Below are 226,849 nucleotides of genomic sequence, written 5' to 3'. Positions count from 1 at the left end.
TCCCGGACAACGCCAGGTGATAGCGGCCCGCATCGATGGCCCTGCCTACTCCGCATTTCCAGAGGGTGTCAGTGGACAGCCCCCTGGTTTGCAAAAAGCCGCACACATCCAGGTGGTGGTGGTCGCCGACACGGATTTGCTGATGGATTCCGTCATCAGTTCGGCGCCCAACAACAACGTGCTGTTTGTCTTGAATACATTGGATAACCTGGCTGCCCCCGACATTCTTGCGAGCATTCAACCCCGTGCGATGGCGAGCGATGCCCCCCAGGCACTGGAACAAATGCGCGAGGCCGCCGCACAGGCCTATACGCAAAAGGCGGGAGAACTGCAAAAACGGCTTGAGCAAACCGAACAGGAATGGCAACGATTGAACCCGCCGAGAATAGATTTCGGCACACAAGCGGTGGATACCAATACCCAGTTGCAAGCGCTCAACAAGGAGCGCCTGCGACTGCCCATGGAGTTGCAAGCACTCAAGGCCCAGGCTTACGCCTCGGTGCATCGCATGGAACGAAACCTGAAACTGCTGATGATCGGCGCGGTACCGCTGCCGTTATGCTTGATCGCCTGGGCAGTTTTTGTGTACCACCGGCGGCGGCGAGCAGTCGTTGCTAAAGCCTTCCACTGACGCTTTAACGACGCGCAATCAAGCCTTGCCGGGCAATGCGCGTCAGTTGGCGAATCACCTCGTCGGCATCGCCGGCACTTGGCGCCTGAATAACCGCAAGATCAAAGCTGTTGCTGGCAAAGCGGGCCAGTGAGTCGCCATCTTCCACAAACTGGATCAGGAAGGCCGAAGGCCGCCCCGTGCGACGCGGCCAACCGTCCAGATAACGCAACAGCGTTGGCTGGTGCTTGCCGCCCAGCAGAATTCTCGGATTACGTTGAATCAGGCCCGCAGTAATCGGGGCCAGGCGTATGAGGGGGCGTAGTGCATTCATCGTGTCGTGTCTCTGCCTCAAAAGTCTGCGGGCAGGTGAGAGGCAACACCGAACCAGCGCTTTAGCGGTATTTCGAAGCCTGACGCGCAATAAGCGCAGGCTTCTGTCGGGCTGCAATGAGTCCCAGTGGCGCCCCGCAATTAGCTGTTTAAATCGGCGCATGAGCAGCATCCTAGAGAAGCCGATGGGGCGGTGTCAAGAATCGCGAGCAACGAAAAAGCCCGCTCATGGCGGGCTTTTTCAAGGTGCGACGTGGGTATCAGTTGGCGATGGCACGGTCGACTGACAGTTTGCCAGCGCCTTCCAGCAAGACCGCCAGCGCGCCGCCGAGCAAGGCCAATGCAAACTCATAACCGTTATTGGCCATGAACAGCCCATTGTGGATGTGCACCGAGAAAATCGCCACCAGCGACAGGAAGGTCAGGCCCAATGCGGCCGGGCGCGCCAGCAAACCGATGATCAATGCCAGCCCGGCGAAGAACTCCGTACCGCCTGACAGCACCGCCATCAAGGTACCCGGTGTAAGGCCGAGGCTTTCCATATACTGCGCAGTACCCGCCAGGCCGTAGCCACCAAACCAGCCAAAAAGTTTTTGCGAGCCGTGTGCCGCGAAAATGATACCGACGAAAATTCGCAGGATGGTCAGGCCGTAACCGGCGCGGGTGGACAGGATGCGGTTGATCAGTGGGCTCATGCAGATAATCCTTTTCAAAGTAGGGGTTGGTTGGCCGCTATATTAATCGAATTAAACAATGATAAAAGCCGAAAAAATGCCTAATACTTATCGATAAAAACGATTATTTTCGCGAGGCGATCTTCGGCGTCGACGGTTCCAGGGACCCGCGCTCCCGATCAAACGCCAAGTAGTACTTGTTCACGCTATTAACATAGCTGACGCCACCCATTCCCACCTGCTCCATGGCAATACGTTCAACCTGGAAGAACCACTGATTGGGGTTCAACCCCCGGCGGCGTGCCTCCGCACGCATGCCCTGCACACGCTCCGGCCCCATGTTGTAAGCCGCCAGCACAAAGGCCATGCGTTCACGCTCGTTCAGTTTTGGGCTGGCAAAGAATTTGCGGCGAATCATCGCCAGGTAGCGCGCGCCAGCCTGCACGTTGCTGTCGAGGCTCTCGATATTATTGACGCCCACCCGCTGCGCCGCGGAGGGCGTGATCTGCATCAGGCCGGTAGGTCCGCCACTGCTGCGCGCGCCGGGGTCAAAGGCCGACTCCTTGAACGCCAGTGCCGCCAGGTTCAACCAGTCCATGCCCTGCTCACGGGCGTGTTTTTGCAGGACCGGGCGCAGCTTTTCCAGACGCTGGCGATCGGCGCGTGCCAGGGGGTTACGCACTTGATAGAGGCGTCGGTAGATACGCTGGAACGCCACGTCCTGGTCGGAGGGCGTGCGATAAGACTTGAGGAACCGATCAATACTGGCCCGTAGCATCGAGGCATCCTGGCGCACGAACCAGTACTCATCGCCCGGCTCGCTGATCGCCACCTGCCGATCAAAGCGCAACTTGGGCAGGATTTTCGACCAACGCTCGGCAATCGGTTTTTCGACAATGGTGAGGTGGAAGATACCGGCCTGGACCATCTCCAATACATCTTCCACGGCCAATGTCGGGTCGACCCACTCCACCTTCACCGGCGGCTGCTTGTGCAGGGCCAGTTTCTGGTTGACCTGATTAATCGCGTCCGCCGCCGCACTGCCGGTGGTCAGCGCCAGGGTACGCCCGGACAGTTGCTCCAGCTTGGTAAACCGCCGCTCGCCCTTGACGCCCACCAGCCACAACGGCACATCGCTGGCAATCGGGTCGCTGGTGCTGATTTTGTGCGCGGCCTTCACATCGAGCAATTCACCCGGCGCCACCAGGTCACCTTCGCCACGCGCCAGCGCGCCGAGCAGTTGATCCTTGGCCTTGGGAATAATCTTGAGGTTGATTTCTTCACCGTCACGGGCGTGGCCGTTCAGGTATTGCTCGAAGGCCCGCAGGCGATGGTATTCGACACCGATGGCCTGGCCCTGGACCTCACCGGAACTGTTGCGGCTCTGGTTGACCAACACACGCAGGGTGCGGCTGGAGCGAATTTGCGCCAGGTCACGTACCTTGCCGGGCTTGGTCACTTCCAGCGGCCCATCCAGACGTGCGACCGCCGCCATGGGCAGCAGTAACGTCAGGCACAACACAAGCAACGCCGAGGGTCGGATCATCCGCTCTCCGGAAAGAATACTGGCCAGCCTCTTCGCGAAAGGCGAAGGGCTGGAGGTCAGAAACAGAGCGCTTTATGCGCTGGCAAGGCACGCAACGGCGGCATGGTAGAAGGTGTGTTACCCACCACAATGTCGCTTGCGACGTTCAAAGACAGCTATAACTCGTTGTAGTTCTTAGTTTTTCTTATAAATCTACAGCTCTGATATGCTTTCCGGCCGCAGGCGGAGATAGCACCATGCAACTCATTGATATCGGCGTCAACCTGACCAACCCCTGTTTCGACGAGAGGCACCAGGCCGTTCTCGACCGCGCCTATGCCGCCGGCGTGGAACAATTGGTCCTCACCGGCACCAGTGTCGACGGCAGCGAACAGGCCCTGGAACTGTGCGTAAAACTTGATCAAAGCGGCCAACGTCTGTTCAGCACCGCTGGCATCCACCCGCACTCGGCCAGTGACTGGAACGGCGACAGCGCTCAGCGCTTGCGCGCACTACTCAGCGAAAACCGCGTGCGTGCGGTGGGTGAGTGCGGGCTGGATTTCAACCGGGATTTTTCCCCGCGGCCCCAGCAGGAAAAAGTCCTCGAAGAACACCTGGCGCTGGCCGTCGAGCTGAAGTTGCCAGTGTTTCTCCACGAGCGCGACGCCAACCAGCGCCTGCTGGAAATTCTCAAGGGCTACCGCGACCACCTGACGGCGGCCGTGGTGCATTGCTTTACCGGCGAACAACACGCGTTGTTCAGCTACCTCGACCTCGACTTGCACATCGGCATCACCGGTTGGATCTGCGACGAGCGCCGTGGGGCTCACCTGCATCCGCTGGTCAGGGAAATTCCCCGGGGCCGTCTGATGCTGGAAAGCGATGCGCCCTACCTGCTGCCGCGCACCCTGCGCCCCAAGCCGAAAAATGGCCGCAATGAACCGGCCTACTTGCCTGAAGTGCTGCGTGAAGTCGCCCTGCACCGCAACGAAACCATCGAAGACCTGGCCGAGCACAGCAGCGCGTGCTCGCGCGCATTTTTTGGCTTGCCCCACGTCGGTTGATGCGGCGCATTGACCCATGTCAAAACCGATTGCCTGAGTAGCGGCACAATAATGGCACCTTGCCAACACTGTTTCCGCTATCAGAGAAAACCTTCCATGGGTGCCTGGCTTAGCAATATCTCGCTGAAATACAAATTCTGGGCGGTCAACGCGGTCGCTTTCATCACCACATTGCTGCTGGTGCTGTACGCCGTGCAGCTCGAACAACAGGCACGCAACGCGGCGTCCCAAGCCTCGGCCCAGGCGCAGGCGCGATTGCTCGGCAGCTGGCCGGCCGACAAGGCGCTGCCTGAGGGCGAGCACTGGTTGACGTTTGCCCGTGGCCAAATCCCGCAGTTGGCCGATCAGGACCTGTCAGCCCTGAGCACAGCCAGTGGCTGGGTCGAGCTGAATCACCTGCCCTTGCTGGGTGAAAACCCGCTGATCGGCGCTGAAGTCATTGCACGCGCCGATGGGCGACGGATCGCCGTGCTGGCCTATGGGCAGAGCCTGAGCCAGGTATTCGCCGAACGCTTCGCCAACTACGCTGTGGTCGTGCTGATCCTGATGCTGGCGATGCTCGGCGCCTCGCAGTTGCTGATCCGCTTCCTGCTCAGCCAACTCAATACCCTCAAGGACGTAATGCTGCACGTCGAGAAGACCGGTGATTTGTCGGCCCGCGTGCCCCTGGCCTGCACAGATGAAGTCGGCCAAATGGCCAGTGCATTCAACGCCATGCAAGCCGGCTACCAGCGGGTGGTCAACACCGTGGCGCGCACCGCCCGGCAGCTCGATGAAGGCGCCGCTCGCCTGGCCAGCAGCATGAACGAGGTGCAACACGGCATGCTCGGCCAGCAAAGCGAAACCGACCAAGCCGCCACCGCGATCAACGAGATGACCGCCACCGTCTACCATATCGCCCAACACGCCGGCGCCACGCGCGACCTGTCACAGACCGCCGACACCCTGGCGGGCAGCGGCCGGGAAGTGGTCGACCGGGTACAACGTTCGATTGCCGGGCTGTCCACCGGCGTGCAACAGACCGCCGAAATGATTCAGAAACTCGCCGAAGACAGCCAGAAAATCAACGGCGTAGTCAGCGTGATCCATAGCATCGCCGAACAGACCAACCTGCTCGCCCTCAACGCCGCCATCGAAGCCGCCCGTGCCGGTGAAATGGGCCGTGGTTTTGCCGTGGTCGCCGATGAAGTGCGCAACCTGGCCAAACGCGTGCAAACCTCCACAGACGAAATCACCCGCATGGTGTCAGCCCTGCAATCGGGCACCCGCGACGCCGTGGACTTCATGCAGGAAAGCTCACTCAAGGCCGACGACTGCGTGCAACAGGCCCAGGAAGCCGGCGCGGCGCTCGCCGAAATCACCGGTGCCGTGGCGCAGATGCGCGAAAGTAATACCCAGATTGCCGTCGCCGCCGAACAGCAAAGCCATGTCGCCGAAGAGATGAACCGCGCAGTGGTGAGCATTCGTGATGTGACGGAGAACACGGTGCAGCAGACCGTGGGCTCGGCCACTACCAGCAATGAACTGGCGACGCTGGCCGGGGAGTTGAGCAAGGCGATCGGGCAGTTGAAGTTGTAGCTGAACAAGGCTGGCTATGGCCCCCATAGCGAGTCTTGATTCGCCGCCCCACCCGCCTGCGACCTAAACTTTGTCCATGTTGTTTCAACGGACAGAGGATTAATCATCATGGGCAAACGTCATCCTAACTTCCCCGCCTGGCAATGGCGCAATCAGCCACAAAGCCTTCAGCACCCGACCAACCTGGGGCTGCAGTTGATTGCCGTACCGCTGCTGATCATCGGTTTTCTGTCGATGGCATCCGGTGTATTCAGCCTCAGCCTGGCCAGTTTTGCCGTCGGCGCCATCGGTGTGTTGGCTGGCGTTACGCTGCAACGCCACGGGCGCAAGCTGGAAGCTCAGGGTAGCCAGCGGTTCTGAGGCTCAGGCGAAGACCACCACGGTCTGGCGGCTGATGGCGATCAAATCGCCGGTCGGGCTCCAGAGTGCGGCGGCGGCATGGCCGTAGCCGTCGCGGGCGTGCTCGATGTTGACGTAATACTGGCACCAGTCGAGGGTGGTCAGGTCTTGAAGCGGCTGGATAAATTCGATGGTCCAGGTCAGCGTGCTGCCGGGCGCCGGTGCGGACAGGTGTGGCAGCAAGGCCGGTGGCCAGGCATCGACCAGGGCGAGGATGTGCGACTCGGTAAGGGGCTCTTCCTTCACGTCGCCGCGCAAACGCACCCAGCCGCCCATGTCGCGGGATTTATTACCGGTAAACGGCAGCCCGCCGACACTCCAGCGCATTGCCAGGTGCCGCATGAATTCGGGGGTGACGCCCTTGATGTAGGGCAACTCCTGGCATTCATCCCAGTGCTTGAACGTCGGTGGGGGCTCACTCGCCACATCAATCTGCGACTCGCGTGCCGCGCCAAAGCTGGCCTGTACCAGCGTTGCAACCTCACCATTCTGCACCACACGGCCGAGCAGCTGACTCACGGCCTTGCCTTCGCGCAGGACTTCAACGTGATAACTGGCAGGCACCTGCGGCGCAACCGGACCGACAAAGGTCACGGCCAGTGAGCGTAAAGGGCGATCGGCCGGCACTTGAGCGCGCAAGGCTTCGTATTGCAAGGCGGCGACAAGGCCACCAAAGGTCGCGCGACCCTGGGCCCATTCGGCGGGGATAGTCACATCCAGCGGATTGTTACGGGCGGCGTCGAGCAAATCACTAAAGCGCATGGCGACCTCACATCAAGAAAACCGATGGGGGAATCTTAACCACCGGGCTGGCAAGGTACAGCGCCCATTCCGGCCAAAAACCGGACCCGCCTAGAAACAATCCGCACTGAGTTTGTCGAGCACCCGATCCGCCTGCCCTTCAGCCGTGGCCATGGTGCGATGCCACACTGCGACACACGGCTGCAAGTCGGGCTGATGTTCGGCCTGGGCCAACCACTGCCAGCAATCGTGCCAATCACCCAGGGCGCCTTGGGCTTGCTTGAGGCGCGACATCGCTTTGGCCGGGAGTTTGTCCAGCTCGGGGTAGGCCTCGGCTGCGTAGCGTACGCGCTTGATCAGCAACCGCAGGCGATGGCGATCATGGCTTGGGTCTTTCAGGGCTTTATCGAGTGCGTGCCATTGCTTGCCCAGCCGCTTTTCGATGCTCGGGCGCAGGCCTTTGAGCAGCTTCTGGTGCTGGGAGGCGCGGATAAAACGTGGGAAGGCATCAAGGATCAGCAGCAGGTGCGCCAGTTCCGGGCTTTGCGCCACGTGGCGGTAGGCATCGGGTTGCAGGCGCAGGCGTCGGTCGGCAGCCGCGTGATGACCGTGCTGGTGAAGATACGCCGCCAGGACCTCTCGGTCGCGCAGCGGCGTGGTCATTTGGCCGACCGTGCCGGCGGCCAATTCAAGCTGTTCGACACCCGGCAGGCCACGCAAAGGACGCAACAAACTGCGCAGGCGCCGCACGGTGGTGCGCAGGTCGTGCAAGGCTTCATCGTCGGTGACGGCGGCGAGGCGAGCCTGGCAGCTCAGCAACCCTACTTCCAGGCCAATGACCTGAGCGACTAACTGATCAACCAAAGCTGACATCCCTTCCTCCCTTGACCATTAAGACCCTGCTTGCCGCTTACGGGTTAACGCCCGGCGCGCGACTCACGGATATAGAACCGCGCTTTCTCGGCCTTGTTGGAGCACCCTTCAAACGCTTCGAATTGCTGTTGGGTCTTGGCACCCGTCAACAATGACAAAGCCTTAGAGTAGCTCACAGTCCCGGCAAAACCTTCGGCCTTGGCCAAATCCAACTCATGCCACGCCGCGTCCAATTGCGTGCCACAACTGTCGCGGTACGCGGTTTTCCCGGCACAACCGGCCAGGGCCAACACGATCACAGGCACACACATCCAGGCTTTCATCAATGACACCTCAAATAAAGAAAAACAGTCGTACGGTGTAGACGTTGCCTACAAGGAAAAGTGCCTTGTACGGGCGCCTGAAACCAAAAGTGATGATAGCCAGAGCATACCCGAGCGCCCCGACTATTCCGGAAAATTATTGCGTGTGTCGACGAAGATTGAAGCACTGACCTTGATGGGTGCATTGTGGGCAACTGTTTTACGAAGGATCAGGTCATGAAGAAACGTGTTGCCTTGGTACTGGGCTCCGGCGGCGCCCGGGGTTACGCCCATATCGGTGTGATCGAGGAAATCGAACGGCGCGGCTACGACATCGCCTGTATCGCCGGTTGCTCGATGGGGGCGGTGGTGGGCGGGATCTATGCCGCCGGCAAGCTCGATGAGTACCGAAACTGGATCGAGAGCCTCGACTACCTGGACGTGCTGCGCCTGGTGGACGTGAGTTTTCGGCTGGGCGCGATCCGCGGCGAGAAAGTCTTCGGGCAAATCCGCAAGATTGTCGGCGAGATCAATATCGAAGAGCTGCGCATTCCCTACACCGCCGTTGCCACGGACCTGACCAACCAACAGGAAATCTGGTTCCAGGAAGGCTGCCTGCACCAGGCCATGCGCGCTTCGGCGGCGATTCCAAGCCTGTTCACGCCGGTGATGCAAGGTAACCGCATGCTGGTGGACGGCGGCCTGCTCAACCCGCTGCCGATTGTGCCGGTGGTGTCGAGCCATTGCGACTTGATCATCGCCGTCAACCTCAACGCCACCAACCAAAAACACTACCAATTGCCGGTGATCCAGCGCCCGCCCGCGTTCAAGAGCCGCTTCAACAGCTTGGCCAAGTCATTGGGCTCACACCTGCCGTTTCGACGCAAACAAGCCGAACAATTAATGAAGCTGGAGCAGGAGGCATTGCAGGCCCAGACGGCAGAGATCAACCCGTGGCTGGAATCGGCCGAGCCCGAATCCCAGCAACCCGCCGCCGCGCCGGAAAAGGCCGGGGCGCCAAAATCGGCGACCGGCTCGTTCATCATCGACAACGTTGGCCCGGCGTCGCTGCTGGACCTGATCAACCAGAGCTTCGAGGTGATGCAAACGTCGCTGGCGCAGTACAAGATCGCCGGCTACCCGCCGGATGTGCTGATCAACGTGCCGAAGCGCGTGTGCCGGTTTTTCGAGTTCTACAAGGCGCCGGAGTTGATCGCTTTAGGGCGGGAAATCGCCAGGGATACGTTGGACAAGTATGAGAGTGAGCAGGGTTGAAAGAGAGGGTGTGGCTGATGGCCTCTTCGCGAGCAAGCCCGCTCCCACATTTGTCCGCATTCCAAAGGTGGAATTCGATCGAATGGGGGAGCGGGCTTGTTCGCGAAGGGGCCAGTTCAGGCGCCGCTCAACTCAGGCATTTAACAACCGATAACCCACACCCGCCTCGGTCACGATAAACCGCGGCTGAGTCGGGTCGTCCGCCAGCTTCTGGCGCAGGTGGCCGACGACGATGCGCAGATAGTGGCTGTCTTCGGTGTGGGTCGGCCCCCAGATATCCTTGAGCAGTTGCTGCTGGGTAATCACCCGCCCGGGATGCCGCGCCAATTGCGCCAGCACCGCATACTCCTTGCGGGTCAGCGCCACTTCGACGCCGTCCAGCAGGACGCGGCGATAAGCCAGGTCCACCGTCAACGGTCCGAAACTCAACGCTGCTTCCTGGGCTTCTCCCGCCGGGGCCTGACGCAGCAATGCACGCACGCGGGCGAGAAACTCCTGGATCCCGAAGGGTTTGGTCACGTAGTCATTGGCGCCGCTATCGAGGGCTTCGACTTTCTGCACTTCACTGGCGCGCACCGACAGCACCAACACCGGCACCGTCGACCACTCGCGAAACTCGCGCAACACTTGCTGGCCGTCCATGTCGGGCAAGCCAAGGTCGAGCACCAGCAAATCCGGTTTGCTCAATGCCGCTTGGGCCAGGCCTTCGTTGCCGGTGCCGGCCTCGATCACCTTGTAGCCCTGGGAGGCCAGGCTGATCCGCAAGAACTTGCGGATCTGCGGTTCGTCATCAATGACTAAAATCGTCGCGGTCTGGCTCATGGTGTCCAATCAAAATCCGTGGAGAAAATAGGGTAGCTCAAGGCTCGCGTTCCAGGCCAGGCTGTGTCGGCAATGGCAGGAACAAAGTGATGCAGGTGCCCCGCCCTTCAATGCCCTCGGCAACGCTGATACGGCCGCCGTGGGCGCCGACCATGCCCTGGCAGATCGCCAGGCCGAGGCCCGTGCCCTGCCCGCCACGATCACCGCGGGCGGCGGTGTAGAACATATCGAAAATCTTGGCGCGCTCGTCTTCGGGAATTCCGGGGCCCTCATCGGCCACCGCAAAAAACAGCTGGTTGTCCGACACACCAGCAGTCACGTCCAAACGTCCCTGGGGCGGAGAGAAACGCGCGGCGTTTTCCAGCACATTGACCAGCGCTTGCTCGATCAACGCGGCGTGCACATACAGCAACGGCAACTCCGCCGGCACGTCGGTTTTCACCTGCAAAGGCGCCAGCACCGCGCGCAAACGGCCAAGCGCACTGCCGACAATATCGCCGGGCGAAACCCAGTCACGCGCCAGCTTCAGGGCGCCGTGGCCCAGGCGCGTCATGTCCAGCAGGTTCTGGATATAGCGGTCCAGGCGCTCGGCTTCATCGCGAGTGCCTTCGAGCAATTCGCGGCGATCTTCCAGGGGAATGGCCTCGCCGAGGGCCAACAGACTGTCGATGCTGCCACGCATGGACGTCAACGGTGTGCGCAAATCGTGGGACACCGAGGCCAGCAAGGCGCTGCGCAGTTGCTCGGTCTCGCCGTGCAGGCGCGCGGACTCCAGCTCCTGCGCCAATTGCGCGCGTGCCAAGGCCTGAGCCAGCGGTTGGCTCAGTGCCGTCAGCAGACGACGGCGTTGGCCGCTTAATTCCAGGCCCGGTTTGGGGCTCACACCGAGCAAGCCCAATGGCCCCTCCTCGCCCGACAGCGGCCACCACCACCAACGCCCAAACGGCAACGTGCCGGTGCCCATGCCGGCCGGCTGATCATGCTGCCAGGCCCAATCGGCGGCGGCGCGTTCAGATTCGGTGAGGTTCAACGCAGCGCCCGTCTCGACCTTCCAGCCGCCCTGACCATCGCGGTTAACCAGGCATAGATCCAGATCGCTCCAACCTTCCAGATGATGCGCTGCCGCGCTGATCACCGCCTGACGATCGGTAGCGGCGGTGAGTTTGCGCGACAGGTCGAGCAGCTCGCTGGTTTCTTCCTGGGTATCGCGCAGGGCTTGCAACTGCCGACGCTGGCGCGCGGCCAGGTTGCCGGTCAACGCGGCCATCAGCAGGAAGAACAGCAGGGTCAACACATCCTCTTCACGCTGAATGGCAAAGGAAAAATTCGGCGGGATAAACAGAAAGTCGTACGTCAGGAACGACAGCGCCGCACACACCAGGGACGGCCCGAGGCTGCTGCGCACGCCGACCAGCAATACCGCCGCGAGAAATACCAGAGAGATATTCGGCAGCGGCAGCACGCTGGCCACCGCCCAGGCCACCGCGGCCGCCACCACGGTCGCCACCACCGCCAGGCCGTAGTCGAACCACACCAACCCACGCACATCCGGCATGCGCGGGGGCGCGGGCATGTCGTCGCTGTCGAGGACGTTGATTTCCAAGCCACGCGCATTTCGCAGCAAACGCGCCGCCAGCCCGCCGCCAAACAAGCGACGCCGCCAGCGCATACGCGACTGCCCCACCAATAACAGGCTGGCACGGCGTTCCGCGGCATGCTGGATCAGTGTCTTCGCCACCTCCCCCGCTCGCAGCAGCACGACTTCCCCGCCAAGCCGCTCGGCGAGTTGCTGCGCGTTTTGCAAGCGCAGGCGCGATTGTTCATCTCGCGCACGGCCGTTATCGATATGCACCAGGCTCCACGGCAAATGCCGACGCTGGGCTACACGGCTGGCGTGACGCACCAGGCGTTCGGCCTGCGCATCGCCATCAATCCCGACCAGCAAGCGGCCACGTACCGCCGGCGCCGCCTGGCCGAGTTGGCGATAACCCTGGGCCAAATCGTCGTCGACGTGGGCCGCGGCGGTCTGCATGGCCAACTCACGCAACGCCATGAGATTGGTCTGGGTGAAAAACGCGTCGATGGCCGCGCGGGCCTGTTCCGGTACATACACCTTGCCGTCGCGCAGGCGCTCGAGCAGCTCGCGCGATGGCAGGTCGATCAGCAACAGTTCGTCTGCTTCTTGCAGCACCCAGTCCGGCAGGGTTTCGCGCACTTGTACGCCGGTGATGCCGCGCACCTGATCGTTGAGGCTTTCCAGGTGCTGGACGTTGACCGTGGTGAACACGTTGATGCCGGCGGCGAGCAGTTCCTGGATGTCTTGCCAACGCTTTTCATGGCGGCTGCCGGGGGCGTTGCTGTGGGCCAGTTCGTCAACCAGCACCAGTTTGGGCTTGGCGGCGAGCAGGCCGTCGAGGTCCATTTCTTCGAGCATCACGCCACGGTATTCACTGCGCAGCAACGCTTGTTGCGGCAGGCCGCTGAGCAACGCTTCGGTCTCGGCGCGGCCATGGGTTTCAACCACTCCGGCGACCAGGCGCACGCCCTGGCGCAGTTGGGTGTGCGCGGCCTGGAGCATGGCGTAGGTCTTGCCCACACCCGGCGCGGCGCCGAGGAAGACTTTGAGCCGGCCACGGCCGTCCCGTGGCAGGTCGGCTAACAGGGCATCGGCGCGGCCAGAGTCGCTCATGCGCAGGAGTTCCTTCAGGTGTTCATGGGGAGTCTGTCAGGCCCTCATCGCGGGCAAGCCCGGCTCCCACAGGGGAATGTAATCCAACTGTGGGAGCGGGCTTGCCCGCGATGGCGGCACCACGGCTTACAATTTTTCCAGCGCCATGTTCAGCGCCAGTACGTTCACCACCGGCGGCCCTACCAGCGGGCTTTCGATGTGTTCATCAAGCAAGCGTTGCAGAGTCGACACCGGCACATTCCGGGCAGCCGCTACGCGTGCCAGTTGATAGGCAATTGCCTGTGGTGGCAAGTGTGGATCAAGACCGCTGCCGGAGGTAGTCAGTGATGCAAGAGGCACCGGCCCCTGCCCTGCCACCAACTGTTTATTCGCATCATCAAAGATGCGCGTTGCCAACGCCGGGTTGCTTGGGCCGAGGTTACTCGCGCTGCTGGAAACCGTCGCAAACGCGCCCGCCGATGGGCGCGGATGGAACCAGCCGTCACCGGTAAAATCTTGGGCAATCAGGCTTGAGCCGCGCACTTTGCCGTCGGCATCACGCACCAGGCTGCCGTTGGCCTGATCAGGAAAGGCAACTTGTGCGACACCGGTCACGACCAGTGGGTAAGCGACGCCGGTGATCAGGGTCATGAGTACCAGCAGGCTCAGGGCCGGGCGGATCATGGTGGACATTTCAAATTCCTCACGTGAGTCATTGCAACCTGTGGGCACCAGCCTGGCACCCACAGGAATCGGGTCAAACCAGGTGCAGCGCCGTCAGCAGCATGTCGATCGCCTTGATGCCCACGAACGGCACCAGGATCCCGCCCAGCCCGTAGATCAGCAGGTTGCGACGCAGCAACGCCGCCGCACTCGCCGCCTGTACGCGCACACCGCGCAACGCCAGGGGAATCAGCACCACGATGATCAGGGCGTTGAACACGATGGCCGAGAGAATCGCGCTCTGCGGGCTCTGCAAGTGCATCACGTTGAGCACGCCGAGTTGCGGGTAGATCGAGGCGAACAGCGCCGGCAGGATCGCGAAGTATTTGGCCACGTCGTTGGCGATGGAAAAGGTCGTCAACGCGCCGCGAGTCACCAGCAACTCCTTGCCGATCTGCACCACGTCCAGCAACTTGGTCGGGTCGCTGTCGAGGTCGACCATGTTGGCGGCTTCGCGAGCAGCCTGAGTACCATCATTCATTGCCATGCCGACGTCGGCCTGGGCCAGTGCCGGCGCATCGTTGGCACCGTCGCCGCACATGGCGACCAGGCGACCGTCGTTTTGCTCATGACGAATGCGCGCGAGTTTTTTCTCAGGAGTGGCTTCAGCCAGCACGTCGTCCACACCGGCTTCAGCGGCAATCGCGGCAGCGGTCAGCGGGTTGTCGCCCGTCACCATCACGGTGCGAATCCCCAGTTTGCGCAGTTCGGCGAAACGTTCGCGGATGCCGGGTTTAACCACGTCCTTCAGATGGATCGCACCGAGCAATTTGCCATCGGCGCACACCAGCAACGGCGTGCCGCCGCTCTGGGCGATCTTGTCGATTTCCCGCGACAGTGCCGGTTGCAGGTCGCGGCGTTGTTGGCCGATAAACGCCAGCAGCGAATCGACGGCGCCTTTACGGAACACACGGCCTTGGTAGTCAACACCGGACAGGCGCGTTTCAGCACTGAACGGCACGGAGGTCAGTTGGTCCAGGGTAGGCTCGGCCTGCGGGTGCAAGGCACGCAGGTATTCGACGATGGATTTACCTTCCGCCGTGTCATCCGCCAGGGACGCCAGCAGCGCCCCTTCAGCCAAGTCCCGGCCACTGACGCCGGGCGCCGCGATTACTGCGGCACAGCGACGGTTACCGAAGGTAATGGTGCCGGTCTTGTCCAGCAACAACACATGCACGTCACCCGCCGCTTCCACGGCACGCCCGGACTTGGCGATCACATTGAGGCGTACCAGCCGGTCCATACCGGCGATACCGATGGCTGATAACAGGCCGCCGATGGTGGTAGGAATCAGCGTCACCAGCAGTGCGACCAGGAACACCAGCGGCAAGCTGCCATTGGCGAAGTGAGCGAACGGCTGCAGCGTGACCACCACCAGCAGGAAGATCAGCGTCAGGCCGATCAGCAGGATATCCAGCGCGACTTCGTTGGGGGTTTTCTGGCGTTTGGCGCCTTCCACCAGGGCGATCATGCGGTCCAGCGTGGACTCGCCCGGGTTGACGGTGATGCGCACCAGCAACCAGTCCGAGACCAGCCGTGTGTTGCCGGTGACGGCCGAACGGTCACCGCCGGACTCGCGGATCACCGGCGCGGATTCGCCGGTAATCGCCGCTTCGTTGACTGCGGCGATACCTTCGATAACCTCGCCGTCACCAGGGATCATTTCCCCGGCGGCGACGCGTACCACGTCGCCTTTACGCAGGCTGGTGGCCGGTACGACCTTGAAGCTGCCGTCGGCCTCCTTGCGGCGCGCGCCGAGGCCTTCGCTGCCGGCTTTAAGGCTGTCGGCGCGGGCCTTGCCACGACCTTCGGCCAAGGCTTCGGCGAAGTTGGCGAACAGCACGGTGAACCACAACCACACGGCGATTTGCACGGCGACGAAGGTCGGCACACTGGTGTCAGGCACAAAGCACAGCACGGTGGTCAGCATGGCGGTCAATTCGACCACCAGCATTACTGGCGAGCGTTGCAGTTGGCGCGGGTCCAGCTTGACGAAAGCCTGGACCAGCGCCGGGCGCCACAGGGCCGACATGGCGGTTTTTGGCGACTCCTGAGTGTTCACGGGAGTGGCATTTTTTGCAGGCATATTCATTTTCATATCCCCTTAGAAGCCCATGCTCAGATGTTCAGCAATTGGGCCCAGTGCCAGCGTCGGCAGGAAGGTCAGGCCGCCCACCAGCAAAATGGTCACGGTCAACAGGGTCACGAACAGCGGGCCATGGGTCGGGAAGCTGTTCTGGCCAATCGGTGCGGTCTTCTTCATCGCCAGGCTGCCGGCCAGGGCCAGTACCGGGAGGATGTAGCCGAAGCGGCCGATCAACATACCCAGTGACATCATCAGGTTGTGGAACGTGGTGTTGGCACTGAAGCCGCCGAACGCCGAACCGTTGTTGGCACTGGCCGAGGTGTAGGCATACAACAATTGGCTGAAACCGTGAGGGCCAGGGTTGCTGATGGCACCCGCCGGACCAGGCAGGCTGGCGGCGATGGCGCCCAGTACCAGCGTGCCGATCGGCATGACCAGCAACGTCACCACCAGCAACTGCACTTCCTTGGCCTGGAGCTTCTTGCCCAGGTATTCCGGGGTACGGCCAATCATCAAGCCGGCGAGGAACACGGCGATCAACACGTTAAGCAACATGCCGTACATACCGGCACCGACGCCGCCGAAGATCACTTCGCCGACCATCATGTTGACCAGTGCCACCATCCCGCTCAGCGGGTTGAGGCTGTCGTGCATGCCGTTGACCGAACCATTGGACGCCGCTGTGGTGGTGACCGACCACAACACCGTGGCGGTGGTGCCGAAGCGCACTTCTTTACCTTCCAGCGGCGCGGTTTGTTCCACGGCTGGATTGTTCAGGGTCGGGTTGGGCTGGTATTCGGCCCACAGCGAGGTCGCGCCGCCGATCAGGAACAGGGCCAGCATGCAACCGAGAATCGCGCGGCTCTGACGCAGGTCCTTCACGTAGTGGCCGAAGGTGAACACCAGCGCCACCGGGATCAGGATGATCGCCGACAACTCGAACAGGTTGGCCCAGGCAGTCGGGTTTTCAAACGGGTGCGCAGAGTTGACACCGAAGAAGCCACCACCATTGGTGCCCAACTGCTTGATCGCAATCTGACTTGCAGCCGGGCCCAGTGGGATCAACTGGTCAACACCTTGCAGGGTCACCGCGTTCGCATAGTGAGCGAAGGTTTGCGGCACGCCCTGCCAGACCAGGAACAACGCGAACACCAGGCACATCGGCAGCAGGCCGTAGAGGGTGGCGCGGGTCATGTCGACCCAGAAGTTGCCCAACGTCTTGGTGGATTTGCGACCGATACCACGGCACAGGGCGACAAGGACCGCCAGACCGGTGGCCGCGCTGACGAAGTTCTGCACGGTGAGGCCGACCATCTGGCTGAGGTAGCTCAGAGAGGCTTCGCCGCTGTAGTTCTGCCAGTTGGTGTTGGTCATGAAACTGACCGCCGTGTTGAAGGCCAGCGTCCATTCCTGACCCGGCAATTTCTGCGGGTTCAGTGGGAGATAATCCTGGAACAACAAGATTGCGAATAACAGTACAAAACCAGCCAGGTTGAACGCCAGCAACGCCAGCGTGTATTTCTGCCAGCTCTGTTCCTGATGCTCGTCCACGCCCGACAGGCGATAGCACACCCGCTCGACAGGGCCGAGGACCGGCGACAGCCAGGTGCGCTGGCCTTCCATCACCTTGTAGTAGAACCGCCCCAGGAACGGTGCCGGCACCAGCACCACGGCAAAGAAGGCGATGATCAGCCAATAGTCATAACTGTGCATAGCCTGCTCCTAGTTCCGATCCGCGCGTAACAGCGCAACCAGCAGATAAATGAACAGCGCCACGGCCAATAGCAGTGACACCCCGTCCAGAACGCTCATGGAAGTCTCTCCGTTTTGCGGCGATTGCCGCGTGTGGGTCAATTGTCGGCAGGAGTGGCGTAAAGGAACGAGAGCGAGGGTATGGTCAGGCCGTAAAGACGGCGTAAAGAGTGGGTTTATGCGGGGTTTACAGGGGCGTGTTTTGACTGTTGCGGCCTCATCGCAGGCAAGCCCGGCTCCGACAGTTGACCACAACCCCAGGTGGGAGCCGGGCTTGCCCGCGATGGCGGCAGTTCAACCACCACCGCCCTTAACTGGTGCAATGACAGAAATTTTCAAACGCCAAACGATCTCCTCGGCGACAGTTCGGCGTCTTTACGACACGGAATCGCACAGTGGCATGGCCGCTGCAACACCCTGAATCATTCCAAACCGTTCAGGGAGCGCTACACGATGAACACACAACTCAAACCTACCTTGGGCACCTTGCACTTGTGGGGTATTGCCGTCGGGCTGGTGATTTCCGGCGAATACTTTGGCTGGAGCTACGGCTGGGGCGTGGCCGGTACGCTGGGCTTTTTGGTGACTTCATTGATGGTCGCCGCCATGTACACCTGCTTTATATTCAGCTTCACCGAGCTGACTACCGCTATTCCTCATGCGGGTGGCCCGTTTGCCTACAGCCGTCGCGCTTTTGGTGAGAAAGGCGGCTTGATCGCAGGGCTCGCGACATTGATCGAATTTGTCTTCGCTCCGCCCGCCATTGCCTTGGCTATCGGCGCCTACCTGAATGTGCAGTTTCCGGCACTCGACCCAAAACACGCGGCCGTCGGTGCCTACATCGTCTTCATGGGCCTGAACATTCTCGGGGTGAAACTCGCGGCGACTTTCGAACTGGTGGTATGCGTGCTCGCCGTCGCGGAGTTGTTGGTTTTTATGGGGGTGGTCGCGCCAGCGTTCAGCTTCAGCAACTTCGCCCTCAATGGCTGGGCCGGTTCTGACACCTTTGGTGCTCCAGCGATTGGCGGGATGTTTGCCGCCATTCCTTTCGCCATCTGGTTCTTCCTCGCCATCGAAGGCGCGGCCATGGCCGCCGAAGAAGCGAAAGATCCCAAGCGCACCATTCCAAAGGCCTACATCAGCGGCATTCTGACCCTGGTAGTCCTGGCCATGGGTGTGATGTTCTTCGCCGGCGGCGTGGGCGACTGGCGCACCCTGTCGAACATCAACGACCCGTTGCCGCAAGCCATGAAAGCCGTGGTGGGTGACAGCTCCGGCTGGCTGCATATGCTGGTGTGGATCGGCTTGTTCGGTCTGGTCGCCAGCTTCCACGGCATCATCCTGGGCTATTCGCGCCAGTTCTTTGCCCTGGCCCGTGCCGGTTACCTGCCCTCTTTCCTGGCCAAATTGTCGCGTTTTCAAACACCGCACCGCGCAATCATTGCCGGCGGCGTGGTCGGTATCGCCGCCATCTACAGCGACGGCCTCATCAACCTGGGCGGTATGACGCTGACGGCAGCGATGATTACCATGGCCGTGTTCGGTGCCATTGTGATGTACATCATGAGCATGCTCAGCCTGTTCAAACTGCGTAAGACTGAACCGCTGCTGGAGCGCACGTTTCGCGCACCGGGTTATCCGATCGTGCCGGGCATCGCGCTGGTGCTGGCGGTGGTGTGCCTGGTGGCCATGGCTTGGTTCAACGCGCTGATCGGTCTGATCTTTTTAGGCTTTATGGTCGTAGGGTTCATCTACTTCCAGCTGACCGCACAAGACCGTGCCGATGCACCGGCGGATGCGATGCTGACCGGGCTCTAAGGTTATCGGGGCGGAACAGGCCTACAATGAACTACTAAGAAAGCCTGTTACTCAAAGCAGTTATTACCGTGGGAAAATTCTCCCACGGTAGTCCGTCTCAAGGAGAGCCTTATGCCGTGGTATGCGTGGTTGATTTTAGTGGTAGCGATCGGGTCGATCGTCGGTGGGCTGCTGATGCTGCGTGACAGCGCCAACAAGGTGGAACTCACCGACGAACAACGCAAACGCGTAGCCGATCGCAACGCGCAGGCGGATGCCAAGGATGCGCAAGATCGCTGAGTCTTGAGTTACTCCCAATCCGCCTTGGCAATATGCAACCCGTGCTGGCCTTTATAGGCCGCACGTTCGGGCTGGCTCCAGCCCTTGAGTAACTCTTCCTCCAATCGATAAATCTCAACACCCAATGGGCGGCACACCGTCAGTGGGTCCTGCGCGTCCGGCCCCCACATTGGCAGCGACAGATCCCCGCCAGGGCACGTCGACAGCGCACACAGCAAATCGATCTCGGCAAAAAACTCCAGGTAATCGCCCTTCTGTGCCGGGCAGGCTTTCATGAAGTACATGTCGTCGTGATTGAGACCGGTGCACTGGAAAATATTCAGCACGTCGTGCACGTCAAACTCTGTCAGACCGTGGGGCAATACAGCTCGAGTCAAGTTGGAGTGGCAATGGTGATGGAAGTCTTCGCCGGTCAGCATGCGGTTCACATACGGATCACAGCGCGTACCGAGCAAGTCATGCAGGCGCCCGCCATGTTCATCAATGCCATAGCTCGCCAGGCTGTCATCGGTGATGGTTACCAAGGGCCGCAGAAAGGGCAGGTTCGACCACAACCGGTCATGGGTACTGACATGGGCACCTTGCAACTGCCGCGTGCGCGCCGCCCATAACCGTTCGCGAGGGTCATTGGCGTTCCACACGTTGAAGTCACCTACCTGCGGGCCCACCGGAGTGGTGACACGGAACACCTGCCCAGCCGGCACTTTCCACGCCCTCCCCGTGCGAATCGGCACCTCAAACTGCTCAACCAAAGTACGTTTATCCGCCTGGTCGCGAATACGTTCGTAGAACGCTGTGTCCACTTGCAGCGCCGAGCCTTTGCTGACCTGATAAGCGGCCGGATAGTCTTTGTACATGATGCGGTTCCTCAATCAGGGTTGGGTAAACAGGGCCAATGACAGACGTTCCGAATCCTCCAGGTACACGCTCATCGCTGTGCCTGCCGCCGGTTTATCCCCTTGGGCCAATAACGCGTAAATCTCGCGGTCTCGCTCCAGCCAGGGTGACTGGAAGCGTTGCTCATCGGGAGCAGCGCAAAACACCAGGCGCAGTTGGGCAATGACCTGGGCGAAAAACTCATCGAACAATGGGCTGCGCATCAGCGCGACAATCTGCTGGTGGAACACCAGGCTGTGAGTCGCCACAGCGCGCCAGTCTTCACGCTCCCGGGCCAGCGTGGTGGCCTCGATGGCGCTTTGCATACGCTCGACCTGGTCGTGCGTCAGCGCACGGCTTTGGGCAATGGCCTGCAACTCAAGTGTGCGGCGCACGACGAACAGGTCACGCACTTCGTCGCGCTCCAGCCGCCGAACCATCACCCCTTTGTTGCGCACATAGCGGGTGAGGCCCTCCTGCCCCAAACGGTGCAACGCTTCGCGGATCGTATTCCGCGATGCGTTATAGGCCTTGACCAGATCTACCTCGACCAGCGCCATCCCAGGTAACAGGCGTCCACCCATAATGTCGGCACGCAACTCGAGCGCAATCTGATCGGCTAAAGACAAACTAAGCGCCATGACCACCTCAAGATTGTTGAACAATCACTGAACCAAATGTAATCACTTTTCATGCCAACGCAGATGCACGTTGTCCGGATGGGTAAATAGGTTCAACTTCGTTAAAATACGCGCTCGCTCCCGAGGCAGTCCTATGCGTTATTCCGCAGACCATAAAGCCCAGACTCACCAACGCATCATCAAGGAAGCCTCCGTACGCTTTCGCCGCGACGGCATTGGGGCCACCGGGCTGCAACCCTTGATGAAGGCTTTGAACCTGACGCACGGCGGGTTCTACGCACATTTCAAATCCAAGGATGAGCTGGTGGAAAAAGCCCTGCAGGCTACTGCTGCAGAACTGGATGCACATTGCGAAATGCTGTTCAGCCAAGAACGACCGCTGGATGCATTCATAGACAGTTACCTGTCCGAGAGGCACCAGACCTCGCCGGATAAAGGCTGCCCGCTACCGACCATGTCTTCGGAATTGGGCCTGAGAGGCCAGCCTAGCCCGACCACGGATGCAGTGCTTGGGGCTCGGTTGAAGCAGGTCGAATCGGCCTTGGGAAACGCGGACGCCCATGAGCAAAGCCTGATGATGATGTCGACACTGGTAGGCGCATTGGTACTGGCCAGGAGTGTCGAAAGTGCAGAGTTGGCAACGCAGATCTTGAATGTGGTGCGCACCAAATTGAAAGCGCAGGTTTCAGCGCAAGAAGAGGCCGGTCACTGACCGGCCTCTTCAACTATGTCCCTTAGTTGATCACCAACCTGTCGCGGTTCTTCTCCAGCAACGCCTTACCGATACCTTTTACTTCCAACAACTCATCCACCGCCGTGAAGGGGCCATTACTTTCACGATAGGCGATGATTGCCTTCGCCTTGGCAGCGCCAATACCGAACAGGTCCCGACGCAGGGTTTCTGCATCGGCAGCGTTCAGGTTGACCTTGGCAGACTGCTCAACCTTGGTCATCTGTGCAGCGATTGGGGTGGGGGCTTCGGTTTTTACGGAAGGGGCAGCCGTGGTCGCTACGGAGATGCTCGCGAGGAAGGCAAAGATCAGGGAAGAGATATAGGTTTTTTGCATTGGTGACGCTCCATGACATCAATAGAAGAAAAGCAGCTTTCCGAAGCTGCCTTTCTAACTTAGGTGATGTTGGGGGAGAGTCAAAAGTGACTGGGTTACAGAGTGTGTTTCATACGCCACTGAGGCAAGCGGGCCTGGCCCAGCGCTGGTAGCGGGCCCGCTTTGACCTATATCGGCCGTTATGTAACGTTTGATCTCACGGCTCAAGTCGGCGCTGCTGGTACATCCAATCCACGATTTCTCCGTCCGGCGTATAACCACTGACGGTGTCCCGCAACAACTGACGAACACGGTTGAAATCGTCCTGGTCCACCGCCGCAAGCAATTCGGAGAGCTTGAGCTTTAGAACCTCCCAAGGCAGATAGTCTTCATTGGCACTCATGATCATCGGGTGTTGCGTCGCGACCACGTTGTCCCCAATTAGCAACTCCTCGTAAAGCTTCTCTCCCGGCCGCAAACCGGAAAACTCGATGGCAATGTCTCCGTGAGGGTTCTTGTCGGAGCGCACACTCAGCCCTGACAAGTGGATCATCTTCTCCGCCAGTTCGACTATTTTTACCGGTTCGCCCATATCCAGCACGAACACATCCCCGCCCAGGCCCATTGAACCGGCTTGTATGACCAGTTGAGCCGCTTCAGGAATTGTCATGAAGTAACGGGTGATTTTCGGGTGCGTGACGGTCAGCGGTCCACCGGACTTTATCTGCTTGTGAAACAACGGAATCACCGAGCCGGAAGAGCCCAGTACATTGCCAAATCGAACCATCGTGAAACGGGTTTTATTCACGCGGGAAACGTTGGACTTATCACCAAACAACACCGGTGCAAGTTCGCGGCTGAGTGCCTGAAGCGTTAATTCGGCAAGACGCTTGGTGCTGCCCATGACGTTAGTCGGACGCACCGCCTTGTCCGTGGAAATCAGTACAAAATTCGAGGCGCCGGCCTGGACGGCCGCCTGAGCCGCATTGAGTGTGCCGATTACATTGTTCAGCACACCCTCTGCGATATTGTGCTCGACAATAGGCACATGCTTGTAGGCGGCAGCGTGGTAAACCGTGTCTACCCGCCACGCTTTCATCACATCCAGCAGCTTTGAAGGGTCACGCACTGATCCCAGGATAGGCAGCAGTTTGACTGGCAACGACTTTCGCGCAATACGCTGTTCCAACTCAGACAGAATGCTGTAGAGATTGAATTCGCTGTGTTCAAACAACAGGAGGGTTTTAGGCCTCAACTCCAGGATTTGGCGGCAGAGCTCTGAACCTATCGAGCCACCCGCCCCCGTTACGAGGACGCTCTGCCCCTTGATGCAATGCTCAAGCAAATCCGCTTGTGCGGGGACCGAATCACGACCCAGCAAGTCAGCAATATCGACCTCCTGAATATCATCAACCTTGACCCGTCCACTGGCGAGGTCCATAAACCCCGGGACGCTGCGAACGTGTAACGGAAACCTCTCAAGAAAACCAAGAATCTCACGACGCCGACCGCGGTTGGAGGAAGGCAGTGCCAAGAGGATTTCTTGAGCACCGGTAGCATCGATCATCCGTTGGATATGCTTCGGTTTGTAAACCTGAAGGCCGGAAATGACTCGATCCGAGATGGTGTCATCGTCGTCAATGAACGCGACCGGCCGCATCACACGGCCCATGCGAAGTGCCGCGACCAATTGGTTGCCTGCGGACCCCGCACCATAAATCGCAACACGCGGAAGGCCATCCTCACGGCTGGTAAACGGCACGTGCTGGGCAGCTGCAAACCAATCACCCAGAAAGTACTGGCGCATGGTCAGACGCAAACCGCCGACCATAATCAAGCTTAACCACCAGTAGTTAAAGATAATGGACCGGGGCACGACGTTCTGATGATTGCTATACCAGTAGACGACCACACCCAAAATCAAAGACGAAAGGCTGACGGCTTTGATAATGGCGACGAGTGCATCGTTACCAAAATACCGCATAACAGCACGGTACATACCAAAGCGAATAAACAACGGAATGGCAACCACCGGCGCGGCTAAGAACAACCACAGATGCATTCTGACCGGGTTGATCATCTCGTCGATTCCGAGACGGACTAAAAACGCTATCCACAGCGCTAAAGAAACCAGTACAACGTCCGCCAATACCTGTATCAGTCGTTTTTGATGACGAGGCAGCTTCAATAGCCAAGCACGCAACCGGTTTATCATGACTCACCTACCGCCCATGCGTTAGATCAAATTTTTTTCCGCGCCATAAACGCAGCACAAAAAACACACTGTACACCGCTAACCTAAACAGGCCAATCACGCGGCGCGATGCAATTAATGGGAAACGCCGTCCCGCTTGATTACCTTCATGGCCGTCAAAAACAAGATTTTCAGATCGAAAAGAACGCTCATATTTTTCGCGTAATAAGCATCATAGTCAACCTTGACCGGAATCGGCAGTTCGTCCCGTCCGTTAACCTGCGCCCATCCGGTGAGGCCTGGCGGAATGAGGTGCACGCCTTGCTGGGTGCGTAATTCAATGAGGTCGGATTGATTAAACAGCGCTGGCCTAGGTCCGACAAAACTCATATCGCCGACAATAATACTCCACAGTTGAGGCAACTCATCCAGGCTGGATTTACGTAGAAAGTTTCCAATAGGCGTTAAGTATTGGGAAGGGTCCAGCAGTAAATGCGTAGCGACTGCCGGTGTGCCCGTACGCATCGAGCGAAACTTCGGCATCCTGAACAGTACATTATTCACACCGACACGGTCCGACCAATAAAGTGCTGGCCCCTTTGACGTCACCTTAACCGCTAGTGTGACAAGCACAATTGGAATCAGCAGTATGAGCAAAGCAACCAGGCTCATCACAAGATCAAAAAAACGCTTCATTTCCCACCAACCTTATCATTCAGAGCTATTTAGGTGAATACTTAGCAAACTTTCCGGAAAGCTTCGCGAATGACTGAGACAACCTGGACGCGATCTCTTTCTTGCGCAAGATGCAGGGTTGCTCGATCACGTGCCAGGAAAGTACAGCAGGAACAAGAGCAACAGGTAATGCCAGGATAATCATCTGCGCAGGTGATATCCCTTTCCATACATGAGCCAGGATCTCTTGAGTGGGAAATGCATAGATATACAAACCGTACGAGTAATCACCTAATTTATTGTACTGCCGTGCAAACCACTGTGTGTTAAAGGCGACGAAGAACACAGAGTAACTCCAGGCCACCACAAATACCTCGACAAACACAGGCGTCCTGTATAAACAAAGCGCAGCTGTCCACCCCAACGCCAAGCACCAGACGTTCAACTGAACCTTAAATCGGTAGGCGTATAAGAGCATGCCGATTACAAACGCGAAACTCCACTGCACCCAGGTACGAAACTGGAAACCGAAAACCATATATTCGTTTTTTTGCAGCACGTTAAACACGGCGTAAAACAAAAAATACGCCACAAAAAATACGGAGACCCTGCGCAGGCGCGTCAAGCAACCGACAACGCCGAGTGCAAACACCATCGCATACAGCAAGACCTCATAATACAAGGTCCACAGCGAACCATTAATGCCGGGGTAAGGATTACCCTGAAACAGCCCAGGCAACTGAAACTGAATATCCTTCAACTTCAAGTTTCCAGTGATATATCTATGCACTTCCTTGGCAGAAAAATAATCATGCAGACTCCGTTCAGTGAACAGTGGACCGATCACCCATGCGCTCAACAGCAGCACAACTAACAGCGCAGGATACAAGCGTAGAAACCTGGCCACAACAAAGTCAATCTTTGTCTTCGAGCGCTCATAACTCAGCGATATGAAAAATCCCGAAATACAAAAAAAGGTGAATACACCTAATCCGCCTAGCGTTATTCCGAGTTGCGCCAACAACGGTTCGGTTTCAGCCGCGCCACGAGAGAGCGGATAAGAATGAGATACCAATACGAAAAACGCTGCGACCATTCGGATAAAATTGAAATTATTATCCCTCGACTTAAGCATTTCAGCCAAATTACCCATGCGACGATCCACTGTGTTGGGCTTGATAATGTCGGGCTGTGATAGCAAACGCTTCCTCAACACTGACTGGAGGGGTCCAACCTAAGCGCTTGCGTGTGTCAGTAATGTCCACTTGGAGAGACCCGCACAGCCGCTGCAAAAACTCTTTTTTCCCAACCAGCGATGCCGCAGCGTTTAAAAGAAAATATGGAAATGAGAAAACGCATGATGGCTTATTCATGGCCACGGCCAGTTTTTCTAGAATCTGCCCGATAGATAAATCATTATCATCGCTGACCAGAAACACCTGATTTGCTGCTGCCGGGTGCTTGATGCAGACACAAATCAAATCCACCAGATTATCAATGAAAACAAGGCTTCGACGATTGTCGATAGTACGAAAGGGTAGCGGCAGCTTCTTGTTCACAACGGACAGCATGCGTTCAAAGTTCGCTTTCACACCTGGGCCATATACAAGAACGGGCCTTATTATCACGACGTCCATTGAGGTTCGCCCCGCCAATGCCAGGAGCGCCTGCTCGGCTTCCAGCTTGGACACACCATAATCGTCAAGCGGCGCAGGAACATCATGCGCTGTAAATGCTCTGTGAGCGCGGGTCTCTTCGCCGTTCACTTTGATCGAACTAATAAAAATAAATCGTTTTACACCCGCATCGGCTGCCTGTTGGGCGAGCTTGAGCGTGGCGTCCACGTTCACTTCACGAAAAGCCTGCAACGGGTTGCTATGCGTTTCATTCATGACGTGCGCACGACCCGCAGAGTGTATGACTACGTCGACCCCTGACAAGGGAACCTTCCAGTCAATCTCGTCAGTCAGCGATCCGATAATGAAGTCCTGTACACCCGGCACGGGAGGAACACCATTTTTACGGGTGACGTTGACGACCGGATACTTCACACCGACAAGCGCATTGAGCACTGAACGCCCTACGAAGCCAGTCGACCCCGTAAGCAGTATTGTTGGCGTGTCCAGAACAGGGTGGAGGCTTGCATCATCCAACATAGTCAAACCTTATCAGATGAAAGTAGCGATTTGAATAACTTATCATATTGAGAAGAGACACCTTCCCAACGATAACGACGCGTCGCAATCTCATGCATCTTTTCGCTCAATTGCGCACGCTCAGCCCCGTTGGCAAAAAGGCTGGCGGCACTCTCGATCAGTGCCTGACTGGACGAAAAGAACTTTGCACTGTTTTCCGTAGAGGCACGGTTGAACGACACATCGAAAGCAATGATAGGCAACCTCAACCACATCGCCTCGACCAACGATGGGTTGGTTCCACCGGCGCTGTGGCCATGAATATACACAGTGGCATTACTGCGCAAAGGGCTCAGCTCATCACCGTTATAAATAGGGTCGAGTAAATGGAGGTGCGCCATGCCTGAATACTTATCCTGCAACGCTCTTCCGTATTCACTGTGTTTCCAGTTACCCACAATCACCAACGGCAACCCACTGGAGCTAAACGCATCAATGATTATATGAATATTATTTTCAGGCTCGATCCTACAAACAGAGAACGCATAGGGCTTACAAAGGAACGGGTAACGCTGCAGATCCGACTCGGCCAGCACACTGGTTTTGGCCTGATCCCCGCCATAGGCAATGAGTGTGCTCTCACGCCCGTATTCGTTACGAACATAGTCCTGAAGCACTTTGTTATCCGTCACGATGGCATCTGAATATTTAACAGCGACCGCTTCTGAAAACTTTAAAAATTTCTTCGCCAGGAATGACCACTTGGCCCGTTTCCATTCATAGCCATCAATATTGACAACAATTCTCTTCTTCGTCAGCATCTTTAAAAAAGGCAGTGCGATACAACCTGAAACGCCGAGCACCACCAGTACATCATTTTTCCTATAGGCATGCAGCATGCTGAAAATATCATAGGGAATGCTTTGCACACCGTTAGCCTTCAGCGGAACGTAAATCAAGTTGGCGTTACGATATTTCGCCGGCCGGGACGCGTACGACGTCGAGCTGCAATACACCGAAATGTCATACACCTGGTCCAGATACGTTATCAATTGTTCTGATAACGTCTCCCATCCACCGTATTGCGCCGGGAGACCGACCGTGCCGATAACCGCTAATTTAACGCTCATTAAATACCCCAAGTACACTACTTTCAAAGTTATCAACTGAGAAACTAAGCGACTTCAATTTTGCAGCAGCAGACAAGCGAAAACACACTTCAGGATTTTTCTGGAGAAATTCCACCCGCGCGGAAATATCCTCAACCTGACTTGAATCCATTAAATATCCTTCCTTGCCATCCGTTACCAATTCGACAGGCCCACCTACCGGAGGGACAATACAAGGCACTCCAAATGAAAGCGCCTCGAGTATAGTCAGTCCGAACGTCTCCACCCATTCTTTCGGTTTCGAAAGACTAAGCAAAACATTCGCCTTTTGATAATAAGGAACCACATCCTCACACCGTGAAACAATAGTCAGGTTTTCAGGACGGCTTATCCCCGAAAAGAACTCAGCCACCTCGGAATCGCTAGCACCCAAAACCAAGTTAAATTCAATCTGTTTATTATGCACTGCCAAGCTTGCAATTTTTACAAACTCGCCGACTCCCTTATAGGCTTTTAAAGAGCAAATCATCAACACACTAAACTTGTCATTGGGTTGAGCATGATACGTGTGATGTGCGGCAATACGCGCCATCTCCTGCGGGATCGCATTATAAATCACCCGACTCTCGACTGCCGGAAAACGCTCGGCATCCGCTAAAAAATGCGAAACGAAAATATTTTTACTTGAGCATCTTTCAACCACCCAACGCAGAAAAAGCTTTAGCGGCTTTGGGCGGATCGACGTCTCATGAATGTGATAGAAAACCTTAATACCCAGCAGCTTTCCCGCCAACGCCGCACCAAATGGAAGCAATGTATTGACGTAAAACACCGTAGAAGACTTACGGTAACTTATTAATCTAAAAAACAACATCAACTGTGAAAGACTGTAACTCAATAACGTCAAATACTTGTTTTCGAAGCGCTTGTAAAAGTAGCGTCTTTGCACACAAGGAACGGAAGAAAGGAATCCATCTCCCCCTTTACCCCCCAAAAACAACTCGACGTCAGCGCCCTTGCTTGAAACAGCCTCAATAACCTGCGAAAGAACCTTCGGGCTCCCGCTATAGTCATTCAGCAAATGGAAAAATATTATCTTCTTCACGACACGTCCTTTAGCTGCGTTCTTTTATGCGCTTTGCCGGGACACCCGCGTAGATCGAGTTGGCCGCGTATCGTCCAGCTTTCAAAACAGCACCTGCCGCCACAACACAACCGTCCTCAAGAACCACACCGTCCAGCACGGTCACCTTGGCACCTATCCAGCAATTATTGCCGATCTGGATCCCTTCGTTATTCACGCCCTGGAGCCGAATAGGCAGGGACGCATCAGAAAAATTATGATTCTCCGAGTGAAACGAGACATAGTTTCCAATGATGGTGTCATTCCCAATAGACAGCCCACCGGCGCAGCCCAAAAAGCTTCCACTTCCGATGCCTACATCGTTACCAATCGAAAGCCCCTCGCCCAATTTGGTCAAGCTGCCAGTGCATTCAATAATAACATTTTTCTTTAAGGAAACCCCACGCCCAAAAGCGACACCTTTAACCGCTAACGCGTCGATAAAACAGCCATCATCAATCACGAGACCTTTACCCGCAGTAATCATTGAGCGGGCTTTCACGGTGACGTTTTTTCCCACAAGAATGACTGAACGTCTTCTGAAGGTGAAGAAACCATTGATTGCCATGCACGCTTTCGACAAAACCAATTTAAAAAGATAACTGTCCGGAATGCGCCTATCAATTTTGATACCACGCTTCCTTATTTTAAGAGAAAGAAACTCAACCAGTTCGATCAGCATTATTTCTTCCCTCTAAAAGACGAAATATAGGAACGGAAAAAACCTGTATTTTTGTATGAGATACTCTTTCTCAGGGAGGACACCATCAAATACATCTCCATCACACCGTGGAAGAGGTACCCCTTGCGCTCAAAGATCACGCGAAAACCCCGAATCATTTCCTGAAAGCGAAAAATGGCACGTTCGGCGCTATCCGATGTATGTTCGGAAAGATCGTGTTGCAGAACAGTGTCCAGCACATAAAAGTGCGAATAATAGGATTCGTATCTGACGAAAAATGCAGTGTCCGTTGCGTAAAACTTGAGACGCTCGTCAAAAAGCGGCGACATTTTTTCATAACATGACTTGTTGAATATAACGCCACTGTTGATAGCGAGCTTGTTAACCGAGGCATTCATACCGCTATCAACTTGTTCGGACAGGCGACCGAAAAACCAGAACCGCCAGCCTGGACTTATCAGTGTTTCCCTGGAGTAAATTTTTGGCAGCATGACCCCAAATGAATTCGGAGGTGACGTGGTCTCACATTCAAGCGCAGCAGATATAGCATCGACATAATTCTGACTGGAATAGTCTGTGTCATCGTCGGAAATCATGAAATGCGTAGCACCGTTCGCAAAGGCCATATCGGCTACGCGATTGTAGACATGAGGCAAGCCATCATTATCACCCTCAAGCCACGTTAAACTATCGCCCGATAATGCAGGCGAGCACGACGGTGTATTGTTCCACACATAAAAATCAACATAAATCTCTTTTTCTTGAAAGCGCACGCGATTATTCAGTAACGTCGTGATAGCAGCCGAGTCCTTATAATGCCTCTTATAAAGAACGATCAATATCGAAAGCTTAGCGTGCACGATATTTAGACTCATCCATTACCACCACTATAACTAACGCAAAAAGATACAACACAACACTGTTAGTGTAAGACTGGAAAAAAAAGCTGCTCAGAAAGAATGGGTAACTGATAACCAGGTAATCAGCCACCCCCCTCATGAACACATCCGTCCCAGCACGCATCTCCTGAGTGATCGCGACGACCTTACTGTAAAAACAGATAAGCACCATCATGATCGCCACCCCCAGATAACCAGAGGATGCCAGGAGATTCAACCACAGCGAATCAAACCAGTACAATTGCCCGGGCCCGATAGCCCCAAACCCAACACCAAGGGGCATGGTATTAAGGGATCCGAGAACCACATACCATTGACGAACCCTATCAAGAGCGGACAGATCTTCCGTATACCCCAACGCGAGGTATAAAAAAATAGAACCCGTCACAGACAGAAAATAACCATATCCCAGCAAACTGATAAACATCTTTCGGCGAAACAGCTGTAACACCGCAAGGAAAAATACCGCTGAAATCATTCCAATAGCAGAGGTTCTGACCGACCCATAAATGATCAGCACCGTCGAAAAAAGTGCAACAATTACATATATCAAACACCTCAAATCGTAGGCTTTTTTCCTAATCGCCTGCACCAGCAGGCAAAAGGTGAATAGCGCGGTGTTCAAAATAAATGCTGAAAACTCCAGAGTCCCGGTAAAAAAACCCGACATCCTGGGATTGCCGTCCCTCATGGAGTTGTAGATCTCCAATATGAATCCTTTCTCAGACAGCAGTGGCCAATACCAGAACTGCTCAGCGTCACTGATCGTTTGGTATTGATAAAGCGCATACGCCCCTGAAACAAACGTCATCACTACCAGTGTCGAAAATATAACACGCAACTTGGTTTCAAGCGTTAAGCCCAGACATACTGCGTTGACCGTCAATGCAAAGAGCACCGGCATAGCGAATGATCGGAACATCCGGAAAGACGACTCTGAAAATTCACCACACACGCAATAGAACACTAAAAAAAACAAAAATAACAGCAAGGGCCCTTTATACCTACCCGGAAGTGAAAAGCGAGTACCTGCATGAAAAAATGCAATCAGCATCATCAGCAAAACATAAAGAAGTACAACCCCTTCACGCCACGCCCCCACAACGCTTGGGGCGTGGAGCGTTAAAATAACGTAATCTGATAGCAGAAGCATTATTAAAAAAGAACGCAGGACTAACGCACTCATACGTTACCCGACCTGTTCTCTTTCCCGCGCTGCTTCTTGAGCTTTAAAAGCACTAGTTTGACGGCAATCTTTATTTTTTGTGTGGCACTGAGCTCAAAAAACAGAATCGACAAAAAACGCTTATCAAAATCAATTAATTTGGACACGACCGCAGGTGGAATGGCTGTCGTTATTTTCCCTGCCTGCTCGTAGACGGCTATATCTCCGGTCCATGCGACATACGCTTCCATCTCATTCGCACACATAACGCCATCATACAGGCACGCTTGATAACGGGCTTTCACCGCCTCGTAACCATTAACGGCCAACACCGACTCGATAATCTCGCTACCGTTCTGGCGATGAAGAATGCTCGTCATAAAATCGTCGACACTTCCATCTTTCAAATTATCTGCTGGCGAATAACCTTGTATCGGAGCGCGTAGCCCAACACAACGGCGACCTTTAAAGAGTTGCTCCGCAAACGCAGTGCCACCCGGAGTGGGATAACTATCAACGTAAAAATCCGCTGAGTCTAATAGCTTTAGATAACTCTCGTACGGCACTGACGATAAAATCTTGAATCGGCTCCCGTACCTAAGCTTTAACGGCCACCACCAGATATTTGTAAGCGGGCTGGCCCCGACAATCCAGAATGTCGAGTGTTTAAATTCAGAAAGCACTCTGCCTATGGCGGGTCTTAGATCATAGTGCTTGACCGGTTTAAACTTGAATGGGGATGCCGCGCTGAAAAAATTCAACCTGTCATTCTTGCCAGGCAGACCGTGACTCTTTGTCACCAAGGCACTTGTTAATGGAATCCCCAAAAAAGACTTACACCCGGTGATTGTCTTTTTCATGTCTCGACGTCGACCGAATGTACTAATTTCAAAGTACACATCGGCCACCGAACTGCCATAAGTGAATACGTGATCTGCGTGATTTACAAAAAAGATCTTAGCCCCGGTAATACTCTTTACTATTTTGCATGCGATAACAGATATCATATCGTCCGGATGAATATGCAAAACAATCCGGCTGTACGACTTGAGAGACTCTACGATTTCAGCGATTTTTTTCAGGGGTGTATCAGCGGCTATAACCGTACACTTGTCAAAAAAACCGCGGGTGCGCTCAACCGCTTTCTCATCACTTTGGCGGGTTATCAGTAGGTCCGGCTTTTCCCGGTGCATCGTGGACAGCTGCTCCATCAATCGAGTATGACCACCGATCAGATAGGGCTCCGAGATTAAATGAATACAATCTTTTAGCGGCGTGTGACCACTGATTTTTGGCAACACATTCGTGCATCGCGCAGTTAATATTTCCTCAAGCTCGGGGTCGTCGTAAATACCTTTATCAACCGCCCACAGTATTGCCCCATACACCTCAGACAGCTCGACACTCTTATCAACGTCTTCGTGCGCTAAAATCATATCGCGGATTGAAGATAGCAAGCCACTCATGGTCAAAACGTCCTCACCCAGCGTTATTTTTATTTAACTTTCTGTAAATAAGAAAATACATAACTAGCCAGTAAATCCCGTAGTTAAGCGCATGCGCCCACGTTACCCCGACAGGGCCGCCTACCTTTGTTAGCACGACTGTCAACAGGTAAAACCCGAGTGAAAAAAATACTTCTGTGAGGATATACATCTTCACCATTGCCTTGCCCAACATCAGGTAGGCAAGTATCCAACTTGCAATCTTTAGCGTGTCACCGAGCATCTGCCAAGCAAAGAAGTCTCTCATTGGGCTAAAAGCGCTGGTGAACAGAATGCCGATTATGAAGTCTCTTAAAATATAGATAACCAAACCACAGACCATGGCAACAGGCAAAATCAATTTATAGCCTTGGATAATTTCCCTCTTAATCTCCTGAGGGTCGATCAGTTCCGACAACTTCGGTAGAAAATATAACCCAAGCGTTGTGGTCACCAACAATAGGTAAGCCGTACTTAAACGCCACATGGCCTCCCAATATCCAGCTGTTTCCCAGCCAAATTCCGAGCCCAGATAGTTTCGCACCAGGATATGACTGACGGGCACGCAGGCCGCTGTCGTGAGTGCCATTGCAGTAAATTTCGTCAAATTTATCGCAATTTGTTTATCCAGCTTTCCAAACAGATTCGACAATCGAAACCACGGGGTCTTGTAGCACAGCAGGCACGTCACAAAAAAAGCGATTGACTGATACAGCACTAAAGAAATCAATGCACCGTATAAGCCAAACTGAGTCACCATCACGATGATGACCAAAAGCGAAAGAATGCTCCCTCCGATATTTGCGAGGATGTATCGATTGATTTCTTTTTTGCCGTTAAGGATCGCCAGCAGCAGTGTATTGAATGAAAAGAATATCAGCGTCGCTGCGCACCAAATAAAGACGCTGTAAAGCGACTCGTCGTTAAAACACCAGACCGCCAGCGGTTTACTGAATAGAATAATGAGGAGGGAAGTCAACACTGAGCCCGCACACGCAATCGTACCCGCAGTGCGCCATACGCGGTGCTGCGCGCCCTCATCGTCTTGATATTCGGCGGTGTATTTTGTCACTCCGGTACTGATGGCACCCGTTGAAAAGGTCGTCACCATCTGCACTGCGTTTTGGAACTGACCCAGCGCCGCGTATCCAGAGGGCCCCACATAGATGGCCAACATTTTATTGATGCCCAACAAGGTGAGCATTTTAATAACCACCGCAATGCCGTTGAGAAAGCTTGTTTTAAGCAGCGTCATATTCAGGCTTCTGCAGAAAAGCTGTTACAGGCTTCAACAACACCATCAATCTCAGCATCCGTCATGACCGGGCTCATTGGCAGACTCAATACTTCGTGATGAATGCGCTCCGTCAAGGGGAACGATTTATTATAGAAATCAGCGCCCACATAGGCCTGTTGCTGATGCGGTGGGATCGGGTAGTGAATTAATGTTTGAACGCCTGAGGCGCTAAGATGACGTTGCAGTTTTTCACGATGCTCAGAGCGCACGACAAAAAGATGCCAAACATGTGAGGTATGGCTCATTACGTCAACGTCACCGCTCAAGGGCAGCTTGATCCAGGGGTTGTTTATTCCGGCCATATAAGTGGCTGCCACACGTCGACGCGCCTCGGTCTGCGCCTCCAGGTATTTTAGTTTGACGCTCAACATGGCAGCTTGAATCTCATCCAGTCGGCTATTCACGCCCTGTACGAGGTTTTTGTACTTTTCATGTGAACCGTAGTTTCGCAATGCCTGAACCATACTGACCAGCTCGGCATCACTGGAAGTAATGGCACCGGCATCACCCAGCGCCCCCAGGTTTTTACCTGGGTAAAAACTGAACCCGGATGCATCCCCCCAGTTACCGGCACTTCTACCCTCAATCTGAGCCCCATGAGCCTGGGCGGAGTCTTCCAGCACCAGCAGATTCTCACGCTTGGCGATTGCGTTGATTGCGGGCATATCGGCCAACTGCCCGTAGAGATGGACCGGAAGGATCAACCGAGTTTTTTCCGTCAGCGCACGCGCAACGTTCTTGGGGCAAAGGTTATAGGTATCCTCGTCAGGCTCGACCAAAATCGGTTTCAGATTATTTTCCGTCACGGCCAACAGTGTCGCGATATAAGTATTGGCTGGGACAATGACCTCATCGTGGTCCTTGAGCTTTCCCAGCTCTTTCCAAGCGCGAATCGTCAGTGTCAGAGCATCCAGCCCGTTGGCCACGCCAACACTCTGGCTAGCGCCGGTATAGGCGGCAAACTCATCCTCGAAGCGCTTGAGGTGCTCGCCCTGAATATACCAACCCGAGTCAATGACACGTGTGGCGGCCTCCACCAGCTCTTCACGGAGTGTCTTGTTCAATGATTTTAGATCGAGAAATTGAATCATCAAAATTACCTGACGTCGGTGCTACGTTATTAGGTGCCTGAAGGCAAAGACGGCTTCTGCGCCGGTTCGTCCTAGATGAGAGCCTCGCTTCGACACTCCCACTGCTAACGGTTAGGTACGGGGCGGGAAAGAATAACGCCCTTTACGTTTAAACATAATCATGTCTGAAACACGCCGTTCACCTTTCAGATTTTTCCTGCCACTCCAGTGGAGTTTTACGTAAACCTTTTCCGACAAAATACGCTAATAGGAACGCGCCTGGGGTTCGACGCTCGGAACGCTGGAGCTCAGCAGCTTTTGTCTTTGGCTTACGCCTTGGGTGCTACTCACCTTCGAGCGTGGCGGCTGATTCGTTTTCGTCCATACAACTACAAGAAAAGAAACCCTCGGATGTCGGTAGCTACGTCGCGCTATCAAGGACATACGAAGCCCCTAGATGATACAGCGCTCACTCTCCAATTCAACAAAACTGGACAATGAAAGCGCTTTTACGAGCTCATGGGTTATCGCAATGATTCTGATCTGCCATGTCTGGCAAGTAACTCAGCAATCCACCAACCTTAAAATTAGTTGCATAGCTTACAAACTTATTATCGATATTTGAGCGGTCAAAACGAATGCTGGATAGCCCCAACCACGATAGCTGGGCACCACTATCTTTTTAGAATTCTCAGAAGCTAACTTGAGCAATACTTAGTTAAAAGTCGTAGCGCTTTGCCAAAGCCCACTAGTCGCTGCGCAGTGCAAACCGTGACTTGTTTTGCATTCTGGAGTTGTTTTAAGCACAAAGCGCTACCGTGACGGCTGGCTTCAGGAGCTAAACGATACTGTTGATACCAGGCGATTTTGATAAGCCGCTAAGAGGGCAACCTGACTGGACGAGAGAGACGGGGGGGGAATGCGGACTCGAATAGCTCTCTGTATTTTTACATGACGCTAGAGAGCCCAAAGCACCGACATATAAAAATTTACGCTGCACAACATCTACTTTTCCAAGAGCATGTCGCTATGAGTGAGGAAGATCGGAATGGCGAAAACACCAGAAGACTGGCTTGCCACTCCACGGAGCCGGTAGGCTCGGCACTCATCGAGACACCCTCCTAGATGCGTCCGCCTGTGCTCGTTTTCTGACGCCGGCTACGCGCAATCCCAACGCCTAGCAGTGGACCCATCAGCATCCCAATAATCAGCGCCGCCACTACAAATACAGCTACGGGCATCTGGGCAGTGGCCCAACCGAAAAACGAAAGAGAGACGCTTTGTTGGTTTTCCAACACAAAGCCTAAAACCACCAGCGCAATAATCAATGCCACCAGCACCAGGACAGCGCGCTTAACCCCACGCATAACTTTCTCCTACGTCAAAAAGACTCAGACGCCTTCTTCCTCGTCTTCGTTCACACGATCGCGCAACTCCTTGCCCGGCTTGAAGTGAGGCACAAACTTACCGTCGAGGCTGACGGATTGCCCGGTCTTCGGGTTACGACCTACACGCGGTGCGCGGTAGTGCAAGGAGAAGCTACCAAACCCACGGATCTCAATTCGATCTCCGGTAGCCAGACACTGGGACATCTGTTCGAGCATAGTCTTGATAGCCAGCTCTACATCCTTGGATGAAAGCAGCCCTTGATGGGTGACAATTCGTTCGATCAACTCCGACTTCGTCATATTTTTCCCTTCTTTTTCAAGCAGCTAGGAAAAGCGCTTCGAAGGTTTTAGCATGACTCGATGAATTTGAACAGCCCACCCAGCAACTTATCTGCAGCATGGGCAAACACCCGCAACACGTGCCTCGCAGCCTCAATTGCAGATCACCAGCATGGTGCGAGTAACTGCACCAGCGGGGTTCCAGCCGAACAGGTAGTCGCCCTCTTCGTCCTTGGCATCACTGGATCGCGTGACGACCTTGTAGCCCTGCATCTTGCATTCCCGAGCAGCGCGCTTCTCGCACTTATCCCAATTGCTGCCAAGGCCCGAGCAGTCGATCTCAATGCCACTAACGCCGCGCTTGGCGTGGGTTTTGGCGCTGGTGGCGGAGCAACCAGCAAGCATTAACACTGCGAAAAAAATGATAACCCTGTTCATTTAAATCCTTATTGAAACAACAACGCTGTAGCGCTTTTATGAAGAACTATAGTCAGTTCTGACACCCGGCTACGCACCTTGGTTCTCAATTGTTGATTCAACGAATTTCAGGCACAAAAAAGGGCGACCGAAGTCGCCCTTTTTAATGGTCGGACAGAACTTAGTTCTGTTTTTCCATCTGTGCACGCAGCAGGTCGCCCAGAGTGGTAGGACCAGCAGAAGGCTCAGACGAGGCTGGCTTGTCGCGCAGGCTCTGAATGGCTTCTTTCTCTTCGATCTCGTCTTTCGACTTGATGGAGAGCTGGATTACGCGGCTCTTGCGGTCAACGCTGATGATCTTGGCTTCTACTTCCTGGCCTTCTTTCAGAACGTTACGCGCGTCTTCAACGCGGTCACGGCTGATTTCGGAGGCTTTCAGAGTCGCTTCGATATCGTCGGCCAGAGTGATGATGGCGCCTTTAGCGTCAACTTCTTTCACTGTGCCCTTAACGATTGCGCCTTTGTCGTTCTCTTGAACGTACTCGGAGAACGGATCGCTTTCCAGTTGCTTGATACCCAGGGAGATGCGCTCGCGCTCTGGGTCAACCGACAGGATAACGGTGTCCAGCTCGTCGCCCTTCTTGAAACGACGAACAGCTTCTTCGCCAACTTCGTTCCAGGAGATGTCGGACAGGTGAACCAGGCCGTCGATGCCGCCGTCCAGACCAATGAAGATACCGAAATCGGTGATCGACTTGATGGTGCCGGAGATTTTATCGCCCTTGTTGAACTGGCCAGAGAAATCTTCCCATGGGTTAGATTTGCACTGCTTGATGCCCAGGGAGATACGACGACGCTCTTCGTCGATGTCCAGAACCATAACTTCCACTTCGTCGCCGACTTGTACGACTTTCGAAGGGTGGATGTTTTTGTTGGTCCAGTCCATTTCGGAAACGTGTACCAGGCCTTCCACGCCTTCTTCCAGCTCAGCGAAGCAGCCGTAGTCGGTCAGGTTGGTAACACGCGCGGTTACGCGAGTGCTTTCTGGGTAACGCGCTTTGATAGCAACCCATGGATCTTCGCCCAGCTGCTTCAAGCCCAGGGAAACGCGGTTACGCTCACGATCGTACTTCAGAACCTTGACATCGATCTCGTCGCCAACGTTGACGATTTCGGAAGGATGCTTGATACGCTTCCAAGCCATGTCGGTAATGTGCAGCAGGCCATCGACGCCACCCAGATCGACGAATGCGCCGTAATCGGTGAGGTTCTTGACGATACCTTTGACTTGTTGGCCTTCCTGCAGGGATTCCAGCAGAGCTTCACGCTCGGCGGAGTTCTCTGCTTCCAGGACGCTGCGACGGGAAACGACAACGTTGTTGCGCTTCTGGTCGAGCTTGATGACCTTGAATTCGAGTTCTTTGCCTTCCAGGTGCGTGGTGTCGCGCACTGGACGAACGTCGACCAAAGAACCTGGCAGGAACGCACGGATGCCGTTAACGTCGACAGTGAAGCCGCCTTTAACCTTACCGTTGATAACGCCCTTGACCACTTCTTCAGCTGCGAAGGCTGCTTCGAGAACAATCCAGCATTCAGCGCGCTTGGCTTTTTCACGGGACAGCTTGGTTTCACCGAAACCGTCTTCAACCGAGTCCAGAGCAACGTGAACTTCGTCACCGACATTGATAGTCAGGTCGCCAGCATCGTTGTAGAACTGTTCCAGCGGGATCAGAGCTTCAGACTTCAGACCAGCGTGAACGGTTACCCAGCGAGCTTGGTAATCGATATCAACGATAACACCGGTGATGATGGAGCCTGCCTGAAGGTTCAGGGTTTTTAGGCTTTCTTCAAAGAGTTCCGCAAAGCTTTCGCTCATTTTAATTCCTGTTGATAAGGGCGAAGAATACGCCCATCTCCACACCCCAGACGGTGTGGGTTAGTTTCAATTAGAAGAAGCACCGCAGGACTATGACTGGTCCCCTGCAGCCTTCTTGGTCACCCGGCGATATCGCGAATGGCGATTTCACTCAAGATGCGTTCCAGCACCTGCTCGATGGACAACTCCGTGGAATCCAGCTGTATGGCGTCAGCCGCCGGCTTGAGCGGGGCTACCGCACGCTGGGTATCACGCTCATCGCGTGCACGGATCTCATCTAGCAGACTCGACAGACTAACACCATCGACTTTGCCCTTCAACTGCAAGTAACGGCGGCGAGCCCGCTCCTCGGCGCTGGCGGTCAGGAAAATCTTCAACGGCGCATCCGGAAACACGACGGTGCCCATATCGCGGCCATCGGCCACCAGGCCCGGCGGCTCCTGAAAAGCCCGCTGGCGCTGCAGCAACGCGTCACGCACGGCCGGCAGCGCGGCAACCTGGGAAGCCCAGGAGCCGACTTGTTCGTTACGCAGGTCATCCGTCACATCATCCCCTTCCAGGATAATGCGCTGGGGATGACCTTCCGTCGCGCCGACGAACTGCACATCAAGATGCGCCGCCAGCAACTTCAAGGATTCTTCGTTGGTCAGGTCGACGCCATGGTTGCGTGCGGCAAATGCCAGCAGGCGGTACAGCGCGCCGGAATCCAGCAGGCACCAGCCCAGGCGCTTGGCCAGGATGCCGGCGATCGTGCCTTTGCCCGAGCCGCTCGGCCCGTCGATGGTAATCACCGGTGCTTTGATATTCACAATTGAGCCTCTTGGGCAACACGGATGCCGACTTGGGCACACAGTGTAAGAAAATTCGGAAAAGATGTAGCTACGTTGGCACAGTCACGGATACGAATCGGTGCGGTCGCCCGCAGGGAAGCCACGCTGAATGCCATGGCAATCCGGTGATCACCATGGGCAAGCACTTCACCGCCGCCCAGCAGGCCACCATCAATGATAATCCCATCAGGCGTCGGTTCACACTTCACGCCCAATGCCAGCAGACCGTCGGCCATGACCTGAATACGGTCAGACTCTTTGACCCGAAGCTCCTGGGCACCGCGCAATACCGTGCGCCCCTCAGCACAGGCGGCGGCAACAAACAGCACCGGGAACTCATCAATAGCCAACGGCACCAACGCTTCGGGAATTTCGATCCCCTTTAGCGCAGCGGCACGCACCCGCAGGTCAGCCACCGGCTCACCGCCAACTTCCCGCAGGTTTTCCAGGGCGATGTCCGCCCCCATCAACCGCAGAATATCGATTACCCCGGTACGCGTCGGGTTGATACCGACATGCTCCAGCAGCAATTCGGAGCCTTCGGCAATCGACGCCGCTACCAGGAAGAATGCCGAAGAGGAAATATCCCCTGGCACCTCTATATGCGTAGCCGTCAGCGCATGGCCAGATTCCACCGACGCCATCGCCCCCTCCACCACCACCGGGTAGCCGAAACCCCGCAGCATTCGCTCAGTGTGGTCACGGGTCGGCGCAGGCTCGATCACCGACGTTTTACCCTCGGCATACAACCCGGCAAGCAACAGACAGGATTTAACCTGAGCACTGGCCATCGGCAGCGCATAAGTAAACCCTTTCAAGGCCTGACCACCGCGAATAGTCAACGGCGGACGCCCCAGAGGTCCGGTTTCGATCACTGCCCCCATCTCCCGCAACGGGTCGGCCACGCGACTCATCGGGCGCTTGGACAGCGAAGCGTCACCCGTCAGGACACTGTCGAAGCTTTGCGCCGCCAGCAAGCCGGACAACAGGCGCATCGACGTCCCGGAGTTACCCAGGTAGATCGGCCCCGGCGCAGGCTTCAGGCCATGCAGGCCTACGCCATGAATGGTCACGCGCCCGTGGTGGGGCCCTTCAATCACGACACCCATGTCCCTAAATGCCTGCAACGTCGCGAGCGCATCCTCACCTTCGAGGAAACCTTCGATCTCGGTCACGCCATCGGCCAACGAACCCAGCATGATCGAGCGATGCGAGATCGACTTGTCGCCTGGCACCCGGATTTTCCCGCTCAAGCGGCCGCCCGGGTTGGCGAGAAAGTTCAGCTCATCGGCGTTCACTGCAGTTTCCATATAAGCCCGGCGAGCCAGGATCTTGCTGAAATGCTCGCGTGCCACCCGCGCCCGAGTGAATACGCCCAACAATTGATGGCCATCCCCGGCATCGACCGCGTCGCGCAAGGCATCGAGGTCACTGCGGAAGGTGTCCAGCGTGCGCAACACCGCTTCGCGATTGGCGAGGAAGATGTCGTGCCACATCACCGGGTCGCTGCCGGCAATCCGCGTGAAATCACGGAAGCCACCGGCGGCGTAGCGGAAAATGTCGAGGTTCTCGTTACGTTTGGCCAGGGAATCCACCAAACCAAACGCCAGTAAATGCGGCAAATGGCTGGTCGCCGCCAGCACTTCGTCGTGGCGCTCGACCTGCATATGCTCGACATCCGCACCCAGCTCGCGCCAAAGACGATCCACCACAGCCAACGCGGCCGGATCGGTTTGCTCAAGCGGCGTCAGGATCACCTTATGGCGACGGAACAGCTGCGCATTGGAGGCTTCCACCCCGCTCTGCTCGGAGCCGGCAATCGGATGGCCCGGTACAAAGCGCGCAGGCATGCCGCCAAAGGCCAGGTGCGCAGCGCGCACCACATTGCCCTTGGCACTGCCGACGTCCGTCAGGATCGCCTGCCCCAAGTCCATATCGGCCAGCAAGGCCAGCAACTTTTCCATCGCCAGAATTGGCACGGCGAGCTGGATCACATCAGCCCCCTGGCAAGCGACAGCCAGGTCAGCTTCACAGCGATCCACCACGCCCAACTCAACCGCCAGCTTGCGCGATTGCGGGTCCAGGTCAACACCGACCACTTCGCCACACAACCCGCTTTCACGCAGGCCTTTGGCGAAGGAGCCACCAATCAACCCCAGACCGACCACCACCAGGCGACCGATCATAGGCACAGCAGGTTGCAATGCAGTGACATCAACCACGAGCCAGAACCTTGGCCAACGCCTCCAGGAAGCGGGCGTTTTCTGCCGGCAAGCCAATGGTGATACGCAGGTGGTTCGGCATGCCGTAGTTGGCCACCGGGCGCACGATCACGCCTTCGCGCAGCAGGCCCTGGAACACAGGCGCGGCCACTTGGCCAAGGTCGACGCAAATGAAGTTGCCCTTGGAAGGGATCCAGCCCAGCCCCAGCTCACGGAAACCTTCCTGCAGTTGCAGCATGCCGGTTTCATTGATGCGACGACTTTCTTCGAGGTACTCGGCATCCTTCACCGCCGCACAGGCCGCCGCCAGGGCAAGGCTGTTGACGTTGAACGGTTGGCGCACGCGGTTCAGCACGTCGGCCACCACCGCGGTGGACAAGCCGTAACCGACCCGCAACGACGCCAGGCCATAGGCCTTGGAGAAAGTGCGCGACACCAGCAGGTTGGGGTAAGCGGCCAGGAAATCCAGGCCATCCGGCAGGTCGCTGCCTTCGGCGTACTCGATGTAGGCCTCGTCCAGCACCACCAGCACATGCTCCGGCACGTCTTGCAGGAAGTCGTTCAGCGCCTGAGCGTCGAACCAGGTACCGGTCGGGTTGTTCGGGTTGGCGATAAACACCACGCGGGTTTGCGCGTCGATGGCCGCCAGCATGGCCGGCAGGTCATGCCCCCAGTCCTTGGCAGGAATAACACGCGCGTCGGCACCGACCGCCTGCGTTACGATCGGATAGACGGCGAACGCGTGCTCGCTGAACACCGCGTTCAGGCCAGGCGCCAGATAGGCGCGGCCGACCAGCTCAAGAATGTCGTTGGAGCCGTTACCCAGGGTCACCTGGTTCAGCTCAACCCGGCAGTTTTCGGCCAGCAGGGACTTGAGGGCAAAACCATTGCCGTCCGGGTAGCGGGTCAGCTCGGCCAACGCCTCATGAATCGCCGCCAACACCTTTGGGCTCGGGCCCAACGGGTTTTCGTTACTGGCCAGCTTTACGATCCTGGACGGGTCCAGGTTCAACTCACGCGCCAGCTCGTCCACAGGCTTGCCCGGCACGTAAGGCGACAGTTGTTGCACGCCCGGCTGAGCCAGGGCGAGGAAGTTGCCACTCATGTTAAAGCCTCACAAAACCGCTTTCGGGTAAGAGCCCAGCACCTTGAGTGCCACGGCTTCCTGACTGATTTTCTCCAGCACACCTTTAACCAGTGGGTCGCGGTGGTGGCCGACGAAGTCGATAAAGAACACATACGTCCATTTACCGCTGCGCGAAGGGCGTGTCTCGATTCGCGTCAGGTCAATCCCGTTATCGTGGAACGGCACCAGCAGCTCATGCAGCGCACCGGGCTTGTTGCTCATGGAGACGATGATCGAAGTCTTGTCGTCGCCGGTCGGCGGCACTTCCTGGCTGCCGATCATCAGGAAACGCGTGGAGTTGTCCGGGCGATCCTCGATTTTCTCGGCCAGGCGCGTCAGGCCATACAGGCCAGCGGCCATATCGCCGGCAATCGCCGCCGAATTCCACTCACCCTTGACCCGCTTGGCCGCTTCGGCGTTGCTGGACACCGCCACGCGCTCGACATTCGGGTAATGCGCGTCCAGCCACTTACGGCATTGAGCCAGCGATTGAGCGTGGGAATAGATCCGGCTGATGCTGTCGGTCTTGGTGTTCTCGCCCACCAGCAAGTGGTGGTGGATGCGCAACTCGACTTCGCCGCAGATCACCATGTCGTGCTCAAGGAAGCTGTCCAGCGTGTGGTTGACTGCGCCTTCGGTGGAGTTTTCCACCGGCACCACGCCAAAATTCACCGCACCGGCCGCCACTTCACGAAACACTTCGTCGATCGCTGCCATTGGCTTGCTGATCACGGCGTGGCCGAAGTGCTTCATGGCCGCCGCTTGGGTGAAGGTGCCTTCAGGGCCGAGATACGCCACTTTCAGCGGCTGCTCCAGCGCCAGGCACGACGACATGATTTCACGGAACAACCGCGCCATCTCCTCGTTGCCCAGCGGGCCCTGGTTGCGCTCCATTACGCGCTTGAGCACCTGGGCTTCGCGCTCAGGCCGGTAGAACACCGGCACTTCGCCTTCAGCCAGTGAGGCCATTTTTACCCGTGCTACTTCCTGGGCGCACCGCGCGCGCTCACTGATCAGCTCCAGGACTTTCTCATCCAGGCTGTCAATGCGTACGCGCAGGGCCTTGAGTTCTTGCTCAGACATTAGCCGTGTTCCTTTTCGAACTCTGCCATGTAGGAAATCAGCGCCTTGATGGCGTTGATATCGACAGCGTTGTAGATGGAGGCGCGCATGCCACCTACCGAACGGTGGCCCTTGAGGTTCAGCAAGCCGCGCGCATCGGCACCGGCCAGGAATGGCTTGTCCAGACGGTCGTCAGCCAGGCGGAACGGTACGTTCATCCACGAGCGGTCGGTCAGGTTGATCGGGTTGCTGTACAGGCCGCTGGCGTCGATGAAGTCGTACAGCGTGCGCTTCTTCTCTTCGTTAAGCTTGCCCATGGCAGCCACGCCGCCCTGCTCTTTCAGCCACTCGAACACCAGGCCCGAGAGATACCATGCAAACGCTGGCGGGGTGTTGTACATCGAACCGTTATCGGCCGCGACCTTGTAGTTGAGCATGGTCGGACACAGCGAGCGCGCACGACCCAGCAGGTCTTCACGGATGATGTTGACCAGGATACCGCTCGGGCCGATGTTCTTCTGCGCACCGGCGTAGATCATGCCGTATTGGGACACATCGATCGGGCGCGAGAGAATGTCCGAGGACATGTCGCACACCAACGGAACGTCACCCACTTCAGGCACCCAGTCGAATTCCAGGCCGCCGATGGTTTCGTTCGCTACGTAGTGAACGTAGGCCGCATCCTTCGACAACTTCCACTCGTTCTGACCCGGAATGGCGAAGTAGTCGTAAGGCTTGGCGGTGCCCGCCACATTGACATGACCGTAACGGGAGGCCTCTTCAATGGCCTTCTGGCCCCAGATACCGGTGTCGATATAGTCGGCAGTGCCGCCTTCCGGCAGCAGGTTCAGCGGCAGTTGGGCAAACTGCTGGCTTGCCCCGCCTTGCAGGAACAACACTTTGTAGTTGGAGGGGATGTCCAGCAAGTCGCGCAGATCCTGCTCGGCCTTGGTGGCAATGGACACGAACTCATCGCTGCGATGGCTCATTTCCATCACGGAGAGGCCTTTTCCATGCCAGTCGAGGAGTTCACCCTGCGCGCGCTGCAGGACTGCTTCAGGAAGCGCCGCGGGACCGGCACAGAAGTTATAGGCTCTCTTGCTCACATCCAATCTCACTCTGATCTGGTGGTAGTCACACAAACATATCAGCCGACACCCGATCCAATGTGGGAGCGGGCTTGCTCGCGAAAGCGATCTAACAGGCGACATCTCTGGTGAATGTCAGTCCGCTTTCGCGAGCAAGCCCGCTCCCACACTAGATCTCCATGGCTGTCGATATTTCCGGCCGGACAAACAACAAGGGGGCGAATCTTCATCCGCCCCCTGTGTGTCCGCTTATTCCTGCGGTTCTTCTTCGTCTGCGGCAGCGTCGAGGGTTGGCTCGTCGACGCCGTCATCGGCATCGCCGATCACTTGCCCCTCGAGTGCAATCCCTTCCTCGCCTTCCAGCTCTTCGCCCTCGACTTCCGATGGCTCCTGGACACGTTCCAGGCCTACCAGGGTTTCGTCGCTGGCCAGCTTGATCAGCGTCACGCCCTGGGTGTTACGCCCCAGGCTCGACACTTCAGCCACGCGCGTACGCACCAGAGTGCCCTGGTCGGAAATCAGCATGATCTCCTCGCCATCGAGCACCTGGACCGCACCGACCAGACGGCCGTTGCGATCGTTGCTGACCATGGCGATAACGCCTTGGCCGCCACGCTTGTACTCCGGGAACTCGCTGATGGCGGTGCGCTTGCCATAACCACGCGCCGAAGCGGTGAGGATCTGGCTGCCTTCTTCCGGGATCAGCATCGAAATCAGCTTCTGCCCTTCCGGCAGACGCATGCCGCGTACACCGCGGGCAGTACGGCCCATGGCGCGAACGTCGGATTCCTTGAAGCGCGTCACTTTGCCGCCGTCGGAGAACAGCATGACTTCACGCTCGCCATCGGTGATAGCGGCAGAAATCAACACGTCGCCTTCGTCCAGCTCCAGGGCGATCAGGCCCACGCTGCGTTGACGGCTGAAGGATTCCAGCGGGGTCTTCTTCACGGTGCCTTTGGCGGTGGCCATGAAGATGAAGTGACCTTCGGTGTACTCATCGACCGGCAGCATGGTGGTGATGTATTCATCACTGTCCAGCGGCAGCAGGTTGACCAATGGACGACCACGGGCGGCACGCGAGGCCTCCGGGATTTCGTAGGTTTTCAGCCAGTACACTTTGCCTTTGCTGGAGAACAGCAGCAGCGTGGTGTGGCTGTTGGCGACCAGCAGGTGAGCGATGTAGTCCTCATCCTTAACGCCAGTAGCCGATTTGCCTTTACCACCACGACGCTGGGCCTGGTACGCAGCCAAAGGCTGGGTCTTGGCGTAGCCACCGTGGGAGATGGTCACGACGCGCTCTTCTTCCGGGATCATGTCACCCAGGGTCAGGTCGAGACGGGCATCCAGGATTTCAGTGCGGCGCACGTCGCCGTATTCGGCGCGGATCACTTCCAGTTCTTCGCGGATCACTTCCATCAGGCGCACGGCGCTGTTGAGGATGCGGATCAGCTCGCCGATCTGGTTGAGGATCTCCTGGTACTCGGCCAGCAGCTTCTCGTGCTCCAGGCCGGTCAGGCGGTGCAAACGCAGTTCCAGAATGGCCTGGGCCTGTTCCGGCGACAGGAAGTACTTGCCTTCGCGCAGACCGTATTGCGGGTCGAGGGTCTCCGGACGGCACGAGTCGGCACCGGCACGTTCAACCATCGCAACCACGGCGCTGGATTCCCACGGCATCTTGATCAGTGCTTCTTTCGCTTCCGACGGGGTCGGCGAAGCCTTGATCAGTGCGATAACCGGGTCGATGTTCGACAGTGCAACCGCCTGGCCTTCCAGGATGTGGCCGCGCTCGCGGGCCTTGCGCAGTTCGAACACGGTACGGCGGGTCACGACTTCGCGGCGGTGACGCACGAAGGCTTCCAGCAGATCCTTGAGGTTCAGGATGCGCGGGCGGCCGTCGATCAGTGCAACCACGTTGATACCAAACACGCTTTGCAGCTGGGTCTGGGCGTAGAGGTTGTTGAGAATCACCTCAGGCACTTCGCCACGACGCAGCTCGATCACCACGCGCATACCGTCTTTGTCGGACTCGTCACGCAGTTCGGTGATGCCTTCCAGCTTCTTCTCTTTAACCAGCTCGGCGATCTTCTCGATCAGACGCGCCTTGTTCAGCTGGTAAGGAAGTTCGGTGATGACGATCTGCTGACGGCCACCGACCTTGTCGATGTCTTCGATCATCGAGCGGGCGCGCATGTAAATACGGCCGCGACCGGTACGGTAGGCTTCGATGATACCGGCGCGACCGTTAATGATCGCGGCGGTCGGGAAGTCCGGGCCGGGGATGTATTGCATCAGCTCATCGACGGTCAACTCAGGGTTGTCGATGAGGGCCAGGCAACCGTCGATGACTTCACCGAGGTTGTGCGGCGGAATGTTGGTGGCCATGCCCACGGCGATACCGCTGGAGCCGTTGACCAGCAGGTTCGGAATACGGGTTGGCATGACCGCCGGGATCATTTCGGTGCCGTCGTAGTTCGGCACCCAGTCCACGGTTTCTTTATGCAGGTCGGCCAGCAGCTCGTGCGCCAGCTTGGTCATGCGCACTTCGGTGTATCGCATGGCCGCAGCGTTGTCGCCGTCGACCGAACCGAAGTTGCCCTGGCCGTCTACCAGCAGGTAGCGCAGGGAAAACGGCTGGGCCATCCGAACGATGGTGTCGTACACCGCAGTGTCGCCGTGAGGGTGATACTTACCGATCACGTCACCGACAACACGGGCAGATTTCTTGTACGGCTTGTTCCAGTCGTTACCCAGCTCGCTCATCGCGAACAGCACACGCCGGTGCACGGGCTTCAAGCCATCGCGCGCATCAGGCAGTGCCCGACCGACAATTACGCTCATCGCGTAGTCGAGGTAGGACTGTTTCAGCTCGTCTTCGATATTGACCGGGAGGATTTCTTTGGCCAGTTCGCCCATGAGAAGCCTGATTCCTTTTTCGGGTGAAACCTCGTCACATCCTATGGGACGAACGAAGCTCGCCGCTGCCGGCAGAGTGCCTGACAACGACTTACGACAAATCAACGAGTTATGACACGGATCTGCACGTTATAGGCCACCCCTCGGGGCAGCCCTGGAAACCGCCGGATGTTATCACAATCGCCGCCACGCACCTATCCCCCAGACGCGCATGGAGCATAGTAAGTTGACGGATGACAGGCTTGAGGGCGACGAGAGGGGCTCAGAGATAGGGTGGTGCTATTTTTCCGGTGCAGATCCGAGGGGTTTATTGACTTTCAAGGCCAATCGCGGGCAAGCCCGCTCCCACATTTTGGATGTGCCCACCTGTCAAAGGCGGAAACTGGCTTGCCGGTGATAGCGACACCACAGACAGCAAAGCCTTTAATGCAGCCGCTTACGGCACATCAACTTGGCCAACTTCGCCGTATCCGGCCGCTCGACAATGCCTTTTTCGGTCACTATCACATCAATCAGATCGGCCGGGGTGACGTCGAACACGGGATTAAGGGCAGCCACATCCAATCGCTGCCCCATAACATCCAGCAACTCGCCGGGATCACGCTCTTCCAGGGCGACGTCATCGCCAGTGGCCATCATCAAATCGAGTGTCGAGCTTGGCGCCACCACCATGAAGCGCACGCCATGGTGCATGGCGCAGACGGCCAGCTGATAAGTGCCGATCTTGCCGACCACATCACCGTTGGCCGCAATGCAGTCGGCGCCGACAATCACCCAGGTCACGCCTTTGGTCTTGAGGATATGCGCGCCGGCCGAGTCAGCATTCACCGTGACCGCAATACCGTCTGCCGCCAACTCCCACGCCGTCAGCCGCGAACCTTGCAGCCAGGGGCGGGTTTCATTGACGTAGACATGCTCGACCAAACCCTCCAGGAAAGCCGCACGAATCACCCCAAGAGCAGTGCCGACACCGCCGGTGGCCAAGGCGCCCGCATTGCCATGGGTCAGGATCGCCTGAGCATTGCCCTGATGCTTGCGAATCCGCTCGAGGCCCAATTGGGCCATGACGAGGTTGGCTTCCCGGTCGCTTTCATGGATCGCGATGGCTTCGGCTTCCAGCACGACCAGCGCGTCGGCGGGCTTCTTCACGCGGTCCAGCCGATCACGCATGCGCTTCAAGGCCCAGAACAGGTTCGACGCCGTCGGACGAGTATCAGCCAGTAATGCGTAGTCTTCTTCCCACGCTGCCTGCCAGTCGCCACCTTCGGCGATCCGCTCACGCGCGGCGAGCACCAGACCATAGGCGGCGCTGATACCGATCGCAGGCGCTCCACGCACCACCATGGTACGAATGGCGTCGGCCACTTCAGCTGCAGTGGCGCAGACAACCCAGGTTTCCCGGGACGGCAAGGCACGCTGATCGAGCAGGTGCAGTGCGCCATCACGCCAATCGATGGCCTTCACTTTCTCCGCAGCTAACAGTCGGTCGCGCATCCCTTACCCCGCACTCATGAACAAAAGCCGCGGATTATAGCGATCCGCCAGCCAGGACGCTCGGGTATACTTCGCCCTTCTTTTATAGCTGCCCGGGAAGAAGCCTGCGATGACCTCCACTGCCGCCCCGCTCGACCTGTTGCTGCTGCCCACCTGGCTGGTACCTGTCGAACCTGCCGGCGTGGTGCTCAAGGAACATGGCCTGGGCATCCGCGACGGGCGCATCGCCTTTATCGGGCCGCGGGCTGCGGCCTTGAAGCTGGCGGCTAGCGAGGTGCGCGAGCTGCCGGACATGTTGCTCAGCCCCGGTTTGATCAATGCCCACGGCCACGCGGCAATGAGCCTGTTTCGCGGCCTGGCCGACGACCTGCCGCTGATGACCTGGCTGGAAAAGCACATCTGGCCCGCCGAGGCCAAATGGGTCGACGAAGCCTTCGTGCGCGACGGCACCGACCTGGCCATCGCCGAGCAACTCAAAGGCGGCATCACCTGTTTTTCCGACATGTATTTCTACCCCAAGGTCGCCAGCGACTGCGTGCACAACAGCGGTATGCGTGCACAAATCGCGATTCCGATCCTCGACTTCCCGATTCCCGGCGCCAGCAGTGCCGACGAGGCCATTCGCCAGGGCGTAGAACTGTTCGGCGACCTCAAGCACCACCCGCGCATCAAGATCACCTTCGGGCCCCACGCGCCTTACACCGTATGCGATGAGAACCTGGAAAAAATCCGGGTGATCGCCGAAGAACTCGACGCGTCCATTCATATGCACGTGCACGAAACCGCCTTCGAAGTGCAGCAGGCCGTCGAGCAGACCGGTGAACGCCCACTGGCGCGCCTGGGTCGCCTCGGCCTGCTCGGCCCGCGCTTCCAGGCCGTACACATGACCCAAATCAGCGAGGATGACCTGGCTTTGCTGGTAGAAAGCAACACCAGCGTCATCCATTGCCCGGAATCGAACCTGAAACTGGCCAGCGGCTTTTGCCCGGTGGAGCGTCTGTGGCAGGCTGGCGTGAATGTGGCGATCGGCACCGACGGCGCCGCCAGCAACAATGACCTGGATTTGCTGGGCGAAACCCGTACCGCTGCGATGCTGGCCAAGGCGGTCGCCGGCTCGGCCACCGCGCTGGATGCCCACCGCGCCCTGCGTATGGCCACACTCAACGGTGCTCGGGCCATGGGCCTGGAGGGCGAGATTGGCTCGCTGGAGGTCGGCAAGGCTGCCGATATCGTGGCCTTTGATCTTTCGGGGCTGGCGCAACAACCGATCTACGATCCGGTCTCACAGCTTATATATGCCACCGGACGCGATTGTGTGAAACACCTTTGGGTCGCCGGCAAGCAGTTGCTCGACGACCGGCAATTGACCCGCATGGATGAACCACAGTTGACCGCCACGGCCATTGCCTGGGGCCAACGGATCAGCGGGCACAGCGAATAACGCAGGGTTTGAACCTAAGCTTCAACACCTGCAAACCGATTTATCAGATTTAGAGGATTTATCATGAGCAACGTCGACCACGCCGAAATCGCTAAATTCGAAGCCCTGGCCCACCGCTGGTGGGACCGCGAAAGCGAGTTCAAACCCCTGCACGACATCAACCCGCTGCGGGTCAACTGGATTGACGAACGCGTCAACCTGGCCGGCAAGAAGGTGCTCGACGTCGGTTGCGGCGGCGGCATCCTCAGCGAAGCGATGGCCCAGCGCGGCGCCACCGTCATGGGCATCGACATGGGCGAAGCCCCGCTCGCCGTGGCCCAGTTGCACCAACTGGAATCCGGCGTGAGCGTGGAATACCGCCAGATCACCGCCGAAGCCCTGGCCGAGGAAATGCCCGAGCAGTTCGACGTGATCACCTGCCTTGAGATGCTCGAGCACGTACCGGACCCGTCCTCGGTCATTCGCGCGTGCTTCCGCATGGTCAAGCCGGGCGGCCAGGTGTTCTTCTCCACCATCAACCGCAACCCCAAGGCCTACCTGTTCGCGATCATCGGCGCCGAATACATCATGAAGTTGCTGCCGCGTGGCACCCACGACTTCAAGAAATTCATCCGTCCGTCCGAGCTGGGTGCCTGGAGCCGTCAGGCCGGGCTGACCGTCAAAGACATCATCGGCCTGACCTACAACCCGCTGACCAAGCACTACAAGCTGGCCAGTGACGTGGACGTCAACTACATGATCCAGACTCTGCGCGAGGAGTAAGCCTGTGAAGTTGCGAGCGGTTCTCTTCGATATGGACGGTACTTTGCTGGACACCGCGCCGGACTTCATCGCGATCTGCCAGGCCATGCGCGCCGACCGCGGCCTGGCGCCGATCAACGACCAGCACATCCGCGATGAAATCTCCGGCGGTGCGCGGGCGATGGTCGCCGTGACCTTCTCGATGGACCCCGAATCCCCTGGCTTTGAAGAACTGCGCCTGGAGTTCCTGGAGCGCTATCTCAAGGGCTGCGCAATCCACAGCAAACTGTTCGACGGCATGGCCGAGTTGCTGCAAGACATCGAAAAATCCAAGCTGGTCTGGGGCGTGGTCACCAACAAACCGCTGCGCTTTGCCGAGCCGATCATGCAGCAGTTGGGCCTGGCCGAGCGCTCGGCGCTGCTGATCTGCCCGGACCACGTGAAGAACAGCAAGCCGGACCCGGAGCCGCTGATCCTGGCGTGCAAGATGCTCAACCTGGACCCGGCCAGCGTGTTGTTTGTGGGCGATGACCTGCGCGATATCGAGTCCGGCCGTGACGCCGGCACCCGCACTGCGGCGGTCACGTTCGGCTACATCCACCCCGATGACAACCCACGCAACTGGGGCGCCGATGTGGTGGTGGATCACCCGCTGGAACTGCGCAAGGTGCTGGATAATGCACTGTGCAGTTGCTGATTGCTCACCGGTCCTGCTGACCTATGAAGACCCGATGTGGGAGGGGGCTTGCTCCCGATAGCGGTAGGTCAGTGATTGATACAGTGCCTGACACTCTGCAATCGGGAGCAAGCCCCCTCCCACATTAGGATTTGTGTACTGTTCTTGGTTCAGTGTTTGTAAACCTACTGAACTCTGTCGAGGCTATTTATGTTTGATTACTGCGCACGTCCAGAACTGCTCAAAGGCCGGGTGATCCTGGTGACCGGCGCCGGTCGCGGGATTGGCGCGGCGGCGGCAAAAACCTACGCCGCCCATGGCGCCACCGTGCTGTTGCTGGGCAAGACCGAAGCCAACCTGGCCGAGGTGTACGACGCGATCGAAGCCGCCGGCCAACCGCAACCGGTGGTGATTCCGTTCAACCTGGAGACCGCCCTGCCCCATCAGTACGATGAGCTGGCGGCGATGATCGAAAAAGAATTCGGCCGCCTCGACGGCCTGCTGCACAACGCCTCGATCATCGGCCCACGCACACCGATCGAGCAGTTGTCCGGTGAGAATTTCATGCGAGTGATGCACGTCAACGTCAACGCGATGTTCATGCTGACCAGCACGTTGCTGCCGCTGCTCAAGCTGTCCCAGGATGCGTCGGTGGTGTTCACCTCCAGCAGCGTCGGGCGCAAGGGCCGGGCGTACTGGGGCGCTTATGGCGTGTCGAAGTTTGCCACTGAAGGCCTGATGCAAACCCTGGCCGACGAGCTGGAGGACGTGGCGGCGGTGCGCTCCAACAGTATCAACCCGGGCGGAACACGCACCAGCATGCGCGCCCAGGCGTACCCCGGTGAAAACCCGATGGAAAGGCCGGCGCCGGAAGAGATCATGCCGGTGTACCTGTACCTGATGGGGCCGGACAGTGCGGGCATCAATGGGCAGGCGTTTGATGCGCAGTAAAACCTGACACAGCACAAATCAAACGGTGGAACCGGGTTTAAGTGGGAGCTGGCTTGCCTGCGATGGCATCACCGCGGTGTATCTGACATACCGAGTTGATGCCATCGCAGGCAAGCCAGCTCCCACATTGGTTTGCGGTGTATCTGGGGGTTTAGTTTTTCACCACGTCCTCAAGGGTGAAACGCCCCAGCGGGTTTTGCAGGAAGTTACTCACATTCTTGCGTGAGATGTTGATGTACGGGCTGTAGTACAGATCAATCCAGTTCACATCCTGTTTCGCCAGCTTCTGCAACTCCACATACATCTGCTCGCGCTTGACCGGGTCGGCCTCGATCCGCGCAGCCGCCACCAGTTCCTTGACCTTGTCATTCTTGTAGCGGGTCATGTAGTTCTGGTTGGTGTCATGGCCCAGTACGAAAGTGGTCTTCTGGTCCGGGTCGAGAATGTCGTTGGTCCAGTACATCACTGAAATGTCGTACTCACCGTCCACCAGCATCTGCCAGCTTTGCGTCGGGTCGACTTTCTGCAGGTTGGCAGTCACGCCGACCTTGGCCAACTGGTCCTTGATGATCACTGCAATCTGCTCGTCCGCTTCGTTGCCGGCGTTGACCACGTAGTTGAGCTTCAAATCCTTGGCGCCAGCCTCTTCCAGCAGTTTCTTCGCGGCCGTCGGGTCATACGGGCGCTGCAGGTTGTTGGCATAGTGGAACAGCGAGCCTTTCGGGATGTAGGAATAGGCCACGGCGCCTTGACCGTAAGTCGCAGTCTTCACCAGCGACTGTTTGTCGATGGCCATGTCCAGCGCCTCGCGCACTGGCTGCTTGGCCAGCAGACCGTGAGCGTGGTTGATCAGCAGGTGATCTTCACGGGTGGACGGGTCGGAGTGGATCACCACGTTTTTGTCTTTCTTCAGTTCTTCCACGCGGGAGAACGGTACGAAGATCGCCGTGTCGAGTTCGTTGTTCTGCACCATGCGCATGCGCGTGTTGTCATCGGTGACCGACACCCACTCCACACCATCCAGGCTGACGTTCTTGGCCTGCCAGAAGTTCGGGTTCTTTTTCAGGATGACGCGATCGCCCTTGCGCCACTCCTCTACGGTGAACGCGCCGGAGGTCACCGGGTTTTCCGAGTAGGCGTCCTCGCCCATTTTGGTCATGGCTTTTTCCGACAGGATCGATACCGTCGGCGAGGCCAATTGCGAGAGGAAGGCCACGGCCGGGGTTTTCAGGGTGACCACAAGGGTCTTGGGATCACTGGCCTTGGCCGTGCTGATCAGGCTGAACGGGTCACTCCACAGCGACGCCTTGTTGTCGCGGATGCGCAACAGGCTGAACGCCGCGTCGTCGGCGGTGATCGGCGAGCCATCGGAGAACTTCGCGTCACGCAGCTTGAAGGTGTAGGTCAGGCCATCCTTGGAAATCTCCCAGCTTTCTGCCAGGCCCGGCTCCATCTTCGTGCCCAGGTTATCCACGCGCACCAGGGTGTCGTAGACGTTGGCGAATACCCAGGTGTCGCGGTTTTGCGCGCTTTTGATCGGATCGAAAGTGGTGCTGTCTTCACGGCAGCCGATGGTCAGCACGCCAGCGGCGTGTGCCAACCCGGCAGTGAGGGACCAAGCGGTCAATGTAGCCGCGGCGAGCAACTTCAAGTGGCGGGATTGCATGTCATAACTCCTTGTTCATGAATGGCAGAAAGGGTCAAAGGTGCTTCAAGCACGCAACTGTATCGATGCTCGTGCAGGAAATGAGTAGGCGGCAACACCACGGAACACATTGTCCGGGCGTAGCGGCAACGCGGGTGAAAGGCGCAACCTGCGGGCAAATTCAACGGGCTCGGCGGCTCACCCGGCAACGGCTCCGCTGGCAAAGGCCGACGCGGATCAATCTCGGGAATCGCCTCGATCAGCGCCGCTGTATACGGATGGCGCGGCGCGGTAAACACCGCCTCCACCGGGCCTTCCTCAACGATCTTGCCCAGGTACATCACCGCCACGCGGTCGCACAGGCGACGCACGATGGCCAGGTCATGGGCGATAAACAGGATCGCCAGGTTCATGCGCTGTTGCAGTTCCAGCAACAGGTTGATGATCTGGCCCTGAATCGACACATCCAATGCCGCCACGCACTCATCGGCGATGATCAAGCGCGGCTCTACCGCCAGCGCCCGAGCGATACCGACACGCTGGCATTGGCCACCACTGAGTGAACCGGGTTTGCGGTTGGCCAATTCGGGGCGCAGGCCGACCAGTTCGAGCAATTCATTGACCCGCTGGGGAATTTGCTCTGGCGCGGCTTTGCGTTGCACCCGCAGCACTTCGGCAATGGTTTCGCCAATGGTGTGGCGTGGGTTCAAGGCGGCGTAAGGGTCCTGGAAAATCATCGCGGTTTCATGGCGCAGGCGAGCGATGTCGATAGCGCTGCCATGGGCCATGTCCACGCCATCGAACAAGACCTGCCCGGCACTGATCGGGTTGAGGTGCAAAATTGCCCGGCCCAGTGTGCTCTTGCCGCTGCCGGACTCGCCCACCAGACCCAGGGTTTCACCGGCGGCCAGGTTCAGCGACACACCGTTCACCGCCCTCACCCACTGTTTATTCAGGCCAAACAAACCGGTGCCGGACGCCGCAAAACGCACCTCGAGGTCCTTGATCTGCAACAGGCTCATGGGCGACCTCCCAAGGGATAGTGACAGGCCACCCGCGCACCTTCCGGCAGCAACTCGGTGCACAAGGCGCCCACCTGCGGGCAGCGCGGGTTGAACCGGCAACCGGCGGGCAAGGCATCCAGCAACGGCGGCTGGCCAGCAATGGTACGCAGCAAGGCGTGGCCGCTGCTGTGGGCGGGCTGGCAATCGATCAGGCCGGCGGTGTACGGGTGTTGTGGATGGGCCAGCAAGTCGTACTTGCTGCCGTGTTCGCACAGGCGCCCGGCGTACATCACCGCGATCGAGTCACAGGTTTGCGCCACCACGCCGAGGTCGTGGGTGATCATGATCATCGACAGGCCATGCTGGTCACGCAGGTCCAACAACAGGCGCAGGATTTGCGCCTGCACGGTCACATCCAGCGCGGTGGTCGGCTCGTCGGCAATCAGCACTTTCGGGTTGCAGCCCAGGGCCACCGCGATCATTGCCCGCTGACGCATGCCGCCGGAAAACTCGTGAGGGTAGTTATCGACTCGCGCCTTGGGATCGGGAATGCCGACCTGGCGCAGCACCTCGATGGCGTGCAAGCGTGCGTCTTTTTTCGACGCGCCTTGATGCAGCCGAATACCTTCGGCGATCTGCTCGCCGATGCGCATCAGCGGGTCAAGATGGCTGCTGGGGTTCTGGAAAATCATACCCAGTTGCCCGCCCCGCACGGCGCGCATGCCGGGGTCATCCAGTTGCAATAAATCGCGACCTGCCAGGCGCACGGCACCGCCTTGCACGCGCAGATTGGCCGACGGCAACAGCCGCATCAGGCCGCGACAGGCCATGGTCTTGCCCGAGCCACTCTCGCCCACCAGGCCGAGGATTTCACCTTCGGCCAGGTCGAAGGACACCCGGTCAACCAGGGTGACATCACGCCCGGCGTTATGGGCGATCACGCTGAGGTCCTGCACTTGAAGCAGGCTCATGAACGGTCTCCCAACACTTGCGCCACGCCATCGGCCAACAGGCTGAAACCCATGGCCAGGGTCACGATGGCCAGGCCCGGGAAGGTGCAAATCCACCAGGCGGTGGTGATGAACGCCTGCCCTTCGGCCACCATCGTGCCCCACTCGGCCGTCGGCGGTTGCACACCCAGGCCCAGATAACTCACGGCGGCGCCGTTGAGCAGCACCAGCACCGCGTCGGACATGGAAAACACAATCGAGCCAAACATCGCGTTGGGCAGCAAATGCCGGAACAGAATGCGCCCGTGGCCAAAGCCCAGGCTCTTGGCGGCCAGGGCGAAGTCGCTTTCCTTGAGCACCAGGATCTGTGAGCGGATCAGCCGCGCATACGACACCCAGCCCACCAGCGCCATGGCGATATAGAAGCTCTTCAAGCCCGGGCCGAGAATGGCCATGATCGCCAGCATCAGCACCAGGAACGGGAACGCGAGGATCACGTCGATCACGCGCATGCAGACGCTGTCGAAACGACCGCCAATGTAGCCGGAGACGGCGCCGACGAAGGTGCCGATCATGAACGGGAAAATCACCCCGATGATGGCCAGTTGCAAGTCGATGCGCGCGCCCCAGATCACCCGCGAAAGAATGTCCCTTCCGTAGTTATCCGTGCCGAACGGGTGGGCCATGCTGGGGCCCAACAAGCTGATATCGGTGTTTTGCGCAATCGGATCAAAAGGCGCAACCCACGGTGCAAACAGTGCTAGGGCAAACCAGGCCAACAAAATCAACAACCCCCACGCAGCGGTCAGTCGACCATTGCGAAAACCAAAACGCAGGCGCAAACGCCACGGGGCAATCAGTGGGCGGCTGCTCATTGCATCTTCACTCGTGGGTCGAGGGCCACCGTCACCACGTCAGCGACGAAGTTGACCACCACCGTCGCACACGCCAGCACCATGGCCACGCCCTGCACCACCATGTAGTCACGGGTGAAGATGCCGCGCACCAGCAACTGGCCGATGCCGGGAATGGCGAAAAGACTCTCGATCACCACGGTGCCGCTGATCAACCACCCGATATTCACCGCCAGCAGGTTGACCGCCGGCACCAGGGAATTGGGCAACACATGCCGACGGAACACGGCGGCCTCCGACAGCCCGCGCGCCCGGGCAGCGGTGACATGGTCGGCCTGCAACTCCATCAGCATGCTCGCGCGCAGGTTACGCACCAGCACCGCCGACAGCGCCAGGGCGATGGTCAAACAGGGCAGCAGCATATGGTGAGCCTTATCCAGCCAGGTGCGCCCGTAGCCGGACACCGGGAACAGGCCCCACTTCACGCTCAGCAACAAAATCAACATCAAGCCCAGCCAGAACGCCGGCATGCCCAGGCCAACCGTGGTGAACACGCGAATCAGGTTGTCTGCCCAACCGCCTTTATTGCGCGCCGCCACCGTCGCCAGCGGCACTGCAATCAAGAGCGCCAGCAGCACACTGCCGAGCACCAGTACCAAGGTCGGTTCGATCCGCGTGACGATCAGCTTCAAGGCGTCAACCTTGTACAACAGCGACTGGCCGAGATCGCCCTTGAGCAAGTTCTTGAGGAAGTAGAAATACTGCAGCCACAACGGTTGATCGAGGCCGTACTGGGCGCGGATTTTCAGCAACGCATCCGGCGTACTGCGTGAGCCCAGCAAGGCCCGCGCCGGGTCGCCGGGGATCGAGCGCACCAGCACAAAGGTGATCAGGCTGATGCCAAACAACACCGGCAGCAATTGCAGCGGCCGGGACAGTACAAAACGGTAACGCGCCAGGTTCATCCGTCATCCTCGATGGCGAGCGAGGAAGTCCAGCAGCACCGGGAAGTACGCGTGGGGTTCCTCATAAAAGGGCATGTGGCTGCTGTTGGGAAACACGTGCAATTCGGCATGCCTGGCGGCCAGCTTCATGCGATGGGCGCAGGCCGGCGTGAGTTCATCGTGCTGGCCGGTGGTGATCAGGATTGGCATCTTGAACTCGGCCATCTGGGGGATGCGGTTCCAGTCCTTGAGGTTACCGATGTACAGGAATTCGTTGGGGCCCTGCATGGCTTCGTAGGGTCCCATGTTCCAGTCGCCAAGGGAGCGCTTGACCGGCTCCGGCCATTCGTCCAGACGGCAGACGTGACGGTAATTGAGCAAAGTAATCGCGGCCTGGTACTGCGGATGGTCCAGGGTGCCCATGGCTTCATGGCGCTGCATCATGGCCACGGTTTCGCTGCCGAGGGCACCGCGCAGGCGTTCGAGCTCCTGGGACAGGTGCGGAATGTCGCCGACGGTGTTTTCGAGGATCAGGCTTTTCAGTGCGTCGGGGTAATGGATGGCGTATTCGATGCCCAGCCAGCCGCCCCAGGAATGCCCCAGCAAATGCACGCGGCCGAGATCCAGGGCACGGCGCACGGTTTCAACTTCTTCGACATAACGGCTGATTTCCCACAAGGAAACGTCGGCCGGTCTGGCTGATGCGCCGGTACCAAGCTGGTCGAATGCAACCACTCGCAGGTTATGCTCTTTGAGCCAGCCATGGGCGTCGCGCAAGTAGTCACATGGCAAGCCCGGGCCGCCATTGAGACACAAGAGCACCTCATCGCCGTCGCCAAAGCTGTAGACCACGACGTTATGGCCGTCGACTTGCACGTTGTACTGCTGGTCGGGGGCAATTTCACGCCACATGCGTACGTTCCTTGTGTTGTATCGGCCTGGCAGTCAGCGGCCGTTTATCTGGCCAACACTACCGAGGATGCCGTGCGTCCATAACCTAGTATTTCTTATAGGTTTGGCCTGGCAGTCCTTCGCCGGGGCGTGGCATTCTACTTGCCGCAAGTCGAGATTCAAATGAATTCGGGAGCAGAACGGATGCTGGCCAAGCTAACCGCCTTCAATAACCGTCTGATGCCGGGCAGGAGCCTGGATGAACAGATGGACAACACATTTATCCTCGCCCAACAATTGGGCTTCGATGCGCTGGTGTACGACTACACGCCAGTGCCCATCGACCAGGACGGCTCACTGATCACGCCGTCGGTGCTGGAGTTGCGTAATACCCCGCCGGACTGGCACGCGTTGTGGTGCAGCGAAGGGTTTTACCAGATCGACCCGGTGCAACACCTGGCCCTGAGCACGGTGTCGCCGTTCGTCTGGTCCTATGAGGCAAAAGCCCAGACCGCGCTGCAAAAAATCATCGACCCCTGCCATGCGCCGGTGTCCACTTATCTGCATGAACGCCAACTGACCTGCGGCGTCAGTGTGCCCATTCATCTGCCGCGCGGCGGTTTCGCGTCGCTGACCGGACTGCGCACCGGTAACGCCAGCACGGTGTTACAAGATGCGCAGCAGACCCTGACGGATTTCAGCCTGATTACCCATGCCTTGCAGGAAGCGGCCTACCCGTTGTTCAGCAAAGAGCTACGTACCTACCCGCATATTCATCTGACCAAACGCGAGCGCGAATGCCTGAAATGGGCCGCCGAAGGTTTCACCGCCGCCGAAATCGCCACGCAATTGAGCCGTTCACTGGCGGTGGTCACCCTGCACCTGGCCTCGGCGATGCACAAACTGGGAGCCAAAAACCGCGTCCAGGCGGTAGTCCGCGCCACCCATTACCGCTTGCTGGAAGATTGATCCGTCGGCAAAACCTAGCTGTTTTGCTAGTTACTTAAACTTCGCGTGCCGTCTATCGTACCCCTGATCCTTTTTTTCAGAGCAGGGTACGAAATGGAATTCATCGAGAAGATGCGCGAAGGCTATGCGGCCTTCGGCGCCTACCAGACCTGGTACCGCGTCACCGGCGACCTGACCACCGGCCGTACACCTTTGGTGATCATCCACGGCGGTCCCGGCTGCACCCATGACTATGTCGACGCGTTCAAGGACGTTGCCGCCAGCGGCCATGCGGTTATTCACTACGACCAACTCGGCAATGGCCGCTCCACACACTTACCGGAAAAAGATGCGTCTTTCTGGACCATCGACCTGTTCCTCGCAGAGCTGAACAACCTGCTGGACCACCTGCACATCAGCGACAATTACGCGATCCTCGGGCAATCGTGGGGCGGCATGCTCGGCAGCGAGCACGCGATTCTGCAGCCCAAAGGCCTGCGCGCATTCATCCCGGCCAACTCGCCGACGTGCATGCGCACCTGGGTCAGCGAAGCCAACCGCCTGCGCAAACTGTTGCCCGAAGGCGTGCATGAAACCCTGCTCAAACACGAACAGGCCGGCACCTACCAAGACCCGGAATACCTAACCGCCTCGCGGGTTTTCTATGACCAGCACGTGTGCCGCGTCAACCCGTGGCCGGAAGAAGTGGCGCGCACCTTCGCGGCAGTGGATTCGGACCCGACGGTGTACCACGCCATGAGCGGCCCGACGGAGTTCCATGTGATCGGCAGCTTGAAGGACTGGAACGTGATTGGCCGGTTGTCGGCGATCAATGTGCCAACCCTGGTGATCTCCGGTCGGCACGACGAGGCCACGCCATTGGTGGTCAAACCGTTCCTGGATGAGATCGCGGACGTGCGCTGGGCGCTGTTTGAAGATTCCAGCCACATGCCCCACGTGGAAGAACGCCAGGCATGCATGGGGACCGTGGTGAAGTTTCTGGATGAGGCCTGCTCGGTGCCGCACCAGGCACTCAAAGCGGGTTGAGAGCCTCATGTTGGAGCTGGCTTGCCTGCGATAGCCATAGGTATCTACCTATCTTTTTTTACGGGTTGAGTGCTGTGGTTGTCGGGGGGCGCTAAGTACATATCCGTTGTTTGGGTCACGGCCGAAATAGGTTCCGCCCTTACGGCGGGTCACTTTGGAAAAGCCCCAAAGTAACCAAAGGGCTCTTGCCCCACCACTCGGCACCTCGCCTAGGCTCGGTGTTCCCTCACGCAGGCTTTGGACCGTGGGCCGCCGCCATGGGCCATCCTTGGCCCATCGCGGCTAACCCGGCGTCCTGCCGGGTTACCCACGCTCCAAAGCCTGCGTTCGGCCAGCGTGGTTAACGGGGCGCCCAAGATCAAGATCAAAGTCAAAAGCAGAGCACGGCGGCCTGACAGCCGACCTGAGTGGTTAGATCAAAAGCACAAGCGAAGCGGTGTGTCAGTTGATGCAGTTGGTGACTGGCACACCGCATTCGCGAGCAAGCCCGCTCCCACATTTGGAACTGGGTACATCAGGCAGAGGATGGGCTGCTCTTCAGACTGTATTGGGTCAATCCGGGAGCTGGCCTGGGGTCTGCGGCTGGATATGCCTGATGTACCGAGGTGTCTGCATCGCAGCGGTTCGGCGGTCCGACAAGCCAGCTCCCACAGAAAAGCAGAGCACTGCGGTGCCGGCAGTTAAACTCGGTCAACATTGTGGGAGCGGGCTTGCTCGCGAATGCGCTGGGTCAGTTACAAATAAGCCGACTGGCACACCGCATTCGCGAGCAAGCCCGCTCCCACATTTGGAACTCATTTCATCCGGTAAAAGTGGTGTTGCTGTGCTGTTGCCCTGCTTTTGCTTCAACCACTCAGGTCGGCTACCAGGCCGCCGTGCTCTGCTTTTGATCTGCTGTTGATCTTGATCTGACAGGCCCCGTTAACCAGGATGGCCGAACGCAGGCAAACCACCTCCCCCCCTTCAAACTTCAGTGGTCTCAGGTTTTACGGATTTCCTGGGCACCTCGGCCAGCACCGGAATCTCCTTCCCTTCGGCATCAAACATCTTACCGCCGCTGAAGTAATCCCCATCGCGCAATGCCGCCACATCGTGGAAGTACACACTGCGCTCAGTCCCCGCCACAAACACCGACTGCTGGTCCGAGTTGCCGGCGGTAAAGTGGTTGAACGCCAGATTCAACAGGATCGCCATGATCGCCGACGAACTGATACCCGAATGGAAAATCGTCGCGAACCAGGTTGGGAAGTGGTCGTAAAAGTTCGGTGCAGCGATGGGGATCATGCCGAAACCGATGCTCGTTGCGACGATGATCAGGTTCATGTTGTTGCGGTAATCCACCTTGGACAGCGTGCGAATACCACTGGCTGCTACCGTGCCAAACAGCACAATCCCGGCACCGCCCAGCACCGATGTCGGCACTGCCGCAATCACCCGGCCCATAAAGGGCAGCAGGCCAAGCACTACCAGGAACACCCCGCCCGTTGCCACCACAAACCGACTCTTCACCCCGGTCACCGCCACCAGGCCGACGTTCTGGGCGAACGCACTCTGGGTGAATGAACCGAAGATCGGCGCGAACATGCTTGAGAGCATATCGGCGCGCAAGCCGTTGCCGAGGCGCTTGGAATCGACTTTGGTATCGATGATCTCACCGACCGCCAGAATGTCCGCCGAGGTTTCCACCAAGGTCACCATCACCACGATACACATGGAAATGATCGCCGCCACATGGAAGGTCGGCACGCCAAAATGAAAGGGTGTGGGGAAACCGAACATCGGGCCCTGGGCCACGCCGGAGAAATCCGCCATGCCGAGGAACACCGCAATCACGGTGCCAATCACCATGGCCAGCAGGATCGACAAACGCGAGATCGTCGCGCTGCCGATCTTGCTCAGCAGCAACACCAACGCCAGTGTCAGCGCGGCCAGGCCGACGTTCGCCATGCTGCCGAAATCCGCCGCACGGCTATTGCCGCCCATGGCCCAGCGCGCCGCCACGGGCATTAATGTGAGACCGATGGTGGTGATCACGATGCCGGTCACCAGCGGCGGGAAGAACTTGGTGATCCGTGAGAACACCGGCGTGATCAGTAGCCCGATAAACGACGCGGCCATCACCGCCCCGAGAATCGCCGGCACGCCGCCTGCGCCATCACTGCCGACAATCGCCACCATCGTCGCCACACCGGCAAACGACACGCCCTGCACCAGCGGCAGTTGGCAGCCGAAAAACGGCAGGCCAAGGGTTTGCAGCAACGTGGCCAGGCCACCGGCAAACAGCGATGCGGCGATCAACAGGCCGATATCCGCCGGCGACAAACCGGCCGCCTGGCCGACGATCAACGGTACAGCGACGATGCCGCCGTACATGGTGAGCACATGCTGCAGGCCGTAAGCCATGTTGGCGGCGACGCCAAGATTCTCATCTTCTGGCCGCTGCGGTGACGCCTTCGGGATAGTCATGGTGAGGGGTTCTCTGTTTTTGTTGTGCGAGCACTGTATGCAATGTTTGGACTGTGTGTCCATAGAGTTGTATACAATCAATCGAACAAGATACCCTCCGTCGGCGTTACAAAAACAATTCGGCCGTCATGAGCCAGAACGCCAAAGGACCTGAAACAATGAAAAAGGCATTACAGGGCGCAACCGTTGCATTGACCCTTCTCGGCGGTGGGGAGGCTGTCGCGGTGGAATGGATGAACAACAGCGCAGGATTTCGTTACGGCCAACACTTCACCAATCCGAATAACCCCGACGATTTCAGCAAGCGCATCTACAGCTTTACCCACGCCAGCGGCTACCAGTACGGCAGCAACTATCTGAACCTCGATGTGTTCCTGTCCGACAGCCATGACCCGCGCAAGGGCACCGACCGGGGTGGCAGCGAGGTCTACGCGGTGTACCGACACCAGCTGTATGCCTCACGGGTATTTGATGTGCCGCTGGGCACCGGGCTGATCAAGGATTACGCCCTGACTCTGGGCTTCGACGCCAACCGCAACAACAACGTTGCCTCAGCCAAAAAGCGCGCACTCGTCATCGGCCCGACCTTGAAGTTCAACACTGTCGGCGTGCTGGACCTGAGCCTGATGTACTACAAGGAAAGGAACCACACCGGCATCCCCGGCGCACAAGAGTCGAATCACACCTTCGACGACACCTACATGCTCAACCTGACGTGGCTGCGCCCCTTTGAAATCGCCAACCACGCGGCGAAATTCCAGGGGTTTATCAATTACGTCGGGGACAAGGGCGAGGACTACCATGGCCGCGACACCGCGCCGGAAACCCTGATGCGCACCGCGCTGATGGTGGCGGTTCGGCCCGGTAAAAGCGTGAAGCCGAACCTGTATCTCGGGGTGGGTTATGAATACTGGCACAACAAGTTTGGCGTGGATGGCGGGCTGGGCACGCGGACATCGACGCCGACGGTGAATATGGAAGTGACGTTCTAGCACGGGAGAAACCGAATCAAACTGTGGGAGCTGGCTTGCCTGCGATGCGGTCAACTCGATACATCAGGAGCACCGAGTCGATACAATCGCAGCGGTTCGGCGGTCCGACAAGCCAGCTCCCACATCAGCTCAAGCGTTAGCCAGTTCCGAATTGTCTGCCTTCGGTCGCGCCAGCCAGTAACCCAACACGGCCAATGGCGCGGTGGCGAGCATCACGATCACGGTGATCAGCAACGGCTGGTCGATCATCGACGACACCAGCAAGCTGCTCAGAAAGCACAGCCCCAGTTGCAGGGTGTTCTGCAGTGCAGCGGCCTTGCCGGAATTTTCCGCAAAGGGCATCAGCGCATTCGCCACCACGATCGGGTAGCTCGCACCGTTGACCAAGGCCATCAGGCAGAAGGGAATCAGCAAGGTGGTCAGGGTCGGCACGGTCAAGGTCGCGACGAGGTACAGCGCCACCATGCTGATGCAATAAGCCACCAGCAACCACGGCAGCAAGACTTTGCCCTGGCAATGCTGCAACGCGCTGCGGCAACTGTAGCCACCCACCAGAAAAGCCAAGGTCGGCAACACGTAGCTCAGGCCAATGTCGTTCGGGCTGTAGCCCATATCGCCGAGGATGAAGGGCGAAGCGGTCAGCCAGGCGAAAAAACTGGCCGAGCACGCGGCGAAGATCATCACGTTGCCGGTAAACACGCGGGAGGTCAGCAACTGCCCATAGCCGAGGCGCGAAGGTTCGCCCTCTTCTGCCCGACGTTTCGGCATCTTGCGCAGGAACAACGTCGGCAGCAGCAACAGCAGCGACACACCCAGCAACACCCCGAAGATCGCCTGCCAACCAAAGTGATTCAACACCATCGCGCCCAGCAGCGGCGCCAGGGCCGGCGACAGCGACATCAACGGCATGATGCTGGCGAACACGCGATGGGCCTTGTCGGCCGGGTAGCGGTCAATCACCAACGCCTGCCAACTGACAGCGGCAGAACACACGCCAATTGCCTGCATAAAGCGCAGCGCCAACAGTTGCGGCGCCGTTTCGACCCAGAACATGCCCAGGCAACCCAACACAAACAGGCTCAAGCCCGTCACCAGGATCGGCTTGCGCCCCAGGCGGTCGGACAACGGCCCCCACAGCAACTGCCCCACCGCAAACCCGGCGAGGAAAATGCTCAAGCTGGCGCCCACGGCGCCCGCACCAATCTGTAACTGCTCGCCCATTGCGCCGAACGCCGGCAAGTACATGTCCATGGCGAGATAACCGAGCATGCTCAGCCCCGCCAGATACCAGGTAAAACCAAAAGAATTTTTCATTGAAGCCTTGTTAATCCTGCCATCAAACTATTTGCTGACTGGCGCCCATTATGAAGCTGACAGTTTCTGTGTGAAGCGATAATAATTGGACACTCTTATCAAATATTTTGAAGGCACCTTTAATGTGGTCTGAATACTCGCTGGATGTTGTTGATGCCGTGGCGCGCCACGGCAGCTTCAGCGCCGCCGCGCAGGAACTGCATCGCGTGCCGTCGGCCATCAGCTACACGGTGCGCCAGCTTGAGGAATGGCTGGCGGTGCCATTGTTTGTGCGGCGCCATCGCGACGTAGAACTGACCCCGGCCGGCCGTTTATTTATAGACGAAGCCCGCGGCGTGATGAAAAAAATGCTCGGCACACGACGCTTGTGCCAGCAGGTGGCGAATGGCTGGAGTGGCCAATTGAAGGTGGCCGTGGACTCTATTGTCAAACCCCAGCGCTGTCGGCAGTTGGTGCTGGATTTCTATCGGCAGTTTCCCGAAGTGGAATTGCTGCTGGAATACGAGGTGTACAACGGCGTGTGGGACGCCCTGGCCGATGAGCGCACCGACATCGTGATCGGCGCCACCAGCGCGGTGCCGGTGGCCAGCCACTTCACGTTTCGCGACATGGGGTTGTTGAACTGGCTGTGTGTGGTCAGCGCGAAGCACCCGCTGGCGACGGTGGCGGGTTTGCTCAGTGACGACCAATTGCGCCCGTTCGCCTCTCTCTGCATGACCGACACCTCGCGCAACCTGCCCAAGCGCGATACCTGGACCCTGGATAACCAACGCCGACTGGTGGTGCCCAATTGGGCCTCGGCCATTGATTGCCTGCGCGATGGCCTGTGTGTCGGCATGGCCCCGGCGCATCAGGTGTTGCCGTGGATCGAGCGCGGTGAGCTGGTGGCATTGCAATTAAGCCGGCCGTTCCCGGCCAGCCCGTCGTGCGTGGCCTGGGCACAGAACAAGCTGTCCCCGGCAATGGCGTGGTTGCTGGAGTATCTGGGCGATACCGAGACGATGAACCAGGAATGGCTGAATGGCCCGGATGGCTGAAAGTCACGCAGCTCAACTGTGGCAGCTGGCTTGCCGGCGATAGCGGTGTACCAGCCCCTACATTTGGCACAGACAGATCGCTATCGCAGGCAAGCCAGCTCCCACAGCTGATCGGGTTTCAGTCCAATAAGCGGGTAATGGCCCGCACGATCATCTCGACCTCTTTGGCATCCAGCGTCAGCGGCGGTAGCAGGCGAATGATTTTGCCACGCGTCACATTGATCAATAGCCCGTGCTCCTGAGCCGCACGCTGGGCAAGGTCGCGATACGGGCGGGCCAACTCGATGCCAATCATCAAACCCTGCCCACGAATCGCCGCCACCTGCGGATGCTCGCTCAACTCCACCCGCAACCGCGACAGCAGGCGCGCGCCCTGTTGCGCAGCGTTCTGCAGCAAGCCCTGCTCTTCAATGATTTCCAGCACGGTGCAGCCCACGCGGCAGGCCAGCGGGTTGCCGCCGAACGTGCTGCCGTGGCTGCCCGGCGTGAACAACTCGGCCACCGTGGCGCGTGCCAGGCAGGCGCCGATGGGCACGCCGTTGCCGAGGCCTTTGGCCAGGGTCATCACGTCCGGAACAATGCCTTCATGCTGGAATGCAAACCAGGTGCCGGTACGGCCGATGCCGGTCTGTATTTCATCCAGCATCATCAGCCAGCCGTGGCGCGAGCAATGCTCGCGCAGGGCTTTCAGGTAGCCGAGCGGTGCGGGTATCACGCCACTTTCGCCCTGGATGGGTTCCAGCAGCACCGCCGCAATGCGTGGGCCGAACGCGTGAGTGAGCGCTTCCAGTGACGCCAGATCGCCAAAACCCATCTTGAGAAAATCCCCCGGCAAACGCTGAAAGCCCAGGCGCACCGAAGGCCCGTCGCTGGCCGCCATGGTGCCCAGGGTACGCCCGTGAAACGCGTTTTCCATCACCACCACCAACGGCTCTTCGATGCCTTTTTTCCAGCCATGCAACCGTGCCAGCTTCAGCGCCGTCTCGTTGGCTTCGGCGCCGGAATTGTTGAAGAACGCGCGGTCCAGGCCGGACAACTGCGTCAGCCGCTGGGCCAGGCGCTGCTGCCAGTCAATGCTGTAGAGGTTGGACGTGTGCAGCAGCAGGCCCGCCTGTTCACTGATGGCCGTCACCAGCCTGGGGTGGGAATGCCCGACATTGGTCACCGCCACACCCGCCACCGCGTCGAGGTATTCACGGCCCTGCTGGTCCCACAGGCGCGTGCCCAGGCCACGGGTGAAACTCAGGGCCAAGGGTTGATACGTGGTCATCAGGCAGGCGGCGGTCATGGTGGCAGGCTCCAGTGCATCGTTGGGATGGGTGCAGTATCGTTAGCCACCTGAGCTGGATAAACTGCACATTCCTGCAATGACTTTAAACCAGGGCTTGATAATGGATCTGTTCCAGGCGATGTCGGTGTACGTGAAAGTGGTGGAGACCGGCAGCATGACCGCCGCCGCGCAGGAATGCGGGATGTCGACCACCATGGTCGGCAATCATTTGCGTGCGCTGGAGCAACGGCTGGGGGTCAGCCTGCTCAAGCGCACCACCCGTAAACAAAGCCTCACGGAGTTCGGCGGGCAGTATTACCAGCGTTGCCTGGAGGTGCTGGGGCTGGTGGCCGACTCCGAGCTGCTGGCGGAGCAGGCCCACAGCGAAACCCCCAAAGGCAGTCTGCGGATCACCGCGCCCCCGGTATTCGGCACCGAACGCCTGACGCCCGCCCTGAGCGAATTTTCCCAGCGCTACCCGCTGATCAACCTGTACGTGGTGCTGAGCAACGAACGGATGGACCTGGTCGACAGCGGCTTCGACGTGGCGATCCGACTCGGCGAGCTGGAGACCTCCAGCCTGATCGCCCGGCCCATGCAGGCCTACACCCTGACCCTTTGCGCCTCACCTGAGTACCTGGCGCGACGCGGCACGCCGCAGACACCCAACGACCTGCAGCACCATGACTGCCTGGCGTTCGCCTACCCGGCGAACGACAACTGGCGTGACACCGACAAACTGTGGCGCATGACCGGCGAGGAAGGCGAGGTTGAGGTTCCGGTGTCCGGCTCATTGACCATCAATAGCTCGCAAGGCTTGCGCCAGGCGGCCGTAAACGGCATGGGCATCATCATGCTGGCCGATGCCCTGGTGCAACCGGACCTGGAGAGCGGCAAGCTGGTGGCCTTGTTAACCACCTACCAACTGCCCTGCCGCCCCATGCACCTGCTTTACCGACAGGACCGCTACCGCCTGCCCAAACTGCGCGCCTTCGTGGATTTCGCCATGGAAAAATGGGCGCGCTAGAAGCTCACGCCCAATTCACGCAAACGTGCCGCAGTACGCTCGGCCGACACATGGTGAATGCCCTGCCAACCGAGTGCGACAGCGGCGTCGATATTGCCGGCAACATCGTCGATAAACACGACTTCACTGGGTTGAATATCCGGCAGATGGGCACGTACCTGGGCGAGGCTGGCGTGATAAATCGCGGGATCCGGCTTGATCAGCTTCAACTCGCCCGAGACCACAATATCGCGCAAATATTGCAGGAACGGGTAGTTGGCCCGCGCATAAGGGAAGGTTTCAGCCGACCAGTTGGTCAGCCCGAACATCGGCATATTGGCGTGATGCAGACCTTCGAGAATGGCCACGCCTTCCGGCAATGAGCCGCGCAACATCTCGTGCCAGCGGTCGTAATAGGCTTGGATGAGAGGTTGGTGTTGCGGGTATTGCTCGATCAGGTGGCGCGTGCCTTCGGCCAGGCTGCGGCCGGCGTCCTGCTCGGTGTTCCAGGCTTGGGTGCAAATGGTCTCGAGAAAGTGTTGCCGCTCGTGATCGTCGGTAATCAGCTTGCGGTAGAGGTGCTGCGGGTTCCAGTCGAACAGGACACCGCCGAAATCAAAAACTACTGCACGAATCGTCATCAGATCCTCCGTTGGCGTGGCTTGATAGCCGCAGGAGTCTGGCAGATTGTGAGCGAGGGTGGGAGCGCGAAGGAATGTAGGAGGGTTCCGATTCACATAAGGCAAATGTGGGAACGGCTGGTGTGGGAGCTGGCTTGCCTGCGATGCAGTCACCTCGGTGTATCCGTTACACCGCGGCGATGCTATCGCGGGCAAGCCCGGCTCCCACACAGGCCCGCTCCCACATTTTTTTGACCGTGTTTAGGCTTGGACTAAGCCCTTGATCTTCACGGTCGGGTTCACATCTGCTTCGTAGTCCACACCGTCGATTTCAAAGCCGAACAAGCGCAGGAATTCAGCCTTGTAGCCGGCGAAATCGCTGATCTCGTTGACGTTGTCGTCGGTCACCTGGTTCCACAGCGCTGCTACGGCGTCCTGGACTTTAGGTTCCAGCTCGGCCAGGTCGGCGCGCAGGCGGCCGTCGGCGTCCAGCTTCGGCGCCTTGCCGTACAGGCTGTCCTTGAACAAGCCGTAGACCTGCTCGATGCAGCCTTCGTGGGTGCCCTGCTCTTTCATCACTTTGAACAGCAGCGACAGGTATAGCGGCATGATCGGGATCGCCGAGCTCGCCTGGGTGACCACGGCCTTGAGCACCGACACACGGGCATCGCCCTTGAGTGCAGCGAGGTTATCGCGCAGGGTCAGGACTTTCTTGTCCAGGTCTTTCTTGGCTTCGCCGATCGAGCCGTTCCAGTAGATGTCCTGGGTCAGCTTCTCGCCCAGGTAGGTGAACGCGGTGGTCTTGGCGCCTTCGGCCAACACGTCCGCATCACGCAGGGCGTCGATCCACAGCTGCCAGTCTTCGCCACCCATGACTTTCACGGTGCCGTCGATTTCTTCCTGGGTCGCAGGCTCGAGGGTGGTGTCGACCACCACGCCTTTATCGGTGTTGATACCGCGCAAGGTCACGGCCTTGCCGATCGGCTTGAGGGTGGAGGTGTGCACCACGCCTTGCGGGTCGGTACGGCGTGGCGCGGCCAGGCTGTAAACGACCAGGTCGATCTTGCCCAGGTCTTTCTTGATGGTTTCGATGGTCAGGCGCTTGATCTCGTCGGAAAACGCGTCGCCGTTGATGCTCTTGGCGTACAGGCCTTTTTCGACGGCAAACTTCTCGAACGCCGCGCTGTTGTACCAGCCGGCGGAGCTCAGCTTGCCTTCTTCGCCTTCTTTCTCAAAAAACACACCCAAGGTGTCGGCGCCGCAGCCAAACGCAGCACTGATGCGCGCGGCCAGGCCGTAACCGGTGGAAGCGCCGAGGACCAGCACCTTCTTCGGGCCGCCTTCAATGGCGCCATGCTTGGTTACGTAGTCGATCTGTTCCTTGACGTTCGCTTCACAGCCAACAGGGTGAGCGGTCACACAGATAAAGCCACGAACCCGCGGTTTGATGATCATAAAATTTCTGCCTCTTCCAAGGTGCCGAAGGCCAATGGTGGCCATTCAACTTCAATCGTACCGGTCTATGACGTCCGAAAAACCGAAGCGTCACGATAGACGCAAATCTTCTGTTTACAAAATCCAATCAACAAAACCCGATGCACGCCGCACCGTGGGGTTAAGAACTGTGTCGGGCCTTCACAAATTCGCAATATTTAAAACGCCCAGCCCGGTGATAACCCACTATCATGGCGGGATTGTTTCGCCTTGTTTCCGGTCCGGAGCCTCGCTTCATGAGTAAAAGTGCTGTTCAAAAAAAACTGGTCTCAGTCGCCTGGGTTCTCGGCGTTCTGCTGTTCATCTACTGCTTCCCACGCACCAGCCTGGTATTTCTGCTGCTGGTACTGTTCTGCGGCATCTATGACTTTCTGCGCAACGGTCTGTATGACCGCGACACCATCAAGAAGTACTTCGTGGGCAATGGCCGCAATACCTGGATATTGGCGCCGTTCAACACCCTGTTCGACCTGCTGAGCCTGCGCAACCGCCACGTCTACACCATGCGCGATCTGCCGCCGGCCTGGCGTGAAGACCTGCAACAGGTGATCGACGACGCCATGGCCAACAAGGATGAAATCATCAGCTACCTGGACGAGCGCATGGCCGAGAAAAAACGCGGCATGTTGTTCTTCCAATGGTACGGCCGCCCGATTGAAACCACCCTGGACATCCCGCAACTGCGCAAGAAACTGCCGTTTGTGAAGACCATCGGCGTGTCGGTGTTCAACGAAAACCGCTCGACGTCCTTCCACTTCGGCCCGCTGCGCATGATGTTCCGCGTGCTCTACAACATGGCGCCGGCGCCTCACCATGAGGGTGTTTACATCCAGGTGGGCAAGCACAAGCACTACTGGCACGACGACCCGCTGTTTATCTTCGATGACACGCTGATGCATGCGTCCTTCAACAAGAACGACGCAAAACGTTACTGCCTGTTCATTGACATCGTTCGTCCGACCTTGCTGCCGTCAGTGCTCAATGCCGTGATCTCGGGCTTTGCCGGGCTGGTCTTTACCCTGCGTCGGGTTTTCTACAAAAACTGGAAGCTGATTCAGTAAGTTCTGCGGCATGATGGTGCTGGACGGAGTTTGCGCATGGCCCCATGCCTGCCAGACTAACCGTCTCGTGCGACCGAGTTCGGCGCTCACCATTCTCCAGCCACCGCCGCCCATGGCGGGTGCGGTGGCTGTGTTTTCAAGGAATCAGAATGCCCCAACGTCAAGTCATCAATGCCTCCGTCAGCCCCAAGGGCAGCCTCGAAACCCTGTCCCAACGTGAAGTCCAGCAACTGAGTGAAGCCGGAACCGGCAGCATCTACACGCTGTTCCGCCAATGCGCCCTGGCCATCCTCAACACCGGCGCGCACATCGACAACGCCAAGACCATCCTCGACGCTTATCAAGACTTTGAAGTGCGCATCCATCAGCAGGACCGCGGCGTACGCCTGGAACTGTTGAATGCACCGGCCGACGCGTTCGTCGATGGCGAAATGATCGCCAGCACCCGCGAAATGCTGTTCAGCGCCCTGCGCGACATCGTCTACACCGAGAACGAGCTGGGCAGCCAGCGCATCGACCTGAGCGACTCCCAAGGCATCACCGACTACGTATTCCACCTGCTGCGCAACGCCCGCACGTTGCGTCCGGGCGTCGAGCCGAAAATCGTGGTGTGCTGGGGCGGGCACTCGATCAATACCGAAGAATACAAATACACCAAGAAAGTCGGCCACGAACTGGGCCTGCGCAGCCTCGATGTGTGCACCGGCTGCGGCCCCGGCGTGATGAAAGGTCCGATGAAAGGCGCGACCATTTCCCACGCCAAACAACGCATTACCGGCGGGCGCTACCTGGGCCTGACCGAGCCGGGCATCATCGCGGCCGAAGCCCCGAACCCCATCGTTAACGAACTGGTGATCCTGCCGGACATCGAAAAACGCCTGGAAGCCTTCGTGCGCGTCGGCCACGGCATCATCATCTTCCCGGGCGGCGCCGGCACGGCCGAAGAGTTCCTGTACCTGCTGGGCATCCTGATGCACCCGGACAACCGCGATGTGCCGTTCCCGGTCATCCTCACCGGGCCCAAGCACGCAGCGCCGTACCTGCAACAACTGCACGCGTTCGTCGGCGCCACCCTCGGCGAAGCGGCGCAGGCGCACTACCAGATCATCATCGACGACCCGGCCGAAGTGGCCCGCCAGATGACCGCCGGGCTCAAGGCCGTGAAACAGTTCCGTCGCGAGCGCAACGACGCGTTCCACTTCAACTGGCTGCTCAAGATCGACGAAGGCTTCCAGCGCCCGTTCGACCCGACTCACGAAAACATGGCTGGCCTGCAACTGAGCCTTACGCTGCCGCCCCACGAACTGGCGGCCAACCTGCGCCGCGCGTTCTCGGGGATTGTGGCCGGCAACGTCAAGGACAAGGGCATTCGCCTGATCGAACAGCACGGGCCGTATGAGATCCACGGCGACCCGGCCATCATGAAACCGCTGGACGAGCTGCTGCAGGCGTTTGTCGCCCAACACCGCATGAAATTGCCGGGCGGCGCGGCGTATGTGCCGTGCTATCGAGTGGTTCAGTAAGCGTCTAGCGCTGCACTGCCACACATTTGATTTCCACCAGCAGGCCGGGGTGTGCCAGTTCGGACACCCCGATCGTGGTCCAGGCGCAATGCCCGCGTGGAAACAGGCGGTTTTTCACCTCGCGAAAAACCGCCATGTGCTGGCTCATGTTCACGTGATACGTGGTCATGTCTACCACATCGTCGAAGCTGCAACCGCCCTCCTCCAATACCTGCCGCAGGTTCTGCCAGGCGGCGACGAATTGCGCCTCGGGATCTTCAATCACGGCCAGTTCCGGCGTGCGGCCGACCTGGCCCGCGCAGTAAAGAGTGTTGCCAACTTTTACCGCAGGCACGTAGCCGGCGCGCTCGACAATGGGTTGCATGGCGGGCGGAATGATGAGGCGGCGATCAGTCATAGCTTGTATCTCTTTGGGGCTGAGGACCCCGGGTGAAAACGCAGACTTGGGGCTAGGGTTTTACCTGTTCCCATCCACTCCCACCAGTAGAGCGACCTATGGACCAACGGATCTTGTCCTTCATCACCCCTTACCCTACGGTAAGGAATATCACGATGGAGATCTTCACTATGGCAACCGCCACACTCACCTCAAAAGGGCAAATCACCATTCCTGTCCAGGTTCGCACGGCGCTTGGCCTGGAAACAGGCGACCGGGTTGAATTTGTCGAAACGGAAGACGGCAAGTTTTCCATCATTGCCGCGAGCAAAACCGTGCTGGACCTCAAGGGCCTTATCCGCAAGCCTGCCAATGCGGTGTCGATTGAAGACATGAACCACGCCATCGCCGCACAGGGAGCAAACGCGGGATGATCGGGCTGGATACCAATGTGTTGGTGCGCTATGTCACGCAGGATGATCCGGTTCAATCACCCAAGGCTTCGGCGCTGATCGAATCGCTCACCAGCGTTTCGCCGGGCTTTGTCAGCCTGGTGTCCGTGGTGGAATTGGTATGGGTTTTACAAAGCTGCTACCAATCGGCCAAGAGTGACGTGGTAACCGTGCTGGAAACGCTGCTGCGAACCCGTGAATTGACCGTCGAACATGCCGAGATCATCTGGCAGGCACTCCGACGATTCACTGCGGGCAAAGCCGAGTTTGCCGACTACCTGATAGAACGCTGCGCCCATGCAGCAGGCTGTGAATACATCGCGACCTTTGACCTTACCGCAGGCAAAGCAACCGGAATGAAACGGTTGGCCTGAACGGCAGCGTTGCGGCAAATGACCGGCTTTGGTAAAAACCGCTTCTACCTTTGATCGAGAGAAAGACCCACGTGCGCACGCTTCTTCTCGCTGCCTTGGCCCTCGCGCCGACCCTCGTCCTGGCCGACACCATCGCCTGGCCCGACCTGCCGAAAACCTGCTTCGTCAGCGGCCGCTCCGCCACCAGCGTGGATGTCGACACCGGCTGTGCGGCGTTTCTGATCAATGTACAAGGCAAGGCGGCAGGCACGCCGATCAAGCTGGCTATTCCCCAGTACGCCCTGCACGTGGACGAAGCCACGGGCAAGGAAACGCCGGTGATCATCATCCAGGCGGAAGAGAACGGCGAGATCAAGGCCGTGGGCTACAAGGAACTCGGCACCGAGCAACTCGGTGCCGCGCTGTTGCGGGAGGTACGGCTGCTGGGCACCCAGAAGCCGATCTAGGCGTTGTTTCGGACTGGGCTCAGCGAACCCAGCCACCGCCCTGCCAGTGGTAACCGTCATTGCGCTGCACCCAGTGCGGATGCACATAACGATAACCTTCGCGCACCGGCTCCCAATGGCCGTGCACCGCAACGTATCGCCCGCCTTGCCAACGCCAGTAACCGCGTGACCATACATAGCCGTAGCGCGCAGCCGGCTCGACTTCGATGACCTGGACCGGCGGCGGTTGTGGCGCAACCACTTCAACATACTCACGTTGTACCGGCCCGCGCTCATGCACGACGCGCTCTTGCACACACCCGGACGCCGCGACGACTACCGCCGCCAATGCCGCATAACGTAGCAACATACAAAATCCTCGGGCGCTAACGCCCAGCACTTGCACCAGAAAAAATGCCCCCTTGTTGCAGCTTCGCTCCTGCTTGGCCCTGGGTTCTTTTTAACAGGTGATGTCTGTCGGATTGCTGAACCCGCAGGCCTCAAGAGGCAGACGCGACGGTCGGTCGTTTCAGGCACGCCACTAGCAACCCCGCGAACAACCTCCACAGGCCCAGTTAGGCAACGAACGTGAGTTGCACCGGCCCGCACTCATGCCACGCAGACGATTGCACACAACTCCGACACCCCGACCACTACTGCCACCAATGCTGCATAACGTAGCCACATACAAAACCCTCGGGCCGTGCGGCCCAACGTCTGCACAAATCAAAAATGCTCCTGTGTTTGAGCCGCGCTCCTGCTTCGGCTTGGGTTCTTTTTTAGCAGGTGATATCTGTCGGGTTGCTGAACCTGCCGGCCTCAAGAAGCGCACGCGACGGTCGGTTGCTTCAGGCGTACCAGAATCAGCCCGGCGACTACCACAGCAATGCCGGCGTAGGTCGATGCATGGATCACGTCGCCAAACATCAGCGCCGCCCACACCAGAGTGACCGGTGGCTCCAGATAGACCAGCGCCGCAACGTGGGTCGCCGTCATGACCCGCAACAACATCCACAGGCTCAAATAGGCGATGAAGGTGGAAAACACCGTCAGCCAGACAATTGAAATCAGCACGTCCGGGTCGTGAGGAATACTCAACGTATCGGTAAACAGCACAGCACCGGTAAAGCCGATCAAGGTCAGCAGCGACTGGATGAACAGCGGCAACACCAGACCCGCGTCATGGCGATGGACGGTGCGGCGCTCATACAAAGTCGCCAGCGTCAGCCCCAGCGCCGCTGCCAGTGGCAACAGATACATGACCAGGCCGATGCCCTGCCCCCCACTGCCGTACTGCCCGGCAATCACGATGGACACCCCGGCAAAACTGACCATCAGCCCGATCCATTGCCAACCGCCACTGCGCTCGGCCGCACTGCCCGTCGACAGCGCCGCCGTCATCAACGGTTGCAGCGCCGCGATAATCGCGGCAATGCCCGGCGGCAGGCCATTTTGGATCGCGACGTAGAGGCAACTCAGGTACAGAAACTGCGATAGAAAACCGATGATGGCGTAGTGGCGGATCTGCGCCCATGAAACCCTCAGCAACCTCACATTCAAAAACAGCCCCAGACACACCGCAACCAACAGAAAACGCCAGAACAGCAAGTTGAACGCCCCGCCGCCCTGCGTACCCAGCTTGGCGCCGATATAGCCGGAGCTCCACGACAGCACAAACGCCACCTGTAACAGCAGTCTCTTCAAGGTTGATCGCGTCATGAAGCCTCCCGTCAATGTGCGTTGACTGAGAGGCTAAGGGCCGCGCATGCTTCTGTATATTTGAATTACCAGCATAACTAATCCGTAATAGTGGAATCATGGCCAAACAACTGAACATCGACCTGCTGCGCACCTTCCACGCCGTGGCGCGCTTCCGGCGCTTCAACGAAGCGGCCGAGCATGTGCACCGCAGCGCGTCGACCGTGACCACTCAGATTCAAAAGCTCGAAGACCAAATCGGTCAACGCCTGTTCAGCCGCAGCAACCAGGGCGTCGAGCTGACGCTGTACGGCAAGAAGCTCTTGGGCGAAACCACCGAGTTTCTCAAGAGCCACGACCGCCTGCTGATTGCGCTGATGCCGCAGCGCATGCAGGGCAAAATCCGCCTGGGCATTCCCGACACCTATGCCCCGGCGTTTATGCAGGAATTCCTACCCCGGTTAATCGCTGACAACCCGCTGCTCGAGCTGGAAGTCGAAGCGCGCACCAGCGGTGAACTGCTGAATAGGTTTATGGCCAACCAGCTCGACCTGGCCATCACCGTCAGCGCACAGCCGTTGGCCCAGGGCGAACGGCTGGGGCCGGTTCAGCCGCTGTGGGTGGCGGCCGAGGGCTTCAGTTGCCCGCCGAATACGGCGCTGCCAATCACGGTGCCGGTCGCCGGCTGCCCGTACCGTGCGGCGGCGTTGCAGACGTTGAAGGATCACGGGATTTACCACCGGGTCTTGCTGGAGAGCCCCAACTCCACGGCGGTCGAGGCCTGTATCCGCAGCGGCGTGGCGGTGGGTTTGATCGAGGAGAGCCGCATGGGCAAAGGGCTGACGCAAGTGATTGCAGGGTTCGAGTTGCCAGCGCTGCCGGTGCATCATCTGTACCTGCTGTGCGATAGCAGCAATGCATTGGCCTTACACCTGTATGAGCAGGTTAAACACGGCTTCCACCTCTAAACCCTCACGCCGCGCCGAAGCGCGCCAGCACCGCCTCGACAAATCGTCGCAACTTGGCGGTGCGCTGCCGGTTGGCCGTGTAAACCAGGTGCATGGATCGGCTGGGTGCCTCAAACGCCGGCAGCACGCGTATCAATTCGCCTTTGGCCAACGCGGTGCGCAGGAAGTCTTCGGGGCCGAGAACGATGCCGAACCCATCCAGTGCCGCCGACATCAACGCCCTGCTTTCATTGATTTGAAGACGGCTGGCAACCTGCACCTTGTAGGGCGTCGCGCCTTGGTGGAAGACCCACTCGCGATCCGCCGGGCGTGACCAGAAGGCGTAGCCCAGGCATTCATGCTGCTCAAGGTCCGCTGGCAATTGCGGTGTGCCCCGCGCCGCGAGGTAAGCCGGCGCTGCGCAGACCACCAGCCGATAAGGCGCCAGCGGCCGGGCCGTCAAGCCAGTGGTGCCCAGAGGACCGATCCGGAAGGCCGCCTCATAGCCTTCCTCCACCAGGTCAACGAAACGATCCGTCAGGTGCAGGTCGATTTCCACGTCCGGGTTATCGCGCAAAAAGGCAGTAATCAGCGGCATCAGGCTGTAGGAGCCGAAGGTGACCGGGGCGGTGATTTTCAGCTTGCCGCGCGGTGTGTCGTTCATGATCTGGGCCAGCGAATCGGCAGCCTCGGCCTCCGTCAGGATATGTTTGCAACGCTCGTAGTACGCCTGCCCCAGCTCGGTCAGGCTTTGCCGACGCGTGGTTCGGTTGAGCAAACGGGCGCCGAGGCGTTGCTCCAGCGCGGCAACATGTTTGGCCACCATCTGCGCCGACAGGCCCAAGCGCTCGGCGGCACGTGCGTAAGAGCCCAACTCGGCGGCCACCACAAAGGCATTCATGCTTGAAAGGCGGTCCATCATTCCCTACTCCCAGTAACAACAGCCAAACCAAAACGCACATTTATCGCCAGTTGGTTGCCAATCATCATAGCCGCTCTACGATTTACGAGGAGCAAGGCCATGAAGATCGGCGTGATTGGAGCAGGCTTTATCGGACGTGCCGTGGCACAGCTCGCACTGGCTGCCGGGCATGAAGTGATGTTGAGCAACTCTCGGGGCCCGCAAACCATGAGCAGCGTGCTCAGCGGCATACTGGGCGTTCAGGTGGGCAGCGCTGAAGACGCCGCCCAATTTGGCGACGTGGTGCTGGTGGCGATTCCCCTGGAACACTACCGCAGCGTTCCGGCGCACTGGCTGGAAGGCAAAACGGTGCTGGACGCGAACAATTACTACCCGAACCGCGATGGGCATATCCCGGTGCTGGACCGCTTTGAAACCACCACCAGCCGGCTGCTCGCCGAGCACTTACCGCATTCACACGTGGTGAAAGTGTTTAATGCGATCTTTGCGCCGGACCTGACGCAAGACGCCCGCCCCCATGGCGCACCCGACCGCCGTGCACTGCCGGTGGCCGCCGATGACGCCACGGCAAAGGCGCACGTCATCCGCCTGCTCGACGAACTCGGTTTCGACGCCGTGGACGCCGGTGGGCTGGATGAAAGCTGGCGCTTTGAACGGGCGAAACCCGCCTATTGCGTGCCACTGGACCAAGCAGGTTTAAAAGCGGCGCTGGCCGCGGCCGAACGCACGGTTGAACTGCCGGCGGTCGAGCGCGTTCGCGCCTGAACACCTGCCGACAAAAAGCCCGCTGACCGTTACCGGTTCAGCGGGCTTTTTAACATCAGGCTTGGCTTACAGCGCCAGGTCAGACGCCGGCTTGCTCGGCTCAGCCGCAGGCTTGGCAGCCTCGGTGGCCTGGATCGCCTTTGGTGCGGTCAACTGCGGAATCGCAGGCGGTGGGGTCAGTTGCAGGACGCCGGCCGTGTAGGCCCATTCCTTGGCAACAGCCTCAGGACTGTCGTTCAGCTTGGTGCCGTAGCTCGGTACGATCTGGTGCAGCTTTGCCTGCCACTCAGGGGTCGCCACCTTGTCCTTGAAGATTTTTTGCAGCACGGTCAGCATGATCGGAGCCGCGGTGGACGCGCCTGGCGATGCACCCAACAGGCCTGCAATGGAGTTGTCGGCGGAGCTGACCACTTCGGTGCCGAGTTTCAGGACGCCGCCCTGCTCTTCGTCACGCTTGATGATCTGCACGCGCTGACCGGCTTGCCACAGGCGCCAGTCTTCTTTCTTGGCGTTCGGGAAGTACTCTTTCAGGGCGTTGTAGCGGTCGTCATCCGACAGCATCAGTTGGCCAGCAAGGTACTCGACCAGTGGGTATTCACGCACACCGACGCGGGTCATTGGCCAGATGTTGTGGGTAGTGGTGCTGGTCAGCAGGTCCAGGTACGAGCCTTCTTTCAGGAACTTGGTCGAGAAGGTCGCGAATGGGCCAAACAGAATCACGCGCTTGCCATCCAGCACGCGGGTGTCCAGGTGCGGCACCGACATCGGTGGCGCGCCAACCGAAGCCTTACCGTAGGCCTTGGCCATGTGCTGCTCGGCGATGGCCGGGTTATCGGTCACCAGGAACGAACCGCCGACCGGGAAGGCAGCGTAGTCCTTGGCTTCAGGAATGCCCGACTTTTGCAGCAGGTGCAGTGCACCGCCGCCCGCGCCGATGAACACGAACTTGGCGTCGGTTTCGGTCTTGGTGCCGTCTTTCAGGTTTTTGTAGCTCACACGCCACGAACCGTCGGCGTTACGGGTGATGTCCTGCACTTCGCTCGACAGTTTCAGGTCGAACTTAGGCGTGGTTTGTAGGTGAGCAACGAACTGGCGGGTGATCTCGCCGAAGTTCACGTCGGTGCCGATCGGGGTCCAGGTGGCCGCGATTTTCTGGTTCGGGTCACGCCCTTCCATCATCAGCGGAACCCATTTGGCGATCTGCGCCGGGTCTTCGGAGTACTGCATACCGGCGAACAGCGGGCTCGCTTGCAGGGCTTCGTAGCGTTTTTTGAGGAACTTGATGTTGTCATCGCCCCACACGAAGCTCATGTGCGGTGTGGAGTTGATGAACGAACGCGGGTTCTTCAGCACGCCCTGCTGGACCTGCCAGGACCAGAATTGACGGGAGATTTGGAACGCTTCGTTGATCTCGACCGCTTTCGGGATCTCAACGTTGCCGTTCTTGTCTTCCGGGGTGTAGTTCAGCTCAGCCAGGGCCGAGTGACCGGTACCGGCGTTGTTCCAGCCGTTGGAGCTTTCTTCGGCCACGCCATCGAGGCGCTCGACCATCTCCATCGACCAGTCCGGCTGCAGCTCATTGAGCCATACACCCAGGGTCGCACTCATGATGCCGCCGCCGATCAGCAGCACATCGACTTTCTTTGCCTCTTCCGCGTGAACGGAGGTGATCCCCATCGACAAAGCCAGCCCCAGCAGGGCAGTGTTTACTTTTTTAAACATCAGTAGCACCTATGATAAAACGCCATCCGCCCCACTGCCCCTGAGCATGGGCAACCCTCTATCACGCCGCGCCAGGCAGCGCACCGCGGGGGTTTGCACATTCACATAAGGACCGCAGGGTGGGCACACAAGGCCGACGTATCGACCTCACTTTTATGTCCCTTCTGCGCTGACTTCTTATCATTATTGGCTTCAGCTACCTGGGCAACAGCCAACCGCCGGGACGTATACGGGTGTACGCACCGGGGAAAGACTAGACCAAGACGGCGCGCAGAATATCACGCTAAACAGCGTTTATGCGTCGTTTGGCCAATTGACAGCACTAAAACAGGACTTTTCCCCGCCCCTGTCAAGCCGAGCGAGCGCGACGTGGGGTCACAGGGTAGCAATCGGGTGGAACTCTCGCGTTCAAGGCTGTTCTAGACACCTTCGCCGCTGCTTGCGTAGCATCGGCGGCGGTCCTTCGTGCACTTCACCCACACAGAGTTACCCATGACTATCCAGCAAACACCCGGGCACGTACTGCCCGCGCGCAGCGCCGCCAAAATGGAAGCTGCCATGGCCGTGGGCGCCTTCGCGATCGGCACCGGCGAATTCGCCATCATGGGCCTGATGCCCGACATCGCCCACAATTTGAATTTGAGTGAACCGCAAGTCGGCCACGCCATCAGCGCCTACGCGCTGGGCGTGATGGTCGGCGCCCCGCTGCTGGCCATCCTCGGCGCCAAGCTGCTGCGCAAACACATGCTGTTATTGCTGATGGGCCTGTACGCGCTGGGCAACCTCGCCACCGCCTTCACCCCGACCTTCGGCTCGCTGGTGGCCTTCCGCTTTATCAGCGGCCTGCCCCATGGCGCCTATTTCGGCATCGCCGCCGTCGTCGCCTCGAGCATGGTGCCCAACGACAAACGCGCCGGCGCCGTGGCCCGCGTGATGATGGGCCTGACCCTGGCCATGCTGCTCGGCAACCCCATCGCCACGTTCCTCGGCCAACACCTGGGCTGGCGCTCGGCGTTCGCGCTGGTCAGCGCCATCGCCGTGTGCACCCTCTTCCTGGTCTGGCAATTCGTACCCGACCGCCGCGACGAACCGCGCAGCGACCCACGCAAAGAACTGCGCGCCTTCACCAAACCGCAGGTGTGGATGGCACTGTCGATTGGCGCAGTTGGGTTTGCCGGGATGTTCTGCGTCTTCAGCTACCTCGCCCCGACCATGCTCGAAGTGACCAAAGTCTCGCCACAATGGATTCCCTTCGGCCTCGCCGCCTTTGGCGTAGGCGGCATCATCGGCAACATCGCCGGCGGCAAGCTGTTCGACCGCATGCAGTTCCGCGCGGTGGGCTTGATCTTGGTGTGGTCGATAGCCGTGCTGCTGTTCTTCCCCTTCGCGGCATCGTCGCTATGGGGCGTGCTACTGAGCATGGGCCTGGTCGGAACCATGGTGGCGTTGGCCGCACCGCTGCAGATCCGCCTGATGGACATCGCCCACGAAGCCCCGAGCCTGGCGGCGGCGTCCAACCACGCAGCATTCAACCTGGCGAACGCGCTGGGGCCGTGGTTTGGCGGCATGGCGATTACGGCGGGTTACGGCTGGACCAGCACCGGCTACATCGGCGCCGCAACAGCGCTGGCCGGCCTGGGCATCTACCTCATCGCCCGCCGCATGAAGGGCGGCCACTAACCCCCACAGGTGGGAGGGGGCTTGCTCCCGATAGCAGTAGGTCAGTCACCACACAACTGACTGACCATCACTGCCTCAATCATCATGCAACAACCCCGACCCATACTCCCCATAACTACTCCCCAACCCACTGCCGCCAAAACTCATCTTGGCAGCCTTACTCGGGCTATGGTCCCCAAACGCCTGGCATCCCCCCGAAAAACAAGGGTCACTGCTCCCGCCCGACGACCCCGCCGAACAAGCGCCCAACAGCAACGTGCCAGCAATCATCACGACTTTAACCAGGTTCGAGATCATGTTTTCAGTTCCCTATGGGCTGGAGGCGCGGGGGTCCTCTCTTGAAGAGGATCGTAGACCTCAAAGGCACTGGGGATTATGAAATTTAGCGGGGTGACAGCATGGGTTCAGGTTGCCGCCTTGGGGTAAGGCGGCGGGGTTGGGGTCAGGCTGTGGCTTGGCTGGCGGCGGGCGCGACTTGCTCTTGGGCTCGGTTGACGAGTAGAGCGCTTAGGTCGATGAGTTGTTGAATGCCGAGGATGATGGCGCGGTGCGGGTCTTCGAGGTCGAAGGCCAGGTTGGCGGCCATTTGGTTGGCGGACTCGAGGTTTTCGGCGGCGTTGGCTAGGAGGGTTTCGGTGTCGATGTTGGGGCTGACGTGGAATAGGTTGCCGGGTGGGTGGTCGGCGGGGGCGGCGGCGGCGTCAGATGGCGGCAGGTAATGGTGAATTGCTCGTTGGGCAGCCGTTTGTAGTTTGGCATCGACGGGCGCTGTGTTTTGATCGACATAAGGATTGCGTGATTTGTTAGGCATTGGCGAAGCTCCAAATATTTTCGGGAGTTAAAACGCCTTAGCAATACGGACTTCCACCTCCGGCCGCTGAGTTTGCAGCGGCTTGAGGAGGTTAGCGATGGGTGGTCTGACGGGCAAGCTGAGAAAAGTGTGGGAAGGTTCCTAGGGCGTATCGTGGTCTGACCCCGATATACCATAATGATTACACCAAGCCTTAATGGGACAGAAAAGGCTAGTATTCTCTCAAATAGAGCGGTCATATGAGGTGAAAACCACGAAGACAAGGCTGAATTACCGAGTCCAAACCAAGTTCTTCGAGTAAGGAGCAAGTAATAGATGACTGTTAAGATTGAAGATATCGCGGATTTCATTTTTGATTACGCAAAAAAATATCGAAGTGCCTATGCAAAGGCCAAGGAGCCTCCACCAGCAGGCCCAGGCTACCCTGACCTAGTGCGGTCGCCCTACCTTGAGGCCGCAAAACTTACAGTTTATGTAGCCTCGGACGGCGTTATCATCTCTCAAGAGAGCGAACCTGAGCACCAATGGTTTATTGCTGGTGGCCCAGCTATCAAAGTAGATTATGAGCCTACTAGAACCCCAACTGAGCATACCTTACTTTTAAAAAGCCAAAACTTATTTGGCAAGAACATAGGAATCTATAGGGTAGTATCTAAGAAACCATTAGCCTCGTGCGTCTGGCGAGGACGAATACAAAACATTGTCAGAGAACTAATAGTAGAAGATAAGGAAGTAAACATACAACTCACGCTTCGAGAGATTGACACACCATTCCGAAACCTAATCAACATCCTGACATTTGGCGCGCTTGGAGAAATTTTAGACGTTCATTTTTCAGATAGCGACGCAGATTATGGCAAATCGCATCTAGTTCAAAACATGGGCTTTTTCCCGGCCGATAACAACAACCGACGTTTTTTCAAGTATTTGGAAATAATTAGCCATTCCGATACAGCTGCATGGGACAAGCGCTTGATCTATTTAAAAGTCCAGCAAGACTTACGCAGGGATCTTGGCGCAGCTCTTACGGCCTCCGCAAATGAGAATCTTGGTGGATTGATCTCACAGGGAGCAGAACCAAAATGGCTCGAGGCTTACAGTGACCGCTTAGACGCACTTAAGGCCGCAATTGCTGATTTAGGTAACGCGTTGAAATTTCATGAAGATGAAATCGAATCCGTTTTTCACGAGATACTGGAGAAGCATCCACTTCTACTTGACGTGTATGGATTTTGTGAAAGCAAGCCTGAGCTTCGATACCCTGAAGGATATAACTCACCAATTGGAAAAACAAAACTACAACCAGACTTTATAATCCGATACCCAGACCAATCTTACAAGCTCATTGAAATAGAACGCCCCTCAAAGAAGGTTGCGACAACACAGGGCCAACCGCGAGCTGAAGTTAGTCAAGCCGTTTTCCAAACAGCCGAATGGAAGCATTTCTTCAAAACCCACTATCACTTGATATCATCACGTTATCCTGGCATCCAATCTAAATGCAAGACCTCCGTAATCATGAGTCGATTTACACAGGAACACTTCAAAAACGTCGCCGACGCACGCGAATATATGGGGCTTATGATGGAACAGTTCAATATTGATGAGTTTTTGACCTTCGATGACCTCTTCGAGCGAGCTTTAACTGCCTATAACATGCTCTCAGGCTTATCGCTGCAGAGCGATTTAACCCCAAATATCGGGGTCAGACCCTGAGGGATCCCCGATTTTTCTTACCAAAAATCAAGAAGTTGGAATATTGAAGAGACCTGCATGAGTCGGCAACTTGGTTTGGGGGGATATCGGGGTCAGACCACGATATACGCTATCACGTCGCACCATCAGAGGGTTTCGCGCAGAGTTTCCTTAGGGTGATTCGCTTTTGAGGATGCTTGCTACCATCGCCCGAAATGCCCGTTGTTGGGTGATCGAAAAGCCCAGGGCAACGATGATCACACTCAGCCAGATCAAAAAGATCTTGAATGGATCGAACTCAAGAACCACCAGCGCCCAGGTCACCAGAGCGCCACCGATGCTACCCACCCCCCACCAGGCGATGAGTATGGGCTGCACCACCTTTTGAATATCTCGATAGAGCAGCAACCGGGCGGCCCCCATTAGCAATAAAACCATCCCCGTCCAACCGAAAGCAGCCATCAACGGCAGCGACGAACCCTGACGCTGATACAAAAAAGCCACCCATTCGTAGAACGGCCCCAATGCGCTCATCTGCTGGAACGTATCGCGGCTGGGCAACTGCCACTGGGCCCAGTGCGCTGGATCAATGACCTGCAGCGCAAGGCTGAACAACGCCACCAAGACGCCACACAAACCAAGGGCTCGCCACGCCGGGACAGCAATACGGTAGTTGTTCACATTGCGCAGCCGTTCTACGCCGAACACCGTATCGGTTTGCTCGCCCCGGGCAATCACGGTTTTGCCGTTACGCTGGATCGCGGTGCCAATCACGAGTACCTCCAGACCTTCGCTCAAGAGAACCTCGCCCTGCTGGCGGTGTCCCTTCCCCGCTATGTATCGATAGTCCTCCGGTTCTGGCACCTGGCCTGAGAACAGATCAATGCCCGCAGCCAAGATATCCACAGTGCCGTGGGCATCTTTAAGGGCAAAATTGCTGCATTGTACGTCGGTAAATACCGTCCTCCATTCGTCCTTGTCGACACTGTTGCGGTAACTTTCCTCGATTCGTATCGAGTACCCCGCACAGGGCAAGCCATTCACCGGGGATAACCGCGACTCCTTGAGCACCACGACGCCACAGACCTTTACCAGGCCTGGTGCCAGCGAGTACGAAGGGCTGAGGTGCAGGCGCTTGTCTGCATGGTAGAAGCCTTTGTTCATGGTGACGGCATCCCTGTCTACGTGTAGTGGCTTGCATTAGAAAACGGTCACCCGGTTGCAACTCCGGGTCCTGCGCCGACCGAATTTCCGGGGGCTATCGGGGGATATCGGGGATATCGGGGATATCGGGGATATCGGGGTCAGACCACGATATACGGCACAATGATCTCCTTGAGATCCGCGACGTTATCCAAAGCGGGGAAATTTCTTACAGCATCAGGCTTATTCCCTGGATCACCTTATCACTCCCGCGTCGCACCGATGATGGATTGGAACGACTAATCCTACAGGCCTTACAGAACGGGAACTACAGCACCTTCGCCACAAATCCGTACCACTTTCGTACCAGCACTACTCCCGCGTGCTCATCCCAAGCTCCTTTTTCGCGGGCTTTCGCAAATCCGAGAGTTGACACTGCTATGCTTGAATTCTTTCAAAACGAGCCGCAAACCATGGCAAGCGAGTACTCACTGACGGACGTGCTGGAACGGATTTATCAAAATCAACTGGCCTTAGAAGCGGCTGTGATGGAGCTGACTCTTTGGACTGAGCAGCAAAACGCTTTAGAAGTAGGTGAGAATGTTCGGGGGGCACTTCATACGATTGGTGAAAACGCGGGCCATATCAAACAAGGCCTGGCTCGATTGAGAGGGACGGACCTCACCTAAATGGCAGGTATTGGAAAAAAGCGGCCATCGGACGCGCATGAAACTATGTGCGATTCACTTCGCAGCAATCTTGTAGCATCGTTAATAACCCAAGGCGGCATACTTTTTGATGCCTTGGAAGCCAGCCTCATACGTCACTTTGAACATAGGAAAGTAGGTCATACGGAATGAAATTTCTCGACGATATAATGCAGGCAATCTCTGGAAACACAAAAACAAAAATCGAAGATCCATTCATTGGCGCATTCATAGGGTCATGGATAGTCTGCAATTGGGAACATTTGGCAATATTAATGTGGGGCGACGGGAACGCCGCAGAAAGAATTAACGCTCTCAGCAAGTACTTCAAAGACACTCACATATTTGAATTAAACACAGTACTTACAATCCCTCTTCTCATGACACTGCTATTTTTGTTTGTCTTCCCATGGGCATCGCTCTTATTGAAGTCCTTACAAAAGTTTGCGAATGAACGCCTGCACCAACAAGCAATATCAATTGAGGTTAGCAAAGTCAGGGAGCAGGAAATACTAAACAAGCAACAATTATTAGCAGACCCCAATAAGAAATTTTTAGAGCAGAACGCACAGTTGGACATTGATCGTCGACAAGAAACGATCGAGCAGCTTAAACTTAGAACTTTCAGATTTAAACAAAAAGCCGAAACAGCGGCAGCAGAATCGGAAGCAGCTACAGCCTCAGCGGCGGAAGCCAAAAGCAGAGCGTTTCAGGCAGAGCTAGAAGAGGAGAAAAAACAGAAATATGCCGAATTAGAACGGCAACGGTTCAATGTGGAAAGTGCTCGATTAAAGTCAACGCAAGCGTCTAACCGTTTCCCATCATCTTATAGCTTCATGCTGGCAATTGCAGAAAGTTTGAAAGCCGATGAAGTCCAACTATCCTTAACCGGCCTAGGCGAGATAGTTGCAATGATTTTTGGTTACGAAAACTTTCTCTCTTTAGTTCACGACGAAAACTTCAACAATGATAAGCTATCGCAAGTTTCATGCATTTACTACGACCCTAAAGTTTTTGCATCAAGGCTCGAATCGATCGTGCAGAACGAAGATTCCTACAATGCGGATCTAGAATCCGGCCTTCTATTTGATCATGTGATATCTGTCTTGGAAGATCTAAAATATAAAATACTCACAGAGGATCAAGTAAAGGATATTTGCAGAGATGCCTGCGAGAACTTTAAGTATGACTTACTAAATGGAGAAGAGTTTTCAGGACCCATATCAGAATCTGACACCCACATTGAAGATATTGAGATTGGAGAATTGGACTCTTTTACATTTAATGGTGGCCTGAGCGCCGTTTTTAGTGGTTCAGCAAGCGGTTCACATAGAAACGATACTGAGCTTCCTGGCCGCGACATTAAATTCAATGTCGAGATTAAAAACACAGTGCTGTTCGGTACAAGAGCTTTGGGGAAATTTGAGCTTGGTGAAATTTCGGCAAGTTTGATTGACTATGACTATGATTTCGAGAGCGAAGATGAAGCTAATTCAACTTGGGCACCACGAAACTGACTCTAGGCCGCTAGTGGTGTTTGGCGAGTAACTAGTGTGTATAGCCGACAGGTAGCAGTGAATCGTCTCTGACTTCGTAGAGTCTGCACGTCTGCATTTGGCCGATTGCCGACACTCAAGCGCAAGATCTATAGTTTTATGGGTGATGGATTGGAACACCTAAGCATATAGGCCTTACAGAACAGGCACTGCAGCACTGCCTCACCCCATCCGTACCACATTTGTACCAACACCACTTCCAAGCAGTATCGCTCTGCCCCTGACGACAGGCGGCAATCGGCTAGGAGCGGTAATTCGCAGGCGGATTATTGGATGGAGCCCAGGATAGAAACGTCTGAAAGTAGTCCGCCGCGCGCCTGCGTCATGAGGCCACGGGCAGTGTCCAACGAGTGATCAAGCAATATATTTCTACAGCATCAGCGCGAACCTTTAAAGCTTGCTTTTATCCCGCATGGCAATACAATATCACTCGATAATTAACCTATGACATTAGGGTTTAATTAAACTTATTTAAGATTACGTAAGTTACTACAGTTAATGTCAGAGCCGTGATCAAAATTTAAGCATAGTAAATTAGAAGGAAGCTGTTATGACAAGGTGGAGTCGCGAATTTCAAGAAGGCGCTTTTCACGAAAGCTGGAAAGCACTGACTTCAAAAATTCCAGAGGTAACTGTTGATGATGAGACAGTAACAACGACTGTCGAGGAAATAGCGCGACTTCGTAAAGCAGTCACATTTGCAGATGGCATAATATCCAATATTGATCCAGAACTTACACCTAAGTCGGTCTGGGCTAATTGTGTGCCACAAGCTCAATCCTGCCTGCAGCAGATAAACAACTATAACATGAATAGAAATACCACACACCTTGTACATGCCAATGAACACTTCGACAACATACTCACATATGTCCGCCCATATATGGTGCCTCCCAGCGAAGCCCTTATTGGATATGGTAATGCCAGCCAGAGCTTCTCTGAAACAATTTCAGAACATCTTCAGTCATTCAGTGATAAATCAGCCAAAATAACATCTGAACTATTGCAAGCACTGGAAAACGCTAAATCCAGCGATTCCGCCATCACCGAAATAGAGCAAAAAGTAAAGCTTGTAAATAATTACCTTTTTGAAGGGGTTGATGGTGAATCGGGTGCTGAGCAGAATATTCAAGGTTTAGTAGTCGATACCGAAGCAAAATATCAAGAGGTCGCAGCTTTACACCAGACTTTGCTGGATGGGCCGAACTCTCTCTCTATGAAAATAAATGCCACATTCAAAGAAACTTCAGATATACATCAAAACCTAGCAACTCTGCTTGACTCTTCCAAATCAAAAACGGCCGAGCTAATGGCCTTTTACGACCAAGTTTTTGGCTTGACTTCCCTAGAAAACCTAGATCACCCACAGAAAGGTTTAAAAGCTGAGATCGATTCCAGAATAGAACAATTAAAAAAACAAGAAACCGATCATGAAACACGTCACAAAACCATGCTTAACAAGATTGAAGCTTTACTACCAGGTGCGACTAGCGCGGGCCTAGCATCATCTTACAAGATATTGAAAGATCGTTTCGAGTCCCCCATAAAAAATTACACAAATATCTTTTATGGCTCTATGGCAGCGCTGATTTTTGGTAGTCTTATCTTTGTAATTGACAGCGTTGCTCTTTGGCCTTTCCAAGTCTCATTAGTTAAGGCTGCTGGATGGGAAGAGATGCTTCGAACGATGCTGACGAGACTACCTATTGCGTTACCTGTGGTTTGGCTAGCCGTATTTTCGGCAACCAGACGCAGTCAGTACGAGCGCCTACAGCAAGAATATGCCCACAAGGAAGCGTTTGCGTCGTCCTATGAGAGTTACAAGAAACAGCTGCAAGACCTTGGGACTAGCACTGAAACTCTACAACAAGAACTAATCGCCAAAGCTATTGAGGCAATCTCTTTCAATGCATCAAAAACACTCGATGGAAATCACACAGAAAAACTGCCACTAATGCAAATCCTAGATAAAATTAGTACAGATGACTTAAAGAAAATTATAGAGAGCATTAAGCAACGCTAAACAGGTATAGGCTCGCAACTATTAAAGATGGAGAGTCCATTTCTGTAAATAAAAGTTTAGTGAGTTAGATTCACTTAGCAGTCGAGCAAGACACTCTGACTTACTAACCCACAATTTATTCTGGGAATATGAATTCACCAAATTTTAATAGATACCTGAGCGTTTACTTTCGGGCCAGACAGTCCACGAAAGGCAGCTTTGGGCCGGTTCCTGCGAGGCAGACGAAAACAATGTTGCCGATAACGCCATTGCGGCTATAGAAACGCTGGACACGAATGAAAAAGCGCTTGCAGATACGATTTTGCGATTACGGCAGTGATAAGATAATGCTGTTAATTTGAACATGCTTAACTGCTCAGGATTAAGTCACTCGCAAGCGCTCAGGTTGTTCCCTTCCTTTAAAAAAGCGTTGCCCAAAAAAATTGTGGAGATTAAGGATGAATCACCCAGAGCTGAAAATAAGCTACTCAAATATCGAACCCCGAGCGAAGCGTTTAAAAGCAGCGCTTGCCTCGGAACTTGAGCATTTACTTAACTCAAAAGGCGTGACATTAGGTGTTCCAATAGAGGCTCGGGTGAAAGAGTGGTCCTCTATCGAGGAGAAATTGGTACGAAAATCACTGGCCCTTGAAAAAATCGAAGAGCTTGATGATCTCGTTGGACTACGTCTAATCTTGCTCTTTCGCAGAGATCTCAAAGCTGTAGACGAATTGCTACGTAATTCGCTGTTCATCAAAAGTGCCGAAGATACTTCACTAAGATTGTCAGATACTCAATTCGGCTACCAATCCCAACATTACATCGTTGAAGCACCAGCTAAATGGCTAAGTATCCCTAGCTGGGGTGACCTTGGTGGGATACGCGTCGAAATACAGGTTAGGACAATGGCCCAACATATTTGGGCCGCAGCATCACACAAACTTCAATATAAACGTGAGGCAAGCGTCCCTCTTCCACTCCGGCGCTCAATCAATCGAGCTTCCGCGCTTCTCGAAACGGTAGATATCGAGTTCGATCGGTTGCTGGAGGATCGACTAATTTATCTCGCTGACGATCTTCAAAATGAAACCGCAACGTCCCCGCTCAACGTCGAAATTTTGGACTCGATTCTCGTTAAGACTTTTCCTTCTGCGAACCGGACCACAGAGGGTGATTTTGACGAGCTCTTGGTTGAACTCGAACATTTCGGAATAAAAACTGCGGGCCAATTACAAGATCTGTTGGAAAAGCACTTGGTTTCGATTATGGAGGAGGATGCTAAGTACGCTGAGAATGAAGGCTTAGATTTCTATTTCCAACACATTGGGCTGGCCAGAGAGGCACTCCGTATAGAATTTGGAAATGACGCAGTAACAGAATTCATGCAAGCTAATAACCATGCCGCAGGCGATGATTACTTCGATGTCGATGACTAAGGCTCAGCCTGGGTACGTCCATTCGTCGCTGTGAGTAGGTCAGAGTTTCTGACGACAAGTGAAAAAAACGCCGTTTATGTTCAAAAGGCCCCTACACCTAAGCCAGGTGTGGGGGCCTTTTTTTATGCCCGCGGAAAGCACTACAACATGGACTGGTATGCCGATGCCCCCTACAGTGGTTTTACACACTACCTGCCATTCACGCGGAAAAGGATGCCAATCATGACGACCGATACCATCGACCCAGGTTTTGAAGCTAACTTCATCAATGAGCGTTTCGCGGATATGCAACGAAACAACCCCGCCGAAGCCGTCATAGTCCAGGGCATCATGGATGCGCTCGACTACCAAAAGGCAGTCATCCGCAATGAGCTGCAACTACGTAACATGTTGCTGGCATTGGGTGGTCAATTGGTGCGGCGTTCTGAAGGCAGCTTGCCCCGCCTGCAGGGATGGCTGGCACAGTTCGTTAAGGACGGGGCATTAACCTCTGATCAAGCCATGAGCTTCATGCATCAAGCCGAGGCGATTCAATCATGAGTGCGCGTGACCGTAACGACGTGAACTATGCCGTCACCGCCGCTCTGGAGGAATGGACCCGCGACTGGGATCTGGGCAAAACTTTTTTGAAGTGCCGGAACTGCGGGGGTCTTCAGACCTTCCACGGCGGCGGTGGGGGCCAACCATTTACTGCGCATAAAGCAAAATGCCTGGCCGCAAAGCGTAGCGAGCATTTCCCGCTGTACGAGCTGCGCGCCGCCCTGGATACGCTAAGTGCGATAACGCCATGAGCCTCCAGGCGCCTGGTCGCGCTATAGCGCTTGTCATTAGTGAATGTCGCTTCAATCCCAGCAACCGTTGCCAACGGCAACCATTTGACGCCGTGCAGGTGAGAGTGTGGGCGCGTGAACGTAAAGGTTGTGAGCGCAGCACAATGCAGTACGCAGCTTCATAAGCGCCTTGCCCTAGGCATCTTTCGCGCTTTCATGTTGACCCACGGGAATGAGGTTAGGAGGGTTAGTTTTTTGCTGGGTGCTCTGAAAGCCTTATCTATTAAGGCTTTTCGAAGGTTTGGAAAGGTTAGCTTTTCGGTTAGGTCTGGTTATTTCCTAACCTTTGTTAGCGTTAAATATTCAATATATTAATTCCTTTAAAAACAGATAGTTACAAAACACTAACCTTTGACCTAACCCAAACTAACCCATCAAAGTTAGGTCTCAAGCCCAACAAATACGGGCATCCCAAACCAATCACACCCTCTCAAAAAAAAACTAACCTTTTTCCCGAGGCACCTACAGAATTCAGCCGTCCGTGCGTGCTTATAGGCGTTCCGCAAACCATGCACCATCGCAGGGTTCCGCAGGTTTCTGCCTCCTCCCAAACTTCAAGCAAGCGCCCAGCCTGAGCCGCCGAGAATGGTCCGCAGGTCCGCAGAAAAATCGACCCATATAGCCCGCAGGCGAGGTGGGGGGACGACGGCGCGCGCCAAGTGATGCCCACCCACTGTCCAACGCCATCTCGCTGTTTTCTTTGACGCACGCCACTATTTCTGCCCGATCGGCAAGCGGGCAGCGAAAGAAGCACAACAAACGTCTGCTGGCAGCAAATGGATTATTTATGGATCACTCACAGTTGGACCGAAGCATGGCGAACTGCTATACCTCGCTGAAGCTTGCAAAGAGGAAGCAAGCTCCGGTGGCTGACAGATGGAGAACTTGTCAAAGTGTTTCCGCAGTAGTTTTGCCAACGTTCCATCCCCTCATCCGTTAGGAGAGAAAAAATGGTCGATGCGAAGTTTGTTGGTGTAAACATCAGGAATAACGGCGGGCCCGGTGTTATCCAGGTGGGGAGTAATTTGAAATTTGAAGCCCACGGAGGTGAAATTTCGGGTAATCAGGGTCCAGGTCTCGTCCAGCGGGAACATACTCTGGTGGAGAAACTGGGTCTCCCTACACAAACCGATCCAAAAGAATTGGCTGAACTGTTAAAAGTCTTGCTGCCGTTGCCAGATGGAGAAAGGCAGGCGAAGGTAGCTGAAAGTGGGCTGTTCAATAAAATCAAAACGTATGCCCTTGACAGCACCACATTGCTGAGCAACATCACGTCCCTGGCGAGCAACCCGCAAATACAGCAGATTATCCAAGCACTTTCTGCTTGAGTCTCCCGCGAACACGTTGAAATGCGTCCTGTGGTCACGAAGGCCACAGGTCGCAGCATCAACTCAGAATAACCCGCCCAAAGCTTCAGGCTCCCAATTCAAGATAATCAGCTCCCCGCTGACCTCGGCTTTCCCCTGCCGATGATTCGCCGTGCTGTATCGGATGTCCACCGTCTCGAAGTGAAACCCCTCGAACACTCGCCGGATATCAGGGTGATCGTTAATGCTCACCATCACCTTGCCTTTGCAGCGCCGCATGAATTCGGCCATTCGTTCATAGTTCTCGAAAGGGAAGTCCACGCCATAGCCGGCGGTCTGCCAGTAAGGCGGGTCCATGTAGTGGAAGGTATGCGGCCGGTCGTACCGCTCGGCGCATTCAAGCCACCCCAGGTTCTCGACGTACGTACCCGAAAGTCGCTGCCAGGCGGCGGACAGGTTCTCTTCGATCCGCAAAAGGTTAATGGCCGGCCCCGTGGTGGCGGTGCCGAACGTCTGGCCGCTGACCTTGCCCGCAAAAGCATGGTGCTGCAGATAGAAAAACCGTGCCGCCCGCTGGATGTCAGTGAGCGTCTCCGGCCTGGTCATCTTTTGCCATTCGAACACCTGGCGTGAACTGAGCGCCCATTTGAACTGGCGCACGAACTCTTCCAGATGGTTCTGCACCACGCGGTACAACGTCACTAGGTCGCCGTTGATGTCATTGAGGACTTCAACCGGCGCAGCCTGGGGCCGCATGAAGTAAAGCGCGGCGCCGCCGGCAAAGACCTCGACGTAGCATTCGTGGGGCGGGAACAGTGGGATAAGACGGTCTGCCAGACGACGCTTGCCGCCCATCCACGGGATTATTGGTGTGCTCATAAGTGATCCTTGTTTTGAAAATTGGATTCGCTTAGGCTTCGCACCCCCTGCGCAGTGGGGCGAGGCCTTGGTTGGAGCACTCGGCGTGTTCGAGTGTTTCAGCGTCGAACCGGTGTTGACGCACCGGTTCGTCGCCTCGTTTGCTGCGCAGGGGGTTTTAGGCCCCCACGGGAATTTCATAGGGTTTGAACCGCACAACCTCCTCCCCGAGCCAGTCATTCACTTGCGCCATACGCGCCTGAATCGGCTCCAATTCATTGGCTGCATAAATCTGCGCCGCTTCCCTAATCGACCCAAACCCACCCGCGTTCTGCGGCACGATGCCCATCAACTGTGGCGGAATGCGCAAGCTGGCCAGCACGTCGTCGCGGGTCTGGTTTTTGATCGAGTTGAACTCGTCCTTGGCCGTCACTTCACTGACCGGGATGATCTGCAGCCCATCTTTTTTCCCGTTCGGCGAGTACACGAACAGATTGCGGAAGTTGCCCGGCCCCTTGGAGTCCTTGAGCGCTTTGCGCAGGGAGTCGACATCCGCTTCGTTCTGCGCCGCGTCTGTCATGTAAAGAATGAAGCCGGCATGACTGCCGTTTTCGTAATACTTACGGCGAAACAGCGTGGCCGATTCATTCAACAACGCCGACTGCAAGGCACTGATCCACTCGGGCAGGCCATACACCTCTTGGTGCAAGTCGGCCTCTCGCAGGTGGAAAACCGTACCAGGTTCAAATTCGTGTTCTTCCTTCCAGCCCTGGACCATAAACAGCCGACCGTCCTTGCCGGAGCGCATGTACTTCGCCAACGGAGGCACCAGCTCACGCACCGGGCCGAGCATTGAGCGCCGCCCTTCCAGATAGCCGTTGCCCAGGCACAGAAAGTCCAGGGCAAACTGTTCGAAGGCAGCTCTCGAAAGCAGCCGATGCGGGATAAAGGTCTTGCTCAACAAGTTGCGCTTGAACATCAGCCCCGAATGCAAATGGACGCTGGAACCCACCGAGCGCGCCAAGCCGTCCAGAGACAGCGGCGGCTCATACCAACGCCCGTTAAACCAGCACTCCAGATAATCGAACACCTCCCGACCGCTCAGCACCGGGGATGGATCGCCAAAACTGAACGCCTCCATCTTGCTATCACTCCGCGGGATAAATTCCTGCGTTGCCACGGTGGACGCCTGGGCCAGCTGCTTGTTGTTTCTGCGGCGGTTCGACATTAAAAAATCTCCATCCGCCCGGTATTGGCAGAGGTCTGCCCCTCCAGCGGTTCGTTGTGCAATGCGTGAAAGAGCGCCCATGCCAGGTCGGCGTGGCCGGTGTTGTCGTTGCGGCCGGCGGTATAGGTGAATTGGCGACCGCCTGCGGTGATGGTCTTGCGGATCGCCATCAGCGACTGCGCCATGTCGGTCCAACCGGCATCGAACTCCAGCCGGCCCTTATGGATCACGTCGTAGGCCTTCAGTACCAGTCGCGTCTTGACCTCAGGCGAATAGCTGAAGGTGGTGACGTTGGGGAAGAATTGGCGCACCAGCTGTGCCACGCCGCTGCCCAGGCCTGTGACATCGATCCCGATGTACGTCACCCAGTAGCGGTCGCATACAGCTTTGATGAAGCTGGCCTGCGCTGCGAAGTCCATGCCACGGAACTGATGCCGCTCCAGCACCCGGAACTTGCCCCCCGGTACCAGCGGCGGCGCGACCACAACCATGCCCGAGCAATCGCCGGTTTCCGCCGGGTCATAACCCACCCACACCTGTCGGTCGCCAAAAGGCCGCATTGCAAACGGCTTGTAGTCCTCGGCCCACTCGACCCAGCTGTCGATCATGCACGGTTGAAGCATCGTAAGAGGGAAGATGCTCGCGCCATCGTCGACGAACTCGCACATCAGCAGGTTGGCGAACGCTTCGGGGCTGTACTCCCGGCGTAGCTCCTCAATGTCAAACAGGTCGCAACCGCCCTGCTCCGCGTCGAGGATGGTGACGATCTGGCGCCACAACCGATCCTCACAGAACCGACCTTGCTGGAGCGCGCCATGGGTAACATCGACCTTGGTGTGCTGCGCCGCCGGCTTACCTTTGTTGAAACGTTCGCCCGTCCAAAAGGTGTAGGCCTCATGCGCCATGGTCGATGGTGTAGAGAAGTAGGTTTTTCGCCACTTCTTGTGCATCGCCATGCCCGACGCGACCTTGTTCAACTCCTCAAACTTGAACGTCCAGAAGAATTCGTCGAAGTAGAAATTGCCGTGATAACCCTGGGCTGTGCGCGCGTTGGTACCGAGAAAAAACAGCTCGGCGCCGTTCGGCAAGACAATCGGGTCCCCGGTCAACTCGACACCGATGACCTCTCGGGCAAATGCCTGGATGTACCCGCGAAACAGATAGGCTTGGTTTTTCGACGCTGACAGGAAGATCTGATTGCGGCCGGTCTCCAGCGCATCAATGAACGCCTCGCGGGCAAAGTAGTAAGTGGCGCCGATCTGCCGGCTCTTGAGGATGACTCGGGTGCGCTGATTGCCCGCCCGGTACCAGTCTTTCTGGTAGTCGAAGCACCCGTCGATAAACGCTTCGCGCAGCAGCTCAATCTGGTCTTCGTTGATGTCGTTTTTGGGAGTCTTTTTCTTCGGCCCTTCATTGCGCTTCGCCAGGTTTGGGTTGAGTTCGGTTTCGGTACCGCCACCCTGGAAGCGCTGAATGCGCGCCTGACGCTCAAGCTGCCGGTGCAGCAGGTCGATCTCTTTGAAGTCGCCGCCGCTTTTGCCTTCCTTGAGGATCAGTTGCACCAACCGCGCCTCAAGCGCCCCGCCAATCCGCTCGACGTTGTCCGCCCGGTCCCAATCGTCGCGAGCCTTCCAGCTGTGTAGCGTTTTTTCCTTTTCGCCCGTAGCCTCGGCAATCTCGCAGATACGCCAACCCATCCAATAGAGGAACTTGGATTGGCGTCGGGGATCGATTGGGAGCAGTTCGGTCGTAATCATGGCCGCGATGCTGCCGCTCTGGCCTGCGAGTCAGTAGCTCCGTGCCTTGTAGCTCTGCCCTCTACAATCCCGCCCCGTTGCCGCAACTCGCGCGCGTCACGACCATGCCCCTCATTGCAACGCATTTAGCGCCCAAAGCATTGAGGATTCCCGGCATGAAGAAATTTCGCAGTAATTGGTTCCGCGTCGCCGTCGAGGGCGCTACCTCTGACAAGCGCACCATCAAACGCAGCTGGCTGGAACAGGCCGCGAAAAACTTCAACCCGTCCACCTATGGCGCCCGCATCTGGCTGGAGCACTTCCGCAGCTTGCTGCCAGACAGCCCTTTCAAGGCCTACGGTGACGTGCTCGCGGTCAAGACCGAAGAAGTGGAAATCAACGGCCAGAAGAAGCTAGCCCTGTTCGCGCAGGTCGAACCGACGCCCGACCTGATCGCCATGAACAAGGCCAAGCAGAAGATTTACACCTCGATCGAAATCGACGACAGCTTCTCGGACACCGGCGAAGCTTATATCGTCGGCCTGGCGGTGACCGACTCCCCAGCCAGCCTGGGCACCGACGTACTGTCTTTCTCCGCGCAGAAGCCAGAATCCAGCCCATTCAAAGACCGCCATTACTCGGCAACGTCGATGTTCACCGAGGCAGTGGAAACCGAGCTGCAGTTTGAAGAAGTCGAAGACAAGCCCGGCCTCGGCGCCCAGCTTTTCAGCAAGGTTCAGGCGCTACTGGGCGGCAAACAGGCGAAGGACGATGCAGAGTTCGCCCAGATCGGCCAGGCCGTCGAAGCGATTGCCGACCACGTCAAAGACCTGCCGGATCAACTCGCCGCCGAGAAGAAATTCTCCGGCGAACTGCACACAAAGGTTGAGCAACTCAGCAAAGACCTGGTCGAGCTGAAAACGACCCTCGGCAACACACAAGATCACTCCCAAACCCAGCGCCCACCGGTAACCGGCGGCGGCAAACAAGCCCTGGCTGAATTCTGACCTGCGGCCTCAACCGCCCAACCCACTATCGGAGACACCCATGCGTAACGACACTCGAAAACTCTTCACTGGCTACCTCGCCCAGGTAGCACAGATCAATGGCGTCGAATCGGCCACCGCCACGTTCAGCGTGGACCCGACTATCCAGCAGCGCCTGGAAACCAAGATTCAGGAATCGAGCGAGTTCTTGACCAAAGTCAACGTCATCGGCGTCGACGAACAGGAAGGCGAAAAGGTCGGCTTAGGCGTCGGCGGCACTGTTGCCAGCCGCACCAACACCAAGGTCAAGAAACGTGAGCCGAGCAGCATTGGCACCTTGTCCAGCGACAAGTACCGAGCTGAGCAGACCGACTTTGACACCTACGTCAGTTACAAGCAGCTCGACGCCTGGGCGAAGTTCCCAGACTTCCAGACTCGCCTGGCTGGTGCAATTGCCCAACGCCAGGCGCTCGACCGTATCCAGATCGGGTTCTATGGCATCTCGGCTGCCGAACAAACCGACCGCACTGCGCATCCGCTGCTGGAAGACGTCAACATCGGTTGGCTGCAGCAATACCGCACCCACGCACCTGACCGTGTACTGAAGGAAGGTGCCGTCGCCGGCAAGATCACCATCGGTAAAACTGGCGACTTCAAGAACATCGACGCTCTGGTCTACGACGCCATCCAGTTGCTCGACCCTTGGTACCGCCGCAACCCTGGGTTGGTGGTGCTGACCGGCCGCGAGCTGGTCCACGACAAGTTCCTGGCCCTCGTCAACAAAGACCAAGACGCCACCAACACCCTGGCGAGCGACCTGATCATCTCGCAACGCCGCGTCGGTGGCCTGCCGCTGTACGAAGTCCCTTACATACCTGAAGGCACGATCCTCATCACCACCTTCGCCAATCTGTCGGTGTACTGGCAGATCGGCGGGCGCCGCCGTTACCTCAAGGAGGAGCCGGAGTGGAATCGTGTATCCAACTTCGAATCGTCGAACGAAGCCTACGTGGTCGAGGAATACGGCCTGGGCTGCTTGCTGGAAAACATCACACCGGTCGAGGGCTAACCCATGGCACTTAGCATCGCCCAAGCCCACCAGCGCCGCGCTCGCGCGGCAATGGAGGCGGCCAAAACGGCGCCGCAGCAATCTATGGCCGGTGCCACTGCCTACGAGCATCAGTTGAATCAGCTGCTGCAGGACCGGCTGCGCTTGAAAGCCATTCAGTCCAACGAAGGCAAGGCCGCGCTCAAGCTGCAACTGCTGCCCGAGTACATCCCCTATGTGGAGGGTGTGCTTGAAGCTGGAAACGGCGCCCAGGACGACGTCATGACCACCGTCATGGTCTGGCGTGTCGATGTTGAGGACTACAGCGGCGCACTGGACATCGCTGACTACGTCCTCAAGCACAAGTTGATCATGCCGGATCGATTTGAACGCACCACCGGCTGCCTGGTGGCTGAAGAAATCGCCACCGCCGCACTTAAAGCGCAAAAGGCCAACGGCAGTTTTGACCTGAGCATTTTGCACCGCACCGTCGAGCTTACCGAAGCCGAAGACATGCCCGACCAGGCCCGCGCCAAGCTGTTCCTGGCAACCGGCCGCGCCACCCTGCACGGCATTACCGCCGATGAGCCCGGCCAGCCGGGACAGATCCAGGCCGGTATCGATCTGCTCAAGCGCGCGATCGAACTGCACGACGGCTGCGGCGGCAAGAAAGATTTGGACGGCGCCGAACGCCTCCTGAAAAAACACGCTGCCACCGGCAGCTAATCGAGCGTCCCCACGCACCCCGCCGGCTCGGTGTGGATCGGCCAGGCCGTTCCTCCTGAACGTGAAGCCCCGACCACCGGCGATCTATTTTCGAGTGCAGTCTCATGAGCGCATTTGTTGCCAGCGGCACAGTCGCCAGCGGCCACATCAACACCGACCCATTCTGGCCGTCGATTGACCTGGATAACCTGCGAGCCACCCTGCGCATCGATGCCAGCGTCACTCCTGCCCGCTTGGAGACCGCCGTGATTGCTGCCGCAATCAACCTCAATCGTGAGTTAACTGACTGGCGAGAGGCTCAGCAGGCCGCTGGCTACACCAAGCTGGATGACGTCCCTGGTGATCGGATCAAAGACGTATCGGTAAAGGCCCACCTCTACCGCCGAGCGATCGAAGCCGGCACCGGCGCCGAAGTATGCGAGCGGTACCGCGACTACAGCGCTACCAACACGGGCAACAACAAGGCCGAAGAGGTTGCCCCCAGCATCGACGATTACCGGCGCGACCTAAGGTGGGCCATCCGCGACTTTCTTGAAAAAAGCCGCACCACCGTGGAGCTGATCTGATGCCCACCGCAGTCCGCACCAACCAAAACGACACCGTCGATGCCCTTTGCTGGCGATTTTACGGCCGCACTGCAGGCGTCACGGAGGCCGTGCTGGAGGCCAACCCCGGCCTGGCCGACCATGGGCCAATCCTGCCTCAAGGCCTTGTCATCAACATGCCCGAAGCCCAAACCAGCGCGCCCCAGCGGCAGATGGTGAACCTATGGGACTGATCCTCTGCAACCAAGGAAACCCACACCATGGCTGATCCGACTTCCAGCGTTGTGTCCGGCCTGCTTATTGGCTTGGGCCTGGCGAGCGTCACGCCCGTCATCGACGATGGCGCGCTATTCGGCGCCATCCTCGGTGCCTGGCTGGTTACCAGCACCAAGCGTGACCTCAAGGTCTGGCAGCGGCTGGGCTCACTGTTCCTGTCGGCCGGCGTGGGCTATCTGTTCGCGCCCATGGCCCTGCAGGCAATCCCGTTTATCACCAGCGGTGGCAGCGCCTTTATTTGTGCCCTGGTGGTCATCCCGATCAGCATCAAACTGATGGTTTGGGTGGAAAAGGCGGATATCTGGGACATCTGGCGTCGCATCCGAGGGGGCACCTGACATGCCGAACATCGAACTGGCCGTGCAGTTGATCGCGGCAATCGCCTACTTGCTGAGCGCCCTGCGCCTGGCCTGCTACACCCGAGGCGAGGCGCGGTACCGGCGCAGCATCTCACTGCTGGCGAGCCTGTTTGGCGCCACGTTGTGCATCTGCGGACTGGAAATCTTGCTGGACCGTCAACCAACCAGCCTCGGGCAGGCCGCATCCATCGTGCTGCTCTGCATCCTTATTTTCCGTTCACGCGGCAACGTCGCCGCCCTGTTGAGGCCCAGCGCATGACCACCACCCTTCGCCATGGCGACCGTTCGCAAGCCGTGCTTATCCTGCAAAAGAACCTCAACAGGCAAGGTGCCAATCTGGTGCCGGACGGCCATTACGGTGATGCCACGGAGGCAGCCGTGCGTGCATACCAGCTGAAGGTTGGTCTGGTGGCCGATGGCGTCGCTGGCACCAAGACCCAAGCAAGCCTCGCTGGTGGCGACTGTGCCCAGCTGCTGCGCAACCATGACCTGGTAAACGCCGCTGAACGTCTCGGCGTGCCGCTGGCAACTATCTACGCAGTCAACGAAGTGGAATCGAAAGGCAAGGGCTTCCTCGATAACGGCAAGCCAGTGATCTTGTTCGAACGGCACATCATGTACCGCCAGCTCGCCAAGGTTCGGCGCATGGGGGATGACGCTGCAGAGGTCAAACGCCACGCCGATGAACTGGCCGTGACTAACCCAGCCCTGGTCAACCCGAAGGCCGGTGGCTACATCGGCGGTACCGCCGAACACCAGCGCCTGGCAATGGCCCGCCTGATCGATGACACCGCCGCCTTGGAGTCAGCGTCCTGGGGCACCTTTCAGATCATGGGGTTCCACTGGCAACGCCTCGGCTACGCCAGCGTGCAGGACTTCGTGGCGGCGATGAGTGCCGGCGAATTTCAACAGTTCGACGCCTTCACTCGCTTTATCGAAACCGATCCGGTGCTGCACAAGGCCCTGAAAGCCCGCAAATGGGCCGAGTTCGCCCGGCTCTACAACGGCCCGGACTACCTGCGCAATCTCTATGACACCAAGCTCCAGCGCGCTTATGACAGGCACGCCAACTGCGAGTGCGGGCAAGGGGTGTCGGCATGATCGACTTCAAAGCAGTGCAAAAATTACGCGTGCAGGACGGTGACCTGCTGGTGGTTCCCGAATCGACCGAACAGGACGACATGCAGCAATTTGCCGAATCCATTCATTTGATGAACGGCGCCAGGGCAGTGATCGTGCGCGGCCCGATCAAGCAGCTCGACACCGCAACTATGAACAAACTCGGCTGGTATCGCGCGTGATTACCCTGCGCCAGGCCATGTACGGCATCGCCCTGCTCGGCGCCCTGGGTCTGCTGATCTGGAACCAAGAAACACGCATCGACGTCGCTGAGGGCAAAACCGAACGGGCGCAAGATGCGGCCAAGACCGCCCGCGACGACGCCGACCGTAACCTGAAAACTGCCAACACGCTTACCGACACATTGAGACAGGAGCGTGACGCGCAGAGCAACCTGCGGGCCCAACAGGATCAGTTGCGCCTGAGCCTGGCAAAGCGCGAGCGGACAATAGAGGAACTGAAGCTTGAAAATGACGACCTTCGGAAATGGGCTGATCAGCCTTTGCCTGACGCTGCTCGGCGGCTGCGCGAGCGCCCCGCCATCACCGGCGCCGCCGCTTATCGTGACTGGCTGTCCGGCCGTGGTGCCGTGCCACCTACCGGCGACCGGTCCCCTCAACAACGGTGACCTCCTTACCGACGGAGACCGCGCCGAAGCCGCATGGGCAGACTGCGCGGCACAGGTAGACATGGTCTACAAACACCAACAGGCCAGCCAATGAACAAGCCCGAAAGCCTGCGCGCTCATCTGCTGGCCACCGTCGCCGAACTCCAGCACAACCCCGATCTCTTGCTGATATTCATCGACAACGGCAAGGTCCGCTGCACCGCTGCGGCAAGCCTATCCTTTGAATACAGTTACGATCTGCAGATCATTATGACCGCATTTGCGGGCCACCCTGATAGCGTCATGCTGCCCTTGCTCGGATGGATCAGCGTCAATCAGCCTGAACTGTTGGAGAACTACGATAAAGCGCAAAACGGCGTGCAGTTCGAGGCCGACATTCTCGACAAGGACAAAGTAGACCTCGGCCTGACACTCCACCTGACAGAGCGGGTGGTGATAGGCAAGGATGACCAGGGCAATACCACCGTGAGGCATGCCGGCGAGCCACAGCGTGTGGCAGGTTATCTTGATCCGAACTGGGTGCCAGGATCCAAAGGCAATGCCGACGAATGGGTAGTACCAGATGGCCGATAAACTGGAAGCGCTTGAAACTTGGGCGGCCGGCCTACTGGAGAAACTCCAGCCCGCCGCCCGGAATCAGCTTGCCCGCTCCATTGGCCAGGAACTGCGACGGAGCCAACAAAAACGGGTGCAGACACAGCTAAACCCTGACGGCAGCAAGTTCGCGCCACGTAAAAAGCGGGACTTGCGCGGTAAGCAAGGCCGCATCCAGCGTAAGGCTGAGATGTTCAAAAAGCTGCGCACCGCGACCTATATGAAAGCCCGAGGCGACAGCAATGCAGTTACGGTAAGTTTCACAGGGCGCATCGCCAAGATAGCTAGGGTTCACCAATTTGGTTTGAAGGATCGGGCAGAACGGAATGCGCCAGATGTAAATTACGAGCAGAGGGAATTGCTGGGCTTTACAGATGCCGACATAGATTTAATCCGCGATGGTCTATTAGCTCATATAAAAATCGATAATTAAATTTTCATTTAGGCTGTTCGTGCAGCTTCAGCTATTTGCAGCTTGAGGCTATCGCATGCTTTCCCCAGATCTAATTGGGCATCAGATGCAATATCGAGAAAGTCCTCTCCGGAACTTCCATTCAAATAGGCGCGCTTATGCGAAGCATTTATCGCATTGATTTTTTCTCGAACTTTTATGACTTTATCGAATGCCTGGGAAAATTCCTCCCCATATATATCAATAATCATTTCAATACGATTAAAGTCAACACCTTTCTTTTCCGGATCATTAATCATATCAAGATACTGGTTATAGTCTATTTGCCCACGCATAACCAAGGTCAAATTTATATAATGACTAAAAAATAAATTATTCCAGTGACCTATTAAAATATACAACTCCTCTAATCGCTCCTTTCTCTGTTTGTTGTCATTTAATTTTTCGCTATGCCTTAACTGCTCCTTCAAATTCCTGAAATTTGCCCTATTTGTTAGCCACACACTAAATGTGGTGAGAAACGCACCAAAAAGTACGCCTGCAAGCCCGACCCATGATTCAGATGATGCATGCTTAATAACGTCAAACATTTTTGTCTTCCCCGAATACTCATAAATAGCCTGCTTTCGTACTATATCGACTTCCGTCAGGGATTGTATAAGAGCCTCATACAACCCCTAAAAGCTGCATCTTCGCGCGTGCAACCTCAACATCGGCGCCATGAACGATTTTGCCGCCCTATCTCGCCTGCTCGAAAACCTCATCCGCTTCGGCGTCATCGCCGACGTGCAGGTGGAGCCCCCACGCGTGAAGGTAATGACGGGGAAGCTGACCACCGCCTGGCTTCCATGGCTCGCTCCGCGAGCAGGCTCCGACCGTGAGTGGGATCCGCCTACCATTGGCGAGCAGGTGATCCTGTTCAGCCCATCCGGACAACTCGCTAACGGCATCGTCGTGACAGGTGTGTTCAGCGACCACATCCCGGCCAATGGCAACCGCGCCGGCCTGCACCGCCGAACGTATGCTGACGGTTCAGTGATTGAGTACGACAGCGTGGCCCACCACCTAAACGCCACACTGGCCGACGGTGGCACCACCAATCTAATCAGCCGTGGCGGCATCAACCTGGTCGGCGACATCAAACACCAGGGCGACTACATCCAAACCGGCAATCAGACTGTCACCGGCCGGGTTGACGTGTCGATTGACGTGGTTGCAGCCGGTGTCAGCTTGGTCAAACACCCGCACACCGGCGTCAAGGTCGGCGGCGACCAGTCGGGGGTGCCCATCCCATCATGAACCGACAAACCGGCGGTGCCATCGGCGAGCGCGATCACATCAGTCAGGCCATCACCGACATTCTCACCACCCGAATCGGCACCCGTGTGATGCGCCGCGAATACGGCAGCCTGTTGCCCGAACTGGTAGACCACCCTTTTAACGACGTCACCCGCCTGCGCGTATACGCGGCCACCGTCATGGCAGTGATGCGCTGGGAAACCCGCATCAGCTTGAGTCTCGTGCAATTTGTGGGAGCGAACATGCAAGGCCAGGCCTCGATCGATCTGGAGGCCACAGTGGTGGACACGAATGAACCGCTGAGCCTCAGCGTGCCGCTGCAGCTGGGAGGCAGTGTATGAACAGCTTCGCCGCCATCGACCTTAGCCAACTCCCGGCGCCGCAGATTGTTGAGCAAGTCGACTTCGAACAGATCTTGGCCGAGCGTAAGGCCTATGCGATCAGCCTGTGGCCGGTCGAAGAACAGGCGGAAATTGCCGCACGTCTGGAAATGGAATCCGAGCCACTGACCAAGCTGCTGCAGGAGAATGCCTACCGTGAAACCGTATGGCGGCAACGCGTCAACGAAGCATCCCTGGCCAACCTGCTCGCCGCGGCGCGAGGGACAGACCTGGAACAGTTGGCCGCAAACTTCAACGTCAAGCGCCTGGTGATCCAAGAGGGCCGAGCCAACGCCATCCCCCCCGTGCCAAAGCTCATGGAAGGAGACGACAGTTTGCGCGAGCGTGCGCAGATGGCCTGGGAAGGTTTGAGCACTGCCGGCCCACGCAACAGCTACATCTTTCACGCCAGGGCGGCGGATGGCCGGGTAGCTGATGCCACAGCCGAAAGCCCCTCACCAGCAGTTGCCGTCGTTACCGTGCAATCACTTCTGGGTGATGGCACGGCTGCTCCTGAACTGCTCGCCGTCGTCAACACGTACCTCAGCGACGAGGACCGTCGGCCGGTGGCCGACCGCCTGATTGTTCAGGGCGCGCAAATTGTGCGCTACCAGATCAAGGCAAAAGTCTACCTCCTGTCGACCGGGCCGGAGTCCGAGCCAATTCTTGCCGCTGCCGAAGCGCGTCTGTTGACCTACGTCAACCAACGTCGCCGCCTCGGTATGGAAGTGTCGAGATCGGCAATCCACGCCGCACTTCACGTAGAAGGCGTGCGCAAGGTGGAGCTGGAAGGCTGGGTCGATATCGTCGCGACCAAGGCCCAGGCGCCCTACTGCACCGGTGTCGACGTCAAGCGAGGCGCAGAATAATGGGTGTCCAGCAACTACTGCCGGGCAACTCCACCCCTTTGGAGCATCACGCGGCGCAGGCGCTCGCGCAGATCCAGCGCGTGCCTATCCCTTTACGACAGCTGTGCAATCCGGACACCTGCCCGGTTGCGCTGCTGCCTTACCTGGCCTGGGCCTTTTCAGTCGACCGCTGGGATAGCAAATGGACTGAGGCAGCCAAGCGCGCCGCCATCCGCTCATCCCACTACATCCACTCGCGTAAGGGCACCATCGGCGCACTGCGCCGTGTCGTCGAGCCGCTGGGCTACCTGATTGAGGTGCTGGAGTGGTGGCAGACCACCCCACAGGGCGTGCCGGGTACTTTCGCCATCAAGGTCGGAGTACTCGACACCGGGATCACCGAAGAGATGTATCAAGAACTCACCTGGCTGATTGATGACGCCAGGCCGGTGACCCGACATCTCACAGGCCTGGCAATCAGCCTCGAAACACAAGGGGTTTTGAACATTTGTGTTGCCTTGTACGAAGGCGACGAAATCGACGTTTACCCACCGGTCATGCGTGATATCGAGGTCACTGGGACCATAGGCATAGTCGGGCGCGAACACTCCATAGACACACTGGACGTTTATTATGATTGATGGGAACTCTCAGTTTTTCGCGATCCTCACCGCTGTGGGGAGAGCCAAGCAGGCGAACGCCGACGCGCTCGGCGTGCCATGGAAACTCACCGAGATGGGCGTGGGCGATGCCAATGGTACGGACCCCATTCCGAACGAACTGCAAACCCGGCTCATCAACGAGTGGCGACGCCGCCCGCTGAATCAGCTGCGAGTCGATCCCATCAACGCCGCCGTGATTATTGCTGAACAGATAATTCCGGCCGATGAAGGCGGACGCTGGATCCGTGAGATCGGTCTGTACGACGCGGACGGTGACCTGGTGGCCGTGGCGAACTGCGCGCCCAGCTATAAGCCGGCCCTATCGCAAGGGTCAGGGCGTACTCAAGTCGTGCGGATGAATTTCATCGTTGCCAGTACCGGCAACATCACGCTCAAGATTGACCCGGCGGTGGTACTGGCAACCCGCGAGTACGTCGAACAACGGATCATGGAAGAGCTTTACAAGCTCGACAACAAGCAGTCGGTACGTGTGGCCACCACGGCAAACATCGCCCTGGCGGGCCTACAGACCATCGACGGTGTTGTGTTGGTTGCTGGGGATCGCGTGCTGGTAAAAAACCAGACTGTCGCAAAGGACAACGGCCTGTACATCGCTGCGGCGGCCGTATGGAAGCGTTCGGACGATGCTGACAGCAATGCAGAAGTGACGTCGGCGCTTCTGGTATCGGTCGAGCAAGGCGCCACTTTGGCCGATACGCGCTGGCAGTTGATCACGGACGGTGTGATCGTCCTAGGCACCACGCCATTGACCTTTCAGAACGTGACTCAAGGTTTTGCGCCGATCAATTCTCCCGCGCTCCTGGGGTCTCCAACTACACCAACCCCTGCACAGTTTGATATCAGCAAGCGATTAGCGACTACTGAGTATGTGCAGCACGCTCTTGGCAGTTATGCAGGGCAAACGAACTACACGGGCGACACAGCTTTAACTGCGGCAGATGTGGGAAGGCTGAGTAACTTTGCACAACTTTCGACGGTTGCTTTACCCCCAGCGTCGAGTGTTGCGGCCGCGTCATTGATCACTATCGGCAGCTCTTTGTCTGGCGGTGTCTGGGTGGTCGCTGCGACGGGGGACACCCTGACAAATACGATTACTGAGCCAGGGCCATTTTTCATCCCGGTCGGCTCCCTGGGCGTATTCCGCCGACTATTAGGGGGGAGCGGATGGAGTTTTGATGGTGGGGACGCCTCACTTAAGTACTCGCCGGGTTTCTCCGCGCGCCTTACGGCGAACGGCTATCAGAAATTGCCTTCGGGTCATATCGAGCAATGGGGCATCGTTCCTCCGATCCCAGCTGGCGGTTCGGTCCTGATCAATTACCCGATCAAATTCCCCAACGGCCCCTTGGCGATTGTGGCTGGGGCGGGAGCATCGCAGGCGGGTAGTCCTGGGATTAACTCATATAACGAATCCGCCGGTCAGGTCAGATTCTGGAATTCATCACTCACTGTCGCCACGCAAGCAAGCACCTATTTTGCGAAAGGCATTTAGATCTCTTTAGGAGATGGATTTATGTTCGCGTCCAAAAAAACTGGTTACTTTTACGACCCAGCAGTTAACGAATTCATGCCCTCGGATGCTGTGGAAATTGACGCTGAAATACATGCCGCTCTATTGAAGGGGCAAGGTGAAGGCAAGGTAATCACTTGGGCTGAGGATGGTTATCCATTCCTGTCGGATCCCACACCGCCCTCCCAAGAAGCACTCGCAGCGGTCGAACGGGCATGGCGTGACTTGCAGCTCGGCGCAACGGATAGCGTCGTAACGCGGCATCGCGACGAACTCGAGGACGGTTCGCCAACTTCCCTTACGCCCGACCAGTACGCGGAGCTGCAAGCCTATCGCCGACAGTTGCGTGATTGGCCGGAAGCCGGCGAATTCCCTCTGAACGAGCATCGACCGGCAGCGCCTGGGTGGCTGGCGGTGACTGCGGAGTGATTCGACTTCGGGACACTCACCACTTGATCCTGTAGACACCCCGCTTACAAGCCGCGCCGCTCGCCCAATCGGCGCGCGCGCGGCAGCCTGTGCACTGTCATTCCATCACAGCGCAGGCATAACCCATGGCCGATTATCTCCACGGCGTGCGGGTCATCGAACTCAACGACGGCACCCGCCCCATTCGCACTATTCCCACCGCAGTTATCGGCATGGTTTGTACGGCTGAGGATGCGGACCCGCTTGTTTTCCCACTGGACACGCCCGTCCTGCTCACTAACGTACAAACAGCAGTCGGCAAAGCCGGCGTCAAGGGCACCCTGGCTGCGAGCCTGCAAGGCATCGCAGATCAGACCAAGCCCTACGTCATCGTGGTACGGGTCAAGGAAGGTGCCGACGAAGCGGCCACCACCAGCGCTCTGATCGGCGGCACCACTCCGAACGGCCAATACACCGGCATGAAAGCCTTGCTTGTAGCCAAGTCACGCGTGGGCATGACGCCGCGCATTCTCGGCGTGCCAGGCCTGGACAGTTTGCAAGTGGCCACCGCCCTCGGCGCCATTGCCAAAGACCTTCGCGCCTTTGCCTACGTCAGCGCCTGGGGCTGTAAAACGAAAGAAGAGGTTGTCGCTTACCGCGAAAACTTCGGCGCCCGCGAAATGATGGTGATCTGGCCGGACTTCCAGAACTGGGACACTGTCGCCAACAAGACCACCACCGCCTCGGCAGTAGCCCGTGCTCTCGGCCTGCGGGCCAAGATCGACCAGGATACGGGCTGGCATAAAACTCTTTCGAACGTGGCCGTAAGCGGCGTCACCGGCATCAACGCCGATGTGTTCTGGGATCTGCAAAACCCGGCCACCGACGCCAACTACCTCAACAGTAACGACGTCACCACGTTGATCCATGCCAACGGCTTCCGCTTCTGGGGCAGCCGTACCTGCAGCGACGATCCGCAGTTCGCTTTCGAAAACTACACGCGCACTGCGCAGATCCTCGCGGACACCATGGCCGAAGCGCATATGTGGGCCATCGACCGCCCTATGCACGCCTCGCTGGTACGCGACCTGGTCGAAGGCGTAAACGCCAAGATGCGCGAGTTGAAATCACAGGGTTACTTGATCGGGGGCAGCTGCTGGTATCCAGACGACATCAACACCAAGGACACCCTCAAGGCCGGCAAGCTATGGGTGGATTATGACTACACCCCAGTGCCGCCGCTTGAAGACCTCACCTTCCGCCAGCGAATCACCGACCGTTACCTGATCGACTTCGCCAAGGGCATCAACAGCTAAACCGGGCCTCCCCGCGAGGGGAGTTCACCCTGAACACGTATCCCGGAGAAAACCGCCATGGCAATGCCACGCAAGCTAAAAAACCTCAACCTGTTCAATGACGGCAACAGCTACCTAGGCTTGGTGAAGTCCCTCACCCTGCCCTCCCTCGGCCGCAAGATGGAAGCCTATCGCGGCGGCGGCATGAACGGCCCGGTCAAGGCTGACCTGGGCATGTCCGACGACGGCATCCAGTTCGAATGGAAGACCGGTGGCCTCGACCTGATCTCTCTGCGCCAGTTCGGCGCCGTCAACGCCTCCAGCGTGGCCCTGCGATTCTCTGGCCCCTACCAACAGGACGACACGGGTGAAACGAGCAACGTGGAAGTGGTCGTGCGAGGTCGCCACGAGACCATCGAGATGGGCGAAGCCAAGGCAGGCGAAGACACCGAACACTCCATGAAAACCACCTGCAGCTACTACAAGCTGACCGTCGATGGTGAAGAAATCATCGAAATCGACCTGCTCAACTTCGTTGAGAAAGTCAATGGCGTGGACATGTTGGAGAAACACCGCAGCGGCATGGGCATCTGACCCGCCCGCTCGATAACGCCTCATCCTTTAATTGCCAGGAGCAAATCCAATGAAAGACGAAACCATCGAGCAGCCCGACGTGCAGCAGCTGGCCGACGACAACACCGTCACCCTCGACACTCCAATTCGTCGAGGCACTACCACTATCGACACCATCACCCTGCGCAAGCCGAACTCCGGCGAATTGCGCGGCGTGAGCCTGGTAGAGCTGCTGCAGATGGACGTCGGCAGTTTGATCAAGGTTCTGCCACGCATCAGCGCACCGAGCCTCACCGCTGTAGAAGTTGCAGGCATGGACCCGGCCGACCTTCTGGCCTTGAGTAGCAAAATCTCTGGTTTTTTGTTGCAGAAGTCGGCGAAGACGGATGCATCCCTCGTCGCGTAGAGGACGCCATGGCCGATCTGGCCGTGGTTTTTCACTGGGCACCGGCTGATATGGATCAGTTGGGCCTGCAAGACCTGATGGACTGGCGCGAGCGCGCTAGGGTGCGGAGTTCCACTGATGGCGAATGATCTGAGGCTACAGGTGCTGCTCAGCGCCATCGACCAAGCCACGGGACCACTGAAGAAAATCACGGGCGGCAGCCAGGAAACCGCCCGAGCGCTCAAGGCTGCACGTGACCGCCTGAAGGAACTCAACACCCAGCAGCGCGACGTCATCGCCTGGCGCGAGCTACAAGCCGCTACCAAAGCCACCTCCGAGGCACTGGCTGCGAACAACTCGAAGGTAGGCGAACTCGCCCGCACCACTGCCAAGGTCCGTCAACAGCTCGCACCGACTCAAGCACTTTTCGAACAGTCCCGGCAGAAGGTTGACGCTCTCAAAACCAGTCAATCCGACCTCAAGCGCGAACTCACCGGAACGCGTAACGCTTTGGGTTTGCTTGGCGACGAACACCGTCAATCCGGCAGCCAGATCGCCGCCCTGAATGCCGTGATGCAAAAGGGCAATGCCCTCACTCGCAAACAGCAAGCCGAGTACATCCGACTGACGGCTGCTCAGCGCGAGCGTAAAACTCAGCTGGATCAGCTTGCAGCCAAGGAAAAGACCTTGGCAGACCGCTACACGCTCAGCACCGCGCAGCTGCGCACCAGTCGCGCCGGCCATTCCAGTCTGCGTGACGAAATTCTCCGGTTGGAAACTCCGTTCAAAGCCCAGCTCACTCTGCTCAAGCAACACACCGCCGAGTCGAAGCGCTTGGGCGAGCAGTACGGTCAGCAGCAAGGGAAGCTATCTGCCCTGGGCACGCAGTTGAAAGACGCTGGCATCAACACCAATGCCCTGGGCGCTTCCGAGTTGAAACTCAAGCGGGACATGGACATCGCCACCCTGGCGATCAAAGCGCAGATGGACCAGCTCGACGCGCTGAAACGCAAACAGGACAGCCTGGCGAAGGCCCGTGCCACCTACGATAAAACCCAGAACATGGCCGGCCGCATGGCTGTATCAGGTGCCGCCGGTCTCGGTGTGGGATACGCCGCAAGCCGGCCCGTGGCCTCTGCTATCAAGGCTTTTGCCCCGAATGAGGACTCTGCCACGCAGTTGAAGGTGTCGATGATGAGCGACACTGGGAAGGTCTCTGAAGACTTTCAAAAGATCACGGACCTGGCCACCAAACTTGGCGATCGCCTGCCCGGTACCACGGCGGACTTCCAGAACATGATGACCATGCTCCGACGCCAGGGTCTCAGCGCTCAAAGTATTCTCGGCGGTACAGGTGAAGCAGCTGCCTACCTGGGCGTTCAGCTCAAGATGGAAGCCACTGAAGCGGCTGAGTTCGCCGCCAAAATGCAGGACGCCACCCGCACCACCGAGAAGGACATGATGGGCCTGATGGACACCATCCAGCGCGGTTTCTACGCAGGCGTGGACCCAGGCAACATGCTCCAGGGTTTCAGCAAAATCGCGCCGGTGATGGACGTCATCAAAAAGTCAGGGATCGATGCGGCCAAGGAACTGGCACCGCTGCTGATCATGATGGACCAGGCCGGTATGGAGGGCAGTTCCGCCGGTAACGCCTTCCGTAAAATTTTCCAGGCTGGTTTGAATCAAGACAAAGTCGAGAAAGCCAACAGCATCGCAGCTGGCGCGAACAAGGGCGTTTCGCTCAAATTCACGGATGACAAAGGCAACTTTGCTGGCCTAGAGAACCTTTACGCTCAGGTGGAAAAGCTGAAGGTTCTGAACGATTCAGACCGTACGGCCGTCATCAGTAAGCTGTTTGGCGACGACGCTGAAACCATGACCACCCTGAACACAATGATGAATAAGGGGCTGGCTGGATACCAGGAAGTACAGCAGAAGATGCAATCCCAAGCTGATCTGCGCACCCGCGTCAACGAGCAGCTCGGTACTCTGACCAACGTGATGGAAGCAGCCGAAGGCAGTTTTACCAACGCCATGGCCGAATTCGGTGCTGCTGTTGCGCCCGAATTGAAAGACCTGATCAATACCCTGGGTGAAATCGCCAACAAAATTGGCACCTGGGCGCGGGAAAACCCAAAGCTCGCCGGTGGACTTGTCAAAGTCGTGGCGGCCGTAGCAGCCGCAGCGGTTGTATTCGGCACATTGGCCCTGACCATGGCGAGCATGCTCGGCCCCTTCGCTGTGCTGCGCTACGGCATGGCGATGTTCGGCATTCGCCTGGGGGCAATAAAAGCCCAGTTGATCGGTACCCGCGTAGCAGCAGCTGGGGCAGGTGTCGAGGTCGGACGGATGGGACGAATCTGGAAAACGTTGACCGCAAGCCGAGCAGCCGGAGGCATGATGAGCGTCATCCCCTCCCTGGTCAGTTCCGCTCGACTGGCCGCAGTCAGCGTGCTGCCAATGCTCAGCGGTGCGATCAGTGCGGTCGGCGCTGCAATCCTCGCTACACCGATAGGTTGGTTGATTGCAGCCGTCGCCGGTTTGGTGGCGGCTGCCGTCCTCATCTACAAATACTGGAAACCGATCAAGGGATTCTTTCTTGGTTTTTGGCAAGGGCTCACAGAAGCCCTGCAGCCAGTACTAAGTGGCTTCAGTAAGTTCGGTGGATTGCTTGCCAGCCTGGCCAAGGCCGCCTACTCCATTCCGGTTGTGGGTTTTGCATTGCAACTGCTCGGCAACATCGTCCGCCCGCTGTTTAACATGATCTCGTCCGGTATCAGCACTGTGATCGGGTGGTTCAGCAATCTTTTGACTCCGGTCGAAGACGTCGGCGGCGCGGCGCAGTCGATGGGCCAGCGCTTTGGTTCAGCCTTCGGCGGCATGATCATGACTCTGCTACAGGGCATCGGCTCGATCGCCACCGGCGTAGTCAATATCTGGACCACCATCAAGGCTAGCTTTGACCAAGGCCTCGTGGGCATTGCGCAACTGATCATCAACTTCAGCCCATTGGGCTTGTTCTATCAAGCTTTCGCTGGGGTGATGAGCTACTTCGGCGTGGAGCTGCCAGGGAAGTTCACAGAATTCGGCAGCATGATCGTCAACGGCCTGGTCAACGGTTTGACAGCAGGCCTCGGCGCCGTGAAAAACGCTATCGGGTCCATTGGCGATTCCAGCATCGGCTGGTTCAAGGAAAAGCTCGGCATTCACAGCCCGTCTCGGGTGTTCGCTGAGCTGGGCGGCTTCACTATGGAAGGGCTGACAAAAGGTCTGGAGGGTGGACAGAAAGGGCCGCTCGACGCCTTGTCGAGCATGGGCAAACAACTGACCGCCGCCGGCACGCTAGCCCTTAGCACGACAGCCATGCCGGCGTTGGCGGTTGATGACCGTCCCCCCATCAGCAGCGCGGGCGCATCGACGCTATACGACAGTCACGACACTTACCAAATCACCATCGCTGCAGCGCCTGGTATGGATACGCAAGCCATGGAAAAAAGCCTGCGCGCCATGCTCAGCAAGATTGAAAACGAGAAACGCGCCCGTCAGCGCAGCAAGCTATCGGATCGGGATTAATTGCCATGATGCTCAGCCTCGGCATGTTCGTGTTCAGCCTATCGACCCTCGCCTACCAGGAGCTGCAGCGCCAGACCAACTGGCGCCATGCCAGCAACAGTCGCGTCGGCGCGGCTCCTGCGCTGCAATTTGTTGGCCGTGGCGACGACACCATCACCCTCCCCGGTCTACTTTTGCCGGAGCTGGCCGGCAGCATTCTCAGCCTGGATGCTCTGCGTTTGATGGCGAACACTGGCAAGGCCTGGCCGATGGTCGAGGGCACCGGGCGGATTTATGGTTTGTGGGTGATCGAAAGCCTGAGCGAGACGAAGACCTTGTTTTTCCGCGACGGCACACCACGACGTATTGAGTTCACCCTGACCCTGAAACGTACAGATGATGACCGTATCGATCTGCTCGGAGCTGCTACCAGCACCGGCCTGAACATTCTGCGGGGGTTGCTGTGATTGATGCCGCGATCTCCAAGGTCACCGGGTTCCTCAAGGACACGGCCGAACGGTTCGTCAGGGACGCAGCTTATCCCGTGCCAGCGTTCCGCCTGATGGTCGACGGCAACGACATCGCTCACCTGGTAAACCCGCGTTTGATGACCTTGGGGCTGACCGACAATCGTGGCGTGGAGGCCGACCAGCTCACTATCACGCTGAGCGACCACGACGGCCTGTTGTCGATACCACCAAAGGGCGCAGTACTTCGTTTGTGGTTGGGGTGGAGCGACACGGGCCTAGTGGACAAAGGCACCTACACCGTAGACGAAACCGAACATAGCGGCGCCCCGGACGTGCTTAGCATCCGCGCTCGCTCGGCCGACCTGCGCAAGGGCCTGAAAACAAAACGCGAACGTAGCTGGAGCAACACCACGCTCGGGGACGTGCTGGGCGATATAGCCATTGGTAACGGTCTGACGGCCACCATCGCCGGGGCACTTGATGGGTTGCCCATTTTGCAGCTCGACCAGGCCAATGAATCAGACGCCAACCTGATCAGCCGCCTGGGCGAAGAGTTCGACGCGGTGGCCAGCGTCAAAGCCGGATGCCTGCTGTGCCTGCCGGCGGGCGGCGGCAAGACCGCAAGCGGCATGGACCTGCCGCACATCACTCTCACCCGCGCCGACGGCGATCAGCACCGCTACCTGCAAGCCGACCGCGACAGCTACGACGGCGTGCGCGCGTATTACTACGACGTGAACAGCGCCAAGAAACAGGAGGCCATTGCCGGCGGCGGCGAGAATCTCAAAGACCTGCGCCATACCTACAGCGACCAGCAATCAGCATTGCGCGCCGCCCGCGCGGAATTTCGGCGCCTACAACGCGGTAGCGCCACGCTCAGCTACACCCTGGCTATGGGCCGGCCGGACCTGATCCCAGAGCTGACCTACACGCTTCAGGGCGTGAAGGAGGAAATCGACGAGATCATCTGGTATGGCGGAAACGTGGAGCACAGCTTGACCGCAGACGGCGGCTACACCGTGAGCTTGGATTTGGAGAGCAAAACGCCAGAGGACAATGTCGAGGATTTGGCTGAAGAAAATAAGGGCGATTACACAGGGGTCATCGCGTACTACCGCGACCATAAAACCGGGAAGGAGAAGACGGTTACGGCGGGGGATCAGGCGAAGCCGAGGCGGTTGCGTTGGCTGTACGCCAGTGAAAAGACAGCCAAGCGGGCGGTCAAGAGAGAACTCAATAGAATGAAGGTTTAGTTACATGGAAAACGCCGTTTTCTGCCCCCCGACAGAAAACAGCTAATCTTAGGATATTCTATGCGCAAGTTCTACCAACTTCTTGTAGCTCCTGATGATATCCAATCTCTGATAAGCCTCACGAAGAACGGAACTTCGCCACCCCTGAAAGTTATTCATCATCTGCCTTAGTTCGTCATTCCCACAATTAACAATTCGAGTGTAAAACTTGGCAAGTTCGGCGATAGACTCATGCCCGTCGGGGAAAGTATAGTTCACAGGAACAGCTGTCGCATCAAACAAGTCAACTGCTGCACTAGCCTTGCTCTCAACACCTAAAGCATGATACAGATCATCACTCGCAGCCTTAGAAAATATTAAATAAGCCGCCCAAAAATAATGGAAGTTATGTGAAGGCAAAGCACTTGCCATACTGTTTATCTGCTGAGCGTATCGAAGCATCTCCCTAAGCTCAACCTTAAAATATTTGGCCAGACCTACAAGTATCAATGCATACTCGGGGTAATTACTTTCTTCGGCATATATAGTTCCGCTTTTCGGCTCAAGAGGGGACTCAAGTCCGTATGCATTTGCATAACCAGTCGTGCTAATTTGCAGAGCCACACATGAAAACTGACACTGAATCTGCTTCGCAATTACAAGAATATTCGAGTTATCCAAACGGAATTCAGCATCGAAAAATCTACTCAAATATCTTTCAGAATAAAATTTTTCTCCATAAACCGCTCTTACAGAGTGCGCCAGCTGTGTTGAGTCGGAAGCTACAATAAATCGGCAATCCTCCAGTTCAAAGAAGTGCTTAACCCGCTCTAAGAGTTCAATAGCGTACGTAGGCCTGCATCTATCCAATTCATCAATAAAAATAAAAGCGGGTGTGCGCAACGTTTTGTTCTCAGTAGCCTGAGACAATTTTTCAAGAATAGCTTTTTTGAAATCCCGAACGTGAATTGCGGTTTTAGATTGTTCTTTTATCAGCGCCTCTACAACGCCTCCCACCGCTTCCCCCGCATCGTCTACTCCTTCTTTACCCAAAAGCTCATCCACTTCAACTCCTGAAAATTTCTTGACAAGACCCTTGGCAATTAGAGGCGCCGCTTTTTTCATAAGCTCGCTTACAACTTTAATTACATTCTTGCCCGCTTCGGTTGATCCGAGCGAAACATCATCCATTGTCTGCTGCTCAATACATGTCACCAAAGCTATTAATGGCTCAGCTGTATAATCAGTTTCCCAAGCATTAAAAAAAATACAAACATGCTCTTTACTAAGTTCTTCTTTCCAACGACTCAAGAAGAATGACTTACCCGCCCCCCAGGGAGAGTTAACATTTAACACCTTAATATGTGGATTAGCGAGAAGGTAAGATGTTAAAAATTCTGCACTTGGCTGACGTTCCATCAGATCGTCGGCCCAAATCTCACTCGAGTCCATGTATCGCTAACTCCTGTAAAAACCAATGATGCCCGACAATCTGTCGGGCTATATTTTAAAACATGTTCAGCAAAACGCTAATAAATCGTAATATGTCTGATTTTTGCTCATTATCAAGCAACCTGTAGAGCTTCACAATTTTCAGTTCGTGCTCATTTAATTCCGACCATTCAATTGCTTCAGACTGTTCGACATCTACCTTTTTTATCACCGACATGTGTCACTCCATTCAACACGTTCGGACGCCCGATGCCAGAATCGGCACCAACCAAAGCGCCCGGGGAGTGAGCAATTTTCAGCATGTTTGACTGTGTCATCAGCCTACTAAATGAAAAATTCATTACAAATTACGCATCACCGCAAAGCGCCTGAGCACGCTGAACGATATCGCTGTAATCCATCTTGATGGATGGCATCGTAGGATTGGGCTTGGTTATGTCCTCGCCGTCCGACCAGCCGTGATCCTTTGCATGACTCCTGGCACTTCCGCTCAATGCGTAAACGGTTCCGTCCGAGGTTCGGGCCAATGCTTTGGGCGATGGTCCAAAGCACAACAGGTCAACGCTAGCGACCGTAAACGGCCAATCGTCGCCATAGTCCTTGCTGGAAACCTTCAGGCTCTTTCTCTCGGCACCACACACACCCGAAGCAAGCATTGCCAGCACCACTATAGATAACGTCATCCGTTTCATGTCCAAAGTCCTTAATTTTTATTTGTAAAAGCCCTTAGCAGGCGCATCACCGCCCCCCTGTCCTCGTTGCCCAGGCTCCGTACGTGCATCACGACTTCCAAGTCATCGTTGGATAGCTGACTTTCGCCCTTAATAGAGCGCTGGCCGGTCACCACGTAAAGAACATCCACCCCTTGTTCAGCGACCGCTGCCAGGTAACTGGCATCCGGGCTGCGCTCGCCCTTTTCATAGTTGTACTGACTGTTTTTCGAGGCACCAGCCTTCGCCGCAAGCTCGGTCTGATTAAACCCCAAGCGTTCACGCTCTTCTTTTAGGCGATCACCAATTCCCACAAACGTCTCCATGACGAGTTGACATTCCCACATTCATGGGAAATACTTCGCCTGTAATCACACGAAATCACACGAAACGAGACTATGCCGAACGCATACCCCACGGAGCAAGCGTGCCGAAAAGCACGTGAGCGACTCGCGCATCAAGGCCTCTCTGCCAAAGACTGGGCCGATCAGCACAATTTAAACCCGTCCACGGTGTACGCCGTCTTGAACGGACAGAAGAAATGTTTGCGGGGCGAGTCCCACCGTGCTGCGGTGTTGCTCGGCATCAAAGACGGCGTAGTCACAAATTAGGCCTGTTGGCTCAGATAGGAAACCAGAAGATGAAACGTCCAGTTCTAGCCAACCGGAAAGACGTAGTCAGCGCCGTGATTGGCGCTTATCCAGGAGGTCGGTACTACGCTGCAACTGACCTCGGGATGCCGATCAAGAAGTTTGATAACCAGGCCTATGAGAACGCTGGCAGTCGGCCGCTCAGCGACGAACATATCCATCGCCTCGAGCGCGTTGCAGGTACGTCATATCTCGCTGACTACATCACTGGCATGTATGGCGGCATGTTTGTACCCGTCGCGGTGCCTGAATCGCTGGATAACGTCGAGCTGTACAACCGCTCTGTAAAAACCGCTGCCAAGCGCGGGTTGGTTGACCAGATCATTGCCAAAGCGCTGGACGACGGTGTCATTGAGCCTAGTGAAGCCGAAGTAATCGTGTCGGCCCTCATGAAGTATATGTCCGCCCGCTACGCCGAAGTGCTAGCGACCATCCAACTGCACGGCGGGGGGTTGGCTGGGTGAGCACTTACAAACTTGTTTGCCCTCACTGCCACGGCCGCATGCGCATCCGCACCAGCGAAGGCCAACACATCTTTCTACGTATCACCTACATGCAATGCACCAACGAGGCCTGCGGCTGGGCGGTGCGTGCTGAATTTCAAATGACCCACGAACTGAGCCCCAGCGGCATGCCAAACCCGGCTGTACAGCTTCCGGTAGCTGACGTGGTCATTCGTCGCCAGGCAATGAAAACCGCCAACGATCAGCCCGATCTGTTGGACCAGTTGGAAATGGAGGCCACAACCGTATGAAAGCCATCACCCTGACTACCAACCCCGCCAGCGATTACCGTGCGGCAATGCAACAAGCAGCGGTGGCTTACCTCTACCGTCATCGCTGCGAGCATCTTGCCGGTGACACTCAGTTGCTCGACAACTGCGTACGCTACCTGACGCTCTCACTTGAAGTCCCTCAGCACCTGGTGCACCGCATTGCTGAACTGGCGGTGGCCGAGTTTGAAAGCATGACCTGCAAGCGTGTGGCCTGGCTGGGCATTCATCCCACCAGCGGCCCCTTCCGCCCGGTGATCTTGTTGCTCGACAACTGCACCCAACAGCGACATCCCGTTTCAGCACGCTTGCTCCCCACACGCCTGCTGCTGACTCGCAACCTCCCGCACTAATCCAAAACCCTCCCTGTTTGATGCCCGCACCGCGTGGGTAGGGGAAATTTGCAACTTACTGGTGGCCGAAATGAGCAAAATCACCATAAAACTGGAGCTGGACGAACAACAGGCGCAGCACTACCTGTTGTGGTTGACCAGCCAGTACGAAGTCACCATGGCTGATATTTGGTACTCCGACCGCTACCGGAATGTGCCAAGTGGTCAACGGGCGCCGAAGGTGCTTGAGGACTTGCCCTACCTGGCAGGCATCTGCAAAACGCGCAGCGAGCTGAAAAAGCAGCTCGTTGTTACGGCTGCGGAGCATGTGCAGTGATTCGCAAGCCCATGGAAGACAAGATCCGCGCCGACGTGCTTCAGCGCCTGGAGTCTGATTACGGCCTTCAGCACATGAAAGGCACGCATTACATGCGTAAGGGCACCTGCCCGCAGTGCAATCAGAAACGTTTGTTTTCGCGCCACGATGAACCCTGGTTCATCCGCTGTGGCCGCGAGAAAAATTGCCGGTACATGGCTCCCACCAAAGAGCTTTACCCGGATCTGTTCGACGATTGGAGCAAGCGTGCACCGGCCACCCGAGAAGAGCCTGCCGCCAGCGCAAAGGCATACCTGACATTTGCCCGAGGTTTCCGCGTTGAGCTGATAGAGGACTGGTACACCCAGGAAAGCTACTTTGATCGCGATCTGAATATTGGCTCTGCCACCGTGCGCTTCCCTCTGGAACACGGCGGTTACTGGGAGCGCTTGATTGACCAACCGTCACGGTTCGGTAAGAAGAAGGCCCGCTTCCAACCCCTCAAGAGCTACAGGGGGCACTGGTGGTGCCCGCCGTGCGTGGATCTGCTGGAAGTAAATGAGCTGTGGATCGTTGAAGGAATCTTCGACGCCATTGCGCTCATTCAAAACGGTATCTCTGCGGTTGCGGCGCTGTCCTCGAACGCCTTTCCAGAGGAATCGCTTAAGGCCCTGATCACCGCTCGCGGCGGTAAAATCCCAAAGCTGGTTTGGGCTCTGGATAACGAGCCAGGCGCTCATAAGTACACCCGTATGTGGGTCAACCGTGCCCGCGAACTCGGTTTTACCTGTGAGGCTGCTCAGGTGTCACAGCCTGACGCCCGCAAGGTTGACTGGAACGATCTGCATCAACGCTGGGCATTTATCGACGACGAAAAAGCCCGCGCTGATCGCATCGAAAATGACTTGAAAGAAGCCCGCCACCAGGGCGCCCTGCTAATCGCAGAAAGTGCCAGCGACAAGGCATTGCTCATGTACCAGTGGCGTGAACGGGAGGAATTCCACTTCTGTTTCGACTCCCGCCTGTACTGGTGGAAATTGGACTTGGCGAAATACAACAGCGCCAAGCAGGCCCTCGAAAAGAGCGATGGCCACGAAGCCCAGACACTCAATGAAAAGCAGCTTCGGGAGAAGGCACTGAACGTCGCCGGCTGCGTCGTCGAGATCGCCAACTGCTACCCCAAAGCCCTCTATTTCCAGCGAAACGAGATTACCGACGAGTCCTGGTACTTCTTCCGCGTCGACTTCCCGCACGACGGCGGTTCAGTGAAAAACACCTTCACGGGTGGTCAGGTCGCCGCTGCCAGCGAATTCAAGAAAAGACTTCTCGGCATGGGTGCCGGAGCCGTGTTCACCGGCAGTGGACAACAATTGGACAAACTTATGAAAGACCAGCTTTTCGGCATCAAGACCGTTCAGACCATCGACTATGTGGGCTACAGCAAGGAATACCACTGCTACGTGTTCAACGACGTCGCCATCCGCGAGGGCCAGATAATTCACATCAATGAGGAAGAGTTTTTTGAGATGGGCAAGTTGAAGCTCAAGACTCTGCAAAAGGGTGTGAAGATCAATCTGGAAAAGGACGGCAAAAAATACGATGACCAGTGGCTTGGGCTTTTGTGGCAGTGCTTTGGTGCCCAGGGCATCGTGGCGTTGACCTTCTGGTTTGGCTCGCTGTTCGCCGAACAGATCCGCGGCCGGTACCAGTCGTTTCCTTTCCTTGAGGCCACTGGCGAGGCTGGCGCCGGCAAGACCACGTTGCTCACGCTGCTGTGGAAACTCGCGGGTCGCGATGGATACGAAGGGTTCGACCCGTCCAAATCCACCAAGGCAGGCCGCAGCCGCTTGATGGGCCAAGTATCCGGCATGCCCATTGTGCTGCTGGAATCAGACCGCAGCGGCGACGATAAGGCCCACGCCAAAACCTTCGAATGGGACGAACTCAAGGATTACTACGGCGGCGGCACCCTGGCGACCAAGGGTGTGAAAACCGCCGGTAACGAAACCTACGAACCACCGTTTCGCGGCACCATCGCCATCAGCCAGAACGCCCCCGTAGTGGCTTCCGAGGCGATCATGACCCGGACCGTCAAACTGCACTTTGTACGACCGAACGTCACCGCTGAAAGCCGCGCCGCGGCAGATCGGCTCAATGCGCTGGAAGGTTCGACACTCAGCAACTTTGTGTTGCAGGCCGTGCGCAAAGAGCTGGAGGTGATGGAACTGTTCGGCCAGCGGGTTGCGGGCTACGAGGCGAAGTTGCGCAACTTGCACTCCCATTGCTTTGCCTGCGACACCCCATTCAAAGACGAGCACGGCGAATGTAGCCAATGCGGCAACAAGCTGCGCGGCTACATCCGTGTGGAGCGGATCAACAAGAACCACGCCCAAATGCTCACCCTGCTGGACTGCCTGTGCATGGTGGTGCCGCTCACCGACGCACAGGTCGAGCATACCCGCTCGCAGATTATCCGCATGGCAATTGAACGCCAGGCCTCGATCAGCTCCGACCATCCGGTGGTGGCTGAATTCTGGGAAGTTTACGAATACCTGGAAGGCCTCGACGCCGATGGCCCGGTGGTCAACCACAGCAAGAAAGACCACGTCATCGCCATCAACCTCAACGACTTCGTGAAATGCGCTGCAGAAAACCGGCAAAAAATCGCCGACGTCAGCGAGTTGCGCGAGCGCCTGAAGGACTCCCGCTCGCGGAAGCTGCTTGACGTTAACAAGGCGACCGACAGCGCGGTACGGGCTCACCAGGCCAGTAAAACCAACGCGGTAATAACCAAGCAACCCATCGTCAAGTGCTGGCACTTCCAGGCCTGACACACCAACAGCTTTACCCGTCAGGCGCTGCAACGTCTGTCACCACCCAAAGGAGAAGCACCATGCAAGTACAAGTCATCACCGGCGACGGCCAACATGGGGAGACCAACCGCCTTCGGCACCTGAAGGAGCTGAAGGCCTGGTTTAACGAGTCGGGGAAAATTGTTCATGCCGAGGCCTACGACCCGGCCGGTGTGGTCGCGATCCTAGAGGCACGCGCGGTCAGCGATAAAGAAATCCTAGTGCTGGAGTGCAGCCGAGAACAGATCCAGGCAGTCCTGGAATGGCAGTCGGCAACCGATGAAGTTGTCGAGTTTGAAAACCTGCTGCTGCACCTGGTGCGGAAGTAAAACCCAACCGGTGAAAGCCAGTAAGAAGATGGTGTCGAGGGGCTGCAACCCCTCGACACCGACCACCCAAAGGAGAAGCACCATGCAAGTGAATCAACCCCAAGGCGGCACCGCAAAGGCTACCACACCCCCACTGAAGGTCGGCGACAAGGTCAGCTACATTGAAATGAGCGGTGGCGGTCGGGAATACCGTCTCAGCGCACGTATAGGCGTGATAGTAGGGATCGACGGTAACGTTGCCACCTTGCGTGCAGCAACCGGCCGCACCATCACCCAACCACTCGACAAGCTGACACCCGACGGCCAGCCCAATGCGCTGACGCGCATGCTCATCGGAGGTTAGCGTATGACAGTATTCCTTCTTCTTTATCTGTGCATGGATGCTACCCGGACGGATTGCCAGGTGGTGAAGGTTGATAGCTGGAATGGCCCTTACGCCAATGAGCAATGCAGCGACGCCTTAAAGGGCCTGACAGAGGCAATGACTGCCCCCAATCGGGAGCGGCATCGGTTTGTTTGCGAGATCCAAGGCAATGGAGCGAAACCCGCAGAACATAAGGCTCCGCCGTCGTTCATTCATCAATCTTTTCGAATGTAAGGGGATCATCATGAAGACATCTTTCATCCTGATGGCCCAATACGATGGTCAAGCGATCATCTCGCTGGAGCTGGTGTGCCGGGATTACTTCACACACCTGACGCCGGATATGTTCCAGCGCAAGGTGATGAGTGGTCAGATCAAGCTGCCTATCACCCGCCTGGAAAAAAGCCAAAAATCTGCCAAAGGCATACACCTGACTGACCTGGCGGCTTATCTCGACCTGCAGCGCGCCGCTGCGGTTAAAGAGCACAACCAACTCAACGGGTTAAAACACGTCGTTTGAGCCACTTCATTGATGCGGCGCCCAGCTGGACGGGCGCCCTCAATATCTTCTCGTGCCATTCCCACGCCAAATAACGATCTCCCTTGCCACGCAAGTGCGTGTATCGCCGCATCGAATTCCAATCCCTGTGTCCGGAAACACTCGCCACACGTGGGATATCCCAGTCCATTTCAAACAGACGGCTGATACCTTCATGGCGTAGGTCGTGGAAGTGCAAATCTGAGATCTCCAGGAACTTGCACGCTTTCGCCCAGGATGTGGATATCGAGTCAGGGCTGTAGGGAAATATGTCTTCGCCGGCCTTGGGCATGGTCTGGAGGATCTGCCACGCTTCGTCCGGCAGATAACACCAAACATCGTTGCCGATCTTCTGACCGGGGTTTTTCATGTCGCGCACCAGCACACGCTGACCAGGCTCGTCGACGTCCGCCCAGCGAATACGGGTTATTTCATCTAGCCGACGAGTGGAGAACAGCGCAAAGCCAACGACTTTCAGCATATTGGTGACAGTCGGGCGCCTCGCCTGCATGGCCTGATAGTGCGTCAGCACCTTTCCCAGCTCGTCCAACGTCGGCCGGCGGTCACGTTCGCGGCTTTTCAGGTTGTAGCCCAGCTTCCTCAGTACCCGCCGAGCGCCGCCCATCGCGAGCGGATCGACCTGGTACCCCCACGCATCTTTGGCAATCGCCAGAACAGCCCCGAGGTGCGCCAGGTCATTACCGGTTGTTTGAGGCTGAACCCCGCCGCCCTCCTTGCTCATTCGCCAAAGAGCAAAGTCGACGAGGGTCTGGGTGGTGATGTCTGTATCGGTCAACTGGCCTAGGTATGTCTCGCCGATGGCTGTCAGCGTCGCGCGCTTGGTCTTGCCCAATGGTCGGGCTTTTTCGACCTCGACCAGGTACCGAGCATTCATCTCTTTGACCGTGGCGCCTTTGCGGGTCGCCCGCTCGATCGCACCTGGCTCATCCAGCTCCGTTTCGCGCTTACGCGCCCAAGCCTGGGCGGCCTGTTTTCGGGCGAAGGTCTGGCTCTCTTGGTAGACTTGCACTCCGTCGCGTTTGATGCGGATTTGAGCCGTGTAGCTCACAGTCCCATCCGCCAGTTTTCTTGCCCTGATAGTCGCCATATAGAAAGTGGTACGCGTCAGTTCTTAGGTGGTACATCGTACCACCGAGCCTTCAAAAACGCCTGAAAACGCCCTAAAACACGCCCAGAACACGTTGAGTAAAATGCTAGATAAACAGAGCTTTAGCCCAGCAGAATCAAGCCCCGCACTGTCTCGGCGCTTTAGCGTTGCACCCATGATGGATTGGACCGACCGCCACTGCCGGTTCTTCCTGCGCCTGCTCTCCAAGCACGCCCTGCTCTACACCGAGATGGTCACGACGGGCGCGATCCTGCACGGCGACCACGACCGTTTCCTGCGTCATAACGAAGCCGAGCACCCGCTTGCGCTGCAGTTGGGCGGCAGCGTCCCCGCTGACCTGGCTGCCTGCGCGCGTATGGCTGAGGCTGGCGGTTACGATGAAGTGAACTTGAACGTCGGCTGCCCGAGTGATCGGGTGCAGAACAATATGATCGGCGCGATCCTGATGGCGCACCCTGCACTTGTGGCGGATTGCGTGAAGGCGATGCGGGATGCGGTGTCGATTCCGGTGACGGTGAAGCATCGTATCGGGATTAATGGGCGCGACAGTTATGCCGAGTTGTGTGATTTCGTCGGGACGGTGAGGGACGCCGGGTGCACCAGTTTTACGGTGCATGCGCGGATTGCGATTCTTGAGGGGTTGTCGCCGAAGGAGAATCGCGACATTCCGCCGTTGCGCTATGACGTGGCGGCGCAGTTGAAGCAGGATTTCCCGGAGCTGGAGATTGTGCTGAACGGTGGAATCAAGACGCTGGAGCAGTGCCAAGCGCATTTGCAGGTGTTTGATGGGGTGATGTTGGGGCGCGAGGCTTATCACAATCCGTATTTGCTGGCGGAGGTGGATCAGCTGCTGTTTGGCAGTGAGGCGCCGGTGATTAGTCGGGCTGAGGCGCTGGCGCAGTTGCGGCCGTATATTGCGGAGCATTTGGCCAGTGGTGGGGCGATGCATCACATTACGCGGCATGTGTTGGGGTTGGGGACCGGGTTTCCGGGGGCTCGCCGGTTCAGGCAGTTGTTGTCGGTGGATATTCATAAGGCGAGTGATCCGTTGGCGTTGCTGGATCAGGCGGGAGAGTTGTTGGAGGGGCGGTGATTTAGTGGGTTGGGTGTCAGTGGGGTTATTTGGGGCTGACAGGCCGCCTTCGCGAGCAAGCCCGCTCCCACAGTTTTGGGTGATGGGTGTCAGCGGGATGTTTAGTGGCTGGGCTGGCATCATCGCGAGTAAGCCCACTCCCACAGTTTTGGGTGATGGGTGTCAGGGGGTTGTTCAGGGGCTGGGCGGGCGTCATCGCTGGCAAGCCAGCTCCCACATTTTGAGCTGTGTGCATCAGGTAGGTGGTGGTGGTTTTTTGAGGGCGTCATTGCTGATAGGCCAACTCCCACATTTTGCCCGGGGTGGTCATCGGGCAGTTGGGTTGAACCTGATGGTGATTTTGGCCTCCTAGTTAGCAGTACGGCCGGTGATTCAAACGGCTGTTTTCAGGTTGTTGCCCTCGCAAACGATCGAACGCATTTGCGCCCTTGAGCGCCTGCCGGCGCTCGGGTAATGTCATCAGACCCACAGGACAGAGCACGCCCATGACTTCCAAGCTGGAACAACTCAAGCAATTCACCACCGTTGTAGCCGATACCGGCGATTTTTCTACCCTCGCCAAGCTCAAGCCGCAAGACGCCACCACCAACCCTTCCCTGCTGCTCAAGGCCGCTTCGATCCCAGGCTATGCCAAGCTGCTGGATGAGTGCGTTAAGGACTGTAACGGCGACGTGGGCCTGGCCAGCGACCGTTTTGCGGTGGCGGTGGGTCAAGAGATTCTCAAAGTCGTACCGGGCCGTATTTCCACTGAGGTGGATGCCCGCCTGTCGTTCGACACTGACGCCGTACTCAAGCGTGCGCACCGTCTGATCGACCTGTACGACAAAGCCGGCGTTGGCCGTGACCGTGTGCTGATCAAGATCGCCTCCACCTGGGAAGGCATCCGCGCAGCCGAGACGCTGGAAAAAGAAGGTATCCAGACCAACCTGACGCTGCTGTTCTCGTTTGCCCAGGCCGTGGCCTGTGCCGAGGCTGGGGTGTTCCTGATTTCGCCGTTCGTGGGCCGTATCTACGACTGGTACAAGAAGGCCAATGGCAACGACTACACCGGTTCCGATGACCCGGGCGTGCAGTCGGTGACGCGCATCTACAACTACTACAAGGCCAATGGCTACAAGACGGTGGTGATGGGTGCGAGCTTCCGTAACCTCAGCCAGATTGAAGAGCTGGCCGGGTGTGATCGCCTGACCATCAGCCCGGACCTGCTGGAGAAGCTGGCGGCGGATGAAGGCAAGCTGGAGCGCAAGTTGGCACCAGGCCATGCCGGCGAAGCGCGGGTGCATTTGACTGAAGCGCAGTTCCGTTGGGAGTCCAACGAGGACGCGATGGCGACTGAGAAGCTGGCGGAGGGGATTCGTCAGTTTGCTCGGGACCAGGAGAAGCTGGAGGCGTTGTTGGCTGCCAAGTTGTAAGGCAGTCGGCGACAAAAAGGGCGGCACCTGTGAGGGTGCCGCCCTTTTTTGTGCCTTTCGCTGGTCTCAAGCCGGTCACAGTTCAAACTGTGGGAGCTGGCTTGCCTGCTCCCACATTGGAATTGGGTTTCAACTGGGAGGCTAGTGGCGTTCCAGGGCGTTGACGAGGTCGTGGAAGGCTTCGCGGTTGGACTCGTTCAGGCCCATCAGGATCTTGTGCGCTTCGAGCACCTTGATCCGTACCACTTCTTCGGACTGGTCTTGCGAAGGCAGGTCGGTCAGGCATTCCGGGCAGGGGATCGGGCGGTCAACGATGTTGAACACCTGGTCAAAACCCATGGACTGCAACAGCCGGGTGATGTCTTCGTGGGTGGTGACGACAGTCGGCAACAGGCCGACCTTCTGCCGCGACAGAATGGACAACTTGGCCAGCAAGCCAAGGGTGGTGCTGTCGATGCTGCGGGTTTCGGTCAGATCGATCACGATCGCCGAGAAATTCAGGGCTGTGAAAATCCGCTCAATCGTTGCATCCAGCGCCGAACATAAGGTCAGGCGCACTTCACCGACAAACTTCAGGACGAAGGTCCCGTCTTGCTCGGCGAATTGGATTCTTCCGGTACTCATCAAAGATTCCTGCTCAACACCAATAGGGCGATATCATCCGGCATCTCCCCTAGCGTGGCCAATCCAAAAACCTGCCGCAGGCCATCCAGGCTGCCGCCCGCCGACTTGACCTTTTCAGGCAAGGCGGCTTCTTTCTCCTTGAGTGTAGGCTCTGGAAGCAGGTCCAGGATACCGTCGGACATCAGCGTGAGGCTGAAGGTCGGCGGCAGTTCCAGGATATGGTCTTCGTAGGTGGCTTCATTGAACAAGCCCACCGGCAGACCACGGCCTTCCAGGTAACGCACACTGTCTGGAGTGTATAAAACCGGCATCGGCAGGTGACCGCCAATGCTGTAGGTCAAAAGACCGGTTTCTTCATCGATCACGCCGCCGACCATCGTCACGTGCTTGCCCAGCTTACAGCTGATCAGGCCTCGGTTGATGTGGCCCAGCACCTCGGAGGGGGTGAACTCCGGCAAGGTGCCATTGCGCTTGGATTCGAACAACAGCCGTGTGGTCATGAACTTCAACAACACGGTGACAAAAGCAGAAGAAGCGCCGTGGCCGGAGACGTCGGCCAGGTAGAACGCCACACGCCGCTCATCGACGCGGAAATAATCGACGAAATCACCCGACAGGTACAACGACGGGATGATCTGGTGCGCAAACTTGAACTCGTCGATGGTCCAGGGGCTGACCGGCAGCATGTTCATCTGCACCTGGCGACCGGCGTTCTGGTCTTCCTGGAGCAGGTTGAGGCTGGCTTCGAGTTCGCGGTTGGCGGTTTCGAGCTTTTCGCGGTAGCGCTGGTTTTCCAGCAGCAGGCGGGCACGGTCCAGCGCGCGGCGCACCGAGTGCTCCAACACGGCCAGGTCTTCCAGGGGCTTGATCAGGTAATCGGCGGCGCCCAGGCGCAGGGCCTCGACGGCGTCGTTCATCACGCCGGCACCGGACACAACAATCACCGGCGTCTGCGGGGCAAGCTCAGTCACCTGGCGGATCAGCTCGAGGCCGCCCATCTGGGGCATGCGCAGGTCGCAGATCACAAGGTCGGGCTTGTCGCGCTCGAATACCTGGAGACCCTGTTGGCCATTGCTGGCCTGCAGGACGCTGAAGCCACTGTCTTCCAAATAGGCCGCGAGGCTCGCGCGCACTACTTCGTCGTCATCGATTATCAGCAGCGTGGCACTGGTTTTTTGCATGTGGGCAAACGGCGCCAGAATTAGGTTGGCGTAGGTGGCTCGACAATGGCCGGGCTCACGTACTGGATTCGCTTTCTAGCCTCTCTGTCCTACAACGCATTGGGATTTTGCCCATGCACAAAGGTAAAGCAGAGGTGCCCTTCTAAGGCGCAGACGGTACTCCCATCCGTCAGGGGTTTCAAGCTCATGCCGATGGTCGCCGGGCGTCTTTACACCGCAAATCACCGGGAGTTATAAGAACAGCCACCACCACAACACAAAGTAAGGATGGAAGCTGTGAGCGAACATGAGCGCGACTACGCCGAAAAACGCGATTTCATCCGCATGCGAGTGGATGCCGATGTGTCGTTGATCCACGCCGGGCAGGAGATTGCCGGGGTCTGTGTAGACCTTTCCAGCTCCGGTATGCAGGTTGAGGCACCGCGCCAGTTCGAGGTCGGAGACCCGCTGACGGTGCGTATTGATTCAGAGCACGCCGCCCTCGCGGGCCTGGAGGCGGACACCGAGGTGGTGTGGGCCAGGAATGAAGGCGAGCGCCAGCACCTGGGCCTCAGGATCTTGAAAATGCGCTGAAACCGCGCACAAAAAAGGCGACCACTTGGGTCGCCTTTTTTTCATTTCAAAACGTCACGGCTTAAAAGTCGTCGACGACCTTGCCGTCCTTGACCTTGAACTCACGGTTCTGCAGGTAAGCGTTACGGATGAAGGTGTATTTGTCGCCAGAGATCAGTTTCTCGCTGTCGAGCAGGCTGGCACGGGTATCGACGATGTTCAGGCCGAAGGTGCTGTTGCGCCAGCCGATATCGTTCATGTAACGGTACGGTTGGGTGTAGCTGTCGACGTATTTGGACGGCGCATCACGCAGGGTGCTTGGGCCGAGCAGCGGCAGCATCACGTAAGGACCGCTGCCGACGCCCCAGCGACCCAGGGTCTGGCCGAAGTCTTCGTCGTTGCGTTGCAGCCCCATTTTGGTGCCGACATCAATGAAGCCCAGCACACCAAACGTGGTGTTCATCAGCAAACGAGCGGTGTCGACACCGGCCGCGTGTGGCTTGAGCTGCAACACGTCGTTGGCAAAGTTGCCGACATCGCCGATGTTGCGGAAGAAGTTATGGATGCCCGTCTGCATGAATTGCGGGGTGACAAACTGGTAGCCCTGCGCCAATGGCTTGAGCGCATAGGTATCAACGGTATCGTTGAAGGTGAAGATCGGGCGGTTAACGCTTTCCCATGGATCGTCTTCCGACGCAGCTTGGACGGCGAACGGGGCCAGAAGGACGGTGGCACACACAGATAGCTGAGCGAAGTAGTGGCTCCAGCGCATAGCTTTTGCTCCTTGAATGGTCTGTCATGGGCGCTATGCCCTGAATAAGATCGTCAGTATATGACGGAAGTGTCGATTTAGGCAGCAGCGAGGAAACGACATACGCAAAATGCACAAAATTCCTACAAGTACACCTGAGTGTCATCCGCTTGTCATGTCGCCCCGATAGCGTCACAGCTATTTCAGGGATGTCGAAATGCCTCACGCCGAAATTGCCGTCGCCAGAGCCCCCTCCTTGACTGCCGTGCTGTTTGGCCTGAGTGGCTGCCTGGTGGATTTCGGTTCCCAGGCCCGCACCGACTCGCCCGCCCCCGATTCCCAAGCCACGCCTGGCGCGCTGAAGATATTGCGCAGCCTCAAGGACCAAGGGGTGCCTTGCGCCTGGCTGGATGAGTTGCCCGCCTCAGTGACCACACCGCTGTCGGCCGCATTGCCCGACTGGGTGAAGGCAACGCCACCCTCCTCCATCCGCTGGCCGGCGCCGCATGCCTGCTGGCAAGCCTTGATGGCCTTGAATATCGAACGCCTGGAAGGCTGCGTGCTGGTCAGCGGCGAGCCACGCTTGCTGCAAGCGGGCCTCAACGCCGGGTTGTGGACCATCGGCCTGGCGTCCTGCGGCTCACTGTGCGGCTTGGCACCGGAGCAATGGCAGGCGCTGACCGAGCAGCAACGCGAGCATAAGCGCGGTAAAGCCACGGTGGCGCTGTATGGGTTGGGCGTGCATTCGGTGATCGACCACCTTGGCGAGCTGGGCACGTGCCTGGCGGATATCAGCCTGCGCCAGCTCAAAGGCGAGAAGCCCTGATAGAGATCATGCACTGAAGGCGCCGGTGGATTAATCTACAGGTCAGCCCGTAGACCTTTCCCGGCGTGCCGCGGTCTATGCCAGTGCCTATCGATAAAAGGAAGAACGCCATGCCTGCCCGCGAAGAGTTGAAAAACCAAGTCAAAGTATTGCGCGAGCAATTGGACAGCGACCCGCTGATGTCGGCGGAAAAACGCGACGAACTCGAATCACTGATTACCGAACTTGAAGTTCAAGAGCCTCTGGAAGGCGCCATTCAGGACCCAAGCATCGCCGATGGCGTGAACCTGGCGGTTGAACGCTTCGAACTGGACCACCCGGGCATTGCCGGGACCTTGCGCAATATTGTGACGACCCTGGGCAATATCGGGATATAACCCGAACCCAAGCCAAACGCAGAACCAAAATGTGGGAGGGGGCTTGCTCCCGATAGCGGAGTGTCAGGCACAGTATTTGTGCCTGACCCACTGCAATCGGGAGCAAGCCCCCTCCCACATTTTTTTGTATTAAGGCTACTGACGCGCCAGGCGAACGTTCTGGAACGGCATGTCCTCAGTGCTGCGATACGGGTTGATGTCCAACCCACCGCGCCGCACATACCGTGCATACACCGTCAATTTTTCCGGCTTGAGCAAGCGCTGCAGGTCGAGAAAGATCCGCTCCACGCACTGCTCATGGAAGTCCGAATGCTGGCGAAAGCTCACGATGTATTCCAGCAGGCTGGCGTGATCCAGGGCCGAACCACGGTATTGCACCGCCACACTGCCCCAATCGGGCTGGCTGGTAACCGGGCAGTTGGATTTGAGCAGGTGGCTGTGCACGCTCTCCTCGACAATGCGCGAATCATCGCAGCGCAGCAGTTCCGGGCGCGGGTGTTCGTAGTTGCTGACGCTGATGTCCAGGTCATCAATGCACACACCTGGCAACGCCTGCACACCTTCGGCCTCAACCTCGGCCAAACGGCGGATACGCACGCTCACCGGTTTGCCGGCGGCGGCGCTGAGGTCGGTGCGCAAGGTCGCTTCCAGGCTTGCCGTATCGGCAAACGCGGTCTGGTTCAGCGAGTTGAGGTACAGCTTGAAGGACTTGGACTCGATGATGTTCGGCGAGTCGGCCGGAATGCTGAATTCACCGATGGCCACCACCGGCTTGCCTGACGGCAGCAGCCAGGACAATTCGAAGCAGTTCCAGAAATCCACGCCTTTGTAAGGCAGGGTTTCGGCGCTCAGGCCCAGCTCGGCCCATTTGGCGGCGCGAGGGATCGGGAACAGCAACGACGGGGTGTAGGTGGAGATGTATTCACTGGACTTGCCCAGCGGCGAATGTTCGGCTGCGGGATGCATGGCGGAAACCTGGCTAAATAAACCGCGCCAGTCTACCAGCCTTTGCCCCCGCCCCTAAAAAACACCCGATCAATCGACGTTGAGCTTGCCGACCATGCCCGCCTGATAGTGCCCGGGGATATTACAGGCGAATTCCAGGCCCGTGGCCTTGGTGAAGGTCCAGGTCAGCTCGGCCGTTTTGCCGGGCTCTACCAGCACACTGTTGGGGTCGTCATGCTTCATGCCGCCCATGTCACCGTGGCCCATGGCGCTGTGGTCCATCTTGCCCATGCCGGTGGCGGTGAGCATGCCGCTGGCCTGCATCTGCAACATTTCCTTCTGGTGTTCGGCATGCATCGCCGCGTCGCCCAGGTTGAATTCATGCAGCAACTGGCCTTTGTTGACCAGCACAAAGCGCACGGTCTCACCGGCTTTTACGTCCAGCGACTTGGGCGAAAAGGAAATATCCTGCAGCACCACTTCCACGCTACGCGTGGCTTTGTCAGCCGACGCCGCATGGCCGAAGGCAAATGTGTGGGCCGTGTCAGCCACCGCATCGAAACTCAAGGCCAACAGGCAACCCGCCAGCAATAGGGGTGTACGCAACGCCATCTCGGTTCTCCAAAAGTGTGTGAACAGCTTGGGCAGCACTCTAAGATGGCGCCGCTGCCAGCCAGCTGACTGCTAGATTACAACTTTGTCAGGTTACGCCCCTGCCCTGGCGCCCACGGTATAAAGCCCGTTGCTCCCGCTGCCAAGAGTCGCCCATGAAACTGCTGATCGTCGAAGACCAACCGAAAACCGGCCATTACCTGCGCCAGGGCCTGACCGAGGCGGGCTTTACCACCGAATTGGTGGCTGACGGCAACACCGGGCAACATCTGGCGTTGACCGGCGATTACGACCTGCTGATCCTCGATGTGATGCTGCCGGGCCGCGACGGCTGGCAAATCCTGCAAGCCGTGCGCAGCGCCGGCCTGGACATCCCGGTGCTGTTCCTCACCGCCCGCGATGCCGTGGAAGACCGCGTGCACGGCCTGGAGCTGGGCGCCGACGATTACCTGGTCAAGCCCTTCGCCTTTTCCGAACTGTTGGCCCGGGTGCGCAGCCTGTTGCGCCGTGGCAGCAGCACACCGCAGGAAACCGCGCTGCAACTGGCCGACCTGCGCCTGGACCTGATCCGCCGCCGCGTCGAGCGGGACGGCCAGCGCATCGACCTCACCGCCAAAGAATTCTCCCTGCTGGAACTGCTGCTGCGCCGCCAGGGCGAAGTGCTGCCCAAGTCGCTGATCGCCTCTCAAGTGTGGGACATGAATTTCGACAGCGACACCAACATCATCGAAGTGGCGATCCGCCGATTGCGCCTGAAAGTCGACGACCATTTCCCCAACAAGCTGATCCACACCGTGCGCGGCATGGGCTATGTGCTGGAGGAACGGTGCAATTGATCAAGCGCCTGTCCCTGGCCAGCCGTCTGGCGCTGCTGTTTGCGGCGTGCACGGCGGTGGTCTCGCTGATCGCCGGCGTGTTGTTCAACCAGGCCAGTGAGGCGCACTTTGTCGAACTCGACCAACAGTTGCTGGACGGCAAACTGGTGGCCTTGCGCAGCACGTTGCAGGGTGCGGATACGCCGCAGTTGTTCGCCCAGCGCGAAGCGCAATTGCGTACTGAACTCAACCGGCAACCCGACCTTGCGTTGCGCATCACTGCCGCCGGCCAGCGCTGGTATGACGGTGCACCGGGCGTCGCACTGCCCGCAGCGCCCGGCCTGCACAGCCTGCAAAACGCCGGCACCGACTATCGCGTGTACAACGTGCCGTTACTGCCAAACCAGCCGGGCTCGCCGCAACTGAGCCTGATGCTCGACATCACCCATCACCAGCACTTCCTGCAACGCATGCAGCATCTGATCTGGCTGACGGTCGGCCTCTCGGCCCTGGCCACCGCCCTGCTCGGCGCCTGGGCGGCACGCAGTGGCTTGCGGCCGTTGCGGCGCATGAGTGAAGTGGCTGCCGGAGTATCTGCTCAGTCATTGACCCAACGCCTGCCCCAGCAGCAAATGCCGGTGGAGCTGGCCGAGCTGGCCCAGGCCTTCAACGCGATGCTGGGCCGCCTGGACGACTCGTTCCAGCGCCTCTCGGCCTTCTCTGCCGACATCGCCCACGAACTGCGCACGCCGCTGTCGAACCTGCTGACCCACACCCAGGTCATCCTCACCCAGCCGCGCCCACTGGAGGATTACCGCGAGGCGCTGCACAGCAACCTGGAGGAGCTGCAATGGATGGCGCAGTTGGTGAATGACATGTTGTACCTGGCCAAGGCGGATCACGGGCTGCTCATGCCCAAGCGCGAAGCCTTGGTGCTGGAAGATGAAGTAGAGGCGCTGCTGGAGTTCTTCGCCTTGTTGGCGGAGGACGCCCACGTGAGCCTGGTGCGCGAAGGCACCGCCCATACGGCGGGTGACCGCGGCATGTTGCGCCGGGCCTTGTCGAATTTGCTCGATAACGCACTCAGGTTTACCCCGGCCGGTGGCGAGGTGCGGGTGCGGATGGTTGAAAGCAAACGGGACGTGAGGCTGACGGTGGAGAATACGGGAGAAGGTATTCCGGCGGCGTTGTTACCGCGGTTGTTTGACCGGTTCTACCGGGCCGACCCGGCGCGCCGTGAAGGCAGCAGCGAGCATGCAGGGCTGGGGTTGGCGATTACCCAGTCGATTGTGCGGGCGCATGGGGGGAGGATTTATTGTGAGTCTGGGGCGGGGTGGACCAGGTTTGTGATTGAGTTGCCAACAGCAGATTGATGCAAGCTGTACCGGCCCTATCGCGGGCAAGCCCGGCTCCCACATTTTGATGTGTGAATACATTCAAATGTGGGAGCTGGCTTGCCTGCGATAGCGGTCTCAGACTTTACGAATACCTGAGCGCATGCGCCGGCTCAATCTTCGCCGCCCGATACGCCGGGTACAGTGTCGCCAAAAAGCTCAGCACAAACCCCGCCGAGCAAATCAGCAGCACGTCGCCGCCCTGCAGTTCCGAAGGCAGGTTGCTGACAAAGTACACGTCCGAACTGAAGATATGCTGCCCGCTCACGCGCTCCAGCCACCCCACCAGTTCACTCACGTTCAACGCCGCAATCACACCCAACACGCCGCCGATCAAGGTGCCGACGATGCCGATCACCGTGCCCTGCACCATGAAGATCGCCATGATCTGCCGTGGCGTGGCGCCGATAGTGCGCAAAATCGCAATGTCGGCGCCCTTGTCGTTCACCACCATGATCAAGGTGGCAATGATGTTGAACGCGGCGACGGCGACGATCATCAGCAACAGCAGGCCGATCATGGTCTTTTCCATCTTCATCGCGCTGAACAGGCTGCCCTGGGTGTGGGTCCAGTCATCCGGTTTGTAGGCCGCGCCCAGGCTGGCGGCGATGTCCGCCGAGACCTTGGGCGCTGCGTACAGGTCCTTCACCGCCAGGCGCACGCTTTGCACCTGGTTCGGCTGCCAGTGCTGGATCTCGGCGGCGTCGGCCATGTTGATCAAGGCCATGGAGCCATCCAGCTCGGCGCCGACCTTGAAGATACCGACCACGTTCAAGCGCTGCATACGCGGGGTGATACCGCCCGGCGCGGTGCTGATTTCCGGGACGATCAGGGTCAGTTTATCGCCCACGTTCAGGCGGAAACGCCGTGCGGTGATGTCGCCGATGACCACGCCGAATTCGCCGGCTTTCAGGTCTTCCAGCTTGCCGCGCACAATATGCTGGGCCACGATCGACACCTTGCCTTCCTGGGCCGGGTCGACGCCGCTGATCTCGATCGGCTGCATCGCGCCTTTGTAGGAGAACATGCCGTCCATCTGCGTGAAAGGCACCGCTGCGGTGACTTCCGGATTCTTCAACGCGGCAGCGGCCACGGGCTGCCAATCATCAATCGGGTTTACGCCGACGATGGTGGCGTGGGGCACCATGCCGAGAATCCGCGTGCTCATTTCGCGCTGGAAGCCGTTCATCACCGACAACACCACGATCATCGCCAGCACGCCCAGGGCGAGGCCGATCATCGAGGTCATCGAGATAAACGAAACAAAACGGTTGCGGCGCTTGGCGCGGGTATAGCGCGTGCCGATGAAAATCGATAACGGTCTGAACATTCGCGGGCACCGTTTAAAAAAATGAAAAAGCCCGGCGCCAGGCGCCAGGCTTGAAACGGGTCAGATGGCGACCAGATGACCTTCCTGCAGGTGCAACACACGGTCCATCTGGCGGGCCATGCTCATGTCATGGGTCACCACCAGGAACGCGGTGCGCATCTGGGTGCTCAGTTCCAGCATCAAATCCTTGATGCCCTGGGCGGTGTGGGAGTCGAGGTTGCCGGTCGGCTCGTCGAGCATCACCAGGCCTGGGTTGTTCACCAGGGCGCGGGCAATCGCCACACGCTGGCGCTCACCGCCGGACAGCTCGGCCGGCTTGTGCTCCAGGCGATGGCCGAGGCCGACGCGCTCCAGCAACGCCTTGGCGCGCTGGCGGGCTTCCGGAATCGCGGTCTTGCCGATCAGCAGCGGCATGCACACGTTTTCCAGTGCAGTGAATTCCGGCAGCAAGTGGTGGAACTGGTACACAAACCCCAACGAACGGTTGCGCAGTTGACCGCGCGCCTTCTCGCCAAGGGCCGACAATTCTTCGCCCGCCAGCCACACGCTGCCCTGGGACGGCGTATCCAGGCCGCCCAACAGGTTGAGCAAGGTACTTTTGCCCGAACCGGAACTGCCGACGATCGCCACGCGCTCGCCCGGGTGCAGTTCCAGCTGCAGGTTGGACAACACCACCACCGACTCCGGACCTTCCTCGTAGGATTTGCCCAGGTTGCGGCAGCTCAAAATCGCTTTTTCACTCATGCCCGATTCACTCATAACGTAAGGCCTGTGCTGGCTGGGTACGTGCCGCGCGCCAGGCTGGATACAGGGTGGCAAGGAAACTCAATAGCAACGCGGCGCCGCCCACCATCAACACGTCCTGGGCCTGAACCTGGGACGGCAAGTAGTCGATGAAGTAGACGTCGGCGTTGAGAAACTTGTGGCCGATGACTTTTTCCAGCGCAGCGATGGCGGCGCTGACATTCAACGCGGCCAAAATGCCGACGGCGGTGCCGATCAAGGTGCCGACCACGCCAATCACGGTGCCCTGCACCATGAAGATCGCCATGATCTGCCCCGGCGTGGCGCCAAGGGTACGCAGGATGGCAATGTCGCCCTTCTTGTCGTTCACCACCATCACCAGGGTGGAGATGATGTTGAACGCGGCCACGGCAACGATCAGCAGCAACAACAGGCCGATCATGGCTTTTTCCATGCGGATGGCCTGGTACAGGTTGCCGTGGGTACGGGTCCAGTCGCGGGCGTAGTACTTGGATTCACCCAGGTGCTGGGCGATTTCCCAGGCGCCGCGCGGTGCGTCGAACAGGTCGTTGAACTTGAGGCGCAGGCCCTGCACCTGGTCCGGCTGCCAGCGATGCAGGCGCGCCAGGTCGGTGAGGTTGGTCAGGCCGAGGTAGCCGTCGATCTCGCCGGCGCCCACGTGGAACGTGCCGACCACGGTAAAGCGCTTCATGCGCGGGAACATGCCGGCCGGGGTCACGGTGACTTCCGGCGCGACGAAGGTCAGCTTGTCGCCGATGCCCACGCCGAGCTTGGCCGCGGCCTTGTCGCCGATCACGATGCCGAAACTGCCGGGCGCCAGGTCGTCGAGTTTGCCCTGCAACATGAACTTGTCGATGATCGACACGTTACGTTCCTGGGCCGGATCGATGCCATTGAGCAGGATTTTCTGCACCTTGCCATCGTTGGTCAGCAACCCCTGCATCTGGGTAAACGGCGCAACGGCCACCACCTTGGGGTTCTGCTTGACCTTGTCGGCCAGGCTTGGCCAGTCACTGATGGGCTCATCGGACTCGATGGTCGCGTGGGGCACCATGCCCAGCACACGGGTGCGCATCTCATGATCGAAGCCGTTCATCACCGACAGCACCACGATCATCACGACCACGCCCAAGGCGAGCCCGATCATCGAGGTAAGGGAAATGAACGACACAAAATGATTGCGGCGCTTTGCACGGGTATAACGCGTGCCGATAAATACGAAGAGAGGTCTGAACATGTCGGGGCTTGTTCGGAGGAAAAGAAGACGTCCCGGTGGCGGGGTCAGGTAAGCAGCTTTACACTCAGACCATTACCGCTACTTTGGGTTCGCCATGTCGACATTAGATGAAGAAGAACGCCGCGAATACTACCGTATCGACGACATGATCGCACTTCAAATCAGCACACTGTCTGCCCCGGAAGCGGCGAGCAAGGAAGTGTTGCTGGATGATTCCCCGCTGTTCAATCTGCTCAGTGAACTGCACCTCAGCGAATTCGAAGCCCAGCACCTGCTGCGCCAGATCAGCGAGAAAGATCGCAGCCTGGCAGCCTTCCTCAAAGTCCAGAACAAACGCGTGGACCTGCTCAGCCAGATCATGGCCCGCGGCCTGCTGGATGAGGTGGGCGCGCCGCAGCCGGTGATCATTTCCGAGGGCGGCATTGACTTCATGCACCCCACGCCCCTCGCGCCCGGCGCTCACCTGGCCGTCAAGCTGGTGCTGATGCCTCAGGCGCTCGGCTTGCTGCTGCGCGCCCGCGTCACCCATTGTGACCCCAAGGGTGACGCATTTGAGGTGGGCACTGAGTTCGAATCCATGACCGATGCCCAACGCCAGTTGCTGGCACGCTATATCTTGCAAAAACAAGCCCAGGAACGACGCCTGGCACGGGAACAGAGCGACGCCCAAGACACCTGAATTCGTATTCACCCCGCCAGACAACCTGGCGCAAAGGAGCAACTGTGACCCTGATTTACGGCCACCGCGGTGCCAAAGGCGAAGCACCGGAAAACACCCTGACCAGCTTCCAGGAGTGCCTCAAGCACGGTGTACGCCGCTGCGAACTGGATTTGCACCTGTCCATGGACGGCGAGCTGATGGTCATCCACGACCCCACCCTCAAGCGCACGGCCGACCGGCGCGGCAAAGTCGTCGAGTATTCGGCGGCCGATCTTGTGAAGATGGACGCGCGCAAAGGCGGCCCAGGCTGGGTCAGCCCGTGCCCGATCCCGCGCCTGGAAGAACTGTTCGAGAAATGCGACTTCGATCACTGGCAACTGGAAGTCAAAAGCGCCTCACGCACCCGCGCCGCGACCACGGTGTTGGCGATTCGTGAGATGGCCGTACGTTTCGGCCTGATGGACAAGGTCACGGTGACCTCAAGCTCGCGGGAAGTGCTCAAAGCCGCCGTCGAACTCACCCCGGACCTGTCACGCGGACTGGTCGCCGAATACGCCTGGCTCGACCCGTTGAAGGTCGCGCAAAACTACGGCTGTGAATTTCTGGCGTTGAACTGGACGTTGTGCACCCCCGAGCGTCTGGAAAAAGCCCAGCGCCAGGGTTTGCATGTGTCCGTGTGGACAGTCAACGAACCTGCGCTGATGCGCAGGCTCGCCGACTTCGGCGTAGATAGCCTGATTACAGACTTTCCCGGTTTGGCCACTGCCACCCTCGAGAATTACTGAAATCGGTCTCCCCGGCCGGCTCAGGCCACCGGCCGGAGCCGCTCAAAAAAGCCGGTTGAGGCCGTCGTAGGCCGCTACCCGATAGGCTTCGGCCATGGTCGGGTAGTTGAACGTGGTGTTCACAAAATACTTGAGGGTATTTTGCTCACCCGGCTGACTCATGATCGCTTGGCCGATGTGCACGATTTCCGAGGCCTGGTAGCCAAAGCAATGCACGCCGAGGACTTCCAGGGTTTCGCGGTGGAACAGGATCTTCAGCATGCCTTGCGGCTCGCCGGCGATCTGCGCACGCGCCATGCTCTTGAAGAACGCCTTGCCGACTTCGTAAGGCACCTTGGCCTTGGTCAGTTCGTGTTCGTTTTTACCGATCGAGCTGATCTCGGGAATCGTGTAGATCCCGGTCGGCACGTCATTCACATAACGCCAGCTGCCGTTGTCGACAATGCTGCCGGCCGCCGAACGACCCTGGTCATGCGCGGCACTTGCCAGGCTTGGCCAGCCGATCACGTCACCGGCGCCGTAGATGTTGGTCACGCAGGTGCGGTAGTTCTCGTCCACTTCGATCTGGCCACGGCTGTTGACCTTGACCCCGATGTTTTCCATGCCCAGCTTGTCGGTGTTGCCGGTACGGCCGTTGCACCACAGCAAGGCGTCGGCCTTGATCTTCTTGCCGGACTTGAGGTGCAGGATCACGCCGTTGTCCAGGCCTTCGACCCGCTCGTACTCTTCGTTGTGGCGCACGGTGATGTTGTTGTTGCTGAAGTGGTAGCTCAACGCCTGGGAAATTTCCGAGTCGAGGAAGCTCAGCAACTGATCACGGTTATCCACCAGCTCCACCAGCACACCCAGGCCGCTGAAGATCGAGGCGTATTCACAGCCAATCACGCCGGCGCCATAGATGATCAGTTTGCGCGGGGTGTGGCCCAGGCTCAGGATGGTGTCGCTATCGTAGATACGCGGGTGGTGGAAATCGATATCGGCCGGGCGATACGGGCGCGAACCGGTGGCGATGATGATGTGCTTGGCCACCAGCTTCTCGACCACGCCGTTGGCGCAGACCACTTCGACGGTCTGCTCGTCGGCGAAACTGCCGGTGCCGAAGAACAGGTCGACACGGTTGCGGGCGTAGTAACCGGTGCGCGACGCCACTTGTTTGGAGATGACTTTCTCGGCGCTTTTCAACACGTCCGGGAAGGAGAACCAGCGCGGCTCACCAATGGCCCGGAACATCGGGTTGGTGTTGAACTGCATGATCTGGCGCACCGAGTGACGCAAGGCCTTGGACGGGATGGTACCCAGGTGGGTGCAGTTACCGCCGACCTGGCGACGGCTATCGACCATCGCCACCTTGCGCCCAGCTTTGGCGGCGTTCATCGCCGCACCTTCTCCAGCCGGGCCGGAACCCAGTACCACCACGTCGTAGTTGTAGACAGCCATGCGTACTCCTCAGAACAGGCCAGGCGCACGGTTGGACGCCTGGCTAAATCATGCCGCGGCCAGCGGGCATGAAGGACAATTTGGCTCAAGTGTGTGAGCCGGGGCACAGTTTATATAAGCCTCAACGCCGCGAACATTAACCCTTGGTCGCGTCGTAGGCCAGTCTTGCCTTTACTACAGAACACGGAATTTGGAATTAGACTACTGACACTCACCTTTGCAGGACGAACCATTATGCGGCATGTCGTTTTCTGTTTAATGATGATTTTTTCGCTTGCGGTGCAGGCCAGTGAGGCTGATCGGCTCAGGCAGGCCGCTTTCCCCGCGCAATCTCATGAACTGGTGCTGAAAAACCAGGCCGTGCTGGTCTATCTGTGGGCCGATGTGTACGCCGCAGCGCTCTACACCCCGGCTGACCTGCGCGCAAAACAGGCCTGGGACCAGCAAAAGGACCTGCGCCTGGTGCTGTTCTACTTTCGCGACATCGATCGTAATGATGTGATCAAGGCCGCCAACACGGCGCTGGAACGCCAGCAAAGCAGCGCCACCCTGGCCCGCTTGAAGCCTGAACTGGACCAACTGCATGCCAGCTTTCGAAACATCCGCAGCGGTGATCGTTATGCCCTCGACTTTCGTCCTGGCCGTGGGTTGAACCTGGAGATCAACGAGCAGGTGGTGTTCAGCAGTCGCGATGATGAGTTGGCAAAAGCCTACCTTGGCATCTGGCTGGCGCAGAAAGGCCTGTCGGACAGCCTGCGCAAAAGCCTCCTCAACTGAACGCAACCCTCGAAAACAACGCAAAACCAATGTGGGAGCTGGCTTGCCTGCGATGGCGGTGGGTCGGCAACTCATTTGCTACCTGACACACCGCTATCGCAGGCAAGCCAGCTCCCACAGGGGTTTCCCACATTGACCTCTATTCGCCCTCGGCTCTTGCGGCAATTAGTCAGCTTGCTATCAGTTTTTATTGCCTGTAGTGGCCAATACACATATGGTTACAAAACTGCAGCAAGGACGAATGATGACCAAGGATCACTAATAAGACAGCCAAAATGAGTGCATGACATGTCCACTACAACGGGCAAAGGCAAAGCGATTTTTCGCGTTGTCAGCGGCAACTTCCTAGAGATGTTCGACTTCATGGTCTATGGCTTCTATGCCACGGCCATCGCCAAAACCTTCTTCCCCAGCGACAGCGCCTTTGCCTCGCTGATGCTGTCCCTGGCGACCTTCGGCGCCGGGTTCCTGATGCGGCCCCTGGGCGCAATCTTCCTCGGTGCCTACATCGACCGCCACGGCCGCAAGAAAGGCCTGGTCATCACCTTGGCCTTGATGGCCGCCGGCACCGTCCTCATCGCCTGCGTACCCGGCTATGCCACCTTGGGTGTGGCCGCGCCGCTGATCGTGCTGTTCGGTCGACTGCTCCAGGGTTTCTCGGCAGGCGTCGAGTTGGGCGGCGTGTCGGTGTACCTGGCGGAAATCGCCACACCGGGCCGCAAGGGCTTCTTCGTCAGTTGGCAGTCCGCCAGCCAGCAAGCCGCCGTGGTGTTCGCCGGTTTGCTCGGCGTGGGCCTGAACCACTGGCTAAGCCCCGAAGAAATGGGTGACTGGGGCTGGCGCGTGCCGTTCCTGATCGGCTGCCTGATCGTGCCGGTGATTTTCGTGATTCGTCGCTCGCTGGAAGAAACGCCTGAGTTCCAGGCGCGCAAACACCGCCCTACCCTGCAGGAAATCGTCCGCTCTATCGGTCAGAACTTTGGCATCGTCATCGCCGGTATGGCCCTGGTAGTGATGACCACTGTGTCGTTCTATCTGATCACCGCCTACACCCCGACCTTCGGCAAGGCCGAATTGCACCTCTCGGATTTCGATGCGTTGCTGGTGACGGTGTGCGTGGGCATTTCCAACTTCATCTGGCTGCCGGTGATGGGCGCGGTGTCGGACAAGATCGGGCGCAAGCCGCTGCTACTGGGTGCGACGATTCTGGCGATCCTCACGGCTTACCCGGCGCTGTCCTGGCTGGTGGTCAACCCGAGCTTTAACCACCTGCTGATTGTGTTGTTGTGGTTGTCGTTCCTGTACGGCTCGTACAACGGTGCGATGGTCGTGGCGCTGACCGAGATCATGCCGGTGGAAGTTCGCACAACCGGCTTCTCCCTGGCCTACAGCTTGGCAACCGCAACGTTCGGTGGCTTCACGCCGGCGGCCTGCACCTATCTGATCCATGTGCTGGACAACAAGGCGGCACCGGGGATCTGGCTCAGTGGGGCAGCGGTGTTGGGGTTGATTGCCACACTGATCCTGTTCAAGGGCAATCGGCATGAACTGCGCACGGCGCAGGCTTCCGTAGTCGGCGGCGCTTGATACACCGCTATCGCAGGCAAGCCAGCTCCCACATTTGACTGTATTCACAGATCGATATGTGGGAGCTGGCTTGCCTGCGATGAGGCCAGTGCACACACCCCAAAAACAGCAGGCACAAAAAAGCCCCGAACCAGTCGGGGCTTTTTCATTCACCGCAGAAGCTTAGCGCGGGAACGCAGGCGGGTTAACCCCGGCCATGTCTTCCATCACACGAACCACCTGGCAGCTGTAGCCGAACTCGTTGTCGTACCAGACGTACAGTACAACGCGGTTGTCCTGGGTGATGGTCGCCTCAGCGTCCACCACACCGGCGTGGCGCGAGCCAACGAAGTCGGTGGAGACCACTTCCTGCGAATTAACGAAGTCGATCTGCTTATGCAGGTCGGAGTGCAGCGCCATGTAGCGCAGGTACTCGTTCATCTCTTCACGGGTGGCGGCTTTCTCAAGGTTCAGGTTGAGAATGGCCATCGACACGTTTGGCGTCGGAACGCGGATCGCGTTACCGGTCAGCTTGCCGGCCAGCTCAGGCAGGGCCTTGGCAGCAGCGGTGGCAGCACCGGTCTCGGTGATAACCATGTTCAGCGCGGCGCTACGGCCACGGCGATCGCCTTTGTGGAAGTTGTCGATCAGGTTCTGGTCGTTGGTGTACGAGTGAACCGTTTCAACGTGACCGTTAACGATACCGAACTTGTCATTCACAGCCTTCAACACCGGCACGATGGCGTTGGTGGTGCAGGAAGCAGCGGACACGATCTTGTCGTCGGCGGTGATTTCACCGTGGTTGATGCCGTGAACGATGTTCTTCAGCTTGCCTTTGCCAGGCGCAGTCAGCACAACGCGATCGATACCCGGGCAAGCCAGGTGCTGGCCCAGGCCTTCGGCGTCACGCCATACGCCGGTGTTGTCCACCAGCAGGGCGTCCTTGATACCGTACTGGGTGTAATCCACCTCAGCCGGGTTCTTCGCGTAGATCACCTGGATCAGGTTACCGTTGGCGGTGATGGTGTTGTTTTCTTCGTCGATGACGATGGTGCCGTTGAACGGACCGTGTACCGAGTCGCGACGCAGCAGGCTGGCGCGCTTGGTCAGGTCGTTCTCGGCGCCTTTACGTACCACGATGGCACGCAGACGCAGGCCGTCGCCGCCACCGGTTTTTTCGATCAGGATGCGCGCCAGCAGACGGCCGATACGACCGAAACCGTACAGCACGACATCAGTGCCTTTGCGGGCAGCAGCGTTTTGCTGGCCAACCACATCGGCCATTTCTTCACGCACGAACTGCTCGGCGCTGCGGCCAGCACCTTCTTTGCGGAATTTGTAAGCCAGCTTGCCCAGGTCTACCGAGGCCGCGCCGAGCTTGAGCTCGCTCATGGCTTTAAGCAGAGGGAATGTTTCGTGGACGGAGAGTTCGCTGTCGTCGGCAGAACGATGGCGAGCAAAGCGATGCGCTTTGAGAATCGCGATGACTGACTGGTTGATCAGGCTGCGGCCATAGATCGAGCTCACCACATTGTTATTGCGGTACAGCTGACCGATAAGCGGAATCATCGCTTCAGCGAGCGCTTCACGGTCGATCCATTCACCAAGACACTGGTCGGGCTTCTGAGTCACGGGAACCTTCCACATGTAGGGGCAGAAAAAAGGGGCTACATTATGCCGCCCGACCGGCCTCGGAGCAATGCGCATCAGGCAACAAAAAGTGCTTGCGAAAAAATCACACCCCGCTGCAGCCCAGTAAATACGCGGGTTCCAGAAGGCCGCTCGTTGAGCGCCAACCCCGACTTGTCCGTAACCCTCCGAAACATCTGCACAAAATGGCACTACATATTGAGTCAAAACACGCCATTGTTTGTCTTAGCCACTACATTTCCTACAAACCGTAATAGGCTCAGTCAGCAACTGACAGGCGGCACCTCAGGCCGTTACAATTACCGACTTTGTCGCAACGCTTGGAGCTCAACCTTCCGTGCCCGTTCTGCGTCTACCGCTTCTCCCTGCCGCGGCAGGTAAACAGCACTGGGGCAACCTGCCCGGTGCCGCCCTGAGCCTGGCCATTGCCGAGGCTGCCAGCGCAGCCAAGCGCTTTACCCTGCTGCTCACCGCCGACAGCCAAAGCGCCGAGCGGCTGGAGCAGGAGCTGAGCTTCTTCGCCCCCGATTTGCCGGTGCTGCATTTTCCCGACTGGGAAACCCTGCCCTACGATCTGTTCTCGCCGCACCAGGACATCATCTCCCAGCGCATCGCCAGCCTTTACCGCTTGCCGGAACTGGCCCACGGCGTGCTGGTGGTGCCGATCACCACGGCCCTGCATCGCCTGGCACCGACCAAGTTCCTGCTGGGCAGCAGCCTGGTGCTGGATGTCGGCCAGAAGCTCGACGTGGAACAGATGCGCACGCGCCTCGAGGCCAGCGGCTACCGCTGCGTCGACACGGTGTACGAACACGGCGAGTTTGCCGTGCGCGGGGCGTTGATCGACCTGTTCCCGATGGGCAGCAAATTGCCGTACCGCATCGACCTGTTCGATGACGAAATCGAAACGCTGCGCACCTTCGACCCGGACAACCAACGCTCCATTGATAAAGTGGACTCGATCAAGCTGCTGCCGGCGCGGGAATTCCCGCTGCAAAAAGACGCGGTCACGCGCTTCAAGGCACGCTTTCGTGAACGCTTCGACGTGGACTTCCGCCGCTGCCCGATCTTCCAGGACTTGAGCAGCGGGATTACACCGGCCGGTATCGAGTACTACCTGCCGCTGTTCTTTGACGAAACCTCCACCCTGTTCGATTACCTGCCCCAGGACACCCAAGTGTTCTCGCTGCCGGGCATCGAGCAGGCAGCGGAAAACTTCTGGAACGACGTGCGCAGTCGCTATGAAGAGCGCCGCGTCGATCCGTCGCGTCCTTTATTGCCGCCCGCCGAGCTGTTCCTGCCGGTGGAAGACTGCTTCGCCCGCCTGAAAAACTGGCCGCGCGTGGTTGCCAGCCAACAGGACGTGGACGCCGGCAGCGGCCGCGAGCGCTTCCCGGCGGGCACACTGCCGGATCTGGCGATCCAGGCCAAAGCCACGCAACCGCTGGAGGCGCTGTCCAACTTCCTCGGTGATTTCCCCGGCCGCGTGCTGTTTACCGCCGAATCCGCCGGCCGTCGCGAAGTGCTGCTGGAATTGCTCGAACGCCTGAAGCTGCGCCCGAAAACCGTCGACAGCTGGCCGGATTTCGTCGCGAGCAAAGAGCGCCTGGCGATCACCATCGCGCCGCTGGATGAAGGTTTGTTGCTGGACGACCCGGCCCTGGCGCTGATCGCCGAAAGCCCGCTGTTCGGCCAACGCGTGATGCAGCGCCGTCGCCGTGAAAAACGCGCGGACGCCAACAACGACGCGGTCATCAAAAACCTGACCGAGCTGCGCGAAGGCGCGCCGGTGGTGCATATCGACCACGGCGTGGGCCGCTACCTGGGCCTGCAGACCCTGGAGATCGACAACCAGGCCGCCGAATTCCTCACCATGGAATACGCCGAAGGCGCCAAGCTCTATGTGCCGGTAGCCAGCCTGCACTTGATCGCCCGCTACACCGGCAGCGACGATGCCCTGGCGCCGTTGCACCGCCTGGGCTCCGAGACCTGGCAGAAAGCCAAGCGCAAAGCCGCCGAACAAGTGCGCGATGTGGCTGCCGAATTGCTCGACATCTATGCACGCCGTGCGGCGCGCGAAGGTTACGCCTTCGCCGACCCGAAGGCCGACTACGCCACCTTCAGCGCCGGCTTCGCCTTCGAAGAAACCCCGGACCAGCAAACCACCATCGAAGCGGTGCGCGCCGACATGCTCGCGCCCAAGCCGATGGACCGTCTGGTGTGTGGCGACGTGGGCTTCGGCAAGACCGAAGTGGCCATGCGCGCCGCCTTTATTGCGGTGCACGGCGGCAAGCAGGTGGCGATTCTGGTGCCGACCACCCTGCTCGCCCAGCAGCACTACAACAGCTTCCGCGACCGCTTTGCCGATTGGCCGGTGAGCGTCGAAGTGATGAGCCGCTTCAAGTCCGCCAAGGAAGTGAATGCCGCCGTCGCCGATTTAGCTGAAGGCAAGATCGACATCGTGATCGGCACGCACAAGCTGCTGTCTGACGACGTGAAGATCAAAAACCTGGGCCTGGTGATCATCGACGAAGAGCACCGCTTTGGTGTGCGTCAGAAAGAACAACTGAAGAACCTGCGCAGCGAAGTCGACATCCTCACCCTCACCGCCACGCCGATTCCGCGCACGCTGAATATGGCCGTGTCGGGCATGCGCGACCTGTCGATCATTGCCACGCCGCCCGCCCGTCGCTTGTCGGTGCGCACGTTCGTGATGGAGCAGAACAAAAGCACGGTCAAGGAAGCGCTGCTGCGGGAATTGCTGCGCGGCGGGCAGGTGTACTACCTGCACAACGACGTGAAGACCATCGAGAAGTGCGCCGCCGACCTCGCCGAGCTGGTGCCGGAAGCACGCATCGCCATCGGCCACGGGCAGATGCGCGAACGCGACCTCGAACAGGTGATGAGCGATTTCTACCACAAGCGCTTCAACGTGCTGATCGCCTCGACCATCATCGAGACCGGCATCGACGTGCCGAGCGCCAACACCATCATCATCGAGCGTGCCGACAAGTTCGGCCTGGCGCAGCTGCATCAACTGCGTGGCCGCGTCGGGCGTAGCCACCACCAAGCGTATGCCTATTTGCTGACGCCACCGCGCCAGCAAATTACCGGCGATGCCGAAAAGCGTTTGGAAGCCATCGCCAACACCCAGGACCTCGGTGCCGGGTTTGTACTGGCCACCAACGACCTGGAAATCCGTGGCGCAGGCGAACTGTTGGGCGACGGCCAGAGCGGGCAGATCCAGGCCGTGGGCTTCACCCTTTATATGGAGATGCTCGAGCGCGCGGTGAAAGCCATCCGTAAAGGCGAGCAACCGAACCTCGATCAACCCTTGGGCGGCGGCCCGGAAATCAACCTGCGCTTGCCCGCGTTGATTCCGGAAGACTACCTCCCGGACGTACACGCGCGGCTGATCCTGTACAAGCGCATCGCTTCGGCCACCGACGAAGACGGTCTCAAGGACCTGCAAGTAGAGATGATCGACCGCTTCGGCCTGTTGCCCGAGCCGACCAAGAACCTGGTGCGCCTGACCCTGCTCAAATTGCAGGCCGAGCAGCTTGGCATCAAGAAGGTCGATGCCGGGCCGCAAGGCGGGCGTATCGAGTTCGAAGCGCAAACGCCGGTGGACCCGCTGGTGTTGATCAAGCTGATTCAGGGCCAGCCCAACCGCTACAAGTTCGAAGGGGCTACGCTGTTCAAGTTCATGGTGCCGATGGAACGCGCCGAAGAACGCTTTAATACATTAGAGGCGCTGTTTGAGCGCCTCATCCCGAAATCTGCTTGAAGGACGCCCCAATGCGCCTGTTCCGCATTTTGAGCTTGTTATTGGTGGTCGTTGCCCCTTCGGCGTTTGCCGACAGCCCGTACCTGGTGGAAATGATCCTGGTCCGCCAGAACGCCGAGCCGGTTATCAGTAGCCGCGCGGCGCCGGAAAACTGGGACGCCGGGGCTTCACGGTTGCCTGCGGACAAAATCAGCCCGCCGCGGTTGGGCAACATCGTCGACAAACTCAGCGCCGACAACAGTTACACCGTGCTGCTGCACCGGGCCTGGGACCAGAACCTGGGCGAACAACCGGTGAAACTGGCCATCAGCGATGGCCAGGAACAGTTCGGCCAATTTCCCATCGAAGGTACCCTGAACCTGCAACTGGGGCGCTTTACCGACATCGACGCCGACTTCTGGATCAACCAGTTCGACGCCAACGGTAGCGTCATTGCCAGCGAACACCTGAGCCAGCAAGACGTGCGCACCAAAAACAATCAGCTCAACTACCTGGACGGCGGCCACCTCGCCCTGCTGATCAAGATCACTTCGCTGACCGCCAAACCACCCAGCGCGCCACCGCCCGACATCCAGGACTGATCCAGCGCCATGCCCCTGACGTCGTCGTTGACCAAACCCCTGGCCCCTTCGTGGGCCAACCGCTTTAAAGAGCAAAGCCTTGAGCGCGGGCGGCGCTACGCCCTGGAAAACCGCGTGCGTATCGTCGAGTCCGGCGACAGCACCATCGTGGCCAGTTGCGAAGGCTCGGGCGGTAACGTTTACCGGCAGACCATCTCGCTGCGCGAATCGGCCAAAGGCACGCTGATCCTGGTGGACAGCCGCTGCACGTGCCCGGTGCACACCAACTGCAAACATATCGCGGCGGTGTTGCTCAAGGTCCAGGAAACCCTGGCCTACCCGGCGGCGGCGCAGGATGCCGAACTGCTGGAAAAGCTCCAGGCCGTGCTGGATAACCGCGTGGTGTTGCCGCAAGTGGTGATGGAAGAAGTGCGGCCCGTGCCGCGCCTGTGGCTGGCCAGTGTTGAGTTCAGCGCGTTTGAACCGCGCAATGGCAAGATGCAGCGCTATATCCAGCACCGTGCCGCGCTGTCATTCAACTACCTGGGTAACTATGTCAGCGGGCAGAAGAACGCCGATATCATCGTGCGCCAGGACACCCAGAGCCTGCGCATCAAGCGCCACCCGGAGCTGGAGCAGCCTTATCGCGAGCAATTGCGCCTGCTGGGCTTCAAGATCGCCACGCGCCAGAGCAAGGCGTTGCCGGAGAGTGCCGGCGAATTGTTTGAGATGGTCAATGACAGCGCCTGGCTGAACTTTACCCTTAACGCATCGCCAGCCCTGCGCGCCGAGGGTTGGGAACTGCAGATCGATGAGGATTTCGGCTTCGACCTGAGCGCCGTCGACGACTGGTACGCGACGGTCGACGAGGGCCCGGAGCGTGACTGGTTCGACCTGGAACTGGGCATCATCGTCAATGGTGAGCGCCTGAGCCTGTTGCCGATCCTGCTGAACCTGATGCGCTCGCACACCGAGATCCTCAACCCGGAAAAACTTGCCCGGCGCCGCGATGACGAGCTGATCCTGGTGAATATTCCCGGCCTGCCCAACGGCCACGGCCCGCTGCAGGTGGCACTGCCCTACGGCCGATTGAAACCGGTGCTGGCCACCCTCGGCGAGTTTTACCTGCAGGAAACCGGCACCACCACCTTGCGCCTGGCCAAGGCCGATGCGATTCGCCTCAACCCGCTGGAAGACCTGCCGCTGCAATGGGAAGGCGGCGAGAAGATCCGCAACTTCGCCCAGCGCCTGCGCGACATCAAGGATTTCAGCTGTGTGGCGCCCGAGGGTTTGAACGCGACCTTACGCCCCTACCAGCTGGAAGGTTTGAGCTGGATGCAGTCGCTGCGCCAACTCGAGGTGGGCGGGATTCTCGCGGATGACATGGGCCTGGGTAAAACCCTGCAAACCCTGGCGCATATTCTTACTGAGAAAGCCGCCGGGCGCCTCGACCGGCCATGCATGGTGGTGATGCCCACCAGCCTGATCCCGAACTGGCTCGACGAAGCGGCGCACTTCACGCCGCAACTCAAGGTGCAGGCGCTGTATGGCGCAACGCGCAAAAAGCACTTCGCCAACCTGCAGGACTATGACCTGCTGCTGACCACGTATGCATTGCTGCCCAAGGACATCGAACCGCTCGCCGCCCTGCCCTTGCACATACTGATTCTCGATGAAGCCCAGTACATCAAGAACCCCAACAGCAAGGCCGCCCAGGCGGCCCGCGAGCTGAATGCGCGCCAGCGCCTGTGCCTGAGTGGCACACCGCTGGAAAACCACTTGGGCGAGCTGTGGTCGCTGTTTCACTTCCTGCTGCCGGGCTGGCTGGGTGACGTAAAAAGCTTCAATCGCGATTACCGCGTGCCCATCGAAAAACGCGCCAGTGACGTGCGCTTGCAGCACCTCAACGGTCGGATAAAACCCTTCCTGCTGCGGCGCACCAAGGAACAGGTGGCAACGGAACTGCCGCCCAAGACCGAGATCATCCATTGGGTTGACCTCAATGAGGCCCAGCGCGACGTGTACGAGACCATGCGCCTGGCCATGGATAAAAAAGTGCGCGACGAAATCACCCGTAAAGGCGTCGCGCGCAGCCAGATCATCATTCTTGAAGCGCTGCTCAAGCTGCGCCAGGTGTGCTGCGACCTGCGCCTGGTCAACGACGCCACCCTGCCCGCCCGGGGCAGCAGCTCGGGCAAGCTGGACAGCCTGATGGAAATGCTCGAAGAACTGTTTTCCGAAGGGCGCCGGATTCTGCTGTTCTCCCAGTTCACCTCAATGCTCAGCCTGATCGAAGCCGAACTGAAAAAACGCGGCGTGGCCTACGCACTGCTGACCGGCCAGACCCGCGACCGGCGCACGCCAGTGAAGGATTTCCAGAGCGGCAAGCTGCAGATTTTTCTGATCAGCTTGAAGGCTGGCGGCGTGGGCTTGAACCTGACCGAAGCCGACACGGTGATCCACTACGACCCATGGTGGAACCCGGCCACGGAAAACCAGGCCACCGACCGAGCGTATCGCATCGGGCAGGAGAAGCCGGTGTTCGTCTACAAAATGATTGCCCGGGGCACGGTGGAGGAGAAAATCCAACACCTGCAGAAGGAAAAATCCGACTTGGCGGCAGGTGTGCTGGACGGACGCAAGACGGGGGATTGGCAGTTGGGCAACGAGGATATCGAGGCGTTGTTTGCGCCGTTGCCCCACAAGCAAGAGAAGCGCTGACTGACAGACCGCCTTCGCGAGCAAGCCCGCTCCCACATTTGGAATGCATTCCCCTGTGGGAGCTGGCTTGCCTGCGATGGCAGCAACGCGGTTATCAGTCGATCAACTGAGCATCCCGCAACGCAGTAAGCGCCGCCAACCAACGCGGGTCCTGCTTATAGTCCGTAGAGGCAATCGCCTGCCCACGCATACGCGCGATTCGGGCAGACGGCGTGACCTTCATGCGTTGCGCAGCCGTCAGCGCCAGTTCGGCAGCCGCGCGGTCATTGCACACCAGGCCCATATCACAGCCGGCCGTCAACGCCGCCTCGATTCGACTGGCCGCATCACCGACCACATGCGCACCCGCCATAGACAGGTCGTCGCTGAAAATAACCCCATCGAACTGCAACTCGCCACGCAAAATATCCTGCAACCAGCGACGCGAGAAACCGGCTGGCTGGGCGTCAACCTGTGGGTAGATGACGTGGGCAGGCATCACGGCCGCCAACTGTTTGCTCAGGCGCGCGAAAGGCACCAGGTCATTCGCGCGAATCTGTTCCAGGCTGCGCTCATCATTGGGAATCGCGACGTGGGAATCGGCCTCAGCCCAACCGTGGCCCGGGAAGTGTTTACCGGTAGCGGCCATGCCGGCGCTGTTCATGCCGCGAATGAAGGCGCCCGCGAGCACGGCGGCGCGCTCGGGGTCGCCTTCGAACGAACGCGTGCCGACCACGGCGCTGCGCTGGTAATCCAGGTCCAGCACCGGGGCGAAACTCAGGTCAAGGCCGACCGCCAGCACTTCAGTGGCCATGATCCAGCCGCATTGCTCGGCAAGGTATTCGGCATTCGGTTTATCCGCCAATAAACGCATGGCCGGCAGGCGCACAAAGCCCTGGCGCAGGCGCTGCACGCGGCCGCCTTCCTGGTCGACGGCCAGCAGCAGGTCCGGGCGCACGGCACGGATCGCCGCGCTCAATTCGCGCACCTGGCGTGGGTGCTCGATATTGCGTGCAAAAATGATCAGCCCGCCCACTTCAGGCTGGCGCAACAGGTGGCGATCCTCGGCCGTCAGCCAAGTACCGGCCACATCGACCATTAACGAACCTTGCAGGGCAGCAGTCATAAACCTTCCTTAAATAACGCACACAACCCGTGGCCCTCACGTGGCGCCCTTAATAACGGGTGCTCGGTGAAAACAACGGGTTGCGAGTAAATAGCTGAAATCGGCATGGCGGCTAGCTTAGCGGATGCAAGCGGCCGCGCACACCCGGGCAGGTCACGCCTTGGCGACAGCCGGTGTCGATTTGCTGCGTGGGCGCAATTGCGCGGCGGCCATGGCCTGGTCGGTCACGCCGGTTTCGGCGCGCATGCCGGCGGCAAGGAACGGCACCATCAGGCGCATCACTTGCTCGATCGACGTGTTCACGCCGAAATCGGTTTCGGCAATCGCTCGCAACGCCTTGATCCCGGACATGCTGAACGCGGCCGCGCCGAGCATGAAGTGCACGCGCCAGAACAGCTCAATCGGCGGAATACGCGGGGCAGCTTCGTTGACCAGCAACATATAGCGGCGGAAAACCTTGCCGTACATGTCTTCCAGGTAACGCCGCAGGTGACCCTGGCTCTGGCTGAAGGCCAGGCCCAACAGACGCATGAAGATCGACAGGTCGTTGCCGCTGCGTGGTTGAACCACCAGCGCCTGCTCGACCAGGATTTCCAGCAGGTCTTCCAGGCTTGGCTTGTTTTCAGGCTTGGTCTGGCGGCGCTCCAGCTCACGGTCGAGGCTGGCGCAGAATGGCCCCAGAAAGCGCGAGAACACAGCCTGGATCAGGGCTTTTTTCGAGCCGAAATGGTAGTTCACTGCGGCAAGGTTGACCCCAGCCTTGCTGGTGATCAGCCGCAATGAAGTTTCAGCAAATCCTTTTTCCGCGAACAATTGCTCGGCAGCATCGAGAATGCGTTCAACGGTTTCCGACTGGGCCATGGCTACTCCGCCTGACAAACACTTGTTTGAAACATACGTTTCAGTGTGTGTCTTGTCAAGCCTGCGAGTCCGTTTTCCGGCCGGGCAGTCATCTAATTCGCCGCTATTTAATCACATCCTTTCCGGTCTGTAGGCAGCGCTGTCTCTGCCTTGCAGGACGGGTGACGAATGACCGTCCAGCGGAGTGCCAAAAAAGGATGATTGCCAAGCGCAGTTCACTGTATATAATCCCAGTCACTGTATAAAAAGACAGAGCGATCAACATGCTAAAACTGACGCCACGCCAAGCTGAGATTCTGGCTTTTATCAAGCGCTGCCTCGATGACAACGGCTACCCGCCGACACGAGCGGAAATTGCGCTGGAACTGGGGTTCAAATCCCCCAACGCTGCCGAAGAACACCTCAAGGCCCTCGCTCGCAAAGGCGCGATCGAGATGACCCCAGGGGCTTCACGCGGCATTCGCATCCCTGGCTTCGAAGCCAAGGCCGACGAGTCGACGCTGCCGATCATCGGTCGCGTCGCCGCCGGTGCGCCGATCCTGGCGCAACAGCACGTCGAGGAATCCTGCAACATCAACCCGACCTTCTTCCATCCGCGTGCCGACTACCTGTTGCGCGTACACGGGATGAGCATGAAGGACGTGGGGATTTTCGACGGCGACCTGCTGGCCGTCCACACCACCCGCGAAGCCCGTAATGGCCAGATCGTCGTCGCGCGTATCGGCGATGAAGTCACCGTCAAACGCTTCAAGCGCGAAGGCAGCAAGGTCTGGCTGATGGCCGAGAACCCTGAGTTCGCCCCGATTGAAGTGAACCTGAAAGATCAGGACCTGGTGATCGAAGGCTTGAGCGTTGGCGTCATTCGCCGCTAAAGGAGGCACCATGCAGCTCGTGCACACCCCACAACACACACAACTGTCGCTGTTCGAGGCCTTTATGGCCCAACCCCTTGCGCCCATCCTCAAGGAAACGGTCGAAGCCCCTTGGGGCTCCGAACCTGAGGCGTTCAGTGAGCTGTCGTTGCGCGGTGCTGCCGGGAGCTGCCTGAGCCTGCTGGCGCCGATCCTTCGCGAATTGAGCGAGGAGCAGGACGCGCGCTGGCTAACGCTGATCGCCCCGCCAGCCAGCCTGACCCAGGCATGGCTGCGGGATGCCGGCCTCAACCGTGAGCGCATCCTGCTGCTGCAACCGCGCGGCACGCAAAGCGCCCAGCAATTAACTTGCGAGGCCTTGCGCCTAGGCCGCAGCCACACCGTGGTGAGCTGGCTGAACCCGCTGAACGCTACCGCCAAGCAGCAGTTGATCAGCGCCGCGCGTACGGGCGATGCACAGAGCTTGAATATTCGATTGGGGTAATCAGGCTAGCTGCATGCCTATGTGGCAGAGGTACGCCTGTGGCAATGGGGTTTACCATGGAGTGTAGGCTTGCTGTTGAGGATGGGCTTTCTGTGGCGAGCGGGCTTGCCCCGCATTGGGCTGCGAAACAGCCCCAAAACCAAGCACCGTGGAATACCTGATACACCGCATTAAATCTATTTAGAGTCGCTTTGCAGCCCATCGCGGGGCAAGCCCGCTCGCCACAAAAGGCCAACTGCAGCAGCAAGCCCCTTCACTGGAACGAGCCAACGCGCCACAAAAACTCAGTGAAGAACCCGCGGGCCGTCATCCTTCTCCGGTTCGCCTTCTGCCAGGCGACCTGCCATCTGCACGCCCACGCTCAACATGGCTTTCGCTACTTCCACGTGCTGGCCTTGCAGGAACGCTTTTGCGTCCTCGGAAAAATCCAAGATAACCAGAGAACCCTCGTCCTCAGCCCGGCGCAGCTCGATTCGGCCGTCAGGCAATTCAACAATTTCCAGAAAGGACGTTGGCATAAAAGTCTGTTCTCCACGAAAGGCCGGGATTATATCAGTCATCCACCCCGCCTCGCTGCGGATCTGAACAGGTTTCTTTACGGCTTGATGAATGGTGCTTATTGAAGGTTGCGAGCCCTGTGCCGGATGTACTGCCTGCTCGGTTCAACTGTGGGAGCGGGCTTGCTCGCGAATGCGGTGGGTCAGTAATGAACCTGTTGACTGATACTCCGCTTTCGCGAACAAGCCCGCTCCCACAGTTTTGAGTGCAGCTTAGCGAAAACGCCTCAGCACTCGTTCAACCCTTCACGAAACCGCAACGCCATCTTTTTCAGCGCCTGACGCCAGCTCTCCAGCTCTTCCCGGCCCAATGGCTTGGGCTCATCCTCTTCCAGAGCCACTGCCACGATCAGCGGCTGTGTCACATCGCCCTTGGGCACATGGGGAACACGTGGCGGCTGAAACATATCGGCATGTGCCTTGAGCAGACGGGCTACCCAACTGTCGGGGCTCTGGGCCATTTCTACCAACTCGGCCAGTTCAGGGATGGCCATGCTCGCCAGTACGTCGTGGTTCATGATCATTTCTGCACGCGGCGAACCAGCCTGGGGCAGACGGTAGAACCCGGCAATCTCATGACACAACCCCAACAGCGCGCCGTACAGGTGGAACAACGCCGCTTCACGCCCGGCCTGGACCAGCGCGATGGCATTCATCTCCTTCCCTTCCTCGGCGCGGCCAAGGGCTTCCAGGGACAAACCCGCGAAGTAAATTTTCTGATTGGTACGGGTATAGAGTTCGTTGGCCATAACGGCAATCTCCACAACGAATAAGCGTGATGCTGGCTGAACAGTGTCACGGATCAGCCGAACGCACTGCAAGCGCAAAAAAAGGCCGCCTATGCAGGCGGCCTTTTTATTTCGCAGATGAGCCGATCAAGCGCCCTGGCGCTTGTCCTCGACCTTCCACTTGCCGCCGTCGTAGAACGCTTTCCAGCCGGTAGGCTTGCCGTCCACTTCGGTCTGCACGTACTGCTCCTTGGTTTTACGGCTGTAACGGATCACCGCCGGGCGACCGTCGGGGTCCTTCTTCGGCGCTTCACACAGGAAGTGGTACTTAGGATCGATTTCGTCCTTGTGCGGCACGATCTCCAGCACCAGCGGCGCGCGGGTCTCGCGGTTTTTCGGGAACTGGCTTGCGGCCAGGAACAGTCCCGATGCGCCGTCACGCAGGATGTAGGTGTCGTTGACCTTCTCGCACTTGAGTTCGGGCATCTTCACCGGGTCCATCTTTGGCGGCGCCGCGTCACCGCTTTTCAGCAGTTTGCGGGTGTTCTTGCAGGTCGGGTTGGTGCAACCAAAGAACTTGCCGAAACGGCCGGTCTTGAGCTGCATCTCGCTGCCGCACTTGTCGCATTCCAGGCTCGGGCCTTCGTAGCCCTTGATGCGGTAGCTGCCCTCTTCGATCTCGTAGCCGTCGCAATCCGGGTTGTTACCGCAGATGTGCAACTTGTGCTTCTCGTCGAGCAGGTAGGCGTCCATTGCCGTGCTGCAGATCGGGCAACGGTGCTTGCCGCGCAGTACCAGCGACTCGGATTCACCCTCGTCGTCTGCCGCGATTTCGTCACCCGGCACCAGATTGACGGTGGCCTTGCAGCGCTCTTTCGGCGGCAGGCTGTAGCCCGAGCAACCGAGGAACACACCGGTGGACGCCGTACGAATTTGCATCGGGCGCCCGCAGGTCAGGCACGGGATGTCAGTCATTACCGGCTGGTTGGCACGCATGCCGCTCTCAGGGCTTTCGGCCACTTCGAGTTTCTTTTTGAAGTCGCCGTAGAACTCGTCGAGCACGTTTTTCCAGTCGCGCTCGCCCTGGGCCACGTCATCGAGGTTCTCTTCCATGCCGGCGGTGAAGCCGTAGTCCATCAGGTTGGAGAAACTCTCGGACAGGCGCTCAGTGACGATGTCGCCCATCTTTTCCGAATAGAAACGACGGTTGTGCAGGGCCACGTAGCCACGGTCCTGAATGGTCGAGATGATCGCCGCATAGGTCGAAGGACGACCGATACCGCGCTTTTCCATCTCTTTCACCAGGCTGGCTTCGGAGTAACGCGCCGGCGGCTTGGTGAAGTGCTGGGACGGGTCGAGCTTGATCAGCTTGAGCGTATCGCCCTGGGCCATGTCCGGCAGCACATCGTCGTCGCCTGGCTTGGCAATTTGCGGCATGACGCGGGTGTAGCCGTCGAACTTGAGGATACGGCCCTTGGCACGTAGCTCGAAGTCGGAAGCCGCCACACTGACGGTGGTGGACAGGTATTGCGCCGGCAGCATCTGGCACGCCAGGAATTGGCGCCAGATCAGCTCGTAGAGGCGCTCAGCGTCGCGCTCCATGCCACTCAGCTTGCTTGGCTCGGTGTTGGCGTCAGAAGGACGAATCGCTTCGTGAGCCTCCTGGGCGCCTTCTTTGCTGCTGTAGACGTTCGGCTTCTCCGGCAGGTATTTCTTGCCGAACTCGCTTTCAATATAAGTACGCGCCATCGCCACCGCGTCTTGCGACAGGTTGGTGGAGTCGGTACGCATATAAGTGATGTAGCCGGCTTCGTACAGACGCTGGGCCATCATCATGGTTTTCTTCACACCGAAACCCAGGCGGTTGCTCGCGGCCTGTTGCAGGGTGGAGGTGATGAACGGCGCCGACGGCTTGCTGCTGGTCGGTTTGTCTTCACGCTTGACGATGCTGTAGCTGGAAGATTTGAGCTTCTCCAGCGCGGCCATGGCCTGGGCTTCATTCAGCGGCTTGAACGCCTCGCCTTTCTCGCGGGCTACTTCAAAGCGCACGTTGGCGCCCTTGGCAGTGCCGAGGTCAGCGTGCACGTCCCAGTATTCTTCGGGGTTGAACGCACGAATCTCGCGCTCACGCTCTACCACCAGCTTGACCGCTACCGATTGCACACGGCCGGCGGACAGGCCACGGGCGATCTTGGCCCACAGCAATGGCGAGACCATGTAGCCCACGACGCGGTCGAGGAAGCGACGGGCCTGCTGAGCGTTTACACGGTCGATGTCCAGCTCGCCCGGCTTGGAGAAGGCTTCCTGGATGGCTTTCTTGGTGATTTCGTTGAACACGACACGCTTGTAGCGGCTGTCGTCACCGCCGATGGCTTCCCGCAGGTGCCAGGCAATGGCTTCCCCTTCGCGGTCCAAGTCCGTCGCGAGATAGATGGTGTCAGCATCTTTGGCGAGCCGGCGCAGCTCTTCGATGACCTTTTCCTTGCCGGGAAGGATTTCGTACTTGGCCTTCCAGCCATGTTCCGGGTCCACACCCATGCGGGAGACCAGCTGCTTGCGCGCTTTCTCTTTAGGGGTGAGCACCGGACCTTCGCCCGCAGCCGCCTTGCCGCGCTTGGCGGCCGGCTCCTTGCTGGCGCTAGCCGAACCGCTGGTGGGCAGGTCTCGGATATGGCCGATACTCGACTTCACCACGTACTCGTTACCCAAGTACTTGTTGATGGTCTTGGCCTTAGCCGGGGATTCCACAATGACCAGCGATTTGCCCATGGATCGGAAAATTCCTGAATTCGAGAAGTGAAAGGCAGTTGGCGCCTGTCGCGGCAACGCTATATATAGTGGCAACAAGGTGAGGTCAAGCGCAGCATTCTGCGGGACCTGCCGTTATTGCCTTGAAAAAAGACTGGGTTCGGCCTGGACCAAAGCAAAGCGCGGGACCTGCTCGCCGTCAACTTCGACGGTCTCCAGGAACATGCTCAAAGGGCGCACCCAAAAGCCGTAATCGCCATACAGTGCTTGGTAAAACACGACTTCTTCTTCGGTCTCGGAGTGCCGCGCCACATTAAAAACGCGGTACTGCGGCCCCTTATAATGTTGGTAGAGCCCGGGTTCGACTTTCATGCTCTGGCCCTCTTACAAAATTTGTTGAAAAAAAATATTAAAAATTCCAAAAAACAAAAACCGGGGCACTGGGCCCCGGCTTCCGTCAACTCAACGCTTAGAGGCGTTCGAAGACGGTGGAAATGCCTTGGCCGAGACCAATGCACATGGTTGCAACCCCAAGGTTGCCGCCATTTTGCTTCATCACGTTAAGCAAAGTGCCGGAGATACGAGCACCGGAGCAACCGAATGGGTGGCCCAGGGCAATCGCACCGCCGTGCAGGTTAACCTTCTCGTTCATCTTGTCGAGCACTTTCAAATCTTTCAGCACTGGCAGGGCCTGTGCGGCGAAAGCTTCGTTGAGCTCGAAGAAGTCGATATCGGAGATGGTCAGGCCCGCGCGCTTCAAGGCTTTTTGTGTGGCCGGTACTGGACCATAGCCCATGATTGCCGGGTCCACACCCGCAACGGCCATCGAACGAATCACGGCCATCGGCTGAATACCCAAGTCCTGGGCACGCTGCGCCGACATCACGATCATGCATGAGGCACCGTCGGTGATTTGCGACGAACTACCGGCAGTCACGGTGCCGCCCTTTGGATTGAAGGCAGGCTTGAGGGCCGCCAGGCTTTCCAGGGTGGTATCCGGACGAATGGTTTCGTCGTAGTCGAACAGTTTCAGGAAGCCGTTCTCGTCGTAGCCGTTCATCGGGATGATTTCATCCTTGAACTTGCCTTCCACCGTCGCCTTCTGGGCGAGTTGGTGGGAACGCAGGGCGAACGCGTCCTGGGCTTCGCGGGTAATGCCGTGCATTTTGCCGAGCATTTCTGCGGTGAGGCCCATCATGCCCGACGCTTTTGCCGCGTACAGCGACATGTGCGGGTTAGGGTCGACGCCGTGCATCATGCTGACGTGGCCCATGTGCTCCACGCCGCCGACGACGAACACATCACCGTTACCAGTCATGATCGCTTGCGCAGCGGTGTGCAGCGCGCTCATCGACGAGCCGCACAGGCGGCTCACAGTCTGACCGGCCGCCGTGTGCGGGATCTGCGTCATCAAGGAGGCCATGCGCGCGATGTTCCAGCCCTGCTCCAGGGTCTGGTTGACGCAGCCCCAGATCACGTCTTCGACTTCGTTCGGGTCGACCTTGACGTTGCGTTCCAGCAACTTGCTGATCAGGTGCGCCGACATGTCTTCGGCACGGGTGTTGCGGTGCATGCCGCCCTTGGAGCGGCCCATTGGCGTGCGACCGAAGTCGACAATCACCACGTCTCTTGGATTCAAGCTCATAAATATTCTCGCTCTAGTCGTCTGGGCGCTTAACCGAAGAAGCTCTGGCCATTTTTGGCCATCTCACGCAGCTTCGCGGTCGGATGGTACAGCGGGCCCAAATCAGCGTATTTGTCAGCCAGGGCAACGAACTCGGCCACACCGATCGAGTCGATGTAACGCAGCGCACCACCACGGAATGGAGGGAAGCCAATACCGTACACCAGGCCCATATCGGCTTCGGCGGCGGTTTCAACGATGCCGTCTTCCAGGCAACGCACGGTTTCCAGGCACAGGGCGATCATCATCCAGTTGATGATGTCCTCGTCGGACACCTCACGCTGTTCGTAGATAACCGGCGCGAGCACTTCGTGAACCGATGGGTCGGCCACTTTCTTCTGCTTGCCCTTCTTGTCGGCCTCGTAAGCGTAGAAGCCTTTGCCGTTCTTCTGGCCCAGGCGCTTGGCTTCGTAGAGCGCGTCGATCGCCGAACGGCGGTCGTCTTTCATGCGGTCCGGGAAGCCTTCAGCCATTACGTCGCGACCGTGGTGGCCGGTGTCGATGCCGACCACGTCCATCAGGTACGCCGGGCCCATTGGCCAGCCGAATTTTTCCATGACCTTGTCGATGCGCACGAAGTCCACACCAGCACTGACCAGCTTGGCGAAACCGCCGAAGTACGGGAACAGCACGCGGTTGACCAGGAAGCCCGGGCAGTCGTTGACCACGATCGGGTTCTTGCCCATTTTCTTGGCATAGGCAACGGTGGTGGCAACCGCCAGTTCGCTGGACTTCTCGCCACGGATCACTTCCACCAGCGGCATCATGTGCACCGGGTTGAAGAAGTGCATGCCGACGAAGTTTTCCGGACGCTTGAGGGCCTTGGCCAGCAAGCTGATGGAAATCGTCGAGGTGTTCGAGGCCAGGATGGTGTCGTCTTTAACCTGGGCTTCCACTTCGGCCAGTACAGCCTGCTTGACCTTAGGGTTCTCGACTACCGCTTCGACCACCAGGTCGACGTGACCGAAATCGCCGTAGGAGAGCGTAGGACGAATGCCGTTAAGCACTTCAGCCATTTTCGCAGCCGTCATACGACCTTTATCAACGCGGCCCACCAGCAGCTTGGCGGCTTCCGCCAGGCCTTGCTCGATACCGTGCTCGTTGATGTCTTTCATCAGGATCGGCGTGCCTTTGGACGCCGACTGATAGGCGATACCGCCGCCCATGATACCGGCGCCGAGTACGGCAGCCTGTTTCACGTCTTTGGCGATTTCGTCGTAGGCCTTGGCCTTTTTCTTCAGCTCCTGATCGTTCAGGAACAGGCCGATCAGGCTCTGGGCCGCCGAGGTTTTCGCCAGTTTGACGAAGCCTGCCGCTTCCACTTCCAGGGCTTTGTCGCGACCGAAATTCGCAGCCTTCTGGATGGTCTTGATCGCTTCAACCGGCGCCGGGTAGTTCGGGCCGGCCTGGCCAGCCACGAAACCTTTGGCGGTTTCGAACGCCATCATTTGTTCGATTGCGTTGAGCTTGAGTTTTTCCAGTTTCGGCTGACGCTTGGCCTTGTAGTCAAATTCGCCGCTGATGGCGCCTTTGATCAGGTTCAGTGCGGCTTCGGCCAGTTTGTCCGGAGCAACCACAGCATCGACGGCACCGACTTTCAGCGCGTCTTCAGCACGGTTTTCCTTGCCGGAGGCAATCCACTCGATGGCGTTGTCGGCACCGATGATGCGCGGCAGCCGGACGGTGCCGCCAAAACCTGGGTAGATGCCCAGTTTGACTTCAGGCAAGCCGATTTTGGCGGTGGCCGACATGACGCGGAAGTCTGCGGCCAGGCACATTTCCAGGCCGCCGCCCAACGCGATGCCATTGATCGCGGCAACGGTCGGCACGTTGAGGTCTTCAAAATCGCTGAAAATCTTGTTGGCTTCGAGGTTGCCAGCCACCAGCTCGGCATCGGGCAGCTTGAAGTTGTCGACGAATTCGGTGATGTCAGCGCCGACGATAAACACGTCCTTGCCGCTGGAGACGATCACGCCCTTGACCGAAGCATCTGCTTTGATGGTGTCTACGGCCTGACGCAGTTCGTTCAGGGTTAGACGGTTGAACTTGTTGACGGACTCACCCTTGAGGTCGAATTTCAATTCGACGATGCCACTTTCAAGAGCCTTAACCGTGATGGCTTTACCTTCGTAAATCATCAACTGATCTCCACGATATGGAAGCTGAACAGTACACATTGGACGCTGGCCTATGGTTGGACATTGATGATGACGTCAATGCTCACGCCAATCCGCCAGGCACACCCGCCAATGCGATAGTCGGGGTTATGTATGAGCCGTCTGACAGACAAACGCTCAATTCATACGCCCGTTTGATTTGGGTACGCCACCTTCATCCAATTCCGAGCAATTGTCAATCGCTCGAAAGGCTAGGAAAAACGCGACTTTCCAGTCATTTCAGAACCCCACCCCCAAGCCCACGCCTAGCCGATACTCAACTATTCACGAGATCAATAATGGAAAAGATGTGGGAAAAGACTGTACAGAACGGGATATGCCGCTAGGCTTGCGACAACCGTAACGCGCCTGGATGAACATCCGACGCATGACACACAGATTTACCGGCCTGCCTGGCCAACTCCAGCCCGATGATGATGTCGGGCTTTTTATTGCCCGCCTTTCTGACAGGGCGCGCTTGCTCCGGGCGGCGTTACGCCAAGGCTTTAAGCAACGTATCAATGTCCTTCAACACACTCGCCTCGCCCTTCTCGCCCCAATACAAGGCGATCATTTGCTTGTCGGCTTCGACCTTGTAGACGTTGGCCGGCAACGTCGCAAAATGCGGCAACAACTTTTCATCGACGCACACTTCGCGCCATTGATTGACCCAAACCCCTGGCTCCATCTGCCAATAACTCCATATCGCCGGCGCACTGCCGCGCCGTGGCCGGCAGTACTGCGCGCAAGGGCTCGGCGGCTCCTGCTTGAGCCAATACGGCCACTCCTGAGGTGCCAACTGCATGGCCAGACCCATGCGGCGCGCCTCCATCCGCAGGGCCATGCGCCCGCTCTGATGACGCGACGGGCGCAGCCATGCCAGAGGGCTCAGAACCACCAGAAGGATTGACACCACTATCCAGACCGTCATATGTGTACTCCCGAATTTCTAGATGAGCGGGTTTGAGCTGACGCAACCCCATCCGCTTGAAACCAGCCATACTGAACTTATTGCAGTCTCCTGGAGGAACGCGCCATGCCCAACGAACATTCCTACAAACATATCCTGGTCGCTGTCGATCTGACCGAAGAGTGCGACCCGGTTATCAAGCGCGCGCAGGCTTCAGCAATCGCCAACGGTGCCAAGCTGTCACTCGTGCATATCGTCGAGCCCATGGCCATGGCCTTTGGTGGCGACGTGCCCATGGACCTTTCCCAGTTGCAGCAACAGCAGTTTGACCAGGCCAAAGAGCGCCTGGATCGCTTGATCCTGAAGTACCCGGAAGTGACCAAGGAAAACTCCCATCTCACCTACGGCCAGCCGCGCCAGGAAATCCACCACTTGGCCAAAGAGCAGAACTGCGACCTGATTGTGGTCGGCAGCCATGGCCGCCACGGCCTGGCGTTGCTGCTGGGCTCTACCGCCAATGATGTGCTGCACGGCGCGCCGTGTGATGTGCTGGCGGTGAAGCTGGTAAAAAGTTCTTAAGCCTGACGCAAATCCGATGTGAAAGCTGGCTTGTGTGGGAGCTGGCTTGCCTGCGATAGCATCACCGCGGTTTGACTGACACACCAAGGCGCCTGCATCGCGGGCAAGCCCGACTCCCACACAAGCCCTCCCACATGTTGAATCGCATTCCATATGAAAAACCCGGTGTTCATCCAAGTGAACACCGGGTTTTTTAATGCGCTTGAATCACTCAGGCATCCAGCTCAGCCCAACGCTCAACCAGCACTTCCAGTTCCTGGTTCAACGTCTCCAGGGAAGCAATGACCTTGGCAGTTTCCGCCGCCGGACGCAGGTAGAAACCTGCGTCGGCCATTTCTGCTTCTACCGCAGCAATCTGCTGCTCCTTGGCGTCAATGTCACCCGGCAAGGCTTCCAGTTCGCGCTGCAGCTTGTAGCTGAGCTTCTTCTTGGCCGCCGGCGCAGCTTCCTGGGCCGGTGCATCTGCGGCCACCGGGGCTACAACGGCGGAGGTCAGGTCGGCTTTGCCGGACTTGCTCTCGGTTACGCCCAGCAGGCGCGGCGAACCGCCCTGACGCAGCCAGTCCTGATAACCACCAACGTATTCGCGCACCTTGCCTTCACCTTCGAAGACCAGGGTGCTGGTGACCACGTTGTCGAGGAATGCCCGGTCGTGGCTGACCATCAGCACGGTGCCGTTGAAGGTCAGCAGAACCTCTTCCAGCAGCTCGAGGGTTTCCACGTCGAGGTCGTTGGTCGGTTCGTCGAGCACCAGCAGGTTGGCAGGCTTGCTGAACAGCTTGGCCAGCAGCAGGCGCGCACGCTCACCACCGGACAAGGCTTTCACCGGCGTACGTGCACGCTGCGGGCTGAACAGGAAGTCGCCCAGGTAGCTCAGCACGTGGCGGCTCTGGCCGTCGATGTCGATAAAGTCGCGGCCTTCGGCGACGTTGTCGATCACGGTTTTTTCCAGGTCCAACTGATGGCGCAACTGGTCGAAGTAGGCCACGTCGATCTTGGTGCCTTCCTCGACCGTGCCGCTGGTCGGCTGCAGGCCGTTGAGCATCAGCTTGAGCAAAGTGGTCTTGCCGGTACCGTTGGCGCCCAGCAGGCCGATACGGTCGCCGCGCTGCAGGACCATGGAGAAGTCCTTGATCAGGAACGGGCCATCCGGGTGATGGAAGCTGACGTTCTCCAGCACCATAACCTGCTTGCCCGACTTGTCGGCGGTGTCGAGCTGAATATTCGCCTTGCCAGTGCGTTCGCGACGCTCGCTACGCTCATTGCGCAGAGCCTTGAGGGCACGTACGCGACCTTCGTTACGGGTGCGACGGGCCTTGATGCCCTGGCGGATCCAGACTTCTTCCTGAGCCAGCTTTTTGTCGAAGAGTGCGTTGGCGGTTTCTTCAGCGGACAGCGCAGCTTCTTTGTGCACCAGGAAACTGGCGTAGTCGCCGTTCCAGTCGATCAGGCCGCCACGGTCCAGTTCAAGGATGCGCGTTGCCAGGCTCTGCAGGAAGGCACGGTCGTGCGTGATAAACAGCACGGCGCCCTGGAAGTCCTTGATGGCTTCTTCCAGCCAGGCGATTGCGCCGATGTCCAGGTGGTTGGTGGGTTCGTCGAGCAGCAGCAGGTCCGGCTCGGACACCAATGCCTGGGCCAGCAGCACGCGACGACGCCAGCCACCGGACAATTCGGCGAGGGTCTTGTCGGCCGGCAGTTGCAGGCGGCTCAAGGTGCTGTCGACGAGTTGCTGCAAGCGCCAGCCATCACGGGCTTCGAGGTCTTGCTGGACGTGCATCAGCTTGTCCAGGTCCTCTTCGGTGACGCAGTTCTGCGCCAGGTGATGGTATTGCGCGAGCAACTCACCGACGCCGTCGAGGCCTTCGGCAACCACGTCGAACACTGTCCGTCCGTCGGCCACCGGCAATTCTTGCGGCAATTCGCCGATCTTGAGGCCCGGGGCGCGCCAAACAGAGCCGTCATCGGGCTTCTGGTCGCCTTTTACCAGCTTCATCATGCTGGACTTGCCGGTGCCGTTGCGGCCGATGATGCACACCCGCTCACCACGGGCGATCTGCCAGGACACCTTGTCCAACAACGGCATAGCGCCGAAAGCAAGGGACACATCGCTGAATTTGAGCAGGGTCATACGCTTCTCCAAAAACTGGGCGCGCATTCTACCTGACTTGAGGGTGGGATGCGGCCGGCATTTTCGCTATCGACACGTTCTGAAGGACATTTACAACCAACTTGAACCAACCGGCCGGCAAAGCTTTCGCCGGCCGCTGGCAAAAGGCTAAGCTAGGGGCAATCAGTGTCGGCGGTGCCGGTGCTAGTCGTGATTTCTTTGCACGGACGTCTCATGCGCAGTCGCCTTTTCAACTTTTTATCTTGTCTGCTTCTTTCCGCCACCGCCGTTCAATCCGCCCAGGCCGTGGACCTCACCACCCAACGTCAATATTACGATGAAGCCAAACGCGCCCTCGCCAAAGGCGACAGCGGCCCCTACATGCAATACAGCCAGGCCCTGGCCGACTACCCGCTCACGCCGTACCTGGCCTATGACGAACTGACCGCCCGCCTGAAAACCGCGAGCAACGAGGAAATCGAACAGTTCCTCGCCAAAAACGGCGACCTGCCCCAGGCCAACTGGATGAAGCTGCGCTGGTTGCGCTGGCTGGCCGACCGTGGCGACTGGCAGACGTTTGAAAAGTACTACGACGCCAAGCTTAATTTCGTCGAACTGGACTGCCTGCATGGCCAGTACCAACTCACCCACAATCTGAAAGCCGAAGGCTACAAGACCACCGAAAAACTCTGGCTGACCGGCAAATCCCAACCCGCCGCCTGTGATGCCACCTTCGGCCAGTGGGCCGCCGATGGCCAACTCACCGAACAGAAAATCTGGGACCGCGCCAAGCTTGCCGCCGAAGCCCGCAACTACGCGCTGGCCAATAGCCTGGTGAAAACCCTGCCGACCCTCGGTGCCCAAGGCCGCCTGATGGTGGACGTAGCGCAAAAGCCCGACATGCTCGGTGACCCGTCACGCTTCCTGCCGGCCAACGAAGCCATGTCTGACGCCGTAGGCCTGGGCCTGCGCCGCCTGGCACGCCAGGACCCGGACAAGGCGATGGCCCTGCTCGACGGTTACGCCAGCAGCATGCACTTCTCCCGTGACGAAAAAGTGTCGATCGCCCGCGAAATCGGCCTGACCCTGGCCCGCCGCTACGATCCGCGCGCCCTGGACGTGATGACCAAATACGACCCAGAGCTGCGCGACAACACCGTTTCCGAATGGCGCCTGCGTCTGCTGTTGCGCCTGGCCCGCTGGGAAGATGCCTACCAGCTCACCCGCAAACTCCCACAAGACCTCGCCACCACCAATCGCTGGCGTTACTGGCAAGCGCGCAGTCTTGAACTGGCCGAGCCGAAAAACCCGCAACCGTTGGTGCTGTACAAAAACCTCGCGCAGGAACGTGATTTCTACGGTTTCCTCGCCGCTGACCGTTCCAAAGCGCCGTATCAACTGAAAAACAAACCGTTGGTGATGAGCCAGGCACTGGTCAATAAGGTCCGCAACACCCCGGGTGTGCGCCGTGCGCTGGAGTTCTATGCACGTGGCCAAATCGTTGACGGCCGCCGCGAGTGGTACCACGTCAGCCGCCACTTCAACCGCGATGAAATGGTCGCCCAGGCCAAGTTGGCCTATGACATGAAGTGGTACTTCCCGGCGATCCGGACCATCAGCCAGGCGCAGTATTGGGACGACCTGGATATCCGCTTCCCAATGGCCCACCGCGACACCCTGGTGCGCGAAGCCAAGGTACGTGGCCTGCATTCCAGCTGGGTATTTGCCATTACTCGCCAGGAAAGCGCCTTCATGGATGACGCCCGCTCCGGCGTCGGCGCCAGCGGCCTGATGCAACTGATGCCCGGCACCGCCAAGGAAACCGCACGCAAGTTCAGCATCCCGCTCGCCTCCCCGGCCCAGGTGCTGGACCCGGACAAAAACATCCAGCTCGGCGCCGCCTACCTGAGCCAGGTGCACAGCCAGTTCAACGGTAACCGCGTACTCGCTTCCGCTGCCTACAACGCTGGCCCCGGTCGCGTGCGCCAATGGCTGCGCGGTGCCGATCACCTGAGTTTCGACGTGTGGGTGGAAAGCATCCCGTTCGACGAAACCCGCCAGTATGTGCAGAACGTGCTGTCTTATTCGGTGATCTACGGGCAGAAGCTCAACTCGCCACAGCCGTTGGTGGATTGGCATGAGCGCTACTTTGATGATCAGTAAAAAGAGCAGCTTCAAGCTGTAAGTTTGAAGCTTCAAGAGAAATGCCCGCATTGAGAGATGCGGGCATTTTTTATGGGGCGCTCGGACGCTCGCTTTGCACAGCCTCAGCCAAGGCCAGACTCAAGGCTTGCAACATGAACTCGACGAAGGGAGTCGCTTCCGCCTTCTGGTCGGCAGCCGACAGCGCCGCGTAATAGGCGTCCTGCTGTTCGCGTATAACCGCTTCCACCGGCAGATAGGCCAACACAGGGCGCCATTGACTAAGTATTAAGGTTTGCCAAAGGCGCCCCATCCGCCCGTTGCCGTCTGCGAAGGGGTGGATAAATTCGAATTCGTAATGGAATACACAACTGGCGATCAGCGGGTGCCAATCTGAAACCGACAGCCATTGCAGTAAGTCATCCACCAGATGCGTTACGCGACTTGCGGGAGGAGCCATATGGACCAACTGCTCACCACGATAAATGCCGACACCCGCCTGGCGAAACCGTCCTGCATCATCGATCAAACCAAACATCAGCAGATCGTGTGCTTTTAACAAGTCCGCCCGATCACTAGGCACCCAGTGCGGCATCGCCTCGTAGGCAGCAAATGCATTACGCACTTCCTGGATCTCCCGAGGCAACCCCAACACTCGCTTACCCTCTAGAACAGCGGTCACCTGTTCAACGCTGAGGGTATTGTTCTCGATAGCCAGCGAAGCCTGGATTGTGCGGATTCGATTGCCACGTCTTAGCTGAGGCGTCTGACGACTATCATCACCGACTGAAAGTTGACCGATCTGCTCACTGATGTCGGCTACCAGAGCCAGCATCTTTGTAGTCAGTGTCAACGGAGGTTGATAACGGCTCATGTCCTCATCCAGTTCAATAACGAAAGGTCACATGATGCCTTAGGAACAGACACACCGCAGCTTCATTCCGCCTCCACCCCATCACTGAACTGCAATGCCGCCAACCGCGCATACAGCGGATTGCTCGCAATCAACTGCTGATGCGTGCCGACCGCTACCAACTTGCCCTGGTCCATCACCGCGATCCGATCCGCGTTCTTCACCGTGGCCAATCGGTGCGCGATGACCAGGGTGGTGCGGCCGTGCATTAATTGGGGCAGCGCCTGCTGGATCAGGTGTTCGCTCTGGGCATCGAGGGCGCTGGTGGCTTCGTCGAGCAGCAGGATCGGCGCGTCCACCAGCAACGCGCGGGCGATGGCCAGACGTTGGCGTTGGCCGCCGGAGAGGCCCATGCCGCCGTCGCCAAGGTGGGTCTGGTAGCCATCGGGCATTTGCAGGATGAAGTCATGGGCGTGGGCGATGCGCGCGGCAGCCTCGACCTGGGCGGTCGTGGCAGACGGATTGCCGTAGCGGATGTTTTCTTCGACGCTGCCGAAAAACAGCGCCGGGCTTTGGGACACCAGCGCGAAGTGCCGGCGCAGGTCCATGGGGTCGAGTTCCGTCAGCGCGTGGCCTTCGAGCAGGATGCGGCCTTGCTGGGGGTCGTAGAAACGCAGCAGCAGGTCGAATATCGTCGACTTACCGGCGCCGGACGGGCCTACGAGGGCCAGGGTTTCGCCGGGGTTGATGGTCAGGCTCAAGCCGTCGATGGCGTAGCTGTCCGGCCGCGAAGGGTAGGAAAAGCGCAGGTCTTGCAGCTCCATACGGCCGCTGACCCGTGCCGGCAACCGCACGGTGCCATCCGTGGGCGCGTGGATTTCGTTGGTCGATTGCAACAATTCACCAATCCGTTCGGCGGCCCCCGCCGCGCGCTGCAACTCGCCGAGCACTTCACTCAAGGTGCCGACGGCGCTGCCGACGATCAAGCTGTAAAACACGAACGCCGCCAGCTCACCGCCGGAAATGCGCCCGCCGATCACGTCCATCCCGCCCACCCACAGCATCACGCCCACGGCACCCAGCACCAGCATGATCACCAGGGTAATCAGCCAGGCACGCTGCGCGATGCGCTTGCGCGCGGTGGCAAACGCCTCTTCCACGGTGACGGCGAACCGTTGTTCGTCCTGCACCTGGTGGTTGTAGGCCTGCACGGTCTTGATTTGGCCGAGGGTCTCGGACACGTAGCTGCCGACATCGGCGATACGGTCCTGGCTCAAGCGCGACAGGCTACGCACGCGCCGACCGAAGATCAGGATCGGCGCCAGCACCAGCGGCAGCGCGATGACCACGATGCTGGTGAGCTTGGGGTTGGTGACAAACAGCAGGACGATGCCGCCGATGACCATCAAGGCGTTGCGCAGGAACAGCGACAGCGACGAGCCGATCACCGATTGCAACAAGGTGGTGTCAGTGGTCAGCCGCGACTGGATTTCCGAGCTGCGGTTGTTCTCGTAAAAGCCTGGGTGCAGGTAGATCAGGTGGTTGAAAACTTGCCGGCGGATGTCCGCCACCACTCGCTCGCCGATCCATGACACCAAATAAAACCGTGCAAACGTACCCACGGCCAGGCCCAGCACCAGGATCATGAACAGGCCGATGGACTGGTTGAGCAGGTGCGGTGACTGGGTCATGAACCCCTGATCCACCAGCAGGCGAATGCCCTGCCCCATGGACAAAGTGATGCCCGCAGTGACGATGAGTGCCAACAACGCACCCAGCGCCTGCCAGCGGTACGGCGCAATAAAGCGGCTGGCCAGTCGAATAGCACGGCGTTGACGGACGGAGAACATGGAAGGCATCACCTGCGTGAGGGAGTTAGGTTGCTACATCCCAACATTGGGGGAACTTGGGGGAATAACAATGAGTCAGGTTAATTATGCCCGCCGAGACAGATCCCTAGAGGCTTTCGGTCTAATGCCTGGCTGGAAATTTGTATCGGTTTCTGGTGGACTGGGTGTTCGAACCGGTGGCTTTGTAAGGAGTTGTAATAGCTCGGTCACGCGGGGGAATTACAGTAGGTACACAACCTGATGAGGAGACAGGCCATGACCTTGCAAAACAGCAGCGATGCCAAGATTGAAGTGATCCGCCAACCGCAGCATCTGCCTTGCTCCGTCATCGACGCCCAAGGCCGCGAAGTGCAGATTACCGAAGAGATGATCCAGCAAGCATGTCGCGAGCTGGAACAGCGATTGGTCAAGCCTGCCAAGCAAGGCTGAAGTGCCCACGCTCTTTCAAACCCGGCCTTGATGGCCGGGTTTTTTATCGGTGCTTAAATCGCTACCGCGCCCAGCGCGGACACGATGTTCGACAACTGCGCCGATTCCCCGTTAATGCGTACTTTCAAGCCGTCAATCTCACGCCGCTCCGGGTAGTGCTTGCGCAGGAGGTCGAACGCCTTGCGTTGCTCTTGCACGGTTCCGACAAGGCTGCGACGGAAATCCGCATCATCGCGGCGCGGGTCGTACACGCTGCGGCACAACGTCGCCAAGGCCCAGGCCGGATCGGTCGACGCGTTCAGGTGCACCTCGGCCAGCCACGGTGGCGGCAGCAGATCACTTAACTGAATGCTCGGTTCGTGGCCGAGGTGCGCGCAGAGTGCCTGGTAAATCTGCGCGGTACCGCGCTGCTTGCCATCGAGGCTGTAGCCTGCGATATGCGGAGTGGCCAACACGCACAGGTCGGCCAGGTCGACGTCCACTTCGGGCTCGCCTTCCCACACATCCAGCACAGCTTGCAGGTCTTCGCGCTGCAGCAGCACCTCGCGCAGGGCGGCGTTATCCACCACCGGACCACGGCTGGCGTTGATCAGCCAAGTGCCGGGCTTGAGGCGGTTGAGCCGCTCGCGGTCAAACAGGTGCCAGGTGGAACCGTTGCCGGACTTGGTCAGCGGCGTGTGCAGGCTGATCACGTCGCACTGCTCGATAATCTGCTGCAGGCTGACGTAATCACCGTCTTCGGCGATCTGGCGCGGCGGGTCACACACCAATACGTTCCAGCCCAGGCCCTTGAGTACCTGTACCAGGCGGCCGCCCACTTCACCGGCACCCACCACACCGTAGGTGCGCTGGTTGAGGTCGGCGCCTTCGATTTCGGCCAGGGTCTGCAAGCTGCCCAGCACATAGTCCACCACGCCCCGCGCATTGCAACCGGGGGCGCTGGACCAGGTGACACCGGCCTGCTTGAAGTAATCCAGGTCCAGGTGATCGGTGCCGATGGTGCAGGTGCCGACAAAGCGCACTTGTGTGCCTTCCAGCAAGGCGCGATTAACGTTGGTCACCGAGCGCACCAGCAGCACATCGGCCTGCTCGACCGTGGCGCGGTCGATGGAACGACCGGGCACCCGGCGAATTTCGCCAAACCCCTCAAAGAAGGCATCGAGCAGCGGAATATTTTCGTCGGCAACAATCAGCATGGCAGGCTCCTTTCGCGGACCAGCAGTGTACAGGGATGCGACCTGCGTTCCAGCGTAGATGCCAGGTGGGCAGTGCTTAGGTGGGAGCTGGCTTGCCTGCGATGCAGGCGACTCATTCTGTCGCTCAAAACCGAGGTGATGCCATCGCAGGCAAGCCAGCTCCCACAGGGGGTCGGCGCCAGCCGGAAGATCGCTTACAAATCGCTAACACAGGTTTTTTCCTGACCACTGCGTCAGCGCGTAGACTGCGCCGTCCTTTGCAACTCTTTTACGGACACCCGCACGTGAACACCGCCACCGCGACCCTCTCCCGCCCCGCCCGCGTCAGTCGCGAGGTGCGCAGCCTGCTGACCCTGGCCCTGCCGATCATGATCGGCCAACTCGCCACCACTGCCATGGGTTTCGTCGATGCGGTGATGGCCGGGCGCGTGAGCCCGCGAGACCTGGCAGCGGTGGCCCTGGGCAACTCGATCTGGATTCCGGTGTACCTGCTGATGACCGGCACGCTGCTGGCCACCACGCCCAAAGTCGCCCAGCGCTTCGGCGCCGGCCACCACACCGAGATTGGCCCGCTGGTGCGCCAATCCCTATGGCTGGCGGTGGTGGTGGGCATTACTGCCCTGCTGATGCTGATCAGCGCCGAACCGATCCTGCACGCGATGAAGGTCGACCCCGAGCTGATCAAACCCTGCATGGCCTACCTGCACGGCATCGCGTCCGGCATGCCGGCCATCGCCCTGTATTACGTGTTGCGTTGCTTCAGTGATGGCATGGGCCGTACGCGCCCAAGCATGGTCATGGGCCTGTGCGGGCTGGCGTTGAACATTCCACTGAACTACGTGTTCATTTATGGCCACTTCGGTGTGCCGGCCATGGGCGGCGTGGGCTGTGGCTGGGCCACGGCCATTGTGATGTGGGTGATGATGCTCGGCCTCGCCGCTTGGACCCGCTGGGCACCGGCGTACCAGAGCAGCGAATTGTTCAAGCGTTTCGACTGGCCGCAATGGGCAGTGATCAAGCGCGTGCTGAGCATCGGCCTGCCGATCGGGATCGCGGTGTTTGCCGAATCGAGCATTTTTGCGGTGATCGCCCTGCTGATCGGCAGCCTGGGCGCCAACGTGGTGGCCGGGCACCAGATTGCGCTGAACTTCAGCTCGCTGGTGTTCATGATCCCCTATTCGCTGAGCATGGCGGTCACGGTGCGGGTCGGCCAGGCATTGGGTCGTGGCGAGCCGCGTGAAGCTCGTTTTGCCGCCGGAGTCGGCATGGGCACGGCACTCACCTACGCGTGCCTGTCCTGCAGCCTGATGCTGCTGTTTCGCGAACAGATTGCCACGATTTACACGCCTGACCCGCGGGTGATCCACGTGGCGTCGATGCTGATCGTGTTTGCGGCGCTGTTCCAGTTCTCCGACGCGATCCAGGTCACCGCGGCCGGCGCGCTGCGTGGCTACCAGGACACGCGGGTGACCATGGTGCTGACCTTGTTTGCTTACTGGGGCGTGGGGTTGCCGGTGGGTTATGCCCTGGGGCTGACCGATTGGCTGGGCGCGGCGAGTGGGCCGAGTGGCCTGTGGCAAGGGCTGATCGTGGGCTTGAGCTGCGCCGCGGCGATGCTGGTGATCCGCCTGGCACGCAGCGCGCGCCGGCGGATTCGCCTGGTTTAAGCGGACTTCTTGCGAATCCAGTACAGGTACGTACCGGCGTGTTCCTGCTGATCCACCAGCTCGTGGTCCAGGAACACACAGAACTTGGGAATATCGCGGCGGGTCGACGGGTCGGTCGCGATCACCTTGAGCAGGCCGCCAGCCGGCAAGTCGCGGATGTGCTGGTGCAGCATCATCACCGGTTCCGGGCAGTTGAGGCCCGTCGCATCGAGCACGGCGTCTACGGGCAAATCGAGAGGCTGATTCATACATCACTCCTGAAACAGACCCACTCTCCTGTGGGAGCGGGCTTGCCCGCGATAAGGGGCACATTCACTATAAATTTCGACTGTTATACCGCCATCGCAGGCAAGCCAGCTCCCACATTTTGAGCGGCGTGCGGCTCAACGTCAGCGCGACTTGGTCTTCTTCACATCCACCAGCCGACGCAGGTGACAGGTGACTTCTTCACGGTCGTGGTACAGCTGCTTGCAGCCGATTTCCACGCGAATACCACGCGCCTTGAAACCGTCTTCAATGCGCTCCAGCAAGCGTTTCACTTCGGCGTAACGCTGCTTCATCGGCAACTTCAGGTTCACCACCGCCTCGCGGCAATAGCCCTCGCCGATCCAGGTTTCCAGCAGGGCCGCGTTACGCGCCGGTTTCTCGACGATGTCGCAGACCATCCAGTCTACCGGCTGCTTGGGCACGAAGGTAAAGCCGTCAGCCATCAAATGCTGCACCAGGCCGGTGTCCATCAGGCTTTCGGCCATCGGGCCGTTGTCGATGGCGGTCACCAGCATGCCGCGGTTGACCAGTTGCCAGGTCCAGCCGCCGGGGGCTGCGCCGAGGTCAACACCGGTCATGTCGCCGTGCAGGCGCTCATCCCACTGGTCGCGGGGGATGAAGTGGTGCCAGGCCTCTTCCAGTTTCAGGGTCGAACGGCTGGGCGCGTCACGCGGGAATTTCAGGCGCGGGATGCCCATGGGCCACATCGCCGAGTTGTTCGACTCGGCCAGGCCCATGAACACTTCACGGCCGCTTTTGAAGGTCAGCAGCAGGCGCGGCTTGCTCGGGTCATCCACCAGCTTGCCGGCGTTCAACAAGGCTTTGCGCAAGTGCACTTCAAACTTCTTGCAGAAGTTCGAGAGCTCCTTGCCGTCGTTGGTGTCGACCATCTCCAGCCACAGGCTGCCACACACCGGGAAGCCTTGCAGGTGGGCGAGGATCACGCTGATGCGGTCGGTTTCCGGCAGGTCGATGAACACCCCGCGCGCCCACTGCCTCGGGAAGATCAGCTCGGCAAAGCGCTGGCCGTGCATCAGGCGCTGGGCGCCGTCTTCTTCGGTGCAGACAAATTCGGCGCAGGCGCTGCCGGTCTTGGTCTTGGCATAGCCGGAAACGTTCAGGCGCGCGGCGTGTTCCGCGATCTCGGAACAGACTTCGCCTTCAAAACCCGGGCGGCAGTGCATAAAAAGGGTGTTCATCAACTCTCCTGGTGACTCAACCGGCATTGCTCTATCGCAATACCTGTCATGAAAACGCGCGCATGATAGCCGAGTTCGGAACCTTGGACTTAACGATAGAGTCCAGTTATTAGCCTGCTAATGAAAACAGGGCTAAGTTGAAAGCTCTGTTCGTCCCGTCAGGTCCGTAGCCGTGCGGACCATAAGGAGTCATGTAATGTCATCCGTTGATAGCCTGAGAACCCTTAAAACACTGGAAATAGACAGCAAGACCTACCACTACTTCAGTCTGCCCGAAGCGGCCAAGAGCCTGGGTGACCTGGACACGCTGCCGATGTCGCTCAAAGTGCTGCTGGAAAACCTGCTGCGCTGGGAAGACAACAAGACCGTCACCGGCGCCGACCTCAAGGCCATCGCTGCCTGGCTCAAAGAGCGCCAGTCCGACCGCGAAATCCAATACCGCCCCGCCCGCGTGCTGATGCAGGACTTCACCGGCGTGCCCGCCGTGGTCGACCTGGCCGCCATGCGCGCCGCCGTGGCCAAGGCGGGAGGCGACCCGCAGCGTATCAACCCGCTGTCCCCCGTGGACCTGGTGATCGACCACTCGGTAATGGTCGACAAGTTCGGCAGCAACAGCGCGTTTGAGCAGAACGTCGACATCGAAATGCAGCGCAACGGCGAACGCTACGCCTTCCTGCGCTGGGGCCAAAGCGCCTTCGACAACTTCAGCGTCGTGCCACCGGGCACCGGCATCTGCCACCAGGTCAACCTCGAATACCTCGGCCGCACCGTGTGGACCAAAGAGGAAGACGGCCGCACCTACGCCTTCCCCGACACCCTGGTGGGCACCGACTCCCACACCACCATGATCAATGGCCTTGGCGTACTCGGCTGGGGCGTGGGCGGCATCGAAGCGGAAGCGGCGATGCTCGGCCAACCGGTGTCGATGCTGATTCCGGAAGTGATCGGCTTCAAGCTCACCGGCAAACTCAAGGAAGGCATCACGGCCACCGACCTGGTGCTGACCGTCACCCAGATGCTGCGTAAAAAAGGCGTGGTGGGTAAATTCGTCGAATTCTATGGCGACGGCTTGGCCGACTTGCCCCTGGCCGACCGCGCGACCATCGCCAACATGGCCCCGGAATACGGCGCCACCTGCGGCTTTTTCCCCGTGGATGACGTGACCCTGGACTACCTGCGCCTGTCGGGCCGCCCGGCAGAAACCGTGAAGCTGGTCGAGGCCTACACCAAGGCTCAGGGCCTGTGGCGCAATGCCGGCCAGGAGCCAGTGTTCACCGATACCCTGGCGCTGGACATGGGCAGCGTCGAAGCCAGCCTTGCCGGGCCGAAACGCCCGCAGGACCGTGTTTCGTTGCCAAATGTGGCACAAGCCTTCAGTGACTTCCTCGACCTGCAATTCAAACCCACCACCAAAGAAGAAGGCCGCCTGGAAAGTGAAGGCGGTGGCGGTGTCGCCGTGGGCAACGCCGACCTGGTGGGCGAAACTGACTACGAATACGACGGCCATACCTATCGCCTGAAAAACGGCGCGGTGGTGATTGCAGCGATTACCTCGTGCACCAACACCTCCAACCCCAGTGTGATGATGGCTGCAGGCCTGGTGGCGAAAAAGGCCGTGGAAAAAGGCCTCACCAGCAAACCGTGGGTGAAAACCTCGCTGGCACCTGGCTCCAAAGTGGTGACTGACTACTACAAGGCGGCGGGCCTTACCCAGTACCTGGATAAACTCGGTTTCGATCTGGTCGGCTATGGCTGCACCACCTGCATCGGCAACTCCGGCCCACTGCCTGAGCCCATCGAAAAAGCCATCCAGAAAGCTGACCTCGCGGTCGCCTCGGTGCTGTCCGGCAACCGTAACTTTGAGGGTCGCGTACACCCACTGGTGAAAACCAACTGGCTGGCCTCGCCGCCGCTGGTGGTCGCCTATGCATTGGCCGGCACCGTGCGTATCGATATCAGCAGCGAGCCACTGGGCGAAGGCAAGGACGGCCAGCCGGTGTACCTGAAAGACATCTGGCCAAGCAGCCAGGAAATCGCCGACGCCGTCGCCCAGGTCAGCACCGGCATGTTCCACAAGGAATATGCCGAAGTATTTGCCGGTGATGAGCAGTGGCAAGCCATTGAGGTGCCGCAGGCCGCGACTTACGTGTGGCAGAAGGATTCCACCTACATCCAGCACCCGCCGTTCTTCGATGACATTGCCGGGCCACTGCCGGTCATCAAAGACGTCACAGGCGCGAATGTGCTGGCGCTGCTGGGTGATTCGGTGACCACCGACCACATCTCCCCTGCCGGCAACATCAAGACCGACAGCCCCGCCGGGCGCTACCTGCGCGAGCAAGGTGTGGAGCCGCGTGACTTCAACTCCTACGGCTCACGCCGGGGCAACCATGAAGTGATGATGCGCGGCACGTTTGCCAATATCCGCATCCGCAACGAGATGCTCGGCGGCGAGGAAGGCGGCAACACGCTGTACATCCCCACTGGCGAGAAAATGCCCATTTACGACGCGGCCATGAAGTACCAGGCGTCGGGCACGCCGCTGGTGGTGATCGCCGGTCAGGAATACGGCACCGGCTCAAGCCGCGACTGGGCGGCCAAGGGCACCAACCTGCTGGGGGTCAAGGCGGTGATCGCCGAGAGCTTCGAGCGGATTCACCGCTCCAACCTGGTCGGCATGGGCGTGCTGCCACTGCAGTTCAAGCTGGATCAGAACCGCAAGGCGCTCAAACTCACCGGCAAGGAAAAGATCGACATTCTCGGGCTGACCGATGCCGAGATCGAGCCACGGATGAACCTGACGCTGGTGATTACGCGCGAGGATGGCAGCAGCGAGAAGGTCGAGGTGCTGTGCCGGATTGATACCCTCAATGAAGTCGAGTACTTCAAGGCGGGCGGGATTCTGCACTATGTACTGCGCCAGCTGATCGCCTCTTAAGCAACACTGCAAAACCAAAAGTGGGAGCGGGCTTGCTCGCGAATGCGGAGTGTCAGTCGATACATTCTTGACTGACCCACCGCTTTCGCGAGCAAGCCCGCTCCCACATTTTTAACCGCGTTTCAAATTAGCTGAACAACCACTTCCACAACAGCACCAGCACGATTACAGCCAGCACCGGCCGCGCAATGCGGTAGGCCTTCGGATGCTTGCGCTTCCACTGCTTGACCACACCGCTGAACTTGTCGCTGAAGGTCTTGCTCCAGGCATACGCCTGGTTGATCCCGCCCACACGCTCATCATCAAGGTTTTGCGGCGCCGTGGCGCGGCCCAACTGCTTGCTGACCCAGCGGTTGATGCGCGTCATCAGCCGGTTGCTCAGCGGGCGTTCGATGTCGCAGAACAGAATCACGCGGGTCTTTTCAGTCTCGTTCTTCACCCAGTGCACGTACGTTTCGTCGAACATCACGTCCTCACCGTCGCGCCAGGCGTAAACCTGGCCATCCACGAAGATGCGGCAGTCGTCGGAGTTCGGCGTGGACAAACCCAGGTGATAACGCAGCGAACCGGCAAACGGGTCGCGGTGCGGGTTGAGGTGGCTACCCCCCGGCAACAGCGCGAACATTGCGCCCTTGACGTTGGGGATGCTGCTGACCAGCGCCACGGTTTTCGGGCACAGGGCCTCGGCCGATGGCAGCGGTTTGTCGTACCACTTGAGGTAGAAGCGCTTCCAGCCCTTTTTGAAGAACGAACCGAAACCGGCGTCGTTGTTCTTTTCGGCGGCGCGGATGTACCCCTCGTCGAACAGGTGCATCGCCTCTTCGCGAATCACTTCCCAGTTGTCCTTGAGCACATCCAGCTCCGGGAACTTGCTGCGGTCCAGGTACGGTTTGGACGGCACGGCCGAGAATATATACATCAAGGCGTTGTACGGGGCGAACAGCGCCGAATGGTTGACGAACTGGCGCAACATCGGCAAACGGGCCTTGCCGCGCAAGTGCACATACAGCGTGCTGCCGATAAACAACAGCAGCACCGACAGTTTGGCGGCCAAAGAAAAGGTCATGCAGCAACTCCTGGAAATAAGCGCCTGGCCAGCGACCTCCCGTCAACGGGAAACCAGACGTAGCAGCCGGCCATGATAAACAGTTGGGCCATTATGCAGAAGGCCTGGGCCGACCGGCTGACATAAATCAAAACCCTGTGGCAAGTCGAACCCTTATGGTGAGCGGGCTTGCCCTAATGCAGTTCAGTTAAGCGAACACGATGCTCAAAGCAGCGAAGATCAAATGTGGGAGCGGGCTTGCCCGCGAAGACGTCGGCCCCGCCCGCCACCGATAAGCGATCAGGCCTGGTTTTCTTGCTCGGTAAACAAATCGCTGAACAACATGCTCGACAGGTAGCGCTCACCCGAGTCCGGCAGGATCACCACGATGGTCTTGCCCTGCATTTCCGGTTTCTCGGCCAGCCGTACCGCCACCGCCATGGCGGCGCCGCAGGAGATTCCGCACAGAATGCCTTCTTCCTGCATCAGTCGCCGAGCCATGACCTTGGATTCGTCATCGGTCACCAGCTCCACGCGGTCAACCATCGACAGGTCGAGGTTTTTCGGCACGAAACCGGCGCCGATGCCCTGGATTTTATGCGGGCTGGGTTTGATCTCTTCACCGGCCAGCGCCTGGGTAATCACGGGCGAGGCGAACGGTTCAACAGCCACCGACAGAATCGGCTTGCCGGCAATGTTCTTGATATAGCGCGACACACCGGTAATGGTGCCGCCGGTGCCCACGCCCGCGACCAGTACGTCCACGGCGCCATCGGTGTCGTTCCAGATTTCCGGGCCGGTGGTTTTCTCGTGGATCGCCGGGTTGGCCGGGTTTTCGAACTGGGCCGGCATAAAGTAGGTCGCCGGGTCGCTGGCGAGGATTTCGGCAGCTTTTTCGATAGCGCCCTTCATGCCCTTGGCCGGTTCGGTCAACACCAGTTCGGCGCCCAGGGCCTTGAGCACTTTGCGTCGCTCGATGCTCATCGACGACGGCATGGTCAGCAGCAGCTTGTAGCCACGGGCGGCGGCGACAAACGCCAGGCCAATGCCGGTGTTGCCGGAGGTCGGTTCTACAATCGTCATGCCGGGCTTGAGTTTGCCGGTGCTTTCGGCGTCCCAGATCATGTTTGCGCCAATGCGGCACTTCACCGAATAACCCGGGTTACGCCCTTCGATCTTGGCCAGGATGGTCACGCCACGCGGTGCGATGCGATTGATCTGAACCAGGGGCGTATTACCGATGGAGTGCGCGTTGTCTGCAAAGATGCGGCTCATAACGGGTCCTTAGGGCAATTTCAATAAGGCTCCAAGGGTATGCCTCAGGTTGGGAGGCGTCCAGTCAGAGGAACGTTGCGCCAATACATGCGGTCCATCGCCTATACCGTTGGAGAACCTGAACATGAAACGTCGCTACAGTGGGCTGCTATGGATCGTCGCCGTACTGGTGGTAGTACTGATCGCTCTGGACCTCGCCCTGCCCTACCTGGTGCGCAACTACCTGAACGACAAGCTTGCCGACATGGGCGATTACCGCGGCCAGGTCACGGACGTGGACGTGGCCCTGTGGCGCGGCGCCTACAAAATCAACGGCCTGCAGATCGTCAAGGTCGACGGCAAGGTGCCTGTGCCGTTCGTCAAGGCACCATTGATCGACGTGGCGGTAAGCTGGCATTCGCTGTGGTACGACCATGCGGTGGTCGCCGAGATGCAGTTCTTCCAGCCGGAGGTGAATTTCGTCGACGGTGGCAGCCAACAGGCGTCCCAGACCGGTAAGGGCACCGACTGGCGCGAACAACTGAGCAAACTGTTGCCGATCACCCTCAACGAAGTGCGCATTCAGGACGGCAGGGTCGCCTTCCACAACTTCAATTCCAAGCCTGCGGTGAATATCTATGCCACCGCGGTCAACGCGAGCTTTTACAACCTGACCAACGTCGTCGATGTGAAGGGCAAGCGTGACGCCAGCTTCGAAGGCAAGGCGCAGTTGCTCGGGCAGGCACCGCTGGAAGCCACTGCCGCCTTCGACCCGCTGAGCAATTTCGAAGACTTTGAATTCCGCTTTCGCGCCAAAGACATCCAGCTCAAGCGCCTGAATGACTTCGCGTCGGCCTACGGAAAATTCGACTTCAAGGCCGGTACCGGCGATCTGGTGGTCGAAGCCCAGGCTGAAAAAGGCCAATTGAAAGGTTACATCAAGCCGTTGCTGCGCAATGTGGAAGTGTTCGACTGGAAACAGGATGTAGAGAACAAGGACAAAAATATCTTTCGCTCGATCTGGGAAGCCGTGGTTGGCACCAGCGAGACTGTGCTGAAGAACCAGAACAAAAACCAGTTTGCCACCCGCGTAGAACTCAGTGGCAGTGTTCACCAGCAAAATCTCAGCGCGTTCTCGGCGTTTTTGGCGATTTTGCGCAACGGTTTCATCCAGGCGTTCACTGCGCGCTATGAACAGCCCAAGCCGAGTGCTGACTGAATCACACGCCCGAGGGCAACTATGGTGAAACACCGAGCCCTCGTTTATCGTACCGCCGAGTAAATTCCAACGACTAGTAAGGACACTAAAATGCGCATCTGCGGCTGGATACTGACAATTCTTGGTTATCTTTGGGCCTTTTCGGGCTGTGTGCGAATAGCGATATTCGCCATGGACGGCGGGCCGATGGCCGGCCAGATGATCCTCATAAGCCTGGGCACACTGGTTTTAGCAGCACTCGCCCTGTGGGGCGGCAGCAAGCTCAGGGATAAAGCCGATGCGCGGGCGTATGCGTTGGAAAAAAACCGCTAGCGGTCACGCGTGACCAGCCATTCAGAGACTGAATAACCCGTCTGCGTTCACAGTCGCCGGGGCTGCGCGGTATAGTCCGGGCATTGATGAATGCGAGGAATGACCGATGAAGTTCGAAGGCACCCAGGCCTACGTTGCTACCGATGACCTGAAATTGGCCGTGAACGCCGCCATCACCCTGGAACGGCCATTGCTGGTCAAGGGCGAGCCCGGCACCGGCAAGACCATGCTCGCCGAACAACTGGCCGAATCCTTCGGCGCCAAGCTGATTACCTGGCACATCAAGTCCACCACCAAGGCGCATCAGGGCCTCTACGAGTATGACGCGGTAAGCCGTCTGCGCGACTCGCAGCTGGGCGTGGACAAAGTGCACGACGTGCGCAACTACCTGAAGAAGGGCAAGCTCTGGGAGGCCTTCGAGTCCGAGGAGCGGGTGATTCTGCTGATCGATGAAATCGACAAGGCTGACATCGAGTTCCCTAACGACCTGTTGCAAGAACTCGACAAGATGGAGTTCTACGTCTACGAAATCGACGAGACCATCAAGGCCAAGAAACGCCCGATCATCATCATTACCTCCAACAACGAAAAAGAGCTGCCGGACGCGTTCCTGCGCCGCTGCTTCTTCCATTACATCGCCTTCCCCGACCGCACGACCCTGCAAAAGATCGTCGATGTGCACTACCCCGACATCAAGAAAGACCTGGTCAGCGAAGCGCTGGACGTGTTTTTCGACGTGCGCAAAGTGCCAGGCCTGAAGAAAAAGCCGTCCACCTCCGAACTGGTCGACTGGCTCAAACTGCTGATGGCCGACAATATCGGTGAAGCCGTGCTGCGCGAACGCGACCCCACCAAAGCCATCCCGCCGCTGGCCGGGGCTTTGGTGAAGAACGAGCAAGACGTGCAATTGCTGGAGCGTCTGGCGTTCATGAGCCGTCGCGGTAATCGATAATGTTGCTCAACCTGTTCAATGAGATGCGTGCAGCCAAGGTGCCGGTGTCGGTGCGCGAGCTGCTCGACTTGATCAATGCGCTGAAACAGCGCGTGGTCTTCGCCGACATGGACGAGTTTTACTACTTGGCCCGGGCAATCCTGGTGAAGGACGAACGGCATTTCGACAAGTTCGACCGGGCGTTCGGCGCCTATTTCAACGGCCTCGAAAAGCTCGACGACCACCTGCAAGCGCTGATCCCCGAGGACTGGCTGCGCAAGGAGTTCGAACGCTCGCTGACCGATGAAGAGCGCGCGCAGATCCAGTCCCTCGGCGGCCTGGACAAGCTGATCGAAGAATTCAAGAAACGCCTGGAAGAACAGAAAGAGCGCCATGCCGGCGGCAACAAGTGGATCGGCACCGGTGGCACCAGCCCGTTCGGCTCCGGCGGCTACAACCCGGAAGGCATTCGCGTCGGCGACGCCGGCAAGCGCCAGGGCAAAGCGGTGAAAGTCTGGGACCAGCGCGAGTACAAGAACCTCGACGACCAAGTGGAACTGGGCACGCGCAACATCAAGATCGCTCTGCGCCGCCTGCGCAAATTCGCGCGCCAGGGTGCGGCCGAAGAGCTGGATATCGACGGCACTATCGACCACACCGCCCGCGACGCCGGGTTGCTGAATATCCAGATGCGCCCGGAGCGGCGTAACACCATCAAGCTGTTGCTGCTGTTCGACATCGGCGGCTCGATGGACGCCCATGTAAAGATCTGCGAAGAGCTGTTCTCGGCCTGCAAGACCGAGTTCAAGCACCTGGAGTACTTCTACTTTCACAACTTCGTGTACGAATCGGTGTGGAAGAACAACCAGCGCCGCACATCGGAGCGCACCTCCACCCAGGATTTGCTGCACAAGTACGGCGCTGACTACAAAGTGATTTTTATCGGCGATGCGTCGATGGCGCCCTACGAAATCACCCAGGCCGGCGGCAGCGTCGAGCACTGGAATGAAGAGCCCGGGTATGTGTGGATGCAGCGCTTCATGGCCAAGTACAAGAAGCTGATCTGGATAAACCCGTACCCGAAGGACACGTGGGGGTATACGGCGTCGACAGGGATTGTGCGGGAGTTGGTGGAGGATCAGATGTATCCGCTGACCTTGCGCGGCTTGGAAGAAGGAATGCGCTTTCTCTCCAAGTAAACGCAGAGGCAAATGTGGGAGCGGGCTTGCTCGCGAAAGCGGTGGGTCAGTTATTGATGGACTGACTGACACCCTGCATTCGCGAGCAAGCCCGCTCCCACATGTTGGGTTGCGGTGATCTTTAGCCCGCGGTGAAGCGCTGCAAAAACTCCACATGCTGCCGATGCGCCGTCTCCTGCACCACCGGCACCAAGCGCACCTTCTCCCCTGGCAAGCACTGCGCCAGCCGCGCCAGCGCCAACGGCGTCAACGCGCCCAATCGCGGATAGCCACCAATGGTCTGCCGGTCATTGAGCAACACAATCGGCTGCCCATCCGGCGGCACCTGGATGGCCCCCAGCGGAATGCCCTCAGAGATCAACGAGGGCCCCTGATACTGCAACGGCGTGCCCAGCAAACGCATGCCCATGCGATCTGCACGGCTGTCGAGGGCCCATTCAGTATTGAACGCATCGAACAAACTCTGCCCGCTGAACTGGCCGATCTGTGCGCCGACTATCACCTCCAGTGGCGCCTTGGCTGGCAAATCAGGCGCACTCAGTACTTTCATCGCCCCGCCCACACCGGAATAAGCCAACCGCCCGCCTACGGCCAACGCCTTGCCGAAACCGTCCACCCCGCCCAACTCTTCACGTACCACCGTGGCGCAACTGCCGAGCACAGCCGGCGCATCAAAACCGCCCGGTGCCGCCAGATAAGCGCGCGCACCGTTGAACGGCTGGGTAAAGCGCAAACGCTGACCCTTTTGCAGGATAAAACTGCGCCCGGGGCTGATCGCACGCTCACCGATATACGCGCCCAGATCCGCACCGGCCAACGCCAGCAAGCAATACTCCTCGGCTTGCACGGTAAACCCGCCCAAGGTGATTTCCACCACTGGCCTATCCAGGGCATTACCCAGCAGCCAATTGGCCCAGGTCATCGACACCCAATCCAGCGCGCCACCCTGGGTCACGCCCAGGTGCCGCACGCCAAAACGGCCGGTGTCCTGCAACAGGCACAGCGGCGTGCTGGCCTCGATCAACAAGCGGCTCATGCCTGCGCCTCCAACGGCGTGTCATCGCCACCCAGGTTGATGAATTCGGCGTGGCCGACGGCTTCGAAGCGCACCGTATCGCCGGGCTGCATCAGGCTGTAGCCGTCGCGGTCGCGGTCGAACAGCTTGGCCGGGGTGCGGCCGATCAGGTTCCAGCCACCGGGGGATACCATCGGGTAGGCGGCAGTTTGCCGTTCGGCAATGCCGACGCTGCCGGCAGCCACGCGTTTACGTGGGGTGTTCAGCCGTGGCGTGGCAAGGATCTCGTCCACCAACCCCATAAAGGCGAAACCGGGAGCAAAACCGAGGGCAAACACTTGGTATTCGTGGGCACTGTGGCGACGGATTACATCGTCTACCGCCAGGCCGCTGCGCTGGCTGAGCAGGTTCAGTTCAGGGCCGACACTCAGGTCGTACCACACCGGCAGCACGTGGCACTGGCCGCTGCCCTGGGCCTGGGGTTGCAGGTCGGTCAGCGCCTGGCCAATCAGTTCCCGTGCCTGGGCCGGGCTCAACGCAGTGAGGTCGTAATGCACCATCAGCGTGGTGTAGGACGGCACCAGATCCACCAGCGCCGCGCCGAACCCCTCGCGCAGACGCTGGGTGGCGGCGAGCATCCACGGCATATTGGCTTCGGCAATCACATCGAACAGACGCACCATCAGGCAATCAATCGCCACCACTTCAATGCGTGGCTTCATGCTGGCTTCAACGCCTCGCGAATGCGCTGCACCGCGGCGACCGAGCTGGCGTTATCGCCGTGCACGCACAGGGTATTGGCCTGCAACACCAGGGCGCTGCCGTCGCTGGCGGTCAAGGCTTCGCCACGGGAAATAGTCAGGGCTTGCTGCACGATGATGTCGGAGTCGTGGTGCACGGCGCCCGGCAACTGGCGGGAAACCAGGTGCCCCTTGTGGTCGTAGGCACGGTCGGCGAAGGCTTCGAACCACAGGATCACGCCGTATTCGTCGCCCAACGCCTGGGCGGCGCTGTTGTCGCGGGTGGCCAGCAGCATCAGCGGCAAGTCGCCATAGGCAGCCACGGCCTGGATCACCGCACGCAATTGCGCCGGGTTGGCCATCATGTCGTTGTACATCGCACCATGGGGTTTGACGTAGCTGACCCGCCCGCCTTGCGCCCGGCAGATGCCGTCGAGGGCACCAATCTGGTAGTGCAACAGGTCCTGGATTTCATCGGCGGTATAAGCCATTGAGCGCCGACCGAACCCTTGCAGGTCCTGGTACGCCGGGTGCGCCCCTACTTGCACGCCGTGCTTGAGGGCCAGGCTGACGGTCTTGCGCATGATGCTCGGGTCACCGGCATGGAAGCCGCAGGCCACGTTGGCACAATCAATGAACGGCATGACCTCGGCGTCCAGACCCATGGTCCAGTTGCCAAAGCTTTCGCCGATGTCGCAATTCAGTAGCAGACGGCTCACGGTGGGTGCTCCTGTAGGCTTTATAGTTTTTGTAGTGTGGGATTTTTTACGCAAAACGCGCAACTTGTCCTCACACCCCAACGACGCTTATCGTGGAATAGCTCGATTTTTGGCGTTTGCCCGGTGCGGCGTCCAACTAATAAAAACCGATCCATGCATAAGAAAAGTTGATCCCATGAATTTGAAGTTCCTCGAAACCTTCGTCTGGGTGGCCAAGCTCAAGAGCTTTCGCCTGACGGCCGAGAAGCTGTTCACCACCCAGGCCTCGATTTCCAGCCGTATCGCCGTGCTCGAAAGCGAACTGGGCGTGAAGCTGTTTCTGCGCGATTCGCGCGGCGTGAGCCTGACCCCGGACGGCTTGAAGGTGCTCGATTACGCCGAGCAGATGATGGTGACCATGCAGGGCCTGAAGCAGTCCCTGGAAACCACCAGCAGCAAGGTCGGGCGGATTCGGATCGGCGCGATGGACACGGTCATCCACACCTGGCTGAGCCCGCTGGTCGCTGAATTGATGGACCACTTTCCCCTGGTGGAAATCGAATTAGTCGCCGATACCGCGCTTAACCTCAGCGATCAGCTGCAAAAAGGCTTCCTAGACCTGATCCTGCAAACCGACTTGCTGCGCCTCGAAACGGTGCGCAGCCTGGAACTGGCCAGCCATCCCATGGCCTGGATCGTCGCCAGCCACTCCCTCTACAACCGCGACTACGCCTCCCTCGCCGAACTGGCCCAGGAGCGCATCATCACCTACTCGAAAAACTCCCACCCGCACCAGGACGTACTGAGCCTGATGCAGGCCAACGGCGTCGCCGCCCCACGCATGAACTGTGTGAATTCGGTATCGGCCATCACCCGCTTGCTGCGCGATGGTTTCGGGATTGGCGCATTGCCGCCGGTGCTGGTCAGCGAGGAATTGGCACGCGGGGAATTGGTGATGTTGCCGATGGCGCAGAAGCTGCCGAACTTGCAGGTCGTGGTGTCGTGGCGTGTCGGGGTGGAGCTGGTGGAGGAGATTGTCGGGCTGTGCCAGAAGGTCGTGGCGCGGTATGCCGAGGAGGTGGGTGAACAGCACATGGTGCTGACGAAACCGGATTAAAACTGTGGGAGCTGGCTTGCCTGCGATAGCGGTGTATCAGTGGCAGATGTGCAAGCTGACCCACCGCTATTGCAGGCAAGCCAGCTCCCACATTGACCGAGCCGGTCTTTAGAGGCCTTTGAGGTCACGCTCTTCAATCGGCCGGCTCTGGCGCAGGCGCTTGCCGCCCAACACCACCCAGTCGATCAAGCGGAACAGGCACTCGATGCCGAACGACAACAACATCGCCCCGCCCAGGCCCCAGCCCATGGCTTCCGGCGTCAGCAGGATCTGGTAGCTGTAGCCGTTCCAGGTTTCCAGGCGAATGGCCGGGTCGGCGGCCACCGCCACTTGCAGGGCGCGGATGTACCACGGCCCTTGCATGGCCTGGAATTGCTTGTCCAACGCCACCTGGCGATCGAGCAAGGTGCCCAGGCTGTTGGCATCGCTCTGGAACACCGGGTCATCACTGGCGCGGTAATGCGCCACCAGCGCCTTCAAGTCACCATTGAAGAACTGCCGTGCGGTGCTTTCAAACCCGCTGAGGCCGGTCTGGGCCTCGATCAGGTGGGCCTCGACGCGTTTGGCATAGTCGTTGATAAACCCCGGCACCTGCACGCCGACCAACAAGCCAATCGCAAACAGCACCAACCGCAGATAACTCAGCAACATGGTCGATATCCTTACTCGGTGATGCCCTGGCTGACGCATTCACCGCGTCGCCACAGGCTCCATTGGCCCGGTTCGTAGCGGGTCCAGTTTTCATTGTCGGTCAACGGCTCGGTAGCGATCACCGTCACCACATCATTTGGTGTAGTTTCGGCCTGAAAATCGACGATCACGTCGACATCTTTCAAACGCGCCGGGCCAAAGGGTGCGCGCCGGGTAATCTGCGCCAATTTGGTGGAGCAGTAGCAAAACAGCCAGTCACCGTCGCTGAGCAGGCAGTTGAACACGCCTTTGCTGCGGTATTCGGCGCAGGCGGCGATCAAATCCGGCAGCACTTGTTCGATGTCCACCGGTTCCGGGAAGGCTTCGCGCACACGGTTGAGCAGGTCACAGAAGGCCGCTTCGCTGTCGGTGTCGCCTACCGGGCGGTAGAACGTGGCGCGGGGGTTGAAGTCCGCCAGTTGGCCGTTATGGGCGAAGCACCAATTGCGGCCCCACAGCTCGCGCACGAACGGGTGGGTATTGGCCAGGCTCACCTTGCCCACATTGGCCTGGCGGATATGGCCAATTACCACTTCACTTTTGATCGGGTAACGCTGCACCAGCAGCGCCACTTCCGACTCGCTGCTGGCGGCCGGGTCCTGGAACAGACGCAGGCCACGGCCTTCGTAAAAGGCGATGCCCCAACCGTCGCGGTGGGGGCCGGTACGCCCGCCCCGCTGCATCAGCCCGGTAAAGCTGAACACGATATCGGTGGGGACGTTGGCACTCATGCCCAATAATTCACACATGCCAGGGCTCTCGCTGCAGGGCGTACAACGTTAAAGGCGCGGTTCGACCCGCATACCGCCGACCGGCGCCGGGCGGCGGTAGGGCTCGTCGTCTTCGTCCACGGGCTCGGCGGCCAGCGCCGCATCGGCAGCGGCCTTGCGCTCACGGCGGGCGTTGGCGGCGCGCTCGATGGGCCAGCGGATCAACACAAAGACGATATACACGCCCAACGCGATCATCGTGTACATGAACAGGTCGGAGATGGCGCGCCAGGCGTTATTACCGACATGCAGCACCAGGTCCAGGGCGCTAATCGCCACCGCCGGTGCGAACTGGGTCTTGACCGGGTCGACGATGGTCGGGCTGAACAGCAGCACCGCCATCAGCAATTGCAGCGGCTCGCGCAGCCAGCGCCAGATCCAGCGGGTCATGCGCCACCATACCAACAGGCAGCCCAAAGCGGCGAAGGCGTAAAGGCCCCAAGCGGTCAGATAGTCGTTCTCGGTCATGGTGTCCATGGCAAGGTAGGCAAACAGGCGGCTATGATAACGGCTTTTGCGTGTCTCGGCTGCAATGCCTGCCACCATCCGCCAGACAGAGAGTAGTCCATGCCTTCATCGCCCCACATCACTGCCGCCCCGATTGCTCGCAAGGCCGAAGGCCAGGACCCGTACGCCTGGCTGCAAGCGCGTGACACGGCTGAAGTCCTCGATTACCTCAAAGCCGAAAACGCCTGGCAGGAAGCGCAGCTCGCCGACCAGGCAGACCTGCGCGAAAGCCTGTTCGAAGAGATCAAGGGGCGCATTCTCGAAACCGACTTGTCCCTGCCCTCGCCGTGGGGGCCGTACCTGTATTACACGCGCACCACTGCGGGTGACGAATATGCCCGCCACTACCGTTGCCGCCGCCCGGCGGATGACAGCAATGCGGTGGACGAAAACAGCGAAGAACTGCTGCTCGACCCCAACGTGCTGGCCAATGGCGGCTTTTTCTCCCTCGGCGCGTTCAGCATCAGCCCCGACCACCAGCGCCTGGCCTACAGCCTCGACACCAGCGGTGAAGAGATTTACACCCTGTACGTGAAGGAACTGGCCACCGGCAAAGTCAGCGAACTGGAGTTTGAAGACTGCGACGGCAGCATGACGTGGGCTAATGACAGCCTGACCCTGTTCTTCGGCGAGCTGGACGACACCCACCGCCCGCACAAACTGTATCGCTACCGCCTGGACGGAACGGCGGCGCAGGAAGTGTTCCACGAGCCTGACGGACGCTTCTTCCTGCATTGCTACCGCTCCAGCTCCGAGCGCCAGTTGCTGCTGGCCCTGGGCAGCAAGACCACCAGCGAAATCTGGGCCCTCGACGCCGACCAGCCGCACCTGGACTTCACCTGCCTGGCACCACGGGTCGAGGACCATGAATACGATGTCGACCACGGCATGCGCGACGGCGAATGGACCTGGTTTATCCGCAGCAACCGCGACGGCATCAACTACGCGCTGTTCGTCGCCGCCGACACCGGCGGTGTGCCGACCGAAGACCAATGGCAAAACCTGATCCCCCACAGCGATGACGTGATGCTCGATGGCGTGACCCTCAACGCCAGCGCCATGACCTTGAGCCTGCGCATCGGCGGCCTGCCGGTGATCGAAGTGCACCCACAGGGCCTGCCTACCTATCGGGTGGAATTGCCTGACGCCGCCTACAGCCTTTATGTACAGAACAGCCTGGAATTCCCGAGCGACAAGATCCGCCTGCGTTATGAAGCCCTGAACCGCCCGGCCCAGGTGCGTCAGCTTGAATTGGCGACAGGCGCGCAAGTCGTACTCAAGGAAACCCCGGTGCTTGGCGTGTTCAACGCCGACGACTACGTCAGCCAGCGTCTGTGGGCCACGTCGGCCGATGGCACCCAGGTGCCGATCAGCCTGGTGGTCAAGCGCGACCAACTGGGCCAGCCGACGCCGCTGTACCTGTACGGCTACGGCGCCTACGGGCAAAGCCTCGACCCGTGGTTCTCGCATGCACGCCTGAGCCTGCTGGACCGGGGCGTGGCGTTTGCCATCGCGCATGTACGCGGCGGCGGTGAGCTGGGTGAAGCCTGGTACCGCAACGGCAAGCAGGAACACAAACAAAACACCTTCAGCGACTTTATCGCCTGCGCCGAGCACTTGATCGCCGAGGGGCTGACCACCTCCAAGCAACTGGCTATCAGCGGCGGCAGTGCGGGCGGCCTGTTGATCGGCGCGGTGCTCAATCAGCGCCCGGCGCTGTTCCAGGCGGCCATTGCGGAAGTGCCGTTCGTCGATGTGCTCAACACCATGCTCGACCCGGAACTGCCGCTGACCATCACCGAGTACGACGAGTGGGGCAACCCTGAAGAACCTGAGGTGTATGAACGTATCAAGGCCTACGCGCCTTACGAAAACGTCTGCGCCCAGGCCTATCCGGCCCTGCTCGTGATCGCCGGGTACAACGACAGCCGCGTGCAGTACTGGGAAGCGGCCAAGTGGGTGGCCAGGTTGCGTGACACCAAGACGGACGACAACCTGCTGCTGCTCAAGACCGAATTGGGCGCCGGCCACGGCGGCATGAGCGGCCGTTACCAGGGATTACGTGACGTAGCGCTCGAATATGCATTTGTGTTCAAGGCGCTGGGGTTGATTTAGGAACTTAGCGCGGCGGTCCTGTCTGAACACAGGACCGCCTACTCGATTGATGGATCAAGATTAGTCATGCCCCAACCCACATTACTCAACAATGAAATCCGCGACATGCTTATGGACTGCGGCCTGTTCGACCCCTTGTTGCCGGAAGATTTTCACGTGGCGGCGGGCTACTTCAATATCAGCAGCATTGCCCAGGGCGAGGTGATCTTCCTTGAAGGCGATGCCGGCACCTTTATGTGCATCCTCCACAGTGGGCAGGTGGCCGTGCAGAAAACCAACCACGAAGGCCAGCGCCTCACCATCGCCACCCTGCGCAGTGGCCGGGCGTTTGGCGAGATGGCGGTGCTGGATGGCGAACGGCGTTCTGCCAGTTGCATCGCGGCAAGTGACAGCGTGTTGCTGAACCTGGGCAAGGATTCCCTGGAAAAAATGCTCAACGAAGCCCCCAGGGTGGCGGCCAAGATCATCCGCGCGATTGCCATTGCCTTGTCCAAGCGCCTGCGCATGGCCGACGGGCAATTACTGTCTCAACAGTTTTAACCGCCAGGGGTCTTTGGCTTGCTGTCGTTTTGCAGCAGGCCAGGCACCGTCTGATCTTTTGGCGGTGTCGGTAAAACGATCGGCACCAACGCAGGTGAACCGTTCGCCGTAGCTTTGGGCGCGACAGGCGGGGTGACTTGCGGATACAGCGTCGGCGTTGGCGTGCCCGGCGCACCGGGGGTTGGCGCGGGTGCGACCGGCACGGTTTGCACCTCTTGCGCCTGCGCCGCGCCCAAGGTGAGCGCGCTCAACACAATGACCGTTAGAATGCTGCACTTCATCGATGGCTCCATGGCCTGACCGGAATATCGTAAGGCTACTCCCAACCGCGCAAGAATGCCCTTCCCAATGAGATTTCCATGAAACGTTTCGTTCTGCTGGACACCACTCCGATCCCCGACAACGGCGGTGCCTTGTGCCTGTTCGAATACGGCGAGGATTTTGTCATCAAGATCCAGGGCGGCGATGGCGGCCAGTTGATGAACACGCGCATGCACGGTTCCGAAGACGCGCTGGCGGAAATCCCCTGCCGTAAAGTCGCCGGGCGCCCGGGTTCGCGGGTGTTGATCGGCGGGTTAGGCATGGGTTTTACCCTGGCCTCGGCCCTCAAGCACTTGGGCAAGACCGCCGAAGTGGTCGTCGCCGAGTTGGTGCCCGGCGTAGTGGAATGGAACCGTGGGCCGCTGGGCGAAAAATCCGGCCGCCCGCTGCTCGACCCGCGCACGGTGATTCGCATGGAAGACGTGGCCAACGTGCTGCAGGCCGAGCCTCAGGGTTTTGACGCAATCATGCTCGACGTCGACAACGGCCCCGAAGGCCTCACGCAAAAAGCCAACAGCTGGCTCTACTCCGCCGGTGGCCTGGCTGCGTGCGCAAAGGCCCTGCGCCCCAAAGGCGTGCTCGCCGTATGGTCCGCCAGCGCCGACAAGCTGTTCAGCGACAAACTGCGCAAAGCCGGTTTCAAGGCCGAGGAAGTGCAGGTGTTTGCCCATGGCAACAAGGGCACCCGGCATACCATCTGGATTGCCGAAAAGCTCAAGGGCTGAGCCGCGATTCCCCTGTGGGAGCTGGCTTGCCTGCGATGGCTTCAACTCGGTACGCCGGATACACCGAGGTGACAGCATTGCAGGCAAGCCAGCTCCCACATTTTGGGTCCCCGTCAGTTATGGGCTTTGCGGTAATCAATCAAGTACGGCACTTTTTTATCGAAGGTCTTTTCCAGCTCACGTTGGTCAAGCGTGGTCATGCCGCCCAATTGATGGGCGGTAAAACCGCTGTCACCGACCTGTGAGCCCGGTGCCAGGCTGACCATGCGCTTGGCCACGGCTTCAATTGCGTCCTTGTAGCCGCCCTTCTTGTTCAGGTTGAAAGCGCTCAAATCAATTTGCGTGCGCAGCCAGTTGCCCCAGTAAAACTCCAGGAATTCCGGTGCGATCGCGCCATCGTCCGGCTTGCCGTAGGCGGCCTTGCGCGTGAAATACACCAGGCTGCGGAAAGTGTCGTCCTGCAAGCTCTTGAAGCCCAAGTGCGCCGGCAACTTTTCAGGTGGCAGGGTGCGGCCCTGGTTGTCCTTGAGCCAGACTTTGCGGGCAGCCTCCATGCGTTGCCAGAACGTGGCCAGGTCAGGGCTGTTGCTGAAATCGTCGGTCACCTTGACCCACATTTTCAACTGAGGGCCACCGCCGGGCACTTCCCACAAGGTGGTGAAGCTGTGGTGACCGTCGGTCAGGTACAGCTGGCCTGCGGGGCCGACCACCACGGTTTTCATGTCCTCGGGGTGAGTGCCCACAGGGTCCTTGCAGGTGAAGCTCGCCGGTTGGTGCAAGTCGGCCTTTTTGGGTACGTTGTCGGCGGCGCCCTGCCCGTTGGTTTCACAGTATTCGTCGAACACCTTGGCGGGCTTGTCGGCGAACAGCCCCAGGCTGTAGTCAATCTGGTCGAACCCCACCACGGCCTGAGTCGGGTGCAGTTGTTCAAGGGACACCTCGATCACCTGGCCGGGCTTGGGCGTGGAGAACGCGTGGGCTTGAGCCGTCAAGGCGCAGAGCAGGAGTGCAACGGTCCATGTGTGCAGACGCATAGGTTTCAGATCCGAATGAAGGGTGTGAGCCGATACTACAAACGATTGCCGCTGCCAGGCTGTACCGTTGCTGAAAAAGCCAGCGGTGTTTTACAGCGCGAGGGGCTAGAATCCATGTTATCCGTGACCCACCAAATAGCCAGGAGCCATGATGAGCTCGACCAACCCGCCCTCCCACACCGCCAAGCTGGACCGCATCCTCGCCGATGCCCAGCGCGACCGGGAAATGGGCTACCGCGACAAAGCCTTGAAAATGTACCCGCACGTGTGCGGCCGCTGCGCCCGTGAATTCGCCGGCAAGCGCTTGAGCGAGCTGACCGTGCACCACCGCAACCACAATCATGATGACAACCCCCAGGACGGCTCCAACTGGGAGCTGTTGTGCCTGTACTGCCACGATAACGAACACTCGCGTTACACCGACCAGCAGTATTTCGGCGAAGGCTCCACCAGCAGCCCGACCATTGCCAAGGCCACGCACAACCCATTTGCGGCGTTGGCGGGGTTGATGAAAAAAGATAGCTGAAAGCTTCAAGCTGCGAGCCTCAAGAAAAAGCCGCTCTGCTTTTAACTTGCAGCTCGTAGCTTGCCGCTATAATGCTGCCTTTTCAAAGGCACTCCCGTGGGCAATAAACGCTACAGCTGCATCGGTCTGTATAACCCCAAATCCCCCGAAAACGTCGGTTCGGTGATGCGCGCCGCCGGTTGCTACGGCGTGGCCTCGGTGTTCTACACCGGCGTGCGTTACGAGCGCGCCCGGGACTTCATCACCGACACAAAGAAGGTCCACCACGATATTCCGTTGATCGGCATCGACGACCTGAAAAAAATCCTGCCGCTGGGCTGTATTCCGGTGGCTGTAGAACTGGTCGAGGGCGCCCGCCCACTGCCGGAATACACTCACCCCGACCGCGCGCTGTATATCTTCGGCCCCGAAGACGGCTCCCTCGACAAAGAGATCCGCGACTGGTGTGAAGACGTGGTGTACATCCCGACCACCGGCTGCATGAACCTCGCCGCCACCGTCAATGTGGTGCTCTACGACCGACTGGCCAAGGGCAACAACACCCGCTCGGGCCCAAAATACTGATTTTTCGGGAACATCCGGCGTCTGCAAACAGTCAGCTACTAACACTTGCCCTTGTTGGAGACAGATCATGAGCGACAGCAAAATCCTGCGACCTATCATCGAACACGCGCCTTTTGACACCCAGCCCACCCAAAATGTGCACGGTTGGGAACGCATCGGTTCGGTAGCCGGCGGCGTAATGATGGTCGGCAAAGGCCTGCGCCGTGGCGGGATCTTCGGCCTGATTCAGGTAGCGATCGGGGGTGTGGCGCTGGTGCGCGGCGTCACCGGGCACAGCTCGCTCAAAGACAAGCTGGAGCAGGGCCGCCAGGAAATGAACAGCGTGCGCACGAAGATCGAGCGGGCCGGGCAAGAGTTGAAAAACCTGAAGACCAAGGCGGAAGTGGCGGCTGAGAAGGCCACTAAAACGGCCGACTAGTACACCTCTGCGATCAGTTGGAGATCCAAATGTGGGAGCGGGCTTGCTCGCGAAAGCGGTGTATCAGTCAGTACATCTTTAACTGACAGACCGTATTCGCGAGCAAGCCCGCTCCCACATTTTTGATGGGTGTATGGCTTAAGCTCAGCGCAGTAGCTTGGTGTCCAGCACCACTGACGACTCGCCGATCACACTCTCCGCCAGCTGCACAAACTCCGCGGTGGTGGTGCTGTTCGCACGCATCACCGCCTGCGCCAGGTCATCCAGCGAACGTTTGTTGTGGGTTTTCACCCGAATCTCGCGATCCAACTCCTGCAACACCACCACCGCCCGCGCCACGGTTGCCGCACTGACGTGCTCGCCCCGTAGCGTGGTGACGTCTTTGCCTTCCTTGCTCAATCGCGCCTGGATCGCGGCGTAGCGCTCATCGGTGATGCCGCCGGCACGCCGCACCAGTTCAATGGCGTAATACTCCCCCAAGCCTTCGCCGATCCAGTCACTGCTGTGGTGGTCGTTGAAGCGGCCGATGGCTTGCACCACTTCGCGAATCAACGGGCTACTGCCATTTTCACTCACCAGCGGCGTGCGGCTGCTGAGGTAGATCGAGTCGCGGGACGAAAACACGCCACGGCGCATCGGGTCGCTGGCGCCCACCACCAGCAGTTTGGCCGGGTGGCGCGGGAACGCAGCGTCAACCTGGGGCCAGACAAAGGTCAGCAACGTCAACACATCCATGCGCCGCATGGCCTGGCCCTTGGGCGAGGCGACGGTGACTTCGGTCTCCCCCAGGCGCACGCGGCGGCTGCCCAGCGTGCCGGCGAGCATCCAGCCCGTAGGCCGGTCGAACAACCGGGAAACGTTGTCGATACGGAATTTGTTCTTGCCAATACGCGGCCAGGGCGTCTCGATGCTTTTCCAGCCTGCCGGCAACTCGAATATCAAGCGCGAGACCAGCTCCACGCCGTCCTGCTGGTCGAGCCGCGCCGTCGGCACCAGGTCTTCACCCCGAAACAGCGCCCAACTCGGCGTCATCCGCGCTTCATACATTCCCGGTTTGCGAGCGTGAGTGAGACGTACACGGTAGGTCAGGCTGGCTTTGTCGGCGCTGGGTTGCCACAGGCCACGGTGCCCGCTGACGCGCCATTGGCCATCGGCCTTGAAGTCGCTGTAGTCGCCGTCGTGGCCCAGGTCGAAGTCAAGACTGCGCACCGCCGAGCCCTGGGACAGGCTCACGCGTACTTCGGCCTGATCGCTCTGGGGCAGCAGTTTGACGTGATAGTCGAGGTCGACTTTCTTCGCGCACCACGCGGGCAGGCTCAGCGCCAGCAACACGAAAGAGGCCGCCAGCTTGGTTGCCACCGTCATACACACTCCTTTTTCAGCCTGCGCGAAAGATCAGGTGATCCTCCCAGTCGTCTTCGGGCACGCTGCCTTCGGCGAGCATTCGGCCGGACTGGGAAATGCGTTCGTGGTGCACGGCATCACGGTCGCCGCAAACCAGGTGGTGCCACAGCGGCAGGTCTTTGCGTTCGCTGACCAAGCGGTAGCCGCAGGTCGGCGGCAGCCATTTGAACTGATCGGCCTGGCCCGGCGTGAGCTGGATGCAATCAGGCACCGAGGCGCGGCGGTTGGGGTAGTCGGTGCACTGGCAGGTGTTCAGGTCCAGCAGCTTGCAGGCGATGCGCGTGTAATAGACGCTGTTGTCGTCCTCATCCTCAAGCTTTTGCAGGCAGCACAGGCCACAGCCGTCGCACAACGACTCCCACTCCTCCTGGTCGAGGTGTTCAAGGGTTTTGCGTATCCAGAAAGGTTCGACTTTGGCGGCCATGGCTCTACATCAGTATCGGTCGGTGAAAAGGCCGCCAGTCTAGTGCCCAAGGCCCTTGGGGCCAAGCGCTTACGACTGCCGGTATGACAAGACTTGTCAGGCTTGGGGCGGCGCAGTAGCTTTGAGCCCCGGTTTTTCATCAGGATCTGTCCATGAGCAATAACCCACGCGTTGCCGATTACCCGATCCACACCCAGTTTACCGAGCGCTGGTCGCCCCGCGCCTTTACCGGCGAGAGCATCCCGCAGGAGACCCTGCTGAGTTTCTTCGAAGCCGCACGTTGGGCGCCGTCGGCCTACAACTCGCAGCCATGGCGTTTTCTCTACGCGCGCCGTGACACGCCGAACTGGGAACGCTTCCTGGGACTGCTCAATGAATTCAACCGTGGCTGGGCGCAACACGCGTCGGCGCTGGTGATCATCGCCTCCAAAACCGACTTCACCGCCCCCGGCGCCACCGAAGAAACCCCGGCGCTGTGGCACACCTTCGACACCGGCTCGGCCTGGGGCCACCTGGCGCTGCAAGCCAGCCTCAGCGGCTGGCATACCCATGGGATGGCCGGCTTCGATCAGGCGTTGACCCGCAAAGAGCTGAAGATTCCAGAAGGGTATGCGCTGCACGCGGCGGTGGCCGTCGGCAAGCTGGGCGACAAATCGAGCTTGCCTGAATACCTGCAAGGCCGTGAAGCGCCAAGCCCGCGTAGGCCGCTGAGCGAGCTGGTGTCGGAAGGTGACTTCAGCCTGTAAGCCTTGCCGATATCCCTGTGGGAGCGGGCTTGCCCGCGATAGCGATGGGTCAGTCACTGCATGGCAGGCTGATACACCGTCATCGCGAGCAAGCCCGCTCGCACATTTTGATTTGTGGTGATTTTAATAACCGCGCTCGAAATCCACTTCGCCGCGCAATGCTTCCTTGGCCTGATAAGCCAGCAGGTTCTGCACAAACAACTCCACCATCATCAGCGGCGAGGTCGGCGCCGAGCTGTGGCCAGTCAACAGCAGGCCCCAGGCGGTCCAGAACGGATGGCGTTGCGGCAGGGGTTCCTGGCGGCAGACGTCGATCACCGCACCAGCCAAGTGCCCTTCTTTCAAGGCTTCGACCAGATCGGCATCGACCACGGCCACGCCACGCCCGACATTGATAAACACCCCGGTCGGTTTGAATTGCTTGAACAGCGCAGCGTCGTACAGGTCATGGGTATTGGGCGTATTGGGCAGCAGGTTGATCACGTAGTCCACCTCCCCCACCAATCGGCCCAATTGATCCAGCGCGGCGACTTCGATAAACGGCGCCTGCTCACGCGCGGTGCTGGCGATGCCGTAGAGCTTGACGCCAAACGGCAGCAGAAAATCGGCAACACGCTGGCCAATATCGCCGGTGCCGACGATCAGCGCCTTGCGTCCCGCCAGGCTCTGGCCCAGGCGGTTGTCCCACTTGCGCTCGACCTGGCTGACCAACCGCGCGAGCACTTCCCGCTCGTGGCCGAGCATATAAGTGAGCACAAACTCGGCCATGACCTGGCCAAAGATACCGACCGCACGGGTCAGGCGGTAGTCGCGCGGCAAACCTTCGGCCAGCAGCGGCGTGACACCGGCCCAGGTCGATTGCAGCCACTGCGGCTGATGACCCTGGCGCAACAGGGTAGCAAGCAAATCCGGCTGGCCGAGCCATACCGGGCAATCGGCGGCCAGGCGCGACAGTTCGGCCGAGTCGCCGCTGGTCAGCACCTCGACGTCCGGTGCCGCTTCACTGAGCAATTGGGCGTAGAGCGGGTAATCCTGTTCAGCAATCAGAACACGCATGGTTCAAACCTTTCAAAAACACTGCAGACGGCCGCCCGCATCCATACGGCCACCACCCACTTATACGTTTGCGTTGAAGACGGTGCCCTGGACAGGGCACTGACTGATCACATCGGGTCGTTGCGGCGCAGCAGCTCTTCGGGCAAGTGTTCGATGTACTCGTCCTCGGCCGGTGGCATTTGCAGGTGGTAGCCCTGCTTGTCGAGGTTTTCCAGGACCACGGTGATGTCCTCGCGGGACAGCTTGCGCTCCGGCGTCAGCACCATTTCGAACGCGAGATGGGCCTTGCCGAAGGCTTCCATCAACGGTTCCGGCACACGCTCCAGCGCATCGCTTTTCAGCACGTAGAGGTACATCCCGTCTTTTTTCAAGCTGCGATAGATGGAGCAAATACGTTTCAAGGCTGTTCTCCGGCAGTGGCCAGGCTGTCGAGCAGCGCCTGGCCCATCAACTCGCGGCGCCAGCCACGCAGCGAGTCTGGCAATTTATAAGGCCCATCGGGGTAGCCACTTTTGACCAGGGCTTCGAGGGTTTTCTTGCGCAGCATCAGTTCCGGCGCCATGTCCAGGCGTTCGGCTTCGGCCTGGCCCAGGGCGCGCAGTTGCTTGATCAGCGTGGCGGCGTCCACCGGCAGCGGTTCAGCCACAGCGGGCGGCCATTGGTCCATGGACACACTGCCGGCACGCTTGATCAGGTCCAGCAGGAACTGGCCATCCTGACGCACGGTGCGCGGGTGCATGTCTTCGATTTTGCCCAGTGCGGCGAGGTTATCCGGCTGGGTTTTGGCCAGGGGCCACAACGAGTGTTCACGAATGATGCGGTTGCGCGGCAGGTCACGGGCACGGGCTTGCTGCTCGCGCCAGGCGCACAGTTCGCGCAGCACGGCGAGCTGGGCACGGGACAGCTTCCACGCCAGCTTGGCGTCGCGATACACCTCGTACGGGTCGACTTCACGGCGCAGGTTCGCTACCAGTTCGGCGCCGTCGTCCAGGACCCACGCATATTTGTCGTCTGACAGTCGCGGGCGAAGTCTGGTGTAGACCTCGGCCAGGTGCACCGCGTCTTCGGCGGCGTAGCTCACTTGCGTCTCGGACAATGGCCGCTGCAGCCAGTCCGAGCGGGTTTCACCCTTGGGCAGTTCGATATCCAGCACGGCTTGCACGAGGCGCGAGTAGCCCATGGAGAAGCCGAGGTTCAGGTACGCCGCCGCCAACTGCGTGTCGAACAACGGCACCGGCAGGCTGCCGGTCAGGCGCAACAACACTTCCAGGTCTTCGCTGCACGCGTGTACCACTTTGATCACCGCCGGGTTCTCCAGCAAGGCGGCCAAGGGTTGCCAGTTGTCGATGGTCAGGGGGTCGATCAGGTAAGCACGGATGCCATCGCCGATCTGGATCAGCCCGGCAATGGGATAAAAGGTGTCGACCCGCATGAATTCGGTGTCGAGGGCGACGAATGGCAACTGCTGCCATTCGGCGCAATGCTGGCCGAGGCTATCGTTGTCGCAGATCCAGTGAATATCGATGGCCACACGGCTCTCCCTTGAAGAATGGCGCGCAGTATATATCGCGAAAGGGACTTGCGAGCATCCGCAGTGCACACGCCATCATGAAAACCCCTACAAGAGGCGAAGAATAGTCCGACAGGAGGGAGTTAGCCTCTCTTACGCAGAACGTAAACGCGCCACAGCTTGGAGCCCGGCAGGAATTCCTGATGATTGAGGACTTTAAAACCCGCCATGCGGAACTCATCCTCCACCGGTGTACGAGCGTTTACCGAGACGATCACCGTGTCACGGCTGACTCGGTGAAATTCGCGCAACAACGCCAATCGCACGTCACTGCTGGGTACATGGCGAAACAATTCAAGGCAGAAAATGCAGTCCACCGCATTCGCCGACAGGCCGATGGAAAACGCTGAGCCCTGGAACGTTTTGACACGCTTGAGCAACGCCGCCGGGTGATGCGTGCGTGCGTGGTCGAGCATGTCCTGGGAGTTGTCCGAGGCCAGGATTACCCGGTTGATGTGTTCGGCCAATACGGGCCAGAACCGTCCCGAGCCACAGGCCAGATCAAGGATCAGCCCCGGCTCGCCCGCGACTTTCAACGCCTGGCGCACCAACCGGTCATCGCGCCACGCGGCCAGCCGCTTGAGCAGCGCGGGCGGGCGCGTGTCGCCGCAGACCCTGGCATGCTCGCGGTCGCAGCGTTCGGCGAATTCAATCTCGATAGAAGATGGAGATGGTGACGACATCACGGGCTCATGTGTGTGAAACGGTAGTGAATGACCTTGATTCGTAGCTTAACCAGCACAACGTGAAAAAAAGGTCGAAACCACCGTTGCCTTAAACCCGTCACGCCGAGTGCAGGTACCAACGCCAATCCTGCTCGCCCACTTCCCCCATGAACTGGCGGTATTCGGCGCGTTTTACCGCCAGGTACACACCCAGGAACTCGCTGCCGAACGCATCCCGTGCCCAGCTTGAACCTTCCAGTGCACGCAGCGTGGTGAGCCAGTCGGTGGGCAACCGTTCATTGGCCTGGGCGTAGCCGTTACCTTGCACGGGAGCGCCAGGATCGCGTTGTTCACGGATGCCACGATGGATACCGGCGAGGATCGCGGCAGCCGCCAGGTAAGGGTTGGCGTCGGCGCCGCAGATACGGTGTTCGATATGCCGCGAATTCGCCGGGCCACCGGGTACGCGCAGGCTGACCGTGCGGTTGTCCACGCCCCACGTGGCGGCCAGTGGCGCGTAGCTGTTGGTCTGGAAGCGGCGGTAGGAGTTGGCGTTGGGGCAGAACATCAGTAGCGAATCGAGCAAGGTACTGAGCATGCCGCCCACCGCCTGACGCAGCAACGGTGTGCCATCGGCGGCCTCACTGGCGAACAGGTTATGGCCGTGGGCATCGGCCAGGCTGACGTGCATGTGCATGCCGGTGCCGGCCAGGTCATCGAACGGTTTGGCCATGAAACAGGCCGTCATCCCGTGCTTATGGGCGACGCCCTTGACCAAGCGTTTGTAACGCACGGCTTCGTCCATCGCTTGCAGCGCGTCGGCACGATGCTCCAGGGTTATTTCCACCTGGCCCGGGGCGTATTCGGAAATCGCCGTACGCGCCGGGATACCTTGCAGTTTGCAGGCGCTATAAAGGTCGGCAAGGAACGGCTCGATCTGCTCCAGCTCGCGCAAGCCATACACCTGGGTCGAGCGCGGGCGATTGCCGTCTACATCCCGCGCCGGTTGCGGGCGGCCGTTGCTGTCGGGCTTCTGGTCGAGCAGGTAAAACTCCAGCTCCGCCGCCATCACCGGGTAATAACCGTCGGCTTTCAGGCCGTCGATCACCCTGGCCAACACATGCCGCGGGTCGGCCACGGTAGCGGGCAGGCCTTCGGTGGGGTGCATGCTGACTTGCACCGCCGCCGTCGGGATCAGGCGCCACGGCATGCGCTGCAAACTGCCGCTGACCGGGTAGGCGCGGCAGTCGATATCGCCGACTTCCCACACCAGCCCGGAGTTTTCCACGTCATCGCCATTAATCGTCAGGCCGAGGATAGTGCTGGGTAACGGCCGACCACTTTCGTACACCGCCAGCAGCTCATCGCGGTGCAGCAACTTGCCGCGCGGTACGCCGTTGTTGTCGAGGATAAACAGCTCGAACATCTCGATGTCCGGGTTCTGCTCAAGGAAAGATCGGGCTTCGTGCAGGCTCGCAAAAACACTCATGGGAATTCTCATACGTTTGCGTCAGGCAGGCACACAGGCGCTGCCGGGCAGATGCGCACGGGTGCGCGTCATCCATGTGGCGGATCAACGTAGGAGAAAAGTATCTGGTGGGCGTGCGTGTCGGCAGTGGAACAGGGCCCAGAAAGCCAGCTCGGAAGGTAGCGCCTCGACATCGGCCGGACGGCTCGGCGCAAAGGCGCCAGGCAATGTCGCGGGGTGAGTGTCGGGGGAATCGTCCATGCGCAAATCACAGTGAGCCAGATGCCCGGCAGCGTCACACGCCTGGACAGGCGGTTAAATTCAGGGTTGATGGAGTTTGGTTGCAACCTGGCTAAACATTCCGTAGCTCTTGCTACCTTGTCGCTCAGCTGGAAATAATGATCGCCCCGATCATGCCCCCAAGGATTCGACCGCATGAAAGCTTTTCTAGCCCTGTGCACACTGGCGAGTGTGGCAACCACCGCCCTGGCCGACACCCCCACCTCGCGCCTCGATGACGTGCTGCAGCGCGGCACGCTCACGGTCTGCACCACCGGCGACTACAAGCCCTACTCGTCACTGCGCGCCGATGGCCGTTATGAAGGCATCGACATTGCCATGGCCGAATCCCTGGCCAAGAGCCTGAATGCGAAAATCACCTGGGTGCCCACCACCTGGAAAACCCTGATGCCGGACTTCCTGGCACAGCGCTGCGACATCGCCGTGGGCGGCATTTCCGTGTCCCTTGAGCGCCAGAAAAAAGCCTTCTTCAGCCAGGCCCTTGGCGTCGACGGAAAAATCCCGCTGGTGCGCTGCGCCGATGTGCAGCGTTACCAGACCGTCGAGCAGATCAACCAGCCGCAGGTGCGCGTGATTGAACCGGCGGGCGGCACCAATGAAGTGTTTGCGCGCGCACATCTGGGCCAGGCGCAAATCCGCCTGCACGATAACGTGACGATCTTCGACGAGCTGCTCGCAGGCAAGGCCGACGTGATGATCACCGACGCCAGCGAGGCGCGCTTCCAGCAGAAGCTCAAGCCCGGGCTGTGCGCGGTCAACCCCGAGCGGCAAATGCAGTACAGCGAAAAAGCCTTCCTGCTGCCCCGCGATGATGTGGCATGGAAAAGCTATGTCGACCAATGGCTGCATTTGAGCGTGGCCACCGGGGTGTACGACGGCATCGTCAACCAGTGGCTGGCGGCGCCCTGAGCGGGAGCGACTACGCTGTTGTCACACCAACAATAATGAGGGATGGGGAATGAAGGGACTCTTGCGAATCACCTGGCTGCTGCTGTTGTGTTTCAGCCAGGTGCACGCGGCGACTCAGAATGAGGACGCCCAGGCCGCCAAAGCCTTGCTGGAAAGGGCCTTGGCCTTTTACCAGAGCAATGGCGACAAGGCGTTCGCCGCGTTCAGCCGTCAGGGCGAGTTTGTCGACCATGACCGCTATGTGTTCGTGGTCGATACCCAGGGCGTGTTGCTGGCCAGCGGCGGGCCGTCCTCCGCCTTGATCGGCCGTGATGTGTTCGAGCAACTCGGACCGGATTTGCAAGCCTCGTTCAAACAGGCACTGGCCGTCCCCGAGGGCCAGGGCATCCAACAGGCCGACTACCGCTGGCAGAACTGGAACGATGGCAAGGTTGAGCACAAACACGTGTTCTATCAACGTGTGGGCGAACGCATCCTGGCGGTGGGTTACTACCTGCCACGGGCCACGCCGGAACATGCACGCGCTTTGCGCGACAAGGCGGTAACGGCGCTGGTCAAGGATGAAGCCGGCACGCTCAAGGCGATCAACTCATTGCAGGGTGGGTTCCTGCAGGATGACTTGTATGTGTTTGTGGTCGACCTGAATACCGGGCGCTACGTAGCGCATGGCACGAACGTGCGGCTGGTCAATACCGACTTCGGCAAGATCAAGGACCCCGACGGCAAGCCGGTGGGTGAGCCGATCCTCAAGATAATGGCTGAGCAGGACCAGGGTGAGTACAAGTACCGCTGGAAAAACCCGGTGACCGACAAGGTCGAGAACAAGCACGCTTACCTGCGCAAGGCCGGGCATTTCATGGTGGCGGTCGGGTATTACAGCCCCTGATCTGCATTGAAAGGCGATTGACTGTGGGTGCCGGCAAGCCAGCACCCACCGTTTGATCATGGTTGTATCAGTTACTTGGCTTTGTCTTCGCGGCCGCGCAGCACACGGTTCGGCATGGCAATCGCTGCCGCCAACCCCAACAGCGACACTGCCGCACTCACCATCAACAAATGCCGGAACGTCACTGCCAACTCCCCGCGCAGCGCATCTTGCGCTGGGCCTGGGGCGGCGTTCAGGCCGTCAAGCAGCACATTCCCGGAACTGCCTTCGGCCACCCACGCACCGCTGGCCAAATGCGCAAAACTCGAGTCCTGCAACAACGCCAGCAACAGCGCCGACATGCAGGCCACGCCCACTGCCCCACCCAACGAGCGGAAGAGGTTGGTGGTACTGGTGGCGACGCCGATATCGCGCTGCTCCACCGAATTCTGCGTCCCGACCAACGACGTCGGAAACTGCATACCGGCAGCAATCCCACACAGCAGCATAAACACCGCCGTCAGCCCAACCGCCTGCGGCGCACTGTAGGCCATGCCAAGAATCGCGAAAGGACTCAACAGCGCCCCCGTGAGGATCATCGGTTTATAGCGCCCGGTCACCGAGGTCATCCGCCCGGCGAAATAAGCGCCCATCGGCAACCCCATGGCCAGCGGCAACAGGTGCAATGCGGCACTGTCGGCACCGGAGCCGGTCACCGTCTGATAACGCAAAGGCATCAACACTGTCAGGGAAATCGCCTGGAAGCTGGTGAAGAAAATCGTGCACCAGCACAGCACCGCGCTGCGGTTGGCGAACAGGTGCATCGGCAACAAGGGCTCGCGCGCACGGCGTTCGTGCCAGACAAACACGCTGAGCGCCACCAGGGCACACACCAGCAGCCCCAGCACTTGCTCGTCACGCCAATGATGGCCCTGGCCGATTTCAGTAATGCCCAACAGCAAGGCCGTCAGGCCAATGATCATCAGCACGGTGCCGAGGTAATCGATGACCGGCTTGCGCTGCGGCACCGGCAGCCCCACCAGGGTGCGATGGGCCACGTACCAGGCACCGGCACCCAGCGGCAGGTTGATCAAAAACACCCAGCGCCAGGACAGGTACTCGGTCATATACCCGCCCAGCACCGGCCCGGCCACGCTGGCCACCGCGTACATGCTGCTGAAGTAGCCTTGATAACGCCCGCGCTCACGGGGTGGAATAATGTCGCCGATGATCGCCTGGCTTACCGAGATCATGCCGCCGGCGCCAATGCCCTGGAGAATCCGCGCCAGCACCAGTTGTTCCATGCTCTGCGCCATACCGCAGAACAGTGACGCCAGGGTGAACACGCCCATGCCGATCAGCATCATCGGGCGACGCCCGTACAAATCACCCAGCTTGCCGTAGATCGGCACTGCCACCGTCATCGCCACCATGTAGCCGGAGATCACCCAGGCCAGCAGGTTGACGTCATGAAATTGCGCGGAAATAGCCGGCATGGACACGGCCACAATGGTCTGGTCCAGGGCGCCGAGAAAGATCGCCATCATCAAGGCGGCAAGGACGCTGCGTACGGCGGGAACGGGTTGAGCAGGCTGATTGAGATTGGTCACGGCATAACCTTCGAGCAGGGCCCGCTGGAAAAGGCAGCCAGCGGGAATGCTCGATACGATAGCAGGCTACTCGATAGCTTCGTAAGGAAGCCCGACGTAATTTTCTGCGATGGTTGTGCGACCCGCCTCGGAGCCGATGAAGTACGCGAGCTCACTCTCGGCAATGCGCTGGCTGAACCCGTCTGCCTCCGGGAATTGGTGCAACATCGAGGTCATCCACCAGGAAAACCGTTCGGCCTTCCATACCCGGCGCAGGCAGATCGCCGAGTACTTGTCCAACAGGTCCACCCGCCCCTCGCGATAGACCTTGAGCAAGATCCGAAACAGCGTACTCACGTCGCTGGCCGCCAGGTTCAAGCCCTTGGCCCCGGTGGGCGGCACGATATGCGCGGCGTCCCCCAGCAGGAACAGGCGCCCGTATTGCATCGGCTCCACCACGAAGCTACGCAGCGGCGCGATGCTTTTCTCGATTGATGGCCCGGTGACCAGTTGGGCCGCCAGCGCACTGGGCAAACGGGTTTTCAGCTCATCCCAGAAGCGCTCATCCGACCATTCATCCAGTGGCTCTTCAACCGGCACTTGCAGGTAATACCGGCTGCGGGTCGGCGAGCGCATGCTGCACAGGGCAAAGCCACGCGCATGTTTGGCGTACACCAGCTCGTCATGCACCGGCGGTGTGTCGGCGAGGACGCCCAGCCAACCGAAGGGATAGACGCGCTCGAAGACGTTCAACGATTGCGCCGGAATCGACTGGCGCGCCACACCGTGAAATCCATCACAGCCAGCGATGTAATCGCACTCCAGGCGAAAAGCTTCACCCTGATGCTCGAAGGTCAGCCAGGGTCGATCACTTTTGAGGCCATGGGGCTGCACGTTCTGCGTTTCGTATAGAGTGATGGCACCGGCCGCTTCGCGGGCGGCCATCAGGTCGCGGGTGACTTCGGTCTGGCCGTAGATCATTACCGACTGGCCGCCGGTCAGCGCCTTGAGGTCGATATGGGTAAGCTCGCCATTGAGTGCCAGTTCGAAACCGTCATGCACCAGCCCTTCGGCGTCCATGCGTCGGCTGACGCCCGCCTCGCGCAGCAGGTCGACCATGCCTTGTTCCAGCACCCCGGCACGGATGCGGCCTTGCACGTAGTCGGCGCTCTGGCGCTCTAGAATGAGGGTCTGGATACCCGCGTTGTGCAGTAACTGGCCGAGCAGCAATCCAGAGGGACCGGCTCCAATAATGGCGACTTGGGTTTTTAGCGTTTTCATTATTTTTATGGCTCGCAAGCTTCACCCGAACGGATCAAGTGAAAGAGTTGTCATTGGTCTTGTGGCTGACATTTTTCACTTGAGCGGGCAGCATAAGAAGGTGAAAACTGCGACAAAGCCTGCGCTTTTTGCCAATCGGGGCGATTACCGCACCACTATCCTGAGTATCGGATTGAAACCATGACCAAAACCGCGATTCCGGTCTTCAAGCTTTACGGGGAAAGCCAGCAATGGCCGACACCCGATTTGTTGCACTGCGAAACCATCTCCCGGCGGAGTCGGGAATACCAGTGGGAAATCCAGCCCCACCGGCACGCGGATCTGTGCCAGTTGTTGTACGTACACAAAGGCCAGGCACAACTGGAAATCGAAGGCCAGCGCACCACACTGAGCGAGTCGACCTTGCAGGTGTTGCCGCCCCTGTGTGTGCATGGGTTTCGTTTTTCCGAGGATGTGGAAGGTTACGTAGTGACCCTGGCGGCGCCGCTGGTCAGCCACTTGCAGGCGCAACTGGGTGCAACGGTTGACGGTTTGCAGGCACTGGGCAATTACCCGGCCGGCAAGGACAGCGACTACCTCAACAGCCTGTTCACCCGCCTGCAGAGCGAATACGCCGATGAGCAACCGGCGCGCGACATGATGATGCACGCGCTGGTGAGCGTGCTGCTGGTATGGATCAGCCGCCAGGCTATCCAGCGCCGCCACCCGCGAGCACCGCGTGGCCGTGAATATTTCCGGCGTTTTACCCAGTTGGTCGAACAACACTACCGCGAACACCCGAAGATCGAGGACCTGGCCCACAAGCTGGGCATTTCGGTCTCACACCTGAACGGTACGTGTCGGGAATTGGGCGGGCAGCCGGCGCTGCAGATCATGCATGACCGCCAGCTCCTGGAAGCCAAGCGCCTGCTGACCTACACCAGCATGACGATCAATGAGATGTCGGAGGTGTTGGGGTTCTCCGACCCGACTAACTTCTCACGGCTGTTCCGCCGCCGGGTCGGGTTTTCGCCCAAGGCATTTCGCGAGCAACTGAAGGCCGAGCAGCCTACCTGAGCGCGCTGAAACTGCCGGTGCGCGGAACGCACAGGTCCTGATGGCAGCTGATCGCAAAGGTCGGCTGCATGCGGGTCTGTTCAACCCGGTAGGCCGCCGTGCCATACAGCGCGGTGGCCAAGGCGGACAGGATGAAAATCATCAGGTACTTTCTGATTTTTAGAGTCATGGCACACCTCTGAATGAATCGACTCGGTGCTGTTTAAAGCATAGGTCAGTCAGGGCGAGTTGCCATTATTGGGCGCTATTCAAGATGTTTATGTCGGATCAGAGCCCAATGTCCCACACAGGCTCTTGCGGAAACCTGAGCACCAGAAAATCCAGCAGGCTGCGCAACGCTAACGGCATGTGTTTTCGTGAGGCATAGACCGCGTAAATATGCATTTGCTGCGGCTCGGCCTCGGGCAGCAAACGCACGAGTTCACCCCGGCGGATATAGTCCCCGGCCTGGTAACTGGGGAGCCGCGCCACCCCTGCCCCCGCCAATGTCACCCGCAAAAGCGTACTGGCCTCGTTGGCGCTGATACTGCCCTGCACCGCCACCGACACCGGCTCGCCATGCTCTGTGAAGTGCCAAAGACTCTTGCCGAAGTAAGAGTGGGTCAGGCAATTGTGCCCCGCCAGGTCGCGTACTTGCCGAGGCTGCGGATGCTCCAGCAGGTAACCGGGCGATGCACAGATCACCGAGCGACAGAGTGTCAACTTGCGGGCGATGAGGTTGGGGTCCAGTTCAAAACTGGTGCGGATGGCCAAGTCGATGCGCTCATCCACCAGGTTCACCGTGCGGTCGAGCATCTGCATATCAATACTGACCAACGGGTACAGCTTAACGTACTCAACCACCGCATCCGCCAACTGCGCCTGGCCAAACGAGCTGCTGACACTCAGCCTTAACTGCCCGCGAGGTGCTTCGTCCGACTCACTGACGGCCGCTTGCATATCACTGCACAGCTCCAGCATCTGGCGGCAGCGGGGCAGCATTTCTGCGCCGGCGGCGGTGAGGCTGAGTTTTCGAGTGGTGCGATGCATCAGACGGGCGCCGACCCAATCCTCAAGCTCGGCGAGAAACCGTGACACCACCGGGCGCGATAGGTCCAGATGATCAGCGGCGGCCGACTGGCTCCCCAAGTCGACTACCGTAACAAACACTCGCATTGCCTGGAGACGATCCATTATTTGCCCGATTTCAGAAACAAACTATGTCTAATCATGGCATTTTTTGTGACGTTTAGTGCAACTATGCTGTGTCCATCACTTAACGCTTGCTGGAGTTGCACATGATCTCGACGCTCAAACAATTGACCACCGCGATGGCCGCTCTGGCATTCGCCGCCCATGCCGCTGCCGCCGACCTGAAGCTGGATGCGTACAACCCCGGTACCTCGGCAATGATGCCGGTCAGCTCGGTGCTGGTCAGCGGCGAGCACGACGTCATCCTGGTGAACGCGCAATTCGGTAAAACCCAAGCCGAGCAGCTTGTGACAAAGATCCGCGCCAGCGGCAAGCACCTGACCACCATCTACGTCAGCGATGGCGACCCGGATTTCTACTTCGGCCTCGACACCCTGACCACCGCATTCCCCGACGCCAAAGTGCTGGCCTCGCAGCCGGTGGTGGACCACATCAAGGCCACCGCTGAACACAAACTCGCGTTCTGGGGGCCGAAACTGGGCGCCGACAAGCCATCCAAAGCGATTATCCCGCAAGTGTTGCAGGGCCATACGCTGACTCTGGAAGGCAAGACGCTGGAAGTGATCGGCCTGGACGGCCCGCAACCGGACCGCACGTTTGTGTGGATTCCATCGATCAAGGCAGTCGTCGGGGGCGTTGTAGTCTTTGAGAACACACACGTATGGATGGCCGACACGCAAACTGCAAAGTCGCACACTGACTGGTTGGCGACCTTGCAACGCATCGAAGACCTGAAACCAAGCACGGTGATTCCGGGCCATTACCTGGGCACACCGACGGTGCAGTCCGTGGCATTTACTGCGGGCTACATCAAGGCGTTCGATGAAGAGACCGCCAAGGCCAAGGACTCGACTGCACTGATTGCAGCCATGAAAAAGCGTTACCCGAACCTTGAGGACGAGAGCAGCCTGGAACTGGGTGCCAAAGTCGCCAAGGGCGAAATGAAGTGGTGAATGGTTTTAACCCTTTAACGAACTGGAGAACGTCATGAGCAAGATCGCAATCATTGGGGCCACCGGCCGTGCTGGTAGCCAACTGCTGGAAGAAGCGTTGCGCCGTGGGCATACCGTCACCGCCCTCGCCCGTAATACCGACAAACTGGCCGCCCGCCCGGGTGTCACCGTTAAACAAGTCGATGCCCTGGATGCGCAAGCCTTACAACAGGCCATTAGCGGCAACGATGTGGTGATCAGTGCGGCGCACTTTGCCACCCTGCCGGCCAGCGCCGTGATCGGTCCAGTGAAGAAAGCGGGTGTGAAACGCTTGCTGGTGGTGGGCGGTGCCGGTTCGCTGCTGTTGCCAGGCGGCAGCCGCGTGATCGACAGCCCGGGCTTCCCGGCAGAGTACAAGGCCGAAGCCAGCGCAGGGGCTGAATTTCTGGCAGCGCTGCGTGAGGAAAAGGAACTGGATTGGACCTTCCTGTCGCCGTCGGCAGAGTTCGTAGAAACCGAGCGCACCGGGAAATTCCGCCTGGGTCAGGATGATTTGCTGGTCAGTAGCGACGGCCGTAGCTGGATCAGCTTTGCCGACTACGCCATCGCGCTGATCGACGAAGTGGAAACACCGAAGCACTCGCGCCAGCGTTTCACGGTCGGCTACTGACCGAGCGCGGTCAACACGATAGGAGCGGGCTTGCTCGCGAAGGCGTTGGTTCAGTTAGAGCATCGTTGACTGACACATCGCTTTCGCGCGCAAGCCCGCGCTCACATTTGGATCTTCAGTGCCAAGACTGTTGTGCCTGGCTCACCAACCAATCCATCAGTGCTTCCAGCCCAGCCGACGGCTCAGTCCCCGGCGGATACACCAGGTAATAGCCCATCCCCGTCGGCACCCGCAGTTCAAACGGCGTCGCCAACCGCCCGGCCTTCACATCCTCGCCAATCAACGCACTGTCGCCAATCGCCACCCCGGACCCTTGGGAGGCCACCGTCATTGCCAAATCCAATGTCTCGAAATGATGCCCCTGGGCCAGGTTGCTCAAGCGCGTATTGGCTGCCTTCAACCACAACGCCCAATCGCGCTCATCGCGTGTGGGGTGCAGCAGCACCTGTTGCTGCAAATCCGCCGCTGTGTGCAAACCATCGAGCAAAGCAGGCGCGCAAACCGGCGTGAGTTGCTCATCAAACAAGTGCCGCGCCTCGCTCGACTGCTCGGCGATGGGCGCATAGATCACTGCCGCGTCGAATTGCTCGCGGCGAAAGTCCACGGTGTAGGCCACGGTGGTGGTGAGTTCCACCGGCACATCCGGGCGCTCCTTTTGCCACTGCATCAAGCGCGGCAGCAGCCAGCGCATCACGCAGGTGGAGGCCTTGAGTTGCAAGGTCTCGCGGCGACGGCCGATTTGCTCCACGGCATCGCCGATCAGGCCGAACACCTGCTGTGCGCGTAACGACCATTCGCGGCCTTCTTCGGTCAGGCTCAAGCCCCGCGCCTGGCGCTGGAACAAGGCGTAGCCCAAATGGCGCTCCAACCCGGCAATCTGCCGGCTCACCGCACCTTGGGTGATGTGCAGGTGTTCGGCGGCGCGGGTGAAGTTGCAGCACTGGGCCGTGACCCAGAAGGTGTGCAACGCAGGCAGCGGCGGAAGGCGTTTCATCGGGCTCAGCCATGACGTGGAGACATGGCTAGTATGACTTTTTATCGATTGTTGCCGCTACGGGCCAACCGGTCCAATACCGCCTCGAATCCATCACAAGAGCGACATGTATGGCCACCTGCGGCGAAGTATTGGTCAACCTCCTGGAAAGCTACGGCGTGGACCAGGTGTTCGGCATCCCCGGCGTGCACACCGTGGAGTTGTACCGCGGCCTGGCGCGTTCGCACATCCGTCACGTCACTCCGCGCCACGAGCAAGGCGCAGGCTTTATGGCCGACGGCTACGCGCGCACCAGCGGCAAGCCAGGGGTGTGTTTCATCATCACCGGCCCGGGCATGACCAACATCACCACCGCCATGGGCCAGGCCTATGCCGACTCGATCCCCATGCTGGTGATTTCCAGCGTGCAGTCGCGCAGCCAATTGGGCGGCGGACGCGGCAAGTTGCACGAGCTGCCGAACCAGGGCGCGATGATCGCGGGCGTCGCCGCGTTCTCCCATACCTTGATGTCGGCGGCGGAGTTGCCTGGCGTATTGGCGCGCGCGTTTGCGCTGTTCCAGGCCGGTCGACCGCGCCCGGTGCATATCGAGATTCCACTGGATGTGCTGGTCGAAAACGCCGATGCACTGCTCGGCAGTACGCCTGTCAGCGTCGCGCGCGCCGGTGCGGCGCCGTCGGCGGTCAAGCAGATGAGCCAATTGCTCGCGGCCGCCAAACGCCCGTTGATCCTCGCCGGTGGCGGCGCCATTGATGCCGCCGCACCACTGATGCGCCTGGCCGAAACCCTCGGCGCACCGACGGCCCTGACCATCAATGCCAAGGGTATGCTGGCGTCCACACACCCATTGCTGATTGGCTCGACCCAAACGCTTGTCGCCACCCGCGCCCTCGTCGCCGAAGCCGATGTGGTGCTGGCCATCGGCACGGAGCTGGCGGAAACCGACTATGACGTGACCTTCGCCGGAGGCTTCGAGATTCCAGGTTTACTGCTGCGGGTCGACATCGACCCCGACCAGACCGTGCGCAACTACCCGCCGCATGTCGCGCTGGTGGCCGATGCACAAATAGCCGCCGAAGCCTTGCTGGCGGAACTGACAACCGCGCCATTGCCCGCTCGCCACAGCGACTGGGGCACTCAGCGCGTCGCCCGTTTGTGGGCCGAATTGACGCCCGCCTGGGACGCCGCCACGCGCGCGCAAACCCTGTTCCTCAACACCGTCCTGGAGGAACTGCCCGACGCCGTGCTGGTGGGCGACTCCACCCAACCGGTGTACAGCGGCAACCTGACCCTGAACCTCGACCACCCACGCCGCTGGTTCAACTCATCCACCGGCTACGGCACCTTGGGTTACGCCCTGCCTGCGGCCATCGGCGCCTGGTTGGGGCGCGGCGATGGGCAGCCGGTGGTGTGCCTGATCGGCGACGGCGGCCTGCAGTTCACCCTGCCGGAACTGGCCAGCGCGGTGGAAGCGCGCGTGCCGGTGATCGTGCTGCTGTGGAATAACCAGGGCTACGAGGAGATCAAGAAATACATGGTTAACCGTTCCATCGAGCCAGTCGGCGTGGACATCTACACCCCGGACTTCATCGGCGTGGCCACGGCCTTGGGCTGCGCGGCCGAAAGCATCCAGGGCATCGAGCCACTGCGCACGGCATTGCGCGCCGCCGCCGATCGCCAGGGGCCGACGCTGATTGAAATCGACCAGGCGCTCTGGATGAAGGCGGTAGCGGTATGAGCACAGTATTGAACGGTGTGTTTATCGGTGGGGAATGGCGTGCGGGCCATGAAGTGCTGGAGGTGATCAACCCGGCCACCGAGGCGACGTTGGCCCACGTCAGCGTGGGTGATGCGAGCGCCGTGGCCCAAGCGGTCGGCGCGGCCAGTGCGGCTTTCATCGACTGGTCGAAAAGCACCGGCAGTGATCGCGGCGCCCTGCTGCGCAAGGTCGCCCGGGGCGTGAGCGAGCAACGCGAATACTTGATGCAGCTGCAATCGAGCAACAGCGGCAAGCCTCTGTTTGAAGCGGGCATGGATGTGGATGACGTGATCGCCACCTTCGACTATTACGCCGGCATCGCCGAAGAGATGGACGCCGGGCAAGACCGCCCGGTGATACTGCCCGCCGATGATTTCAGCGCGCGCCTGCGCCGAGAGCCGTGCGGCGTGGTGGGGCTGATCGTGCCGTGGAATTTCCCGATGGTCACCACCGCCTGGAAACTCGCCCCGGCGCTGGCTGCCGGCTGTTGCGTGGTGCTCAAGCCGTCGGAAGTTACGCCGCTCGCGGAGCTGCACCTGGCGCGGATTATTGCTGAGGCAGGGTTCCCGGCCGGGGTGTTCAATCTGGTCTGCGGCACCGGCTTGGCAGTCGGTGCACCGCTGGCAGCGGACCGTCGAGTCGCGAAGATTTCCTTCACCGGCAGTAACGCCGTCGGCGTGCAGGTGATGCAACGTGCCGCTGAAACCATCAAGGGTGTAAGCCTGGAATTGGGGGGTAAATCCTCATTGCTGGTATTGGCCGATGCCGACCTCGACCTGGCAGTGGAACTGGCCTGTGGCGGCGGCTTTTTCAACGCCGGGCAGATCTGTTCCGCCACCAGCCGCGTGCTGGTAGCGGACAGCCTCGCGGATGAATTCCTGCAGCGTTTGCAGGCGCGGGCTGAAGGGATTCGTGTGGCGGACCCGTTTGTCGACGATGTGGAAATGGGCGCGTTGATTAACCGGGCGCAGTATCAGCGGGTGCTGGGGCACATTCAACGCGGCGTTCACGATGGCGCGCGGTTGTTGTGTGGCGGTGATCGTCCGGCGGACCTGGCGAAGGGCTATTTCATTCGCCCGACGGTATTCACCGATGTGCCGTTGGACAGTGCCTTGTGGAACGAAGAGATCTTCGGCCCGGTGCTGTGTGTACGCCGTTTTGCCTCCGAGGACGAGGCCATTGCGTTGGCCAACGACAGCGATTTCGGCCTGGTGGCCAGTGTGGTGAGCACCGATGCCGAAACCGCCGACCGCGTGGCCAATGCCTTGCAGGCCGGGCTGGTATGGATCAACGCGCCGCAGGTAATCTTCCCGCAGACGGCGTGGGGCGGTTACAAACAGAGCAGCATCGGCCGCGAGTTGGGCCCGTGGGGGCTGGCGGCGTTTCAGGAGATCAAGCATGTGATTCGCTCCCACTAACGACGAAGGTCCCCTGTGGGAGCGAGCTTGCCCGCGAATGCGGTGGATCAGGCAATGAACCTGTGACTGACACACCGCTTTCGCGAGCAAGCCCACATTTTGATTCGCGGTGCATCAGTCACCTGCAATTTTTAGATAGCCCCAACGACTTTCTGATTTGCCCCCCTTCCCTGTGCGTGGCCTGATTCGCCCTTGTCTATTCAAGGCCCGCCCATGGAAAACGTTCACGCAAAACCCGCCACCGCTGTCTGGCTGATGATCAGCGTTGTACTGGTCGCCCTTAACCTGCGCCCGTCGATGGCCGCCATTGGCCCGCTGTTGTCGTCGATTCGCACGGATGTGCCGTTGAGTTTCAGCAGCGCGGCGTTGCTGACCATGCTGCCGGTCATGGCCATGGGCCTGGCGATGTTCTTTGGCATGGGCCTGGCCAAGCGTTTTGGCGAGCACCGCAGCATTGTGATGTCGCTGGCAGTCATTGGCCTCGCCACGCTCTCACGGCTGTTTCTGGATTCGGCACTGGAGCTGATCGTCAGCGCAATCGCTGCCGGCGTGGGCATTGCGATGATCCAGGCCGTGATGCCGGCGCTGATCAAATCGCGGTTCAGCGATAACGTTTCGCTGTTCATGGGCCTGTACGTCACCGCCATCATGGGCGGCGCGGCGCTGGCAGCTTCGTTCTCGCCATTCGTGCAAGTGCAGACCGGCAGCTGGCGCATCGGCCTGGCGATCTGGGCCGTGTTGGCGTTGTTGGCCCTGGTGTTCTGGTATGCCCAGCGCTCGGTGCTGCCGCCGTTGACGCACGCCGGCGCCGGTGCGCAGGAATCGTTTTTGGGCAATCGCCGGGCCTGGTTGCTGGCAGTCTTTTTTGGTCTTGGTACCGCGTCCTACACCTGTGTACTGGCATGGCTGGCGCCGTATTACGTGGAGCAAGGCTGGAGCGAACAGAGCGCCGGTTTGCTGCTGGGGTTCTTGACCGCGATGGAAGTGGTGTCCGGGCTGATTACCCCGGCCATCGCCAACCGCCGCCAGGACAAACGCGGTGTGGTGGCGGTGCTGCTGGTGCTGATCATCGTGGGGTTCTGCGGCCTGATCCTGAGCCCGCAACACGTGAGCCTGTTGTGGCCATGCCTGCTGGGCCTGGGCATTGGCGGCCTGTTTCCGATGAGCCTGATCCTGTCCCTCGACCACCTCGACAACCCTCGCCGCGCCGGCGGCCTGACCGCGTTTGTGCAAGGCATCGGCTATCTGATCGCTGGCCTGTCACCCCTTATCGCCGGGATGATCCGCGACCAATTGGGCAGCTTCGAATGGGCCTGGTGGTCGCTGACTGCGGTGATCGTCGTGATGCTGTTGATCGTCACGCAGTTCAACCCAAAGCATTACGCGCAACATATCCGCTGACGTCGTGTTGCCAACATTTTTTGTCCCAAGCCAAACATAGAAACGACCTACAGCACTTTCTATTGGCACGACCGTTCCGTTAAGCTTTTGCCCTTGTCGCGCGCTGCCTCAGTGCCAAGGCTTACCGGACGGAATGGATGCTAAACAGTAATTTGCTCAGAAAGCTCGATATGCAGGACTTGATGGTGTTTATCGCCGTCTACGACCAGAGCAGCGTTACCGAGGTGTCTGAAACGTTGTTCGTCAGCCAGTCCACCGTGAGCTACAGCCTGAAGAAACTGCGCACCAGTTTTGAAGATGAGCTGTTTATCAACACGCGGGCGGGCATGCGCCCTACGTACAAAGCCACCACCATGTACGAGCATGTGCAGAAGATCCTGGAAAGCATCAACCTGTGCCATGCCGGTGGCCAGGCCTTCGACCCGACGCAGAAGGCCGTGACCTTCAATGTGTGCGCCCCGGAATACTTCGAGCAGTTGATCCTGCCGCGCCTGTTGAAGAACTTCGACCAGGCCGACCTGCCGGTGATCGTCAATGTGCAAAAGCTGGAAACCGAGATCCCCGCCGACGACCTGCGTGAAGGCCGCCTCGATCTGGTGATTTGCTTCGGCCCGCACTTTCACCGCGCCCACAAAGACTTCAAGACCCAGATGCTGCTGGAAGACGACCTGGTGTGCGTGTTCGATAAACGCTCGGCACCGCGCGAGCCGACGTTCAGCCTGCAATCGTTCGTCGAGCGGCGCCACGTGTTCCCCACGCCGTGGACATCCGACACCAACATGATTGACGGCTGGCTTACACGCCAGGCGCACAAGCGCCAGGTCATCGCCCGGGCCAACAGCTACAGCGCGGCCTTGAAGATGATCACCGGCACTGACTTCATCGTTACCCTGCCGCGCCGCGTACAAAAGCTGCTGGCCCCGGCCACGGTGTTCGGCCATTGCGAAGCGCCCAACGGTTTACCGGGGTTCACACTGGACATGCAGTGGAACGAAACCAGTGAGCAGGACCGCGCCAACACATGGTTTCGCGAGCAGGTGGTGAAGGTGTGTGCGGACCAGGGGCTACTGTAACCCTTAGCCGATCGCTACCTTGCTGTAGGAATCGCGATCCATGTCCACCAGTTGGACACTGAGTTGAACCTGCGCATCCGCCGGCCAATCACCCAGGTCCTGCAACGCCGCCAACAGGCTTTGCGACAGCTGCTGCTTGACCTGCGGTGACCGCCCGCTGAGCAGCGACAGCTTCACCGCGATAAAACCGCGCGGGCCGAGGGAAGTGCCGACCTGGAAACTCTCGACCTTCACGGCGCGGCTTTTGATATCGAACTCGGAACCGAACTGCCCGGATGCCATCAGCACGTTGTTGAGCCGCAGAAGCGTCTTCTCGACGGCAAGGCCTGTGAGGTTGGCGGTGTATTCCAGGTGCAGGTGCGGCATGAAAAGCTCCGAATGGTTGTAGGAAAAGAGTCATACGTATAGCACGCAGCCGAACTGATTCGGAGCGCTTTCAATGTGAAACTTCGGTCACGCTGCGCAACGAACGGTTTTCCCAAAACGCTACGATCACCAATACAGCGGTGGTCAGCGCCCCCAGTGCCAAGGCCGAAAACACCTGCGATAACCCCAGCAGCAACAGCACCAGCAACATCAGCAACCCGCCCAGGTGAGAAAACGGCGGCAACGGCCGGTCACTCATCACCCACTTGAACAGCGCACTGCCCAACAGAAACACCCCGGGGCCGGCGATGATCGCCATGACACCCGCCTGGCTGGCATGCCCCGGATGCACCAGCACCAGCTCATCAGCCACTGCACTGACAATGATCCCGGCGACGATCAATACGTGCAGGTAGGTGTAGGCAATTCGTGCCTGGCGACCCGGGTCGGCAGAGCTGGCGATACGGTGATGGGCGCGCTCGGCGCCGCTGTCAAAATAGATCCACCACAGGGCAATGCTGCCCACCACGGCCACCAGAAATGCGCCCAGGCCTTCCATGCTCCAGGGCAACTCCGCGAAGGTGGCGCCGGTCACCAGCAATGATTCGCCCAGGGCGATGATCACAAACAGGCCGCAACGTTCGGCCATGTGGTTGCCTTCCACATTCCAGTCCGCCAGTGTCGAACACCCGAGCCCCGGCACCCAGAAATACACCGACGGCGAGACCAGCTCAATCAACAGCGCCAGCGCCCAGAACGCCAGGCGCTGCTCACCGTCGAACAGCGCGCCAGTGACCCAGAACACCGCGGAACAGAGCATCCACGCCAGGATCCGCTGGAAATTGCGGGTCATGTTGAGTGACTCGCCGCGCACGGCCCACAACGCGAACAGCGTGCGGCCTACTTGCATAAAGACGTAGGCGCCGGCAAACAGCAAACCGCGGTCGGTAAATGCTTTGGGAATCGACGAGGACAACAGCAGGCCGGCCACCATCAAGCCGAACAGGCCGATGCGAATCGGGATTTTCTCCGGATCGAGCCAGTTGGTGACCCATGAGGTGAAGATCCACACCCACCAGACCGCGACCATCATCAACGCCACCTGCACCGCGCCGCCGAGGGTCAGATGGGCCAGCAGCGAATGGGACAGTTGGGTCACGGCAAACACGAACACCAGGTCGAAAAACAGCTCGACCATGCCCACCTTGCCGCTGTCATGGCTGCCGCGTCCGCGCAGCAAGGAACGGGATAGGATCATCGGTGGCTCTCCCTGAAGGGCTTATCTCAAGATTTTGGCGCCAGCACCGGCAGCATGTCCCGCTCGCTCATAAATGCCTCCAGCCTTGAACGCATCCAACGTTCCGCCGGGTCGGTGTCGACATGGCTGAGCCAAACCATGGACAAGTCCAGGGTCGGGGTTTCGAATGGAAATGGCTCGCAAAACAGGTGCCCGCCGGCCGCCATGGCCTGGGCCGTGTAGTCCGGCAGGCTGGCGATCATGTCGGTGCCGGCGAGCAACGCCGGCAGCGCGCTGTACTGCGGCACGGACAACACCACATGGCGCTTGCGACCAATCTCCGCCAGCCATTCATCGGCAAACCCGGACACGTTGGCGGTGTGGGACACCAGTACATGCGGGCGGGCGCAATATTCGTCGAGGGTCAGCGGTTTGTCCGACGCGTCGGCCCGCAACAGGCAGGGGCGGATATGCCGCAACAGTTTACGCTTGGCATTTGCCGGCAGGCCGCGTGTCTGGGTGATGCCAACGGTGATATCGCCCGAAGCCAGCAGGTCGGGGATACGCCAGTAATCCACGTGCTGCACCACAAATACCACCAGCGGCGCCTC

222 protein-coding genes and 3 pseudogenes (2 of these 225 cut by a window edge) are annotated in these 226,849 nt (G+C 58.7%); 110 read left to right on the top strand and 115 right to left on the bottom strand.

Features of this window, described 5'->3' with window-relative positions; all coding sequences use genetic code 11:
* On the top strand, positions 1-631 hold the final stretch of the coding sequence (locus A7J50_RS09195) for a GldG family protein (protein WP_064451519.1). The gene continues 1,112 nt to the left of window position 1, outside the view; only the last 631 of its 1,743 coding nucleotides appear in the window; the start codon falls outside the window, past its left edge; it ends in the stop codon at positions 629-631.
* A 4-nt stretch (positions 632-635) separates the two neighbouring features.
* Here A7J50_RS09195 and A7J50_RS09190 read toward each other — a convergent pair whose 3' ends face one another.
* The 3 genes from A7J50_RS09190 to A7J50_RS09180 form a co-directional block, all read right to left on the bottom strand.
* Positions 636-944 carry a hypothetical protein gene (locus tag A7J50_RS09190; RefSeq protein ID WP_064451518.1) on the bottom strand — a complete coding sequence of 103 codons (309 nt, stop codon included), beginning with the start codon at positions 942-944 and terminating at the stop codon, positions 636-638.
* A gap of 259 nt (positions 945-1,203) precedes the next feature.
* The gene (locus tag A7J50_RS09185; RefSeq protein WP_064451517.1) at positions 1,204-1,638 is read right to left on the bottom strand and encodes a DoxX family protein; all 435 of its coding nucleotides are present in this window, start codon (positions 1,636-1,638) and stop codon (positions 1,204-1,206) included.
* Positions 1,639-1,741: 103 nt separating this feature from the next.
* Complete coding sequence (locus A7J50_RS09180; RefSeq protein WP_064451516.1) at positions 1,742-3,163, bottom strand: transglycosylase SLT domain-containing protein; 1,422 nt, start codon at positions 3,161-3,163, stop codon at positions 1,742-1,744.
* Between the two features lie 236 nt (positions 3,164-3,399).
* Here A7J50_RS09180 and A7J50_RS09175 point away from each other — a divergent pair, with 236 nt between their 5' ends.
* The 3 genes and pseudogenes from A7J50_RS09175 to A7J50_RS09165 form a co-directional block, all read left to right on the top strand.
* Complete coding sequence (locus A7J50_RS09175) at positions 3,400-4,206, top strand: TatD family hydrolase (RefSeq protein ID WP_064451515.1); 807 nt, start codon at positions 3,400-3,402, stop codon at positions 4,204-4,206.
* A 96-nt stretch (positions 4,207-4,302) separates the two neighbouring features.
* Positions 4,303-5,784, top strand: a complete 1,482-nt coding sequence (locus A7J50_RS09170) for a methyl-accepting chemotaxis protein (protein ID WP_064451514.1) — start codon at positions 4,303-4,305, stop codon at positions 5,782-5,784.
* Between the two features lie 108 nt (positions 5,785-5,892).
* Positions 5,893-6,141 (top strand): annotated as a pseudogene (locus A7J50_RS09165) (terminase); the annotation flags it as partial.
* A gap of 6 nt (positions 6,142-6,147) precedes the next feature.
* Here A7J50_RS09165 and A7J50_RS09160 read toward each other — a convergent pair.
* From A7J50_RS09160 to A7J50_RS09150, 3 genes are all read right to left on the bottom strand, one after another.
* On the bottom strand, positions 6,148-6,945 hold the full coding sequence (locus A7J50_RS09160) for an acyl-CoA thioesterase (protein ID WP_064451513.1): 798 nt from the start codon (positions 6,943-6,945) through the stop codon (positions 6,148-6,150).
* A gap of 90 nt (positions 6,946-7,035) precedes the next feature.
* Positions 7,036-7,797, bottom strand: coding sequence for a CHAD domain-containing protein (locus tag A7J50_RS09155; RefSeq protein WP_064451512.1), 762 nt, complete (start codon positions 7,795-7,797; stop codon positions 7,036-7,038).
* Positions 7,798-7,841: 44 nt separating this feature from the next.
* Positions 7,842-8,120, bottom strand: a complete 279-nt coding sequence (locus A7J50_RS09150; protein ID WP_010176194.1) for a hypothetical protein — start codon at positions 8,118-8,120, stop codon at positions 7,842-7,844.
* Positions 8,121-8,336: 216 nt separating this feature from the next.
* On the opposite strand from A7J50_RS09150, the gene A7J50_RS09145 reads away from it, so the two are divergent.
* Complete coding sequence (locus A7J50_RS09145) at positions 8,337-9,374, top strand: patatin-like phospholipase family protein (protein ID WP_053255125.1); 1,038 nt, start codon at positions 8,337-8,339, stop codon at positions 9,372-9,374.
* Between the two features lie 132 nt (positions 9,375-9,506).
* Here the strand turns inward: A7J50_RS09145 and A7J50_RS09140 are convergent, their stop codons facing one another.
* The 6 genes from A7J50_RS09140 to kdpF all read right to left on the bottom strand — a co-directional run bounded on the left by A7J50_RS09140 (position 9,507) and on the right by kdpF (position 17,485).
* On the bottom strand, positions 9,507-10,196 hold the full coding sequence (locus A7J50_RS09140) for a response regulator (protein WP_053255124.1): 690 nt from the start codon (positions 10,194-10,196) through the stop codon (positions 9,507-9,509).
* A gap of 37 nt (positions 10,197-10,233) precedes the next feature.
* The gene (locus A7J50_RS09135) at positions 10,234-12,885 is read right to left on the bottom strand and encodes a sensor histidine kinase (protein WP_064451511.1); all 2,652 of its coding nucleotides are present in this window, start codon (positions 12,883-12,885) and stop codon (positions 10,234-10,236) included.
* Positions 12,886-13,011: 126 nt separating this feature from the next.
* On the bottom strand, positions 13,012-13,557 hold the full coding sequence (kdpC, locus tag A7J50_RS09130) for a potassium-transporting ATPase subunit KdpC (RefSeq protein ID WP_064451510.1): 546 nt from the start codon (positions 13,555-13,557) through the stop codon (positions 13,012-13,014).
* A gap of 64 nt (positions 13,558-13,621) precedes the next feature.
* On the bottom strand, positions 13,622-15,673 hold the full coding sequence (gene kdpB, locus A7J50_RS09125; protein WP_420492094.1) for a potassium-transporting ATPase subunit KdpB: 2,052 nt from the start codon (positions 15,671-15,673) through the stop codon (positions 13,622-13,624).
* An 18-nt stretch (positions 15,674-15,691) separates the two neighbouring features.
* Positions 15,692-17,386, bottom strand: coding sequence for a potassium-transporting ATPase subunit KdpA (gene kdpA / locus A7J50_RS09120; RefSeq protein WP_064451508.1), 1,695 nt, complete (start codon positions 17,384-17,386; stop codon positions 15,692-15,694).
* A gap of 9 nt (positions 17,387-17,395) precedes the next feature.
* Complete coding sequence (gene kdpF / locus A7J50_RS09115) at positions 17,396-17,485, bottom strand: K(+)-transporting ATPase subunit F (RefSeq protein WP_003218754.1); 90 nt, start codon at positions 17,483-17,485, stop codon at positions 17,396-17,398.
* A gap of 393 nt (positions 17,486-17,878) precedes the next feature.
* On the opposite strand from kdpF, the gene eat reads away from it, so the two are divergent.
* Both eat and A7J50_RS30220 read left to right on the top strand, forming a co-directional pair.
* The gene (gene eat, locus A7J50_RS09110) at positions 17,879-19,243 is read left to right on the top strand and encodes an ethanolamine permease (RefSeq protein WP_064451507.1); all 1,365 of its coding nucleotides are present in this window, start codon (positions 17,879-17,881) and stop codon (positions 19,241-19,243) included.
* Positions 19,244-19,354: 111 nt separating this feature from the next.
* Positions 19,355-19,522: a DUF2897 family protein gene (locus A7J50_RS30220; protein WP_064502997.1), complete on the top strand. Its 168-nt coding sequence runs from the start codon at positions 19,355-19,357 to the stop codon at positions 19,520-19,522.
* 8 nt (positions 19,523-19,530) lie between these two features.
* On the opposite strand, the gene A7J50_RS09105 is transcribed toward A7J50_RS30220, so the two are convergent.
* Together A7J50_RS09105 and A7J50_RS09100 are read right to left on the bottom strand one after the other, a co-directional pair.
* Positions 19,531-20,379: an urea carboxylase-associated family protein gene (locus A7J50_RS09105; protein WP_064451506.1), complete on the bottom strand. Its 849-nt coding sequence runs from the start codon at positions 20,377-20,379 to the stop codon at positions 19,531-19,533.
* Positions 20,380-20,394: 15 nt separating this feature from the next.
* Complete coding sequence (locus tag A7J50_RS09100) at positions 20,395-21,039, bottom strand: GntR family transcriptional regulator (protein WP_064451505.1); 645 nt, start codon at positions 21,037-21,039, stop codon at positions 20,395-20,397.
* Between the two features lie 133 nt (positions 21,040-21,172).
* Here A7J50_RS09100 and A7J50_RS09095 point away from each other — a divergent pair, with 133 nt between their 5' ends.
* Entirely contained in the window at positions 21,173-21,751 is a 579-nt protein-coding gene (locus A7J50_RS09095) for a TetR/AcrR family transcriptional regulator (protein ID WP_064451504.1), read from the top strand.
* A 22-nt stretch (positions 21,752-21,773) separates the two neighbouring features.
* On the opposite strand, the gene A7J50_RS09090 is transcribed toward A7J50_RS09095, so the two are convergent.
* The 24 genes from A7J50_RS09090 to mtnA form a co-directional block, all read right to left on the bottom strand.
* Positions 21,774-22,106: a ComEA family DNA-binding protein gene (locus A7J50_RS09090; protein ID WP_064451503.1), complete on the bottom strand. Its 333-nt coding sequence runs from the start codon at positions 22,104-22,106 to the stop codon at positions 21,774-21,776.
* A 196-nt stretch (positions 22,107-22,302) separates the two neighbouring features.
* Positions 22,303-24,300: a polysaccharide biosynthesis protein gene (locus A7J50_RS09085; protein WP_167353684.1), complete on the bottom strand. Its 1,998-nt coding sequence runs from the start codon at positions 24,298-24,300 to the stop codon at positions 22,303-22,305.
* Positions 24,301-24,414: 114 nt separating this feature from the next.
* On the bottom strand, positions 24,415-24,975 hold the full coding sequence (locus A7J50_RS09080; protein ID WP_064451502.1) for a sugar transferase: 561 nt from the start codon (positions 24,973-24,975) through the stop codon (positions 24,415-24,417).
* Between the two features lie 25 nt (positions 24,976-25,000).
* Positions 25,001-26,107: an acyltransferase family protein gene (locus A7J50_RS09075; RefSeq protein WP_064451501.1), complete on the bottom strand. Its 1,107-nt coding sequence runs from the start codon at positions 26,105-26,107 to the stop codon at positions 25,001-25,003.
* Complete coding sequence (locus A7J50_RS09070) at positions 26,100-27,110, bottom strand: UDP-glucose 4-epimerase family protein (protein WP_064451500.1); 1,011 nt, start codon at positions 27,108-27,110, stop codon at positions 26,100-26,102. Before A7J50_RS09070 ends, A7J50_RS09075 begins: the two co-directional genes overlap by 8 nt.
* Positions 27,111-27,112: 2 nt before the next feature.
* Positions 27,113-28,219, bottom strand: a complete 1,107-nt coding sequence (locus A7J50_RS09065; RefSeq protein WP_064451499.1) for a DUF1972 domain-containing protein — start codon at positions 28,217-28,219, stop codon at positions 27,113-27,115.
* On the bottom strand, positions 28,209-29,303 hold the full coding sequence (locus tag A7J50_RS09060) for a glycosyltransferase family 4 protein (protein WP_064451498.1): 1,095 nt from the start codon (positions 29,301-29,303) through the stop codon (positions 28,209-28,211). Before A7J50_RS09060 ends, A7J50_RS09065 begins: the two co-directional genes overlap by 11 nt.
* Positions 29,304-29,313: 10 nt before the next feature.
* Positions 29,314-30,003 (bottom strand): acyltransferase, encoded by a 690-nt coding sequence (locus A7J50_RS09055; RefSeq protein ID WP_064451497.1) that lies wholly within the window; start codon positions 30,001-30,003, stop codon positions 29,314-29,316.
* Positions 30,003-30,878, bottom strand: a complete 876-nt coding sequence (locus A7J50_RS09050; RefSeq protein WP_064451496.1) for a hypothetical protein — start codon at positions 30,876-30,878, stop codon at positions 30,003-30,005. The genes A7J50_RS09055 and A7J50_RS09050 overlap by 1 nt, the downstream gene beginning before the upstream one ends.
* Entirely contained in the window at positions 30,853-32,088 is a 1,236-nt protein-coding gene (locus tag A7J50_RS09045; RefSeq protein WP_064451495.1) for a hypothetical protein, read from the bottom strand. The genes A7J50_RS09050 and A7J50_RS09045 overlap by 26 nt, the downstream gene beginning before the upstream one ends.
* A complete protein-coding gene (locus A7J50_RS09040; RefSeq protein WP_156526264.1) occupies positions 32,085-33,533 on the bottom strand; it encodes a hypothetical protein in 1,449 nt (482 codons plus the stop codon). The genes A7J50_RS09045 and A7J50_RS09040 overlap by 4 nt, the downstream gene beginning before the upstream one ends.
* A 13-nt stretch (positions 33,534-33,546) precedes the next feature.
* A complete protein-coding gene (locus tag A7J50_RS09035; RefSeq protein ID WP_064451493.1) occupies positions 33,547-34,806 on the bottom strand; it encodes an O-antigen translocase in 1,260 nt (419 codons plus the stop codon).
* A 2-nt stretch (positions 34,807-34,808) separates the two neighbouring features.
* Positions 34,809-35,939: a DegT/DnrJ/EryC1/StrS family aminotransferase gene (locus A7J50_RS09030; RefSeq protein WP_064451492.1), complete on the bottom strand. Its 1,131-nt coding sequence runs from the start codon at positions 35,937-35,939 to the stop codon at positions 34,809-34,811.
* A 1,100-nt stretch (positions 35,940-37,039) separates the two neighbouring features.
* Complete coding sequence (locus A7J50_RS09025; protein WP_064451491.1) at positions 37,040-37,285, bottom strand: lipopolysaccharide assembly protein LapA domain-containing protein; 246 nt, start codon at positions 37,283-37,285, stop codon at positions 37,040-37,042.
* Between the two features lie 24 nt (positions 37,286-37,309).
* Positions 37,310-37,606 (bottom strand): integration host factor subunit beta, encoded by a 297-nt coding sequence (gene ihfB / locus A7J50_RS09020; RefSeq protein ID WP_003218804.1) that lies wholly within the window; start codon positions 37,604-37,606, stop codon positions 37,310-37,312.
* A 132-nt stretch (positions 37,607-37,738) separates the two neighbouring features.
* Positions 37,739-38,023: a hypothetical protein gene (locus A7J50_RS09015; RefSeq protein WP_064451490.1), complete on the bottom strand. Its 285-nt coding sequence runs from the start codon at positions 38,021-38,023 to the stop codon at positions 37,739-37,741.
* Positions 38,024-38,183: 160 nt separating this feature from the next.
* Positions 38,184-39,878 (bottom strand): 30S ribosomal protein S1, encoded by a 1,695-nt coding sequence (gene rpsA, locus A7J50_RS09010; RefSeq protein ID WP_064451489.1) that lies wholly within the window; start codon positions 39,876-39,878, stop codon positions 38,184-38,186.
* A gap of 119 nt (positions 39,879-39,997) precedes the next feature.
* A complete protein-coding gene (gene cmk / locus A7J50_RS09005) occupies positions 39,998-40,687 on the bottom strand; it encodes a (d)CMP kinase (RefSeq protein WP_016971485.1) in 690 nt (229 codons plus the stop codon).
* Positions 40,684-42,894 (bottom strand): bifunctional prephenate dehydrogenase/3-phosphoshikimate 1-carboxyvinyltransferase, encoded by a 2,211-nt coding sequence (locus A7J50_RS09000; protein ID WP_064454881.1) that lies wholly within the window; start codon positions 42,892-42,894, stop codon positions 40,684-40,686. The genes cmk and A7J50_RS09000 overlap by 4 nt, the downstream gene beginning before the upstream one ends.
* Before the next feature lie 28 nt (positions 42,895-42,922).
* A complete protein-coding gene (gene hisC, locus A7J50_RS08995) occupies positions 42,923-44,035 on the bottom strand; it encodes a histidinol-phosphate transaminase (protein ID WP_064451488.1) in 1,113 nt (370 codons plus the stop codon).
* A 9-nt stretch (positions 44,036-44,044) separates the two neighbouring features.
* Positions 44,045-45,139, bottom strand: a complete 1,095-nt coding sequence (pheA, locus tag A7J50_RS08990; protein WP_064451487.1) for a prephenate dehydratase — start codon at positions 45,137-45,139, stop codon at positions 44,045-44,047.
* Positions 45,139-46,224, bottom strand: a complete 1,086-nt coding sequence (gene serC, locus A7J50_RS08985) for a 3-phosphoserine/phosphohydroxythreonine transaminase (protein WP_064451486.1) — start codon at positions 46,222-46,224, stop codon at positions 45,139-45,141. Before serC ends, pheA begins: the two co-directional genes overlap by 1 nt.
* 231 nt (positions 46,225-46,455) lie before the next feature.
* Positions 46,456-49,119, bottom strand: coding sequence for a DNA gyrase subunit A (gene gyrA, locus A7J50_RS08980; protein ID WP_064451485.1), 2,664 nt, complete (start codon positions 49,117-49,119; stop codon positions 46,456-46,458).
* A gap of 423 nt (positions 49,120-49,542) precedes the next feature.
* Complete coding sequence (gene mtnA, locus A7J50_RS08975; protein WP_064451484.1) at positions 49,543-50,613, bottom strand: S-methyl-5-thioribose-1-phosphate isomerase; 1,071 nt, start codon at positions 50,611-50,613, stop codon at positions 49,543-49,545.
* 109 nt (positions 50,614-50,722) lie between these two features.
* Here mtnA and A7J50_RS08970 point away from each other — a divergent pair, with 109 nt between their 5' ends.
* From A7J50_RS08970 to A7J50_RS08955, 4 genes are all read left to right on the top strand, one after another.
* The gene (locus A7J50_RS08970) at positions 50,723-52,054 is read left to right on the top strand and encodes a TRZ/ATZ family hydrolase (RefSeq protein WP_064451483.1); all 1,332 of its coding nucleotides are present in this window, start codon (positions 50,723-50,725) and stop codon (positions 52,052-52,054) included.
* 63 nt (positions 52,055-52,117) lie between these two features.
* Positions 52,118-52,816 carry a bifunctional 2-polyprenyl-6-hydroxyphenol methylase/3-demethylubiquinol 3-O-methyltransferase UbiG gene (gene ubiG, locus A7J50_RS08965; protein WP_064451482.1) on the top strand — a complete coding sequence of 233 codons (699 nt, stop codon included), beginning with the start codon at positions 52,118-52,120 and terminating at the stop codon, positions 52,814-52,816.
* Between the two features lie 4 nt (positions 52,817-52,820).
* The gene (gene mupP, locus A7J50_RS08960) at positions 52,821-53,492 is read left to right on the top strand and encodes an N-acetylmuramic acid 6-phosphate phosphatase MupP (RefSeq protein WP_064451481.1); all 672 of its coding nucleotides are present in this window, start codon (positions 52,821-52,823) and stop codon (positions 53,490-53,492) included.
* Between the two features lie 189 nt (positions 53,493-53,681).
* Positions 53,682-54,422, top strand: a complete 741-nt coding sequence (locus tag A7J50_RS08955) for a YciK family oxidoreductase (RefSeq protein ID WP_064451480.1) — start codon at positions 53,682-53,684, stop codon at positions 54,420-54,422.
* 151 nt (positions 54,423-54,573) lie between these two features.
* On the opposite strand, the gene A7J50_RS08950 is transcribed toward A7J50_RS08955, so the two are convergent.
* Genes A7J50_RS08950 through A7J50_RS08925 form a run of 6 tightly spaced genes read right to left on the bottom strand, consistent with a single transcriptional unit; the run spans position 54,574 to position 60,731 of the window.
* Positions 54,574-56,088 carry an ABC transporter substrate-binding protein gene (locus tag A7J50_RS08950; RefSeq protein WP_064451479.1) on the bottom strand — a complete coding sequence of 505 codons (1,515 nt, stop codon included), beginning with the start codon at positions 56,086-56,088 and terminating at the stop codon, positions 54,574-54,576.
* Complete coding sequence (locus tag A7J50_RS08945; RefSeq protein ID WP_064451478.1) at positions 56,070-57,089, bottom strand: ABC transporter ATP-binding protein; 1,020 nt, start codon at positions 57,087-57,089, stop codon at positions 56,070-56,072. The genes A7J50_RS08950 and A7J50_RS08945 overlap by 19 nt, the downstream gene beginning before the upstream one ends.
* Entirely contained in the window at positions 57,086-58,042 is a 957-nt protein-coding gene (locus A7J50_RS08940) for an ABC transporter ATP-binding protein (RefSeq protein WP_064451477.1), read from the bottom strand. Before A7J50_RS08940 ends, A7J50_RS08945 begins: the two co-directional genes overlap by 4 nt.
* Positions 58,039-58,896, bottom strand: coding sequence for an ABC transporter permease (locus A7J50_RS08935; protein ID WP_064451476.1), 858 nt, complete (start codon positions 58,894-58,896; stop codon positions 58,039-58,041). Before A7J50_RS08935 ends, A7J50_RS08940 begins: the two co-directional genes overlap by 4 nt.
* Positions 58,893-59,840, bottom strand: coding sequence for an ABC transporter permease (locus tag A7J50_RS08930; protein WP_064451475.1), 948 nt, complete (start codon positions 59,838-59,840; stop codon positions 58,893-58,895). Before A7J50_RS08930 ends, A7J50_RS08935 begins: the two co-directional genes overlap by 4 nt.
* 3 nt (positions 59,841-59,843) lie before the next feature.
* Complete coding sequence (locus tag A7J50_RS08925) at positions 59,844-60,731, bottom strand: proline iminopeptidase-family hydrolase (protein WP_064451474.1); 888 nt, start codon at positions 60,729-60,731, stop codon at positions 59,844-59,846.
* A 183-nt stretch (positions 60,732-60,914) separates the two neighbouring features.
* Here A7J50_RS08925 and A7J50_RS08920 point away from each other — a divergent pair, with 183 nt between their 5' ends.
* A complete protein-coding gene (locus A7J50_RS08920; protein ID WP_064451473.1) occupies positions 60,915-61,679 on the top strand; it encodes a LuxR family transcriptional regulator in 765 nt (254 codons plus the stop codon).
* 93 nt (positions 61,680-61,772) lie between these two features.
* On the top strand, positions 61,773-62,705 hold the full coding sequence (locus A7J50_RS08915) for a proline iminopeptidase-family hydrolase (RefSeq protein WP_064451472.1): 933 nt from the start codon (positions 61,773-61,775) through the stop codon (positions 62,703-62,705).
* Between the two features lie 963 nt (positions 62,706-63,668).
* Here the strand turns inward: A7J50_RS08915 and A7J50_RS08910 are convergent.
* Positions 63,669-65,171 (bottom strand): nucleobase:cation symporter-2 family protein, encoded by a 1,503-nt coding sequence (locus A7J50_RS08910; RefSeq protein ID WP_064451471.1) that lies wholly within the window; start codon positions 65,169-65,171, stop codon positions 63,669-63,671.
* A gap of 158 nt (positions 65,172-65,329) precedes the next feature.
* On the opposite strand from A7J50_RS08910, the gene A7J50_RS08905 reads away from it, so the two are divergent.
* On the top strand, positions 65,330-66,163 hold the full coding sequence (locus tag A7J50_RS08905; protein WP_064451470.1) for a hypothetical protein: 834 nt from the start codon (positions 65,330-65,332) through the stop codon (positions 66,161-66,163).
* Between the two features lie 129 nt (positions 66,164-66,292).
* Here A7J50_RS08905 and punC read toward each other — a convergent pair whose 3' ends face one another.
* Positions 66,293-67,477, bottom strand: coding sequence for a purine nucleoside transporter PunC (punC, locus tag A7J50_RS08900; RefSeq protein WP_064451469.1), 1,185 nt, complete (start codon positions 67,475-67,477; stop codon positions 66,293-66,295).
* Between the two features lie 122 nt (positions 67,478-67,599).
* Here punC and punR point away from each other — a divergent pair, with 122 nt between their 5' ends.
* Complete coding sequence (gene punR, locus A7J50_RS08895) at positions 67,600-68,514, top strand: DNA-binding transcriptional activator PunR (RefSeq protein WP_064451468.1); 915 nt, start codon at positions 67,600-67,602, stop codon at positions 68,512-68,514.
* Positions 68,515-68,632: 118 nt separating this feature from the next.
* On the opposite strand, the gene A7J50_RS08890 is transcribed toward punR, so the two are convergent.
* Positions 68,633-69,802 (bottom strand): aspartate aminotransferase family protein, encoded by a 1,170-nt coding sequence (locus tag A7J50_RS08890; protein ID WP_064451467.1) that lies wholly within the window; start codon positions 69,800-69,802, stop codon positions 68,633-68,635.
* A gap of 103 nt (positions 69,803-69,905) precedes the next feature.
* On the opposite strand from A7J50_RS08890, the gene A7J50_RS08885 reads away from it, so the two are divergent.
* Positions 69,906-70,811, top strand: coding sequence for a LysR family transcriptional regulator (locus tag A7J50_RS08885; protein WP_064451466.1), 906 nt, complete (start codon positions 69,906-69,908; stop codon positions 70,809-70,811).
* On the opposite strand, the gene A7J50_RS08880 is transcribed toward A7J50_RS08885, so the two are convergent.
* Both A7J50_RS08880 and fabV read right to left on the bottom strand, forming a co-directional pair.
* Complete coding sequence (locus A7J50_RS08880; RefSeq protein ID WP_064451465.1) at positions 70,808-71,431, bottom strand: HAD family hydrolase; 624 nt, start codon at positions 71,429-71,431, stop codon at positions 70,808-70,810. The two genes, A7J50_RS08885 and A7J50_RS08880, sit on opposite strands and share 4 nt — an antisense overlap.
* 240 nt (positions 71,432-71,671) lie before the next feature.
* A complete protein-coding gene (fabV, locus tag A7J50_RS08875) occupies positions 71,672-72,865 on the bottom strand; it encodes an enoyl-ACP reductase FabV (RefSeq protein ID WP_064451464.1) in 1,194 nt (397 codons plus the stop codon).
* A gap of 275 nt (positions 72,866-73,140) precedes the next feature.
* Between fabV and A7J50_RS08870 the strand changes: the two genes are divergently transcribed.
* Both A7J50_RS08870 and ppnN read left to right on the top strand, forming a co-directional pair.
* Positions 73,141-73,965 carry an aspartyl/asparaginyl beta-hydroxylase domain-containing protein gene (locus tag A7J50_RS08870; RefSeq protein ID WP_053255076.1) on the top strand — a complete coding sequence of 275 codons (825 nt, stop codon included), beginning with the start codon at positions 73,141-73,143 and terminating at the stop codon, positions 73,963-73,965.
* A 149-nt stretch (positions 73,966-74,114) separates the two neighbouring features.
* A complete protein-coding gene (gene ppnN / locus A7J50_RS08865; RefSeq protein ID WP_064451463.1) occupies positions 74,115-75,488 on the top strand; it encodes a nucleotide 5'-monophosphate nucleosidase PpnN in 1,374 nt (457 codons plus the stop codon).
* 4 nt (positions 75,489-75,492) lie between these two features.
* Here ppnN and A7J50_RS08860 read toward each other — a convergent pair whose 3' ends face one another.
* Positions 75,493-75,885: a RidA family protein gene (locus A7J50_RS08860; protein ID WP_064451462.1), complete on the bottom strand. Its 393-nt coding sequence runs from the start codon at positions 75,883-75,885 to the stop codon at positions 75,493-75,495.
* A gap of 155 nt (positions 75,886-76,040) precedes the next feature.
* Here A7J50_RS08860 and A7J50_RS08855 point away from each other — a divergent pair, with 155 nt between their 5' ends.
* From A7J50_RS08855 to A7J50_RS08845, 3 genes are all read left to right on the top strand, one after another.
* On the top strand, positions 76,041-76,298 hold the full coding sequence (locus A7J50_RS08855; RefSeq protein WP_064451461.1) for an AbrB/MazE/SpoVT family DNA-binding domain-containing protein: 258 nt from the start codon (positions 76,041-76,043) through the stop codon (positions 76,296-76,298).
* Complete coding sequence (locus A7J50_RS08850; protein ID WP_064451460.1) at positions 76,295-76,690, top strand: PIN domain-containing protein; 396 nt, start codon at positions 76,295-76,297, stop codon at positions 76,688-76,690. The genes A7J50_RS08855 and A7J50_RS08850 overlap by 4 nt, the downstream gene beginning before the upstream one ends.
* A gap of 71 nt (positions 76,691-76,761) precedes the next feature.
* Positions 76,762-77,136 carry a hypothetical protein gene (locus tag A7J50_RS08845; RefSeq protein ID WP_064451459.1) on the top strand — a complete coding sequence of 125 codons (375 nt, stop codon included), beginning with the start codon at positions 76,762-76,764 and terminating at the stop codon, positions 77,134-77,136.
* Between the two features lie 19 nt (positions 77,137-77,155).
* Here A7J50_RS08845 and A7J50_RS08840 read toward each other — a convergent pair whose 3' ends face one another.
* Both A7J50_RS08840 and A7J50_RS08835 read right to left on the bottom strand, forming a co-directional pair.
* Positions 77,156-77,485 carry a YXWGXW repeat-containing protein gene (locus A7J50_RS08840; RefSeq protein WP_053255072.1) on the bottom strand — a complete coding sequence of 110 codons (330 nt, stop codon included), beginning with the start codon at positions 77,483-77,485 and terminating at the stop codon, positions 77,156-77,158.
* Between the two features lie 449 nt (positions 77,486-77,934).
* The gene (locus A7J50_RS08835; protein ID WP_064451458.1) at positions 77,935-78,834 is read right to left on the bottom strand and encodes a DMT family transporter; all 900 of its coding nucleotides are present in this window, start codon (positions 78,832-78,834) and stop codon (positions 77,935-77,937) included.
* A gap of 98 nt (positions 78,835-78,932) precedes the next feature.
* On the opposite strand from A7J50_RS08835, the gene A7J50_RS08830 reads away from it, so the two are divergent.
* The gene (locus tag A7J50_RS08830) at positions 78,933-79,781 is read left to right on the top strand and encodes a LysR family transcriptional regulator (RefSeq protein ID WP_064451457.1); all 849 of its coding nucleotides are present in this window, start codon (positions 78,933-78,935) and stop codon (positions 79,779-79,781) included.
* A gap of 4 nt (positions 79,782-79,785) precedes the next feature.
* On the opposite strand, the gene A7J50_RS08825 is transcribed toward A7J50_RS08830, so the two are convergent.
* Entirely contained in the window at positions 79,786-80,682 is an 897-nt protein-coding gene (locus A7J50_RS08825; protein WP_064451456.1) for a LysR family transcriptional regulator, read from the bottom strand.
* A 99-nt stretch (positions 80,683-80,781) separates the two neighbouring features.
* On the opposite strand from A7J50_RS08825, the gene A7J50_RS08820 reads away from it, so the two are divergent.
* Positions 80,782-81,447 (top strand): NADPH-dependent F420 reductase, encoded by a 666-nt coding sequence (locus A7J50_RS08820; RefSeq protein ID WP_064451455.1) that lies wholly within the window; start codon positions 80,782-80,784, stop codon positions 81,445-81,447.
* A gap of 66 nt (positions 81,448-81,513) precedes the next feature.
* Here the strand turns inward: A7J50_RS08820 and mqo are convergent, their stop codons facing one another.
* A complete protein-coding gene (gene mqo, locus A7J50_RS08815) occupies positions 81,514-83,169 on the bottom strand; it encodes a malate dehydrogenase (quinone) (RefSeq protein ID WP_064451454.1) in 1,656 nt (551 codons plus the stop codon).
* 492 nt (positions 83,170-83,661) lie between these two features.
* Here mqo and A7J50_RS08810 point away from each other — a divergent pair, with 492 nt between their 5' ends.
* A complete protein-coding gene (locus A7J50_RS08810; protein WP_064451453.1) occupies positions 83,662-84,849 on the top strand; it encodes an MFS transporter in 1,188 nt (395 codons plus the stop codon).
* 75 nt (positions 84,850-84,924) lie between these two features.
* On the opposite strand, the gene A7J50_RS31890 is transcribed toward A7J50_RS08810, so the two are convergent.
* Together A7J50_RS31890 and A7J50_RS08805 are read right to left on the bottom strand one after the other, a co-directional pair.
* The gene (locus tag A7J50_RS31890; protein WP_082895849.1) at positions 84,925-85,146 is read right to left on the bottom strand and encodes a hypothetical protein; all 222 of its coding nucleotides are present in this window, start codon (positions 85,144-85,146) and stop codon (positions 84,925-84,927) included.
* A gap of 145 nt (positions 85,147-85,291) precedes the next feature.
* Positions 85,292-85,660, bottom strand: a complete 369-nt coding sequence (locus A7J50_RS08805; RefSeq protein ID WP_064451452.1) for a DUF6124 family protein — start codon at positions 85,658-85,660, stop codon at positions 85,292-85,294.
* Positions 85,661-85,975: 315 nt separating this feature from the next.
* Here A7J50_RS08805 and A7J50_RS08800 point away from each other — a divergent pair, with 315 nt between their 5' ends.
* Positions 85,976-87,376, top strand: a complete 1,401-nt coding sequence (locus tag A7J50_RS08800) for a Shedu anti-phage system protein SduA domain-containing protein (protein WP_064451451.1) — start codon at positions 85,976-85,978, stop codon at positions 87,374-87,376.
* Positions 87,377-87,526: 150 nt separating this feature from the next.
* On the opposite strand, the gene A7J50_RS08795 is transcribed toward A7J50_RS08800, so the two are convergent.
* A complete protein-coding gene (locus A7J50_RS08795; RefSeq protein ID WP_064451450.1) occupies positions 87,527-88,519 on the bottom strand; it encodes a hypothetical protein in 993 nt (330 codons plus the stop codon).
* 452 nt (positions 88,520-88,971) lie between these two features.
* Between A7J50_RS08795 and A7J50_RS08790 the strand changes: the two genes are divergently transcribed.
* The 7 genes from A7J50_RS08790 to A7J50_RS08760 all read left to right on the top strand — a co-directional run bounded on the left by A7J50_RS08790 (position 88,972) and on the right by A7J50_RS08760 (position 96,357).
* Complete coding sequence (locus tag A7J50_RS08790) at positions 88,972-89,187, top strand: hypothetical protein (RefSeq protein WP_064454880.1); 216 nt, start codon at positions 88,972-88,974, stop codon at positions 89,185-89,187.
* A gap of 167 nt (positions 89,188-89,354) precedes the next feature.
* Positions 89,355-90,722, top strand: a complete 1,368-nt coding sequence (locus A7J50_RS08785; RefSeq protein WP_064451449.1) for a hypothetical protein — start codon at positions 89,355-89,357, stop codon at positions 90,720-90,722.
* Between the two features lie 589 nt (positions 90,723-91,311).
* Positions 91,312-92,784 carry a hypothetical protein gene (locus A7J50_RS08780; RefSeq protein ID WP_064451448.1) on the top strand — a complete coding sequence of 491 codons (1,473 nt, stop codon included), beginning with the start codon at positions 91,312-91,314 and terminating at the stop codon, positions 92,782-92,784.
* A 437-nt stretch (positions 92,785-93,221) separates the two neighbouring features.
* A complete protein-coding gene (locus tag A7J50_RS08775; protein WP_064451447.1) occupies positions 93,222-94,199 on the top strand; it encodes a GTP pyrophosphokinase in 978 nt (325 codons plus the stop codon).
* Between the two features lie 222 nt (positions 94,200-94,421).
* Positions 94,422-94,739 (top strand): hypothetical protein, encoded by a 318-nt coding sequence (locus tag A7J50_RS08770; protein ID WP_064451446.1) that lies wholly within the window; start codon positions 94,422-94,424, stop codon positions 94,737-94,739.
* Complete coding sequence (locus tag A7J50_RS08765) at positions 94,736-94,990, top strand: hypothetical protein (RefSeq protein WP_064451445.1); 255 nt, start codon at positions 94,736-94,738, stop codon at positions 94,988-94,990. Before A7J50_RS08770 ends, A7J50_RS08765 begins: the two co-directional genes overlap by 4 nt.
* A 989-nt stretch (positions 94,991-95,979) precedes the next feature.
* Positions 95,980-96,357 (top strand): hypothetical protein, encoded by a 378-nt coding sequence (locus A7J50_RS08760; RefSeq protein ID WP_064451444.1) that lies wholly within the window; start codon positions 95,980-95,982, stop codon positions 96,355-96,357.
* A 63-nt stretch (positions 96,358-96,420) separates the two neighbouring features.
* Here the strand turns inward: A7J50_RS08760 and A7J50_RS08755 are convergent, their stop codons facing one another.
* The 3 genes from A7J50_RS08755 to A7J50_RS08745 form a co-directional block, all read right to left on the bottom strand.
* On the bottom strand, positions 96,421-97,215 hold the full coding sequence (locus tag A7J50_RS08755; RefSeq protein ID WP_064451443.1) for a DNA adenine methylase: 795 nt from the start codon (positions 97,213-97,215) through the stop codon (positions 96,421-96,423).
* Between the two features lie 157 nt (positions 97,216-97,372).
* Entirely contained in the window at positions 97,373-98,422 is a 1,050-nt protein-coding gene (locus A7J50_RS08750) for a phage portal protein (RefSeq protein ID WP_064451442.1), read from the bottom strand.
* Positions 98,422-100,179, bottom strand: coding sequence for a terminase ATPase subunit family protein (locus A7J50_RS08745; RefSeq protein ID WP_064451441.1), 1,758 nt, complete (start codon positions 100,177-100,179; stop codon positions 98,422-98,424). The genes A7J50_RS08750 and A7J50_RS08745 overlap by 1 nt, the downstream gene beginning before the upstream one ends.
* A 155-nt stretch (positions 100,180-100,334) precedes the next feature.
* On the opposite strand from A7J50_RS08745, the gene A7J50_RS08740 reads away from it, so the two are divergent.
* The 13 genes and pseudogenes from A7J50_RS08740 (at position 100,335) to A7J50_RS08685 (ending at position 106,872) form a co-directional block, all read left to right on the top strand.
* The gene (locus A7J50_RS08740) at positions 100,335-101,165 is read left to right on the top strand and encodes a GPO family capsid scaffolding protein (RefSeq protein WP_064451440.1); all 831 of its coding nucleotides are present in this window, start codon (positions 100,335-100,337) and stop codon (positions 101,163-101,165) included.
* A 40-nt stretch (positions 101,166-101,205) separates the two neighbouring features.
* Entirely contained in the window at positions 101,206-102,213 is a 1,008-nt protein-coding gene (locus tag A7J50_RS08735; RefSeq protein WP_064451439.1) for a phage major capsid protein, P2 family, read from the top strand.
* A 3-nt stretch (positions 102,214-102,216) separates the two neighbouring features.
* Positions 102,217-102,918 (top strand): terminase endonuclease subunit, encoded by a 702-nt coding sequence (locus tag A7J50_RS08730; protein ID WP_064451438.1) that lies wholly within the window; start codon positions 102,217-102,219, stop codon positions 102,916-102,918.
* A gap of 104 nt (positions 102,919-103,022) precedes the next feature.
* Positions 103,023-103,484: a head completion/stabilization protein gene (locus tag A7J50_RS08725; protein ID WP_064451437.1), complete on the top strand. Its 462-nt coding sequence runs from the start codon at positions 103,023-103,025 to the stop codon at positions 103,482-103,484.
* The gene (locus A7J50_RS08720) at positions 103,484-103,696 is read left to right on the top strand and encodes a tail protein X (protein ID WP_064451436.1); all 213 of its coding nucleotides are present in this window, start codon (positions 103,484-103,486) and stop codon (positions 103,694-103,696) included. The genes A7J50_RS08725 and A7J50_RS08720 overlap by 1 nt, the downstream gene beginning before the upstream one ends.
* 27 nt (positions 103,697-103,723) lie before the next feature.
* Complete coding sequence (locus A7J50_RS08715) at positions 103,724-104,077, top strand: putative holin (protein WP_064451435.1); 354 nt, start codon at positions 103,724-103,726, stop codon at positions 104,075-104,077.
* Position 104,078: 1 nt separating this feature from the next.
* A complete protein-coding gene (locus tag A7J50_RS08710; protein WP_064451434.1) occupies positions 104,079-104,357 on the top strand; it encodes a phage holin family protein in 279 nt (92 codons plus the stop codon).
* Complete coding sequence (locus tag A7J50_RS08705) at positions 104,354-105,199, top strand: N-acetylmuramidase domain-containing protein (RefSeq protein ID WP_064451433.1); 846 nt, start codon at positions 104,354-104,356, stop codon at positions 105,197-105,199. Before A7J50_RS08710 ends, A7J50_RS08705 begins: the two co-directional genes overlap by 4 nt.
* Positions 105,196-105,399 carry a hypothetical protein gene (locus tag A7J50_RS08700; RefSeq protein ID WP_064451432.1) on the top strand — a complete coding sequence of 68 codons (204 nt, stop codon included), beginning with the start codon at positions 105,196-105,198 and terminating at the stop codon, positions 105,397-105,399. The genes A7J50_RS08705 and A7J50_RS08700 overlap by 4 nt, the downstream gene beginning before the upstream one ends.
* Positions 105,396-105,845 (top strand): Rz-like lysis system protein LysB, encoded by a 450-nt coding sequence (gene lysB / locus A7J50_RS08695; protein ID WP_064451431.1) that lies wholly within the window; start codon positions 105,396-105,398, stop codon positions 105,843-105,845. The genes A7J50_RS08700 and lysB overlap by 4 nt, the downstream gene beginning before the upstream one ends.
* Positions 105,760-105,939: pseudogene (gene lysC / locus A7J50_RS31885) on the top strand (Rz1-like lysis system protein LysC); the annotation flags it as partial. The gene lysB and the pseudogene lysC, both read left to right, overlap by 86 nt.
* Positions 105,936-106,418: a phage tail protein gene (locus tag A7J50_RS08690; protein ID WP_064451430.1), complete on the top strand. Its 483-nt coding sequence runs from the start codon at positions 105,936-105,938 to the stop codon at positions 106,416-106,418. The pseudogene lysC and the gene A7J50_RS08690, both read left to right, overlap by 4 nt.
* Complete coding sequence (locus tag A7J50_RS08685) at positions 106,408-106,872, top strand: phage virion morphogenesis protein (RefSeq protein ID WP_064451429.1); 465 nt, start codon at positions 106,408-106,410, stop codon at positions 106,870-106,872. Before A7J50_RS08690 ends, A7J50_RS08685 begins: the two co-directional genes overlap by 11 nt.
* Positions 106,873-106,880: 8 nt before the next feature.
* Here the strand turns inward: A7J50_RS08685 and A7J50_RS08680 are convergent, their stop codons facing one another.
* Positions 106,881-107,441: a hypothetical protein gene (locus A7J50_RS08680; protein ID WP_156526263.1), complete on the bottom strand. Its 561-nt coding sequence runs from the start codon at positions 107,439-107,441 to the stop codon at positions 106,881-106,883.
* A gap of 130 nt (positions 107,442-107,571) precedes the next feature.
* On the opposite strand from A7J50_RS08680, the gene A7J50_RS08675 reads away from it, so the two are divergent.
* The 13 genes from A7J50_RS08675 (at position 107,572) to A7J50_RS08620 (ending at position 119,510) form a co-directional block, all read left to right on the top strand.
* Positions 107,572-108,150, top strand: a complete 579-nt coding sequence (locus tag A7J50_RS08675; RefSeq protein WP_064451428.1) for a phage baseplate assembly protein V — start codon at positions 107,572-107,574, stop codon at positions 108,148-108,150.
* Positions 108,147-108,491 carry a GPW/gp25 family protein gene (locus A7J50_RS08670; protein ID WP_064451427.1) on the top strand — a complete coding sequence of 115 codons (345 nt, stop codon included), beginning with the start codon at positions 108,147-108,149 and terminating at the stop codon, positions 108,489-108,491. Before A7J50_RS08675 ends, A7J50_RS08670 begins: the two co-directional genes overlap by 4 nt.
* Positions 108,488-109,399, top strand: coding sequence for a baseplate J/gp47 family protein (locus tag A7J50_RS08665; protein WP_064451426.1), 912 nt, complete (start codon positions 108,488-108,490; stop codon positions 109,397-109,399). Before A7J50_RS08670 ends, A7J50_RS08665 begins: the two co-directional genes overlap by 4 nt.
* Positions 109,399-110,019, top strand: coding sequence for a phage tail protein I (locus tag A7J50_RS08660; protein WP_064451425.1), 621 nt, complete (start codon positions 109,399-109,401; stop codon positions 110,017-110,019). The genes A7J50_RS08665 and A7J50_RS08660 overlap by 1 nt, the downstream gene beginning before the upstream one ends.
* Positions 110,012-111,553 carry a phage tail protein gene (locus A7J50_RS08655; RefSeq protein ID WP_064451424.1) on the top strand — a complete coding sequence of 514 codons (1,542 nt, stop codon included), beginning with the start codon at positions 110,012-110,014 and terminating at the stop codon, positions 111,551-111,553. Before A7J50_RS08660 ends, A7J50_RS08655 begins: the two co-directional genes overlap by 8 nt.
* Before the next feature lie 21 nt (positions 111,554-111,574).
* A complete protein-coding gene (locus tag A7J50_RS08650) occupies positions 111,575-112,000 on the top strand; it encodes a phage tail assembly chaperone (protein WP_064451423.1) in 426 nt (141 codons plus the stop codon).
* 125 nt (positions 112,001-112,125) lie between these two features.
* Complete coding sequence (locus A7J50_RS08645) at positions 112,126-113,295, top strand: phage tail sheath protein (protein WP_064451422.1); 1,170 nt, start codon at positions 112,126-112,128, stop codon at positions 113,293-113,295.
* A gap of 57 nt (positions 113,296-113,352) precedes the next feature.
* Positions 113,353-113,868: a phage major tail tube protein gene (locus A7J50_RS08640; protein WP_064451421.1), complete on the top strand. Its 516-nt coding sequence runs from the start codon at positions 113,353-113,355 to the stop codon at positions 113,866-113,868.
* 49 nt (positions 113,869-113,917) lie between these two features.
* Positions 113,918-114,253, top strand: coding sequence for a phage tail assembly protein (locus tag A7J50_RS08635; RefSeq protein ID WP_064451420.1), 336 nt, complete (start codon positions 113,918-113,920; stop codon positions 114,251-114,253).
* Positions 114,254-114,261: 8 nt separating this feature from the next.
* On the top strand, positions 114,262-114,381 hold the full coding sequence (locus A7J50_RS30510) for a GpE family phage tail protein (protein WP_080520579.1): 120 nt from the start codon (positions 114,262-114,264) through the stop codon (positions 114,379-114,381).
* On the top strand, positions 114,371-117,808 hold the full coding sequence (locus A7J50_RS08630) for a phage tail tape measure protein (protein ID WP_082895848.1): 3,438 nt from the start codon (positions 114,371-114,373) through the stop codon (positions 117,806-117,808). Before A7J50_RS30510 ends, A7J50_RS08630 begins: the two co-directional genes overlap by 11 nt.
* A gap of 5 nt (positions 117,809-117,813) precedes the next feature.
* Positions 117,814-118,254 (top strand): phage tail protein, encoded by a 441-nt coding sequence (locus tag A7J50_RS08625; RefSeq protein WP_064451419.1) that lies wholly within the window; start codon positions 117,814-117,816, stop codon positions 118,252-118,254.
* The gene (locus A7J50_RS08620) at positions 118,251-119,510 is read left to right on the top strand and encodes a phage late control D family protein (protein WP_064451418.1); all 1,260 of its coding nucleotides are present in this window, start codon (positions 118,251-118,253) and stop codon (positions 119,508-119,510) included. Before A7J50_RS08625 ends, A7J50_RS08620 begins: the two co-directional genes overlap by 4 nt.
* 48 nt (positions 119,511-119,558) lie before the next feature.
* Here A7J50_RS08620 and A7J50_RS08615 read toward each other — a convergent pair whose 3' ends face one another.
* The 3 genes from A7J50_RS08615 to A7J50_RS08605 form a co-directional block, all read right to left on the bottom strand.
* Positions 119,559-120,941: a KAP family P-loop NTPase fold protein gene (locus tag A7J50_RS08615; RefSeq protein WP_064451417.1), complete on the bottom strand. Its 1,383-nt coding sequence runs from the start codon at positions 120,939-120,941 to the stop codon at positions 119,559-119,561.
* 347 nt (positions 120,942-121,288) lie between these two features.
* On the bottom strand, positions 121,289-121,633 hold the full coding sequence (locus A7J50_RS08610; RefSeq protein WP_064451416.1) for a DUF2511 domain-containing protein: 345 nt from the start codon (positions 121,631-121,633) through the stop codon (positions 121,289-121,291).
* 11 nt (positions 121,634-121,644) lie between these two features.
* Positions 121,645-121,965, bottom strand: coding sequence for a helix-turn-helix domain-containing protein (locus A7J50_RS08605; protein WP_064454877.1), 321 nt, complete (start codon positions 121,963-121,965; stop codon positions 121,645-121,647).
* A gap of 84 nt (positions 121,966-122,049) precedes the next feature.
* On the opposite strand from A7J50_RS08605, the gene A7J50_RS30505 reads away from it, so the two are divergent.
* From A7J50_RS30505 to A7J50_RS08560, 9 genes are all read left to right on the top strand, one after another.
* Positions 122,050-122,262: a DNA-binding protein gene (locus A7J50_RS30505; protein WP_082895847.1), complete on the top strand. Its 213-nt coding sequence runs from the start codon at positions 122,050-122,052 to the stop codon at positions 122,260-122,262.
* A gap of 29 nt (positions 122,263-122,291) precedes the next feature.
* Positions 122,292-122,765, top strand: coding sequence for a YmfL family putative regulatory protein (locus tag A7J50_RS08600; RefSeq protein WP_064451415.1), 474 nt, complete (start codon positions 122,292-122,294; stop codon positions 122,763-122,765).
* Positions 122,762-123,055 carry an ogr/Delta-like zinc finger family protein gene (locus tag A7J50_RS08595; protein ID WP_064451414.1) on the top strand — a complete coding sequence of 98 codons (294 nt, stop codon included), beginning with the start codon at positions 122,762-122,764 and terminating at the stop codon, positions 123,053-123,055. Before A7J50_RS08600 ends, A7J50_RS08595 begins: the two co-directional genes overlap by 4 nt.
* A complete protein-coding gene (locus A7J50_RS08590) occupies positions 123,052-123,426 on the top strand; it encodes a hypothetical protein (protein WP_064451413.1) in 375 nt (124 codons plus the stop codon). The genes A7J50_RS08595 and A7J50_RS08590 overlap by 4 nt, the downstream gene beginning before the upstream one ends.
* A gap of 70 nt (positions 123,427-123,496) precedes the next feature.
* The gene (locus tag A7J50_RS08585; RefSeq protein WP_020302910.1) at positions 123,497-123,742 is read left to right on the top strand and encodes a hypothetical protein; all 246 of its coding nucleotides are present in this window, start codon (positions 123,497-123,499) and stop codon (positions 123,740-123,742) included.
* 11 nt (positions 123,743-123,753) lie between these two features.
* On the top strand, positions 123,754-126,552 hold the full coding sequence (locus A7J50_RS08580; RefSeq protein ID WP_208604465.1) for a toprim domain-containing protein: 2,799 nt from the start codon (positions 123,754-123,756) through the stop codon (positions 126,550-126,552).
* Positions 126,553-126,614: 62 nt separating this feature from the next.
* Positions 126,615-126,902, top strand: a complete 288-nt coding sequence (locus tag A7J50_RS08575) for a hypothetical protein (protein WP_064451411.1) — start codon at positions 126,615-126,617, stop codon at positions 126,900-126,902.
* A gap of 82 nt (positions 126,903-126,984) precedes the next feature.
* Positions 126,985-127,245 (top strand): hypothetical protein, encoded by a 261-nt coding sequence (locus A7J50_RS08570; protein WP_064451410.1) that lies wholly within the window; start codon positions 126,985-126,987, stop codon positions 127,243-127,245.
* Between the two features lie 265 nt (positions 127,246-127,510).
* The gene (locus tag A7J50_RS08560; protein WP_064451408.1) at positions 127,511-127,786 is read left to right on the top strand and encodes a pyocin activator PrtN family protein; all 276 of its coding nucleotides are present in this window, start codon (positions 127,511-127,513) and stop codon (positions 127,784-127,786) included.
* Here the strand turns inward: A7J50_RS08560 and A7J50_RS08555 are convergent.
* Positions 127,761-128,912: a site-specific integrase gene (locus A7J50_RS08555; RefSeq protein ID WP_064451407.1), complete on the bottom strand. Its 1,152-nt coding sequence runs from the start codon at positions 128,910-128,912 to the stop codon at positions 127,761-127,763. The genes A7J50_RS08560 and A7J50_RS08555 overlap by 26 nt on opposite strands.
* Before the next feature lie 103 nt (positions 128,913-129,015).
* Between A7J50_RS08555 and dusA the strand changes: the two genes are divergently transcribed.
* Together dusA and tal are read left to right on the top strand one after the other, a co-directional pair.
* Complete coding sequence (dusA, locus tag A7J50_RS08550; RefSeq protein ID WP_064451406.1) at positions 129,016-130,026, top strand: tRNA dihydrouridine(20/20a) synthase DusA; 1,011 nt, start codon at positions 129,016-129,018, stop codon at positions 130,024-130,026.
* Between the two features lie 485 nt (positions 130,027-130,511).
* Positions 130,512-131,438 carry a transaldolase gene (tal, locus tag A7J50_RS08545; RefSeq protein WP_064451405.1) on the top strand — a complete coding sequence of 309 codons (927 nt, stop codon included), beginning with the start codon at positions 130,512-130,514 and terminating at the stop codon, positions 131,436-131,438.
* A 141-nt stretch (positions 131,439-131,579) separates the two neighbouring features.
* Here tal and rssC read toward each other — a convergent pair whose 3' ends face one another.
* Both rssC and rssB read right to left on the bottom strand, forming a co-directional pair.
* The gene (rssC, locus tag A7J50_RS08540; RefSeq protein WP_010566476.1) at positions 131,580-132,062 is read right to left on the bottom strand and encodes an anti-sigma factor antagonist RssC; all 483 of its coding nucleotides are present in this window, start codon (positions 132,060-132,062) and stop codon (positions 131,580-131,582) included.
* On the bottom strand, positions 132,062-133,243 hold the full coding sequence (rssB, locus tag A7J50_RS08535) for a two-component system response regulator RssB (RefSeq protein WP_064451404.1): 1,182 nt from the start codon (positions 133,241-133,243) through the stop codon (positions 132,062-132,064). Before rssB ends, rssC begins: the two co-directional genes overlap by 1 nt.
* A gap of 276 nt (positions 133,244-133,519) precedes the next feature.
* On the opposite strand from rssB, the gene A7J50_RS08530 reads away from it, so the two are divergent.
* A complete protein-coding gene (locus tag A7J50_RS08530) occupies positions 133,520-133,816 on the top strand; it encodes a PilZ domain-containing protein (RefSeq protein ID WP_064454876.1) in 297 nt (98 codons plus the stop codon).
* A gap of 61 nt (positions 133,817-133,877) precedes the next feature.
* Here the strand turns inward: A7J50_RS08530 and A7J50_RS08525 are convergent, their stop codons facing one another.
* Positions 133,878-134,567, bottom strand: coding sequence for a VacJ family lipoprotein (locus tag A7J50_RS08525; protein ID WP_064451403.1), 690 nt, complete (start codon positions 134,565-134,567; stop codon positions 133,878-133,880).
* Positions 134,568-134,763: 196 nt separating this feature from the next.
* Here A7J50_RS08525 and A7J50_RS08520 point away from each other — a divergent pair, with 196 nt between their 5' ends.
* Positions 134,764-135,372 carry a hypothetical protein gene (locus A7J50_RS08520; protein WP_064451402.1) on the top strand — a complete coding sequence of 203 codons (609 nt, stop codon included), beginning with the start codon at positions 134,764-134,766 and terminating at the stop codon, positions 135,370-135,372.
* Between the two features lie 110 nt (positions 135,373-135,482).
* A complete protein-coding gene (locus A7J50_RS08515; protein WP_064451401.1) occupies positions 135,483-135,749 on the top strand; it encodes a DUF4404 family protein in 267 nt (88 codons plus the stop codon).
* A 135-nt stretch (positions 135,750-135,884) separates the two neighbouring features.
* Here A7J50_RS08515 and queF read toward each other — a convergent pair whose 3' ends face one another.
* Both queF and A7J50_RS08505 read right to left on the bottom strand, forming a co-directional pair.
* On the bottom strand, positions 135,885-136,715 hold the full coding sequence (queF, locus tag A7J50_RS08510) for an NADPH-dependent 7-cyano-7-deazaguanine reductase QueF (protein ID WP_064451400.1): 831 nt from the start codon (positions 136,713-136,715) through the stop codon (positions 135,885-135,887).
* 69 nt (positions 136,716-136,784) lie between these two features.
* Complete coding sequence (locus A7J50_RS08505) at positions 136,785-137,306, bottom strand: cupredoxin domain-containing protein (protein WP_064451399.1); 522 nt, start codon at positions 137,304-137,306, stop codon at positions 136,785-136,787.
* Between the two features lie 155 nt (positions 137,307-137,461).
* On the opposite strand from A7J50_RS08505, the gene A7J50_RS08500 reads away from it, so the two are divergent.
* Positions 137,462-138,142, top strand: a complete 681-nt coding sequence (locus tag A7J50_RS08500) for a heavy metal response regulator transcription factor (RefSeq protein ID WP_064451398.1) — start codon at positions 137,462-137,464, stop codon at positions 138,140-138,142.
* Entirely contained in the window at positions 138,139-139,494 is a 1,356-nt protein-coding gene (locus A7J50_RS08495; RefSeq protein WP_064454875.1) for a heavy metal sensor histidine kinase, read from the top strand. Before A7J50_RS08500 ends, A7J50_RS08495 begins: the two co-directional genes overlap by 4 nt.
* Positions 139,495-139,600: 106 nt before the next feature.
* On the opposite strand, the gene A7J50_RS08490 is transcribed toward A7J50_RS08495, so the two are convergent.
* From A7J50_RS08490 to A7J50_RS08480, 3 genes are read right to left on the bottom strand one after another with little or no spacing between them, the layout of a single operon-like run.
* A complete protein-coding gene (locus A7J50_RS08490; RefSeq protein WP_064451397.1) occupies positions 139,601-140,845 on the bottom strand; it encodes a lipoprotein-releasing ABC transporter permease subunit in 1,245 nt (414 codons plus the stop codon).
* Positions 140,846-140,905: 60 nt separating this feature from the next.
* Positions 140,906-141,589, bottom strand: coding sequence for a lipoprotein-releasing ABC transporter ATP-binding protein LolD (gene lolD, locus A7J50_RS08485; protein WP_017477213.1), 684 nt, complete (start codon positions 141,587-141,589; stop codon positions 140,906-140,908).
* A 7-nt stretch (positions 141,590-141,596) separates the two neighbouring features.
* Positions 141,597-142,847 carry a lipoprotein-releasing ABC transporter permease subunit gene (locus A7J50_RS08480; RefSeq protein ID WP_064451396.1) on the bottom strand — a complete coding sequence of 417 codons (1,251 nt, stop codon included), beginning with the start codon at positions 142,845-142,847 and terminating at the stop codon, positions 141,597-141,599.
* Positions 142,848-142,941: 94 nt separating this feature from the next.
* Here A7J50_RS08480 and A7J50_RS08475 point away from each other — a divergent pair, with 94 nt between their 5' ends.
* Positions 142,942-143,526 (top strand): PilZ domain-containing protein, encoded by a 585-nt coding sequence (locus A7J50_RS08475; RefSeq protein WP_064451395.1) that lies wholly within the window; start codon positions 142,942-142,944, stop codon positions 143,524-143,526.
* Positions 143,527-143,570: 44 nt separating this feature from the next.
* The gene (locus A7J50_RS08470; protein ID WP_064451394.1) at positions 143,571-144,293 is read left to right on the top strand and encodes a glycerophosphodiester phosphodiesterase; all 723 of its coding nucleotides are present in this window, start codon (positions 143,571-143,573) and stop codon (positions 144,291-144,293) included.
* A gap of 42 nt (positions 144,294-144,335) precedes the next feature.
* On the opposite strand, the gene sthA is transcribed toward A7J50_RS08470, so the two are convergent.
* The gene (sthA, locus tag A7J50_RS08465) at positions 144,336-145,730 is read right to left on the bottom strand and encodes a Si-specific NAD(P)(+) transhydrogenase (RefSeq protein WP_012722857.1); all 1,395 of its coding nucleotides are present in this window, start codon (positions 145,728-145,730) and stop codon (positions 144,336-144,338) included.
* Between the two features lie 234 nt (positions 145,731-145,964).
* Between sthA and A7J50_RS08460 the strand changes: the two genes are divergently transcribed.
* The gene (locus tag A7J50_RS08460; RefSeq protein ID WP_064451393.1) at positions 145,965-146,507 is read left to right on the top strand and encodes a chalcone isomerase family protein; all 543 of its coding nucleotides are present in this window, start codon (positions 145,965-145,967) and stop codon (positions 146,505-146,507) included.
* Between the two features lie 288 nt (positions 146,508-146,795).
* Positions 146,796-148,094 carry an MFS transporter gene (locus A7J50_RS08455; RefSeq protein ID WP_064451392.1) on the top strand — a complete coding sequence of 433 codons (1,299 nt, stop codon included), beginning with the start codon at positions 146,796-146,798 and terminating at the stop codon, positions 148,092-148,094.
* 162 nt (positions 148,095-148,256) lie between these two features.
* Here the strand turns inward: A7J50_RS08455 and A7J50_RS08450 are convergent, their stop codons facing one another.
* Complete coding sequence (locus tag A7J50_RS08450; protein ID WP_017137429.1) at positions 148,257-149,720, bottom strand: glyceraldehyde-3-phosphate dehydrogenase; 1,464 nt, start codon at positions 149,718-149,720, stop codon at positions 148,257-148,259.
* Positions 149,721-150,060: 340 nt separating this feature from the next.
* On the opposite strand from A7J50_RS08450, the gene mfd reads away from it, so the two are divergent.
* From mfd to A7J50_RS08435, 3 genes are read left to right on the top strand one after another with little or no spacing between them, the layout of a single operon-like run.
* Entirely contained in the window at positions 150,061-153,510 is a 3,450-nt protein-coding gene (gene mfd, locus A7J50_RS08445) for a transcription-repair coupling factor (RefSeq protein ID WP_064451391.1), read from the top strand.
* 11 nt (positions 153,511-153,521) lie between these two features.
* On the top strand, positions 153,522-154,091 hold the full coding sequence (locus A7J50_RS08440; RefSeq protein WP_064451390.1) for a CsiV family protein: 570 nt from the start codon (positions 153,522-153,524) through the stop codon (positions 154,089-154,091).
* 9 nt (positions 154,092-154,100) lie between these two features.
* On the top strand, positions 154,101-156,791 hold the full coding sequence (locus A7J50_RS08435; RefSeq protein WP_064451389.1) for a DEAD/DEAH box helicase: 2,691 nt from the start codon (positions 154,101-154,103) through the stop codon (positions 156,789-156,791).
* 94 nt (positions 156,792-156,885) lie between these two features.
* Here A7J50_RS08435 and nagZ read toward each other — a convergent pair whose 3' ends face one another.
* The gene (gene nagZ / locus A7J50_RS08430) at positions 156,886-157,896 is read right to left on the bottom strand and encodes a beta-N-acetylhexosaminidase (RefSeq protein ID WP_064451388.1); all 1,011 of its coding nucleotides are present in this window, start codon (positions 157,894-157,896) and stop codon (positions 156,886-156,888) included.
* 153 nt (positions 157,897-158,049) lie between these two features.
* Positions 158,050-158,757, bottom strand: a complete 708-nt coding sequence (locus tag A7J50_RS08425) for a TetR/AcrR family transcriptional regulator (protein WP_053255043.1) — start codon at positions 158,755-158,757, stop codon at positions 158,050-158,052.
* 263 nt (positions 158,758-159,020) lie between these two features.
* Here A7J50_RS08425 and lexA point away from each other — a divergent pair, with 263 nt between their 5' ends.
* Positions 159,021-159,629 (top strand): transcriptional repressor LexA, encoded by a 609-nt coding sequence (gene lexA, locus A7J50_RS08420; RefSeq protein WP_017137423.1) that lies wholly within the window; start codon positions 159,021-159,023, stop codon positions 159,627-159,629.
* A 10-nt stretch (positions 159,630-159,639) separates the two neighbouring features.
* A complete protein-coding gene (gene sulA / locus A7J50_RS08415) occupies positions 159,640-160,113 on the top strand; it encodes an SOS-induced cell division inhibitor SulA (protein WP_064451387.1) in 474 nt (157 codons plus the stop codon).
* A gap of 284 nt (positions 160,114-160,397) precedes the next feature.
* Here the strand turns inward: sulA and A7J50_RS08410 are convergent, their stop codons facing one another.
* The 7 genes from A7J50_RS08410 to A7J50_RS08380 all read right to left on the bottom strand — a co-directional run bounded on the left by A7J50_RS08410 (position 160,398) and on the right by A7J50_RS08380 (position 168,917).
* Complete coding sequence (locus A7J50_RS08410; protein ID WP_053255041.1) at positions 160,398-160,631, bottom strand: hypothetical protein; 234 nt, start codon at positions 160,629-160,631, stop codon at positions 160,398-160,400.
* A gap of 266 nt (positions 160,632-160,897) precedes the next feature.
* Positions 160,898-161,419, bottom strand: coding sequence for a DUF6586 family protein (locus A7J50_RS08405; protein ID WP_064451386.1), 522 nt, complete (start codon positions 161,417-161,419; stop codon positions 160,898-160,900).
* A gap of 126 nt (positions 161,420-161,545) precedes the next feature.
* Entirely contained in the window at positions 161,546-164,167 is a 2,622-nt protein-coding gene (gene topA / locus A7J50_RS08400; protein ID WP_064451385.1) for a type I DNA topoisomerase, read from the bottom strand.
* 114 nt (positions 164,168-164,281) lie between these two features.
* Positions 164,282-164,518: a DUF1653 domain-containing protein gene (locus A7J50_RS08395; protein ID WP_064451384.1), complete on the bottom strand. Its 237-nt coding sequence runs from the start codon at positions 164,516-164,518 to the stop codon at positions 164,282-164,284.
* A 97-nt stretch (positions 164,519-164,615) separates the two neighbouring features.
* Entirely contained in the window at positions 164,616-165,791 is a 1,176-nt protein-coding gene (fadA, locus tag A7J50_RS08390; protein WP_053255037.1) for an acetyl-CoA C-acyltransferase FadA, read from the bottom strand.
* Positions 165,792-165,820: 29 nt separating this feature from the next.
* On the bottom strand, positions 165,821-167,968 hold the full coding sequence (fadB, locus tag A7J50_RS08385) for a fatty acid oxidation complex subunit alpha FadB (RefSeq protein ID WP_064451383.1): 2,148 nt from the start codon (positions 167,966-167,968) through the stop codon (positions 165,821-165,823).
* Positions 167,969-168,479: 511 nt separating this feature from the next.
* Positions 168,480-168,917 carry a hypothetical protein gene (locus A7J50_RS08380; protein ID WP_064451382.1) on the bottom strand — a complete coding sequence of 146 codons (438 nt, stop codon included), beginning with the start codon at positions 168,915-168,917 and terminating at the stop codon, positions 168,480-168,482.
* A gap of 105 nt (positions 168,918-169,022) precedes the next feature.
* Between A7J50_RS08380 and A7J50_RS08375 the strand changes: the two genes are divergently transcribed.
* Positions 169,023-169,475, top strand: coding sequence for a universal stress protein (locus tag A7J50_RS08375; RefSeq protein ID WP_058419614.1), 453 nt, complete (start codon positions 169,023-169,025; stop codon positions 169,473-169,475).
* 211 nt (positions 169,476-169,686) lie between these two features.
* Here A7J50_RS08375 and A7J50_RS08370 read toward each other — a convergent pair whose 3' ends face one another.
* Positions 169,687-171,606, bottom strand: coding sequence for an ATP-binding cassette domain-containing protein (locus A7J50_RS08370; protein ID WP_064451381.1), 1,920 nt, complete (start codon positions 171,604-171,606; stop codon positions 169,687-169,689).
* A gap of 213 nt (positions 171,607-171,819) precedes the next feature.
* Between A7J50_RS08370 and A7J50_RS08365 the strand changes: the two genes are divergently transcribed.
* Positions 171,820-173,748, top strand: coding sequence for a transglycosylase SLT domain-containing protein (locus A7J50_RS08365; RefSeq protein ID WP_064451380.1), 1,929 nt, complete (start codon positions 171,820-171,822; stop codon positions 173,746-173,748).
* Between the two features lie 88 nt (positions 173,749-173,836).
* On the opposite strand, the pseudogene A7J50_RS08360 reads toward A7J50_RS08365, so the two are convergent.
* A pseudogene (locus A7J50_RS08360) lies at positions 173,837-174,601 on the bottom strand (Fic family protein); the annotation flags it as partial.
* A 62-nt stretch (positions 174,602-174,663) separates the two neighbouring features.
* Positions 174,664-176,439: an ABC transporter transmembrane domain-containing protein gene (locus A7J50_RS08355; RefSeq protein ID WP_167353683.1), complete on the bottom strand. Its 1,776-nt coding sequence runs from the start codon at positions 176,437-176,439 to the stop codon at positions 174,664-174,666.
* A gap of 246 nt (positions 176,440-176,685) precedes the next feature.
* Between A7J50_RS08355 and A7J50_RS31585 the strand changes: the two genes are divergently transcribed.
* Positions 176,686-176,859, top strand: a complete 174-nt coding sequence (locus A7J50_RS31585; RefSeq protein ID WP_053255030.1) for a PA1571 family protein — start codon at positions 176,686-176,688, stop codon at positions 176,857-176,859.
* Between the two features lie 53 nt (positions 176,860-176,912).
* On the opposite strand, the gene pdxB is transcribed toward A7J50_RS31585, so the two are convergent.
* On the bottom strand, positions 176,913-178,055 hold the full coding sequence (pdxB, locus tag A7J50_RS08350) for a 4-phosphoerythronate dehydrogenase PdxB (RefSeq protein ID WP_064451377.1): 1,143 nt from the start codon (positions 178,053-178,055) through the stop codon (positions 176,913-176,915).
* A gap of 284 nt (positions 178,056-178,339) precedes the next feature.
* Between pdxB and A7J50_RS08345 the strand changes: the two genes are divergently transcribed.
* Entirely contained in the window at positions 178,340-179,722 is a 1,383-nt protein-coding gene (locus A7J50_RS08345) for an MATE family efflux transporter (protein ID WP_064451376.1), read from the top strand.
* Here A7J50_RS08345 and tusA read toward each other — a convergent pair.
* Together tusA and rlmM are read right to left on the bottom strand one after the other, a co-directional pair.
* Positions 179,719-179,970 carry a sulfurtransferase TusA gene (gene tusA, locus A7J50_RS08340; protein ID WP_064451375.1) on the bottom strand — a complete coding sequence of 84 codons (252 nt, stop codon included), beginning with the start codon at positions 179,968-179,970 and terminating at the stop codon, positions 179,719-179,721. The two genes, A7J50_RS08345 and tusA, sit on opposite strands and share 4 nt — an antisense overlap.
* Before the next feature lie 141 nt (positions 179,971-180,111).
* Positions 180,112-181,188, bottom strand: a complete 1,077-nt coding sequence (gene rlmM / locus A7J50_RS08335) for a 23S rRNA (cytidine(2498)-2'-O)-methyltransferase RlmM (RefSeq protein WP_064451374.1) — start codon at positions 181,186-181,188, stop codon at positions 180,112-180,114.
* A gap of 196 nt (positions 181,189-181,384) precedes the next feature.
* Between rlmM and acnA the strand changes: the two genes are divergently transcribed.
* Complete coding sequence (acnA, locus tag A7J50_RS08330; protein WP_064451373.1) at positions 181,385-184,126, top strand: aconitate hydratase AcnA; 2,742 nt, start codon at positions 181,385-181,387, stop codon at positions 184,124-184,126.
* Positions 184,127-184,253: 127 nt separating this feature from the next.
* Here the strand turns inward: acnA and A7J50_RS08325 are convergent, their stop codons facing one another.
* Entirely contained in the window at positions 184,254-185,192 is a 939-nt protein-coding gene (locus A7J50_RS08325) for an aspartyl/asparaginyl beta-hydroxylase domain-containing protein (protein WP_064451372.1), read from the bottom strand.
* 279 nt (positions 185,193-185,471) lie between these two features.
* A complete protein-coding gene (gene cysK / locus A7J50_RS08320) occupies positions 185,472-186,446 on the bottom strand; it encodes a cysteine synthase A (protein WP_064451371.1) in 975 nt (324 codons plus the stop codon).
* 124 nt (positions 186,447-186,570) lie between these two features.
* Between cysK and A7J50_RS08315 the strand changes: the two genes are divergently transcribed.
* The 4 genes from A7J50_RS08315 to A7J50_RS08300 all read left to right on the top strand — a co-directional run bounded on the left by A7J50_RS08315 (position 186,571) and on the right by A7J50_RS08300 (position 190,086).
* Complete coding sequence (locus A7J50_RS08315) at positions 186,571-187,644, top strand: DUF748 domain-containing protein (protein ID WP_064451370.1); 1,074 nt, start codon at positions 186,571-186,573, stop codon at positions 187,642-187,644.
* Positions 187,645-187,734: 90 nt separating this feature from the next.
* A complete protein-coding gene (locus A7J50_RS08310; protein WP_064451369.1) occupies positions 187,735-187,956 on the top strand; it encodes a hypothetical protein in 222 nt (73 codons plus the stop codon).
* A 106-nt stretch (positions 187,957-188,062) separates the two neighbouring features.
* Positions 188,063-188,908, top strand: coding sequence for an AAA family ATPase (locus A7J50_RS08305; RefSeq protein ID WP_003210690.1), 846 nt, complete (start codon positions 188,063-188,065; stop codon positions 188,906-188,908).
* Positions 188,908-190,086, top strand: a complete 1,179-nt coding sequence (locus tag A7J50_RS08300; protein ID WP_064451368.1) for a vWA domain-containing protein — start codon at positions 188,908-188,910, stop codon at positions 190,084-190,086. The genes A7J50_RS08305 and A7J50_RS08300 overlap by 1 nt, the downstream gene beginning before the upstream one ends.
* 121 nt (positions 190,087-190,207) lie before the next feature.
* Here the strand turns inward: A7J50_RS08300 and A7J50_RS08295 are convergent, their stop codons facing one another.
* From A7J50_RS08295 to A7J50_RS08285, 3 genes are read right to left on the bottom strand one after another with little or no spacing between them, the layout of a single operon-like run.
* Positions 190,208-191,122: a biotin-dependent carboxyltransferase family protein gene (locus A7J50_RS08295; protein ID WP_064451367.1), complete on the bottom strand. Its 915-nt coding sequence runs from the start codon at positions 191,120-191,122 to the stop codon at positions 190,208-190,210.
* The gene (locus tag A7J50_RS08290) at positions 191,119-191,823 is read right to left on the bottom strand and encodes a 5-oxoprolinase subunit B family protein (RefSeq protein ID WP_064451366.1); all 705 of its coding nucleotides are present in this window, start codon (positions 191,821-191,823) and stop codon (positions 191,119-191,121) included. The genes A7J50_RS08295 and A7J50_RS08290 overlap by 4 nt, the downstream gene beginning before the upstream one ends.
* Positions 191,820-192,560, bottom strand: coding sequence for a 5-oxoprolinase subunit PxpA (locus A7J50_RS08285; RefSeq protein WP_064451365.1), 741 nt, complete (start codon positions 192,558-192,560; stop codon positions 191,820-191,822). The genes A7J50_RS08290 and A7J50_RS08285 overlap by 4 nt, the downstream gene beginning before the upstream one ends.
* A gap of 175 nt (positions 192,561-192,735) precedes the next feature.
* On the opposite strand from A7J50_RS08285, the gene A7J50_RS08280 reads away from it, so the two are divergent.
* Positions 192,736-193,656, top strand: a complete 921-nt coding sequence (locus A7J50_RS08280) for a LysR family transcriptional regulator (protein ID WP_064451364.1) — start codon at positions 192,736-192,738, stop codon at positions 193,654-193,656.
* Between the two features lie 108 nt (positions 193,657-193,764).
* Here the strand turns inward: A7J50_RS08280 and A7J50_RS08275 are convergent, their stop codons facing one another.
* From A7J50_RS08275 to A7J50_RS08265, 3 genes are read right to left on the bottom strand one after another with little or no spacing between them, the layout of a single operon-like run.
* On the bottom strand, positions 193,765-194,307 hold the full coding sequence (locus A7J50_RS08275) for a DUF2937 family protein (protein ID WP_064451363.1): 543 nt from the start codon (positions 194,305-194,307) through the stop codon (positions 193,765-193,767).
* Between the two features lie 11 nt (positions 194,308-194,318).
* Positions 194,319-195,095, bottom strand: a complete 777-nt coding sequence (locus A7J50_RS08270) for a class II glutamine amidotransferase (protein ID WP_064451362.1) — start codon at positions 195,093-195,095, stop codon at positions 194,319-194,321.
* A gap of 30 nt (positions 195,096-195,125) precedes the next feature.
* On the bottom strand, positions 195,126-195,662 hold the full coding sequence (locus A7J50_RS08265; RefSeq protein ID WP_064451361.1) for a hypothetical protein: 537 nt from the start codon (positions 195,660-195,662) through the stop codon (positions 195,126-195,128).
* 21 nt (positions 195,663-195,683) lie between these two features.
* On the opposite strand from A7J50_RS08265, the gene A7J50_RS08260 reads away from it, so the two are divergent.
* Positions 195,684-197,738 (top strand): S9 family peptidase, encoded by a 2,055-nt coding sequence (locus A7J50_RS08260; protein ID WP_064451360.1) that lies wholly within the window; start codon positions 195,684-195,686, stop codon positions 197,736-197,738.
* A 66-nt stretch (positions 197,739-197,804) separates the two neighbouring features.
* Complete coding sequence (locus A7J50_RS08255) at positions 197,805-198,278, top strand: cyclic nucleotide-binding domain-containing protein (protein ID WP_064451359.1); 474 nt, start codon at positions 197,805-197,807, stop codon at positions 198,276-198,278.
* On the opposite strand, the gene A7J50_RS08250 is transcribed toward A7J50_RS08255, so the two are convergent.
* Complete coding sequence (locus A7J50_RS08250; RefSeq protein WP_053255010.1) at positions 198,275-198,559, bottom strand: hypothetical protein; 285 nt, start codon at positions 198,557-198,559, stop codon at positions 198,275-198,277. The two genes, A7J50_RS08255 and A7J50_RS08250, sit on opposite strands and share 4 nt — an antisense overlap.
* A 78-nt stretch (positions 198,560-198,637) precedes the next feature.
* Between A7J50_RS08250 and A7J50_RS08245 the strand changes: the two genes are divergently transcribed.
* Positions 198,638-199,324: a spermidine synthase gene (locus A7J50_RS08245; RefSeq protein WP_064451358.1), complete on the top strand. Its 687-nt coding sequence runs from the start codon at positions 198,638-198,640 to the stop codon at positions 199,322-199,324.
* A gap of 113 nt (positions 199,325-199,437) precedes the next feature.
* On the opposite strand, the gene A7J50_RS08240 is transcribed toward A7J50_RS08245, so the two are convergent.
* Positions 199,438-200,358, bottom strand: a complete 921-nt coding sequence (locus tag A7J50_RS08240) for a ParB/Srx family N-terminal domain-containing protein (RefSeq protein WP_064451357.1) — start codon at positions 200,356-200,358, stop codon at positions 199,438-199,440.
* A gap of 151 nt (positions 200,359-200,509) precedes the next feature.
* Between A7J50_RS08240 and A7J50_RS08235 the strand changes: the two genes are divergently transcribed.
* From A7J50_RS08235 to A7J50_RS08225, 3 genes are all read left to right on the top strand, one after another.
* Positions 200,510-200,884: a YajD family HNH nuclease gene (locus A7J50_RS08235; protein WP_003172528.1), complete on the top strand. Its 375-nt coding sequence runs from the start codon at positions 200,510-200,512 to the stop codon at positions 200,882-200,884.
* 96 nt (positions 200,885-200,980) lie between these two features.
* Positions 200,981-201,448 carry an RNA methyltransferase gene (locus tag A7J50_RS08230; RefSeq protein ID WP_003189607.1) on the top strand — a complete coding sequence of 156 codons (468 nt, stop codon included), beginning with the start codon at positions 200,981-200,983 and terminating at the stop codon, positions 201,446-201,448.
* 67 nt (positions 201,449-201,515) lie between these two features.
* Positions 201,516-201,866, top strand: a complete 351-nt coding sequence (locus A7J50_RS08225; RefSeq protein ID WP_064451356.1) for a YgaP family membrane protein — start codon at positions 201,516-201,518, stop codon at positions 201,864-201,866.
* 144 nt (positions 201,867-202,010) lie between these two features.
* Here A7J50_RS08225 and A7J50_RS08220 read toward each other — a convergent pair whose 3' ends face one another.
* Together A7J50_RS08220 and A7J50_RS08215 are read right to left on the bottom strand one after the other, a co-directional pair.
* Positions 202,011-203,231, bottom strand: coding sequence for a hypothetical protein (locus A7J50_RS08220; protein ID WP_064451355.1), 1,221 nt, complete (start codon positions 203,229-203,231; stop codon positions 202,011-202,013).
* 13 nt (positions 203,232-203,244) lie between these two features.
* On the bottom strand, positions 203,245-203,694 hold the full coding sequence (locus A7J50_RS08215) for a YcgN family cysteine cluster protein (RefSeq protein WP_064451354.1): 450 nt from the start codon (positions 203,692-203,694) through the stop codon (positions 203,245-203,247).
* Positions 203,695-203,846: 152 nt separating this feature from the next.
* On the opposite strand from A7J50_RS08215, the gene A7J50_RS08210 reads away from it, so the two are divergent.
* Positions 203,847-204,440 (top strand): nitroreductase family protein, encoded by a 594-nt coding sequence (locus A7J50_RS08210; RefSeq protein WP_064451353.1) that lies wholly within the window; start codon positions 203,847-203,849, stop codon positions 204,438-204,440.
* Positions 204,441-204,563: 123 nt separating this feature from the next.
* Here A7J50_RS08210 and A7J50_RS08205 read toward each other — a convergent pair whose 3' ends face one another.
* From A7J50_RS08205 to A7J50_RS08185, 5 genes are all read right to left on the bottom strand, one after another.
* The gene (locus A7J50_RS08205; protein ID WP_064451352.1) at positions 204,564-205,496 is read right to left on the bottom strand and encodes a D-2-hydroxyacid dehydrogenase; all 933 of its coding nucleotides are present in this window, start codon (positions 205,494-205,496) and stop codon (positions 204,564-204,566) included.
* Positions 205,497-205,603: 107 nt separating this feature from the next.
* Positions 205,604-205,897, bottom strand: coding sequence for a YcgL domain-containing protein (locus A7J50_RS08200; RefSeq protein ID WP_053255002.1), 294 nt, complete (start codon positions 205,895-205,897; stop codon positions 205,604-205,606).
* Positions 205,894-207,027: a ribonuclease D gene (gene rnd, locus A7J50_RS08195; RefSeq protein ID WP_064451351.1), complete on the bottom strand. Its 1,134-nt coding sequence runs from the start codon at positions 207,025-207,027 to the stop codon at positions 205,894-205,896. The genes A7J50_RS08200 and rnd overlap by 4 nt, the downstream gene beginning before the upstream one ends.
* A gap of 122 nt (positions 207,028-207,149) precedes the next feature.
* On the bottom strand, positions 207,150-207,749 hold the full coding sequence (locus A7J50_RS08190; protein WP_064451350.1) for a class I SAM-dependent methyltransferase: 600 nt from the start codon (positions 207,747-207,749) through the stop codon (positions 207,150-207,152).
* Positions 207,750-207,849: 100 nt separating this feature from the next.
* Positions 207,850-209,220: a glutamine synthetase family protein gene (locus A7J50_RS08185; protein WP_064451349.1), complete on the bottom strand. Its 1,371-nt coding sequence runs from the start codon at positions 209,218-209,220 to the stop codon at positions 207,850-207,852.
* Between the two features lie 414 nt (positions 209,221-209,634).
* Between A7J50_RS08185 and A7J50_RS08180 the strand changes: the two genes are divergently transcribed.
* A complete protein-coding gene (locus A7J50_RS08180; RefSeq protein WP_064451348.1) occupies positions 209,635-210,408 on the top strand; it encodes a transporter substrate-binding domain-containing protein in 774 nt (257 codons plus the stop codon).
* A gap of 49 nt (positions 210,409-210,457) precedes the next feature.
* On the top strand, positions 210,458-211,294 hold the full coding sequence (locus A7J50_RS08175) for a cache domain-containing protein (protein WP_064451347.1): 837 nt from the start codon (positions 210,458-210,460) through the stop codon (positions 211,292-211,294).
* Between the two features lie 71 nt (positions 211,295-211,365).
* On the opposite strand, the gene A7J50_RS08170 is transcribed toward A7J50_RS08175, so the two are convergent.
* A complete protein-coding gene (locus A7J50_RS08170) occupies positions 211,366-212,883 on the bottom strand; it encodes an MDR family MFS transporter (protein WP_064451346.1) in 1,518 nt (505 codons plus the stop codon).
* Between the two features lie 66 nt (positions 212,884-212,949).
* Positions 212,950-214,143 carry a 4-hydroxybenzoate 3-monooxygenase gene (pobA, locus tag A7J50_RS08165; protein WP_064451345.1) on the bottom strand — a complete coding sequence of 398 codons (1,194 nt, stop codon included), beginning with the start codon at positions 214,141-214,143 and terminating at the stop codon, positions 212,950-212,952.
* Positions 214,144-214,323: 180 nt separating this feature from the next.
* Here pobA and A7J50_RS08160 point away from each other — a divergent pair, with 180 nt between their 5' ends.
* Complete coding sequence (locus tag A7J50_RS08160; protein ID WP_064451344.1) at positions 214,324-215,199, top strand: helix-turn-helix domain-containing protein; 876 nt, start codon at positions 214,324-214,326, stop codon at positions 215,197-215,199.
* Here the strand turns inward: A7J50_RS08160 and A7J50_RS31580 are convergent.
* Positions 215,192-215,368, bottom strand: coding sequence for a hypothetical protein (locus tag A7J50_RS31580; protein ID WP_167353682.1), 177 nt, complete (start codon positions 215,366-215,368; stop codon positions 215,192-215,194). The two genes, A7J50_RS08160 and A7J50_RS31580, sit on opposite strands and share 8 nt — an antisense overlap.
* 98 nt (positions 215,369-215,466) lie before the next feature.
* A complete protein-coding gene (locus tag A7J50_RS08155) occupies positions 215,467-216,372 on the bottom strand; it encodes a LysR family transcriptional regulator (protein ID WP_064451343.1) in 906 nt (301 codons plus the stop codon).
* Between the two features lie 104 nt (positions 216,373-216,476).
* Here A7J50_RS08155 and A7J50_RS08150 point away from each other — a divergent pair, with 104 nt between their 5' ends.
* Both A7J50_RS08150 and A7J50_RS08145 read left to right on the top strand, forming a co-directional pair.
* On the top strand, positions 216,477-217,343 hold the full coding sequence (locus A7J50_RS08150) for an MBL fold metallo-hydrolase (protein WP_064451342.1): 867 nt from the start codon (positions 216,477-216,479) through the stop codon (positions 217,341-217,343).
* A 34-nt stretch (positions 217,344-217,377) separates the two neighbouring features.
* Positions 217,378-217,992, top strand: a complete 615-nt coding sequence (locus A7J50_RS08145) for an NAD(P)-dependent oxidoreductase (RefSeq protein ID WP_064451341.1) — start codon at positions 217,378-217,380, stop codon at positions 217,990-217,992.
* Positions 217,993-218,107: 115 nt separating this feature from the next.
* Here the strand turns inward: A7J50_RS08145 and A7J50_RS08140 are convergent, their stop codons facing one another.
* A complete protein-coding gene (locus tag A7J50_RS08140; RefSeq protein ID WP_064451340.1) occupies positions 218,108-218,986 on the bottom strand; it encodes a LysR substrate-binding domain-containing protein in 879 nt (292 codons plus the stop codon).
* A gap of 110 nt (positions 218,987-219,096) precedes the next feature.
* Between A7J50_RS08140 and A7J50_RS08135 the strand changes: the two genes are divergently transcribed.
* The 4 genes from A7J50_RS08135 to A7J50_RS08120 all read left to right on the top strand — a co-directional run bounded on the left by A7J50_RS08135 (position 219,097) and on the right by A7J50_RS08120 (position 224,635).
* Positions 219,097-220,722 carry a 5-guanidino-2-oxopentanoate decarboxylase gene (locus tag A7J50_RS08135; RefSeq protein WP_064451339.1) on the top strand — a complete coding sequence of 542 codons (1,626 nt, stop codon included), beginning with the start codon at positions 219,097-219,099 and terminating at the stop codon, positions 220,720-220,722.
* Positions 220,719-222,161: an aldehyde dehydrogenase family protein gene (locus A7J50_RS08130; RefSeq protein WP_064451338.1), complete on the top strand. Its 1,443-nt coding sequence runs from the start codon at positions 220,719-220,721 to the stop codon at positions 222,159-222,161. The genes A7J50_RS08135 and A7J50_RS08130 overlap by 4 nt, the downstream gene beginning before the upstream one ends.
* Positions 222,162-222,374: 213 nt before the next feature.
* Complete coding sequence (locus A7J50_RS08125) at positions 222,375-223,562, top strand: cyanate transporter (protein WP_064451337.1); 1,188 nt, start codon at positions 222,375-222,377, stop codon at positions 223,560-223,562.
* Between the two features lie 137 nt (positions 223,563-223,699).
* Complete coding sequence (locus A7J50_RS08120; RefSeq protein ID WP_064451336.1) at positions 223,700-224,635, top strand: LysR family transcriptional regulator; 936 nt, start codon at positions 223,700-223,702, stop codon at positions 224,633-224,635.
* A 3-nt stretch (positions 224,636-224,638) separates the two neighbouring features.
* Here the strand turns inward: A7J50_RS08120 and A7J50_RS08115 are convergent, their stop codons facing one another.
* The 3 genes from A7J50_RS08115 to A7J50_RS08105 form a co-directional block, all read right to left on the bottom strand.
* The gene (locus tag A7J50_RS08115) at positions 224,639-225,001 is read right to left on the bottom strand and encodes a 5-carboxymethyl-2-hydroxymuconate Delta-isomerase (protein WP_064451335.1); all 363 of its coding nucleotides are present in this window, start codon (positions 224,999-225,001) and stop codon (positions 224,639-224,641) included.
* 70 nt (positions 225,002-225,071) lie between these two features.
* Positions 225,072-226,259, bottom strand: a complete 1,188-nt coding sequence (locus tag A7J50_RS08110; protein WP_064451334.1) for a low temperature requirement protein A — start codon at positions 226,257-226,259, stop codon at positions 225,072-225,074.
* Between the two features lie 26 nt (positions 226,260-226,285).
* Positions 226,286-226,849: the 3' portion of a LysR substrate-binding domain-containing protein gene (locus A7J50_RS08105; protein WP_064451333.1), read on the bottom strand. 372 nt of this gene lie beyond the right edge of the window; 564 of the gene's 936 nt are visible here — the last part of the coding sequence; its start codon lies off the right edge, out of view — the gene reads right to left on this strand; the stop codon is at positions 226,286-226,288.

Origin of the sequence: Pseudomonas antarctica, assembly GCF_001647715.1 — a bacterium.
GTDB classification, from domain to species: domain Bacteria; phylum Pseudomonadota; class Gammaproteobacteria; order Pseudomonadales; family Pseudomonadaceae; genus Aquipseudomonas; species Aquipseudomonas antarctica_A.
This window is presented reverse-complemented; position numbering and strand designations above follow the sequence as displayed.

Excerpts from the sequence above, each read along its gene's own strand:
- dusA (WP_064451406.1), top strand. The coding sequence starts at position 129,016 with ATGCTAGATAAACAGAGCTTTAGCCCAGCAGAATCAAGCCCCGCACTG.
- A7J50_RS08150 (WP_064451342.1), top strand. The coding sequence starts at position 216,477 with ATGATCTCGACGCTCAAACAATTGACCACCGCGATGGCCGCTCTGGCA.
- A7J50_RS08515 (WP_064451401.1), top strand. The coding sequence starts at position 135,483 with ATGCCTGCCCGCGAAGAGTTGAAAAACCAAGTCAAAGTATTGCGCGAG.
- A7J50_RS08450 (WP_017137429.1), bottom strand. The coding sequence starts at position 149,720 with ATGTGGAAGGTTCCCGTGACTCAGAAGCCCGACCAGTGTCTTGGTGAA.
- A7J50_RS09085 (WP_167353684.1), bottom strand. The coding sequence starts at position 24,300 with ATGATAAACCGGTTGCGTGCTTGGCTATTGAAGCTGCCTCGTCATCAA.
- A7J50_RS31580 (WP_167353682.1), bottom strand. The coding sequence starts at position 215,368 with ATGACTCTAAAAATCAGAAAGTACCTGATGATTTTCATCCTGTCCGCC.
- A7J50_RS08805 (WP_064451452.1), bottom strand. The coding sequence starts at position 85,660 with ATGCCTAACAAATCACGCAATCCTTATGTCGATCAAAACACAGCGCCC.
- A7J50_RS08950 (WP_064451479.1), bottom strand. The coding sequence starts at position 56,088 with ATGCAATCCCGCCACTTGAAGTTGCTCGCCGCGGCTACATTGACCGCT.
- A7J50_RS09185 (WP_064451517.1), bottom strand. The coding sequence starts at position 1,638 with ATGAGCCCACTGATCAACCGCATCCTGTCCACCCGCGCCGGTTACGGC.
- A7J50_RS08610 (WP_064451416.1), bottom strand. The coding sequence starts at position 121,633 with ATGAAACGGATGACGTTATCTATAGTGGTGCTGGCAATGCTTGCTTCG.
- A7J50_RS09170 (WP_064451514.1), top strand. The coding sequence starts at position 4,303 with ATGGGTGCCTGGCTTAGCAATATCTCGCTGAAATACAAATTCTGGGCG.
- A7J50_RS08245 (WP_064451358.1), top strand. The coding sequence starts at position 198,638 with ATGAAACGTTTCGTTCTGCTGGACACCACTCCGATCCCCGACAACGGC.
- A7J50_RS09180 (WP_064451516.1), bottom strand. The coding sequence starts at position 3,163 with ATGATCCGACCCTCGGCGTTGCTTGTGTTGTGCCTGACGTTACTGCTG.
- A7J50_RS08355 (WP_167353683.1), bottom strand. The coding sequence starts at position 176,439 with ATGCCTTCCATGTTCTCCGTCCGTCAACGCCGTGCTATTCGACTGGCC.
- tal (WP_064451405.1), top strand. The coding sequence starts at position 130,512 with ATGACTTCCAAGCTGGAACAACTCAAGCAATTCACCACCGTTGTAGCC.
- A7J50_RS08890 (WP_064451467.1), bottom strand. The coding sequence starts at position 69,802 with ATGACCGCCGCCTGCCTGATGACCACGTATCAACCCTTGGCCCTGAGT.
- A7J50_RS09175 (WP_064451515.1), top strand. The coding sequence starts at position 3,400 with ATGCAACTCATTGATATCGGCGTCAACCTGACCAACCCCTGTTTCGAC.
- A7J50_RS08575 (WP_064451411.1), top strand. The coding sequence starts at position 126,615 with ATGCAAGTACAAGTCATCACCGGCGACGGCCAACATGGGGAGACCAAC.
- A7J50_RS08935 (WP_064451476.1), bottom strand. The coding sequence starts at position 58,896 with ATGAGCAGCCGCCCACTGATTGCCCCGTGGCGTTTGCGCCTGCGTTTT.
- hisC (WP_064451488.1), bottom strand. The coding sequence starts at position 44,035 with ATGAGTGGCAACTTCCTCGCCCTGGCTCAGCCGGGCGTGCAACAACTG.
- nagZ (WP_064451388.1), bottom strand. The coding sequence starts at position 157,896 with ATGACTGCTGCCCTGCAAGGTTCGTTAATGGTCGATGTGGCCGGTACT.
- A7J50_RS08375 (WP_058419614.1), top strand. The coding sequence starts at position 169,023 with ATGCCCAACGAACATTCCTACAAACATATCCTGGTCGCTGTCGATCTG.
- A7J50_RS08750 (WP_064451442.1), bottom strand. The coding sequence starts at position 98,422 with ATGTCGAACCGCCGCAGAAACAACAAGCAGCTGGCCCAGGCGTCCACC.
- cysK (WP_064451371.1), bottom strand. The coding sequence starts at position 186,446 with ATGAGCCGCATCTTTGCAGACAACGCGCACTCCATCGGTAATACGCCC.
- acnA (WP_064451373.1), top strand. The coding sequence starts at position 181,385 with ATGTCATCCGTTGATAGCCTGAGAACCCTTAAAACACTGGAAATAGAC.
- rlmM (WP_064451374.1), bottom strand. The coding sequence starts at position 181,188 with ATGAACACCCTTTTTATGCACTGCCGCCCGGGTTTTGAAGGCGAAGTC.
- mqo (WP_064451454.1), bottom strand. The coding sequence starts at position 83,169 with ATGTTTAAAAAAGTAAACACTGCCCTGCTGGGGCTGGCTTTGTCGATG.
- A7J50_RS08460 (WP_064451393.1), top strand. The coding sequence starts at position 145,965 with ATGCGGCATGTCGTTTTCTGTTTAATGATGATTTTTTCGCTTGCGGTG.
- rpsA (WP_064451489.1), bottom strand. The coding sequence starts at position 39,878 with ATGAGCGAAAGCTTTGCGGAACTCTTTGAAGAAAGCCTAAAAACCCTG.
- A7J50_RS08380 (WP_064451382.1), bottom strand. The coding sequence starts at position 168,917 with ATGACGGTCTGGATAGTGGTGTCAATCCTTCTGGTGGTTCTGAGCCCT.
- A7J50_RS09160 (WP_064451513.1), bottom strand. The coding sequence starts at position 6,945 with ATGCGCTTTAGTGATTTGCTCGACGCCGCCCGTAACAATCCGCTGGAT.
- A7J50_RS08275 (WP_064451363.1), bottom strand. The coding sequence starts at position 194,307 with ATGTTGCTGAGTTATCTGCGGTTGGTGCTGTTTGCGATTGGCTTGTTG.
- A7J50_RS08480 (WP_064451396.1), bottom strand. The coding sequence starts at position 142,847 with ATGTTCAGACCTCTCTTCGTATTTATCGGCACGCGTTATACCCGTGCA.
- A7J50_RS08840 (WP_053255072.1), bottom strand. The coding sequence starts at position 77,485 with ATGTTGCTACGTTATGCGGCATTGGCGGCGGTAGTCGTCGCGGCGTCC.
- A7J50_RS08650 (WP_064451423.1), top strand. The coding sequence starts at position 111,575 with ATGTTCGCGTCCAAAAAAACTGGTTACTTTTACGACCCAGCAGTTAAC.
- A7J50_RS09000 (WP_064454881.1), bottom strand. The coding sequence starts at position 42,894 with ATGATCGGTCGCCTGGTGGTGGTCGGTCTGGGGTTGATTGGTGGCTCC.
- A7J50_RS08705 (WP_064451433.1), top strand. The coding sequence starts at position 104,354 with ATGACCACCACCCTTCGCCATGGCGACCGTTCGCAAGCCGTGCTTATC.
- A7J50_RS09105 (WP_064451506.1), bottom strand. The coding sequence starts at position 20,379 with ATGTACAAAGACTATCCGGCCGCTTATCAGGTCAGCAAAGGCTCGGCG.
- A7J50_RS08370 (WP_064451381.1), bottom strand. The coding sequence starts at position 171,606 with ATGACCCTGCTCAAATTCAGCGATGTGTCCCTTGCTTTCGGCGCTATG.
- A7J50_RS08655 (WP_064451424.1), top strand. The coding sequence starts at position 110,012 with ATGATTGATGGGAACTCTCAGTTTTTCGCGATCCTCACCGCTGTGGGG.
- A7J50_RS08270 (WP_064451362.1), bottom strand. The coding sequence starts at position 195,095 with ATGTGTGAATTATTGGGCATGAGTGCCAACGTCCCCACCGATATCGTG.
- A7J50_RS08410 (WP_053255041.1), bottom strand. The coding sequence starts at position 160,631 with ATGCCAACGTCCTTTCTGGAAATTGTTGAATTGCCTGACGGCCGAATC.
- topA (WP_064451385.1), bottom strand. The coding sequence starts at position 164,167 with ATGGGCAAATCGCTGGTCATTGTGGAATCCCCGGCTAAGGCCAAGACC.
- A7J50_RS09140 (WP_053255124.1), bottom strand. The coding sequence starts at position 10,196 with ATGAGCCAGACCGCGACGATTTTAGTCATTGATGACGAACCGCAGATC.
- eat (WP_064451507.1), top strand. The coding sequence starts at position 17,879 with ATGAACACACAACTCAAACCTACCTTGGGCACCTTGCACTTGTGGGGT.
- A7J50_RS08680 (WP_156526263.1), bottom strand. The coding sequence starts at position 107,441 with ATGTTTGACGTTATTAAGCATGCATCATCTGAATCATGGGTCGGGCTT.
- A7J50_RS08670 (WP_064451427.1), top strand. The coding sequence starts at position 108,147 with ATGAACCGACAAACCGGCGGTGCCATCGGCGAGCGCGATCACATCAGT.
- kdpA (WP_064451508.1), bottom strand. The coding sequence starts at position 17,386 with ATGCACAGTTATGACTATTGGCTGATCATCGCCTTCTTTGCCGTGGTG.
- A7J50_RS08440 (WP_064451390.1), top strand. The coding sequence starts at position 153,522 with ATGCGCCTGTTCCGCATTTTGAGCTTGTTATTGGTGGTCGTTGCCCCT.
- kdpB (WP_420492094.1), bottom strand. The coding sequence starts at position 15,673 with ATGCCTGCAAAAAATGCCACTCCCGTGAACACTCAGGAGTCGCCAAAA.
- A7J50_RS08225 (WP_064451356.1), top strand. The coding sequence starts at position 201,516 with ATGAGCGACAGCAAAATCCTGCGACCTATCATCGAACACGCGCCTTTT.
- A7J50_RS08475 (WP_064451395.1), top strand. The coding sequence starts at position 142,942 with ATGTCGACATTAGATGAAGAAGAACGCCGCGAATACTACCGTATCGAC.
- A7J50_RS08290 (WP_064451366.1), bottom strand. The coding sequence starts at position 191,823 with ATGAAGCCACGCATTGAAGTGGTGGCGATTGATTGCCTGATGGTGCGT.
- A7J50_RS08945 (WP_064451478.1), bottom strand. The coding sequence starts at position 57,089 with ATGAGCCTGTTGCAGATCAAGGACCTCGAGGTGCGTTTTGCGGCGTCC.
- A7J50_RS08710 (WP_064451434.1), top strand. The coding sequence starts at position 104,079 with ATGCCGAACATCGAACTGGCCGTGCAGTTGATCGCGGCAATCGCCTAC.
- A7J50_RS08715 (WP_064451435.1), top strand. The coding sequence starts at position 103,724 with ATGGCTGATCCGACTTCCAGCGTTGTGTCCGGCCTGCTTATTGGCTTG.
- A7J50_RS08870 (WP_053255076.1), top strand. The coding sequence starts at position 73,141 with ATGAGTAAAAGTGCTGTTCAAAAAAAACTGGTCTCAGTCGCCTGGGTT.
- A7J50_RS09040 (WP_156526264.1), bottom strand. The coding sequence starts at position 33,533 with ATGAGTGGCTTGCTATCTTCAATCCGCGATATGATTTTAGCGCACGAA.
- A7J50_RS09070 (WP_064451500.1), bottom strand. The coding sequence starts at position 27,110 with ATGTTGGATGATGCAAGCCTCCACCCTGTTCTGGACACGCCAACAATA.
- kdpF (WP_003218754.1), bottom strand. The coding sequence starts at position 17,485 with ATGAGCGTTCTGGACGGGGTGTCACTGCTATTGGCCGTGGCGCTGTTC.
- A7J50_RS08855 (WP_064451461.1), top strand. The coding sequence starts at position 76,041 with ATGGAGATCTTCACTATGGCAACCGCCACACTCACCTCAAAAGGGCAA.
- A7J50_RS08830 (WP_064451457.1), top strand. The coding sequence starts at position 78,933 with ATGGCCAAACAACTGAACATCGACCTGCTGCGCACCTTCCACGCCGTG.
- A7J50_RS09150 (WP_010176194.1), bottom strand. The coding sequence starts at position 8,120 with ATGAAAGCCTGGATGTGTGTGCCTGTGATCGTGTTGGCCCTGGCCGGT.
- A7J50_RS30220 (WP_064502997.1), top strand. The coding sequence starts at position 19,355 with ATGCCGTGGTATGCGTGGTTGATTTTAGTGGTAGCGATCGGGTCGATC.
- A7J50_RS08505 (WP_064451399.1), bottom strand. The coding sequence starts at position 137,306 with ATGGCGTTGCGTACACCCCTATTGCTGGCGGGTTGCCTGTTGGCCTTG.
- A7J50_RS08700 (WP_064451432.1), top strand. The coding sequence starts at position 105,196 with ATGATCGACTTCAAAGCAGTGCAAAAATTACGCGTGCAGGACGGTGAC.
- mtnA (WP_064451484.1), bottom strand. The coding sequence starts at position 50,613 with ATGCGCGACCGACTGTTAGCTGCGGAGAAAGTGAAGGCCATCGATTGG.
- A7J50_RS08265 (WP_064451361.1), bottom strand. The coding sequence starts at position 195,662 with ATGGTGGCAGGCATTGCAGCCGAGACACGCAAAAGCCGTTATCATAGC.
- A7J50_RS08785 (WP_064451449.1), top strand. The coding sequence starts at position 89,355 with ATGAAATTTCTCGACGATATAATGCAGGCAATCTCTGGAAACACAAAA.
- A7J50_RS08395 (WP_064451384.1), bottom strand. The coding sequence starts at position 164,518 with ATGAAAGTCGAACCCGGGCTCTACCAACATTATAAGGGGCCGCAGTAC.
- A7J50_RS08910 (WP_064451471.1), bottom strand. The coding sequence starts at position 65,171 with ATGACTATCCCGAAGGCGTCACCGCAGCGGCCAGAAGATGAGAATCTT.
- A7J50_RS09030 (WP_064451492.1), bottom strand. The coding sequence starts at position 35,939 with ATGATTCAATTTCTCGATCTAAAATCATTGAACAAGACACTCCGTGAA.
- A7J50_RS08520 (WP_064451402.1), top strand. The coding sequence starts at position 134,764 with ATGCCTCACGCCGAAATTGCCGTCGCCAGAGCCCCCTCCTTGACTGCC.
- A7J50_RS08310 (WP_064451369.1), top strand. The coding sequence starts at position 187,735 with ATGCGCATCTGCGGCTGGATACTGACAATTCTTGGTTATCTTTGGGCC.
- A7J50_RS08675 (WP_064451428.1), top strand. The coding sequence starts at position 107,572 with ATGAACGATTTTGCCGCCCTATCTCGCCTGCTCGAAAACCTCATCCGC.
- A7J50_RS08615 (WP_064451417.1), bottom strand. The coding sequence starts at position 120,941 with ATGGACTCGAGTGAGATTTGGGCCGACGATCTGATGGAACGTCAGCCA.
- ihfB (WP_003218804.1), bottom strand. The coding sequence starts at position 37,606 with ATGACGAAGTCGGAGTTGATCGAACGAATTGTCACCCATCAAGGGCTG.
- A7J50_RS08585 (WP_020302910.1), top strand. The coding sequence starts at position 123,497 with ATGAGCAAAATCACCATAAAACTGGAGCTGGACGAACAACAGGCGCAG.
- A7J50_RS08915 (WP_064451472.1), top strand. The coding sequence starts at position 61,773 with ATGGAATTCATCGAGAAGATGCGCGAAGGCTATGCGGCCTTCGGCGCC.
- A7J50_RS08790 (WP_064454880.1), top strand. The coding sequence starts at position 88,972 with ATGGCAAGCGAGTACTCACTGACGGACGTGCTGGAACGGATTTATCAA.
- A7J50_RS08305 (WP_003210690.1), top strand. The coding sequence starts at position 188,063 with ATGAAGTTCGAAGGCACCCAGGCCTACGTTGCTACCGATGACCTGAAA.
- A7J50_RS08210 (WP_064451353.1), top strand. The coding sequence starts at position 203,847 with ATGAGCAATAACCCACGCGTTGCCGATTACCCGATCCACACCCAGTTT.
- A7J50_RS08735 (WP_064451439.1), top strand. The coding sequence starts at position 101,206 with ATGCGTAACGACACTCGAAAACTCTTCACTGGCTACCTCGCCCAGGTA.
- A7J50_RS08880 (WP_064451465.1), bottom strand. The coding sequence starts at position 71,431 with ATGACGATTCGTGCAGTAGTTTTTGATTTCGGCGGTGTCCTGTTCGAC.
- fadB (WP_064451383.1), bottom strand. The coding sequence starts at position 167,968 with ATGATTTACGAAGGTAAAGCCATCACGGTTAAGGCTCTTGAAAGTGGC.
- A7J50_RS08765 (WP_064451445.1), top strand. The coding sequence starts at position 94,736 with ATGAGTGCGCGTGACCGTAACGACGTGAACTATGCCGTCACCGCCGCT.
- A7J50_RS08925 (WP_064451474.1), bottom strand. The coding sequence starts at position 60,731 with ATGTGGCGTGAAATTGCCCCCGACCAGCAGTACAACGTGCAAGTCGAC.
- A7J50_RS08690 (WP_064451430.1), top strand. The coding sequence starts at position 105,936 with ATGAACAAGCCCGAAAGCCTGCGCGCTCATCTGCTGGCCACCGTCGCC.
- punC (WP_064451469.1), bottom strand. The coding sequence starts at position 67,477 with ATGAAAAATTCTTTTGGTTTTACCTGGTATCTGGCGGGGCTGAGCATG.
- A7J50_RS08760 (WP_064451444.1), top strand. The coding sequence starts at position 95,980 with ATGGTCGATGCGAAGTTTGTTGGTGTAAACATCAGGAATAACGGCGGG.
- fabV (WP_064451464.1), bottom strand. The coding sequence starts at position 72,865 with ATGATCATCAAACCGCGGGTTCGTGGCTTTATCTGTGTGACCGCTCAC.
- A7J50_RS08685 (WP_064451429.1), top strand. The coding sequence starts at position 106,408 with ATGGCCGATAAACTGGAAGCGCTTGAAACTTGGGCGGCCGGCCTACTG.
- A7J50_RS08580 (WP_208604465.1), top strand. The coding sequence starts at position 123,754 with ATGGAAGACAAGATCCGCGCCGACGTGCTTCAGCGCCTGGAGTCTGAT.
- A7J50_RS09145 (WP_053255125.1), top strand. The coding sequence starts at position 8,337 with ATGAAGAAACGTGTTGCCTTGGTACTGGGCTCCGGCGGCGCCCGGGGT.
- sthA (WP_012722857.1), bottom strand. The coding sequence starts at position 145,730 with ATGGCTGTCTACAACTACGACGTGGTGGTACTGGGTTCCGGCCCGGCT.
- pheA (WP_064451487.1), bottom strand. The coding sequence starts at position 45,139 with ATGTCTGAGCAAGAACTCAAGGCCCTGCGCGTACGCATTGACAGCCTG.
- A7J50_RS08185 (WP_064451349.1), bottom strand. The coding sequence starts at position 209,220 with ATGAGTGTTTTTGCGAGCCTGCACGAAGCCCGATCTTTCCTTGAGCAG.
- A7J50_RS08175 (WP_064451347.1), top strand. The coding sequence starts at position 210,458 with ATGAAGGGACTCTTGCGAATCACCTGGCTGCTGCTGTTGTGTTTCAGC.
- A7J50_RS08500 (WP_064451398.1), top strand. The coding sequence starts at position 137,462 with ATGAAACTGCTGATCGTCGAAGACCAACCGAAAACCGGCCATTACCTG.
- A7J50_RS08625 (WP_064451419.1), top strand. The coding sequence starts at position 117,814 with ATGATGCTCAGCCTCGGCATGTTCGTGTTCAGCCTATCGACCCTCGCC.
- A7J50_RS09095 (WP_064451504.1), top strand. The coding sequence starts at position 21,173 with ATGCGTTATTCCGCAGACCATAAAGCCCAGACTCACCAACGCATCATC.
- A7J50_RS09050 (WP_064451496.1), bottom strand. The coding sequence starts at position 30,878 with ATGAGTCTAAATATCGTGCACGCTAAGCTTTCGATATTGATCGTTCTT.
- A7J50_RS08645 (WP_064451422.1), top strand. The coding sequence starts at position 112,126 with ATGGCCGATTATCTCCACGGCGTGCGGGTCATCGAACTCAACGACGGC.
- tusA (WP_064451375.1), bottom strand. The coding sequence starts at position 179,970 with ATGAATCAGCCTCTCGATTTGCCCGTAGACGCCGTGCTCGATGCGACG.
- A7J50_RS08235 (WP_003172528.1), top strand. The coding sequence starts at position 200,510 with ATGAGCTCGACCAACCCGCCCTCCCACACCGCCAAGCTGGACCGCATC.
- A7J50_RS08630 (WP_082895848.1), top strand. The coding sequence starts at position 114,371 with ATGGCGAATGATCTGAGGCTACAGGTGCTGCTCAGCGCCATCGACCAA.
- A7J50_RS09090 (WP_064451503.1), bottom strand. The coding sequence starts at position 22,106 with ATGCAAAAAACCTATATCTCTTCCCTGATCTTTGCCTTCCTCGCGAGC.
- A7J50_RS08725 (WP_064451437.1), top strand. The coding sequence starts at position 103,023 with ATGAGCGCATTTGTTGCCAGCGGCACAGTCGCCAGCGGCCACATCAAC.
- sulA (WP_064451387.1), top strand. The coding sequence starts at position 159,640 with ATGCAGCTCGTGCACACCCCACAACACACACAACTGTCGCTGTTCGAG.
- A7J50_RS08115 (WP_064451335.1), bottom strand. The coding sequence starts at position 225,001 with ATGCCGCACCTGCACCTGGAATACACCGCCAACCTCACAGGCCTTGCC.
- A7J50_RS08315 (WP_064451370.1), top strand. The coding sequence starts at position 186,571 with ATGAAACGTCGCTACAGTGGGCTGCTATGGATCGTCGCCGTACTGGTG.
- A7J50_RS08835 (WP_064451458.1), bottom strand. The coding sequence starts at position 78,834 with ATGACGCGATCAACCTTGAAGAGACTGCTGTTACAGGTGGCGTTTGTG.
- queF (WP_064451400.1), bottom strand. The coding sequence starts at position 136,715 with ATGCATCCCGCAGCCGAACATTCGCCGCTGGGCAAGTCCAGTGAATAC.
- A7J50_RS30510 (WP_080520579.1), top strand. The coding sequence starts at position 114,262 with ATGGCCGATCTGGCCGTGGTTTTTCACTGGGCACCGGCTGATATGGAT.
- A7J50_RS08820 (WP_064451455.1), top strand. The coding sequence starts at position 80,782 with ATGAAGATCGGCGTGATTGGAGCAGGCTTTATCGGACGTGCCGTGGCA.
- A7J50_RS08745 (WP_064451441.1), bottom strand. The coding sequence starts at position 100,179 with ATGATTACGACCGAACTGCTCCCAATCGATCCCCGACGCCAATCCAAG.
- A7J50_RS08280 (WP_064451364.1), top strand. The coding sequence starts at position 192,736 with ATGAATTTGAAGTTCCTCGAAACCTTCGTCTGGGTGGCCAAGCTCAAG.
- A7J50_RS08125 (WP_064451337.1), top strand. The coding sequence starts at position 222,375 with ATGGAAAACGTTCACGCAAAACCCGCCACCGCTGTCTGGCTGATGATC.
- A7J50_RS08660 (WP_064451425.1), top strand. The coding sequence starts at position 109,399 with ATGGGTGTCCAGCAACTACTGCCGGGCAACTCCACCCCTTTGGAGCAT.
- A7J50_RS08250 (WP_053255010.1), bottom strand. The coding sequence starts at position 198,559 with ATGAAGTGCAGCATTCTAACGGTCATTGTGTTGAGCGCGCTCACCTTG.
- A7J50_RS08120 (WP_064451336.1), top strand. The coding sequence starts at position 223,700 with ATGCTAAACAGTAATTTGCTCAGAAAGCTCGATATGCAGGACTTGATG.
- A7J50_RS30505 (WP_082895847.1), top strand. The coding sequence starts at position 122,050 with ATGCCGAACGCATACCCCACGGAGCAAGCGTGCCGAAAAGCACGTGAG.
- fadA (WP_053255037.1), bottom strand. The coding sequence starts at position 165,791 with ATGAGCTTGAATCCAAGAGACGTGGTGATTGTCGACTTCGGTCGCACG.
- A7J50_RS08795 (WP_064451450.1), bottom strand. The coding sequence starts at position 88,519 with ATGAACAAAGGCTTCTACCATGCAGACAAGCGCCTGCACCTCAGCCCT.
- A7J50_RS08555 (WP_064451407.1), bottom strand. The coding sequence starts at position 128,912 with ATGGCGACTATCAGGGCAAGAAAACTGGCGGATGGGACTGTGAGCTAC.
- A7J50_RS08850 (WP_064451460.1), top strand. The coding sequence starts at position 76,295 with ATGATCGGGCTGGATACCAATGTGTTGGTGCGCTATGTCACGCAGGAT.
- A7J50_RS08635 (WP_064451420.1), top strand. The coding sequence starts at position 113,918 with ATGAAAGACGAAACCATCGAGCAGCCCGACGTGCAGCAGCTGGCCGAC.
- A7J50_RS08930 (WP_064451475.1), bottom strand. The coding sequence starts at position 59,840 with ATGAACCTGGCGCGTTACCGTTTTGTACTGTCCCGGCCGCTGCAATTG.
- A7J50_RS09080 (WP_064451502.1), bottom strand. The coding sequence starts at position 24,975 with ATGAAGCGTTTTTTTGATCTTGTGATGAGCCTGGTTGCTTTGCTCATA.
- A7J50_RS08240 (WP_064451357.1), bottom strand. The coding sequence starts at position 200,358 with ATGCGTCTGCACACATGGACCGTTGCACTCCTGCTCTGCGCCTTGACG.
- A7J50_RS08740 (WP_064451440.1), top strand. The coding sequence starts at position 100,335 with ATGAAGAAATTTCGCAGTAATTGGTTCCGCGTCGCCGTCGAGGGCGCT.
- A7J50_RS08255 (WP_064451359.1), top strand. The coding sequence starts at position 197,805 with ATGCCCCAACCCACATTACTCAACAATGAAATCCGCGACATGCTTATG.
- A7J50_RS08135 (WP_064451339.1), top strand. The coding sequence starts at position 219,097 with ATGGCCACCTGCGGCGAAGTATTGGTCAACCTCCTGGAAAGCTACGGC.
- A7J50_RS08860 (WP_064451462.1), bottom strand. The coding sequence starts at position 75,885 with ATGACTGATCGCCGCCTCATCATTCCGCCCGCCATGCAACCCATTGTC.
- A7J50_RS08775 (WP_064451447.1), top strand. The coding sequence starts at position 93,222 with ATGAATCACCCAGAGCTGAAAATAAGCTACTCAAATATCGAACCCCGA.
- A7J50_RS08920 (WP_064451473.1), top strand. The coding sequence starts at position 60,915 with ATGCTGGCCAAGCTAACCGCCTTCAATAACCGTCTGATGCCGGGCAGG.
- A7J50_RS08885 (WP_064451466.1), top strand. The coding sequence starts at position 69,906 with ATGGATCTGTTCCAGGCGATGTCGGTGTACGTGAAAGTGGTGGAGACC.
- A7J50_RS08905 (WP_064451470.1), top strand. The coding sequence starts at position 65,330 with ATGAAAAAGGCATTACAGGGCGCAACCGTTGCATTGACCCTTCTCGGC.
- pobA (WP_064451345.1), bottom strand. The coding sequence starts at position 214,143 with ATGAAAACGCTAAAAACCCAAGTCGCCATTATTGGAGCCGGTCCCTCT.
- ubiG (WP_064451482.1), top strand. The coding sequence starts at position 52,118 with ATGAGCAACGTCGACCACGCCGAAATCGCTAAATTCGAAGCCCTGGCC.
- A7J50_RS08940 (WP_064451477.1), bottom strand. The coding sequence starts at position 58,042 with ATGAGCCTGCTTCAAGTGCAGGACCTCAGCGTGATCGCCCATAACGCC.
- A7J50_RS08800 (WP_064451451.1), top strand. The coding sequence starts at position 85,976 with ATGACTGTTAAGATTGAAGATATCGCGGATTTCATTTTTGATTACGCA.
- A7J50_RS09055 (WP_064451497.1), bottom strand. The coding sequence starts at position 30,003 with ATGCTGATCGAACTGGTTGAGTTTCTTTCTCTTAAAATAAGGAAGCGT.
- A7J50_RS08215 (WP_064451354.1), bottom strand. The coding sequence starts at position 203,694 with ATGGCCGCCAAAGTCGAACCTTTCTGGATACGCAAAACCCTTGAACAC.
- A7J50_RS08220 (WP_064451355.1), bottom strand. The coding sequence starts at position 203,231 with ATGACGGTGGCAACCAAGCTGGCGGCCTCTTTCGTGTTGCTGGCGCTG.
- A7J50_RS08190 (WP_064451350.1), bottom strand. The coding sequence starts at position 207,749 with ATGTCGTCACCATCTCCATCTTCTATCGAGATTGAATTCGCCGAACGC.
- pdxB (WP_064451377.1), bottom strand. The coding sequence starts at position 178,055 with ATGCTGATTGTTGCCGACGAAAATATTCCGCTGCTCGATGCCTTCTTT.
- A7J50_RS08365 (WP_064451380.1), top strand. The coding sequence starts at position 171,820 with ATGCGCAGTCGCCTTTTCAACTTTTTATCTTGTCTGCTTCTTTCCGCC.
- A7J50_RS08780 (WP_064451448.1), top strand. The coding sequence starts at position 91,312 with ATGACAAGGTGGAGTCGCGAATTTCAAGAAGGCGCTTTTCACGAAAGC.
- lolD (WP_017477213.1), bottom strand. The coding sequence starts at position 141,589 with ATGAGTGAAAAAGCGATTTTGAGCTGCCGCAACCTGGGCAAATCCTAC.
- gyrA (WP_064451485.1), bottom strand. The coding sequence starts at position 49,119 with ATGGGCGAACTGGCCAAAGAAATCCTCCCGGTCAATATCGAAGACGAG.
- A7J50_RS08640 (WP_064451421.1), top strand. The coding sequence starts at position 113,353 with ATGGCAATGCCACGCAAGCTAAAAAACCTCAACCTGTTCAATGACGGC.
- A7J50_RS08405 (WP_064451386.1), bottom strand. The coding sequence starts at position 161,419 with ATGGCCAACGAACTCTATACCCGTACCAATCAGAAAATTTACTTCGCG.
- A7J50_RS08525 (WP_064451403.1), bottom strand. The coding sequence starts at position 134,567 with ATGCGCTGGAGCCACTACTTCGCTCAGCTATCTGTGTGTGCCACCGTC.
- A7J50_RS08140 (WP_064451340.1), bottom strand. The coding sequence starts at position 218,986 with ATGAAACGCCTTCCGCCGCTGCCTGCGTTGCACACCTTCTGGGTCACG.
- A7J50_RS08770 (WP_064451446.1), top strand. The coding sequence starts at position 94,422 with ATGACGACCGATACCATCGACCCAGGTTTTGAAGCTAACTTCATCAAT.
- A7J50_RS08260 (WP_064451360.1), top strand. The coding sequence starts at position 195,684 with ATGCCTTCATCGCCCCACATCACTGCCGCCCCGATTGCTCGCAAGGCC.
- A7J50_RS08160 (WP_064451344.1), top strand. The coding sequence starts at position 214,324 with ATGACCAAAACCGCGATTCCGGTCTTCAAGCTTTACGGGGAAAGCCAG.
- A7J50_RS09190 (WP_064451518.1), bottom strand. The coding sequence starts at position 944 with ATGAATGCACTACGCCCCCTCATACGCCTGGCCCCGATTACTGCGGGC.
- A7J50_RS08435 (WP_064451389.1), top strand. The coding sequence starts at position 154,101 with ATGCCCCTGACGTCGTCGTTGACCAAACCCCTGGCCCCTTCGTGGGCC.
- lexA (WP_017137423.1), top strand. The coding sequence starts at position 159,021 with ATGCTAAAACTGACGCCACGCCAAGCTGAGATTCTGGCTTTTATCAAG.
- A7J50_RS08570 (WP_064451410.1), top strand. The coding sequence starts at position 126,985 with ATGCAAGTGAATCAACCCCAAGGCGGCACCGCAAAGGCTACCACACCC.
- A7J50_RS08755 (WP_064451443.1), bottom strand. The coding sequence starts at position 97,215 with ATGAGCACACCAATAATCCCGTGGATGGGCGGCAAGCGTCGTCTGGCA.
- A7J50_RS08970 (WP_064451483.1), top strand. The coding sequence starts at position 50,723 with ATGACCTCCACTGCCGCCCCGCTCGACCTGTTGCTGCTGCCCACCTGG.
- A7J50_RS08720 (WP_064451436.1), top strand. The coding sequence starts at position 103,484 with ATGCCCACCGCAGTCCGCACCAACCAAAACGACACCGTCGATGCCCTT.
- A7J50_RS08130 (WP_064451338.1), top strand. The coding sequence starts at position 220,719 with ATGAGCACAGTATTGAACGGTGTGTTTATCGGTGGGGAATGGCGTGCG.
- A7J50_RS09075 (WP_064451501.1), bottom strand. The coding sequence starts at position 26,107 with ATGGGTAATTTGGCTGAAATGCTTAAGTCGAGGGATAATAATTTCAAT.
- A7J50_RS09155 (WP_064451512.1), bottom strand. The coding sequence starts at position 7,797 with ATGTCAGCTTTGGTTGATCAGTTAGTCGCTCAGGTCATTGGCCTGGAA.
- A7J50_RS08600 (WP_064451415.1), top strand. The coding sequence starts at position 122,292 with ATGAAACGTCCAGTTCTAGCCAACCGGAAAGACGTAGTCAGCGCCGTG.
- A7J50_RS08300 (WP_064451368.1), top strand. The coding sequence starts at position 188,908 with ATGTTGCTCAACCTGTTCAATGAGATGCGTGCAGCCAAGGTGCCGGTG.
- A7J50_RS09100 (WP_064451505.1), bottom strand. The coding sequence starts at position 21,039 with ATGGCGCTTAGTTTGTCTTTAGCCGATCAGATTGCGCTCGAGTTGCGT.
- A7J50_RS08730 (WP_064451438.1), top strand. The coding sequence starts at position 102,217 with ATGGCACTTAGCATCGCCCAAGCCCACCAGCGCCGCGCTCGCGCGGCA.
- A7J50_RS08455 (WP_064451392.1), top strand. The coding sequence starts at position 146,796 with ATGTCCACTACAACGGGCAAAGGCAAAGCGATTTTTCGCGTTGTCAGC.
- A7J50_RS08180 (WP_064451348.1), top strand. The coding sequence starts at position 209,635 with ATGAAAGCTTTTCTAGCCCTGTGCACACTGGCGAGTGTGGCAACCACC.
- ppnN (WP_064451463.1), top strand. The coding sequence starts at position 74,115 with ATGCCCCAACGTCAAGTCATCAATGCCTCCGTCAGCCCCAAGGGCAGC.
- kdpC (WP_064451510.1), bottom strand. The coding sequence starts at position 13,557 with ATGTCCACCATGATCCGCCCGGCCCTGAGCCTGCTGGTACTCATGACC.
- A7J50_RS09135 (WP_064451511.1), bottom strand. The coding sequence starts at position 12,885 with ATGAGCGACTCTGGCCGCGCCGATGCCCTGTTAGCCGACCTGCCACGG.
- A7J50_RS09035 (WP_064451493.1), bottom strand. The coding sequence starts at position 34,806 with ATGACGCTGCTTAAAACAAGCTTTCTCAACGGCATTGCGGTGGTTATT.
- rssB (WP_064451404.1), bottom strand. The coding sequence starts at position 133,243 with ATGCAAAAAACCAGTGCCACGCTGCTGATAATCGATGACGACGAAGTA.
- A7J50_RS09015 (WP_064451490.1), bottom strand. The coding sequence starts at position 38,023 with ATGAACAGGGTTATCATTTTTTTCGCAGTGTTAATGCTTGCTGGTTGC.
- A7J50_RS08325 (WP_064451372.1), bottom strand. The coding sequence starts at position 185,192 with ATGACCTTTTCTTTGGCCGCCAAACTGTCGGTGCTGCTGTTGTTTATC.
- rssC (WP_010566476.1), bottom strand. The coding sequence starts at position 132,062 with ATGAGTACCGGAAGAATCCAATTCGCCGAGCAAGACGGGACCTTCGTC.
- A7J50_RS08490 (WP_064451397.1), bottom strand. The coding sequence starts at position 140,845 with ATGTTCAGACCGTTATCGATTTTCATCGGCACGCGCTATACCCGCGCC.
- A7J50_RS08145 (WP_064451341.1), top strand. The coding sequence starts at position 217,378 with ATGAGCAAGATCGCAATCATTGGGGCCACCGGCCGTGCTGGTAGCCAA.
- A7J50_RS08560 (WP_064451408.1), top strand. The coding sequence starts at position 127,511 with ATGAAGACATCTTTCATCCTGATGGCCCAATACGATGGTCAAGCGATC.
- A7J50_RS09045 (WP_064451495.1), bottom strand. The coding sequence starts at position 32,088 with ATGAGTGCGTTAGTCCTGCGTTCTTTTTTAATAATGCTTCTGCTATCA.
- A7J50_RS08825 (WP_064451456.1), bottom strand. The coding sequence starts at position 80,682 with ATGATGGACCGCCTTTCAAGCATGAATGCCTTTGTGGTGGCCGCCGAG.
- A7J50_RS08155 (WP_064451343.1), bottom strand. The coding sequence starts at position 216,372 with ATGGATCGTCTCCAGGCAATGCGAGTGTTTGTTACGGTAGTCGACTTG.
- A7J50_RS08110 (WP_064451334.1), bottom strand. The coding sequence starts at position 226,259 with ATGATCCTATCCCGTTCCTTGCTGCGCGGACGCGGCAGCCATGACAGC.
- punR (WP_064451468.1), top strand. The coding sequence starts at position 67,600 with ATGTGGTCTGAATACTCGCTGGATGTTGTTGATGCCGTGGCGCGCCAC.
- A7J50_RS08590 (WP_064451413.1), top strand. The coding sequence starts at position 123,052 with ATGAAAGCCATCACCCTGACTACCAACCCCGCCAGCGATTACCGTGCG.
- A7J50_RS08665 (WP_064451426.1), top strand. The coding sequence starts at position 108,488 with ATGAACAGCTTCGCCGCCATCGACCTTAGCCAACTCCCGGCGCCGCAG.
- A7J50_RS08810 (WP_064451453.1), top strand. The coding sequence starts at position 83,662 with ATGACTATCCAGCAAACACCCGGGCACGTACTGCCCGCGCGCAGCGCC.
- A7J50_RS08295 (WP_064451367.1), bottom strand. The coding sequence starts at position 191,122 with ATGAGCCGCTTGTTGATCGAGGCCAGCACGCCGCTGTGCCTGTTGCAG.
- A7J50_RS09025 (WP_064451491.1), bottom strand. The coding sequence starts at position 37,285 with ATGCGTGGGGTTAAGCGCGCTGTCCTGGTGCTGGTGGCATTGATTATT.
- A7J50_RS09065 (WP_064451499.1), bottom strand. The coding sequence starts at position 28,219 with ATGAGCGTTAAATTAGCGGTTATCGGCACGGTCGGTCTCCCGGCGCAA.
- A7J50_RS08955 (WP_064451480.1), top strand. The coding sequence starts at position 53,682 with ATGTTTGATTACTGCGCACGTCCAGAACTGCTCAAAGGCCGGGTGATC.
- A7J50_RS31890 (WP_082895849.1), bottom strand. The coding sequence starts at position 85,146 with ATGATCTCGAACCTGGTTAAAGTCGTGATGATTGCTGGCACGTTGCTG.
- A7J50_RS08425 (WP_053255043.1), bottom strand. The coding sequence starts at position 158,757 with ATGGCCCAGTCGGAAACCGTTGAACGCATTCTCGATGCTGCCGAGCAA.
- A7J50_RS08205 (WP_064451352.1), bottom strand. The coding sequence starts at position 205,496 with ATGCGTGTTCTGATTGCTGAACAGGATTACCCGCTCTACGCCCAATTG.
- A7J50_RS31585 (WP_053255030.1), top strand. The coding sequence starts at position 176,686 with ATGACCTTGCAAAACAGCAGCGATGCCAAGATTGAAGTGATCCGCCAA.